We start from the raw sequence: 165,578 nt of genomic DNA, 5'->3' as shown, positions 1-165,578 counted from the left end.
TGACGACGGCGCTACTCGATCGCCTGACCCACCGATGCCATATCCTGGAAACTGGAAACGACAGTTTCCGCTTCAAGGCCAGCGCGGCTGCAACAGAAACTAAGAGAGGAGAAAAACCCAATCCCTTGACCAAACCATGATCTGAAAAACATACTCGAAGGTGGCTCAATTCTCGGTGAAAAAACCGGCTCAGTTCCGCGTGAAAACCAACAGCAGAACCTTCCGCACAACCTTGCGCGAAACGCCCAGTTCCCGACAGATCGCTTTGATCGATTTGCCCTGCACATGAGCAAGACGCCGTATCTTCGAAATAGTCTCCACAATAAGCATCCAATAGAAAACCTCCGATTGAAATCGAAGGTCATGTTACCCTTTAAATAAGGGGTCCCGTTTGGATGCCGATAACCCCTCAAATGGGGTCCTTATTCCATGCTTAATGACATTCAACTGAGCCATCAAGTCTAACAGTCAGGACTGGTTCCGGCACCTTGTGCCACGCCACTTCTCGCATCCCCGCTGGGATATGAGTGATACGCACGCGAGAGGCTGGATAGCTGGCGGTCACGTCAAAGGGGGCCGCTTCCGGATGCACTGATCTCTTAGTGGTTGGCAAATCAATCTCATCAAAATGAGATTCACCGTCTGGCGAGGCGTAGATGCGTAGGCACTTCATTGAGGATGTCCTTTCAGAAGATGGAGCAACCGACAAAGGTGTATCTGTCACATGGCAAAAGTGACACTCTCACGCAATATGGATACACGCAATGACCCTAAAGGGACTACTGTTATTCTGCCGCTTTTATATGCGCCAGCACCTTTTCACTGCGTGCTATAACTTCTGGGGCGCGGATACAAGATTAAGTGTGAGGTCAGGCTGAAGCGCGACTTTTCGGTTTGAGCTTACGCAAAACGATGTCTGTTTGCGAAGAGTTTCTGCCGAAAGACTTCTGCAGGTGTTTTGTACCCTAAACATTTGCGCGGTGTATTGTTGAGGCGATGACAAATGAATGCGAGATCTCGATCACTGAGGGTAAGCGGGTCAAGGTCTCGGGGAAGCCAGCGTCTTGTGCGTCTGTTGGTGTTTTCAACGGTGCCTTTCTGCCAGGGTGATTGCGGATCACAGAACCAGATTTGCGACCCTATCCCATTCTGCAGATAAGCCCATTCCGTGAACTCAGTACCACGATCAAACGTAATCGATCGGCGGGCCATTTGGGGCAGGGGCTGAAGTGCTCTAATCACACCTTCCATCAACGGCTTTGATTGACGATCATTATTGCGCAACAAAACCGTAAAGCGGCTCACCCGCTCAACCAGGGACGTCACATTGGCGTTGCCAAACCTCTTGCGAAACTGGATAGTGTCGCCCTCCCAATGGCCGAACTGCTTGCGCTTGGCAACCATGTCCGGACGATAAAGGATGCTCAGTTCTGGGGGAAAGCGGCGTCCATGATGACGCCGGGCATGACGTGGGCGTCGTTTGGCGCGACGTTCCGGCAGATATTTCCAAAGCTCTTCTTTTCGACCGTCGGTGGAATACACAAACTGATAGATCGTTTCATGACTGACAGAGATGGGATGCCGCTCCAACCGCATTCTCCCGGCAATCTGTTGCGGTGACCATCCATCGCTGATGTGATCGATCACGGACTGCCGGAGCTCATCATACCGGATGAGCTTGCGTTGCTTCGAACGCCGTTCGCGGGATTTCTGGTCAGCAATCGTGCAGTAATAGCCGTTTAAATCCTTGACCTCATCATCGTTAAACTGATTGCGCTTAAGTTCACGAAAAATCGTCGAGCGGTGCCTTCCAAGCTTCTCAGCAATAACGTCAACGGAAAGCTTTGCAGCGCGCCAGCGGGCTATTCTACGGCGTTCATTCAGATCAAGATGCGAATAGGTACGGTCCATGACGAGTTCCTTGCATTGGATAACTCATTGTTATCATTTACAAGTCGCACTTCAAACTAGAACCCACCAAGCTACAAGATTAAATCGCATAAGATAGGTTATGGAACTAGTAGCAGTGTCATAAAGTGAGATTTGATTTGCCACAAGAGCACGAAACATCCGTGCCGACTGCGCCCGATATATGAAGCGCTGTTTGCCAGCGCCAAATCTCGCCCGGACATCGCATCACAGGTTAGTTTTCCACAGCGTGATGGCAATGATCAAAACTTAGGCGAATTATTTTCCTCTTGAGTAAGTCGTGGTGGTCGCGCGTTGCCCAAAAACACCAAATATGTGGGGTTTTCTTTTTATCATCAGATATGAAATGCTACGTTTCGCTTGCTAAATTAAACACCAGCGTACTGGTTTTTTGCGATCTAAATTAGCATTTAAGCTGGGAATAAAGTTGATTATTCAGCAAGTTGATAACTTCTCTTGCAAGAGAAAATCTTATCCATAAGATGCATGGCATTTCGAATATTACTCAGGAGGAGTTCTTCGTGTTCCGCAAAACCTTACTGACAGGCGTATGCCTCGCCGTGCTTATGGGTGCAGCTTCCGCTGAAGTTGTTCTGAACCGTGGCAATGACACCGATCCGGCAACGCTTGATCATCATCGAACGTCCTCGGTTTCTGAAAGTAATGTCCTGCGTGACCTTTATGACGGATTGACGATCCAGAATGCCAATGGGGAGGCTGTTCCGGGAGTTGCGAAATCATGGGATATTTCCGATGATGGTCTGGTTTACACCTTCCATCTTCGCGACGATGCAAAATGGTCAAATGGCGATCCAGTGACGGCTGAAGACTTCAACTTTGCTTTTCACCGTCTGATGGACCCTAAGACTGCTGCCGGCTATGCCAGCATGTTGTTCGTGATTAAAAATGCTGAAGATGTTGCCAGCGGCAAAAAGCCCGGCGATGAACTTGGTGTTGAAGCGGTTGATGATCACACGCTGAAGGTGACACTGAACTCCCCTGCTCCATATTTCCTTGAGCTTCTGACGCATCAAACGAGCTTTCCGCTCCATAAGAAGAGCGTTGAAGAGAATGGCGACAAGTTTACGACACCGGGCAAGATGGTGACAAATGGCGCTTATCAGCTGATCAGCTTCACGCCGAATGACAAGATCGTCATGAAGAAGAACCCGAATTACTACGAAGCGGATCAGGTCAAGATCGACACCATCAACTGGATTCCGTTCGAAGATCGCGCCAGCTGCATGCGCCGTTTTGAGGCCAAGGAAGTTCAGGTCTGCTCGGACGTTCCAGCCGAACAAATGGATTATGTGAAGAAGAACCTCGCCAGCGAATTCCGTATGGCACCTTATCTCGGCGTTTATTATCTGCCTGTCAAAGGCAAGACCGCCGACAGCAAGCTGAAAGACCCACGCGTTCGTCAGGCTATTTCCATGGCAATTGATCGTGACTTCATTGCTGATCAGGTTTGGCAGGGCACTATGCTTCCGGGCTATTCGCTGGTTCCTCCGGGTATCAACCATTACGTCAAGGATGCGCCGAAGCTCGACTATTCCGACGACATGCTGGATCGTGAAGACAAGGCAAAAGAGCTTTTGAAAGAAGCGGGCGTTGAGCCGAATACGCTTTCGATTGAATTGCTCTACAACACGTCGGAAAACAATAAAAATACGATGGCAGCAATTGCTGACCAGCTCAGCAATATCGGCATCAAGGCATCGTTGAACGAAACAGAAGGCGCAACCTACTTCAACTTCCTGCGTGAAGATGGCCCGTTCGATATTGCCCGTGCCGGCTGGATCGGTGACTATAACGACCCGCAGAATTTCCTCTATATTGCTCAGAGCGATGTCAGCTTCAATTATTCCAAGGTGAAAAACCCGGAATATGATGCGAAGATGGCTGAAGCGGCCAAGATTCTTGACCTTGATGCACGCGCAAAGGTGCTGGCTGAAGCCGAGCAGCTCAAGCTCGACGATATGAGCAATATTCCAATCCTTTATTATTCTTCCCGCGCGCTCGTTTCTGACAAGCTCGACGGCTGGAACGATAATCTTATGGACAGCCACAAGACCCGCTGGCTCTCGTTCAAACAATAAATTTTCAGTTTGGGCTGCGCCTTCGGGCGCGGCCTTCTTTTTCTTTCGACCTGGGAGGGTCGGAGGGCCCCTCTTTTCATGGGGCAGATATTTTTAAAGCTTTATGGGAGTTTTCGATGGTTCGCGGAATTTTATTGGCAGGCGTTTGCCTGATTTCGCTCGGCAGCGCCGCGTCTGCTGCAATTGTGCTTAACCGTGGCAATGATATGGATCCTTCGACTTTGGATCAGCAACTCATAACAACAGTTCAGGAAAATCGTGTTTTAATAGATCTTTATGAGGGTTTGGTCGCGCAGGACAGCAATGGCAGAGCAATACCCGGTGCCGCAACATCATGGGAAATTTCGCCCGATGGCCTCACCTACACGTTTCATATGCGTGAAAATGCCAAATCGTCAAACGGCGATCCCGTAACGGCAGGTGATTTCGAGTTTTCTTTTCGCCGTCTGATGGACCCCAAAACGGCTGCAGGCTATGCCAGCATCTTTTATTCAATCAAGAACGCCGAGCAAGTTGCTACCGGTCATGCCGATGTCGATCAGCTCGGCGTGAAAGCGCTAGATGACAAAACGCTCCAGATCACGCTGAACGCCCCTACTCCGTATTTTATTCAATTGCTGACGCATAACACCGCATTGCCGGTCAATCCAAAAGCCGTAAAGGAATTTGGAGCAAAGTTTAGCCAGCCGGGCCATATGATCAGCAATGGCGCTTATCAGCTTGTCAGCTTCAATCCCAACGACAAGATCGTCATGAAGAAAAATCCCTATTATTGGGATGCCGACCATGTTCAGATCGATCAGGTAAACTGGATGCCGTTTCAGGATCGCTCCAGTTGCATGCGTCGTTTCGAGGCAAAAGAAGTCGATATCTGCTCTGATGTTGCTGCCGAGCAAATGGATTATGTGAAAGCCAATTTTGGTACCGCTTTCCGTCAGGCCCCCTTGCTTGGCATCTATTATATCGACATCAAAGGTGAGCCTTCCAGCAAGTTGCGCGATCCGCGCGTCAGGCAAGCTATTGGCATGACGATTGATCGCGATTTTCTGGCACAGGAAGTGTGGCGCGGAACAATGCTGCCAGCTCACTCAATGGTGCCTCCTGGCATCAACAATTACGTCAAAAATGGGCCGCAACTCAGTTACGCGAAAACGGACATCCTTGATCGGGAAGACGAGGCAAAAAAACTGCTTGAAGAAGCGGGTGTCACGCCGGGAAGCCTATCGGTAGTGCTAAAATATAGCACATCGGAAAACCATAAGAACACCATGGCGGCCATTGCCGACATGCTTAAGGATATCGGCATCAGCGCTACGCTCGACGAGGCCGATGGTACGACTTATTTTAATTATCTTGAGCAGAAAGGCATGTTCGATATCGCGCGTGATGGCTGGGTTGGTGACTACAACGATCCAAACTCGTTCCTCTCACTCTTCACGACCGACAGTTTCTTCAATTATGCGCAATGGTCGAACAAGGACTATGACGCGCTCATGAAGAAATCGGCCATCACAACAGATTTAGGCGAGCGAGCCAAAATCCTTGCCGATGCGGAGAATATTTTGCTTCAGCAAGGGGCTTCTATTCCTCTGCTGTATTATTCATCTACGGCGTTGGTTGCCGACAAAGTCAAAGGCTACGACAACAACCTGATCAATTCGCATGCCACACGCTGGCTATCGATAAGAGGCTAAATAAAAACAACGCCCTTAATGGGATTTGCCGGGCTGCACGCGTGGCTCGGCAAAGAAGGGAAAATAAAAATGCTGGGCTACACGCTCCGACGATTGGGTAGTGCAATACCAACTATCTTTATCATCGTCACACTGACTTTCTTTCTTATCCGGCTTGCGCCGGGCGGCCCGTTCGATCTTGAACGCCCGATTGATCCCTTGATCCTCGAAAACCTCAAAAAAGCCTATAATATGGATGCGCCGCTCTGGCAGCAGTACCTTATTTATCTTGGCAATCTTGTGCAGGGGGATTTGGGCCCGAGCTTCACGCGACGTGACTTTACCGTGAATGACCTGTTTGCGTCTGGTCTTCCAGTATCGGTCATGCTTGGTTCGCTCGGTCTCATTCTGGCTGCCATTCTTGGCACCTTTCTGGGCACGATGGCAGCACTGAGACAGAACTCAAGCATTGACTATTTCGTTGTGGCATTAGCCACTTTCGGTATTACAACGCCTAATTTCGTCGTTGCCCCTCTTCTAAGCCTGCTTTTTGGTGTTATTCTTGGATGGGTTCCGGCTGGTGGCTGGTCGTCGGCCAATGTCCTCTATTGGATATTGCCGGTTCTGACATTGGCGCTGCCGCAGGTTGGCGTTATTGCTCGTCTTGTACGCGGTGCAACCATTGAGGCGTTGCGCGCCAATCACGTCCGTACAGCACGTGCTTATGGCCTTCCGGCACGTGTGGTGGTTGGTGTCCATGCTTTGCGTGCGGCCATGTTGCCCGCCGTATCTTATCTTGGGCCGACGGCTGCCGGTTTGCTCACCGGCTCTGTTGTGGTCGAAACCATTTTCGGCATTCCCGGCATTGGACGTTATTTTGTACAGGGCGCTCTGAGCCGCGATTATACCCTCGTCATGGGCACGGTTGTCGTCATCTCGATTTTTGTTGTGGTGTTCAACCTGATCGTCGATCTTCTTTATGCATGGCTTGATCCGAGGGTACGCTATGACTGATTTTACAGCAGCAGTAGAAACCGAAAAACTCGGCTCTATCCAAGGCCGTTCACTCTGGCAGGATGCATGGCTTCGTCTTCGCAAGAACAAAGCGGCGGTTACGAGCGCCGTCGTGCTGATCGTTCTTGCACTTGTAGGCATCTTCGGACCGATGGTCAGCCCACATCCCTATGATAAAATTTACCCGCAATTTGTGCGTGTGGCTCCAAGTCTTGAAGCCTATCCGCGCGCGGATACAATTATGCCCGGACTGGAGCGCGAACTTGCGCGTGCAAGGCTTCAGCCTACCGGTGAACCGGAACTGACCGGCAACAGTGTCGTTGTCGATTTCACAGCGCAGCGCCCAACTGATGAGCGTGTACTGCGTTATTTCCAACGCTCCGATCTGTTCAGCAATCCGAAGATTGAACTTGCAAGCGATGGTCTTTCGGGCAAGCTGACGCTCAATGTGGCGCGCAATTATTTTGTGCTCGGGACGGATAATCTTGGCCGCGATTTGATGACGCGCATTTTTATTGGTGTGCGTATTTCGCTTGCCATTGGACTGCTCGCTTCGGCAATGGCGCTGGTGCTTGGCGTCGGTTATGGTGCGATTTCGGGGTATCTCGGCGGTCGTATCGATAATGTCATGATGCGGCTTGTCGACATTCTCTATTCGCTTCCATTCATTTTCTTCGTGATATTGCTGCTTGTCTTCTTTGGGCGATCGATCTTCATCATCTTTATCGCTATCGGCGCGACAGAGTGGCTGGATATGGCGCGTATCGTGCGTGGGCAAACGCTTAGTCTCAAGCGGCAGGAGTTTGTGCAGGCAGCCGAAGCTTTGGGCGCAACACGGCGCGGCATCATTACGCGTCACATCATTCCCAATGCGCTCGGTCCGGTGATCGTCTTTGTTACATTGCTTGTTCCAAAGGCTATTCTGCTTGAAAGCCTACTCTCATTCCTTGGATTGGGTGTGCAAGATCCCCTCACCTCGCTCGGGCTTCTTATCTCGGAAGGTGCTCAGAACATGCGCGGCGCAAGCTGGCTTCTTATCTGGCCTGCCCTAACCCTCACCATCATACTGTTTGCGCTGAACTTCCTTGGCGACGGCCTGCGCGACAGCCTTGACCCGAAGGATCGCTGAGATGACAAAAGAAACTATTCTGAGCGTTCGCGATCTGCGTGTAACCTTCGATACACATGATGGCCCGGTCGATGCCGTGCGCGGCATCAATCTTGATGTTAAAGCTGGCGAAACAATCGCAATCGTCGGTGAATCCGGTTCCGGCAAGAGCCAGACCACCATGGCGATGATGGGGCTTCTGGCTCAGAACGGCAGAGCGAGCGGACAGGCGCTTTATCGCGGTCAGGACCTGATCGGAATGCCTCATCGCGCGCTTAACAAAATTCGTGGTGCGAAGATTACCATGATCTTTCAGGAGCCGATGACCTCGCTCGATCCACTGTATCGGATCGGCGATCAGCTGGCAGAGCCACTGCGTTATCACGGCGGTATGAGCAAAAAGCAGGCACGCCCACGCATCCTTGAACTGTTGAAACTGGTCGGTATTCCCGAACCGGAACGCCGTATCGACAGCTATCCCTATGAGCTTTCTGGTGGCCAGCGCCAGCGTGTTATGATCGCCATGGCGCTTGCCAATGAGCCGGATATCCTCATTGCAGATGAGCCGACAACGGCATTGGATGTTACCATTCAAGCGCAGATTCTCGATCTGCTGGCCGACTTGCAGAAGCGTCTCGGTATGGCCGTGGTGTTTATCACGCATGATCTGGGCATCGTTCGCCGCTTTGCCGACCGTGTTTATGTGATGCGGTCTGGCGAAGTGGTGGAAACCAACCCGACCGAGCAGCTTTTCGCAGCGCCGGAGCATCCTTACACCAAGATGCTTCTTGATGCAGAACCAGAAGGCGAAAAACAGTCGCCCCCTGCTGAAGCACCCGTCTTGATCCGTGCCGACAATGTGAAGGTAAACTTCCTTATCAATAAGCCATGGATTGGGGCGCCCACCTATATGACCGCAGTGAACGATGTTTCGCTGACATTGAAGGAAGGGCAGACCATCGGCATCGTGGGTGAATCCGGTTCTGGTAAATCCACGCTTGGACGCGCGATCCTGCGCCTTCTCTGCTCCGAGGGGCGGATTGCCTATCTTGGTAAGGAGCTGCCGACCGACCCGCAAGCCATGCGGCCAAAGCGGCGCGAGTTGCAACTGGTGTTTCAGGATCCGTTCGGTTCGTTAAGTCCTCGCATGACTGTGGGTCGGATCATCACCGAAGGACTTCTGATCCACGAGCCAAACCTTTCCGCCAAAGAACGCGACCGCCGTGCACAGGAAGCGCTTCGTGAAGTTGGCATGGACCCTATCATGCGCAATCGCTACCCGCACGAGTTCTCTGGCGGCCAGCGCCAGCGTATCGCCATTGCACGCACAATGATCCTGAAGCCAAAGGTGATCGTGCTTGATGAGCCGACAAGTGCACTGGATCGTTCTGTCCAAAAGCAGATTGTGACGCTCCTGCGTGATCTGCAGAAGGAACACGGCCTTTCCTATCTCTTCATCAGCCATGACATGGCAGTGGTTCGCGCAGTGTCGGATTATGTAATCGTGATGAAGAACGGAAAGATTGTCGAACAGGGCGATACAGAACAGGTTTTCGATAATCCGCATGAGGATTATACGAAGGCTCTCATGGCCGCAGCGCTGAGCGAAGAGCGGTTTGGTACAAACGACTAAATTAAATAAAAACGGGGCTTTAGCCCCGTTTTCTTATAAAGTGATATAAATCTAAAATACCAAAGACCGATGGGCGGAAACGCCAGCCGAATTGCTCAGCGAGCGGGCTGTTTAGGCGATTGGATGGTCCAATGAATAATGCGTCAGCTTGCAACAGGCGACCGTCAGCAAGTTCGATCTCGGAGATGGATGTTCCCTCACCTCTTATGCCTGCGACTGGTTTTGCTTCAATAGTGACGCCGCGCTTTTCCAGTTCTGCCAAAGTTGCGGCATCAGGCTCTTCACCGCCGTTCAGATAGAATGTGGTCGGTCCCCATTCGGAGATAAGCATGGCTTGATGAGACGACATTGGCGATAGGTTCAACACGCCGAGTTTTTTGCCGCTAAACTCGTAGCCATGGCAATAGGGGCAATGAATAACCGATTTGCCCCAACGTTCAGCCAACCCCGTTAAATCTGGCAAAACGTCAGAAATGCCGAAGGCGAAGATCAGTCTGCGCCCACTGACGACTTCGCCTGTATCCAGTTCAATCGAGAAGTCATCAATCTGCCCGGTTCCGTTTACAGCTTTCCCCTCCGTTACTCTTACAGCCGGATAGGCTTTAACCTGCTCTTTTGCCGTTTCGAGCATCGCTGCCGGGCTGCTTCCATCCTGAGCGAAGAAACCATGTGAATGTTCGGCAAAGCGGTTGCGTGGTTTGCCTGCATCGATCACGTGAACCGAGCGTCTGCCGCGCGCCACATAGGTTGCCGCCGAAAGTCCGGCAAAGCTGCCACCGATAATAATCACATCATGATGCGTCATGGGCTGTCTCTAAGTCGAAAGTTGCGCCGCGTTCAATCGCGCGCTGATGAAAATCTGCGCTCAACATGGCGAGTGTCACTTCGCCAAAACGTTTCAATAAAAGCTCTTCTGCATCGTTGAACGCCTTGTTGAGCGAAGCGTTGACGGCCTGCTCGACGAGGCAACCCGGCATTTCCGTGCGATTGCTTATCGCAAGCAGCGATGGTTTGCCGATGGCGTTGTAAACGTCATGCAGCGTGACTTTGCTAAGATCGCAAGCGATCTCCCATCCACCACCATGACCTTTTTCGGAGCGCACGTAACCCTGCTCTCGCAGACCGCTCATGACCCGACGAACGACAACGGGATTGGTGCCCATCGCTTTTGCGAGGACTTCGGAGGTCACGGGCTTATTATACTCAGCCATGTGAAGGAGAACGTGGAGGACGCCCGAAAGTTTGCTATCTTTTTTCATGTAACTTTACATGTTACGAGTCTTTAGCTCTGTCAAGAGAGGCTATAATATGAAAGCAGTTTTCGGGACATTCTTGTGCGGCTTTGTGTTAGAATGGCCTTATGATTGATCTGTTTTCCCAGCTCGAAACTCGAGAAAAGCTTGCCGACGGCGCCGTTCTTTTGCGGGGATTTGCGCGCGCAAACGAAGCCAAGATTCTCAACGCCATGCAAGATGTTGAGAATGATGCGTCTTTTCGGAATATGACAACGCCCGGTGGTTTTCGCATGTCGGTCGCTATGACAAATTGTGGTGCTTTTGGCTGGGTGACAGACCGCAAGGGATATCGTTACAGCGCCATTGATCCTGAAACAGAAAAGCCGTGGCCTTCTATGCCGGAGGCATTTCGTGACCTAGCAGAACGCGCGTCAGCAGAAGCCGGTTATTTTGATTTTTCACCCGATGCCTGTCTCATCAATCGTTATGAACCCGGTGCAAAAATGTCTTTGCATCAGGATAAGGACGAGAAGGATTTCACCAATCCGATTGTTTCTGTATCACTCGGATTGCCCGCGACGTTTCAATTCGGCGGATTGCAGCGCAGTGATCCGGTGCGCAAACTCGTGCTGCACCATGGCGATGTGGTCGTTTGGGGCGGACCATCAAGGCTCTTCTATCATGGTATCCTGCCATTGAAGGATGGCGAGCATCCGCAACTGGGTCGAAACCGCTTCAATCTTACATTCAGAAAAGCTAAATAGCTCCAATTATATGCTGGGAGTTTTTAACTCCCTAGGGCCAAGCAAAGATTTAATGCACAAAATAAACTCTACAAAACTTATAAAAAACAACGGCAAGTCGAAATTATTTAATAAAGTAATTTATAAAAAAGATGCCCGGATTTCATGGCTGAAATCCGGGCACTTTTGCATCAGTTGAGCGCCTTGTCTCGTGTTTCCACATTGATAAAGAAAGCAATGATACCGGCTAGAGCCAGCAGGCCTGCGAACATTGCGACAGCAATGTTAAAGCTTTGGCTGATGACCAGAGCAAGAGCCGAAGGTGCGAGCAAGCCACCAAGACGCGCCATGGCACCCGCCGCTCCCATACCGCTTGCGCGCAAGGCCGTTGGATAAAGCTCTGGAGTAAACGCGTAGAGCGCGCCCCAAGTGCCGAGCAGTGCAAAGCTCATGATCAGAAGTGACGCGCCGATCAGAACCGAATTGCCTGCAACTGTGAAGAGCACACAGGCCGCAGCGCTGATGAACAGGAAGGTGATGAGTGTCTTGCGCCGCCCCCAAGCTTCCACGCCATAAGCTGCGAGCGCATAACCCGGCAACTGCGCGAGAGCGATGATAACCAGAAAGCCGTAACCGCGCACGAAACCAAAACCGTCGCCAGCCAGTTTGGCCGGTATCCATGCGAAGACGCCATAATAGGATACAGAAACCAGAAACCATATCGCCAAGGTTGAGAGAGTGCGCTGGCGCAGATTTGGCGAAAGAAGCTTTTCATCCGTGACCAAAAGTGGCGCATCAAGCACCACTTTCGGGGACAGTTCCGGTTTGCCGTTCTTACGCAGTACGCGATTCATCACGGTTTTTGCTTCTTTGGCTTGGCCCATCTTGAGCAGATGCATTGGCGATTCTGGCACCCAAAAACGCAGCCAGATACCAATGAGAGCAGGAGCAGCCGTAACCACAAAAATGTAACGCCACGCATCAGCGACACCAGCAAGGCTCGCAGCCCATGCAGCCAGAGCAATGATGACCGTGCCAACAGCCCAAAAGCCTTCAAGCATAACCAGCCAGCGTCCACGATTTTTAGAGGGCAGAAATTCTGCCATCATCGCGTAATCGACGGGCAATGTGCCACCAACCGCAACGCCTGTGAGAAAGCGAAGGCCAAGCAGAATGGCAAAATTCGGAGAGAAAGCCGACAACAGACCAAAGACGGCATCGCAGCCAACCGTTATGAGCAACACACGACGGCGACCGTATTTGTCGGCCAGTTTGCCAAAAACTGCGGCACCAATCAGCATACCTAAGAAGAAGAGTGTGCCCGTCTGTAATGCTTGCGGAACGGTGAGCCCGAACGTCATGGCAATTGATGCCGCCGTAAAGCCAACGGCAAGCACCTGCATGGCATCGGCTGCCCAGACCAAACCAAAAACGCCCAAGAGATTACGCTGAAAAGGGCCGGTTCCAGCCTGATCGAGCGTTTGTTCGATAGTAATTTTCATGCCGCTTAGATCCCCTTGTCCGGCCGAAATTTCATAACGCTGCTTTTGCTGCGCCTCAGAACAACGCAAGTCAATGATGAATTCACGAATAGCACAGTACTTTTGCTTAAATTGAGCATAAGTATGTTTTAGTGTGGTTTTGATGCCACTGCTGGAAAGTGCTCAATAGGTGTTTCGCAAGTCATTCAAAGTGTCTATGACCGGTTCAAAACAAGGTAGGATATCAAAATGAAGCAGACAGCACGTGACTTTGGTATCATTTGCGGAAACATGCCAACCGGTGCAAAAAATGCGATTACTGATGTGCCGGGCGTGCTGGTGGGGCATCACACTTTATTCGAAGGTGATATTCATACGGGCGTCACCGCTATTGTGCCGCATGATGGTAACCTTTATCGGCGCAAGGTGCTGGCCGCGTGCGATGTCATCAATGGCTTTGGCAAAAGCATCGGATTGATGCAGGTCGGCGAGCTAGGCAATCTCGAAACGCCAATTCTTCTGACCAATACATTCGGTGTCGGCACTTGCGCCAATATGTTGATCCGACACGCTATCGAGAACAATCCAGATATTGGCCGGACCACGGCAACGGTGAATCCTGTTGTGCTTGAGTGTAATGATGGGCCTTTAAGCGATATTCAAGCGATGGCAATTACCGAGCATCACGCTTTAATGGCGCTTGAGAGCGCGGGGGCAGATGCTGAACAAGGCAATGTTGGCGCGGGTACCGGTATGACCTGCTTTGGCTTTAAAGGCGGTATCGGCAGCGCCTCGCGACGGATTAGACTTGATGACACTGAATTCCATCTTGGCATTTTGGCATTAACCAATTTTGGCCGTGCCGGCGACCTGATACTGCCTGACGGTCGGATGCCCTCGCCCAAAACCAAACCACAACCCGAAAAAGGGTCGGTTATCCTGATATTGGCAACCAATGTTCCATTAGAGCATCGTCAGCTCCAACGCGTTGTGAAACGTTGTGGTGCAGGCCTCGCGCGGCTTGGTGCATTCTGGGGCAACGGCAGTGGCGATATTGCACTTGGCTTCTCAACGGCTGTTACATTCGACCACGATGAGCCAAATGACCTCATTGCGTTCAGCGCCATTAACGAAAACCGGATTGATGTGCTGTTTCGCGCAGCAGCAGAAGCCGCACAGGAATCAGTTCTGAACTCCATGTGTGCTGCGGAAGCATTTATTGGCCGAGGCGGTAAAAGCCGCGCATCGCTGGCCGACTGGCTAAGATTCACTGAGTCTTGATGAAAAACGCCCGGCATGGCCCGGGCGCGTATGTTAGCAACTGGTAAATATGACAGGAATACCTGCAATTTATAACATTTAAGTTTAAACTTAATCCATATACCGCTGATAAATAAGGGTTTTATACGAAAAAACCATAACTTTAAAACACTGGCACCTTCAATTCAGCCTGAGAAAATTGTCGATTTTGAGCAAATTATGAAGGGGGTTGTTAACCTTCATTTTTTATTACTAAGGCTCATTCGGGCGACATATCTATGGTTCAGGTATCATGCGTAATTTAAGAGAAAATTTTCCCCAGACTGAAGGCAATCGTGCAGAGTCCGCTCCTGAGCAGAAGCCGCAGCGCGACCCGTTGGGAGCGCATTCGCCAAACTCCGACAGCACTTGGAAATCGTATTTTTCACTTGGTGAAAATGTACGCTTTACACGCACACCTGAGATTGATCTGGTTCGACGTCGCGGCGAAGATCTCCCAGATATTCATGGTCGCGCTAAAGCTGCGGTCGTCGAAGCTGCTCCAGCGCCTGTAGAGATTGCGAAAGTTGCTGAAGCTCAGCCCATGGCTGTTGCCGCCCTTCAGCAGTCGGTTTCGCAAAATATGGTCCGCACGCCCGTAGCACCCGTACCACCTATGCTGGCGACTGCCCCCGCAGAAATTATCGCACAGCCTGTGGCATCCGCACCTGTTGATAACGCCCCCGAAATTGCAGATGAACCTGCTGGCGATGTGACGGCAGCGATCTTGGCATTTGCAAATCTGTCAGATTTTGCCTTTTGGGAAAGCTTTGACTCTGCACCTGTTCAGCCTGTTTCAGTCATTACAGAAGTCGCAGCGCCAAAACGTGTAGCGCCGACTGTAGAATCGATCATCGCACAGTTTCGCACTGTTGAATGGAACAAGGCAAAACCACAGGAAGCGCCTGCTGCTGTCGTAGAACAGCCTGCTCCTGTTGTCGAAGCTGTTCAGCCGGTTCAGGTCGCTCCAGCGTCACAGCCCGTTGCCGCCCCCGTTTCAGAAGTGAAAGTTGAGGCGCCCGTGGTTGTAGAAGAAGCTGCCCCGCAGGCAACTGTTGAAGCCGCCGCTGATATCGCTGGCGAAGCAGTTGAAGTCGAAACCGTTTCTATCGTTGCTGAAGCAATGGAGCATGTCGTTGAAGACGTTGCAGCACCTGCGCCTGTCGCAGAAGCGCCCAAGCTCGAAACCCCTGTGAAGGCGCCCCCTCCGGTCGCTCTTTATCAGCCGCAGCCCCTCCCCCGCACGGAAACTGTTGTCATGCATGGCGACTATGAATTTCCGCCGCGTGATCTGTTACAGGAGCCACCTTCGCTGGATGGCAATGTCATCACGCAGGAAATGCTTGAGCGCAGCGCTGGCCTTCTCGAAAGCGTGCTGGAAGACTTCGGCGTACGCGGTGAAATCATCCATGTTCGCCCCGGCCCTGTCGTCACCCTTTATGAATTTGAACCGGCTCCCGGCGTTAAGTCGTCACGTGTGATTGGCCTTGCTGATGATATTGCCCGCTCCATGTCGGCACTCTCTGCACGCGTTGCCGTGGTTCCGGGTCGCAATGTCATTGGCATCGAATTGCCAAATGCCAACCGCGAAACCGTCTATCTGCGTGAAATGATCGACTCGCGCACGTTCGAATCTTCGAACTATCGCCTGCCGCTTTGCCTTGGCAAAGGCATTGGTGGTGAGCCGATCATCGCGGAACTTGCAAAGATGCCTCATCTGCTCGTTGCCGGCACCACCGGTTCGGGTAAGTCTGTTGCTATCAATACGATGATCCTGTCGCTGCTCTACCGCTTCAAGCCGGAAGAATGCCGCCTGATCATGGTTGATCCGAAGATGCTGGAACTCTCCATCTATGATGGCATTCCGCACTTGCTGACGCCGGTTGTAACCGATCCGAAGAAGGCGGTTGTCGCCTTGAAGTGGGCCGTGCGCGAAATGGAAGACCGCTATCGCAAGATGGCCCGTCTGGGCGTTCGCAACATCGAAGGCTTCAATCAGCGTGCAGCGTCTGCCAAGGGCAAGGGCGAAACCGTGATGTGCACGGTGCAGTCCGGCTTTGACAAGGAAACCGGCGAGCCTACTTACGTTCAGGAAGAACTCGACCTGACGCCAATGCCATATATCGTCGTGATTATCGACGAAATGGCCGACCTGATGATGGTTGCCGGCAAGGACATCGAAGGCGCTGTGCAGCGTCTTGCACAGATGGCGCGCGCCGCTGGTATCCACCTTATCATGGCAACGCAGCGTCCATCGGTCGACGTTATCACGGGTACGATCAAGGCCAATTTCCCGACCCGTATCTCGTTCCAGGTTACCTCGAAGATCGACAGCCGCACCATTCTCGGCGAAATGGGGGCCGAACAGCTTCTTGGTCAGGGCGACATGCTGCATATGGCTGGTGGTGGCCGTATCGTCCGCGTCCATGGCCCATTCGTGTCGGATGAAGAAGTCGAAAAGGTCGTTAATCATCTCAAAGAACAGGGACGCCCGGATTATCTGGCGACTGTGACGGAAGATGAAGAAGACGAAGATGCCGTACAGGACACAGCAGTCTTCGACGCTTCGGCCATGGGCTCGGAAGACGGCGATGATGTTTATGAGCAGGCTGTGAAAGTCGTCATGCGCGACAAGAAGTGCTCGACTTCGTATATTCAGCGTCGCCTCGGCATTGGTTACAACCGCGCGGCCTCACTTGTCGAGCGCATGGAACAGGAAGGCCTTGTCGGCGCGGCTAACCATGTCGGCAAGCGTGAAATCCTGACCGGCAACCGCGACTGATAGCAAAAGTTCAAATCTTAAAAGCCGGGTCGCGCGAGCGATCCGGCTTTTTATATGATAGTCAACGGCTTACGCATGGTTGTATTTGGTGCTTGTCAAGCTCGCCAATAAGGTTAATACTTCGTTCATTCGCACATTCTTGATCAACGGTTGGGGTAGCTCCGAAAGTGGTTGGCCCGCCCAAAAACAGGGAGAATGATCGATGAGAAGCATTATTATTGGCCCCGCTGCAAAAGACAGGCCAGTGACACAGCAGATGTTACAAAATGCGCAAACACAGATGTCAAAGCCTTCCGAAGACAAGACACAAGTATGCAATATTTTGAGGTTATCGAAGGGCGGTTACTCGCATCGCAGACGAAAAGCCCATAAAAGCGCTTAAATTATTACTATATCCAGAAGATAAGAGCGCCGTGTCCGGTCAGAGGGACACCGGCGCTATTTATTTATAGTTCAATCACATTCTTTTGCCCTTCTTACCCTTTATTGCGGCACGCATCTGGAGTATTTCAAACGCTGCTCCCCACCATCAGGATGTAACATGACAACGCCCGCCGAAGCTAACTCTACACCGCAAAAGAAGAAATCTCGTTTCTTCCTTGGCTTCATGGCTGTGATGGGGGTGCTGTTTTTTGCGCTGTTTCTCAGCCTCGGCATCTGGCAAGTGGAGCGCCTGCAGTGGAAGCTCGACCTGATTGCCCGCGTTGATGCGCGCGTTCATGCAGAACCGGTTGCTGCTCCAGGTAAGGACGACTGGGCCAATGTAAATCAGGCCGATGACGAATATCGGCATGTCACACTCACCGGCTCTTATCTCAATGACAAGGAAGTGCTGGTTCGTGCGCTGACCGAACGCGGTTCAGGATTTTGGGTGCTGACGCCGTTGCGTTCAGATGATGGTACTCTGACCTTCATCAATCGTGGTTTCATTCCGGATGCCAAGCGTGATCCGTCTTCACGCGTTGAGACGCAAATCGCTGGCGAAACAACCGTGACCGGGCTTCTGCGCATGCCGGAGCCGGATGGCTTCTTCCTGCGTCCCAACGACCCTGCCCGCAACGAGTGGAATTCGCGCGATGTCAAAGCTTTCGCCGAAAAGGAGGGCTTGGGGACAGTCGCACCATATTTCATTGATGCTGACGCTAAATCCAATCCCGGCAATGTGCCGATTGGTGGGCTGACGGTTGTTACCTTCCGTAACAACCATCTGTCTTATGCAATCACGTGGTTTGCGCTGGCCGCCATGATTGCCGGTGCCGCCATTTTCGTCTGGCGGCACGAGCGCAAACCAAAGAACTAAGCATGGAGGGCGTGGCCGAGTGCTTTCATGCTGGCCTCGGCAAAGCCTTCTCCAAGGGTCGGATGCGCATGGATCGTCCCTGCTATATCTTCAAGGCGTGCGCCTGTTTCAACGGCAAGCGCGAAGGCCGATGACAGCTCGGAAATCCCTACGCCAACAGCCTGAATGCCAAGTATCAGGTGGTTATCAGCGCGGGCGACAACCCGGATAAAGCCATCCTCGCGCTCGATAGTCATTGCGCGTCCATTGGCCTGAAACGGGAAAATTCCGGTCTGGATATTATGCCCTGCCTTGCGCGCTTCATCAGGAGATAGGCCGACTGTTACGATCTCAGGATCAGTAAAGCAGACTGCCGGGATGCAGCGCTTATCCCACGCCTGTTTGCCGCCCGCGATAATTTCAGCAACCATTTCACCCTGCGCAATCGCCCGATGTGCAAGCATGGGCTCGCCCGTTACATCGCCTATGGCATAAATACCGCGCATGGATGTTCGGCATTTATCATCAATGCGGATAAAGCGGCCGTCCATATCAAGCCGGATTTCGCTTAATCCCCAGCCATCGGTTTGCGGTTTACGACCAACCGTAACCAAAATCTTGTCAGCCGGAATGGTTTGTTTTCTGCCATCAGTCAGCAACACATCAAGTGCTTTACCATCGGCGGATAGACCTTTGGCAGACGTGTTCGTCAACACGTCTACACCGAGTGCTTTCAGCCGTGCCATGATCGGACGCGTCAACTCTGCATCATATTGCGGCAGGATGCGATCAGTGGCTTCAACGATGGTGACTTTCGCACCAAGCTTTGCAAAGGCTGTGCCTATTTCAAGCCCGATATAGCCACCGCCAACAATGGCAAGCTTTTCCGGTATTGGATCAAGTGAAAGCGCTTCCGTTGAAGAAATAACATTGCCGCCAAAAGGCAGAGACTGAATTTCAACCGGCACCGATCCTGTTGCGATCACGATGTTCTCGGCATGGATGGTCTGGCGACCCGTATCGGTATCGACCAGCACCGTTTTGCCATCCATAAAACGCGCCTGCCCCTGAAACATCCGGACATGGGAGCGTTTCAGAAGCCCTGCAACACCGCTGTTCAGGCGATTGACGATGCCATCTTTCCATTCAAGCGTCTTGGCAAAATCGATCTTCGGGCTTTCAGCGGTGATGCCAAGCGCGCCTTTAGACGCAAATGTCGTGAGACGATGAAACTCATCGGCCGCATGGATAACTGCTTTTGATGGTATGCAGCCGACATTGAGACAAGTACCACCCAGCCGCTTTTTCTCGACAAGTACAGTATCGATGCCGAGTTGCCCGGCACGGATACCGCAGACATAACCGCCGGGACCGCCACCGATGATCAAAAGTTTGCAGGAAATCTCACTCATCCGATCAGCCCTCTACAAAAATCATCGCAGGCGTTTCAAGCAGGCTTTTTAGCTTCTGCACGAAGACTGCCGCATCCCAGCCATCGATGACGCGATGGTCGAAGCTGCAGGAAAGGTTCATCATTTTGCGCGGCACAAATTGTGTGCCGTCCCACATCGGACGCACGGCAATCTTGTTGATGCCGACAATCGCCACTTCCGGCCGATTAATAATCGGCGTGGTTGCGATAGCGCCAAGTGGCCCCAATGATGTGATGGTTATGGTCGAGCCTGTCAGTTCTTCGCGCTTGGCTGTACCGTTGCGCGCTGCTTCCGTCACTCGGACAAGTTCCGAGGCGGCTGCAAATACAGACAGGCTTTCCGCATGACGCACCACCGGCACGATAAGACCGTTTGGCGTCTGTGTGGCAATACCCACATGCACACCGCCAAACTGGCGAATAATGTCTGATTCATCATCGAAATGTGCATTGAGTCCCGGCTGTTCTTTAACTGCCTTGACGATTGAACGGATAACGAATGGCAGCAGGGTCAGGCGCGGACGCCCTTCCTTTTTCTCGTTGTTAAGCCCCGTGCGAAGGTCTTCAAGCTGTGTCACATCCACTTCTTCAACGATAGTAATGTGCGGAATGTGGCGTTTTGCTTCGGCCATGCGCTCGGCAATTTTGCGCCGCAGACCGATGACTTTGATCTCGTTGATCGAGGTGTCTGCGACATAACCCGAGACAGCAGGTGCAGCACCGCTTTCAGTCTGAAAAAAGGCATCCAGATCTTCATGGGTGATACGGCCAGCGGGGCCACTGCCTTTGACACGTCGTAGATCAATGCCTGCATCACGTGCGCGCAACCGGACCGATGGTGTTGCCAGCGGTTTTTCACCTTCTGCGCGCACTGGCCCTGCTCCGGCGAAGGCCCGGCTTAAGCTTTCTTTTTTCTGTGCAGCAGGTTTAGGCGGAACGGGCGTCTGCAACAGGACAGGCGTTTCCACGCTGACGGGTTGCGGATCAGGTTCAGGTGCTTCCAATTGCTCCTCGCCGCTCCCACCTTCTATTTCGAGACGAACCAGTTCGGAGCCAACAGCAATTTTCTCGCCGATTTCACCATTCACCGCGATGACTTTACCGCTGCGCGAAGAAGGGATTTCGACTGTTGCCTTATCGGTCATCACAGCAGCCAGCAGATCATCCTCCCGGACAATGTCACCAACCTTTACATGCCATTCGACGAGTTCAGCCTCTGCAACGCCTTCGCCAACATCAGGAAGCTTGATTGCAAAATGAGCCATTTAAGCCTCCATGATTGAAACAAGTGCACGACCGACACGATCTGGCCCCGGAAAATAGGCCCATTCCTGCGCGTGTGGATATGGCGTATCCCACCCGGTCACGCGGATGATCGGTGCTTCGAGATGATAGAAGCATTCGCGCTGCACGAGTGCCGCAAGTTCAGCGCCGTAACCGCAGGTTAATGTTGCTTCATGAACAATCACGCAACGTCCGGTCTTCCTGACGGAAGCCATAATTGTTTCCGTATCAAGCGGGAGCAGCGTGCGCAGATCAATCACTTCGGCATCGACGCCAGTTTCCTCCGCCGCAGCCAGTGCCACATGAACCATCGTGCCGTAGGCCAAAACTGTCACACCGCTGCCTTCACGACGGATCGCGGCCTTGCCAAGCGGCACGGTATAATATCCCTCAGGCACTTCGCCCAACGCATGCTTTTTCCATGAAGTAACGGGCTTGTCGTGGTGGCCGTCAAAAGGTCCGTTATAAAGGCGCTTTGGCTCAAACATGATGACCGGATCGGGGTCTTCAATCGCGGCCAGCAACAGGCCCTTGGCATCCGCTGGCGTAGACGGCATAACGGTTTTGAGACCCGACACATGGGTGAAAAGCGCTTCGGGGCTTTGGCTGTGCGTCTGCCCGCCATAAATGCCGCCGCCTGATGGCATGCGGATAACGATGGGACAGGTAAATTCTCCGGCAGAACGATAACGAAGGCGTGCGGCTTCCGAAACAATCTGGTCATAGGCAGGATAGACATAGTCTGCGAATTGCACTTCGATGCAGGGGCGCAAGCCGTAAGCCGCCATGCCAATCGCAGTGCCGACAATACCAAGCTCGCTGATAGGTGCATCGAAGCAGCGTTCTTTGCCGTATTTCTTCTGCAAACCGGCCGTACAGCGGAAAACACCCCCGAAATAGCCAACGTCTTCGCCAAACACGACCACTTTCTGGTCGCGCTCCATGGCAATATCATGGGCGTTCTGGATCGCCTCAATCATCGTTAGCTTTGTCATGCGTTATTTCCTCCGCATTTCCGAACCGAAAACCGTTTCACACTTTTCCTGGAAATGCTCAAAACCCCGCCTCCTGACGCTGGCGAATAAGATGCGGCGGTGTTTCAGCATAAACATCTTCAAACATATCGCGCATAGACGGCTTGCGACCATCATGAAGGGTGCCGATCGCCTCTGCTTCGCGCTGTGCGCTGACGACGAGATCGAGAATTTCCGCTTCTGCCTGCTTGTGCCGTTCGTCAGACCACACGCCGCGCTGGATAAGGTGGTTTTTGAGCCGCAGCACAGGATCACCCAGCGGCCATGCATCGCTTTCGGCTTTTGGACGATAAGCGGATGGATCGTCAGAGGTCGAATGTCCGCCAGCACGGTAGGTGACATATTCAATGATGGTCGGACCAAGATTTCGGCGTGCGCGCTCGGTGGCCCATTTCGCAACCGCATGAACGGCAAGATAGTCGTTGCCATCGACGCGAAGTGACGGGATTCCAAAGCCATGTCCGCGTGCAGCAAAAGTGCCCGAACCACCGCGTGCAATGCCCTGAAATGTTGAGATTGCCCATTGGTTGTTGACGATATTCATCACCACCGGGGCTTTATAAGTCGACGCAAATACAAGGGCCGCATGGAAATCGCTTTCAGCCGTCGAGCCATCGCCAATCCATGCAGCGGCGATTTTTGTGTCATGGCTTATGGCGGACGCCATCGCCCAACCCACAGCTTGCGTATATTGCGTGGCAAGATTGCCGGAAATAGTAAAAAAGCCATGCTCTTTTGAAGAATACATGACAGGCAACTGGCGGCCCTTAAGCGGGTCCTGCTCATTGGAGAAAATCTGGTTCATCATGGTGACGAGCGGATAGTCGTCAGCGATGAGAAGCCCAGCCTGCCGATAAGTAGGGAAGTTCATGTCGCCCTTACGCAACGCCTTGCGAAACGCGCAACTGACTGCCTCTTCACCCAGATGCTGCATATAGAACGAGGTTTTTCCCTGCCGCTGCGCCATCATCATGCGGGCATCATAAGCACGCAGGATCATCATGTGCCGAAGGCCATCTTTCAGCTCATCATCGCTCAGCGTGCCAGCCCAGGGGCCGACCGCCTCGCCTTCCCGGTTGAGCACGCGGATAATGCTGAAAGCCAAATCACGCATGGCTTCCGGCTTTTCGTCTATCTCCGGGCGCCTGACGCTTCCTGCACGCGGAATTTTGACGTGCGAGAAATCCGGCGCATCGCCGGGCCTCCATTCAGGTTCAGGGACATGCAGAGAAAGTACGACATCATCACTCATGCAGGTGTTCCTCGCAAACGTGCACAAAATGTCGAACGGGAGACTTTCGGTTTTGTTCCAGCTGCTGGACTTAGCAACAGCCTGAAGCCAGTCCTGATCGGATCGGCTTCATTTCCTCCCATACGACGTGAAGCCGAGTTCCTCCTCCGATTTCACGTGTGTAAGGGTGGATCGGGTTTAAGAATAAAGCAAGATTATTCTTTCAGGAAAGCGCCACGAAAAAATCCAATGCGTCAATTCTGACAGCTATGGCGACATAAGCGATCATTCGAAATAAGCTTATAGGATTGTTTTTGAATACAAATTATATGAAAAGAATGAACCGGCAGTACGTAATATTATTACTTCGAATTGACCGAAGAGTCAGTACCTGTTGGTACGATTTCGGGTTTAATGGATCCGTTTGAAATTATCAAACCGCTCCATGAGGCATTTTGTCCACAGGAGCAAGCTGTCTTGAATTATGCAAAGCGCGCGGTCCAGTACAAAAAAAGCGGCCCGTTTTGGGGCCGCTTTCAATTTTAATGATGCTTGGTGCCTTCACGCGCCAGTGCGGCGGTTGGGTCTCCAGCGAGGCGTTTGCGCGCCCTGTCGTCCATTAACTCATACCACATGGCATTGAGAACGGCGAAAGCGGCTGCGAGTGGAAGGCCCAAAAGCCATGAAAAATACCACATCTTGCTCTCCTTTCCTGATTGAATTCGTGCGGGCGACACGCGCCCGCCAATGATTTAATAAGCGTGGTTGCTTTCGTCTTCGATATCGCGTTTTTCGACCTTGCCCCACAGCACTTTGTAAACCCATGACGTGTAGGCAAGGATCATCGGAAGGAAGATCAGCGTGACCACGAGCATGATGAACAGTGTCATATGGCTCGATGATGCATCCCATACTGTCAGACTCGACGTTGGATTGATCGAAGATGGCAGAATGAACGGGAACATTGAAATGCCGACAGATGAAATGATCCCAAAGATCGAGACTGCACCAAACAGAATTGGAGCAAGCTCTCTTCCCATCCGCAGAGTCAGAAGCACAAGCAGCGGTCCGAGAATACCCAGTGCGGGAGCGATCAAAAGCACCGGATAGTTCATGTAATTATCGAACCACGCCGCATGGTCGAGTTCGACCACTTTACGCATCGGATTTGAAGGACCATCAGTGACAATTACACTGGTGATTTTATAGCCGGAAACCCACATCCAGCTGATAACACCCGCAAGCACATAAAGCACTGTGGTTATAATTGCTGCGATACTGCCATAAGAGCGAGCCCTTGCCTGAACAGCTCCCGTGGTTTTGAGCACCAGCCACGAGGCACCATGCATGGTGAGCATCGAAACCGACAGCAGCCCGCAAAGAAGTGCGAATGGATTGAGCAGACCGAAGAATGTTCCATCATAGAAAATCTGGAGGTCACTGTTGAAGCGGAACGGAACCCCTTGCAACACATTGCCCACAGCAACGCCGAAAATAAGCGACGGCACGAATCCACCGATGAACAATGCCCAGTCCCAGCCGGTACGCCATGCCACGCTGTCGCGCTTGGAGCGGTATTTGAAGCCAACCGGACGCAGGATGAGAGCGAACAATATGGCAAACATCGCCAGATAAAAACCGGAGAATGACACCGCATAAAGTGGTGGCCATGCTGCAAAGATGGCACCGCCGCCAAGGATCAACCAAACCTGATTGCCTTCCCAGACCGGCCCAATCGTGTTGATGACGATACGACGCTCGATATCGGTTTTTCCGACAAATGGCAGCAAAGTGCCAACGCCAAGATCAAAACCATCCATCGCGGCAAATCCGATCAGCAGAACGCCGAGCAGCACCCACCAGATGACGCGTAATGTTTGATAGTCCAACAAATCGCTGAGTACCATGATCCTTACTCCACTGGTGCAATGCTTGCAGGAGCGAGCAGTGCTTCTGGTTTGCTGTCAGGCTCCGGTCCGGCTTTGATTGCCCGCAGCATCAGGCCCATTTCGATGATGAACAGGACCGTGTAGATTGCGACAAAGCCAACAATCGTCATCAGAACCGTCGAAGCACCAAGATTGGAGACTGCAACTGCGGTCGGCAGAATACCTTCAATAATCCAAGGCTGACGACCGAACTCAGCAACAACCCAGCCCATCTCAGCTGCAAGCCAAGGCAGAGGGATCGCAAAGACCGCAACTTTAAGCAGGAACGGATAATGATCCAGCTTACGGCGCGCGGACAGCACAAAGAATGTTCCGGTCAGCAGGATCAGGAAGAAGCCGATACCGACCATGATGCGGAACGCCCAGAACAGCGGCAGCACGCCTGGTACTGTATCGTTTGCAGCCTGTGTGATCTGTGCATCAGTTGCCTGACGCGGATCATCCACATAGCGCTTCAGAAGGAGCGCATAGCCCATCCATTGACTGTTGTCAGCGAATGTATCCTTGACATCTTGTGGCACAGCACTGGTGTCCTGTGCAGCACGGATCTTTTGCAAAGCATCGTAAGCAAGAAGGCCTTTACGAATATTGCCTTCCGCATTTTCAACAAGCTGATCAATGCCCTCGATAGGCGTCGTGAGCGAGCGCGTACCAATCAGGCCCATAACCCATGGAATATGCACAGCATAGTGTGTTTCGCGCGTTTCCTGATCCGGGAAACCGAAGGCAGTAAACGATGCAGGTGCAGGCTCTGTTTCCCACATCGCTTCGATTGCTGCGATCTTCATTTTCTGGTGTTCATTTGTCAGGTAGCCGCTTTCGTCACCCAGAACCACCACAGAGAGAGCGGCTGCTAAACCAAAAGAAGCAGCGACCGTCATTGAACGCTTTGCGAGTTCAGTAGACCGACCTTTGAGCAGATACCAGGCCGAAACACCAAGCACAAAGATTGATGCGGTCACATAACCAGCCGAAACCGTATGCACGAATTTCGCCTGCGCGACCGGGTTCATCAGGACCGCAAAGAAATCAGTGATTTCCATGCGCATGGTTTCGGGGTTGAAGGCTGAACCGACCGGATTTTGCATCCAGCCATTCGCAATCAAAATCCACAGTGCCGAAAAATTGGAACCGGCCGCAACAGCATAAGTTGCCATAAGATGGCCAACCTTTGACAGTCGATCCCAGCCGAAGAAGAACAGGCCTACAAAAGTCGCCTCAAGGAAGAAGGCCATCAGACCTTCAATCGCCAGCGGCGCTCCGAAAATATCGCCGACATAATGGCTGTAATAGCTCCAGTTCATGCCGAACTGAAACTCCATCACAATGCCGGTCGCAACGCCCATAACAAAATTGATACCAAACAGCGTACCCCAGAACTTGGTCATCTGCCGCCAGATGAGTCTTCCGGTCATGACATAGACGGTTTCCATGATGGCAAGCAGCACGGAAAGTCCTAATGTCAGTGGTACGAAGAGGAAGTGATAAAGTGCCGTGATTGCAAATTGCAATCGCGACAGGGAGACAATATCGAATTCCATCTCTTTAAGCCGGAACCCCCGGCCCTCCTGATGTTAATAGCTGCGCCCGGCTCTCAAATGCGAACACAGCCCCCTACGCAAACTTCACCTCAATGACTTGAGTATTTCTTTAAAAGACGCCTCTCCTTTGGACACCGTTTGAACAAGAGCGCCTTGATCCAAAACAATCGCCTGATCACAAATTCGTGCTTCACGCTGAATATGTGTTGCAATCAACAATGTGCGTCCTTTGGCCTGTTCATTGAGACGAGAAAGCACGTCTTTAGCGGTCGCCTCATCTAGCCCCTCGGTCGGCTCATCAAGGAGCCATAAAGGTGCATCGGTTAGGAACAAGCGAGCAAGCGCCAAGCGTCTCGCCTGACCGCCGGAAACGCCAAGTCCCCCTTCGCCCAAAATCGTATCGAGCCCATCGGCCTGGGCTTTCATAAAATCGGCAAGTCCGGCAGCTTCCAATGCGGCAAGCAGTTGCGCGTCGGTTGCATCGGGTTTTGCAAGCGTGAGATTATTGCGCAGACTGTCTTTGAAAAGTTCCGTTCTCTGCGTCAGAAGGCGTACCGGCATAACTGCAACCGCACCGCTTTTTGCAGCGATTTCACCGGCCAGAACATTGAAGAGAGTTGATTTACCCGCACCGCTTGTGCCGATGATTGCGACATGTGCACCGGCTTTGATAATGAGATCGATATCTTCGAGCGCATTTACGGTTGAACCTTCATGGCAGACTGTAACGTGATTGAGAACAACCGCATTTCCCGGCTCAGGCAATGGAAGCGTTGTCAGCGCCTCTGATGCTTCAAGTGCAGGCCCGACGCGACGCGCAGCAAGTATTGTGCGGCCCAGTTCCATCGCGCCGCGACGCAGGGCTACAAACGGTTCCATCGCACCAAGGATAATGAGAACGCCAAGGGCTGCAACCGGCGCGTTGATCAGGTCCGCCTGCATAAGCAACCCAACCCCGATCAACCCACCCGCCAGAAGGCCAGCATGCAAAATGCCAAGACCTGCTCCTGTCAAAATCTCAATTCGATTGAGAATACGGTCACTTGATGCAATGTAGCCATCGGCCCGCATGACGCTCGAATTCTGGGCATCCATACGGCCAGCCATGATAAGTTCAGTTTGACCGGCGACCAGATCAATCGTTCGCGCCCGCAACGCTTCGGTGCCTTTTGCACGCTGCCGCATTGGCTTTTCAGAGCGTCGGGATGCAATAAGCGGTAAGCCAAGCCCCACAAAAAGCAGCGTCAAAGCCACGGTCAACCCGAAAAGCGGATGCATCAATCCAAGCGCGAGACCCGCAACAAGTGCGGTTGCAAGAGCTGCTCCTGCAGGCACCAGAACCCGCAAATACAGTGAATCCAGCGCATCGATGTCGGCGGTCAGCCGGAATAGTAGCCGCGCTGGACGTTTAAGCAGAGCGCTGGCAGCTGCCGGACGCGCCCAGCTTCTAAACAGCTTTTCGCGTAACGCTGCAAGGATGGCCAATGTGGCTTCATGCGTGACAAGCCGCTCCAGATAACGCGTTCCGGTACGAAGGATCGCAAAAAACCGGATGCCGGCGGCAGGCATGAACACATCAAATATGATTGCGGTTGACGCGCTCAATCCAGCAATCGCAGTCGCCGTGATAAACCATCCAGAAAGTCCAAGCAGTGCAATCCCTGCCAGAACAGTCATGGTTGCACTAAGGATACCCGCGTAAAGAAGCTTGCCTTTGGTCTTGAAAAACAGATTGAGAATCGGGCGGAGTGCCTGAAATCCGTTCATTCCGCAGCCCTCCTCTGGAAGAGGAGCGTATTGGCATTCTCGTCATCAAGCCGAACAATCCGATCCATACGGCTCGCAAGCTTCTCGTCATGGGTGGCTATGATAAGTGTTTTTCCCTTGGCGAGGCTGATAAGGCTCTCCGCTATGCGATCGGCCGTTTCATGGTCAAGATGCGCAGTCGGCTCATCGGCAAGGATAATGTCGGCCTGTTGATCAACGGCGATGCGCGCAAGCGCCAGTCGCAGCGCTTCGCCACCGGAAAGACCTGCCCCATTTTCGCCGATCGCCCCAGAACCGGTAACACCCGTGACGTGGCTCAACGCCATTTGTTCGATGATCGTTGCTGTCTTTTTTACATCAAGGGCGCGGCCCAGCGTAATGTTTTGCCGTGCACTGCCAGCAAAAATATGCGGCCTCTGCCCCACCCATCGCATTCTTGCGCGAAGGGCCGGAGCCGTCTCATTGTTAAGGACAGCACCGCCAATTCGAATTTCACCTTGTTGGGGAGATGCAAGTCCGGCGATCAACGCCAGCAATGTTGATTTTCCATAACCGCTTGGTGCAAGAAGCGCTATATGTTCGCCTGGCTCTATATCCAGATTGAAGTGCTCAAACACGCCTGCACCGGTAGCGTAGTGAAATCCGATATCGCGCAACACCAACGAAGGCGCGGTTTCAATCAAGTTCTCGGGACTGTCTGTGGACTTGATGCCGCCCACAACGGGCATTTCATACTTTGCTATATCTTCCAAAGCATCAATTGCCGCTTCGCCTGAAGCGCGATCATGCCAGACGGCAGAGAGATCACGCAGCGGCTCAAAAAATGCCGGTGAAAGCAGGAGAACGAACAAGCCTTCAGCAAGCGTGAGCTTGTGGCCCCAGGCGCCGAAATTCAGCTGGCCGAGCAGATGAAAGCCAATATAAACGGCCACCATGGCAACGCCTATCGCCGCAAAAAGTTCAAGAACAGCTGATGACAGAAAAGCAATACGCAAAACGATCATCGTTTTTCTGCGCAGCGTCTCGGCATTGTCACGCAGCCGGGTGGCGGTCAAATCGACCGCATGAAAACTACGGATCGTTGCAAGTCCGCGCAGACGATCAAGCAAAAAGCCATTCATGTCACCCAGTGCAACAAGCTGCTTCTCGCTTGCAGCTTTTGCGCGCCAGCCGATCAACGCCATGAAGATCGGGATCAAAGGTGCTGCAATCAGCAGAACAAGGGCAGCAGCCCATGAAAACCAAAAAACTGCAAAAAATATTGCCAGCGGCACCAACATCACGCGAATGCGCACAGGTACAAAGCGCGACATATAGGGCACGACCATTTCGGCCTGCTCTGCCAAGATGCTTGCCGCCTCACCGGACGATGATCGAGAGGTGTCGAGAGGGGAGCGTTGCGATAACGCGAAAACTGCCTTTTCGCGCAGGTTGCTCAGCTCTGAACGTGCTGCATCATAAGCCTGCGCTGCACCGCGCGCGTCAAGCATGCTGCGAAGAGAGCCAAGAACAAACAAACCTGCGGCCAGATAATAAATTGTCGTGTCAAAACCAACACTGGCGAGTTGGCCGATGCCAAAGGCGAGAAGTGCAGCCTGTGGCAGCCACAAAAGCGCTGCCACAGCCTGAAGCCTTGCCCCCTTTTTCAGAGCAGACGGAACTGCACGACGGCGTGAACGGCGTTTATCGCCTGTTGCTTGACCGTCTTCCTGTGTTGCATCTTCCGTTCTGGGGGCAACGGTTGTCACTCTCGTTTAGGCTCCTTTTTGGCCGCTGTTCTACCGCGTCCAAGAGCGACAATTCTGTCTGTCGTTTCAAGGAAACGGGTCACCTTGGCACCAAGCGCCAGAAGGCTGGTTAATCGGTCCGTGTCGAGCTTCTTAACGTCGTCATACCAATTGGTGAGGCGCTCGATCAGCGCATACATGTCCTTCATGCGCTCTTGCGCAAAACGGTCATTTGCATCTTGCGGTTGCTCCATCAGCACTTCCCGCAACACCGAAAGCGTTGGATCGATTTCGCGTTTCTTACGTTCTTCCGCCAAAGTACGTAAGATCACCCACACATCACCGGGCGTTGTGAAAAAGTCGCGACGATCACCTGGTATATGCTTGAGCAGCACAAGGTTCCAACCTTGTAACTCGCGAATACCCATTGAGACATTGGATCGTGAGACGCCAAGCGCATCTACAATATCGTCAGCACAAAGAGGCTCGGATGAAAGATAGAGCAACGCATAAATCTGACCAACCGTGCGGTTGATACCCCAGCGGCTACCCATCTCTCCAAAGTGGAGCACAAACGACTGAACAATTGGCGATAATTCCAAGTTCTCTCTCCCGTAAATTCTGAATTTTCAGAAATTACTGAAATTCAGATAATTCAAATTGCCTGAACCTTCAATCCGCATGCCTTGATGCGAGGGCATATAGACAATTAGCCGCAGCCCTCAGCACTCCTCCAAATGCTTCAAGCCAACGCTTCCGACAGCTATTTTTTGTCGGAAGATGAAGGAAGCTCTTTACTGTCCTGCGTTTGATCACGATGAATCACTGCGCGGCTCAGCAACATGAGCGTTACCGGCGTTGTGATGACCACAAAGACGGCAATCAACACTTCATGCAGAATCGGCTTGGATTGCAAGATGGAGAAAAACAGGACCGAAGCAATCAGGATTCCACCGGCACCGAAGGACGAACCAATCGTTGGCGTATGAATGCGTTCATAAAAACTCTTCAAACGAACCAATCCGATGCAGCCGACAAGCGTCAGAAAGGCACCGCCAACAAGAAAGAACGAAACAATGATAGCGGCCCAGACGGGCAGATCAGCAGCTCCGATCATTCGATCACCTCCCCGCGCATCAGGAATTTGGCAAGTGCAACTGTTGCAACAAAACCGAGCAGCGAAATGATAAGGGCTGCTTCATAATAAATGACGCTGCCGGTGCGCATGCCAAATGTAAGCAAAAGTAGCAGTGCATTGAGATATAGAGCATCTGTTGCCAGCACACGGTCTTGCGCGCGTGGCCCTATAAGCAAACGATAAACAACACAACCCATCGCAGCAACCAGCATGACCTGAGCTGCCAGCAGTGACCAGAAAAGAATAACTGCACTCATGCTGACTGCTCCTCTTTCACCACATCCGTCGCGCCAAATATACGAATAAGCGGTTGTTCGTAGCGCTGCTTGATCTTGGCACGCCAGCTTTTTGCATCGTCAAGATCAAGCACATGAATCGTCAGCACTTTTCGCGCAACGTTATAGTCTACCCATGCTGTTCCGGGTGCTGCGGTAATAATACAAGCAAGCACGGCCAATGCAGACCGGTTTTCCAGTTCCAACGGTATGACCACAAAGCCAGGATGGTGCGCTTTTCTGGGCGACAGGATCAATTTTACAACCGATAAATTCGACATCATAATATCGATGCTGACAACGCAGAACAACCATATCATCGTTGGGAGCGAGCGCAGATGGTTTTTTTGCGGCTGCAAAGCAGTCATCGCATAACAGGCCAACAATGATATCACGATGCCCAATAAGAATTGCGCCCGCGTGAAACCATTCAATAAAAGCCAGAACAGGATGAGAGAGACGAAAAGAAGCGGGTAAGGCAGTATTTTTCTCATTTTACCTCCACCGTTTCTCCACCCACACGCGGCGCATTCAAAACACTATTGATGTAGTCCTTTGGACTATGCAGCGAGCGCGCCGTTGCATCCATATATTGCATCGCCGGACCGGCTGCGATTGTAAGCGCCAGACAGACGCCTAGAAGACCGGCTATCGGCACCACTTCACGTACCAGCACACGCGGCACATTTCCTTCAAGTGAGGCCCAGAATGTACGTATTCCTGTGCGCGTCATGGCAATAAGTGCCGAAAGGCCCGAAAGCAGAATAAGCGCAATCAGCGCCCAGCTTGCAGGGCTCACAGGCATAGCGAGCGTCGGGGCCGCGCCGTCTCCATTGAATATGGCAGCAAGAATAAGGAATTTTGCGATAAAGCCGGAGAATGGCGGCAAACCAATCAACAAAATCGCAACAATGGCAAAACATGTGCCCAGAATAGCAAGGGTGGCGGGTAGAACAACGCCGACTTCCTCTTCCTCTTCTTCTTCCTCATCGTCACCATAGGCTTCAATCGTGACGGCAAGAACATTTGCTGCCGCATCCTGCCCCCGTTCTACGAGCTCTATCAGCAAAAAGAAGGCTGCAATCGTCAGTGTAGAACTGACCATGTAGAAGAGCGCGGCCCCCGTCATCGCCGTATTACCGCTGCCGATTGCTGCAAGAAGAGTGCCTGATGATACCAGAATACTATAGCTCGCCAGACGCCCCATGGCCTGTGAAGCCACCACGCCAATCAGCCCAAAAGCCAGCGTGACCATACCGCCATAATAAAGCCAATCATTGCCAAAACCATAGGATTCACCGGCACCGATACCGAACATCAATGGCGATAAGCGCAGCAGCACGTAAATGCCGACTTTACTCATGATGGCAAAGATCGCAGCAATCGGAGCCGCCGCTGCCGTATAGGTTGGCACCAGCCAGAAATTAAGCGGCCACATGCCAGCTTTCACCAGAAAGGCGACAGCGAGAACAGCGGCACCCGCTTCGAGTAACATGCGATCTTCGGCTGCAACCTGTGAAATTTTTTGCGCCAGATCCGCCATATTGAGCGTCCCTGTTACACCGTAAATCAGGCTGACACCGATCAGGAACAGTGACGATGCGACAAGATTGACGGCGATATAATGCATGCCTGCCTTGACACGTGCAGGGCCAGAGCCATGCAGCGCCAAACCATAAGATGCAGCCAGCATGACTTCAAAAAAGACGAAAAGATTGAACAGATCACCCGTCAAAAACGCGCCATTCAGCCCCATCAACAAAAGCTGGAAGATCGTATGAAAATTCGGGCTCGCCTTGTGCCAATGCGCCAATGCAAAGCTCAATGCAGCCAGCGCCAGCACGCTGGTCAGCATCAGCATAAGCGCCGAAAGTCTGTCCAAAACCAGCACAATCCCAAAGGGCGCAGGCCAATTGCCAATCAGATAAACCTCTGCCGCGGGCGCTTTTTCGCTCGCAACCCCCAAAAGCGTAAAAGCAATATAGATCAGGCCGATGATGGAGACTGTATTGATCACCATCTTCAATTTGCGCTTGCGTTCATCAAACAGCAGCAGCAATGCGGCCGTGACAAGCGGCAGGAGAATGGGCGCCACGATGAGGTGTGATTTCCAATCCATCATCTCTTCTCCTTGCCGTCGACATGATCGGTGCGTGTCAGTCCGCGCGAAGCGAGCAACACGACAAGGAAAAGCGCAGTCATTGCAAAGCCGATAACGATAGCAGTCAATACGAGTGCCTGTGGCACGGGGTCGGTATATTGCGCGGCCTGAACATTGATGCCGGTATCAAGCACCGGCGGCGCATTGGTGCGCAGGCGCCCCATCGAAAAGATAAACAGATTGACCGCATAAGAGACAAGCGCCAGACCAATGGCAACCTGAAACGTGCGCGGACGCAGGATCAGCCACACGCCAGATGACATCAATACGCCAATTGCTATAGCGAGAACGAGTTCCATCAGTTCTCCTCCTTCGCAGCGGCAAGTTTTTCGACGCGGTGTTTACGGATCGACTGATGCGCGAGCGCAATCAACATAAGAACGGTGGCACCCACGACCAGTGCGAAAACGCCAATATCAAACAGAAGCGCACTTGCGACAGGCATTTTTCCGACATGCGGTATATCTGCATACTGGAAGAATGTTGTCAGGAACGGATAGCCAAACAACCACGCGCCTGCTCCGGTGGCCGCTGCAATCAGCAAACCAAAACCGATCCATCGAACGGGCAGGATACGCAAATGATCTTCGACCCAGCGCGTACCAGCCGCCAGATATTGCAGAATGAACGCAATTGCTAACGTAATACCGGCTGCAAACCCACCACCCGGCAGGTCGTGCCCCCGCAGGATCAGATGCACCGCAAGAACGATAATGACTGGGAACAGCCATTTCATGACAACAGACGGCACAGCCAGATAATCGGTCAGGGTTTCCCCTTTTTCACGATCATCCATTGCCTCATCATAAGCATCTTGAATCTTCTGCTGAGCTGTTGAACCGGTGCTGTCCGGTGCCGGACGGAAACGTCGCAGCAGCGCAAAGACCGTCAACCCAACAATGCCGAGAACCGCAATTTCACCAAACGTATCAAATGCACGGAAATCGACCAGAGTGACGTTTACGACATTCTTACCGCCGCCGCCCGAATAGGCATTTTCCAGGAAGTAATCTCCAATACCTTTCGGTGATGGACGCGTCATCATCGCATAAGAGACAATGAACACACCAATGCCTGCTCCAATCGCCAGCGCGAAGTCGCGATAGCGCCGAATTCTCGGCCCGAATTTAACAGGAACCGGGTCTGGATCTTCCCAGCGCTTGGGCAGCCAGCGCAAGCCAAGCAGAAGCAGCACAGTCGTAACAATTTCGACCAGCAACTGTGTCACGGCAAGATCAGGAGCAGACAGCCACACGAATGTAATACAAGTGATAAGGCCTGCACCGCCGAGCAATATAAGCGCCGCAAGGCGATGATATTTAGCCTGATAGGCTGCGCCAATGGCACAGGCACCGCCCAAAATCCAAAGACCAGCAAAAATCGGGTCAACAGGCTGTACGCCCATCACCCCCACGTGAATTCCGTCTTCGAAGAGCGGCCACGCTGCGGCAACGATCGCAAAGACAACAACAAGGCGAAGCTGTGGCTGAAGTCTGCGTGTACTGAATAGGTTTTCGGCCTTGCGCGCCCAGTTCCACGACACCGTCACCAGCACGCGTTCAAAAATACGCTGCCCTTGCAAGTGGCGGAAGAACGGCGGTCCGTCCTCGCTTGTCGCAAGATAATTTTTGAGCGCCCAGAACAGAATGATCCCGCCAATCATAGCAACAATACTCATCATCAGCGGCAAATTGAAACCATGCCAGACCGAAAGACTATATTGTGGTGTCGCATCACCCAGCACGGATACCACAGCAGCATGCAGGAAGGAGCCGATTGCGATATTTGGAATGATGCCAATAACCAGGCAGAGCAGAACCAGAAGTTCAATCGGACGGCGCATCCAGTGCGGCGGCTCATGCGGCGTTTTTGGCAGATCATGCGGCGGTGGACCAAAGAAGGTCGAGTAAATAAACCGAACCGAATAGGCGACCGTGAATATGCCTGCAAGCGTGGCAATATAAGGCGTCACCGTATCAAGCGCCGATGCCATATGCGTTTCAACCGCTTCGGCAAAGAACATCTCTTTGGACAGAAACCCATTAAGCAGCGGAACGCCCGCCATGGATGCACTTGCGACCATCGCAAGTGTGGCGGTATATGGCATAGCGCGCGCCAGGCCGCTTAGCTTGCGCATGTCCCGCGTGCCGGTTTCATGATCGATAATGCCAGCAGCCATAAAAAGCGATGCTTTGAAGATCGCGTGATTGACCATATGGAAAATGGCAGCAACGGCGGCAAGCGGACTGCCAAGGCTCAGCAGTGCTGTGACAAGCCCAAGATTGCTGATGGTTGAATAGGCCAGCAAGCCTTTAAGGTCCTGCTGAAACACAGCAAAGAAGCTACCGATGAGCAGCGTTGTGAGGCCCGCGAGGCCCAAAATCCAGAACCATTCCTCGGTGCCGGCAAAGACCGGCCAAAGACGCGCAAGCAGGAACACGCCCGCTTTGACCATGGTTGCGGAATGCAGATAGGCTGACACGGGTGTCGGGGCCGCCATTGCATTGGGCAGCCAGAAATGAAACGGAAACTGGGCTGATTTGGTGAATGCGGCCATCAGAATGAGAAGGAGCGTCACCGTATAAAGCGGATGGGAACGAACCACATTCCCCGCCTCAAGAACTTTATCAAGATCGTAGCTGCCAACGATATGACCAAGCAGCAAAACGCCTGCAAGCAGACAAAAACCGCCGATACCTGTCACGGTCAAGGCCATACGTGCACCATCACGCGCACTGGCATTGTGATACCAGTAGCCAATGAGCAGGAAGGAGAAAATGCTGGTCAGTTCCCAGAACACGGCGAGCAGCACAATATTGCCCGACAGAACAACACCGAGCATCGCCCCCATGAACGAAAGCAGAAAAGAGAAAAAGCGCGGAACCGGATCCTCCGGCGACATATAATAACGCGCATAGATCACCACGAGCAAACCAATGCCGGTGATCAGCATCGCGAAAAGCCACGCAAAGCCATCCATACGGAAGGTTATGTTGAGGCCGTAATTCGGCAGCCAATCGATCGAGCCGCGAACAACGCCACCATTCGATACGATGGGATAAAGACTCGCTGTGATGACGAAGGCGACAAGCGCAATTGCAGCCGTAAACCATGCTGAGCCGCTGCGATCAACCCCCCGAAACAGACCTGTTATAGCGCTGCCAAGAAATGGAAGAAGGACCAGCAAAAAGAGCATCCTGCCGTCCATCGTCATGCGCCACTGGCCTCCATTCCGCAATCAAGGTTGATCCAAAGCAGGCACTGCTTATGCAAAAAGCAACAGGAACGCTCTGGTGAGTTTAAGATAGGAATCATATATTCCGATGTCATTATTATGACCGGCTAGCACTTATTATGGCAATAGCTTTCAATGGCTTATCGCGATATTTTGAATCATTTTATTCTGCGAAAGACCGATAAATGGGGCTTATTCGGCGCGGTTATCCATACAAGAACTCTTTATTGGGCATATTGACGCGTATTTTCTGCAACCGATAATGGGGCTAATAATTCTGTCGCCCAGGTAAAAAAGCCACTCCTAATTATCCAAAAGAGTTTTCGCGAGCTTTTCTGTCTGAACGCGAATATCTGGAACTGCCGTCACCTCCCAAAAAATCCCCTTCGTCACCGGCCCGACAGCGAAGATTGATCCTGAAGGCTCTCCGTGGGCGTTTAATACCTGTAGATCAGCTGCCACATCCAGACCAAGATCAAGAGCATCGGGCTTCGCAAAACCACCTTCCAATAGGCTGATCAGCGCCGGGTTGCGCGTCGTGGAAAATCGGGGGCTCCCACCACGGCAATCAATGATTGCTTGCACGTCAAGTTCATCAACGAGATTACTGTGCCTTTTGCGATAGTGAATGGCGATATGCGCGCCCTTGCTCTTCACAGAAGCTAAATGCGCGGCGGTGACCGTGAGTTGTCCTGACCGCTCGGCTGCTTTGATGCGTTCATCAATCGCCGGTGCCATACGATGGCGATGCACATCCCACCATGGCCGCAAGTGACGCAGAAAGCTCTGACGCTGCCGGAGTGGCAATCGACTCCAGATGGCTTTTGTATGAGGCCGCAGCCCATCAATCACGCTGCGCCATCCTTTGCCTTCCTTCTCCTGTTGTTTGATCAGCTTGCGAACACAATGAAGAAGTTCGGGCAATCCATCGGCAATCCGCAGTTGATCCGCTTCAATTGTCAGTGCCTCGGATGGTTCATGCCGTGCCGGAAGTAAACCACGCCGTGAAATCGCATGAATGTTACCCTTATGCCCTCTATCAAGCAGCGAAATGACACTGTCCACCATGGACAGGCCCGTGCCTAAAATTGCCACGGAACTATCGGGGGAAATGTCAAAATAGCCGTTGCTCGACCAATATTCCGTTACAAGATTTCCGGGCGTCGAAATTGCTGCTTCATTGCCTGTTGCCACAATAACAGCATCTGCAATGAAGTTTTGCCCGGCAGAAGTCGTTAATTTGGGGCGCAATCTTTCAAATGCTACGCTTGCAACCTCAGCATGCTCGATAAAAAGGCGGCGGGGCGTGCTTTCGAGATATGGCTTTAGCAAATCATTGAGGTAGAGCCGATACAGACAGCGCGGCGCAAAGGATTGAGCCTGCCAATTGCCAGCCTTTGCAGCCTTCGCATTGGTTTGAAGCCAGTTTAAGAAATGGTTCGAGTCATCTGGAAAAGCGCTCATATTGCTGGCGCGGACATTTAAGAGGTGATTGGGGTTAAGCGTGGAATATGCGACCCCTGCTCCGATGTCGCCCGAACGCTCGAAAATGCGAACCGTTGTCTCCGCTGATCGTACAAGCAATTGCGCGGCCATGAGAACGCCGCTTGCACCACCGCCGATTATAATAAATGACTTCAAACGAATATTACCTCCCTGCCCTGCCGTCTTTCAGGCACCCGCCGGTCTGGCTGAACATTTCCAACGACGTCTCAAACTCCTACAAATTTTGTCAGATTCGCACAAAAACAAAAGAGAAACCTCTTTTGACAACGGTTTGATTGAAGAAGATGAAAACCTAACGCATAAAAATCTCACGTTAAAACATGCACTGTTTGCACGCATGTCTTTACCCCCAAACCGGTTTCCACTTTTGGGAGACATGCGTTGTTTGCACGCATGTCTTTACCCCCAAAACCGGTTTCCACTTTTGGGAGACTGCTTTTCGTTGACAGTGTGTTTCAGAATCGCGGGCTGGCTTCTTTTCCTGAAATCGCAATATCTTGCATCAGTTTTTCATATTTGCTGCATTAAGTTCGCAGAGCAGAATCAGTGCCTAAATAGGATAATGAAGATGAGCAATAGCTATATCGGCGCCCTCAAACAGCGTCGCACACAATATGCACTTGGCAAGGCCCTCCCACTTTCCAATGAAGCAACCGCTGAACTAATCAAAGAAGCGATCAAGCATTCCCCTTCATCCTTTAATTCACAGAGTTCTCGCGCTGTTATTCTTTTTGGCGCAGAGAGCGACAAGCTGTGGAATATCGCCAAGGAAGAACTCCGTAAAATCGTTCCTGCCGATTCATTTGGTGACACCGAAGCCAAGATCAACAGCTTCGCAGCTGGTGCAGGAACCGTTTTGTTCTTTGAAGATCAGGACGTTATTAAAGGCCTTCAGGAAAATTTTGCGCTTTATGCCGATAACTTCCCTATCTGGTCGGAACAGGCGAGCGGCATGGCGCAGCTTTCGGTCTGGTCTGCACTTGCAAATGAAAATATCGGTGCAAGCCTCCAGCATTATAATCCATTGATCGATGCAGAAGTTGCCAAGGTTTTTGGCGTTCCTTCATCCTGGAAGTTGCGTGCGCAAATGCCGTTTGGCTCCAATGAACAGGCCTTTGGCGACAAAGCATTTATGGACGACGCCGAACGCTTCAAAGTCTTTGGCTAAACAAAGCCAACAATAAGGAACGGCTGGAAAATTCCAGCCGTTTTTTATTTCTCGAAGCTGAAGGGTGGCAACTGCTCTAACGCTGATTTCAGTGCCTCTGACCAGCTTTCGGAAACTGTTTGATAATAGGGATCTGTCGCTTCAAAGCGCCTGTGTTCACCGGCGACCAGACTATTGGCTTCATAAATCTGCATATCCAGCGGCAAGCCGACGGACAGGTTGGCTTTGAGCGTTGAATCGAACGAAACCAGCAGCAGCTTCACCGTATCCTCAAAGCTCATTTCCTGCTGATAGGCACGCACCAGAATAGGTCGGCCATATTTATTTTCACCGATCTGGAAGAATGGCGTATCGTCCGAACTTTCGATAAAATTGCCTTCTGGATAAATATAGAACAGCCGCGGTTCTCCGCCCTTGATCTGACCACCCAGAATAAAGGATGCGCCAAAAGCGTCGGCATTCTGTCCACCCGTTGCTGAACTTTTAATGACTTCCTTGACAGTGTCACCGATCAGGCGTGCAACCTGAAACATCGACGGCGCATCGAACAGGGAGACGTGGCGATCTTCCGGCGCTTTCATGCGTTCTTCAAGAAGGCTTGCGACCGCTTGCGTTGTCGCCAGATTGCCAGCCGACAAAAGCACGATCACGCGATCGCCGGGCTTGGTCCAAACGCGCATTTTCGAGAATTTAGAAATATTATCAAGACCAGCATTCGTCCGCGTATCGGACATAAACACCAGGCCACGGTCAATCTTTATTCCAACGCAATAGGTCATAGATAATTTCCGGCAGGCAGATTCAAAACTGAACCAATCACTGCCCTACATTAATATTGACTGCAAGACTTTCAATGGTTCCGCCAAGCCGAACCCCTGAAATTGGCGCAGCATCGCGATAATCAAGGCCAGTTGCTATCCGCACATAGCGGTCATTGGGACAAACATTGTTCGCCGCATCAAAGCCGATCCAGCCAAGACCGGCCACATGTGCCTCTGCCCATGCATGGCTTGCGGTCTGATCTTCGACCCCCTCCATGAGCAGATAGCCGGAAACATAACGCGCCGGAATGCCAAGAAGCCGAGCAGCAGACACAAAGATATGGCTGTGATCCTGACAAACCCCCTTGCCCGCCGCCAGCGCCGTTTCCGCATTTGTAAAAACGCTCGTCGTTCCCGGCATATAGGCCACTTCGTTATGAATGGTATTCATCATCTCGTGCAACAATGCCAATGGATCCTGCACAGTTGTCAGGCTGTTTGCCAGTGCACGAATACGTTCGCCGGGGCTGGTCAGGCGGGTTTCCCGCTCAAAGAGCCAAAGCGGCGCATAACCATAAACCGGCCCCAGCACACCAACACGGTCTTCCACCTCGACGCTGCCGCTGGCCGTGATGATGATTTCACTGATATTGCGATGGTGCTGCACCAGATCAACCTTGTTGCCAAAACCATCAATATAGGAAACTTCCGGCTCTCCGCCTTCGATTTTCAATTCCCAATGCTTGACCACCTGTCCGGGAAGCGTTGGTGGTCGCAAGCGCAGACGCTGAACAGCATAGGGCACCGGGTTTTCGTAGCGATAATGGGAAACGTGCTGAATATTGAGCAACAAGCGATCACCTCAATAGAAATTATAGGTTTCTGCGATCTCGTTGCCGAGCCGGTTATTCCGCGCGATAAATTCGGTCAGAAACTCATGCAATCCGATATCAAAAATTGCGCCAATTTCCTGATTTTGCAGCGTGGCGTATATTTCATCTCCTGTCTGATGACAAACAGCGCTATCGCCATAATCCTTCGCCAGATAATTGAGATGCCCATTGATGCTCTGGTAGCAATAATTAAGCGAGCGCGGCATACGGCCATTCAAGATCAGATAATCTGCAACATGCGCCGGGCGGTAATCGCCATCATAGACCCAGCGATACGACCTGTGCGCCGATACAGAACGCAAAATAGATTCCCACTGATAATTGTCGAGCGTTGTGCCGACATAGGAAACGGCTGGCAGTAGCACATAATATTTTACGTCGAGAATACGCGCTGTATTGTCTGCCCGCTCTATAAATGTCCCAAGGCCTGCAAAATCAAAGATTTCATTACGCAGCATCGTGCCGTGAAATGCACCGCGAATAAGCGCTGTCTCGCGTTTGATCTGATCCAGAAGCGGCGGCAGATCTGCTTCCTTCAGCGGTCTGCACAGTGATTTTTTGAGTACCATCCAGGCTTCATTGACGCTTTCCCATGCTTCTCGCGTCAATGCGGTTCGCACCATACGCCCATTGGAACGCGCCGTTTCAATGCATGACATGACACTGGATGGATTATCCATGTCGCGCAGCAGAAAGTCAGCCACGTTTGCGGCATTATAAGCATCATATTTTCGCGAAAATGTCTGGCTGGCACCTGCCGATACAATGACGGACGACCATTCTTCGGGTGCATCCGATGTCTTTGTGAGCGCCATTCGCAATCCCGCATCCACCAGCCGCGCCATATTTTCAGCACGCTCAATGTAGCGAAACATCCAGTAAAGACCATTTGCCGTACGGCCAAGAAGCATAAATATTCCCCTTCTCTGCGCACCAGTCTTGTCGCTGGCTTATAGCGCAATGCTAATCTGCTCTGTAATTCAATCGTCGAGCACCCAAGTATCCTTTGTGCCACCGCCCTGACTGGAATTGACCACAAGTGATCCTTCTTTGAGCGCCACACGCGTCAACCCACCGGGCGTAATACGAATACGGTCTGAAACCAGAACGAATGGCCTGAGATCGACATGCCGCGGCGCAAGACCGCTTTCCGTAAAGATCGGCGTGGTGGAAAGCGCTAAAGTTGGCTGGGCAATGTAATTACGCGGGCGCGCCTTCAACTTTACTGCAAACGCATCGCGCTCCGCTTTGGTTGCAGCGGGGCCAACGAGCATGCCGTAACCGCCTGAACCATGCACTTCCTTAACAACGAGCTCGGCCAGATTGTCGAGCACATAGCTAAGACTATCCGGCTCTGAACAGCGCCATGTCGGTACATTTTCGAGGATTGCCTTACGGCCTGTGTAGAACTCAACGATTTCAGGCATATAGGAATAGATCGCCTTATCATCAGCAATACCCGTGCCCGGTGCGTTGGCGATAGTGATGTTTCCGGCACGATAAACATCCATAATGCCTGCAACGCCGAGCGTTGAGTCCGGCCGGAATGTAAGCGGGTCAAGAAAATCATCATCCACCCGGCGATAAAGCACATCAATCGCGCGGTAGCCTTTGGTTGTGCGCATGGCAACGCGTCCGTCGACAACGCGCAGATCGCTGCCTTCCACCAGTTCTACGCCCATTTGATCCGCAAGAAATGCGTGCTCGAAATAGGCAGAATTATAAATTCCCGGTGTAAGCACAGCCACCGTTGGCACGCCCTGCGTTCCGGGCGGTGCGACACTGGCCAGTGATTGCCGCAGCAATTGCGGATAATTCTCAACCGGACGAACCTTCACATTCTGAAACAGCTCAGGAAAAAGCAGCATCATGGTCTCGCGATTTTCCAGCATGTAAGAGACGCCGGACGGGGTACGGGCATTGTCTTCCAGCACGTAAAACTGATTTTCTGCCGTACGCACGATATCGACACCGATAATATGCGTATAAACATTGCCCGGCGGACGGAAACCAATCATCTCCGGCAAAAACGCCTCGTTGTTGACAATCAGGTCCTTGGGAATGCGCCCTGCCCGGACGATTTCCTGACGATGGTAAATATCATCGAGAAATGCATTCAGCGCCATCACGCGCTGTTCAATGCCTTGCGAAAGCCTTCGCCATTCCTGCCCGGAAATAATACGTGGAATAATGTCGAACGGGATCAGGCGCTCCGCTGCGTCCTCATCACCGTAAACTGCAAAAGTGATGCCAGTCTTGCGAAAGACGCTTTCTGCGTCCTGCGTTTTTTGCAGAAGTTTATGCTGATCCTGTTGGTCGAGCCACTGCTTGAGAAATTCGTAGGGTTGGCGGACATTCCCGCCATGATTGAGCATCTCATCAAATGGCTTCACTTACTTCCCCTTCTTTTTTGCTAATAGTCAGCTTCAAATCAGGGAAATGCAAGTGTGCAAACCATACAAAAGTGCAAAGCTGGGTTGCGCAATTTCGTCGCGACAATCGCCCAGCCATCGTTTCTAATTACGCCAAATGGTCATTTCAGCCTGGGCGAAACGCTTTGACAAAGGCAGGATCTGTATCGATACGGCCAGCACCAATAAGATCAAGACAATAAGGTACAGCCGGAAAAATAGCCTGCAAGGTCATTGCAATGGAGGCCGGCTTACCTGGCAAGTTGAGAATAAAGCTCTTGCCGCGACTGCCAGCAGTCTGCCGCGAAAGAATAGCGGTTGGGGTCTGCTCCAGACTTGCGCGACGCATCTGTTCGCCAAAGCCCGGCAATTCCTTATGCAATACCACCTGCATGGCTTCCGGCGTTTCATCGCGTGGGCTTGGACCGGTTCCACCTGTCGTCAAAATCAAATCGCATCCAACGGTGTCAGCAAGATCAATGAGTGTATCTCGTACGGATTCCATACCATCCGGGATGACGCGCCTGACGATCTCATAGGGTGTGACAATCGCGCTCTTCAGCCACAATTCAATGGCCGGACCACTAAGATCTTCATATTCGCCGCAACTTGCACGGTCAGAAACAGTAACGACGCCGATTTTCACTGTCACATCCTTTTCATTGCGCTTTTTCTTCGCTTATACCGATATCTCGCCAGCTTGTGAAGATTTCGGCATCAAACCATTGTGATGCAAAACTGGTATATTGAACGCCACACAAAATACTGTTGCTTTCCCAAGAAATTAGAGCTTCAATCACAATATTGATGGGGGGAGAACACCATGCCATTCAGAGGCGCTCAGTATCGAGGAACGTTCATGCCCGAGGACTTGCAAGTGATGCAAGCCGCTTACAACAAAAGCTGTGTCTTGCTGGAGCGTTGTCCGAAAACGCATATATCAAAAAATGATCTCGCACGTGAAGTCATCAAGACATTCGAAACAGGTGAATCCGATCCGGATAAAATTGCAAAAATCGCAGTGCAATTGGAATTAATGCGCCCTTAAGCGCAGTTACAGTATGTAAACGATCTATAGTTATGCTAATAAGCATTAGGATTTTCTAAAATCTAGCGTTAAAATGTAGTTCATTTTATGAAAATCGGTCAACCATGACCAAACAGCAATGAAGTAAGATGCCTTTTTCGAGAGATTATTTTTTCAAGCGTTTCAAGCCTCCTGAACTGGAACAGTTACAGGCGGCATATGTTGAAACGTGTCAACGCCTGGGGCGTTGTCCGATAACCTCTCCTCAGAAAGATGAAATGGCGCGCGAGATCATTCAGATTTACGAATGCGGTGTTTCAAATCCGCAGGTGATCGCTGATCTTATGATGCAGATCGAAAGTGTGAAGCCGAAGCCTTTCGCCGAACAGGTTCTCGTACAGAGTTTCGATGAACAGATAAAAATTGCCTGACGCAATCGAAAAAATGTGAGCTTCTGTATTCGGCCAAAGTGCTGACTTTAGCTTATTTTTAAATTTTCACCATAACCAATTGTTTTTATACGCATTATTTCAAAATGTGCGAGATAGCCTGCCATCATCTTTAAGACTTTTGTAAACTTTGGATTCAGCTTTATGCAGTAATCTTTAGTTAGCAATTAGCTTGAGGTGAGCGTTGCGGGTGTTGATTGATGGCATTTCTGCGATCGTGTCTGGCTGCAGAGTGCCTGAGTTTTGTGTACGGGTATCATGCGTTTTTCAGTTGTGTCAGCAATTGCCCTTGCCTGTACCGCTCTGGCGGGTTGCACGTCGAGTTCGGGCATCGAAAATCTGATGCCGCAACCTTCTGCCGAGCTTACCAGTTCTGTGATCAGGCCCTCGGCACCTGTAACCGAAACGGAAAGAGCGCCTCAGTCTATGCCTGCCGCACCGCAGGCAGAAGTTTTGGCTTGGGCCGGACCGGTACCCGATGCCGGTCCTTTCAAGGCCTCGCCTCCCGCCCCCGTAACTCCGCCACTGCAAAAAAGCATTGCAACGCCAATTTCCGTTCCAAAGCCGGATGTTGCAGCCTACCCGCCAGTGCGTCTTGCGCCCGCGCAACGCTTACGCGTTTACAGTCAGCGGTTTCGCGATGCAAAACCGATTAACTTCGGAAAAATCTCGCCACGCAAACATGCCGTGCATGGCGTGGATGTATCGCGTTGGCAGGGAGACATCGACTGGGCGACGCTGCGCAAGAACGGTGCAAACTTTGCCTATATCAAAGCGACAGATGGCGGTGATCACCTTGACCCGATGTTCAAAAAGAACTGGCGCGATGCAAAAGCTGCGGGATTGAAGCGCGGCGCATACCACTTCTTTTATTGGTGCCGCGTGGCAAGTCAGCAAGCTGACTGGTTTATTCGCAATGTGCCGGTTGATCCCGATGCATTGCCGCCAGTGATCGATGTGGAATGGAATGGCGACTCGTCATGCAAACGACGCCCATCGCCTGCGCAGGTGCGTGAAAAAATGCAGGTTTTCATGGATGCGCTCGAACGCCATTACGGCAAGCGTCCCGTGATCTATACCGCGCCTGATTTCTATGACGACAACCTCAAGGGCGCATTCACAGATTACCCATTCTGGCTACGCGCTGTCGCACAGCATCCCTCCAAGGTTTATCCGGGGCGTCGCTGGATTTTCTGGCAGTATTCGGGTTCAGGTCTGTCTCAGGGCGTCGATGGTAAGATTGACCTTAATGTCTTCCAAGGCAGTGAAGACCAGTGGCATCAATGGGTTCAACGTTTTGCCAGCTGATCCCTTTTCAGGGATCAGCTTCGTGCGCATCAGAATTTGCCGATATTTTCGAGATCATAAGGCGTTGACTGGTACATTTCATTGATCCAGTTGCCAAAAAGCAGATGTGCATGGCCGCGCCAGCAATTCTGCGGCTTCTTGCTGACATCGTCATTGGGAAAGTAATTGGCAGGCAGCGGTGTTTCCGGTTGAAGCTGAATGTCACGGAAATACTCATCGGCAAGCGATGTCGTGTCATATTCAACATGGTTGAACATGTGCAATGAACGATGCTTTGGATCTTCCAGCAGGCAAAGGCCGCTTTCCGGGCTATCGACGAGAACTTTTAGGCCGCTTTGTGGAGGAATGTCGTCCTTGCGCACTTCTGTCCAGCGGGAAACTGGAATCGCGAAGTCATCGGAAAACCCGCGAAGATAGGGTGAAGACGGCGCGAGATTCTGTTGGCTGAAGACACCGGATGCCTTGCTCTGCAGATCATATTTGCCCATACCATGAAAATGGTGGACGGCGGCCTGTGCTGCCCAGCAGATATTGAGCGTACGGTGGACATGAGTTTGCGTCCAATCGAAAACCCTCTGCATTTCATCCCAATAGGTCACATCTTCAAAGGGCATGCGCTCAACCGGCGCGCCTGTGATGACAAAGCCGTCAAAGCGCTGATTGCGGATATCTTCCCATGGCTGATAAAAAGAAAGCATATGATCCGCTGGAGTATGCCGCGCAACGTGATTGGTAATGCGAACAAGCGTCAGTTCCAGTTGCAGTGGCGTCGCCCCCAGCAGCCGTGCAATCTGTGTTTCCGTTGTGACCTTGTTCGGCATCAGATTGAGAAGGCCGATCTTCAGCGGCCTGATATCCTGACGCACAGCATCTGCCTCACGCATCACCATAACGCCCTCTGCTTCGAGAACACTGGTTGCAGGCAGATCATCAGGAATTTTTATAGGCATGCGTGTCAGTCCTTCGTTATGTCAAGGCAGACGCATGTGGCTTTGTCCGTATGTTTGCCGGTCGGCCACATCCTTCCTTTAAGGAAGTACCACCTTGCCCGGAAAGGCAGGTTGGCGTTGGGCGTCGCCTCAACTCTTGATGTGAGATAACTACTACTCAAAGAGTCGGGCGCTGGCAATAGGTCCGTTTGGAAGAGTTTTTATAAGGCGAGGCTGAAACTGAAAAAGTGGCCCTTTCCATGTTCAGACGCTTCTGTTGCAAGTGGAACAAGCGGGCAGTTCAGACGTTTCCCTATCAGATCGTTGATCTAACCTGTTTTGCTGGAAGCATAATCTTAGCGTCACTGGTTTGAGTGTCGTCGGATTATGCTCTTCCTCAAAGATGTGCTATTGTGGCAAAAAATGGGAGGGAAACATGAGCAATATTATATTCTGGATAGCCTTGGTTATTCTGCCGGTTCTGGCAGGAACGGCTTTTGCCTATTTCCGACATATGCGCCACGGAGATGACTTTTAGGTCATCCTGGCGAGGTAAAGCTGTGCCAAAAGTGGGAGCCAGCCCTGTGCGATAATCAGTAGGCTCTGGTTGATCAACCTGATAGCGTTCGTTTGCCAAGCGCAATGATCGTTAGATGAGTGCGAGTTTTTTCGCGCCAACTCAGGTGAATAACTGCAATGAGCGAAACGGATACCCCCCATATCCTCGTCGTTGGTGCAGGCTTTGGTGGCCTGCAATTAATCCATGATCTAAAAGGTGCAAATGTTCGCATTACGCTTGTCGATCAGCGTAATCATCACCTCTTTCAGCCTCTTTTGTATCAGGTCGCGACAACAATCCTTGCGACATCCGAAATTGCATGGCCAATTCGCCATCTTTTTCGCGATCGCAAAGATGTAACCACCCTGCTCGCCACTGTTGTCGATGTGGACACGTCCAACAAACAGGTGAAGCTCGAAGACGGCTCTACACTTGATTACGACACGCTCGTGCTCGCAACCGGCGCACGGCACGCTTATTTCGGCAATGATCGCTGGGAAAAGCTTGCCCCCGGTCTTAAGGCGCTGGAAGACGCTACGACCATTCGTCGTCGTCTTCTTTTGGCGTTTGAACGCGCCGAACGCGAGACAGACTTCGCAAAACGACGGGCATTGCTCACATTTTCTGTGGTGGGAGGAGGACCAACCGGCGTTGAATTGGCGGGTATTATTGGTGAACTGGCCAAACATACGATGTGGCCGGAATTTCGTAATATCGACACAAGGGAGGCGCGCATCCTGCTGATTGAAGCGGGTCCACGCATTCTGTCTGCATTTCCGGAAGATCTTTCATCTTACGCTCAAAATGCCTTGAAAAAGATTGGCGTTGAGGTGCGTCTTGGGATGCCGGTGAAAGAAATCACTGAAGATGGCGTAACTGTTGGCGATGAATTTATTCCCTGTAAAACGGCCATATGGGCAGCGGGTGTTGCAGCTTCGCCTGCCGCAGCCTGGCTTGGCGTTGAAAGCGACCGTGCAGGTCGCGCACGCGTTCTGGCCGATCTCACCGTTCCCGGCCATGAGGATGTGTTTGTGATCGGAGATACCGCCTGGGTCGAAGGGCAGGATGGAAAGCCGGTTCCCGGTATTGCACCGGCTGCCAAACAGCAGGGCGCTTATGTTGCTAAGGTCCTTCGCAGCCGTATATCAGGCCAAACCGCTCCGGCCCCCTTTCGCTATCGCCATCAGGGCAATCTTGCAACGATTGGCCGAGGTGCGGCCGTCGTCGACATGGGGCGGATCAAGCTGAAAGGCGCGCTGGCATGGTGGGTATGGGGCATTGCCCATATCTTTTTCCTGATTGGCACACGCAGCCGCGCGGCGGTTGCATGGAGCTGGCTGTGGACCTTTATATCGGGTCAACACAGTGCCCGCCTGATCACACAGGGCAAGGCTATCGAAGATAAAAAACAGAGCGCCCCCTGAAAAGGGTGAAACATTTTTAGACATATATGCGCGTTAAAACAAAGGATTAGCGTGACAATCTGATTCAATCAACTCAAAGCACCTTCAAAAAAACGGCCTGCTTTTCGCGGGCCGCTTTCATTTTATCTCTCTGAGAGAAAGCTTGTTATCTAGCCAGCCATGAAGCCTATTGCATCCTTGTGCCAGTAGCCTGCAACGAGTGTTTCTTCCCGGCTTTTTCCAAGCTTCTGGCGCCAATGTTGGCGAATGACTTTCGCCTGATCCGCCTCGCCCGCAAACCAGCCAAAGGTGTCAGGGCCTTTCGGCCACTCCGCTTCACACAGAGTTTTTGTGAGTGTTTCGGCAGCGCATTTCTGATCGGCATCAATAATCCACTCGACCGAAAACCCTTCTGGGTGAACGAGTTGCTGCACATCCTTTTCGCTATCGACTGCAATCACAACACGGCCTGTCACATCCGCTGAAAACTCTTCGAGCATCCGCCCGATTGCTGGCAAACCGGTTGCATCGGCACCCATAAGATAGCGGCTTGCATGGCGCAGAGGGCGGCCAACCGGCCCCATCAAACCAACCTGATCACCGGGCTTAACGTTTTTTGCCCATGTGCAGGCAAGCCCTTCAACGTCGTGGAGATAGAAATCGATCTCCAGCCAACCGGCTTCAATGTCAAGGTTGCGGACTGTGTACGCACGCGATGCGGGCTTGCGCGCCTCGTCAGGCCAGAATGGCAATCCATTTGGCCCCATGATCGGCCAAACGGGCTGCGGAACCTCGTTGGTGGGTAAAAGCAGACGGATATGCATCGCTCCAAACAATGCAAAACGCTTGAGATCTTCTCCCATGAGACGAAGCCGCAACATATGTGGCGTGAACAGATTGGACGAAAGCACGCGCATCAGGCGAAACTGCGGAAGAGCCTGCTCTCCCGCCCTATCGCCCAGCCAAATAATCTCCGGGGCCTCCGCCTTTGTGTAGAGTTCGATGGCAACCGCTGCGATATCTTTTAATCGATGCAGACCTGTATCGTCATCTGCATGCAGCGCGACGCTGTAGCCGTGCAATTTACTATCAATCTCAATCCGCCCAAAGGAGAACTCGAATATGTGGTTGTCGCCACTGTTATCATATTGCGCCTGGTAGGAATTCAGACGATCGATAATGTTCGGCAAATAGATGCCGCCATTTTGCAATCGAATGCTTGCATGGCTCAATAATGCGCGGGAAACTTCAGGAGATGGCTGTGACACGGGCTTTCTCAGTCAATTTTAAATAAGGAAAACTTTGTGCAAGAAAGGATTGAAAGCATGTCTGCTTTCAATCCGGAATATTAGCCGCCAATGCGGCCGGTGATGGCGATCTTAAAGGTTCTGCCTTTAGCCTGATCAATATCTGAGCTGGTGGCCCAGCCCGTTTGCGCGTCCGTGTAAGCCTTGTTGAAAAGATTATCGACGCCGAAATCAAGCTTCACATGATCGTTCACCTGCCAATTGGCGAATACATTCACCAGATCAACACGCGGATATACTTTCACGCCACCCGTCGTCAGAGCACGATTAACCTTGCCGACGCTTTCATATTCTACGCCGTAAACCAGCTTTTCTTCAAAAGCTTTCAGGCCCAGCGTTGCGCTGAAATTATTAAGCGGTGTATTGCTCAGACTATCCCCTTTGTAGATACCATCTTTCATCTCGGCGTCAGTATAAGACGCGGCAAGATTGACATATCCCCACCAGTTGTCATAGGTGCCTTCAAATTCTACGCCGCGCAGACGCGCTGTGCCAACATTCTCAGATGTCGTTACTTTGCCGTTCTTTACGGTATTGATGTAGTCTTTCACATCGGTATGGAAGAAATTCAGCTTGGCACGCACCTGATCACCAGCATCCAGAATGCCGTCCTGCCGAAGGTTGACACCGGCTTCGAAGGAAGTGGCGACTTCTGGCTTCAGCAACAGATTTGGCTCATAGCCAGAGCCATGCGCGCCATTTTGGCGGAACATGTCCTGCATATGCGGCACCCGATAGCCCTGCGAATAAAGGCCGTAAAACTGCACACCATCCCAAGGTGTTATGCCGACGCTTAGACGCGGCGAGAGACGATTGCCGTCAGCGCTGACGTCTTCCGACGGCAGCAGATTTGTTGCCTTCGTGGTGCCATCAAGCCGGTAGCCGTCATAACGCAGTGCACCGATCAGCTCCAGCCACTTCTGGTACTCACCCTGCCACTGAAGGACGCCGCCATAGGCCTGCTGATCGCCATTGCCAAAGTTATCCGTATCGGATTTGCCGCGCATCTTATAATAATCAACACCATAGGTGATCGTGTGTATCATGGCGTCAGTTTCAAATCGCGAGCTGTTATAAGCACGGAACCCGGCCGTCGACACATCATAATAACGCGTTTTGCCAATATTGGCTTTTGGCCAGATCTGGTACTGGTCGTTATCCGTATCGGTGTAATAAGCATTGACCGACAAGTTCCAGAACGGGTTGTCTTCCGGTTTGTAGGTATAATTGCCGGTGTAATTGCTCACAATTGTATCAGCGTCGTAGCGCGACAGAACTGCTGACGTCGATCCACTGCTGCCAGTCATGATATCGCTGTATTTCTGGCGTGAATAGCCAACCTTCAACTCATGCCCTTCGGCGGGACGGATTGTGACTTTACCCAAACCGCTCACGACACGCTCGCCCGTCCAGCGAACGACATCACCATCACCATTCTTATAAGCATCGCTGTCGCGATAATTCAGATTGCCAATCACGTCAAAATTTTCATGAAAGCGATAAGCACCGACAGTGCTGGTCATCCAGCCCTTGCCATTGCTTTCATAACGCAGTTTTTCACTCAGAGCCCATGTTTCATTATCGCGAAGGAAATCACCGGCATCCTTCGTTTCAAAGGCAACCAGACCACCGATGCCACCGGAACCATATGCATTGGAAACAGGGCCACGAATGACTGTGACCTGCTTGAGCATTTCCGGCTCAATATAGAATGAACCGGAACCGTGGCCCACACGCCAATAGTCCTGACGAGCACCATCCAGCGTGACAGCAACACGGCCATATTCCTGAAGTCCACGAATATTAATAGAGGTTGCCGGATCGTCACCGTTTAGGGACGCATGAACGCCGGGGGTCGCCCTGAAAAGACCAGCCGCAGTCGTTGCCTGAATACGATCAATATCGCGCTGCGTTATAATGCTGGTCGATCCGATTGCATCTATGACAGCCTGGTTCTGAATCGTGGGTGAAATCGTGATCGTGTCGAGTTGCAACGCTTGCTCTGAGCGCTTTGCTTGATCTTCTGCCTTTTCGGCGGTGACTGTTTGTGCAAGAGCGGATCCCGCGCCCAACAGCATCAAAGAAAAAGCCCCACCAAGCGTTGTTGTCACGAGCAGATACCCCGTGTGTCCTGTTCTCAACAGCATTCCAAGCCCCATTCTGCAATTAACGGCATAATTAAGATGACAAAAAGACTCATATTAATTGCTGGCTATATTAATCATGATATTAAGAGTCAACTTTAACGGCCTGGAAATGACGAAATTTTTTATGGTTTTTTTCAGCAGCCGATCAGTCGAAAATAATCGATTTAAAACGAAGTATGATATCAGATAAAATCAGCCATTCTTCGGATATTCATTTCATTCGTTAACGCAATTTAAGACATTGGAAATAAACCAAGCGCCTCATCATCACCGCAACTTGTATTCCGGCGGAGCGCTTGCTGTGATCGGGTGATAATCATCCATTCTTTTCAGTAATTACTGAAAATTCACTGTGACAATTGAGGGGTTGCTTTTTAAAAACGACTGGTTATTTTCTTCTCCACTTGGAGGAGGAAAGAGCCGCCCCAGCGCGTTTATCGCTGCGGGGCGGTTTCTTATTTCAGCTATTCAAAAATGCATATCTGCCTTGCAGCATAATGCCTTGTAAGTCGTCAGCATCAACCCTATTTTCAGGTTGTTCAGTTTCACTCCTCCTCCCAGAAACTGAACATGAAGCGCGGCACTCCTCCTCCCAGTCGCGCTTACCAGATCCGCCCGTTGCACACTCCTCCTCCCAGTGCAGCGGGCGTTCTTGTTTTCAGCGTTGGAAAATTAGCGCGGCTTCGAGCGGCTTTCGATCCGATTGAATCAGATCGGCGCTCTAAATATTTGTTTTGACGCGCATCTTGGTCCGAAAGCTGTTTCACACTTTTTGGATAGTGCTCTAATCGAGTTTTGAGCTTGGCGTGAGCTGCTTGTTCTGCTCCTGCGCGAGAAGCGACCATGCTGCAATAAACATTGCGGCAATCATCGGACCAACAACGAACCCGTTAATTCCGACGAGAGAAATCCCGCCAATCGTTGAAATCAAAACGACAAAGTCCGGCATGCGTGTGCCCTTGCCCACCAGCGGCGGACGCAGCAAATTATCGATCAGCCCGATCACCAGAACACCGACAAAGACCAATATAAAGGTCTGGAACCACATTCCATTCACGGCAAACCAAATAGCAGCGGGCCCCCAGACGAGAGATGCGCCGACAACTGGCAGCAGCGAAAAAATTGTCATCAAAACGCCCCACAGCAATGCTGCTTCAATGCCGATCAACCAAAATGTGACACCGCCAATTGTGCCCTGAATAAGCGCAATGATGATATTCCCCTTAACCGTTGCACGAATAACAGCAGCAAATTTCTCGAGAAACTGATTTTTGTAATCTTCGCTCAGAGGGATCGCCTGGCGAATCTTTTCTCCAAGTTCCTCACCATCGCGAAACAAAAAGAAAAGCAGATAAATCATGATGCTGAAGCTGATAATGAACTGAAGCGTATTCTGCCCCAGGCTAACCAAACGACTTGCGAAAACCTGGCTGCCTTGCAGTATCCCGCCAGTAATGCGCGCGCGCCATTCCGCAAAAGTTCCCAGCTCAAAGCGTATCATCCACTCTTCCAAAGTGCCGGGCAAAGCTGCCAGAATACGTGTGAGATAGCTGTTGAGATCAAATTCACGCGTCGCCAGACGCTGGTAAAGGGTATTTCCCTCCTGAGCCAGCAATCCAAAAATGAATAGCGCTGGCAGGATGACCAGACAAAGGCACATCAGCACCGAAAGGAAAGCCGCCAGATTTTTGCGCCCACGCAACGAACGAAGCAATCGTTGTTGCACCGGGTAGAAAATAAGCGCGAGAATAACGCCCCAGAGCACCGCCGAATAATAAGGTATCAGCAGCCAGGCAAAGGCGACCGTCACCAATGCCAATAGGATATAAAAACTCGCACGCTGGACAGACATGATCACTCATTGATTATTACTATATTCGAAAACTGCCCTGATTTTCCTTGAAATTCAATAGCTCAGGGCAATTCCCTCAATAAGTTTCGCGCGGCGACATGTCAGCAATTCATTTACGAACGCGGCTGCACCCTCCGATTGTCAACCAAAAAAATTAATATTGTTGACAATCCGATGTATCTGGCGTTCAATTCCGCTCGCTGCGCCCCACCAAACGAGGGAGCAGTGACCAAACAAGGGGAATAGATATGTTTAACAGACGCGCAGTTTTAAAAACTGCGGCGCTCGGCGCCGTTTCACTTTTTGCGCTTATCTCAGCAAATGCCTCCCAAGCGGCTGATAAAGAACTCGAGATCGGCTTTGTGGGTGTTACAAGTGGTCCAGCAGCGGCATGGGGAACATCCAACGTTCGATCCATGCAGGTTCGTGCTGACTGGCTCAACGAACTGGGCGGCGTAAAGATCGGCGACGACAATTACAAAATTAAGATCGTAACCTTCGATGATCAGAAAGATCCGAAGCGCGCCATTGCTGGCATGGAGAAAATGGCGCAGGAAGGTGTCCATTATGTCGTCGGGCCAAATGTCGATGATGGCGCAGCCGCCGTGCGTCCGGTCGCCGAAGCCAAAGGGATCATCTATTTCCCTTATTCCTTCCCGAAAGAACTTTATACACCGCCGGCATCCAATGCCATTCTTGGCATGATTGCCAATTATCAGTCGGGTCCAGCTATCTATAAATACCTCAAGGAAAACAAGGGCGTTAAAACTGTCGCTTTTGTTGCCGCCAATGAATCCGACCCCTTGAGTCAGCGCGACAGCGGTATTGAAGCCGCCAAGGCACTCGGTCTGGACGTGGTTTCAACAAGCGATGCCTATCAGAACGATACGCGTGACTTCACGCCCGTGCTCACCCCGATCATTATGCAGAAACCAGACCTTCTGGTTCTTTCAGGTGTTGCTCCGGGAAATGCACCTCTCTTGATCCGCGCAGCACGCGAACTTGGTTATGAAGGCCTCATTTCCACGGAAACGGCGCAAGACGCAAAGGTTCTGGAGGAAGGTGCCGGAGAGCTCGCTAATGGCTTCATTTCTGTGGGCGGCGCGTCCACGCCGGAGATTGCATCGGATACCATGAAGGAATTCGTTGATCGTTATACAAAAGCTTATGGCGAGTATAATGATGAATCGAATACCAAGGTCTATGCACTTGAATACATTATCGAAACATTGAAGGCTAACCCTTCTGCAATCGATAACGTCGAAGAATTCAAGAAGACCGTCGACACATTCTCGGCACCCAACCCCTATGTAAAAGGCGACGATTCCAAGTTGAATTATGTTGGCACGACATCGTTCACACAGAAGCGCCAGCTGGGCATTCCGATGGTTGTCACCGAATATAAGGATGGCAAGTTCGAAACCTTATTCGTCGGACAGGTCGACTAAGCCTGAGACTGTGGGAAGCGGGTGCATGAAGCGCCCGCTTCTGCCTCCCAATTGTCATATATCGCCACGGAGACTTTGGCATGCGCCGCTCTCCGCAAGAGGGAGTTTGCCTTCATGGAACAAGTCATAGTCAACGGGCTGTATCTTGGATCACAATATGCGCTGATTGCGCTGGGCCTTACACTGATCTTTGCTCTGATGAACGTCCTCAATTTTGCACACGGCCAAATGTACGTGCTCGGAGGGTTTGTCACTTACACGATTTATGGCCAGCTAGGCCTGCCTTTCGTGGTGGCGCTGTTTGCATCTGCGCTCACTTTGATGATTGTCGGTGCACTTATTGAAAAATTTTTGTTCAGACCCGTTATCAAACGCAGTCTGCGCGACGAAAGTACGATGTTGCTTGCTGCTGCCGTCGCCTTTTTTCTGGATGCTGTCATACTGTTACTTTTTGGCGAAAAGCAGCGCGGTGTGCCGAAGATCATAAATGGCGTTTTCGTCTCAGATTGGCTGATCATACCTTATGATCGTATTCTGATCGGCGTATTGGCGGTGGTTTTCATCGCAGCCTTCGTTCTTTTCATGCAATTCACGAAACCCGGTCGCGCCATGCGCGCGCTCGCCCAAGACCGCGTAGCGGCGCAGTTGATGGGCGTGAATGTCGACCGATACTCCATGATCGGCTTCGCAATGGGGGCAATGCTGGCAGGCCTGGTTGGTGGTTTGTTGGTTGCCATTACCGGGGTCAATTCCGGCATAGGGGGCGCAATATCGATCAAAGCCTTCATGATGGTGATGATCGGTGGCGCGGGTGTCGTCAGTGGCGCGATTGCCGGCGGCTTTATTCTCGGCATGCTGGAATCGGTCGGCCTCACGGTGCTCAGACCTTACGGCGACATCACCTATCTCGTAATCTTTGCCGGCCTGATGGTCTTCCTCAGCCTGCGTCCGAACGGCCTTATGGGCAAACCTTGGGGTTGATGGGAGGAAACATGACAAAGACAACAAAACTTCTCGGCGTCGTTGCTTTCCTCGCGCTGGTTTTCATCGGTATACCACTGCTGATCAGCATAACAGGACGTAACGATCTTTATTACACCCTGACATCGGTTGCATTGCTCTCCATTGTCAGCGCGGGTGTTTGGCTCACCTTTTACATTGGCCGTATCAATATCGGCCAAGGGGCCTATGCCCTGATGGGGGGCTATGTGTCGGCCATTCTCATGGTCAAGTACGGTGTGTCTTTCTGGCTGACATTGCCGCTGGCGGGGCTTTTCTGCGCCTTTGCCAGTGTTTTGATCGGACTGCCGATCCTGCGCCTTCGCGGTGTTTATTTTGCGATGGTGACGCTGGTGCTCACAGAAGTTGCGCGCCTGCTTGCTATGGCACTGCCCATCACCAATGGTGCTAAAGGCATGGTCAACATACCGCCTCCCGGTGGAATTTCGATCTTCGGCCTCACAATCCTGCCGGACTTCGCCACATTGCAGAATCCGCGCGCCGCGTTCTACTTCGTGTCGGTCTTTCTTATGGTGCTCTGCTTTGCAGCGCTCTACAGGCTCATCCATTCGCGCATCGGCGGTTTGTGCCAATCCTTGCAACAAAATGAAGAGCTGGCCTCCTCCATTGGTGTCAACATCACCAATCTGCGGGTGCTTGCCTATGCGATTTCCTCCTTCCTTGGAGGGCTGGGCGGCGCAATGTTTGTAGCCATCTCCCAGTCGATCTATCCATCGAGCTTCACGGTGACAGACTCGGTCAACTTCATGCTTAACTGCTTCCTTGGCGGTCTTGGCTATGTATTTGGACCGATTATCGGTACTTTTGTCCTCTATTTCGGCTGGGATTTTCTTTTCCAGACCGGCAAATTCCAACTCCTTATTTTCTCCAGCTTGCTGATCATCCTGATGCTGTTCCTGCCAAATGGCCTGCTCAGCCTGCGTCTGACAAATAAGAAAGGAACGCGGCCATGAGTGCGCTTCTTGAAGTCAAAGGCGTTACCAAGCGCTTCGGCGGGTTGGTCGCAGTCAATGATGTCTCGTTTTCGGTCAGAGAAAAAGAAATCCTTTCAGTGATCGGTCCCAATGGTGCAGGCAAATCCACGCTGTTCAAGCTGATTGCCTCCTTCCTTAATCCAACGACAGGCGAGGTTCTGTTTAAGGGTGCGCGCATATCCGGCCTTGCGCCGCATATCGTTGCCCGGAAGGGCGTGGTTCGAACCTTTCAGGAAACCACCATCTTCAAAGGCATGACGGTGCGTGAAAATGTCATCGTCGCGCATCACTTGCGCGCGAAGGCCAGCTTTCTCGGCTGTTATATTGGAACGAGTCTTGCGCGGGAAGACCAACAAACATTTGAACGCTCGGCAGACGAAATTCTGGATTTTCTCGGTTTGGGACCACAGCGTAACGAGGTTGCACAAAACCTTCCACATGGTCACTTGCGCGCGCTCGGTATTGCCATTGGTCTTGCCACACAGCCCAAAGTTCTGCTGCTGGATGAGCCCTTTGCAGGCATGAACCATGACGAGACCGTCAAGGCAGTGGAAATGGTGCGCGCAGTTCGCGAACGCGGCATCACAGTGCTTCTGGTCGAACATGACATGCCTGCGGTGATGAATATTTCGGACCGGATCGTCGTGATCAATTTCGGTCAGAAAATTGCAGAAGGCACACCGAAGGAGATCCAGGAGAACGAAAAAGTCATCGAAGCCTATCTCGGCGCAGAAGATGAAACGATTGGATACTGATCATGACAGAGCTTCTGAAAGTTACCGATGCCGAACTCTATTATGATCACGTCTACGCGTTGAAGGGCGTGTCTCTGAGCGTCAATCAGGGAGAAACTGTTGCTCTGATTGGTGCCAATGGTGCAGGCAAATCGTCCATTCTGCGGGCAATCACCGGGCTCAACAAACTGCGCAAGGGTGAAATTTACTTCGAGGGAAGCCGCCTTGATGGCACACGCTCGGATAGGATCGTCGAAATGGGCATTGCAATGGTACCCGAAGGACGACGGGTCTTCCCTTATATGAGCGTGCGCGACAATCTGTTGATGGGCGCCTTCACCCGCTCTGCAAAGGCAGACATCGCCAACACGCTTGAAATGGTTCTGGGGCGTTTTCCGCGTCTGAAAGAGCGCTATTCTCAGGCCGCTGGCACAATGAGCGGCGGCGAGCAGCAAATGCTGGTCATCGGGCGCGCATTGATGGCAAAACCCAAGCTGCTGTTGCTGGATGAACCCTCGCTCGGGGTCGCACCAAAGCTTGTGCAGGACATTGCACGTTCAATTGTCGCCATCAACCGCGATGAAAAGGTCAGTGTTCTTCTGGTCGAGCAGAATTCCCGCATGGCACTGCGTATTTCACAGCGCGCCTATGCGCTGGCAACGGGCAAGATCGTTCTTTCCGGGAACTCTGAAGAACTTGTTTCTGACGACCGTATCAAGAAGCTTTATCTGGGCGGCGAAATTTGATTTCAGGGCGCGCTAAAGCGCCCTGAAACAACCACAACAATAAAAAAACAATCGATGGTTTGAGGAAATGGACATACTTGTCATCAACCCGAATACAACCGCGTCTATGACGCGGAAAATCGGTGACGCTGCGCGAAGCGTGGCGGCAGCCAAAACGAATATCATTGCCATCAACCCCAAGGATGGACCACCCAGCATTGAAGGCTATTTCGATGAGGTTTTTGCCATCCCCGGCATGATTGGGGAAATGCGCAAACATCCGAAAGCCGATGCCTGTGTGATTGCCTGTTTTGACGACACGGGACTCGACGCAGCGCGCTGCGCAAGCACGATGCCTGTGATCGGTATCGGTGAAGCCGCTTTTCATGTGGCAAGCCTGATTGCAGGAAAATTCAGCGTTGTAACAACCCTGTCGCGCTCAGTTCCGGCCATTGAGCACAATCTGTCACGTTACGGTCTTGCAACACGTTGCGCCCGTGTCAGGGCCAGCGATGTGGCCGTGCTTGACCTTGAAATTCCGGGCTCAGATGCCCGACGCCGCATATCGCAAGAGATCGCACATGCGATGCGCGATGATCACGCCGAAGCAATCGTTCTGGGCTGTGCAGGCATGGCAGATCTTGCCTCCTCCTTATCGGAAGAGCATGGAATTCCCGTCATAGATGGTGTGACTGCTGCGGTAAAGCTCTGCGAAAGTCTCGTTGCGCTTGGTCTTAGAACATCGAAAATTGGTGGCTATCAGGCGCCAAGACCAAAAGAGTTTCAGGGTATATTTGAACCTTTTTCACCACGAAACTGAAGGCCAACCAAACGATATTGCCAATTTCAAACGACACGATATTTTGTAAACCATAACGGCAATATCGTTGACAATGAAGAGTGCTGCTTCGATATGTATATGAGTTGCAACTCAAAGACATACAAAACGGCCCTGAACCTTGAACCGTTTGTATCTGGATGAAAATGAATTTTCTGGACACGCAAACAACTGACAACAACGAGATGAGTGGCAATAACGGGTCCACACGCTGGCATCCTGTCTATGAGGGGCTACGCGATGCGGTCGTGAGCCACCAATTGCTGCCCGGAACAAAATTGCCGGAAGACGAACTGGCGTCGATTTATTCGGTCAGTCGCGCCGTTGTGCGTTCTGCATTGCAGGCTCTTGCCCACGATCGTCTGGTACGGCTTGAACCGAACCGCGGCGCATTTGTAGCCGAGCCCTCGCAGGAAGAAGCGCGCGAAGTGTTTGAAGCGCGTATGCTGATTGAGCCGGAGGTTGCAGCACTTGCGGCAAAAGTGGCGACCGCAGACGATGTGAAAAAACTGCGGGAGCATCTGGATAAAGAACATGAAGCCCTTCATGCAGGCCGCGACAGCGATGCCATTCGTTTGTCTGCGCGCTTTCATCTCGAACTCGCAAGCATTGCTGGTCATTCCATTCTGGCAGGGTTTGTCACAGACCTTCTGCCGCGCTCATCCCTGATTATTGCGCTTTACTGGCGGCGCCGCGAAACCACGTGCGAAAGCCACGCGCATAATGCTCTGGTCGATGCTATTGAACGCCGTAAAACAAGTGAAGCTTCGGAATTGATGAAAACGCACATTCTTGATTTGCTCGCTGGCCTCAATCTCAAACGTGCGGCGAAAGAGCAAAAGCGTCTTTCCGATATTTTGAAATAACGCGTTTCTGTAGCGCACTCACGAACGTCTTCTCAACACCGATCATCCGGTGCTTGAGGCCATCAGTGTCAAGCAAGGCGTGGCATTCGGCTGGGCTAGAACATTTCCAGCAAAGGTGAGAAACGGCTTTGCTGGATTTGATACGCCCCTCTTCAAGCCCTGAGTGCATTCCAAAGTGGTGATGCTATTTTGATCATAAAAAGCACAATCAGCGAGCCCAGCACAAAGCCAAAGATGCCATCGGCCAGGGCTGTGATCATCCAATCAACAGCACCAGAGAGATTTGCCGTCACCTCCCCTGCAATATCCGCTGCGGTCTCTGAAATCCATGCAAATGGCTGATGGACGCCAAGACCGTGCAAACCATGAATGAAAATATTACCGCCAACCCACAGCATGGCTGCTGTTCCCACAATTGTCAGCACCACCAGCAGCTTGGGTACGGCTCGCACCATCCATCGCCCCAGTGCACGCGTTGCAGAAGACCGCCCCTTACGGGCCATTAACACGCCAAAATCATCCAGTTTCACGATTATGGCCACAACGCCATACACAAGAACCGTAATCATGATCCCGACCATAGCCAAAGTGGCTATCTCGATCCAAATTGAATTGGTTTCGATCATCGAAAGCGCGAGTGTCATGATCTCGGCGGAAAGGATCAAATCCGTCTTGATTGCACCTGCAACACGCTTTTCTTCAAGCGCGGTTGCATCTTTGCTTTGTTCGGATTCTTCTCCATCATGCTCTTCACTGGGAAAAAGCGTGTGCCAAACCTTTTCAGCGCCCTCAAAGCACAGATAAGCCCCGCCAAGCATCAATAATGCGGTGATTGCTAGCGGCAAAAAATAATCGAGCAAAAGCAGAACCGGAATAAGCAGCCCCTTATTCCGAAGACTTCCAAGCGCGATTTTACCAATCATCGGCAATTCACGTGCAGCCGCAATACCGACAACATATTTCGGCGTAACCGCCGTATCGTCGATCAGCACGCCAATTGTCTTTGTTCCCGCTTTTGCGGCATTGGCGGATATATCATCGACGGATGCCGCCGCGATTTTGGTAATTGCCGCCACGTCATCAAGAAGTGCCAGAAGGCCACTCATGCAGGTGTCTCCGCTTTCAGCGCAAATATGATTTCCGACACATTGCAGATGTGAAGGGCTTTCAGCAAGTGTTTGAAAAAGCCGGCATGAATAAAACGCGCGTTAATTCCGACAAAACGCAAAATGGTGCAAACAGGGAACTGTCCGCACCATTGTAGGATTGCGAATAAGCGGTTTTGCGCGGGATGATGCGTGAAACAAACGATCAAGCATTTTCAGCGATTCAACCAAAACAGGAAATGCTTTAACGAGCCACCCAAATACCTGCAATAAGGCCGGTTGCAGCTGTAATCAGCAGATACTGATTGTCGACCTTCACCCAATGCTGACCACGGCCCGGCTTGCGAAGACCATAACGCTTGTAATCACGAATTTCCTGATGGCGACGCCAGTCGCCATAACCTTCTCCCTGCCGCCAACGCTTGTGATCGCGGTCACGACGGTCATACCGGTCATGGCGTTTAAAATCTTTCCCATGGGAAGGGTGTTGCGGCTCAACATGACTATAGCCCGGCTTGCGCGGCTGATTGTAATTTTGCGCCTGAGCAAGAGGTGCACCAATAAACGACAGTGCGATGGCGGCGAGTACGGCTTTTTTAATCATGAAATACTCCTTTATTCTGACACCAGAATAAAGGAGGTAAAGTGAACGCAATATGAATGAAATATCCGCAAAACATTAAATAAAATCAATGTTCTATCAAAATTCACCGAGCAAAATAAACATTCAGCCAGCTTATATAATCAAGTGAATAAATTTCATTATAATTACACGCAAACAGCGCCTGACATCGAATGAATATCAGGCGCTTTAGAAGTCGGAAAAGGCGGCTTTTATAACACAGTAAACACTTTGCAACGATTTAACTGACAAGTAGCATTAAAGGAATGATCAGCAAAAATGCTACTGCGACGATGGCCTCTATTCGCGAATAAATAAGCATGGCTGCCTCCAATCATGATTAATGACTTATTAACAACGCAACCAGACGAATTTGGTTCACCGCCTTTTTAATTTTCTGGAATTCAGTGCTGTCTGAGAATGAGAAAGCCGGTCAAGTTAATGGGCTGCGATTAGGGCGCTGAAAGCCAAATAACGCCCATTGTAAGCATAATAGTCTTACAGCGGTTCAATCAAAACAGGAAATCCTCTAAGGAAATGCCCCTCTAAACTTATTCACGCCATATAAGCGAAGGCACTAAAATTCAAACAAAGAGGAACGTTTAAAGAGCGGCAGTTATGGCCAACAAAGAACCAGAATATGCGGACTAATCAAATCACGGAGCCGAATTTTAAATGCCGATAAAATACGTTATTACCACTGGAAAAAGACCTAGTCCAATCACCTAATGAAAAGAGCTGGCTCCCCGGGCCGGATTCCTCAGAGTAATCGAACCTCATTATTTTATCAATAAATTCAATTATATAACCACCTTAACAACCTTCAATAAAAACCTAAATGTAACCCAAATTGTAACCTGCATTATTAGCAAGAATCAATCCCTTGACGCATAGCTAAAAATAGAACATAACAAGAACATTGGCAGGCGGTAATCAAACTATGGAGAACGCCATGAATGCAGTATTGCAAAACTACGACGCCGAAATCGATCTGGTATTAGCTTACCACAAGGGCGACGTTCGCGCGTCAATTGAGGCGCTTTTGAAAGACCGAGATTTTCTCGCGCGTGAAATAGAACTTTCTCGTATTGCTCTCACCCACAGCAAACGCACCAACTCTTTTAAGAGGGCAGCTTAATGAAGACTTTCCAGGTAGCTCTTCCTGAAGCGTACGCACTGAAGTGTGCTAGACGAGAAGTTCACAGAGATGCCGGCCGCCTTGGTGCTCGCTTACCTCACCGCATGGCGCGCAAGTCGGGTATCGACTTCTGCGTATTCAGTTTCCCATCAGAAAGGCGAATGAGCGTCTTCATGGGGCGTCACGGCGGCAAGCCATTTGGTGATGGTAATTGGGAACGAGTCGTCGTTCGGTAAAACGCATGGCAAGACCTCCTACCTATGAAAAGATCAATGCTTTCACATGTCTAGCCGATTTAGAGCCGTGGGCTATGCTTTGCGGACTATGTACGAGGTGCGGTCATGTCAGCGACATTAATAAAAAATCACTCGGACGCAAAATTGCTGCGCACGATCCATTGAAAACTCATCAATGGAAGCTGCGCTGTGAAGATTGCACAATGAAGGGTGAAAGCGAATTCGTAGTCTATCGAGCGCCGAGGTAAAGAATGTCTGGATATAAAGCTGATAGCGGTGTCGCAGTGACAAGCGGTGGCAAGTTTGAGCATTGGTGCGATGCAGACGGCTGCAAAGCTTGGGGCACATACGGATACAAAACAAAATATGGACAGCTTTGGTTCTGCTACGAACACAAGCAGCAAGGCGAAGACGCGTTAGCTGGACGGCGATAAACTGCGCCCTATTCTCTTCGTAGCAGGAGGAGCGCATGTGCAATCTTTATAATTTAACGACGACACATGAGGCCATGCGCCGTCTGTTCCCGAAGTTCGGTGACGTGACAAATCGTGTTGACCCGCAGCTTGACGTATATCCAGATTATCCTGCACCGGTTCTACGTAATTTAACTGATGGTGAGCATGAGCTTGCACATCTTCGTTGGGGAATGCCGACGCCACCAATCTATGTGAAAGGTGAAGCAGACAGCGGTGTCACGAACATACGCAACCTCACCTCTCCACATTGGCGACGCTGGCAAGGCGTTGAAAGCCGCTGCGTTGTGCCTGCCACTTCATTCTCAGAATACGGGCAGGAACCCGACCCAAAGACAAAACGCAAACCATTACACTGGTTCGCTCTGAACGAGGAAAAGCCGCTCTTTGCCTTCGCTGGCATTTGGACGACTTGGAAAGGTGTGCGGAAGAAGAAGGAAGGCCTAGTTGACGTTGATATATTCGGCTTCCTGACAACCGAGCCCAATGCCGTGGTCAAGCCGGTCCATCCCAAGGCGATGCCAGTAATCCTGCGCACGACAGAGGAAATCGATACCTGGTTACGTGCGCCATGGGATGAAGCCAAGAAAATGCAGAAGCCATTGCCTGACACTGACTTGATCGATCTAACGCCGAGCAACGATAATGTCGAAGATCAGACGAACTTGTTTTGAGATCAGTCAAACAGAAACCGCCCCGTAGGGTGGCTGTATTGGTTATGCGGCGAGGATTTCATCAATCCGAGAATGAAGGCTGGTGATATTACCATCGTTGGCGATGACAATGTCAGGCTTGAAATCTAATAGCTCAGAAGAGTGAGCGCTGTTTATGCCGCCACGACCTTTCAGCATCACGACAATTCCACCGACCGACCGAACCGCGTCGGCTTCGTTTGCAAACCTACAGTCGTCAGTGACTGCGGTTGCGCCAGTGACGCGCTCGCGCCAGATATTGATCCAGAAATCCTCACCCATGCACTTGCGGCCCCATTCTGTGCCTAGTGTTTGCATTGCGTGGCGAGGAGTCTGACCAGATGCATCGGGAACCTCTTTTAGATCACCCTCAATCTGTCGCTGACTGTATCCGATAGCGCGCAGCATATCCTTCAATGGATCTGCAAACTTAACCAACTTGTAGCCACGCTCGATCACGTATTTGGCTGCTGTCGACTTACCGCTCCCCGCCTTTCCTGTGAAGGCAATTACTTTAGGCCAGTTGTCGTTTGCGGGCATGTAACGTTCCAGTGGGCCGAATGTTTCAAGAGCTATTTCCCGCTCCCGCTGCGCCCACCATGCACGTGTAGCTGCCTCTCCTGCCTCCTTGTTGCGAGCGCAGAGGTCTGCAAAGGACGGCTTGGATAGTTGTTCAATCTTTCCAATGACCATACTCATACTTCCTCCCTCGCCTTACGCTTAGGCTCTTCGAACTTCTCAGTCAAAGGCCCGCCAGCAAGCAATCCACGCAACGCTGACAGCTTATCTTCTACGAGCGGTCGGAAGCGCCTTGCAGCAAACGGCGGGTTTTCATAACCAAACTGCGGGCAAGTTCCGCGATCTACGCCCTTGAGGCGTACGCCGATGTAAGAGCCATGAATATAATGCTCAAACGGGCCAATCCACGAGATCTCGTAAATCTCGCCTTCTTTCACCTCAAGGAATTGCTCAAAGCCAACGACTGAATCGATGCAGACCACTTTTTGCCCAACATGGAATTGGTTCATGCATGCGCTCCCCTGATTATTTCACGCCATATATATGCGGACGCTAACTTTGTTTCACCGGCTTGGTATTCATACTCAGCCCATCCCAACGCTATTTCAGCGCAACGATCACGCTCTGCGAGGATTGCTTTCGCGACATTGTTGATGCGGTCTTGCGCCGTGGTTGGGCGCAGGCACGCTTTTTCTGCCGCAGCCAATATATCTTCTGGGATCGCATTCATGCTGCTGCCCTCGCCTCAATGCTTCTATACTCAACAGGCACATCGTGCAGTCCGGCTCGATCGATGCCCCTCATCATGCCGCCGCTGATACCACGATCAGAGTAAACGACGCATTTCGTTGCCACGCGATACCAAGCAAGACCGGCCTCAATGCCTAACGACCGCTCATCGGGCTGCATATCATCCAGCACTTGCGTGTGCAGTAAATGGCTGGCAATCGGGGCTTCGCCTCGTCGCAGGCTGTCTAAAAGGCACGCTCGTGCATATTCGGTGTTGGCTCCCACATCGCCGCTGTAAGGCGTTTCTATGATGACGAGTGGTTGGTGGATGTCGTTATAAGGTTTTGGCAGGCAACTTATAATTTCCGCCGACCTTGTTTTAACTCGCTCGTATCTATCACGCGAAATAACGTACTGAATGTCCAAAATCGCGGGCTTGCCAGAATCGACGCCAACCAAGCCGCCGTTGCTAAATCCTTCAGCTTCCACGAACACTATCTTGCTTCCGATCTTCCAATCTACGTCATCTGGATTGTCTGTATTCGGCACATCAACATCCACATAGATCTCACGTAACCTGACGTTGCTATGCTGCCCTTCAACAGCAGCGCGTGCGGCTTTGTCTTCTGCTTCTTCAAGCATATTCTCTCCTCGTTTTGTGGTGTTACGCCGCTTGGTGGGCGGCTAGTTACTGTGCACAGATAGAAAGGAAGTCTTCCTTGCTGGCATTTGCCAGCTTTTCTCAAAAGGATTTGTCGCCAAATTGGTGCGACCAGACCGGATGCCCCATAACCTTTTCGGCATATTCATGGATCGCATCGAACGGCCCAGCTGCGATGCCAGTATAGGCTCCGACAATGGCGGCCTGCTCTTTCGTCAACTTTGGTATGCTCAAGCCACCCTCCTGCTCTGCTCAACATTATCATTAGCCGCCGCATACTTCCCTGCGACCATTTCAGGCCGGAGTGTAAGGCGCGAAACTTCGCCGTGCATTTTCGAGTACGTTATTACCTTGGCACTTCTTCCTGAGAGCCACCCTCCTCCAGCAGCATACGCATCTGGAGCCGCAAGCGTTTCGTGACGCTCTACGTACATAAGGCCCGACTTACGCCCTTCGTCGGAATGCAGGTGCCCGACATGTGCATAGGCATATTTGCTGCGCCCATACATCTCACGAAATTTCCCTGCTAAAGTCGCATCCACGTTGTTCACGCCGCGTTTATGACCATGATGTGCGTAGATGGCCGTCTTGCCCCACTCGTAAGCGTAATAAAGGCTGGGGCTGTTATCTACCGTAATGCGCGGCTCAAGCTCATACATCGCAGCCAGCATTTCCCGAAGCCAAGCTGACGAGGCCGGGTCGTGATTACCTTGCGCCATGATGATATGCACATGCTGATGCTTTTGTAGCAGCATGTCGATGACGCGGCGCACAGTGCGGATAATTACGCGAATAATCTTCTGCAACCGTGAATCCGAATCCAGCACATGCTTGCTGGCAGGCGTCACAGTTTCCATGCTGTCATAATGGGCAAGATCACCGAGCTGCGCTAAAACAGCGGTATGTGCATCAGGGGCAAGATCAATCGCCGCAGCGAACCAGTCAGTTATAAGCTGCTCAGCAATATCAATATCGTAATCTGCCCCTGTCTCTTCGCGCCATGATAACGAGCCGAAATGAGCGTCCGTAACACAAAAAAAATTTAGTAGATCAGCATTCGCCCCACGAGGCGCCGGCATAATCGAAACGCGGGGCAAATCTTCTTTAAGCGCTTCAACCATGGCTGTGATTGCGGCACGCTGTTGGCCAGCGTCCGCGCGTTCCATGATGTGCTGCGTTACGATGCGGCCTTCGCTGTTAACGAGCGTCGTCTTGCCTTTTACCGCCAGACCAGCAGTCGCTTCATAAACAGGGCCAGCCTCTTTTGTCTGGCGCATGTAAGTGCCGTTAGGCGTCTCGGTCAGGCTTCTGATTGCATAACCTGGCAATGTTTCTTTCGGGCCCATCAAGCCCAGCTCAGCCGCGCGTTTGATACTGTCGTGAAATGCAGACTTCTTGACGCCGCAAACCGTTGCGGCCTTCGTTATCGTGCCATGCTGCTGATACGCAGCAACACGGCGGGCTAGTTCTTGTTTTGAGAGCATTTAGTATCCTCGAAGCTCGGGTATTGACCGGCCTTTGATTTCAATCGTGGAGACCGGTCCACCGGGCTTGCTGTCGTCGAAAACTCCGATCACGAGACGGCCAGTATACCATGCGAAGGTGTCGAGGTCGGTGCGTCCTGCAAACAGCAATGGGCCATCTTCAAACTGATGATGACCATGAACGACGTGGCGCTCACCGTGCCCGCCCTGATAGCCATCTGGATACAGCATCCATTGCATGGTCTGCGGCGTCTGTTCATCAAGCGGGATTGTCTCGTCAACACCAGCATGAACGAATACGCGATGCTCATCGACGTGGATGAGAGGCAAGGATTTGAGCCAGTCGATGTGCTCCCGTGGAACAAGCGTGAGTGCGGCAGAGATAGAGTCGCCTTCCTTTGCGCCATACGACAGAAGCGTCGCGCCGCCGCCGTTCGGCATCCAATAGGATCGTGCAAGTCCGGTGGCGAGAAGGCAAGTCAACATGATTTCCTCATGATTGCCCTGCAAGCAAACCCACTTCCAGCGTTGCGGATCATCCGGGCCTTTCATCAGTCGTTCAATGATCTGCGCGCTTTGTGGCCCACGGTCAACGTAATCGCCCGTGAAAACAATAGTACCGCCAGAGTGACTGCTTTGCTCAATGCGTTCGATTGCTGCTAGTAATAGGTCATATCGCCCGTGAAGGTCCGCGACTGCAAAAGTCTTGCTCATGCGGCACCTCTGACAGCTAGCATGGCGTCGGCGATCTCGTACGAAGCCTTGGCCGCATACGTAGTGGCGGCGACCCCGTCATCTTTTGCGCATCGAGACATGATTGCTTGGGTTTGGCCGTTTGAATAAAGGGCACCCATAGCAATTCCCGCAAAATGATCGCGCAACGTCATGCCGACTGAAACTTCATGCTGGATAGGTGCTCCGGTAGCGCCGTCAGACTTTGTTACGATGACATAGGGGTAAGCAGGGCCACCCGTATTCACGCCGCTCATGCTTCACCTCTGGCTTTGGCAAGAGTCTTGTCGGCAAATGCAATCCAGCAATCAAAACCAGTCTGGCTTGCGAGGCCAGCCAGCTTGCACTCGTTGGATAATCGATAGAGCGCTTCAATCAGCTCCTCAATAATCTCGTCGCGCACCGCTATCTGCTGCGCAGCCAGCGGGCCAAATGCCAATTCTTGCAGGTGGTTCACCAGATCTGGATTCCCTTCAAGAGCGGCAACTGCTCCAGCAATATCAATAGAAATAGGCGCACCCGCGCCCTGTGCCTGTTCAGACATACAGTCTCCTCGTGTTGGTTGGTTTGCAATTGCCAGTCTGGCGAGTTGCAGAATCGGATTGGTTGTCCGACGCAAAGGATGGAAAGGGTCTCGAGACGATGTGTCAAGCCCTAAATATAAAAAAGAGCGGTCCGAAGACCGCCCAAAAAAAAATCTCTATGACAAAACAATCATAGATCGACAGGCTTGCCGGATTCCTCTTCTTCGAGCGTCACGGCAACATCTGCATTCGCAGAAAGACGAACCTGCTTATCGCTTTCAATATCAGCGACAAACCCGATGTCGATATAATGATGATGATCTTGGTGAGCCCTAGCGTTGTCTGACTTTTTAAGCTTAATACGGTCGCCCTCAAGATGATCGACCGTTCCGACATGGACGCCATCAGCGCCAATTACTTCCATGTTCTCGTGAATTCTGTGCTTCATAGCTGTTATCTCCCAGAACACCGATTGGTTCTAAGAATTTACATAGCGCTAAAACGCGTCACGGCCATGATGCAAAGCCAATTTAGTTTCGCGCCCTCGCCGTCTTGGGCTGCATGAACGTATCAAGCCGGTCGTTTGTGCGGTCAATTTTTGAACCAACACCGTCGATTGCCTTCATGATCTGCGCTGTCTGCTCGGACATGCCGGCCTTTGTCACATAAGTTTCGGCGACGTGAAGCTTGTGCGCGGCAAGGTCGGCTGACGCCGTTTCGCCCTTTTGACCGGCCTTCGCGATCAAATCCCACATGCGCCAGAAAGCGCCGGTAACGGCCGCCAGAATTGCCAGCGCCAAGCCTACTTCAATTGTCATTTATTATCCCCGTTCAAGGCCGTACCCCGCACAGCTTTTCCAGTTTCTCGTTCTCGGCCAGGATCTGGCGCTTGGTTTCTGATGTGTCGTTGTGGCTGGCATAGATCGCCCGCGCCACGTCGCAGTAGTTACCGCTTGTCGCGCATCCACTTAGCAAGCCGAGCGTCAACAGCGCTATCATCAAGACGGCTGACTTCATTTTCTATCTTCCGTGCTTTGGTTGCGGATTGTGCGTCACGCGCGGACTGGGCTGTTCTGCTGTCAGACCGGCCTTTGAGGTACGCGCTGACAAGGACGGCCAGCGCCGCAGCGATTGTCACGGCGTAGCCTGTCATGCGTGCCTTTATGGTTGCGAGCCACGTCACGCCGCCACCCTCTTCAACTCGAGCCTGCCCGTATGCCACAGCCAGAAACCGCCACCGATGGCGACGAGCACTAGCGCAACGGTCAGGAAAGCCCAAGGGTTCGAAACCGCACCAATAAGGCCGGTCACAAACGTACCGCCACCAGCTGCGACGATGGTCTGCACCGTCTTGTCCTTGAGCAAAGGCACGTCGTCAGGCTTGGCGTCGTCAGATGAAGCGGCTTTCATTTCCCGCGCTGCGGTCAAGCTGTCGAGGAAGTTGCGGTAATATCCGGCGATCAGCGTAGCTTTATCGGTGCCGTTGACGATGACTCGCGCGCCTTCTGGATCTGCTTTGCCATTGCCAAAATAGTCACTCAACTTGCGGCCCGTGAACTTACCCAGCACCATCCCTTCAAAGAGGATGCGGATTGCCGTGGCAAGCTCCAGCGCCTTCTCTGGCGCATCCGCAATGCCGAATTTCTTGTAGTTGTCCTTGCCGGTGATCTGCGGCAGACCGCGTCCGCGATAAGTCCAGCCGTCGTTTACATTGTTGTTCCCCATTCGTCCGCCATAGACCTTGTTAGCTAACTTTTGAGGCTGGCGAACATACGGCTGCGCGCTGGCTACGGTTGGGAACCGCGACGGCCACGTCTTCCGAATTTGCGCTGCACTGGTGTAATTCAGATTCTCAACAACCGGCTGCATCTTGCCGCCTGTCTCATGGAAGACAGTCGCAAGGATATACGCGATCTGCTCGTCGGGTAGATTACGGCGCTCTGCTTCGGCCAAGATAGCCGATGTGCCATCAACCTGAGCCTGGCTCAAGCGGCCGCCAAAAGGCGCGCGCCTCGCATACGCGAAGAACGTTGTTTTGTTCATTTGATTGTCCTTAAATTAGATAAGCTTAAGCCCCGCCGCGTTGATGCGTCGTGCCATTGTGTTTTCCTATTTTTGTGAGATGATCAACGAGAGCGGATGAAGCCCCCGCTTCAAGAACGCTCAGCCCCGGTTCAGCCCCCCGCTGCCGGGGCTTTCTTTTAATTGACGACTAATACTAAAGTTGCGTCTGCAAGCCTTAATCGCTCTGGTAGCATTGACAATGCACTTTACAGGCGGGGGTTCGCTTGGGTGAGTGCAGCCCCAGATCGCCCGCCAGCATCTGGGGTATACTTTTGAAAAGTGCGACAGTTACACCCACTTGTGACCACTACCGCACTCGAATATTGATGCCACGGTTAGGGGTTACGTGGGAGCGTGCATGAATATTTTAGAAAACATACAACCTGAGTTTTGGCTCTTGGGTTCAGCATTTTTTGCTTTTGCTTTAGCTAGTTATCTCATGTGGCGCTTGCCAAGATAATTCCATTTCGGCAAAGACCGCCTTGCGGCGGTGCGGTCGGGTGGGTTGGTGGTGGCTACTTATGGGGCCAGAAGTTCAGCGGCTCTCGCATTACCAAACAACTCAGTCGCCATCTGCTCAAGCAACGGCCAAAGCTCGTGATCTGATCGATACGTTAAAGCGCTATTGAATATCTGACGAGTGCGAAATGGTTGCGTTGCCATAACATCTGCAACCTGTTCGGCTTCTGTTTCCGTCAGGCGCTCCCAGAGTGTGACGGCAGGGATAACTACGACAACAGGCTTCGGCTCTGATGCTACGTAATCAGCAATGGGCCCATATTCTCCAGACATTGCCTTTTCCCAAATCTCTAATCCGTGTTCTGTGTCAGCTGACGCTTGTGTTGAGAAGGGTTGAAGTCCTAGCTCTTCATATTCTTCAAACATTACATCAACATCTAACGCATGCCTGTCTGCACTGCCCCATCTAGGTTTTTTCACACAAATAATTTTCAGCATTTGCAACTCCTATGCGTAACGAAGCCAAAGTCCTAGTCTTGATTGGTCACTAGAAGTACCACTGCCCGACATTAGCCGCCACGATCCTTGAGGCGCTGACCCCCAATTGCTGCCCGTTCCATCGGTGATACTGAGGTTTGAGCCGGATGTTGTCGTGCCGGGGGTCGCTACACCGTCACCACCCCAACGAAGAAGAGCATACATACCAACTACACCGGCTCCCCCCGATGCTATCGCTGGTAGAACTTGCCCTACACCAATCTTGGAATTAAGCGCTGCTTGTGTAGCGGTACTAATAGGCAGACCGTCCTTGCTCTGCAACGTCCCATCACCCTGCACGTATTGCGCGTTTGTGCCTGCGGTCAGCGTCAGCAACGCACGACCGAACGTTCCAAGGTCGATCTGTTGAAGGTCTTTATTTTCATCCGTAACAAGCGCTTTGTTTGCTAAGATCGCTATGGCTTTCAGCGCCCCATTCTCATCCGTCTGCAATATCTGACGATTGCCGAGTGTCAAGCTGGCCAGCTTCGCCAGACTGCCGTTCGGGTCTTGGATGCCGATTTCATCCTCAGGTACAGCCTCATATTGACCCGCAGCATTACCGCGCAGCAGCTTCCCTTCTTCAACGGGTATCTCTGCTATGTTCGTGAGAACACCATTGCCCAGCAGGTCGATGATGGTTGCGGCCTGTGTAGGATACCGGGAAATATCGCCCAACTGTCGAGCACGATAAGGACCGTCAACGATGGTCGATCCTGTCCAAGGCTCTGTAAGCGTCAACGACGTATCACTGTTCACGCTCGCGATGACTGCGGTCAGGTTCTGTATTTGAAGCGTGTCACCTTCACGAAAGCGGGTGACTTCGAAAAGCGTACCTGTGCCGGTTACAGTAACCGAACCCTGCGCAAGCGAAATCGTTCCGCTCGTATAATCCGAGAGGATTGCCATAGTATTCTCCGAAGTTTGGAATGTTAGAGCGTTGCCGCGCCGAGGATGAAGTAGCGAGCGCCTACTGGACGTGGGAAGCTATCTGCTACGCCACCAGTCGGGCCATCGGGCGTCATGTGCATAACGATATGATCATCCCGCACGACTGTTGACGTCGAGTATCTCAACACGTCAGGAACGCCACTGCCATCCGTTCTAAACTGCATGTCATGGGTACCGTTTCGATAAAAGTTTCCAAAATCATATATGACCTTTGGGAACACAAAGAGGCCTTGGCTGTCGAAATTAATACGATGCCCTAAGTCGCCATAGCGCCAATGAACGGATGCTCCTGACGAAAAGCTTGACGCGGGTACATAGTTTTCCGCAAGAACAGTCACGGCGGCAAAACGAGTATCGAGTAGAATGTCGTTATATCCCGGCGCAACGTCACTTGATCCCGGTCTTTTGATTTGCAGGTACTGGCCTTCAACCTTGCGGATCACCGCACTGCCGCCCGTTGTGTAACCAAGACGGCCTGTTGCATAGAGCATGTATCTGATTGAAACCGAGTGCGAACCAGTTACAGAAAAGCGGATGCCACCAGCTTCAACGACATAATGAGCCTGAGTGCTTTCGCCTCCTGTACCACTATTAAGGTTCACTGGCGGAATAGCAAAATCCCAGCCGTTTAAACTGCAAATCGTATCGCAGACCATTGAGGGCGAAAGATCAAAATCGATCGATGTTGGCTTTGCAACAAACAAGCTTTGTCCCGGGTCGATCTGGGCGGTCGTACCCATCATGACAACTTTGATAGGCGTTCTATCGCTGTCCATAATGAGCTGACGGCCAGACGCCGTATCAATTGAGAAGCCGGGACGGGCCAGCTTTATGCGCGACGGTGAAGCCTCAAACATGATCTGCCCACTGATGGGCATTCCGGATGGCTTAGGGATCGGCACATTGTTACAGGGCAAATCCCAGATCATTGCTGACATGAAATCTTGATCGCCAGCTATGTAGGCATATGCCCCTGAAGCCTGAGTTGTTGGCCGGATAGCCCAGCCCGAATAACCAAAACCAGCATCAATGCCCTGATAATCGAATTTCCCCTGATGGCTTTCAGGATAAACATTTGCAGTTACAGCGGTATTCGTGACGCCTTGAAAATAGCCAGATGCTCCACTCGGCTTATTGCTGTAAAGAATTCGAACCCGGCCATTTGCATCTACGAACTTACATTCAGCAAATGGTATTATTCCATCAAGATTAGCCACACGGCCAATGCAATAGTAAATTCTGTACTCGTTTGTACTAAAGCTTCCGGTTGATGATCGAATTACCCAAGGGTCAGATAACGCTCCAGTTACAAGGCCTCTGTTTCCATCGGGATAGTTAGCTTTATTCAACTGTCCCGATGTCTGGAAATGGGAAAACACATAAGAGAGGTTACTTGCCTCTGAGTTGAAGTAGAAACGATTATGCGCATCGTTCGGTACGTCTAAAGGCCAGTCAGCATCGTATTTCGTCACCTTCATAACTGCGCCGACGCCGGGTTTCCAGCCTACGAACCAACTGACCATTAGACGATAATCCTCAGATAAGCGTTGTTACCGTCACCACGAGCATCAAACTTACTATTGTTCGACAAAAGACGGTCGAACCTCAAAGTGCCGAGGCGCATGTTCATGGCGTAAACCTCGTCATTTTGAACAACGAATGGGTAAGTAAACCCACCGCTTGCTCCGGGGTTTGCAATCGCAAACTGATTGGCAATGACGACAAACTGACTGGTTGTCGGCGTGACGTTGACAAACCAACCAGCCTCTTTCCAACTGTCCGAGGTTCCAACTCTGGCGAACGCTGATATTTTTGTGGACGAACCGCCACTTCCAGAGGTTGCCGTCATGCGCCAAGTTGCGCTTGAGACGTTGCCATCAACTGATGCGTTGACCTGTGTAACCGCGTTAGAAATGGCTGTTACATCGCCCTCAACGCCGTCAACACGAGCCTGAAAGAGTTCAAGGACACTCGCTCCGGTATCAGTCCACAGTTCAGCATCTATGCGTGTAAGTTGCTGTCCAATCGCGCTATTCGGGCCTGTGGCAACGAAAATGTCTTCCTTCCACGAAGCTCTGGCATTCCCGAACGTACTGGTGAGCTGGCGGCTTAGGCTTTGGATATTTGCATAAGCCCCAAACAGGCCGTTGGCGGACGCCAGAGCGTTCTCTTGCGCCTGACGAACTAACTCGCGCCTATCTTCCGTGATCCAGTTCACAAGGCCTGTCAGATCATCATCCAGCTGCCCGTAATCGACCGGGCTGTCATCGCCAGACGTTTCTTGTGTCAGGACCAAGATTGGAGCCGACCAAGCGACAGGACGCGTTCCTGCGGCTACTCTGAGACGATAGCGAACGTTCCATTCAGATTTGCTCGTCAGTCCGTTAACGATCTGAAACACAGTCACATCACGCGGCACATAAGCCGTGAATATCTGTGACGGGTCATTCTCCGGCCAATACTGGATTTCAACGCCTTCAATGGTCGTATCAGTGATTTCATCCCAGAATAGACGAATGCCGGGGTGTTCCTGACCATCGTCACCGATGACCTTGTTGGGTATGGCATTGAAATTAGAGAGCTGCGCCTGATAATCCGGCTGACCATTCGGGATCGGTATAGGCGGATTGGTTTCATAGGCTGTCGGGTCGAAGATGCCGTCTCCAACCTCCTGCCAAGAGATAGAAACATCGCGAACGCTGTCACTACCCATCGCACCGAGAGACTTAGACTGGATCTGAAACTTAACCGTGCGGTTGTAGCGATCAGACTGCCATTGCACCCACTGTCCAACCTGAAGCGAAAGAAACTTCGGATGAATTGTAAAGCTGCCATTGGCCTGATACCGAGATGCACGAATAGCAATATCCGCTAAACGGTCGCCCACGCGATGATCTGTAACAGCCGTATAATCGACCTTGGATGCAAGCCGCTCACGATCCTGTGCAAGCGCCAGTGCATCAATGCGGGTTGTCAGCGACGTGGTTTCATAGAAAAGGTCTGGGCTGACATATGAAGCCGCTACTGTGTTCACCAACTCCGTGCGTGTGCGTGAGAACGAAAGCTGGACCGACTTTTCCCATGCAATGTCATCATCGGTGATCGTCGCAACAATCGCCTGATTTGCGCCGACAATCGGATATTCACCCGATACGCCTTCAATCCACGAACATGCACATGCTTCGCGCAAAGGCGTCATATTGGTTTCGTGGGTGACGCCATCACCAGAGGACGCAATGAGAGCAGCCGTATAACGCTTGCTGCCGTCTGACATGGTTTCATCGCAGATATTCATCGCAGTGAACCATTCCGACAAAGGCAGGCGGCTTGCATCCACACCACGACCGACAATCTTCTCTGTGCCGTTAAACAAGCCGCGTTCCAGATTATACATCATCACGGCAGGGTTATCGGAGAAAGCCCATGTGCTTTGATCATTCCAGCGGTGTGAACCGGAGCCGCCGACCGAGCTATCCTTGCGTGGATCGTAAAGCGGAGCGCCACGCACCTCGAACATGAGGTTCGGAACGGATGTGAGATTGTCCACGTCTGTCATTGTTGTGACAATCGCATAGCACATTCCAGCGCCGCGATGCGCTGAGGTCCAACGTCCAGCCGGATTAGCATAAGCAATCAATGCAGGGTCGGCAGTCTGGTCGAGGGTCCCCTGATAGAAGCGCACGAAGCACTGACCGCCGTCCTTCACGCCAAGAATACGCTGACCATAGATGCGGCCTTCATCGCCTTGCTGATTAGGAGACAACGATTTCCACTCACCATCCATCTGAACGCGCAACAGCTCAAGGCAGCGGAAGTCAGACAGCTTGAACACGTCCTGGACAATATGATTGCCCTTGTCGAACGCATTTCGATAGACGTGATGGCCCATAGTGCCAAACACGCCCATACCGACCTCACGCACGAGGTTTTCGCCGTACTTAACTTCGGTCGCGGATGCCTGTGATTTTGGCTTCTGCTGGAAGATTGTTCCCAAGGCATACTTAGCTGCGACCGCCAAGCCGCCAAGCACGATATTGGCGAGCAAAGTTCCACTCGCAAGCCACGAAGCCGCTGAGCCTATTGCCCCGATAATAATCGAAACAGGCTCCGCAGCCGCTGGCGTTGCCACCAGAGCGAATAAAATAGCCAGAATGTAAAACATCAGGAAACCTTGAAAGCTCGCTCAGCCATCATGCGTGGCAGGAAACGCAAACCGTCCTCGCCTTTCACAGCGAAGCCGTATTCACAGAAGTAGCCGACCGTGTTCTGGTAAATGCCAACATCGCCGCGCCCAGCCATTGCGACCGGGATTTCTGCAAACCGATCAGCCAAAACCGCACCAAGGCTGTCATAGCCACGCTGTTTAATCTGGCGATAAGCACCGGCCTTGCTCTTGTACTTGCCTCGAATATCCGCAGCCGGATCAACGCTAGTCATGGCTTCAATCGCGTCGCAGGCGGTCAGAAGGCAATCAGATTTGCCCCAGACCAGAGGCGTGTTTAAGTGTGCCTCCGTGACAGCCACGAGGCGTTTTTCCCATTGTGGATGCATATCTGTTGCCTTAGTTGGAAAGGGTGTGCTTATCTAAGATCGCACTTATGCGAAGGGGAGCCGCATCAATGGAATTCATCGTCAAAGACATCACCAAATTCGATATTGAAAACGGCATTATTGGCGGGAAAGTCGAGTTCAACCTACCCGACGAAGCTGGCGACGTGGCAGTGCTTCAAGGCGTTTCAATTGATCTGCGCATACAATCCCACGACGATTTAACGCTTTCGCAGATAGAAGAGCTTCTTTTGAAAAAAGCAATGGATCAACTACGCGCCGTTTTGTCCAATTACGCAGACACGCCAGCACATGACCTTCGTGTGCAGTCAGAGCAGCTTTCATTGACGATGTTTCCTGATGAATAGGCTTATTGATAAGGCGTGATGTAGAAGTTCTCGCGCTTCACGGTTGAGGCGTATTCAAAGAACTTGTCACCCGGTGAGATAAGCTGCTGATCTTCATGCGATGCGGTGCGATAGCCGTCACGGTGGTTTTCCAGCGCAGACGTTTCGATGTTGGCCTTAAGAACCATTTCGCCGCCGTCGATGACGTGATCAATGGTATCGATATACCCGCGATACATAGGCTCGACATGCAGCAGTTCGCGGGTATCAGGGTCGAAATAAGCATCATACAGAATGACCGTGCGGCCTTTGTAATCAACGCTCTCAATCTGGGCCAGCTTATCAGGCGTCACACCGTAATCAGCCGCTGTAGGCATGGTTATGGTGATAGGCAGGGCTTCCGCGCCCATCTGATAAGGCGGCTCTTCTATCGAGAGAAGTTGGTTCGGGATATAGGTATTGCCGTTCCATGTGAGATTAGAAGACCCGTTCCACATGTACCAGAAGCCGGTACCGAAGTGGAAATCACCAAGGGAACGCACGACGATGCGCCCCTCTTCCAGCAATTGCTGTAGACGAGTTGGGAAAGCCATGAAGCCTCCAATTTGTAGGAAAGTTTAAACGACTATTGGTTACGACTTGGCTTTGATGACCAGGCGGAGGGGCATTCATGTCAAAAGGTAAGAAGCATCCCGGCAATCGGCCCGATCGGCGCCAATTTCCATTACAAGATATTAGCATCGAACATTTAGTCGGTTCCCTTGTAATCGCTTGGAATAATGCCGAGAACAGCTCAAAGCTGCTTCTCAATCGTCTACTTGGCAGTCCGCCAGGAATTCAAGCAGTCACGAACGAGTTAAACGGACAATCACTTTGGTTTGCTCTGAGAGCGGCATCATCAAAGTCGATACACACAGAAATTGAAGAGCATGTAAGACTAATCTCGGTTGCGCTAGAGCGACTAAATGAACACCGAAACTACTTCGTTCACGGATCGCTGAATAAAGAGGGCGAACACTTAGTGCTCCGCACTGAATATGCAAAAGGCGAAGTAAGGGAGTATGAAGATCGCTTTGACAAGCAAGAGATCCACCAGCTCGTTAGCGATTGTGAAGACATAGGCATGTGCTCGATCGATGTTACAGCCTATCTAATACTGAAAAAGATGGATCGTGCTTCTTCACTTCCTGATATGCCTTTTTTACCACCTCAGTTAGACAAAACCCGTCGAAATCTGAAAGCTCGCGCTCCAAAACCTTAGTCATCTTCGGAGTAAAACCGAAGAAATCTCTTTCTTCCTGTTCCATATTTCCCTCGTTCACTTCGGCACCTCGATCAGCTGGAAGGTCGCAGTAGGTCGCGGACCCTTCGTCATCTGAAAGCTGTCTTTTACAAGCCGAGTGTTCATTTCCGGCTGCTTGAAACGGGCCGTTGCTCCGGTTGCGATGTAAGATGCAATCGGCTGATCGACTTTCACAACCATCTGAGTGCTGACCGCTGTAGCGCCGCCGCCGTATGCGACCTGCAAGAACTGTCGATAGTCACCGCTCTTGAGCGAGAACATATCGCCGTCCATCAATTGCAGCCCCGGCATAACGCCGGTCAATTGAACCGTGTAACCACCCGTCACCGTACCGCGTGATGCGGTGCCGGTTATGTGTGAATTGTTAGGATCGCCCCAGTACTTCCTCGGTATGCAGATATGCTTCGGACGATAGACAATCGTTTCCATGCCGCCCTGTGCGGCTGCGATGAACGCCTGAAGCTGGACAGCCTCGCTTGCCTTCATCGGCAGCGTTTCCATATCCACAGTCCGATATCGGTCAGCATATTCAACGGTCGAGAGAACCCGACCGCCGAATTTTGTCTGACTGGTTGGAATGACCAGCTGCGGGTATGACGGGACAAATCGGACCGTTGAGAGAAGATCGATCATCGCACCAACCCTCTCCGGTTCGCCTGCTTGCTATCCCGCGCAAATCGCATCGGGCCTGATTTGTCGTACTGCCGAAGCCCCTGATTAACACCGTCCCTCACGACCGATCGGATATAATCGTCACCGCTGGCGCTCGCGATATTGATGTTAACCTGTGGGGCTGATTGCGCAGATCGCGCCTGTGAAGGTGCCTGCAAAATCGGCATGGTTGGAGCCTTCAACGAAGCCCTACCGCCACCAGCAAGAGCGAGCGACCGGCCACTGTTGATTGCCTCAAGCAGCGCGCGGTTCTGTTTTGTAGCCTTGGCATTAATGACGTATTCGCCATCCGAGAGCATTGCTGGAATGCTGTCGGTACGCGGACCACCGGGGCCACGGATCAGGCCACCCGTTGCCGCTTTGACCGGACCACCATCCTTGCGGAACAGACCGCCGAAGATTGAGCCCGTTTTGCCGAAAATGCCGTCGAACAAACCGTCAAAAGCGAAACTTAACAGCTTATCGAGAACCTTCTGGAGCGCATCGGCAAGGGCGTCGGCCATATTCTTTCCAGCAGCAAGGTCAGAAACAAGGCCACCCAATGCATCTTTCTCTGCATCGCGCCATTCTTCCGCCTTTTGACGAAGTTCGCCTTGAGCCTCTGCAAGCTTATTGGCCTCAACGGTTGCTAGTGACCACTGTTCAGCAGTTTGCCTGATTTCTTCCTTGAGGGCTGGTGTAAGCTCTATACCGGCTTTTTGAGCTGCATTAAGAAGCTCTTGCTCAGTTCGAGCCATTTCAGCAGCAAAGCCGTAGTCGTCAATCAAAGGGTTAAGCTGACGGAGCGCCTCAGTCTCAGCGACAAGCGCGGCGGTGCGATCCGAGATTGACTGAAGGTCACCTTTAGAGAACTTCTCTTCGGGCGTATCTTTTCCCTTCTTCTCCTTCTTCGGCTTCTTACCTTCGGCTGTTCGGCTTTCCTGTGCAGCAAGATTGGCTTTCGCGATGCGGTCGATAGCTTCTTCTGTTAACTTCGTGCCATCCTTGATCGCATCATTGCGAACGCGAATACGCTCCATTTCCAGAGCGTGTTCTTTCTTATTCAAGGAGGCCTTGCGGAGAGCTTCTTTTTCGTAGTTGCTCGCAGCGATTGCATTCAAATCAACTCGGATAACATCATCTTTAGCGGAGCGCCCCATATCGGCACGCGTGTCCGCCAGCCTTGCCTGTAATAGGCGGGCGGCTTTCTCTGCTTCAACCAGCTTACCAACGAAAAGCTCCACGGAACTTGTGAAAGATTCCCAGGCAGGGTTTGCGCGTGTGATGCCGTCAAGCTCTGATGCTAACTTTTGCGCAGTAATTGCACCTGAACGGAACTGTTCGCCAAGTGATCTTACCTTATCGACTTCATCTTGCGGGACGCCTTCAAAACTAACATTTCGAAGATTATCGAACTGATCTGTAACTGTTTGAGTGGCTTGTGCTATTTCTTCCAACGAAAAAGCGATGCCGCCCTCAAGCTTCTCAGGGAGCCCGCGGGCGACTTTCCCGCCCGCCTCTTCGACTGCATCGCCTGTGTTTTTTGCAGCGTCCTGAACTTCTTTTAGGGCTGCAGCATAAACTTCTGACGCCTCACTGGCCTTGCCCACGGTGTTATTGTAGAGAATGAGCGATGAGACAACCGCTCCGCCAATAATCATGCCTACTGGACCAGCAGCTGCGCCAAGGCCACCAAAAGCAGTAGCCAAGCCGCCCATTGTCTGAGCCGCGGCGAGTGCTTTTCTGAATTGACCAAGAGCCGTTATTCCAAGTCCAAGTGTACGGATCATGCCAAAAAGCGATCTACCAACCAAGGCGCCAGCGATAACCCCTGCAAGCCTTAATCCATTATCAGCAACCTTGTCGAAGTTGTCAGCAATCATAACCAGTGCTTCGGAGATCTTGGCCGAGACACCAGCGGCACTGTCGGCATTACCAACGTACTGCAACAGAGCATTATTCAGTAGAGTGAAACCGTCGCCGATGGTAGCAGGCATGTCAGATGCTTCCTGCCGTAGTTTCTCCATCTGGCTCGATAGGCCGCGCACGATGTCTTGGCCTGTGATTTTACCTTCCGCGCCGAGCTTGCGCAGCCCACCCACGGTAGTTCCAAGACCAGCAGCTAGCGCTTCTGCAGCACGCCCGCCTGAATCAATAACCGTATTGAGGTTGTCGCCTTGAAGTTTTCCGAGCGCCATAGCCTTGGCGAGAGCGTCGATCACTCGTGCGGCGCGATCTCCTTTGGCGCCAGACACAACGAGTGCGTTGTTCAGTGCTTCGGTGTAATTGAGTGATTCATCTGTGTTATAACCAAGTTCTTTCAGTGCCGTGGCATTTGAAAGGTAGCTTTCAGCGGTTTGAGTAAGGTCGGAATAGGTACGGCGCGCCATCTCTCCGAGGCGCCCCATGACCTCCGTCCCTTTATCAATTGACCCTGCGGCGAGATTTACGCGGGACGTCATATCCGTCCACGTATCAGTCATCTTGCGAAGCTGATCGACACCCAGCGCGGCGCCTATTCCGGCGAGTGGCGCCGTTAAGCCGCTAAATGATCGCGTAAAAATGCCATCCAGATTTTTATTCATCTGGCGTGCACGACGCTCAATTGCATTAAATTGACGATTTGAAACATCGTTGGCGCGCGCCAAGCTTTTTTCAAACGACTTGAAGTCAGCAGAAAGCTGAACAACCAGACTTTCAAGGTCGGTTCTTGCCATGATCAACGATGTCCTGATAAGAAAAAAGCCCGCACGAATGCGAGCTTGGGGAAGCTGATGAAATTATTGATTGGTGCAGCCTGCATCGCGATTATCGCGTTCGTCGGCTACTATTTTTGGAGTGGACAGAAAGCTGAGCGACAACAGTTCGCTGCCAATTGCCATGCAATTGCGCAGAACGGCCCGCCAGATGAGACGCCAAGCGACAAGCGCCTAGCGTCAAAAAGAATTCAAGATTGCGTTGATTTTCTCAAAACCGGCAAACTGCCTTAACGCACTGCCGTGTTCCTCCGCCAATATTTTACAGCCTCAGTAGAGCAGCCAACCTTCTGAGCAATCGCAGACATTGACATGCCCGTTGGTAGCAACCTGAGAATATCTTCTTTATATGGCGCTCGTGTTTTCGCCATCGGCTCATGATCAATCGTAGCGCCCATATCCGGCAAAGCGGCCATTGGTCGGCTTTGGTCTATGAGCATCCCGACAACGGCAACTGAATTACGACAAACACCACCGTGAGGTGAACGGAATCGTTCACCAAGTGCGGTTCGCGCTCCAAACGGGCGTAACCGTATCTGTTCTCGCTCAACATTCTGAATACTCATGCGTCCGTCATGCTCAATCACAACGGCGCGCCCATCTCCATCATATTTGTTTACGTCAACCCAGACTGGTTCGCCGTCAATTATCATGGCGCACACATTTTGGGGCTTCGGCTCAGGTTGCTGTAATGAAGCTGCAACCCTCTCTAGTCTGTCAACGTTCTGCTTGAGACGAAGCGCGTCATCAATCTTCGTTGATGTGCGACGGTTGTGCGCCTGCACTTTGACCGGCTTTTCGACTCGTCCGAGACGGTATTCCATGAACACATCGATCAGAGCCTTGCGAACTGCTGCGGCTGCAACCGTCTTCGCGAACATGCAAATCAGTAGCGCCTGACCTTCATTCAGGAAATATTCCGTGAAAGACTGGCCGCGATAAGCGCCCCGCCGTGGGGCGCTAGAGCCATAAACCTCTATTTCTTCGAGGTTTCTTTCGATAATCTCTCGTATTTTACGCGGCCTAGCAAAGCCTAGAGCCTCGCCAAGACGCACGTCAACAACACGCGGTTCTTTGTCAATTTCGGTATTTAAGTCTGCGACAGAGATCAATCTTCTGGTATCAATCGTATCGGCTCTGGTCATTTTTCAATCCTTCTGGGGCCAGCGGTGAGGACTGCTACCAACAGCCTCACCGCAACTTGTGCAACATTCACACTTGCACAAGTTGCCATGAAGAAATGAACATGTCAACAAACTTGCCCAAGTTGCAAACTTGGGTTATTACATCGGCATGACAAAAGAGCTTAAAGATCAGCGAATTGCAGTTATGCTCACGCCTTCAGAGTTGGAGGCTGTTGATGACTGGTCTTTCGCGCACAGGATTAGGTCCCGAGGCGAGGCTATCAGGATATTAATAGACGCAGGCCTTATGATCCCGACACTCGCTTCGGCGGTGACAAGCTACGCTGATTCATATGCAATCAAAGACGAGCCAGAATTGGCAAGTGGACTGCGTAAGCTTGATAAAGCGGTTCAGGACCATTTTGACAAGTTACCAATGATTCGGCACAGTGAAGATAAGTAGGCGATCTTCAACACATAGAGCGCCTACTTATTAGTATTTCAACTTGGATCTTCCTCGAATTCGACCAGCAATTCAGCTAGCTCTTCTTCGGTGAAGAATGAATAGAGAATGAAGGTCGATCGCAAGGAGCCGCAATCATAGCTTGGCGCAGTGCCGCAACATACAAGGGCGGATAAGCATAAAGCGCGACGAACACTGATTTTTTTGCATAGGTGAACGCATCAAGACGACAAATTATATGTCGCACATACTAAATAAGAATGTTAAAAGATGGCTGCCCCCGGCGGCTTAACTAACCAAGCACCAGGGCTTAATCGACAGAGGCCGGGCCGGGGGGTACATGACTTCTATAGACACTCAGGTTGACGTTGTCAACGAACATAATGCGAACAATGATAACTTTGATGGGTTGGGGACTGCCTTATCAGCGGAAAGAATTGGCCGTTACATTGACGCCGCAAACGGGGATATTAAACGTGCATACGAACTATATGCAGTAAATGCCCAAGTCTCAAACGCAATGTATATCTTACTTCATATGCTTGAAATATGTCTGAGGAATGGCTTCCACTTTGCTTTGACAACAAAGTATGGTCACGATTGGTTTGATCAAGTGGGAGTTATAAAAACCATCAGCCAACGCCAGAAAATCAGTGAAGCTAAGTTAAGGCTAGTGAGTGATCGCAAACCAATAGAGCCGGGAAGATTAGTCGCTTCGTTAACGTTTGGGTTTTGGACAACATGTATTGGATCTGAATACAATGAAGACCTGTGGATCCAGGCTATTCACCGACCGTTTAAAAAAAACCAATCCCTCACAAGAAAAAAACTCAATCGTGACTTGACCCCACTGCGTAACTTGAGAAACCGCATCGCTCACCATGAACCTATACTTTCTTGGAACCTTTTGAAGCATTATGAAAATGGCATGATTATCATTCAAGCCCTTTCACCAGACGCGCATCAATGGGTTAAAGAAAATTGTAAATTTCACGATATATACGACGAGTCGATACGCAAAGAATTTAAATAGATACCTTTTTGGGAGCAATTGTGTCGCCCATCAATAAAACGCATCACCCAGCCTTAATCCAATCCCAAAGATCGTCTTTTTCGGATTCTGAAAGCTTACCTGGCTCGTCTGGGGTATTCGCCTTGATGTAACCATCAAGCGCTGCCATGTACTGCCACATCGACATTCGTCGAACGTCTTGCGGCGTATAGCCTAGAACTGCACCGTTTCCATAGATGGCGGCAAATCTGATCTTTCCGTTGGGGAGACTATCGATGGATTCTGACTTGCCGCTCCCTGCTCCCCCACAGGTTCATCCGGTACGCCTTGAATGCCAGCCTGCAATATCGCAATGGCAAACAGCAAGTTTTCGGCAGGCGGACGTTTTTCGACATAGCGCTGTACAAGCTTGGTTGCGTCGGTCGGCTTCATGTCGCCGCCGATAAGGCCCTGCCTGATGACATTAGAAATATCACCAACGTTACACTGTTTCGAAATCAAGCGCTCAAGAATAACCCAGGGGCCCGCGTCGCAGGCCTCCTGAAGTGCTTCAAGTTCGCTCCACCCAAGGCGGAATTTGTAATCATCATCCGCCCAGGTTAGCTCAATCGATGCATCCCGCATTAGCCACCAGCCGGGGTAGACGTACGAACCATCACACCGTCCGACTGCAGGCTGACGTTATTCGTCGCCCGCTGGCCGTTGGTTGCGCCAACTTCCATGCTTTCAACATGCATGAAACCTGTCCACACGATTGTCTTTGTAGGGAATTCCCACTCCACCTTAACAGGAATGGAATCGATGCTATCGACAGCATCCAGCCAGTCGTCGACGCTTTCAGCGGCAAGAACACCCTCACCGCTAATACCCATCGAAAGGCTAGTTGCATCGCGCCCTACCCAATCAACTTTATCTGGGTCAGTACAGTCTGGAATATTGACCTCTTCAAGGCCTTTTGTAATCGTAATCGAGCGTTGCGTAAAACCGCAGGGTGCGGAGTAAACTGTCGGGGTGGCGTCATTGCCGAGCAAGACGCGGATCTTGCCCGACTTGATCGTCGTAGCTTGGGCCATATTGGTCCTCGTGTTTTGGTGGTGGTTGCGGCGCGAACTACGGCGTCTCAATGACGGCCGTGTATTGGATCGACGCCTGATTGATGCCGGGAGCGCGGATGTAGTCAGTTCGCCAATAATCGAAGGTGACTATTGCGTTTACGGCGAGCGTCGGTTCCCATCGTCTAAGTGCCTTGGTCACAGCGTCGGCGATTTGCCTGACCTGTTTCTGGCTTGGCAAAGACGACCAGCAGTTAATTTGAAAAGTAACGTCGACCGCATCAACGCAATCGGCACTGTCATCAGAAGATGAAGCGCTGCCGAATGAAACATACGGATAAGTTGCGGCCGGTATATTGCCATTAGGATCGGCGGGAGGATTGTCATAGACCTTGTCGACGCCGATTAGCGTTGTCAGCGCAGCATTCTGCGATAACCGCGCATAGATCGCGGCTTGAAGTTCCCATACAGGGTCCATCCATCAGCCTCCTGCGGCTACTGTTTTCGCTGCTTTGGTGATGGCTCGACGAATACGGCGGTTAACTTCTTTTCTCTTGGCTCGCCATGAGACGTAGAAGAAGGGTTGCTTGCCTTGTCCGGGGTTTTTTGTGCCGGGGAACATGCCTTTGTTGGCAAAGCCTACCGTGCCGAATTCAACCCAGCGCGCGTAGTAAGCTTCATTGTTGCCAGCATATATCGTGATAGTCCAATCAGCTGCAAGGCTGGCTTCGACTGTCGCTATAACCATGCTGCCCTTTGGAGCCTTGCCCCAAGTCCAGCCGATACTTTCGTAGAGCGACATGTCATCGACGGCAACGCGGTTGCGCATCATGTCGCAAATATCTTCAGCGCCCTGCTCCATCGCACCACGAACCATGTCGCGAGCGACTTTCGGCATCCGCTTGAATTTCTGTTCGAGTTTAGCAAGCCCCAGAATACGAGCACCGATAGTCATCAACCACCACCCTGCATTACAGCGCGCATTTCGATGTACTGATTAACCTCGTCGGGGTTCGCACAAGACTGGATCTCGTAAAAGATGCCGGTTCGCTTGTTTCTAGCCCGCCAGGAGGGCGTGACGTCACGTGTCCGTGGTTCGCTTCGAACGACAATCGTATAAGGCTGGATACCCTGCGTGCGGGCCGCAATGTCGGTTTCAGAACCAAGGCGAGGTTGTAAACGAGCGGCAGTTTCGAACTTGTCTACCCACTCTTGGCTTGTGCCCCCACCTTCGTCTCTCACCGCTTCACGCTGCTGAAAGACGACAATGTTGTTGAGCGCACCTGCGCCTTTACGTGTCGCCATCCTTCTCACCTTTTTTCGGAGTTTTCAGGCGAACAGCCTTGTTTCGTTCGATTGCAGCATTTGCGCACGGTGTGGTGACGAGGCCCGACCAGCCAGCCTTATAAGCGATGGTGACTTGCGGGAGCGGCTTCCAGTCGAAGTCTTCGGAGAAGCGGACGTGAGGCATTAGCCGGCGGCGTCTTCGAGCGCCTTAACGCGTGTCGACAACGCAATAAACGCAGCCTGAATATTCGCAGCTGCCGCAAGACCACTTCCAGAGTCGGCTGTCACTGCGTGGTTGTGGTTGCCAGCAGCGGCAGTAGTTGCCGTTGCACCAATCGCTGGTGCAAAGGTGGCTGGCTTACCCGTAATGTCGGCCCATGCGGTTGAGCCGCCGCCACCTTCAAGGCCTTCAACCGTTGCACTGGCTTCAACTTTCAGAGTTCCGCCGATGACGAGCGTGTCACCGCCGTCGGTAGAGTAGTTTTTAGTAATGTATGACATATCCGCCTCCTAGACAGACATCAGGCGAAACGGGTTGATGAGCCGCCGCGCCGTTGGGATTTCTGTGTGGATGGTGCCGGTGATGTCAGATTCACGGTTCTCGTACATGCTGGCAGCATGCAGCATAATAGCCGCGTCAAATTCGAACTCTGCGCCTACTGGAACCGTCTCTCGACGAACGTAATGGAGAGCCCACGATTTAGACGCATCCAGATAAGCCTGGATGATTTCATCATCATCGTCGTAATCCACGCGGATATGTTTTTTGAACTTTTCGAGTGTAACCGACATCGTGCCTCACAAATGGCGGGCGCTCCGAAGAGCGCCCTTGTTCGTTAAGCCGCGACCTTGTGGTAGCGGAACACCGTCGGATCTACGACACCGCCTCCAACTCGCTTAGTCGTGTAGAACTGCACGAACGGCTTATTGGTGTACGGATCGCGAAGGATGCGAATGCCGGTACGATCAATGACCAGATAACCACTGAAGTCGCCAAACACGATTGGGATCGCACCAGCGGCAATATCAGGCATCGCGGCAAACTCGGTCACTGGATGACCAAGGACGGTCGCGGGCTGACCCGACTGAAGTCCTGGCTGCCAGATGAAATTACCGTTGCCATCTTTCAGCTTACGGATTGCACCCTGCGTCTTACGATTCATAGCGAAACGCGCATTTGGTGTGCGTTCACTCGGAAGATCATAGACAAGGTCAACAAGACCGTCGAGCGTGAGCTCTGCCGCTTTGCCGGTCTTCACTTCTGGAATAGCGCCCCAAGGATGAGAAGCAGCAGTAGTATAAGTCAGAAGACCTTTTGGCTTGTCCGTGCCGTTGCCAGAGATAAAGGCAAGGCCTTCCTGAAACGCGAATTCAGTCTCGACTTCACCAGCAAGCCAGTTTTCGAGGTTAATTTCGGAGTCATCAAGAAGACGCTGAGTTGCTGCCGGATTTGCATAAATCTCGCCGGTATTAAACTTCACTTCTGCGAACTTCGCTGTAGTGGTTTCAGGGCGAGCGGCGGTTTCACCAACCCAACCGGATGCAGTCGCACGGTCGTTATACAGTTTCGAGAAGCCATTGCCGCTGATCGTCTGTGTCGCTGCGATCTGACGCATTGGCGAAATGATCTTCAGCTTATCGATAATAGAACGATCCCACTCCGTAGGAGCTGTGTAGCCGCCGTCTTCTGGAGTACCGACATTCATTGCAGCCTTTGGATTTTCGCGGAAGTAGGCGTCCAGTCCAGCTTCGTCTCCACGACGGAAGAATCGCTCAAAAGCCTTAGCGTGCGCGCTATCAGGCTTATGATTGTCGTTGTCGTGACCGCCTAGAAGGGCCGCAGCAATTTTCTGATTGGCCTCATCGAGCGCAGCACTAAGCTTGCCAACCTCATCATTGATACGATCGACCTTTTCAGACTGTACAACGTCCTTACGAACGTCTGCCAGAGCTTTATTGTGTTCGGCCTTAAATGCTTCAAAGGCTTCGCCCTGCTTTTCAATGAGGGCCGTTACAGTATTGATGTCAGTCATGGGATACTCCTAGCGCTGACGTTAATTTCGTAAGTGAAGCCGCGAGTGCGGCGTATTCAGACTGAGCAACGTCAACGTTGGAATTGGGCTCAGCGGCATCATCGCGCGCGGCCTTTTTCATGTCTGAGATAGTAGTTTTGGCTTCTCTGGCGGATGCGCCAGCAAGCCTCAAAGCGCGTTCGGTTTGCTTTTCAGCTCGAAGCGCTTGCGCTTTTGTGTTCGGTTCCGACTTGATACGGTCAGCCGGTAGCAAATCAGTAGCAAAACCAGCATCAATTGCTGCCTGACCAGAAAACCAAGTTTCTGCATCCATCATGGAGGCCACAGTGTCAGCATCATTGCCGGTTCTGGCTTCATATACGGATGCCATGTTGGCATCGAACTGCTCCATCGTGACTGCCATTTCCGCAAAGTCACGACGGTTGCCCATAGCGACAGTCCAGCAATTATGAATCATGATGGACGCGGATGCGCCGATTTCGATCTCGTCACCTGCCATCGCGATAACGCTGGCAGCACTTGCCGCAACACCAAGCACTTTAACCTTGACCGACAAATTGTTTGCATCAGCGTGGTCACGGATCTTGTTGTAGATCGCCACCCCTTCAAACATATCACCGCCTGGTGAATTGATGTGAACTTCGAAGTCGCGACGTCCAATGGTTCGGAGGGCTGCGTCTAGCCGCTTGAGCGTAAACCCGCCACCAGTCCAGAAGTCTTCGCCGATGACATCATAGATTGAGATCACATTGTCGCCGATTGCATCTGCGGAGAGAATCGAGGCGTCCCACTTCTCCAAAACAGCATCGGGCGTGCGAGCGCTAATGCCCGCTCGCGCAGGCACCGCAATTCTAGGTAAATTCATATTGGATTATTCCTGATTGGGCGCTTCGACTGTCGTGGGTTCGACGCCGACAGGCTGCATATTGAGAGGCTGGAGGTACTCGTCGCCGCCGTCTATCGGGTTCATATCTTCGCTCGCGCGAATGTCGTTGACAGAAAGCCAACCCCAATTCCGTCCGATCGCGTATGAATCGAAACGAGCTTTCATGTCGCCTTTAAGCAACCCGGCAATGTTGAACTTTGCATAAATCTCGAGGTCATCTTCCGGGATGAGATCGCGTCCAATGGCCTGCTCCCACATCACCAGCCAATCATTGACCGTATATGTGATGAACCCGATGTTCTGTTGCTCAATCCCCGATCCCCATGATGTTGATTTCTCTGTGATACCCAACATATGCGGCGGTACGCCGAAGAACATCGCAATTTCGGTTAAAGACTGAACGCGCGTCTGAATGAACTGCGCGTCATTTGATGTCATCCCGATCTTGTCGTACGTCATCCCCTCTTCGAGAATTAGGTCACGGCCTTCTCTCGCCCCGCCCCGACGATAATAATCCAGACTTTCCCGTAGGGCTTCCTGCCCTTCAATCCCGAGCTTTCCTTCGTGCCGAAGGACGCCGCCAACATTGGTGCCGTTTTCAAACAGTGAGGTCGCGTGTTTCTCAGTGGAAAGCGACAAACCCATTGCCTCTCGCGCATAAGTAAGCACAGGCAAACCGACGATACCGTCGAAGGTCATTCCGCGCAGATGAAGCATGTCTTTCTGCTTCAATTGCAAACGGCTACCACTCGGCAGCGTCACATTATAAGTTAGTGAAAGGTCGCGCTGTTGTTTGACCTCCACATTGTCGGCGTTGAGCGGAATGAGTTCAATCACCTCGCCGCGACTGTATACCTTGTATGCGTAACCGTTGCCGCGCAGCAAAACACTCGCCTGCATCATGCGTCGGAATTCAGAAGGTGTTTGCCATCTGTTCGGTTTCCGCCGAAGTAGCGACCACAAAGCATGATCGTCCGCGTCAATGCGCGTTTTGCTGTCTATTCGCCTCTTCAGATCGAGAGGGAGTGTGGCGACTGTCCCTGAGATGAGGTTCACACATCGCCACACAGCTGCAATCTTCATAGAGTTTTCAGCGGTAATGTTGTGACTTGTGGACGTGTCACCGTTTTGAATGAAGTCATTTAATGGCGTATCCGCCATGCTGCTCCATTGCTGCTTAGGCGCGCCACGTCGTTTGGGTGGCCCATCTGAGCCACGCCACCAATCCATAAAGCCCATGCGGTCCTCATAAAATCAAAAGGCCGCGGCCTTTTCTGTACACGGATTCTTTTGGCGCCGCAGGAACGCCGTCGAGAGCAGCACCGATTGCCATTGCCAAAGCTACCGCCGCATCGATGCGCACTGAAGCTTTCGTTTTGACGAACCATCGGTTTTCTTGCGGGTCGTGATCGAACGTTGCGCCCATAAGAGCAGTCATCAACACCGGGTTTCGCTTCAATCGAATTCGGCCATCGATGATCATATCTTCCAGCGCCAGCACCGAGCCCGGCATCCACAAGCCTTGCGGCGTTGGAAGGCCAGCGGCTTTTGCAGCTTCGACCTTGGCGGGTTCAGGCTTAGCCCGAACCTTACCGCCCTGTGGGTGTGCAACATGGTCGACTTCAATGCCGAGCGCGTCCACCTCTTCACGAAACTTGTCGTAAGCGTAGCGGTCGTATGCAATGGCCTTGATTTCGAATTGCTGATCAAGCTGCTGCAGTCGTGCTGCAACGAAGTCATATCTGACACGTTTTCCGGGTGTGGCATTGAGCCAGCCCTGCTGCACCCATAGTTCATACGGTGCTTTGTCGGCCTGCGCTCTGGCTTGCAGCGTTTCCTGTGGCGTCCAAGCCTCAACCCAAGCGTCAAAGGTCGGAAGACTGACGGTAGCTCCATCATTGCGTTCCATTTCCATGACACCCGTAGGAACCACGCTGGCAAGAACAGTCATATCCTTGCTGCCCGAAAGGTCGACTCCCATGAAAACCGGCTTATCAGCATGATCTTCTTCGGGGTCGAAGTCATCCATGACGCTTTCGACAGTCTCGCGCGGCATCCATGCCTTATCGGCATCCGTCCAGCAGCAAAAGTGCAGACGCAGAATCCCGTTTAGCTTGCCCGGCATTTGTTTGGCCTGAGCAACAACGCCTGCTAGATATTCTTGCGTCAGGATTACGCCTAGAAGCGGGTTCGCTTTCTTCCAGCATGTCGGGTCATTCAGAGGGTCATCGCCCTTATCGAGCGCGCAAACCCATGCAAACGTTGTGTCGTCGATGATTTCACCGACGTAGTTAAACACCTCGTCTGGCGTCTGCGTCCCGGCTGCAACCCGAACTGCGTGTTCGTGCTCTTCCCAGCAGATGCTGTTTTTGTCGCTGCCTGAGTTTGTAATCATCAAAAGCAACGGTTGACGACGAAACTTGAAGCCGCGCTCCAGCATTTCCATCGTCGATCGATCTGGATGCTCGTGAACCTCATCGCAAAGCGCAAAGTGAGGACGCGGACCTGAGCCCGACTTTCCCGAATCCTTTGAGATCGGACGGAAGAAAGACTGTGACTTGTGGTGCGCGATATTGAATTCGCGCCCGATACCGCCGCTGAACTTCACACGCTGCATCAAAGCAGGTGCAGCCCGCGCCATTTTCACAGCGTCCTGAAAGAGAATTCCCGCCTGTTCTTTCTTGGCAGCGGCCGCATAAATCTGTGCGCCCGCTTCTTTGTCAGCGATCAATCCGAACAGGCCGACACCGCCAGCAAATGGAGATTTGCCGTTACCCTTGCCCTCTTCGATGTACGCGCGACGAAAACGTCGGGAACCGTCCTCACGTTTCCAACCAAACAGAGAACCAAGCTTGAAGGCCTGCGAGGCATGCAACTTAAACGGCTTGCCTTCAAACTGGCCTTCTGAAAGCTTCAACCGCTCTTCAAAAAAGCGGAACACACGATCAGCTTCCTCGTCATCAAACCACAGACCGCGCTCATGACCTGTCGCCAAGTCGTCGAAATGACGCTGGCAAGCGTTCCGAACGTGCGGGCCTGCAATCTCAGTGCCGTCAAGAACAGCTTGCGCATAATCGCTCACACGCTTCAGTGCAGGCATATCAGTCAAGCAAATCATCCTTCTCATCGCCATCGTCGGCAGTCGCAACTTTCGATGCGTCCGCAGGCGTAGCACCCATCTGACCAAGCATCTGACGCAGCAAGTTCATCGCCTGCACGCCAACCTCCTGCCCCGCCATGATGCGGCCCTGAATATTGGATGCCATACCAACCAGCGTGCGGTGTGACTGGTTGAGCCACGGAAGCTCTTTTTCAAAAAGCTTCCATGCAGCCTTGGCTTTTAGCTCTGGCGTATCCTTCAACCATGCGGGAGGATTGCCGAGCGGGCCATCGGCTTTAGCGTCGGTGCGGTTTTTGAAGCGCTGTGGGTTTTTCTTATCGCTTGCCTCGACTGCCGCCTTGGCGCGAGGCGTTCTTGGCCTCGCCATGGCATAAGTCCTTTACAGGGGTCATATTTTGAATTGTGGATGCGTGCGCTGTGGACCCTCGCCGTTCCAGCGTTTTCGACCTTCGTCGACTTTTTGATGCCCCCCCGGGGTTCAAACCGGCCACCCGTCGGCCCCGAAGGTCACGATGTCCTGACCTCGCTCCAACCGCTGCTTAGTTCGATCGTGGCACGTCTTGCAAAGTGACTGGAGGTTGCCTGCATCCCAGAAGAGGAACTCGTCGCCCTTATGGGCAATGCGATGATCACACACCGTCGCTGGTTCCACATCACCAACCTGTAAACAGAACACGCACAACGGTTGCTCGGTCAGCTGTCGCTCGCGCATTCGCTGCCATCGGGCAGTTTTATAAAGTCGGAGCCATGTGCGTTGTGTCATGGACAGGCCTCCGTGAAAGTAACCAGCTTGGGTGCGCTTGCACTTAATACACAATGTGTCGTGGCGGCAGAAGGCGTTGCTGGTTTTGTTTGGTTGCGGCAGGTCGGATTCGAACCGACGATCTCTTGGTTATGAGCCAAGCGAGATGACCACTTCTCCACTCCGCATAATTCTTCTTGATGAAACTGGTCAAGGTGGCAGGGCTTGAACCTGCGGCCTCTCGGACCCAAGCCGAGCGCTCTACCTGCTGAGCTACACCCAGATGAAGATTGGCGAATGTGGCTGGAATCGAACCAACATCGACGGTTTTGGAGACCGTTGCTTTACCATTAAGCTACACAAACAATAATTGATCGGCGGGGAGGCACTGGCTTTATCTTGCCAACCTCAACCCGCCGTATCCCGTCTGCCGGAGGAGAAACGGCGCCGGGGATTGTTACGCCCGGTTCATCACTGACCGAGCGTCTGTCGCTGGCAGCAGCCTGTGCGCACAGAACTTGGAATACTGTGGAAGATTGTCTTCCCACTATTACCAACGTTCTGACTGATCAGGTCATGACTAAGCTACAAGATCGCGGCGCTGTAGGTCACCGATTACATCCCTCAATGTTATCAGAGCGGTGTGCACAAGAGCCCTGCCCGCGCCCATAGCAGCGTTCTTGTTGCCTATTCCAGCAGCCTCACCTACATCCTTTAATGTCTTCCCATCGATGCAAGCCAACTCGAAGGGTTCGCATAGATAGCCCAAAGATGATTGCAACCGGCCGAGCTTATGTTTCGCATCGATCATATCGTTGACTGGTGCGTCGCCTTTCCATGGCTTCGGTACGTTGGTGTAACCGCTTTCCGATTTGTCAGAAGTCAACTGCGTCTCCGCATCGGTTACACTTTTCTTGCGAGATGGTATGTCGACGTTTGCCGCTGTGGATTGTCTGACATGCTTGTACGCGATGCTTCCGTTCGGACGAACATGGATATGGCGATCCAGAGCCATTCCTTCACCTAGTGTCACGGTCGAACCACCTAGAAGGGCATTGCTTTTCGCTGCCGTGTGAATTCGGCGGTAGTACATCGCATACTTCAAAAGATCGGTGTTGCCCTCTTTGATCAGCGCTGTAGCCAGGGGCCAAGCGATATTGTCATTTGCAGCACGACCATCCCAATCATTTCCAATTCCTTGCCGCTTATTGATACGGCGACGCAACTTTGCCAAAGCCTTTACTTCACGGGCGCGTTCAAGCCGCATAAGCTCTCTGGCTGCATGCCTTTGCTCTGGTGTGTGCTCTGGGCTGTGCGTTCCATGAACTGCGCTGGTCATGATGCGTGGCTTTAGATTACGATTGGACATATGGCGTATCCTTACTTGGAGTTAGCGCGCAGTAGCCGCTACGAAGCGATTGCGCTGCTTCAACAATGTGATCGTGTGCTTCGTGTGGCTTGCATTCGAACCACTCACCTTCAAGCCGGTAGTGTTCCTGCTCAGCTATGATGTGGGCTTGTTCCTCAACCCCTGATGCGCATATCGCTGTGTCAAACCAAAAAACCCGGTGCAAGAAAAGAGTGTCAGGATTTCCAGTTTGTAGGGTGGCGAGGCGATGGATTGGAGATCTCGCTTTTCCGACCTTTACTCGGGAGGCGTTTTCCTCACCAATCACGTAGACGGCAGTGTGATCAGAGTTCGTTATCTGTTTCGATGCAGCCACTAACAGCTTAAGATTTCTAAGCTCTGCCAGACTAGAAACGGGCTTATTTCCATCACCTATAATTGCCTCTTCAATAACATCTTCGTAACGAGGAATAAGTTGTCGGTGGTGCAGATCTGGATTATTTAACCCACCCATGAAAGTTCCGGGAGACATCAAGCTGCCTCCCTTTGTTCACTCGCCTCACTCAGCCAGCCTTTAACCAGCCTCACTGCCTGCTCTGCTGCATCTTCTTCGGTAACGGCCCTGACGACTACAACGGGAAAGCCAAGAGCATTAAGCAACGGATGGCGGGTTATCTGGCTTGGTTCGAGCTTGGCCTTGCCGACCTTGTTCTCGATTTGCCGCAGCACACCACCGTAGAGGTATATCCGGACGTCGGCTTCTCCCGGCGTCAGTCCTGCCGCTAATGCTTCAGCTCTTGCCTTGGGTCCGCGCTTGGCTGCGTTCTGATCTCCGGCCAACGTGAATGTGCCTGGTCGAACGTCTCGCGCTGCATGAACGTATTCTGGCAATTTTCGCAGGCTGCGGACCTGGGCAGCTTGAAGTTCCCATTCCAGAGGCAGACATGGCGATGTTGTTACCTTGCCGTTGCGCGTCGTGATCTTGGTGCGCACGCCATTGATGCGGACGGTTTGGGTCGTGACTTTTGGTTTTGCTGCAGGTTTGGTGCTGGCTGTGGATCTGGAATTGAGCTTGCCGGATGATGCACAGTTAGGCGCACGTCTTCGTGTCATGGTCTCTCCTCGTGTTCATGGTTGGCTTCCGTTGGTAGCGGAATCACTGATTGGTCGTCAGCGTGAAAAAATGGAAAGGGTCTCGGAGGGATTTGTCAAGAACGAATATTAAAACTCAAATTTTTATCTAACGAATGCAACTCAGGTTGTATTCTGCCGTCCTTCAAAGTGCGTAAAGTGCGTAAAGTTCCAACAGTGCAACATTACGCGCTGCGCGCTCAAGTGCGTAATCATCTATAGAGGATTGATTACGCACCTTAAGCAGCGTGCAAATGCGTAGAGTTGAGGCAGATAAAATCAACTCTACGCACAACTTTACGCGTTACCTATGGTTGTATTTTGATTGTGACAGCGGGTTGCATTTTGATCTTCGTAAGGGATCAACGACCACAATATGTGGATGTCCTGACTGTGAAGAATCTGATAGTCGCCTGCAGATAACTTCTAGGGGGCGTGAAGATGTCTAGTGCTAAGAAATATGCGTATCCAGCATTTATGAGCGTTTCTGCTCTTGTGACAACTATATCCGATCTTATCCAAAAGAATGATATCGCGTTAATTCTAGCCGCCTGTTTAGGAGTAATTGGATTGCTGGCGCTATTGGCGCCGTATCGCCTCCTAGAGAAGACAAGGCCTTTGCTTTCAGATGGCAATGCGACAAATACAGACTTCTCATTTCGAAGCTTCGGAGTCTCGTGCTTAATAATGGGGGCAGTAGTATTTGGCTTTTCAAGCCTATCAGTTCGAGCAGCGCCTGAAGGCGGAATTATTGCTTCTCAATATCCTGAAATCCATCAAATACAACAGAGCTTAGGGTTGGTTCAAACCGATATTGCAACCATTAAAGGCACAGTAAAAGAAATAAACGATAAATCTGACAAAATTATTGCAGCGACATTTCCATGGCTCAGCCTAAGTATTGATGCCTCATTTAACAGCGCATTTGTAGAAAAAGATGGCAGAGTTCATAATGTTAACTCTGCTGGTGGTGCATATGTTTTAGTTGAGAACGAAACTCCAGTTAATTTTGAAAATGTCGATATAATCGTTACGAATCCGATAGATACAACTGATAACTACATTGATCGGTACGCCTTCATCGGCTCGAATGAGCGAAAGCCTGCCAAGCTAGCATCTAATAAGTTAATGTATACGATATATAACGTTTGTTATTCGGCCAAGGTGAAAGGACGAAATGAGTGGATTGTTGACAATTTTGAAGTTCGTGCAACACACGATATTGTGAAAATGACGAGTGATGACTGGTACAATATACGCTACGAAAAAGTTGATTACGACGGCCCACAAATTTATGCTAAAGAAAAAAGGTGCTCATTATGAGCACCTTGTTAGTTACATAGCTCTCACAAACGTCGTCATGCGCCGTTGAACCGGGTCTCGTTCTTCAACCTTCGTTAGAAACCCCTCTGCAAATAGCGCCTTGGTTATCACCCCGGCCCTTTTTCTGTCGGTCTCGTCATCGGCATCTAACTGCAACGCATATGCGACAGCCAAGCCTACCCACTCTTTGGCGTTGGGTGCCTGCTTATACATTCCACCATTAACAACACCGCGGATTGCATCGCGCTGCTCTTCGGTCACTTCCTCCGCTATTTCCTCACTGGTTGGCCAAGTCCACGCAGTAACAACAGGCGCATGATCTTGAGGCTTGGTGAGGCCCTGCCCGTTCCCCAGAGCCACACTTTCCAGCTTGCGCCAGTCAGCTTTGTGCGACAGTGGGGCGAGATTTGCCTTGCCGTATGTGATGGTGAAGTAAGCGAACCTATCCATAGCCCCCATGCCGGCGTCTTTGGCTTGCGCTTCCGACATGCGGTTGAGCACGCGCACCGAGCGCGCTGCGCCGATCAGAGACACAGCCCCACGAGCATCTTCAACGGTTGCTTCACGATCACTCACCTTACGCAGATGATGCACGATATCGATTGAGCAGTTCGTCCGGTCAGCGACCTGCGCCCAAAGCTTAGCCACCTTGTCGATTGCGCCGTTGTCGTTTTCATTGACTTGGTGCGTCGACACGAACGGGTCAACAATCATCACGTCAATGCCAAGCTCAGAGATCGTCTCAACGACTGCTTCAACGACTGGCTCCTGAATGCGCACGCCTTTCTTGTCGTCGATCGCAATGACCAATTCCTGCTCGCGACCTGTGTCTAGAAACAGATGCCCATCGATATCAGCTGGATTCAGATTAAAATGAATACACGCAGCCATGATGCGGCGCTCAAGCTCGTCGCGGGGATCCTCGGCATTGAACAACCAGACCTTCAACCGCTTCGGAGGCTTCGTGCCATTGAGCGCTTTACCCGAAGCCATGGCCAGCGCCTCGACGATGCTGTTCGCAGTTTTGCCGAGACCGCCCGGCGCGACTGTCACCGAGACATACTTGCGAATGAAGTGCTTACCGAACGCAAACTCGCGCCGTGGTAGCGTCGCCGGGTCTTTCCAAACGAAAGGCGTCGCGATGATTGCGCGTTTGTTTTCAGTGGCTTGCTCCGGTTCGCTTATAGATGAATCAAATCTCGAAGCTGGCTCGGCAACAGCATCAGTGCGTGCCTCCGCTTTCGCCAATCCATTGGCAATCATACGGCTGATATCAACCAGACGTGTGTTGTCGTTGTCATTCTGTGGCACATTACGCGGGCTGCGAGCACCGGCAGCGAGTCCATTATCGATGGTCTTTACGCAGCGCGGCCAGTCGCGCCCCCATCCTCGGGCTACATCCTGCAGCAGAGCGCGCGCTTCGGATTCAGCCAGTGCGCCTGCCCCGACAAAAGTGCCCAAACGGAATGCGGCGTCGTTCAGCCGGTTATTGCGATTGCCCATCGGTTCAAGCGCAAGATCGTCCAGCTCGGATTGAACTGCACGCTCGACATAGCGGTCGTTAATCTTGCCGCTAACAGATGGCGCCACAGAATATGTACTCTCATATGATCGTGGCAGCACAAGATCCAGCAACCAGTCTGGCGCGTCGACCGGCTCCTGTTCTGATATCCAGCGATAAGGCAGGCCGACCTCAGGCACGCTGCCGGCCGCAATTACATAACCGCCGTCACCGCGTACATCAACGCCGGAGCCAAGCGCGCCGCGGTTTCGAACGCCCTGACGATGACGAAAGAAATAGTGACGGCCTCCGCTGGTGGTTTCTGCGGTCAGCGTTGCAGGCAGCGCGCCGTGTGCGGACTCGAGCGCCGCAAGCGTTTCGTCGCCGCCGTGTTTGGGATCAATGTCCAGCACCCATGCGCCAATAGGTGCACCGGTGGGCACGCCGATCATCGCGGAAGGATTACGGCGCCAATATTCTCGCACGATGCGCTCATTGAGCGTCGCGCCACGGAACCCGTTGCTTGTGAGCGGAGTCTTAGTGGCGAGAATTTCGATTTCGCCTGTTTGAGGATCGATGATTTCCTCGTCGCAGTGGCGACACGGAAATACTGGCCAGTTTTGCGCCTGATAAGACAGTGCGACGTCGAGCATTGGGTCGGTATTGAGTTCTTGCGAAATATGCATAAAGTCTCCCTCAGAAATGGGGTGGGTGCATGTTCTGGAAAAAGCCGAAACGATCGTATGAATTAGATCGTGGTTTCAAGGCGCTAAGCGGGTTCGAAAAGTGGTGCAAAAAGCATCACCCAGGATTCGCCCTGCCTGCAATTGACGTGGTTGAGTGGCGGGAGCATTCGGGCTACCCTCAACTCCCAAAGATGAAGAAGGCGGTGTATTCTTTTCACCTCCGCGATCAGACGAAAGTGTTAAAGGTTGGGCAAGCCGGTGGCGCCAGCTCTGCACGTTATTCATACCAGCACTATCGAGTAGATCTGCAAAGCAGTACGCTAGCTAACAATCTGGTTTCTTCCCCTCATGCGTCCGGACAAGTATTAACTGCGGAAAACGTAGGGCAATGGATTAGAGATAACACCGTACGGGTAGATTTCTTGATCCCATTTGACGCCTCGATCGAGCTTATGAATTATCTGGAACGTTTTCTATTTGTTGAATGGTCCCCGATATTCGAAGGGAAGTCGTCTCCGAGACCGTAATCAAAACGGCGCCTCCTTCAAAGCTTCCCGCATCCCTCGCCCGCAGCCTTCCCATGCGGCCTTCACCAGCATGCGCGCTTCTAACTCGTCGCATTCCGCAAGGTCGGTTTTGCCTATGGTGCCGAGGAAAGCCCCAACTGCTTCAACGCCGGTATCAAGAGCGCGCAGTTCGTAAGGGTCTAGCCTGCGGCGGGTACGGATATGCTCGGCAATGTCTGCGCACTCCTTGCATAGCCAGCGGATCGGTTCTTTGCCCTCCTGCACGCCAAGTCCTACAGCGTGGCGGAGGCAGACGTGGCAGATGTCGTCAGGCTGCATTTGCAGCCCCGACGTTGTCGTTATCCCCAAAGAGGCTAGGAACCTCGCCAACAGCTGCGGCGTCGCCTAGATTTTTCACGGCCTGTTTGAAGTAGTTTGGATTCAGTTCAGTGCCGATAAAGCGCCGGTTATTTTGCAGAGAAACGTATCCTTCAGATCCAATTCCCATAAACGGCGAGAAAACTGTGTCGCCTGCATTTGACCACATGCGCAATGCGCGCTTTGTGATGTTGAGAGGCATGGGGCAAAGGTGTTTTTCGTCCTTGTCAGATCTTGCAACCTTAACATTCAGGACATCAGTCTCGGGCAAATCCTGCTTGCTAAAGTTCCACACTGGCGACGCATGATCCTGCCAGTCGGTGACTGGAAAACTCTCTTTGGTATGGGTTACTGGCTTAACTTCTTCGCCGTCCTTCGCCCACTTTCGAAAAACGAGCAAATACTCAGGCATACCCATGCGACTAAATGTGCTGTCAGCGCGAAGTGTTTTCCAAAGAAGCCCGTGAGCTTTTGTTTTTTGCATTTCCCGCACTGGATCGCGCCAGATTGTGATACGCGAATGAAAATCCCAACCTTCCTCAATATGAAGGCGCGTGCAGTCATCCGAAAACGGGCGCAGTCCTGCTGTGCCACGTTCACTGCTATTCTGGTAATAGACTAGGTCTTTGACATGGATTGCAGTGAGGCGCCCCGGTCGGGTCACGCGAAGTTTTTCACGCACCAAGTAACGGTATTGCTCAAAGAACTCGTCGTCAGTTGCACAGTTTCCCATGTCTGCAACGCTCTCCGAATAAATGTAGAGCGAAGAGAATGGCGGGGAGTAAACACTGAAATCTATCGACGCATCAGGCAGACCCTGTGTAAATGGCACGCAATCTGCATTGTAAGCCGCCCATTTCTCGCCGGCTGCTTGGTCTAGGACGTATGTCATGCTGAAGCTCCCTTCACCCAATCGGGCAATTTTACAGGCGTGGTTGGCTGATAGTTGATTTTGACTTGGCGTTTCTGGTGGGCTCGTCGCATTGCTGCGTACATCTCGCGCTTCATTTGCTCGTGATCGCCGCTCTTGCGATTGATTGTGTCCCAGATCGCTCGTTCGGTATCTGCCAGCGCAATGTGCACATGAACTGGTCGTTTCTGCCCAAATCTGTAGCAGCGACGCACGGCCTGGTAATATGCCTCGTAGCTGAACGACAGCCCGACAAATGCCATGCGAGCGCAGTGCTGCCAGTTTAGACCAAAACCAGCGATTGAAGGCTTACTGACAATGACGCGGATATTTCCTTCGCTGAACCCAACCAATCGATCTTCTTTTACCTTGTCCGTCATCGATCCCCGAACCTCGACTGCATCGGGAATACGGCTAGTCAAAGCATCAGCTTCATAATCAGTGTCGCACCACACAACCCAAGGCTCGGAGCGCTCTGAATTCACCTGCTCAGCTATTGCCTCAGCTCTGGCGTTGGCGGTTAGGCGCTTTTCTTTATGAATGGCTGTTGCGCTCGTATCGGGAATGCGAAACAGCAATTCCCCCGCGTCGACACTCAAGTCCGCCCTTATTTCGTGTCGAAATGTTTCCAAAGGTGGCAGTCCGAAACCATCATCGGAATAACCAAGATCTGACGGCTTTGAAATACATCTGGCCCAGCTCGCAACCCAACTCCAATATGGTTTTACAGCGTGTCCCTTGAGACGATAGCGGCCCATATTCGTTTGATCGGCGATGAACCATCGAGTTAGCATCTCGTTTGAATTCATTACGCCCAAGAACTGTGAATGCTGGCCCAATTCCATGTGGTCATTTGGAGCGGGCGTTGCGGTACATGCCAAACGAAATGGCGTATCTTTCCACATCGCGATCATTTTGCGGGTTGTCTGGCCAGTGAAATTCTTGATTACGCTGGATTCATCAAGCACCACACCAGCAAACTCGCTAGGATCGAAATGGTCTATTTTTGCATAGTTGGTTACGTTGATGCCGGGCCCAGCGTCATCTTGCGTACGGACAACGCGAGCGTCTTCGTATCCGAATTTCTGAGCTTCTCGGACGTGTTGCGGCGCAACTGCTAGCGGTGCCAGCATCAAAACGGGCTTTCCGATCTGCTCTGAAACTACTCTCGCCCATTCTAATGCGACAAAGCTTTTCCCAAGCCCTGTATCCAGGAACGCGGCACCTCCGCCTACGCCGAGTAGAAACTCGGTTACGTCACGCTGATAAGCAAACATGCCTTCATGCAATGACGGAATAGACGAAAGACCGCGCAGTGGCGCGTCGGCGCTTTTACGCGCCAACAACTCTGCGTAAGACATATTCTCTCCTCGTGTGTGGTAACCCGCCAGTTGGTGGCTGGCGGGGTGTGTGATAGAGTTGCCCAAAGGGGAGGCAAGCACTTTGGAAAAGCAAAAGAAAACGTCCACCGAACTGGCAAAGATGATCCAGGATAAATTGGATCCCATGCATGAACGCGGTACCGTACGGATTGGGCCGAAAGCCGCTCCGAACGCGGGATGGATAATAACAGTTAGTGGATCGTCTACCGATTCATCTCTGCTATTTGATGCGCAGAAAGTGGTCGAAGAGCTTTCAGCAGTCTACGAGTTGGATGACTAGACTTGTCCGCCATCTTGCTGCACCGCAGCAATCGGCATGTCTGGAAACCAGTCATCGTAGGCGGCGACGTCAATCATTGCCTCTTCCAACGAATACATTTCATTGATGTACGCGTCATAATTTGGCTCATACTCGTGCGAAGCCATCAGCCAAGCGTAGCTCACAGCACCTTCTCCATGCAGGCGCGCATTACACCACGCAGTTCATAGAAGTTGGACGCGTTATCGATCGCGTTCAGCAGGTACTCACGGTCTACCTGCTTCCTTGCCTCATCCAGCCCATACCCCTGCTCACGCAAGCTTTTTATGCGCGGCATATAATTAGCAGGATCTAGCTTACCCATCACCTCGCCACCCTTTCCTCACGCACATTAAATCCCGGTACCTGACGCATACCGGCGCGCACGGTTTCTTCTGCCATTGCCTGCACGACAGCTTTGAAACGCTCTGGAGCACGGCCGTATGCCCAATCTAGCGCGACGCCTTCGTCGACCAGATCGCAATGCCATACCGAACGAAGGCCAGTGCCAGTCGTTGCCGCCTTGTCTTCGCGCTTAGCCCACCGGTCAGCTTGTTTCGCTTCCTTGACCAGTTCTTCGGCCTGCTCGCGCGCTTCCAGATCGCCAGCGCTCGCCTGCATGGCTTCCTGCGCCTGGCGGATTACGCGGTCGGCTTCCTCACGCGCTGCCTTGGCAGCAGCTTCCTTTTCAGCAGCAACCTTATTGCGCCATGGTGTCAGAAGACCTTGCAGCACTTCCTTGCCGAGCACGACCTTGCCCTTGCCTGACGTCTTGGTGTTGCCGATCAGCTTGTTGTAGCGTGTCTGGATTTCGGCTTTAGCTTCGTCGTGTGGCTTGGCTTCGTCCTTGCGAACTTCATCGGCGCGCTTTCCCGCTTCATGCAACTTATCGTGCAGTTCAGTCACAGCGTCGGCCAAAGCCTGACTGTCGATGGCTTCGCCGTCAGCGAAATTCTTCGCCTCATCGAATAGATCTTCGATTTCCTGCTTAATTTCTTCATATGCAGAGGCTGGCGGGTTGTTGTGTCCTGCCTGCGCCGTGGTTCTGGGATTGTACGGATCGTATGTTTCATTAGTCATGTAATGCTCCTCGTGTGGTTGGTAATGCCGATGGTGCGGCATTCTAATAAATGGCGTGTTAATGGGTGGTCATAGTTACTTAAAAGATGTCCCTATAATCATACAGTTTTAGTAGTATTATGTACTTAGTGGTACTTGTTGCTTTACTAAACTAATACTGCTAAACGGTCCTCGTCTGGGAGGATAAGGCCGCCTGCGCGCGCTTCGGCGCTGCCGGGCGGTTTTCCATTTTCAGGGCCATGCAAACTTTGCATAACTGATGTGCGACATTGCCGATTGTAATCATCATACCATTTACCTATCTTGGGTTTGTTCAGTCTCACTCCTCCTCCCAGAGACTGGACTTGAAGCGTGGCACTCCTCCTCCCAATAGCCGCGCTTTCCAGATCAGCCCGCTGCACACTCCTCCTCCCAGTGCAGCGGACGTTCTTGTTTTTGGGCTTGTCTCAGAACGGTATCTCGTCGTCCAACATCTCAGACAGACCAACAGACACATTGTCATTTGCTGGCTCCGGCACGTTGTCGTTGTCTGCCGTGGTCCCTGCTCTTACGTCTTTCACATTCCAGTACTTGCCGTTCGGAACGACGCTGATTTCATCGGTGGTGAGAAGTTCGCGCTGACGTTCAAGCCACTCCATGACCGTTTTAGGGAAAGGTCGCTGACCGCCGTGCTGCGTCCACCATCGATGCGCTTTAGTTTGTGCGAAACCCGTATGCTGCGGGCAAAGCCATTCGTTGATCTGCGTATAGCCCGCGATATAGCTGCACTTAACCGAGGGTGGTTTGTCGCCCTTACCTTCGTGAAAGTGAAACGTCCTGCCGGTTACCTTGCGCCATTCGGCTTCGGCTGTGCTGACAATCGGAACGTCGGCGGCTTGCCGGGTTAGCTTCTCATCTTCATTCGGCGGGAAGTCATAGCCGCAACATGGGCATTTCATCAGCGAGATATGCACCTTCTCACCGCAACCGACCGCGCCGTTGTCGTCTGGCACTGTCGGGCAGATCTTGATTGGTGGCTCGCCATTTCCAGCGCTTGGCGCTTTCGGCTCGACCATGTCGACAGGGCCGTGCCGATCGACGAGTTTCGCGAAGTCCAGAACGAGGCAGTTACGTTTAGGTCCTGCCGCGATCGCAGCAAGCCGCTCCTCAATCGTATCTAGTGGCGCACCTACCTTATAGAGCGGACGCGTGCCGCGCCCCGCCATTTGGACATAGAGACTAAGTGATAAAGTTGGGCGCATAAATGCAATTAAATCAACGCCCTTATGATTGAATCCTGTTGTAAGAACTGAATTGTTCGTAACGCACTGGATTCGGTATGCTTTGAAGTCCTCAAGGATGCGGCGGCGTTCTTCCTTCGGCGTATCGCCCGTTACAGCCTCGCAGGTAATGCCGCGCGCTCTGAACACATCGCGCACGTCCAGAGCGGCTTTCACGCCGGCACAGAAACACAACCAGGAACGACGATCAGCACCCTTTGCGATGATCTCAGAAACAACTGCATCGTTAAGGTCAGTCCGGTTGATTGCTTCTTCCAGCGCGCGCTGTTTGTAGTCGCCGCCTAGCCTTCCCACGCCTTTAACGTCGTATTCAGTAGCGGTTGGCTTACTCGTCAAAGGAGCGAGGAAGCCGTCGCGGATACCATCAGCAACGCCGTAGGTGTAGACGATTTGGTCAAACAGACGATCTGCGCCCTCATCCAAGCGGCCACTGTCCAGCCGGTAAGGCGTGGCAGTCAGGCCGAGGATCTTCATGTCCGGATTAATCTCAAGCAGCGCGTCGATGAACTTGCGGTACATCGTGTTGCTGTTAATCGGGATAAGATGGCACTCGTCGACCATAAGCACGTCGACGTGTCCGATTTGCTGAGCCTTGTTGTGAACAGTCTGAATGCCCGCAAAAACGATTTGACTGCGCGCGTCACGACGACCAAGGCCGGCCGAAAATATGCCTGCAGGCGCGAATGGCCAAACGCCAAGCAATTCCAGATAATTCTGCTCGATCAGCTCCGCGACGTGAGTAACGACCATCACGCGCATATCAGGCCAGCCTTCTACGAGGCGCTGGATCAATGACGCCATAACCAACGACTTGCCGCAGCCCGTCGCAAGATCAACAAGCGGATTGCCTGCCTCCTCTTGCCAATAGTCGAAAACGGCGTCTATTGCTTCTGACTGGTATGCGCGTAGTTGGAGCATATTTTTACCTGTTCGTTATTAATCTCTAGGTGGTGCTGGTCGCAAATCACGGTACGATTCAATTGGTGGCAGGTCGCCAATATGGAAAACCCAGTAATAGTTGCCGTTTAAATATGTCGGCTGCCGTCGTACCCAAATATGCTCTAGCCAAGCCCAACGTCCGTCATCTGCCTGTCGTGGCAGCCAGCAGAAACTTCGATGCCATTCCAGCGTCCGTTCACGCCATTGTTCTTCTGTTTCTCCTTGCCAGATCACGCCGCCTTCCTTCCTTCTCCATCCACCCAAACATCTCCCGACTTCATCTGGTAAGTGATGGTTTCGGCGTCCTCATCGACATCGATCTGGTCACCATTCACAAGACCCGGCAGATACAAATGCGCCGGGCAACCGTCGCGTTGCTCGTCTATCGACAAAGGCTTTGCCCATCGCGCGCATGAGATATGGCAATCACCGCCGCTTTCTGGCTGAGCATGAAGGCAGGTTCGGCAATTGACCCGCGGCTGTGCATCGTGGTGACAGACCGCTTTGTGCTTGCAGAACATGCATCCAAAGAACTCCGGGTTTTCGCTAATTCTGCTCGGCGGTATGTCCGAAAACACAATGCGTTCGCAGCGCGCTACCAGTCGCAGGCAGAACTCCAAATCGTATTCGATGCGCTCGGAATAAAGGCTGTCGCTGTCCTTGCATGAGACTAGATAAAGACAGCGGCTCAAACCAAAGGCATGCATTCCAAGCTGGCACTGCGCATAATGAAGTGGCTTTGCTTTCTGGCATCCATCCTTAACAATCAGCGCGAAGCCCTTGGCATTGCTAGATTTAAACTCTAGCAGATGCTCTGTTTTAGATGCCTCCGGCACATTCATTGCCTTCCCGTCGCACTTGCCGCGTACGAACCCCGACACAAGCCGGATCTTGTCTTGTTGGCCGTACACGTCGACGCCGATGCGTTCCAGATCAGCGACGAGACGGTCTTCTTCGATATTGCCCGTTTCAAACAAGCGCAGCTGACGGCCGCTATGGACCTCGTGAGCAGATGCCCACCTGAAGCCGTACCAAAGCGCCCTGTCACATTCCGTGCCCGCCTCGCCTACGCTTATGCCCCACGAGTCCCAGGATTTCGCCTGAGCCTCGTAAGCGGCATAAATCGCGCCGACGGTTGTGGATTGTGGTTTGGGGAGTGGTGCCACGGTCTAAACCCGCATCGGCATAATTACGCACCTGTATCCCGGCCGACCGGCCGACGTGATCAGCGCAGGCGAACCGGCATCAGCCATCGACATTGTGATTTCATCCGTACCAAACGCCGCCATGAGGTCGGTGACATACTGACCATTGAAACCAATCGTCAGTGGCTCGCTGCTGAAGTTGACTTCCATTTCCTCAGTCGCGTCGCCGCGATCTGGATTAGCGACGTTCAGCGTGAGAGCATCAGATGCAAATGAGAAGCGAACTGCCTTACCGCGTTCGCTTGCGATAACTGATGTACGTCCGACAGCTTCGCGCAATGCTTTTGCCGATAGCGTAGCTACACGCTCCGATGGCTTTGGAATAACGCGCTCGTAATCCGGATATGTGCCGTCGACGAGTTTCGACACAATGACAGTCGAACCGCTCTCGACCATTACCTTGTTTGACGACAGCGAAACTGACACGACGCCTGTCGGCAGCAATGAGAGCAACTTGTTAGGCAGAATGACCGGAGCAAACGCGGCGTCCTGCTCAATGCGTGTCGACGCAAGACGATGACCGTCTGTCGCCGTCGCAACGATTCCGCCGTCCTTTGCTTCCAGATAGACACCGCAAAGATAATAGCGGGTTTCTTCGGTGCTGACAGCGAACTGCACTTCCTGCACGAGTGATGCCAGATCGAACTGGATCGTGGTGTCGAAGCTTCCGTGATTAAAGGATGGGAAGTCAGCAGCCGGCAGCGTATCCAGCTTGAAACGGCTCTTGCCAGATTTAACGATCAGATGATTGCCGACGGATTCCAAGTTAACGTCACTTGTGGCGCGCTTGGCAATGTCGGCAAGCAGCTTGCCTGCTACCGTGACAGTGCCGTCCTGGCTATCCAGAACCGGCAAGCTGGTGCTGATTTCCAGATCAAGATTGGTGCCTGTGATGCTCAGCTGTCCTTTGTCCGCGGACAGAAGCACGTTGCCAAGAATTAGAATTGTCGTTCTGGCTTCAACCGCCTTTGTCACGGTCGACAGGGCGTGCGCAAGCTGCGCTCGGTCAAGCGTTACCCGCATGGGTTTCTCCTCGTGTTGGTGGTAGCGCGGCTGGTGACCGCGCCGTGGTTGTGGTTTAGGCTGCTAGAGGCCAGCCGTCTTCGTCAAGCTCAGGCGGAACAAATTCGATGCCATTGAGATCGGCAAGGTGTTTCAGCAGCGCTTCGGGGCAGCCCGGCATGTTATCGTTGGCCGGTTGCACCCATGGTTCGCTTTCGGCATCGTCAACAGTCAGTGCCTCGATAGCCGCCTCAATGGTGAAAGGTTTGTCCTCGTTTCCAAGCACAACCTTGTCGCCGTAAGCGCCGCCGATCTGGTCCTTGAGATCTTCCCAAGTTTCGATCTTTACGCCGCGAACGGCCAAGGCAACTTTCATGATGTCGCCTTTCCCGATGGTGTAGCCACGCTGTTGATATTTCAGGACGCGGGTAGCTGACGCGAGTGGATAACGTGTGCCAGCATTGAATTTCAGAAAACGCTGGCTGTTGTGCTTCAAAAAGTCAGGATGGAAGGCAAAACCGGAGTCTGGGCTATTGGCGCCCGCGTCCAGATCAACCGCGCCCATGCAGACCGTGAAGTCAAAGGCGTCAAAAATAGACTGGGCACTTGGAAAGAAGTCGAAATACATCAGCTGAGAAATATTGTTGCTCCGGTCAACAAACGTCACAGCACGCTTACTGGCCGCCACACACCATAGGCCATCCTCATACGCGTCATAAACAGCTCGCTCGAATGCGCGGCGAGATTTGAAATACAAATCAACGTCATTAATGTCAGTCCCAGTAAAGACGCTTGTGACTGCACCACCAGCAACAAACGCACCGTCGAAGCGTATTGGAAGCGCACCATCGATCTGTCTGCGCTCGGATTCGTATGCCATACAAAACTCCTCGTGTTGGTTCCGAAGCCACCGGCGCGCAAGCACCGGCAGCTTGTCGGTTGTTACTTAGACCAAGGACGGCTTCCCGCAGCTTTTGCAGGCTGCGTTGGCTTGTTGTTGTTTGCCGCTGCAGGACGGTTGTCATTTGCAGGACGCTGCGCCGCCGCCGCTGGCTGCTGAGCGTCAATGCTCGGCTCAGGCACGTTGTTTTCGTCGGGATAATAGAATCTGACGATTTTATTACGTTGCGCATATCCTTCTTGTGGTTTTTCAAGACCAACTTTCGCTGTAAAAGCGACGAAGTGAAGTTCCTCGCTGTCTTCCAACTCTGAGATGCCGATAGCCCGGCAAAGGCTCCCAAGTTCCCTTTGGCCAATCTCTTGAGCGGTTGGATTGGCGTTCTGGATATTGATGTTCGCAAAAATCTTACGCCCAACATGTGGCTCGGGCTCAACGACATCATACGTTAATTTGAGGATTGTTCCCGTCCCCGCCTTAGTTGCCGCGACTTCCGATGCGGTGACCTCAAGGCGGTAAATACCTAAAGGTAGAGTTGAAAAATCTTGTGGTGCGGTATCGACAGATGTCGCGTCGAATTTAGTTCCTAATTGGGCCATATCAGGCTCCTCGTGTTGTGAGTGGTGGTTGGTTGTCGTTAACTGTCATCGCTAACGATGGTTGGAAGGGCGCGGTGATTTTTGCGCCTTTCGATAGGTTATCGCGCCACCATAAAGGCTGCATATTGTCCAGCGCCCAACAGCGCTTGAAATCTATGTCTTCTGGCTCTTCGTAGTTGAACGCCGATCGGGGGATGACATGATCGATATGCCATCCATATTGCCCGTGGTTTTCCCATGTCATACCCGGCTGGAATTGGCGTTCGAGGTAATCCATAAGATCATCAACGCTATACCCAACTAGATCGGACCAACTACGCCCGGCCTTGCGCTTTTTAATTGCGCTGTAAATGGCGGACGACATCAGATCGTCTAACTTGCCTCTAGGCGTCGATCGGCGTTTGGCGTCACGGGCTTTGCCATTTTCTGAGTACCAATCATCCCATGCCTTTTTCACCTTATCAGGGTTTTCAGCTTTCCATTTGTCACTTGCTGCCCGAACTTTTTCTGGATTTGAGGATCGATATTCACGAGCATATTCTAGGTTCTTTTCGCGGTTTTCCGCGTACCGAATGCGCTTTTTTTCTAGTTCACGCTCGTGATTTTCGGCATACCATGCAGACCAGTTGGATAGAATTTCATCCTTGTTTTCTGCATATGCCTTTTGACGATATTCCTTCACGTGGCCTTCATTTTCGGCGGCCCATTCCCTATTTCGATCCGCATCGCACGTTACGCAGCATCGGCTGCTAGTGAACCGAGGGGCAACATGTCCGTGCTTACATGGAAGCCCGGTGAAGTAGCGCTTAGATCCCCTTTCCTTCGCCTCCGCACGTGTGCGCGGAAGCCCGTCTCTAGAAGACAACAATTAAGACTTCGCGCGAAACACGGTGGGTCGAAAAAACCCACCGATGAATCCAAGCGCAGCGCCAATCTGCCAAAGTGACAAGTGACCAGCATTGACGCCCAAAGCGGTGAGGAATGCCTGCACAGTTTCAGTGAAGAAGAAACCGACCACCCATCCCGAAAACGCGCCAAAGAGAACGCCGATCAGCGGTGCAAAGAAAAGAATGGCGGCAACCGTGACCAGTCCTGCTAGTGCTTTTTCCATTATGCGGGCTCCTGCTCTGTTACCGGCCAATACTTCGCCAGCTCGGTGAAGCCCTGCCCTTTACGGTATGGAACGGCGTCGGGCATTGAATAACGGTTCTTGGCATTGAATCCTGCACCTTCATTCAGATGGATCTGGCGCTCTTTGCCACCCTCAGCATGAGCGACCTTTGTCTGGCGCGCGACCTCCTTTTCCTTGATGGAGACGCGATAATTCATGAAGGCCACAACGTCAGACTTTTCGCGAACAAGTGCATTGGCGCGCTTGTGCAACTTAGGTTGGTACCTCGAATATGGATCTGTAGTCGGGCTGTCGAAGCGCACAATCTCGGGATGGGCAAGGATGACCACATAAATGCCAGCTTGAGCGAGCGCCGACAGCGCTGACATAAGCTCGTTCCATTCGGTGTCGGCCTCCACGTAGCCTTTTCCGAATCCAGCTTCCTCAATACTGGTAATGCCAAGGCGGGCACATGTAGCAGCCCAGACAAGCGGTTCGAGGCCGTCGGCACTATCTATAATGACTGTGCGCCGATCATGCTCAACTGTCAGCAGTTCGCCGATAATGTTGAGCAAGTCGTCGAAGCTTTCAATCGTGCCTGGCGTTGCCATTTCGATATCAGACGGCGGTCGCTCTCCTTCTGTGGCCAGATAGATCGGATCTGGAAACTCAGCGGCAAGGCTGGTCTTGCCGATACCGTCGACGCCATACAGGAGCATGACTGGCGGGTCGTTTCTCTTCGTCGATTTGAGGCTTGATAGGCTGATAGCCATAATTAACTCCTCGTGTGTGGTTAGTGGGTAAGTTGAATGACAATCATCATGGCCAGTAGGATCAGCGAGCCGATCAGCCAGATTGGTGCCGCGGTCGATAGCGTGGGGAACCGTGGGTAGGTCATGATGCAACCCACAAATAAAGCAGGCCATAGAACGGCAGTACTGCATTCCAGAAGACGAGACCTGCCACGATCAGCAAGAACCCAAGGGTAAACCCCGTGAGAGCCAACGAACGCGCTATCTTCCCGGTGCCATTACCGGCTGGTATGACGGCGTTCACGACAACACCCATGAGTAAAAGCCGATGGCCAGCGCTAAAGCCGCGACAACTGCCAGACCCATGACGAAGCGATCACCGAGTCCCAGCGTCGTTTCGCTGGACAAGATGCGGTCGTCTTCGACGACGTAGTCTTTGAAGGGCCGGTTGCTTGATGGCGCCGTCATAGGCTGGCCTCCATCTCGTCAAGCCGCTTTCGTGCATCAGAAATTGTGAAGCACTTACGGATCATTGAAGCGCGCGTTCCGACCACAATGAAACCTATGATCGCGCCGACCCATTGCAACGCTACGCTCTGCAATAGGATTCCGATGCCGATCAGCGCTAAGAAAAGAGCGAACGTGCTGGCATCACGCAGCCAAGATTTAAGCACGGTTTCATGAATGATGATGACTTGCTGCGGCTTGGCTTTTGCGGGTTCCGGCCCGCCGGCCTCATTATCAGATCTGAGCATAATACCTCCTCGTTCCCGCTGCAATCGCAGCGGGGCTGGTTGGTTCATCGGTGGGGTTTGCTGGTTAGGCGGCGGCTTGAACGTCCGTTGCCTTGAGCACGATCGGCGCCTTCTTACCTGTATCAACCCAGACGTAATCACCGTAACGTGCAATCTCGAAGCCGTACCCCTGATTTGTTTTCAGGAGGGTGGTTTTGATCGCATTGGTTACATCAACGGCATCGAATGAGAGCTTGACCGTTAGTTCTGGTGTGTCCTTTTGCACGGCAACCGGCGCAGCCGCCTTGACAGGCTCGTCGACCCATTCGGCGATGAGGTCGTGCCGATCACACCAATCTTGGTCTGGGTGATGGCGGCCTTCAAGACCACACTCACCGTCCGAATTATAATGCATCTCATTAGCGCAATAATAGCCGCCACGGTCAGTAACTGGCCCAACCTTACGGCCGTCACGCGTGCGGTAGTATTTGCCTGCTTCGATTTTGAGAGCTGGTTCGAACGATGATTCCAGAAACGAACCGTCGTTAGAATAATTTGAGCGACGTCCTTCCAGATTGACCCACCGTCCGATACCAGTTGAGCTCGCATAACTTGAAACGGTATAAGTTTCACCGACAATTAGGCCGCCAGATTTGTCAGTAGCCCGCACCCGATCGCCAACCTTGAAGGCTGGCTTGTCTTCCGGCGCTTCCGCAGAAGCAGGTAGGGTTTCAAACTCTTCTGACGTCAAATACCAATTGTCACCAACATCATCGATGACCCAAACGTCGCCGTCAGCGTCAATTCTGCCGACCTCGTACAACTCGCCCGCGCGAACGTCGATCTGTGTTACTAGGCTTCTAACCTTATCTCCAACTTTCACATTACCCATCAAGCTACTCCTCGTGTTTTGGTGTTTTTGGTAAGTTTCACGCCCTTAGTGAAATCGACCGGAATGACATTGTCTTCTTCTGTTCCGACTTCAGAGCCGCCACCGCCGTCGCCATCATCCGCCGGCGGTTCAACTTCGAAGCGCGAAACCTCGATCGTGCCAAGGCCAGTACCTGGTATCCAAAACCGCACCGTGAGGAACATGCAGCCGTCTCGATCACCGATGATGATGCCCTTCCAGCCTGTAAGTTTGTGGGTCACAATTGAGCCGGGCAGATCCCAGCAGTCACCGCATTCGCAAGTCACGCTGTACCCCGCTTCGTTCTGCTGAACGACACAGGTGCGTTCGAAACATACCGACCGTCTTTAAGGACGGCAGTGTCGCGGGCATGCTGTTTCTGTGCGGATGTCCGATAAGGCTTGCGGTTCGTCGTGTCCCGCTCACCAGTCCGCGTGAATTTGGTTTGGTAAGCCTTGTGTGGCTCACGGCTGTAAGGCCGCTGTATATTATGGGATTTCATTGATATTCCTCCTGTCAGGAGGTTGATCTGTGGCCGGTGCGTGTACGCTGTAGATGCGCAATGCAACCGCCGTCGTGCCTTAAAGGCTAGTGGACTGTGGCGCCATCTGGCGCATAAATGCCGTCCAGAACTGTAATACGCGGCATCGCAATAAATACATCGCGACACATTGTTGAGCAAGAGCCGCGATGCGTGCGGCGCTTAACGACTATATTTTCACTTGCGACAGGCGGTTTGGACTGCGGCGCACGTTCTGTCAGCAAAGACCATACATGGCCCTTAGTTAGGCCCATGATCGATGCAATTTTGCTATATGCCTTTCCTGCATCGCGGTGCCCTTTGGCCTCAGCTTGCAGGGCAGGTCTGTCTTGGTGATTTTGATTCATAGCTCCTCGTATTGGTTGGTATTGACAAATGGCCAAGTCGAAGCCATCTGTCTGGTCGGCTGGGGTGGTACCCGGCAAGGAACCCCCGGTGTAGAAGTGGCGCAAGCCCTCCTCGTGTTAGCCGGGGTATTACGAGGCGGAGCGAGCAGCGGGTGGTGCCGGCTCTTAAACTCCGCCTTTAAAGTTTTCGACGTGGCTCGCTGACCTTGGTATGCGAGCGTCCCTTGGCCACGCCGAAAGCACCAGTCGCTGTTAAGCGACCAGTGTCCCTGTTATTTCTACGGCGGAGTATGCGAAACGGTGTCGCTTCTTACAGCTGTATTAGTCATTACGTCTCTCCTCTAAAAAAACTGGCTATCTATTCAGGGCGAAAATCCGTGGTAGGATGTTCATTTTGTTGCCTGCTATTTTGTGTTTCCAACGTCTGGTGCGCCGGTTGATGATTGAAATGTATTGTGATTTATCCCATTAGTCAATGGGGTATTTCCCATTTTTACAAAATGTCACAAAAAATGCCGCAAACGCGGCATTGTGATTTATCACTATGGTTAATTTTATTTAGAGTTTGATGCGACGGGCCTGCCGCGGAGGCACGATTGCCTCAATATCTGCAGCCCAAACGACTCGCTGATCGCGCATTATAGGACCGTTGACCGATTCCAAGTCATACAGGCCGGGGCGAGAGCCGCGCATAAGCTTCTTCAATAAAGCCCGCCCATCCTCTAGCCCCACAACAACCATGTCGCCAAGCATCTCATCTGTCGGCGCGCCCTTCACGTCACTATAGAATATAAGGGCGCCATCGACGAACGTACCCATCGAATAGCCAAGCACTTCGACCGCTACTGAATCAGGCCCCGCTCCTGGTGGTGTAATCACGTCGCCGAATCCCCCATCGCCGTTTCCGTAAATAATTTCACCTGAAGTGTCAGCACCGACGCGCCCCACAATGGGCGACGATCCAGATTCTTCATTAATCAAATAGCCAACCGACACGCCCAAAATGCTGGCAACGTGCTTCAGCGAGGATATTTTTGAGTTAGAGCCGCGCTCTAGCATGTCTCGAACGAACGTTTCCCCCATGCCAGCAGCAAGGGAAAGCGTCTTCATGCTCCAACCGCCGCGCTTCATTGCTGCGCGAAATCGTTCTTTATTTATCGTTAGGTCACTCATGACTGGGTTGTACCCCATTTTCTTTTTTGCGTCACTTGTGATCTTTCCCATTGACAGATGTGATTCTTCCCATTATTGATTGATCCAACAGCACGAAGAAGCTCTTGCCGATCTGCTGAACCAACCAAGCATGAGGAGTAGAAACCATGACCAGCACAACAGCACCGAGAAGAAGAAGATCGCCAGCACCTCGCAAGAACGAAGTAATCGGCGGCGGATTCTTTGTATTCCGCCGCGGCAAAAAAACGGGGCGCGTAGCTCCTGGATCAACCCTGCCTTATGAGCATGGCTCATTTGAGCAAGCACTGGCGGAGGCAACGCGCCTCGCCAAGTTGTGCCCCGGCGAAATTTACGAAGTTTTCCAGACCAGCGGTGCAACAGCTGGGCCTATTGAAGAGGCGTCGAGCAATGAATCCGCTTTAGTGCTGGAGGCTGCTTAATATGTCCGCCCCGTCCATTGACCTTCAAGACGCGCCTCTGCCAAGAGGACAACGCGCCATCGTGGAAGCGCTTGCTTCCGTTCATCCCCGCCGCATGTACATCAACGATCTGGTTGACAATGTTTACCAGCTTGACCCGAACGGCGGGCCTGAGAACGCGCATCAGACTGTACTGGTCCAGATTCATTATCTCCGCAAAACCCTGCCCTCCTATGGCTGGACCATTCCGAAGCGCATGCGCGGCGTTGAGCCGAACGGATATTATCGCCTAGCGCCGGTAGCGAACGATAACATTCAGCAGGAAACGACTGTTCACGTAGGAGTGGCAGCATGAACCGCGCCCTTCTGGAAATGCTTGTCGATATGGAACCCGAACTGCACACCGACGCTGCTCGTGCGGGCAGCGATGAGCCAATGCGGCGCCCGGATTACCGTGCAAAGAAGCACGCTCGCCCCATGCCTTGGATACGATACGCAGCGCGCGAAGCCGTTGAGATGACGGTTGTTGTCGGATTTTGCGTGTTTGTCGGCATCGGCGCGATGGGGGTGCTGTGATGGGCAACCCAAGAAGACAATTCCAACCACCTTGGACATCATCTGGCGATCGATGCCTGAAACAAAAGATTGGCCGATCACTGTCTGAACAAGCAATGGGTGCTTTCCTAGCGATGACACCAGACCAACGGCAGTGCTTTGCAAGTCGGCTCAACGATTTCTTTAAAGACAATTTGCACGAAGGCTGGCGCCTAACCAACCAGCCAAGATAGCTACGGGGCGTAGCGCCCCAGGATTTCCCAAGCATCGACGATCCGAGCGTTTTCACGCCACGGGTCGTCACGCTTACCACCACAACACGAGGAGCACCAATAATGTCCGCAAGACACATCCTGACCGCCGGCGAGTTCATTGCTCAGGGCACGACTGCCGCCGCCATCCTGTCGATTGCCCGTTGGTATCGCGAGAGCGATCCGGCAACATCCGCAACCATCAAAGACATTGCTTATGACGTTTCGCGTAAAACGGGCGAGAAGATCCGTATGCGCCGTATTAGGCCAGCCAACGACAATCGCCGTCCTTTCAAGCGGAGGGCGGCGTGATGCTGACCACTGACAGTCGCGGTAACAGCATTGACGCTGCTTACTTAAATGCGTTGCGGCTCGGCCCGCAGCGCATATCCCGGGCATCCCTTGGAAGCCCTGGAGTTCCCCTGCCCGTTGCTCGCCGTCTGGCAGCAACAGGTCGGGCCGTCATCGTTGGCGATGAGGTGCGTTATGTTCGTCAGTGAGCAGGCAGTACAGGCGGCACACGCCGAATACCACAAGGTTTTGGGCGATAGTAACCGTTCAAATCCAATGCTTGCCGCCCTCGCAGCCGCCCTGCCTTTCCTGCAAGGGGTGTCATCCCCGCGTGCGCAGGCGTTGGAGGAAGCCTACAGGCTTGGATTTTATGCATCTGCAGAAGGATATAACGCGGAATATCCGTTCGAAGGCATCGACTTCACTCTTGACCCCAGATGGATAGAAGATCGTGATCGCAGTCTAGATGCAATCCGCGCCCTCTCGTCTCAGCCTGTAGCGGATGGGGAGTGTGAGGTTGATTATGAAGTTATCTGCAATGGTGCCTTTGTAGCAGGATCATCAGACCTTGCTGACGCCAAGCATTACGCCGCTGTATATGCGCAGGACGGGCCAGTTGAAATCATAGAGGCTCGCACGTATCGCCGCCCCCTCCCAGCCTCACCGGGAGCGTCGGAATGAGTAAGCACTTCAAGGTAAAAGACCCAGGACATTTTGGCGACTGTGTAGTCGGAAAATTCAGGACCATTGATGAAGCCATAAAGTGCGCCGAGGAAGTGCTCTCAGAGTACCGACAGGGCAGCTACAATGATGGCGAATGGTCAATCGACACCGAGGAAATCAGAGTTGTTCAAGGCAAAACCGTCGTTGCTCGTGCGGTAGAATGCAACGTGATTGAACGTCCCGACGATGTTGACGAAGATGGCTATTCGCCGTCCGAAGATTTGTGGTTCAACAGCGTTGATCGCTACTGCGATTATAAGATCGAGCGCGTTGCCACCCGCCGGACAGGAGGCAGCAGCCATGGCGAATGAAGAAGAATTTAAGAAGCTTGAAGATGCTTGGTATGAGGCCGAGGGTAAGATTTCAACACTAGAAGCCGAAAACGCGGCGCTGACTGCGCGGGTTAAGGAGTTGGAGGAGGAAAGAGCGTGCTTAAAGACCGAAAAACACGCTGATGTTGAATATGCAGGGCATCTCGAAACCCAACTCGCGGCGGCAAGGAAGGCGTTGGAATTCTACAGCAACTTAGATAACTGGAAAAATGGCCGTTTTGAACAGGTGGAAGGCGGAACAGTTCTTCGACACCACCCTTCCTCCGCACATAAAGATCGCGGGACAATTGCCCGCGCCGCCTTGGAGGGCCAGCCATGAACGACTTAGCGCCAGACGTTCAGATGAAAGTTATTGAATACCTCATCGCTCAGGAAAATGCCGCAGCACTTGAGCCTAAAACAGGCTTCGGCTTTTTCGTCGCTTTCATCATGGGCCTTTTGATCGGCGGGATTATCACAGCAGCAACGTCATACGTCATGCGGAGGAAGCCATGACCCTCATTGACAGACTATCCAAGCTGGACGGGCCTGATAGGGAAGTGGATGCTGAGATTGATGTGATCTTCTTCGGTGGAGAAACCGTCTGGAAGCAGTCGAATTACACCATGGAGCAGTTCCCTGCGTCGAAGCGAGCCAGCAAGAACTATATTGGTGGATATGCCTATGAGTATGTCCCATCCTACACCGACTCTGTAGATGCCGCTATCTCGCTGGCTGCGAGGGCGTTGCCGGGGTACAGGTGGTCGGCTGGATTTAGCAGGCATGTTCCGCATAACGCCCAAATATGGGTGCCCTCTGAAAGCGGATACTACGAAGGCGAAAGCGACGCTAATAGGGCCATCGCCCTCTGCATAGGAATCTTGCGCGCAAAGGAGGCCAGCCATGGCGAGTAAGGAAGTCACGAACGCAGCGAAGGCAATTTATGAAAGCCGTAACGGTGCAGGGCGCACGCCGTGGTCGCAATTGCCGTGGTCGCATAAGGTGCCGTACTTGGACGATGCAGAGGCGGCGCGTAAATCGTTCCTCGCCGCTCTACAGGAGCCGAACGAGGGGATGATTGTTGCCGCAGATAATCTTCCACAAGGATACGGGAAGACTTGGATTTGGCGCGCCATGCTCAACGCCAGCCCACTAGGGGAGTAGAGCGAATGACCACCGAAGACTTTGAAGCAATCAAAGAATACAGTGCTGATAAATTCAATTCAGACCGAAAACGCTTTCTGTCCGATGCGATAGCGCACGATGACGGCGGATGGACGAAACACGGCGAATACCACTGGTCAAGAATGGTGAACGGGTATCGTCTGGATTATTGGCCTTCACGTAAAAAGTTCCAATTCAAAGGCAGAGTTATGCGAGGCGATGTTGCGTCATTCATCCGTCGCCAAGCCTTGAAAGGTGGTGAGTGATGGGGCGCACCTTCACCATGGCCGAATACGAAGAGTGCGTTCGGAATACAGCAAAGCTTGTCGTAAAATTTGGAGACGCGGCCATTCCTTTGTTAGAGCGAGCTGAAGCTGAACTTACATCCGCTAAAAGCCGAAGCAGCGCTCTGGCTCGAGCTCAGGCGATACTTCGCGCTGCCTAGCCTTCCCATTTCAGCTTAATTGATTCCAGCAGTTCCTGGCGCCGCTTCATCTCGGCGCCATCTCCGTATTTAGGGCGTCCGAATTCATGCCCCATTAGATCCGCCTGCATACGATCTGATGCGCCCACGTTCTCAATTCGATCCTGGAACGTATGTCGGAGCGAATATATTGTGTGCTTCGACGACGGGAATAATTCTTTTGACCTCAAAAACTTATTAATAGCAGCTGACGCAGAATCTGACTTGTCGGCGTAACGAGCAAACCCATCCGGAGCTTGCTTCATTGCCCACAGCGCAACACCTACCAACGGAATGCGACGCACCGAGTAGTCAGTTTTTTGTCGCCTGTCTTCACGTTCAGCTACCTCAACATGAGGAACTTCGTCATTCAGGCGTATGTCTTCAGGTCGCAAATTGCAAACCTCACCCAGCCGCATGCCCGTTTCGATCATCGTATATATAATGAGCCGCGCGTCGACATTTATGTCATCAAGCGCACCCGGATGCAGCAATCGTTTCTGGACCCATTCGACAGAGAACGGTGGTCGCTTATCCAATTTTGTAGCGTTTGTTTCCTTTAGACGAATCCCCGCCCATGGTGCGCGGTAGTTGGTCTGGAGAGCATCGTCGATAACAGCCAGCATGCCTTTTATGTCACTAAAGCTTCGGTTTGCGCTGTATGCTTTAAGTTTCTCGGATGCAATTTTATCTGTCCACCATTGGCGGTATCGAAGCACATCGGCACGCGTCACTTCGCTTAAACGAATATCGTCAAGTATGTCACTGGCGTATTTAATTGCGCGTTCTCGGGATACCTTGTGTTTTGAAAGCTGGCCTTCGGATAGCCCTGCAAGTCCGGCTTGGTTGAACTTTTCATACATCTGCCAGACATTTGAGATTCGAGGGTTGGGGATATCGACCAAACCAACAATTGCCTTCGCCGCCGATGGCTGTGTCTCCAGCACTTCTACCGCGTGTTTCGTCCTTCCGAAGAGATCCTCAAACGCACCAGATGCGATTTCCGCCGCAGGTTTGTACGCAAAACCCAGCGACTGTGAAGTTCGTACGGCAGCCTCATAGCGCTCCCATTCTGGGCGATTATCATTTCCAGATGACATTGCGGCCCAAAGACGCTCAATTGCGTCATGAACGCCCTGAGCCTTTTCAAGTGCGTCTTTATGATTCTTGGTCTTGAGGCTTATTTTTACAAAGGTTCGTTTGTCGTGTTTCGACACTTCAATCGGCACGCGCCTATAATAACGATAGATACCGTTTGGCTGTCGCTGTACATATTTCGTAATATCAACTGACAAGATCAACGCCCACAATGTAACCCAGAATGTAATCTAGATTGTAGCCGATTTGGATCGATAGTTATATTGGAATTTTGAAATCGATTGGTAAGCTGTTGATTAGCTTCGCTTATTTTTTCAGGACTTTGTAACCCAAAAATATAATTGGCTCCCCGGGCCGGATTCGAACCAGCGACCAACCGGTTAACAGCCGGTTGCTCTACCACTGAGCTACCGGGGAAGAGGTGCTCGTTGCGTCAGCGAGGTGGCGTATAGCAGGAGGATTTCTGATTTGCCAAGCCCTATTTTCGTTTTTTTCCAAATTTTTGCATTCTTCTCACGAAACCCTATATTCTCTGGTGCGTTTTACAAATAAATTAAACACCTCAAACCGTGCGAGACTGAAAAAGTGGACCAACAAGACGGCCTTAAACCACCAAAACGCACAATTGTGATTCTCGGAAAGCGAATCCCTATGCCGCAGTCCGTCGCAATGCGCAGAACGCTGGGAGGATCGCTGGTAGTCGGAGGTACGCTTGGATTCCTGCCCATCCTCGGCTTCTGGATGCTTCCACTTGGGCTGATCGTTCTTTCAAACGATTCCCATCGTGTCAGGCGCTGGCGCCGTAAGAGTGAGGTTCACATCTGGCGTAAGTGGCTTAAGCGAGGCTCCACGCCGACGGCAGGCTGATACCCGCCGTTGGGGCTGTGCTATCGCTTCGTCTTTGTTTGAAGATATTCCTTGCTTCTACGCCGCCTAACCTCACCTGGTGTCAGATTGCGATATTTTTTTAGAGCAGTCGTAAAATGACTCTGGCTCGAAAAATTAAGCTTTATTGCAATTTCACTGATTGGCATGTCGGTTTCAATGAGCCACTTTTCTGCTTCGTCTAACCGCAGTCCCATCAAGTACTGATATGGCGTAAGGCCAAAGCTTTTGCGAAAACACATCGAAAAATGCCCGGCAGACATGTTGAGCAACGATGCCATTTGCGGCACATTGATCGAATTGCGGAAGTTTTCTTTCATGTAATCCTCTATCTGCCGACAGGCGTAACTTCGCAAACCGGACGGTGAAGCCTCCATGCTAAGCGAAGTCGCTGCATTAGACGCAATTTGATAGAGAAGTGCAGAATATAATGATTCAAGATAACTTTGCGCCGAAGGGGTTTCTACCTGCAATTGCTCCAAAATCAATTCACTGATCCGTAAACATTGCTTGCTGTAAAAAATGATCATACGGCCATGCGTATCGCTAACGCGCAAGGCTATATCTTGAGCATCTTGCCCGCAATTTTGATCTCGACCGATAAAGACTTTCAATAACTTGACCTGCCCGGGCCAGGTTATAATCGTTCTTTGATCCGCCGGAATGAGCAAAACCGTACCTGCCGAAAAGCTTCATGTATTTTCACCCCCTTCAGGAAATTTCCATCTAAGGTTGCGCACAGGTTCAAGCAAAATGAGCGCGACTATATCTTCCGGCGTGTAGATATCGATCCCTGTTGAGGAGCGGGTGTAGAGAAAGGCTCCCCTTGAAATTTCGTCCGCGGTAAAACTCTCCCCTCCTTTGTTGCCCGTGGATAAATTGCCCTTATATTCATGAATTTTAATATTATTTTTCATCTTTAACCGCATTAGTATCCCCGATGATCAAATCAAAATTAAAAAATGAAAATGGGATTCCAATTACTTTCTTATGCCGTTGAAGCTCTATCTCAAGCAGAGGGTTTACCGCCTCAAATGGCCTAAACGAAGCTTTCGCCCATAGAAGAAAAATTACACAGAAATCACGTTAATACAATTTATAAGTGAAAAATCGCAAAATCACCTATGGAAATTCGGTTACGGCATTATTGCAAATGATTTGCAAAAGCGCTTGAAAGTCACTCTCACTTCATTTATGCAAATGCTAATTATTCGCATTAAAGGTATCCGGCCGTGCACCGTCTTGCAGCCGACAGGATGAATTTGAAGGAGAGAGCAATGCATCGACCGATCAACCGCAGACTGTTTACAAGTCTGGCTGTGAGCCTTGTGATACTGATGGCACCGGCAAATGCATTTGCATCAAACAAATTTAAGGCGATAACGACGTTTACGGTCATCGCCGACATTGCGCGCAATGTGGCTGGTGATACAGCAACGGTTGAATCGATCACAAAACCCGGTGCTGAAATTCACGAATATCAGCCCACCCCCGGAGATCTCATTAAGGCGCAGGGTGCGGATCTTATTCTTTGGAACGGTCTCGGTCTGGAACTATGGTTTGAGAAATTCTTCTCACGCCTCAAAAATGTTCCAAGCGTGGTGGTGAGCGACGGCGTTGTGCCGATGGGCATCACCGAGGGTCCGTATAGCGGCAAACCAAATCCACATGCGTGGATGTCCCCGACCTCTGCTCTCATCTATGTCGATAATATCCGTGATGCTTTCGTCAAATATGACCCGGAAAATGCAGAGGCTTACAAAGCCAATGCGGAGAAGTATAAGGCTAAGATAAAAGCGACCATCGATCCGATCAGCGCCGAATTCGCATTGATTCCGGCTGACAAGCGATGGCTGGTCACCAGCGAGGGAGCATTCTCCTATCTCGCCCGTGATTTTGATCTCAAGGAACTTTACCTTTGGCCAATTAATGCCGACCAGCAAGGCACTCCGCAGCAGGTTCGCAAAGTGATTGACGCCGTGCGTGCAAATACGATCACCGCGGTTTTCTCGGAAAGTACGGTGTCGGCAGCCCCTGCGAAGCAGGTCGCGCGCGAAACCGGCGCGACATATGGCGGCGTGCTTTACGTCGATTCTCTCTCCGAAGCTGATGGCCCTGTTGCGACCTATATTGACCTTCTCAAAGTTACATCGGGCACGATTGCAAAAGGCCTCAAACAATGAATGTTCCGATAGATCAACACCTTCGGGCACAAGCCGCGCTCAATGATAGCGTGTCTGAAGGGCTTAAAGTCAAAGATGCAACCGTCACCTATCGCAACGGCCACACAGCACTGCGCAATGCGAGCTTTGAAATTCCAACAGGCACGATTACGGCGCTGGTTGGTGTGAATGGATCGGGCAAGTCGACACTGTTTAAGGCCATTATGGGGTTTGTTCGTCTGGCAAAGGGCGACATTTCTATTCTTGGCCAGCCGGTAAAACAGGCACTCAAGCGCAATCTCGTCGCCTATGTGCCGCAAAGCGAAGAGGTAGACTGGAACTTCCCTGTTCTGGTGGAAGATGTCGTTATGATGGGCCGCTATGGACATATGGGCATGATGCGTGTTGCGCGTCGTGCCGACCATGAGGCGGTGGAAAAGGCGCTCGGTCGCGTCAATATGCTGGATTTTCGCAAGCGGCAGATTGGTGAGCTTTCCGGCGGTCAAAAAAAGCGCGTATTTCTCGCTCGTGCGCTTGCGCAAGATGCGCAGGTAATCCTTCTTGATGAACCTTTTACCGGGGTAGACGTGAAGACCGAGGAGGCGATTGTGCTGCTGCTGCGTGGGCTTCGTGATGAAGGCCGGGTCATGCTGGTCTCGACACATAATCTTGGCAGCGTTCCTGAATTTTGTGACCGCACTGTTCTCGTCAAGAATACTGTGCTTGCTTATGGTTCAACGAAGGAAGTTTTCACACAGGCCAATCTCGAAAAGACATTTGGCGGCGTTCTGCGTCATCTTATTCTGAATGAGGCCAAGCAATCCGATCGTTCGGCCGTTGGTGTGATTACCGATGATGAACGGCCATTTGTGCTTTATGAGCAAAAGCAGGAAGGGCAGAATTGATGGCTCTGCTGCTCGAACCGTTTTCTTATGGCTATATGCTCAATGCGATGTGGGTTTCGGCTCTTGTTGGCGGTGTTTGTGCATTTCTGTCTGCCTATTTGATGCTCAAGGGCTGGTCGCTCATCGGCGACGCTCTCTCCCACTCCATCGTTCCCGGCGTGGCGGGAGCCTATATGCTGGGCCTGCCATTTTCTGTCGGGGCTTTCTTTTCCGGCGGGCTGGCTGCGGCGGCGATGCTGTTTCTCAATCAGCGTACAAAGCTCAAGGAAGATGCGATTATCGGGCTGATTTTCACAGCGTTCTTCGGTCTTGGTCTCTTTATGATTTCTTTGCGGCCAACTGCGATCAACATTCAGACCATTGTGCTTGGCAATATTCTGGCGATAACGCCCGGCGATATTCTGCAACTGGCGATCATCGGCTTCGTTTCGCTGGCGTTGCTGCTGTTGAAATGGAAAGACCTGATGGTGGTCTTTTTCGACGAAAGCCATGCGCGTTCCATCGGCTTAAAGCCAACCGCATTGAAAATCATGTTCTTTACGCTGCTTTCAGCATCCACCGTTGCGGCAATGCAGACCGTAGGCGCGTTTTTGGTCATCTGTATGGTCGTGACACCCGGAGCGACCGCGTATCTCCTCACAGACCGCTTTTCACGGCTTTTGTGGATTGCGGTGCTTATTGGCGCACTGACCAGCTTCATGGGTGCCTATGCCAGCTATTTCATGGACGGCGCGACAGGTGGCATTATCGTCGTGCTGCAAACGCTTGTGTTTCTTGCCGTATTTTTTTTGGCGCCCAAGCATGGAATGTTTGCGGCCCGCCGACGTGCGACCAAAGCATTCAAGGAGGTTAAGCTATGAGCTTTCCCGAAACACTCCTGATGCCGTTTCAGTTTGACTTCATGATCTACGCATTGGCTGCCTCGGTGCTGATTGCCATTCCGACCGCCCTGCTCTCCTGCTTTCTGGTTCTTAAAGGCTGGTCACTGATGGGCGATGCGATCAGCCACGCTGTACTGCCGGGGGTTGTGATCGCCTATATGGTTGGCCTTCCTTTTGGCATCGGTGCTTTCGTTGCTGGCATGGTCTGCGCGCTTGCCACCGGCTTTCTCAAAGAAAACAGCCGTATCAAGCAGAATACGGTCATGGGCATTGTCTTCTCCGGCATGTTTGGGCTGGGGCTCGTGCTTTACGTCTCCGTGCGCGCAAATGTTCACCTCGATCACATCCTGTTTGGCGATATTCTGGGCATCAACACCAGCGACCTGATTGAGACAGCAATTATCGCAGCTGTGACCGCCGGCGTTCTCATCGTCAAATGGCGAGATTTCCTGCTCCATGCGTTTGATCCTGCGCAGGCGCGCGCTGTCGGCTTGCCTGTCAGGTTTCTTCATTATGGACTTCTGTGCCTGATTTCGCTGACGATCGTCGGTGTTTTGAAAGCAGTCGGCATCATACTGGCGATTTCTCTGCTAATCGCACCCGGTGCAATCGCCTTCCTGCTCACCCGCAGGTTCAGCAGCATGATGATTGTCGCAATTATCGTTGCTGTGTTTTCGTCTTTTATGGGCGTTTATCTGTCATTTTTCATCGACAGCGCCCCTGCTCCAACAATCGTTCTGCTGATGACCGTAATTTTCATTGCGGCCTTTCTGTTTTCGTCCTGGCGCACAGCGCGCACAGAAGCGCAACATCAAGTTGAAATCGCCTGAGCGTTTAATTCCCAGGAGGCTCTTTGTGCTGCAACTAATATATGCGGCTCGACTGCCTCAGTCGTCAGTTCATCAAGCGACACGCCAATCCAACGCGTGGCCTATCTAAAGCATGTCGCGGAAAAGTGAGAACCGATTTTACGAGAACGAGATGCGTAAAAACAAGAAGATAGAGCGAGCCGATGGGTAGGATGAAACGCGACACGCTAGGCTAAAAGCCAGCCACACATAGGTGGCTGGCTATTTTCAATCAAAGAGGACGCGGGAAATTGCGGTAGACGTTTTCGATGTCCGCCAGCACTTCGTCCGAAAGCTTTAATTCGCTTGCAGCGATATTTGTCTTAAGCTGTTCGACGGTTGTTGCTCCAATAATGACAGAGGTCATGAAAGGTCTTGATGCAGAAAAAGCAATCGCCATCTGCGCAATATCAAGACCATGCTTCTTCGCAACATCGATGTAAGCGAGGATTGCTGGCTGTGAATAGGAATTATCCCGCCACATGCCACCGTCCATTACCGAAGCACGCGATCCTTCGGGGATTTTACCGCCGAGATATTTTCCGGTCAGCACGCCTGCTGCCAATGTTGAATAGGCAAGCAGACCAACATCCTCAAATAGCGATACCTCTGCCATATCGTGATCAAATTCCCGCTGCAACAGGCCATACTCATTCTGGATCGACGCCATACGTGGCAAATTATGTTCTTCGGCAATTTTCAGCCATTGCATGGTGCCCCAAGCCGTTTCATTCGACAGACCGACATGACGAATTTTGCCCGCACGAACAGCATCTTCAAGACCGAGTAGAACATCATGGATCTGTTCACGTTCCGCCTTAGGATCAACGCTTGAGGGATCAAAACTCCAGCCCTGACCGAAATGATAATGCGGGCGGGATGGCCAATGAATCTGATAAAGATCAATGTAATCTGTCTGCAAACGCCTCAGACTGTCATTCACAGCTTCCGCAACACTGCCACGACTTGGCTTCGCACCGCCGCGGATCCATGGTTGACGTCCACCACCTGCAATTTTGCTGGCGAGGATGACACGATCACGCTTTCCCGATTTCTGAAACCAGTTTCCGATATAAGTTTCGGTTTTGCCAAAACTTTCAGGGCTCATCGGAATGGCATAAGCTTCGGCTGTATCAATAAAGTTGACGCCAGCATCGATAGCAAAATCGAGCTGATCATGTGCGTCATTTTCAGTGTTCTGCACGCCCCAGGTCATGGTGCCAAGGCAGATTTCTGTAACATTGAGGCCTGTGCGGCCCAAAGGCTTCATTTTCACGAGATTTTTCCGGATCAATTTGCCCGCAGGACGCGGATGTGAAGGGGCGTAATTGATAACCCCGCTTTGTCGTGCCTGACAAGGCCGCTCGCCGAAAATTGAAGGAAATTATAGAAAGCGATTTGCTGAATAAGGGGCTGGATCAGTAAATGGCTTCTCACCCGTCATCATCTCTGCAAGCAATCGACCGCTGGCCGGGCCAAGTGTCAGCCCGTGATGGGCATGACCGAAGTCAAACCACAGTCCTTTATGACGCGGCGCGGCACCAATGACAGGCCGCATATCCGGCAAACAAGGGCGCAGACCAAGCCAGGGTTTGGTTTCTACAGGCGTCCCCAGTTGTGGCAACAGGCGTCGCGCAATTCTTTCAGCACGTTTGAGCTGAATGAAATTAGCAGGCGCTTTGGGTGATGCAAACTCGATGCCAGTGGAAAGGCGGACGCCTTGCACCATCGGCGCGAGCACATAGCCTGCCTCTTCATCAACCACGGTATGGCCAAGCCGTGCACCATCGTGCATTTCGAAATGCATATGATGACCGCGCTTGATACCGAGCGGTATAGAATAGCCAAATTTCTGGAAAACCAGCCCCGACTGTGGACCAAGGGCCACCACAACTTCACGCGCAAAACTTGGACCGTCCTCCGTCATCACCTGCCAGCCGTTTGCGCTTTCCGCAAGCATTGCTGCATCGCCATGTACAAACAGGCCGCCATTCGAGCGAAACAAATCCGCATAAGCCTGAACCAGACCAGCGGGATTGACGATGGTTTTGGGATCAAGCCAATGAATACCACCCACAACATCGCCCAGTGTGGTTTCGCGTTGTTTCAAGGAAGACGTATCAAGAATGTCATAGGCCAGATTAAACCGTTGCAACTGCGGCAGGCGCTGAACAGCAGCCTTAAATGCGGGCTCATTGCGAAAAACTTCAATCCAGCCCTGCGCACGCACCAGCCGCTCACAACCAGCCTGTGCAATCAATCCATCATGCTCGCGAACGCTCGCTTCAACCAAAGGCAACATGGCTTCAGTCGCAACTTTCAAGCGTTCAGGCGAAGATTCACGCCAATACTGAAACAGCCACCGCGCAATGCGTGGAACATAAAATGGATCGTAGCGCACATCGGAACGCCGGTTGAGGCTATATCGTAGGAGCTTACCCAACCCTTGCGGAAAAGAATAGGGAATGACGCTCGAACGTTCGATAAGACCAGCATTGCCAAAGCTTGTGGCCTGCCCCGGTTCGCCACGATCAATCAGCGTGACCGACCGCCCCCGCGCCTGCAAATGAAGTGCTGCTGAAACCCCGACAATACCCGCGCCCAGAACGATGACATCTTGTTGCTGCATGGTATCCCCGAACCATTCCATGAAATGAAAGCGCGCACCGATAAACAGTCAGCGCGCGCTTTCATACATCAAAGTGAGCAAATTTTTACAAGAAACTTTATTTGATCAGTAAATATCGAAGTCGAAGTATTTCTTCACGATGGTCGCATAGGTGCCATCGTCACGGATTTTCTTGATTGCCACATTGAACTGCTCGCGCAGATCATTGTCATCCTTGCGCACGGCGATTGCCGTGTCGGTCTGCGTGCCAGGCACATCACCAATCAGCTTGCAACAATCAGCACCATCAGCCTTGATCCAGTCGGAAATCGGGAACTTGTCGGAAACCACCGCATCAAGACGACCGCTCTTAAGATCGGCATTGGCTTCATCGGCAGTCGGATAGAGTTTTATGTCCGCTCCGGCCTTGCCATAAACGTCCTCCGCATAGGTGCCCTGTGTGGTGGAAGCCTGCGCGCCCACTGACTTGCCTTTGAAAGCTTCTGGGGCGAGTGAAGTGATCGGGCTGTCTTTTGGAACGGCAACGGAGAGCGGCGTTGAATAATATTTATCGGTGAACGATACTTGCTTCTGGCGCTCTTCGGTCACACTCATCGATGCGATAACCGCGTCGAATTTATTGGTCTGAAGGCCCGGAATCATACCGTCCCAATCATTGGCAATGATGGTGCACTTGGCTTCCATCGCTTTGCAGAGCGCATTGGCGATATCAACATCCAATCCCTGCAAAGAACCATCTGCCGCAACGAAATTAAAAGGCGGATAAGCGCCTTCTGTCGCGATCTTGATTTCCTTCCATTCTTTGGCCTGCGCCGGAAGTGCGGCGATAATGGAAGCAACGCCTGCGAACAGGATCGATTTCAACATAATATTCCCCTTGACCGTTTTATGGTTCTGTTTTGCAGGTCTATGCCAGCAATTATTTATAGAATGAAGCACCGGACGCCGCCTGTTTCAAGTTAAAGATTGAGCGGCGTCCGATAATTTTATCAATAGATATCGAAGTCGAAATATTTCTTGCGAATTGTCTCGTAAGTGCCGTTGTCGCGGATCTTTTTGATTGCAGCATTGAACTGCTCGCGCAGATCGTCATCACCCTTGCGCAGAGCAACCGCGATTTTGGTTTCAGAACCCGGAATATCGCCCAGGAATTTGCAGCAATCTGCACCCTGTTTCTTCAGCCAGTCGGCTGCGAGAAATTTATCAGCTGCAATTGCATCAATACGACCATTTTCAAGATCGGCATTGGCCTCATCAGCCGTTGGATAAAGCTTCACATCTGCGCCAGCCTTGCCATAAACGTCATCGGCATAATTGCCCTGTGTAGTGCCAGCCTGTGCGCCAACGGTTTTTCCGTCAAATGCTGAAGGCTCAAGCGAGGTAATATCGCTATCCTTTGGCACGACAACTGCCAGTGGTGTGGTGTAATAGCGTTCCGAGAAAGCGACCTGCTTTTCACGCTCGGGCGTAATGGCCATCGAAGCGATCACAGCGTCAAATTTGTTGGCCTGAAGGCCGGGGATCATACCGTCCCAATCATTGGCAACGATTTCACACTTGGCTTCCATCGCTTCACAAAGCGCATTCGCAATATCAATGTCAAAACCGACCAGCTTGCCGTCAGGCGACATATAGTTGAAGGGCGGATAGGCGCCTTCACTGGCGATACGGATTTCTTTCCATTCCTTTGCCTGCACAGGCATGGAAAGGACGACAGAGGCCAGACCGGCCAGCAAAATTGTTTTAAACATCGCTTCCCTATTTCACTTTTAACACACGGGCTTTTTATGCAGTCCTCAGTTCGGATTGCCCGCAAAGCCGAACAAATTCAATTGCAACTTTGGTGCTATTTTAACGCAAGATGACCCGCTGCGTATTGAACGCAACGGGTCTGACATGGCCTTAACGGTGCTTTCAGGCAACGAGACGCGTTGCATGGTCTTCCTGCGCATAAGCTTTGCCGAAACGGTTTGCGAGGAATGCATCCAGCGTGATGTCTTCCTGGCGAACAAAGCCCTTCTGTGCGATTTCGCCCTTGGCGAGCATGTCAAGCACGGCACAGATTGCCGAGGCCGTGGTGATCTGGATGCCTGAACGAACGATCTTGCCAACCTGATTGGCATAAACCTTGTTCGCATAGGTTTCCTGAACCAAACGGCCGTTCTTGGTGCCCGAAACCGTAACAAAAATCACGATAACGTCCTGAAGTGTGCTTGGCAGAGCATTTTCAAAAATATCCTTGAGCACTTCACGGCGATGACGCAGGCCGAGATCGTTGAGCAGCGCCTTCATGAGCGCAACATGGCCCGGATAACGGATCGTGCGGTAGTTGAGCGTGCGCACTTTGCCTTCGAGCGTATCGCAAAGCGTGCCGAGACCGCCCGACGTATTGAACGCTTCGTAAGTTACGCCATCAAGCGAGAATTCTTCACGCTCTTCAAGCGCAGGAACCTTGGTCAATACGCCATTGACGATAGCTTCACATGGCTCGATATATTCATTGATCAGACCGTCTGTGCTCCAGGTCAGGTTGTAGTTGAGAGCATTCGACGGAAATTCTGGCAAGGCACCAACGCGCATACGCACGTTTTCGAGCGTATCGAAACGCTTTGCAAGGTCATAGGCAACAATCGAGATAAAGCCCGGAGCCAGCCCACACTGTGGGATGAATGCTGTCTGTGCATCCTTGGCCAATTCCATGACGCGCTTGGTGCTGGCAACGTCTTCGGTTAGATCGAGGTAATGCACGCCGGTCTTCGCAGCCGCTTCAGCGATCAGCGTCGTGAGCTGAAATGGCGCAGCACTCAGAACAGCAAACTTGCCGGTGAGAACGGTTTCAAGCGCCTTAGCGTCTGCAATGTCGAGTGCCTGCGTTTTGACTTCCGCGCCCGTGTCCAACGCGTCGAGCTGAGCCTGCGAACGATCGACAACCGTCACAGCATAGTCACCAGTCGAAGCCAGAAGATCGGCAATGGTTGCACCAATTTTGCCCGCACCGACAACAACGATCTCTTTCATGTATTTTCCCCTTGGGTAATGCAATTTTGATGAACAAAGAATCTCACAAATTTCGGCGAAAAGAAGCATTTAAACTGACGATTTCACGTTGTTTGTTTGTACGATTTGACGTATTCAATATGCATTATGACGACAAATGCTGACCTAGCCCTCATCGCCCTGCTGCGTGAAAATGCCCGTGCCTCCACTGCCGACCTTGCACGCAGGCTCGGCGTGTCACGAACAACCGTCCAAAGCAGGCTGGAAAAGCTGGAAAAAAGGCGGATCATCGAAGGCTATACCGTTCGAATCGCTCCTGAATTTGAGCGTGATCTGGTGCGGGCGCATGTGCTGGTGACAGCATTGCCGAAGTTTGCACCAAAGGTTGAAACAGCGCTGCGCGGCATCATGGCTGTGCGCACATTGCACTCGGTCAGCGGCCATTTCGATATGATTGTCGTGGTCGAAGCGCCGTCAATTCAGGAACTGGATGTTGTTCTCGACAAAATCGGTGCGCTCGAAGGCGTCGAGCGCACCATGTCATCGATCATTCTCTCGACGCGGATTGATCGATAATCAGTTTCCGACAAATTCGAACTTATCGACATCAACAAGTCCCCGATCCGTGATTTTCAGGTGCGGAATGACCGGCAATGCAACAAAGGCGAGTTGAAGAAACGGTTCTTCCAGAACCGAGCCAAGCTCTTCCGCAGCATGGCGAAGTTCGCGCAGCTGTTCACGGACCGTTTCATAGGGTTCAACGCTCATCAGTCCGGCAATCGGCAAAGGCATTTCTGCAAGCACTTTGCCATCGCGAACCACGACAAAACCGCCTTCAATCTCACCAAGCCGGTTAGCCGCCGCCGCAATATCTTCATCCGAAACGCCGACCACGCAGATATTATGGCTGTCGTGACTGACGGTTGACGCAATAGCGCCGGCTTTCAGGCCAAAACCATGCACGAAGCCAGTGGCGATATTGCCATTCTTGCCATGTCGCTCAATGACCGCAATTTTGACCACATCGCGCTCAAGATCGGGTTCAACACCATGTGGGCCGACTTTAAGATCAAACTCCAGGCTTTCGGTAATAATCTTGCCCGGAACGATGCCGATGGCGCGCGTCTTACCGCTATTGGATTGTGATCTGAAGCTCGATGCGCTGACTGTCGGCGCTTTCACACTGTTGCGTCCAACTTCCGCAACAGATCCACGCGTTGAGAACAGCTCTTCAGAAACCACCCTGCCCGCAGATAATACCATTTCTGCATGGCAGCCTTCGAGACTATCGACGACCACGAGATCGGCGCGCTGGCCGGGCGCAACCAATCCGCGATCAAACAAGCCAAAGGCGCGCGCTGCGGAAATGCTTGCAGCACGATAGATCGCAAGCGGCTCAACACCCCCTGCAATCGCCGTGCGAATGAGATAATCAAGGTGGCCCTGATCAGCAATATCGAGTGGATTACGATCATCGGTGCAAAGTGCCAGAAACTGCGAGTGCCGCTCTGTGATGATCGGCATCAAGGCATGCAAGTCTTTGGAAACCGAGCCTTCGCGCACCAGCACATGCATACCCTTGCGCATCTTTTCAAGCGCCTCTTCGGCAGTGGTCGCCTCATGCTCGGTGCGAATGCCTGCCGCAATATAGCCATTCAGATCAAGCCCGCGCAAAAGCGGTGCATGACCGTCAATATGATGTCCCTGAAAGGCTTTTAGCTTCGCCATGCATTCTGGGTCTTTTGATAAAACACCCGGAAAATTCATGAACTCGGCGAGACCGACCACCTTTGGATGATCGGCAAAAGGCAGCAGATCATCGATCAGCAGTTGCGCACCGGACGTTTCCATATGCGTTGCAGGCACGCAGCTTGAAAGCTGCACCCGAATATCCATAATCGTTTCCAGCGAACTATCGAGGAAATATTGCAGACCTTCTACGCCCAGAACATTGGCAATCTCGTGTGGGTCACAAATCACTGTCGTAACGCCCTGTGGCAGCACACACCGATCAAATTCGTGGGGTGTCACATTGGATGATTCAATGTGCAGATGCGTATCGATAAAACCCGGCACAACAATGCGACCGGAAATGTCGATTTCCTTTTTTCCCTGATAGGTGCCGAATGTACCGACAATGCGATCGCCACTGATCGCAATGTCGCTTTCAACAAGCTCGCCGGTAACAAGATCGAAGAAGCAGCCGCCTTTCAACACGATATCGGCGGGTTCGCGACCGGCACCCTGATCGATCATCTGTTCAAGCATTGGCTCACTCCATTCAAATCATTTTCGGAATCAATTTTTCGAAAATAACACAGTGGAGCGTTTTTAGAGCGTGTTTCGATCTGACTGGATCAGATCGGCACTCCAATTTTGTTTGAACGCTGATATTCCATGACGCGGCTACGGTTGAGGACCAGTTCAAGCCTATCGTTCCCCAGACGATGGATGCAAATGCGTTTGTTCCATGGTCCATCCTGCAACATGAACAAGGCTCTGCCATTGCCCAAATCTTCAACCGGCATGACCTGACGCGCAGGGCCTACGCCCATAATGATGTGCCCATTGTCGATGACAAACGACGCGCCATAAAGAGGCGCATTCCACTGGCCGTCAAACTGATTGTCCACAGGCCCCGCCTGCACCGGGCGCAGTTCGCGCTGCACATGGCCGATTTCGCCGTAAAGCACCTCTCCATTCCAGCGCAGCTTCATCGGCGACGATGGTGACAGTGAAGAAGCCCAACCTTCCCCAACGTCATAAAGCCGGTCTTCCGCCCCCAGATAATTGGCAACGCCTTCGCGCATCTCAAGCCAGAATGGCCCCGTATCAGCGACATACAGTCCATCGGGGATAGCAGACGTCTTTTCAGGAAGCGAAAGCCCATTAAGAGCAGCCATACAGTCGCGAGCGATTGTGTATGTGTCTGCATCTTCCCGATTGCAAACAACGATGATTCCTGTTTTTTCGGCAGGATCGAGGAGAAAATAACTTTTATAGCCCGGATGCGATCCGCCATGGCCGACAAAATGCTTGCCACCAATTTCGTTCCAACGCAGACCAAGGCCATAACCTGTCGGGCGGCCATCATTTAAAAAATGCCCCGCGGAAAGTGCCGAAAGCAGCCCGCTCAACGCACCCTCACCGGCCAAAAGAGCCTGCGTCCATTTCGTGAGCGCCATACCACTGCCTGCCACACTTCCAGACGCAGAGAGTTGAAGGCCAGCATGGCTCTGCTGCCATTTTTCGCCGGACTTCCAATAGCCTGGGACCAGTCCTTTGACCGGATCTGCCCAGCAGTCAGGTGCATCCATAAATATATTGAGAGGAAGACCGATCTCGGAGCGTACAAAATCTTTGAAAAACAGACCCTTCCGCTCAAAAGCGGCTTCAACCAGTCGATACCCGGTATTGGAATAGGAAACTTCAGTCCCGTCCGCGAAATTCAACCGCGTCATAGACGATAGAAACTCGATCAGGCTTTCAGCACCCGTATGCGTATCAACCGACAGGCCCAATAATGTCAAACACTCCCGCACATCCGGTAAACCAGATGTCATATCCAAAGCGCGACCGATTGAAACGTCCGCCAACGGGCTTTGCAACTCTGGGAGATGATCGCCAAGCCTGTCATTAAAATCAATGATATCTCTATGGCGCAGCACCATTGCGCAAAACATATGCTTTGTGATCGATGCGTAGCGAATAACGGTGTTGGCGGTAAATGGAATACCTGTCGCGAGACTTTCCAGACCTCCGGCATAAGCGAACTTCGTGCCGTTCAGATCAAACCCGATAATGACTCCGCCTGGCTCATTTTTGTCCCATGTTCTGGAATAAATCTTTGCAGATAAAGAGGCTGCATTCCAGTCTGCTTTGATGGACATAAAAACTCCGCCTGCGAATTTCGGGAACGATAAAACGTTCCAATGCACTTTTTTTAAAAATCGGTCCGCATTTCCGCCGCTGCGTTGCACGTTTTACGGAATAAAACCTGCAAAATGATGCACAGAAATTTGGGCTCATCTAAACCATAAAGATTTCATCGTGAAGGCCTCATCGCTAAAGAGTCGCAATCAATCGTCAGGCAATCATCAGGAAAAGCGCCTCTATCCACACTTTCTCCCCAATGTTATCAATTCGTTTTCGTTTTTTTTCCTTTCAACAAATAAAATTTTCGGATTTATTCTGTTTTCGGGAGTTAAAAGTTGTTCAATGAAAATTGAAGTCATATAAGTGTAATAACGATAATGCAGGTTCCGACACCCAGAGGCCGGATCGAATCCGTTCTTGATGCTCACGAAACCTCATTTCCTGAGGAGGAAATATGTTTACCCGTCTGATTACGACTTCGGCGCTGACCGGCGCTCTTGCGCTCACACTTGGTTCGCAGGCTTTTGCCCAGACAGAACTGTCATGGTGGCATGGCATGACCGGTGCAAACAATGAAATGGTCAATGAGCTTTCCAAAGAGTTCAACGAAAGCCAGAGCGAATACAAGATCGTTCCAGTCTATAAGGGCAGCTATCCTGAAACGCTGAATGCAGGCATTGCTGCATTCCGCTCCAAGCAGCCGCCTGCAATCATTCAGGTCTTCGATGCCGGTAGCGGTGTTATGATGGCTGCTGAAGGCGCGGTGGTTCCAGCAGCAGAAGTGCTCGAAAAAGGTGGCTATAAGTTCGACAAGTCACAATATTTGCCGGGTATCGTGGCTTATTATTCGAAGCCAGACGGCACCATGCTGTCTTTCCCTTATAACTCTTCTTCGCCGATCCTCTATTATAACAAGGACACTTTCAAGAAAGCTGGCCTTGACGAAAACAACCCGCCAAAGACATGGCCAGAAGTTTTTGAAGCAGCCAAAAAGATCAAGGCAAGCGGCGCATCGGCCTGTGGCTTTACCTCGACATGGCTGACATGGATTCAGACCGAAAACTTTGCTGCATGGAATAATGTTTCCTACGGCACCAACGAAAATGGCCTTGCAGGCACGAATGTGGAACTCAAGATCAACGAACCACTTTTCGTTGAACATTTTCAGGCAATTGCCGATCTTGCCAAGGACGGCACCTTCCGTTACGGCGGCCGTACATCTGAAGCAAAGCAGCTTTTTACCTCGGGTGAATGCGCAATGCTGACTGAATCTTCGGGCGGACTTGGCGATGTGGTGAAATCTGGCATGAATTACGGCATCGGTCAGTTGCCTTATTATGAAGGCCATGGCCCGCAGAACACTATTCCGGGTGGCGCAAGCCTCTGGGTCTTTGCAGGTCTCAGCGACGATCAATACAAGGGCATCGCACAATTTTTCAACTTCCTCTCGCAGACCAATATTCAGCAGAAGCTGCATGAAAAATCCGGCTATCTTCCTGTGACAATGGCCGCTTATGAAGCAACGAAGAACTCGGACTTCTATGAAAAGAATCCGGGCCGTGAGACGCCAATCCTTCAGATGATGGGCAAAGCCCCCACAGAAAATTCGAAGGGTGTGCGCCTCGTCAATCTGCCGCAGGTTCGTGACATTCTCAATGAAGAGTATGAAGCGATGCTTGGTGGCAAGCAGGATGCAAAAACGGCTCTCGATAACGCCGTAAAACGCGCAAACGAAGCGATTGCCGCCGCACAATAATATGATGAAATAAAGCATACCGCCGGCCCATTAGGGTTGGCGGTATTGCTATCCGCAAGGAAACTCCCCGTGCAGAAAGTCACGTTTCCAAACAAAGTCTTACCCTTTTTCCTGCTGGCCCCGCAGATCATATTGACTGTGATCTTCTTCTTCTGGCCAGCCAGTCAGGCAATTTATCAATCCTTCATGCGCGAAGACGCGTTCGGATTGAAATCCACATTCGTTGGACTTGCCAATTTTACGAATGTGTTATCCGACCCCAATTACCTGCATTCCGTTCAGGTCACGATTGTCTTCAATCTTCTGACTGCGTTTGTAGCCATGGGCGCAGCCTTGCTGCTTGCAACGGCTGCTGACCGTGTCATTCGCGGCAAGACATTTTATCGTACATTGCTGATCTGGCCCTATGCTGTAGCCCCCGCTGTTGCAGGCCTGTTGTGGCTGTTCATGTTCAACCCAGCGATGGGCACACTTGCCTATCTGCTGCGCAGCAGCGGCTTTGCATGGGATCCTCTGCTCAATGGCAATCAGGCGATGGCGATGATTGTCGGTGCAGCCGCATGGAAACAGATCTCCTACAATTTCCTGTTTTTTGTCGCGGGCCTTCAGGCCATTCCAAAATCACTGATCGAAGCTGCTGCCATTGATGGCGCGCGCGGCGCGCGGCGATTCTGGTCGATCGTGTTTCCGCTTCTGGCGCCAACCACATTCTTCCTGCTGGTGGTCAACACGGTTTACGCCTTCTTCGACACATTCGGCATCATCCATGCTGTAACCGGCGGCGGCCCTGCCAAAGCAACCGAAACTCTGGTCTACAAGGTTTATAATGACGGTTTCGTCAATCTTAACCTCGGCTCTTCATCGGCGCAGTCAGTTATTCTGATGATTATCGTGATCGCCCTGACCGCATTCCAGTTCCGCTTCATTGAGAAGCGCGTGCATTATTCGTGAGTGAGGCGAGAATGATTGAAAAACGCCCAGTCTCCAATCTGATCGGCCATTTGATCCTGATCATCGGGATCATCATTGTTGCCTTTCCGATTTATTACACCTTCATCGCGTCAACGATGACATCTGGCCAGATCATCCGTCCGCCAATCTCGCTCTTGCCCGGCGGGCATATGATGGAGAACTATAACGAAGCCATATTCGGCGGCGTTGAACGTGTTGTTGGCGTCAGTCTTGAACGGCTTTTGTGGAATTCATTCGTCGTTGCCATGCTGATTGCCGTTGGCAAGATCATCATCTCCTTCATGTCGGCGTTTGCGATTGTATTCTTTCGCTTTCCATTCCGCATGTTCTTCTTCTGGATGATTTTTGTTACACTGATGCTGCCTGTCGAAGTGCGTATTCTCCCGACCTATAAGGTCATCGTCGATCTCGGTTTGATTGACACTTACGCTGGTCTGACATTGCCTTTGATGGCATCGGCAACGGCAACATTCCTGTTCCGGCAGTTCTTTCTCACCATTCCCGGTGAGTTGGTAGAAGCTGCACGCATCGATAATGCAGGTCCATTTCGCTTCATGCGTGATATTCTGCTGCCGCTGTCGAAGACGAACATTGCTGCCCTCTTCGTCATTCTCTTCATTTATGGCTGGACCCAGTATCTGTGGCCGCTGCTCGTGACCAATGACGCAAAGATGAACACCATTATCATCGGCCTGCGCCGTATGGTGGATTTCGCCGATGCTTCCACACCGTGGAATTACGTCATGGTCACGGCCATTCTGGCTATCATACCGCCTATTCTCGTGGTGGTATTGATGCAGCGCTGGTTCGTCAAAGGTCTCGTTGAAACGGAAAAATAATGAGCAAGATCATTCTTGATAATGTCCGCAAAAGCTATGGCGGCGGTGTTGAAGTCATCAAAGGCGTTTCGCTGGATATTCAGGACGGCGAGTTCGTCGTTCTTGTTGGGCCTTCAGGCTGCGGAAAATCCACGCTTCTGCGCATGATCGCAGGACTTGAAGGCATCAGTGCTGGTACAATTTCCATTGGTGACCGCATCGTCAACGATGTCGAACCAGCCGAACGCGACATCGCAATGGTGTTTCAGAACTATGCGCTCTATCCGCATATGACTGTTCGCGAAAACCTCGCCTATGGTCTGAAAAATCGCAAAACACCCAAAGACGAAATCGAACGCCGCATCAACAAGGCCGCAAAAGCGCTTGAAATTGAACAGTTTCTTGATCGCAAGCCGCGCCAGCTTTCGGGCGGTCAGCGTCAGCGCGTTGCCATGGGTCGCGCTATCGTGCGTGAACCGGCTGCATTCCTTTTCGATGAACCGCTTTCAAACCTCGATGCAAAACTTCGCGTACAGATGCGCGTTGAGATCAAGCGCCTTCAGCGTGCACTCGGCACAACCAGTGTTTACGTCACACACGATCAGATGGAAGCCATGACCATGGCTGATCGTCTCGTGGTATTGAACGCCGGCAATATTGAGCAGGTTGGCACCCCAATTGAGCTTTATGAAAAACCGGCTTCGACCTTCGTTGCCACTTTCATCGGTTCACCATCGATGAATCTGCTCGAAAAGAGCGAAAGCACTGTCTGGCAGCCGGGTAAAGCGGTTGCGCTTCCTTCGGAGAAGTACACTTTTGGTGTGCGTCCTGAAGATATTCGTATCATTGAGAACGGTGAGCCTGACGCAGATGGCTTCAACACGGAAGTACGTATTGATGCGATCGAATTGGTTGGCGCCGAAAGCTATATCCATAGCTCTCTATCCGATGGCAAGCCGCTGATCTTCCGCGTTGCTGGTCGCTCAGAACATTCCATCGATGAAATGGTCAAAATCGGCGCTTCTGCGAAAGACGTTCATATTTTTGGTGCCGATGGTCGCCGCGCGAGCAACTAATTTCAATATCGGGCGTTCTGCATTTTGAGCGCCCGATATATAAGAAATCGCTTCATTTTAGCATTTTCGTTTTCTTTGTTATGCGCTACACGAAATAGAATATTTTTCTCCTTCCGAGGAACGCGCATTCGATGACCCATCCGCAGATACTGTCCTTTGCAGTGATCATTCTTATGATGGGGGCATTTATCTGGGGCAGATTTCGCTACGATATTGTAGCTCTCTGCTCGCTTTTATTGGCTGTTGCCGTTGGCGTCGTCCCTTATGATCAGGCTTTTACCGGTTTCAGTGATGGCATCGTCATTATCGTGGGCAGCGCGCTGATTGTGAGTGCCGGAGTGGCACGCTCAGGCCTTATGCAAGACGCGGTTCAGCGATTTCTGCCGGATATAAACAGCGTTCGATTGCAGCTCGCGGTTCTTGTTGCCATTGTTACAGTTTTATCGGCATTCGTGAAAAATGTTGGTGCATTGGCAATTATGATTCCGGTTGCGTTCCAGTTTGCGCGCCGCTCCAATGTCTCGCCATCAACCTTCCTGATGCCAATGGCGTTTGGTGCGCTGCTTGGTGGCTTGATGACGCAAGTGGGCACCTCACCCAACATCGTTGTGTCGCGCATTCGCGGTGAAATGGTCGGTCAGCCCTTCACGATGTTCGATTTCACCCCCGTCGGCGCTATACTCGCCAGTGTAGGTCTGATTTACCTTGTGACTTTTTATTGGCTTGTGCCACAGCGCACGCGCGAAAACATTTCGCTCAACGAAGCGATTAAGATCAAAAACTACGCCTGTGAAGCCAGTGTGCTTGCCAATTCTCCTGTTGTTGGTAAACGCATCAGTGATCTGATCAAGCCAGCTGAAGGCGAGGCGATGGTAACATCGATCGTTCGCAAGAACAGCCGCATTACACCTTTGCCCGATACCGTGATTGTTGAAAACGATGTCGTGCTGCTTGAAGGCGATCCGAAAGCACTGGACACCGTTGTAAGTTCTGGAAAACTCACTCTATCGAAAAACAGAAACCCGTCTGAAACAAGCGGTTCAACGGAGATCGAAACCGTTGAGGCTGTTATCGGCACCAATTCCCGCCTGGTCGGCCTGAACGCACAACAGCTTGATATCTACGCGCGCTATGAGGTCAATCTGCTCGCAGTCAGCCGGCCCGGCCAGCGTATTTCAGAACGGCTGAGTGAGGTACGTCTAAGCTTTGGGGATGTGGTGGTTCTGCAAGGCAGACAAGCCAGCCTTTCAAACTTCCTGACCGAATCTGAATTGCTGCCATTGGCACGACGCAAGCTGATGCTTGGAAGTGTCCGGCGTGGCCTCGTCCCGCTTACCATTCTCATTGCTGCAATTGGTGCGACGGCATTGAGTATCGTGCCTGTCGCGGTTGCATTTTTTGCCGCGGCCGTTGCTATGCTGCTATTCAAAGTCATTCCGATCAACGAAGTCTATGATGAGATCGACGGCCCAATTCTGGTGATGCTTGCGGCCCTGATACCTGTGTCTGATGCTTTGCGAACAACGGGAGGCACTGAGCTGATCGCACAATGGCTGTCAAACATTGGTCACCAATTGCCGCCTGCTGGCGCACTGGCGCTCATTCTGGTGACGGCCATGATGGTCACGCCTTTTCTCAACAATGCCGCAACGGTGCTGGTTATGGCTCCGATTGCAACGAGTTTCGCAGCGGGACTGGGCTTTAAGCCGGAAGCCTTTCTTATGGCGGTAGCGATTGGCGCGGGGTGCGATTTCCTCACCCCGATCGGACATCAGTGCAATACGCTTGTGATGGGTCCCGGCGGCTATAAGTTCAGCGATTATCCCAGACTTGGGCTGCCATTATCGATCATTATCGCACTTGTAACAGTGCCTGCGCTGATGTTCTTCTGGCCGCTACGGTAACTCGGCCGCCATCGAACGGATCCATTCAAGGCTTTCTGAAACGATTTTCTCAATAGGATCGATAACATCTGCGCGGAATACCATGGGTTCGCCGACCGGGCTTTCGAGGGTGGCAAGTTGGCTTTCCAGCATTGCTAATGGCATGAAGTGGCCGGTACGGTGGCCCATATGTTCATGCAGAACTTCAAAACTGCCATCGAGAAAAATGAACAACAGCGGTCCATGTGCAGCCTTCCGAAGGCGCTCACGATAGCTTCTCTTAAGCGATGAGCAGGATATAATGATTCCGCTTTCAGCCGTTGCAAGACGCTCTGCGATGAGGTCAAGCCAAGGCCAACGATCATCATCCTGCAACGGAATTCCAGCCACCATTTTATCGACATTGGATTGTGGATGCAGGCTGTCACCTTCAAGAAAAGGCAGATGAAGGGCTTCTGCCAGCCTTTCCCCGACTGTCGATTTACCGGAGCCGGAAACGCCCATGACTATTATATGCAATCCCGACATGCTCAGAATGTCTCCAACTCAAGATTAACGCGTTGTGCAGCGCCGACCACATGCTTTCGCATGACGTCTCGCGCCTTTAAAGGATCGCGCTCGGCAATCGCATCGCGGACTGCTTGATGCTCCTGAATTGTGATTTCAACGATCTCTTCGAGAACCGCACGCGCCCGCGCGGCGCGAATGGCCTGGCTAATACGCTCTGCAATAAAACCAAGAACGAGAGGAAAATATTCGTTATGCGTGGCACTCGCCAATGCGCGGTGAAATGCCAGATCGGCATCAATGCCTTCATCGGCCCATTTCTTGTGGCCACTCATTCCTGCGAGCGCTTCATCCAGCTTGCACATGTCCTCAGCCGTGTGATGCACAGCCGCAAGGCCAGCAGCCTCAATCTCAAGTGCCATGCGCAGCTGAAACAAGCTGCGGAAATGATCGCGGTCGGCAAGCGTTTCAGGCTCAATACGAATCGCTTGACGCCGGTCGGGTTCGGTAACAAATGCGCCAACCCCCTGTCGCGTTTCAATCAGCCCCTCGCTGCGCAGTTGCGCAATAGCCTCGCGAATGACCGAACGGCTAACGCCAAAACTTTGGGCCAAACGATGTTCGGTTGGCAATTTATGCCCAGGTTGCCAGCTACCTTCGGTTATCTGGCGCACAATCTCAGAAGCAATACGGGCGGGAAGCTGTTCACTCCGTCTGATTTCATCGAACAAGGCGTTCTCCCATAATGTCCTGACACTCGACCGCTATTGAAGCCATTGATATTTGACCTGTTATGGTTCTGCAATGTGAAACACTATTTCATGTCGAAACCGCATTTGGTGCATAAAACTGTTTTCAAAGCAGGTATATACAGTTATCAGACAACCAGACAATAAATTCGGATTCAATTCAATCCGGATTTCTGAGTTGAGGAGATATTGCCAAATGGGAGGACTATCCGTGCAAGACAAGCATATTCTGAATTCATCCACCATCCTGCCCGAAGATAGTGCATCGGCAGTTCTAATCGGCCGGGTGTGGTCAAAGGCTGAAAATGGTCCCTGCCCCGTTTTGGTCGCCAATGGCCATGTGCATGATCTCTCTCAACTTTCCGCAACCGTTTCCGGCTTGCTCGAACGTAAAACACTGGTCGATGAGCTCAAGGATGTCAGCCGCTTTGCCGATCTTGGCGCTCTAGACGATTATCTTTCCGGCGCAAAAGGCGAATTGCTGGCGCCCATCGATTTGCAATCAATCAAAGCGGCAGGCGTCACTTTCGCCGACAGCATGCTTGAGCGCGTGATCGAAGAACAGGCAAAAGGCGATCCGACGCGCGCGCGCGAAGTCCGTGATCGGCTTGCACCAGTGATTGGCGACAGTCTGCGCGGCGTCGCCGCCGGTTCCGAGAAAGCTGCACAGGTCAAGGCGCTGCTTCAGGAAATGGGCCTCTGGTCGCAATATCTGGAAGTCGGGATCGGTCCCGATGCTGAAATTTTCACCAAGTCGCAGCCCATGTCTGCGGTTGGCTGTGGTGCCACGGTTGGCATCCTGCCGATCTCGCAATGGAACAATCCTGAACCGGAGGTGGTCCTGGCTGTGGCTTCGGATGGCCGCATTGTCGGTGCAACACTCGGAAATGACGTCAATTTGCGTGACGTCGAAGGGCGCTCAGCGTTGCTTCTCGGCAAGGCCAAGGACAACAATGCATCCTGCGGAGTTGGCCCGTTCATTCGTCTTTTCGACGGAAACTTCACCATGGATGTTCTGCGCAAGCTCAAGCTTTCGCTCAAAGTAACCGGTAGCGATGGTTTCGAAATGACCGGGGAAAGCCCAATGGAAGCGATCAGTCGCGATCCGGAAAATCTTGCCGGGCAAATGATGAACCGTAACCACCAATATCCTGATGGTGCCGTTCTTTTCCTCGGCACAATGTTTGCCCCCGTCAAAGACCGTCGTGGAGCAGGTCAGGGCTTCACACACGAAATCGGCGACAAGGTGGAAATCTCTACGCCTAAGCTCGGATGTCTCGTCAATTGGGTGGATCGCACCGATAACTGCGCCGAATGGACTTTTGGTATTCGCGCTTTGATCCAGAACCTTCAGAAGCGCAATCTGCTCGACAAGATTTAAAATAATAAGGCCGCATATCAGATTTGATATGCGGCCTTTGAATTAGCTCAGCGGAATAGTATTTCCGTCTTTTGATGACTGATACGCGCCGGACATTGCATCATATTGTGCGCGAATTGCATCCAGTCGCTTTTCCAGCCGCTGACGATCCGGCTCCGGCAGCGATGCCACCATTTTTGGAATTGAATGGCTGTGCCAGAAGCTATTATCGCGGTTGTAGCCACCCGGCTCTAATGTGAAGACCTCTTTGAGGATTTTCAGATCATGCGGGATCGAAAACGCATCGCGTGAATCCTCATGGCTGAACAGATAATAAAAATTATCAAACCCGCTCCACGTAATCGCCGAAAGGCACATAGAGCATGGCTCATGCGTGGACAGGAAAACCATATCTTTGGTGTTGGGGCGCCCCTGCTCCGGCATTTCATAAAAGCGTTTGAGCGTGTGCACTTCGCCATGCCAGAGGGGATTTTCGGTTTCATTATTCGTTTCAGCCAGCACCAGAGATAAATCTGACTTGCGCAAAAGTGCAGCACCAAACACCTTGTTGCCTTTTGCAACGCCCTGTTGGGTCAAAGGAATGATGTCTTGTTCAATGACATCAATTAGCTTCTCAAGCAGCTTAAATTCATCCGGTGCCATCATCTGAACTCCCAAATAAAGCAGATAGAAAAACGCCGGGGTATTGCCCCGGCGTTTATTGTTATTCTGGGAAAAATGCGAAGCGGATCACAAACAATGCCGCTACAATCCATGTTGCCAGATGCACCTCGCGTGCTTTTCCGGTGACAGCTTTGAGCACAACATAGGTGATGAAACCAAAAGCAAGACCGTTTGCAATCGAATAGGTGAATGGAATTGCAAGTGCCGTCAGAGCGGCAGGCGCTGCTTCTGTGATCTCGTCCCACTTGATTTCTGACAACTCACGCATCATCAGGCAGGCAACATAAACAAGTGCCGGTGCTGTGGCATAGGCAGGCACGGAACCTGCCAGCGGTGAAATGAACAGCGCAGCAAGGAACAGCACAGCAACAACAAGTGCTGTCAAACCTGTTCGGCCACCAGCCTGAACGCCGGATGCGCTTTCGACGTAAGCGGTCGTTGAGGATGTGCCGAGCAGTGAGCCGCCGAGGATGGCTGTGCTATCTGCAAACAAGGCCCTGCCAAGCCGATTTGGCTTACCCGGTTCGATCAGGCCGCCGCGCTTTGCAACACCGATCAGCGTACCGGTCGCGTCAAAAACTTCGACAAGCACGAAAACCAGAATCACATGCAGAATGCCGGTATGCAAGGCACCCATGATATCAAGCTGCATGAATGTCGGCATGAGACTTGGAGGCGTGTCGAACACACCATTAAACTGCGTAATGCCGAGCGAAATCGATGCAATGGTAACAACGAGGATACCGATCAGAATTGCGCCGCGAATTTTGAGCGCATCCAGAGCTGCGATGATGAAAAAGCCTGCAATCGCCAGAAGCGGACCGGCACCATGCAAATCGCCAAGACCGACCAGTGTTGCCGGATTAGCAACAACAATGCCTGCATTCTTAAGACCGATCAACGCCAGAAACATGCCAATACCGGCTGCAATGGCGCTGCGCAATGATTGTGGAATACCCTCAACCAGCCAACGTCGAATACCTGTTACGGTGAGGAGCAGGAAGATGACACCAGAGATGAATACCGCGCCAAGCGCCTGTTGCCATGAAAAGCCCATAGCGCCCACAACTGTGAAGGCGAAAAAGGCATTCAGGCCCATGCCCGGAGCCATGCCGATCGGCCAATTGGCAACAAGTGCCATGACGATCGAACCCAATGCCGCCGCAAGACAGGTTGCAACGAAAACCGCGTTGCGATCCATGCCCGTGCTGGACAAAATATCAGGATTGACGAAGATGATGTAAGACATGGTCAGGAAGGTCGTCAAACCGGCGATAACTTCCGTTCTCACCGATGTGCCGTGTTCCTGCAACTTGAACAGCTTTTCCAGCATGGTCCCTCCAGGGCAAAAGCTCGCTTTCCATAACACCAATGAATGACGCAACGCGAAAGAGAACGCTCAGCCACTTTTAATCAGTGCAATCTATTGCGAATGCCGTATTTGTTAACCGCAGCCACATAACAGCAAGCGGATTTGTTCCCCATACACCCAATACGATCAAAAACACAGTTCTGCCGCAAGAATGCCTGTTTATTAACGTGATTTAGTTTGGACCGAGATTTTGCGCTGCGCCAGCCGTCCATTCAGGCTTTATTTTTTGAAAGAGCTTCAAAAATGACAGATGCCCAACGTTGATCTTCTAAGACTATCTAATTGTTTATCATAACATTTTTAACAAAATTGCGGTGCCATACATGCCAAGCGCAAAGAATGTATGCGCAACCAGATTCAGCACTCTCACCGTGCGCGCGTTGGGCAATCGCGATGCTGCCCAGCCGATTCCCAAGCCCGGCTGTAACAAAAACCAGCCTGCAGCCACTGTCAGGAGACCAAATATCCATGCCGGAAGAAATGCTGGATTCGCGAACCATACACTGCCGGCATAAAGCGCAAAAATAACGCCATAAAGAATACCAACGGCATAATGACCAATCCAGCCCAAAGCGACCTCATGCGCATAGGGCCGGGATGCAGCAATGTCATCGTGAAATATCTGCCCGTCGCGCAAATGCCAGAACCAGCGGCCAACAAGACCCCAATTCGGGCGCGACTGACCGGGAAACTGCGCAAGCGCAAGCGCCCAGACATCCATAACAATCGTCGCACCGATGCCGATTATTATTCCATTGAGAATGAGATTGATCATGGGAAGGCCTTACACAACATCGGGTAGCCACATAAGCGTGTGGCTACCCGATGTGCAAGCCTTAATATTTAATATTCCGTTTTGGGCTAGAGCCCGCAATACATTCCAATTACGATAATGCCTTACGTATGGGACAGTATACAATTACGGAATGAAAGCTTCTATCTAATCAGCAGTGATGATTTTCGATGCTAAACTATCTTTACATCTATAAAGAAGCGTAGCTTCATCGCTGCCCCCCCACACAAATACAGGTTACAAGAGCTGCATACATAAGCAAGAGAAGAACGTCCCAATTTAATGGGTGTTTTGTCTCAAAAAGAAAAAATTGACTCTGGAACAGAAACGCAATCAACGCGCGATATCAAAATGCTTTAATGGAATGATCTATAATAAGCCATTTTTAAAAACAAAAGCGCCGGGACTGGAGGACCGACGCTTTGTTATATTGATTGAATTTCACTTTCGGGGCGATCGATTGTGAGCCGCACCATCAGTGATTACTTACCGAACACTGCGCTCTGAATCTGCGAACGCGATACGCCGATGTCGGCAAGAAGATGATCGTCCATCGCACCAAGTTCACGCATTGCACGACGGCGGGAAACATACTGCTGGAATTTCTGACGAATGTTCATTTCTTCTCTCCTCGTTGGATGCCTCATAAATAGTCTTTTGCACAAAATTCCACCACGGATATGATTGCAAATGAGGCATGCATTTTCGGTGGAGCTCGCTGCCTTAAAAAGGCAGCTATCCCCTGCACCATAGGCTGCACAGCGAAAGCATGCCGCAGCAAAATGGGTTCATTGAATGTTTGCAAACCGACGGTAATTAAAGCAGTTTAGAGCGAGTGTCATCTGCGCGATCAAGCGCGATAAACTTTAGGTCAGTTTTTCGAAATTCCACAAAATTGCCTTTTGCTAAATCGGCTTTAATCGATTAATCCGATCCGCGGAGGAAACTATCCTTGGCCCATATTCGGACATCACAATGCTTTACGGTATTTTCCTCGCATTCGCTTCCTATGCCGCATTCGCTGTAAGCGATGCCTGCGTCAAGTTTTTGGACGGCACACTCTCCCCTTATGAAGTTGCCTTCTATGGTGCCGTTCTGGGTATACTTGCCATTCCCTTTACCAAAAAGCCCGGCGACGAATGGCTGGACATGTTCAGGACAACCAATCTCAAGCTTTGGCTGTTGCGAACACTGACCGCCGCGATGGGGGTGATTGGCAGTGTAGTCGCCTTTACCCATCTTTCCATGGCAGAGGCATTTGCACTCATCTTTCTGCTGCCTGCTTTCGTTACAATCCTTTCCGTGATTTTTCTCAAAGAGCAGGTAGGCTGGCGCCGCTGGCTGGCAGTTATCATCGGCTTTATCGGCGTTTTGGTGGTTCTGCGTCCGGGGTTCCGCGAATTATCGATTGGTCATCTTGGTGCGCTTGGCGGAGGCCTCGGCGGTGCGTTCAGCATCGTTATTTTTCGCGCTATGGGAAAAAAGGAAAAGCGCATCTCGCTTTACACCGCCGGTCTGGTCGGGCCGATCCTTATCTGCGGCGCGCTTATGATCCCGAGCTATCAAACGCCATCCGCCATTCAATGGACCTATCTGGCAGGTTATGGCCTGCTGGCAGCATTCGCCAATATTCTTTTGATGCTTGCCGCACAGCGTGCGCCAGCCAGCGCCATTGCATCTCCGCAATATAGCCAGATGCTCTGGGCCATTTTATTTGGCTATTTTATCTTTCATGATCGCATCGATCTGCCAATGCTCATCGGCATCGTTTTGATCACCATCTCCGGCCTGTTTACTTTCGTCCGTGAACGCCAGCGCGGAATTGAAGGTCCGGCAGCCGTGGCAACCTCTGACCCCTCCTCGGCTTTGGCCGAAGATAAATAGACCGCAATTCTTCAAAGGCGGGTCGCACATTTTGGGCAGCCGCGCTATTGGAAACGGGTAAATAACTGATACAGCTGAGCGAGAGTCTCTCGCCAAAATTATATAATGGTGGCTGTCTGAATGCTTGAACATACGCCTTTGTTTATGACAGTCGCCGTTATTGCGGCCTTTCTGGTGGGATTATCGAAAGGCGGACTGCCATCTGTCGGCACATTATCAGTGCCATTGATGGCATTGGTTATTTCGCCTGTGACAGCCGCAGCCCTCTTATTGCCGATCTATGTCGTAAGTGACATGTTCGGCCTCTATCTTTACCGGCACCATTTTTCAGCGCGCAATCTCGCTATTCTCACACCCGCAGCCATTGTTGGCGTCGGATTGGGCTGGCTGTTCAGTTCACATCTTTCAAGCACTTTCATCGGCATGCTTGTGGGCTTAGTGGGCCTGTTCTTCTGCTTCAATGTCTGGATGGGCGCGAAATATCGCCGTAAGGCGCGCAAGGCCGATATTCCGGGAGGCACTTTCTGGGGAATTTTGACCGGACTTACCAGCTTTGTGTCCCATTCAGGTGCGCCGCCATTTCAGATGTATGTACTTCCTCAACATCTCGAAAAGCTGGTTTTCGCAGGCACATCGACCATTCTCTTTGCCATCGTTAATGCTGTTAAGCTGATCCCTTACTGGCAGTTGCAGCAATTCTCCAATCTCGATTGGTCGCTGGGCCTGTGGTTGTTACCAGCAGCAATCATCGGGACCTTTATTGGTGCAAAGCTTACGCGTGTCATGCCGGATGGCCCGTTTTTTCTGCTGGTACAGATCACACTTTTCGGTCTGTCGATTAAATTGATAGCCGACTGGGTTTTGCCATTCTTCTCGATTTAGAGCACAATCCAGAAGCAGACCCATCGTGCAGCGCTCGACAAGCAATGACTGCGAACAACGGAGGCAAATCATGGTCGAACTGGTCAATAATATTGAAAATATCGAATTCATCATCTCCAAAGCACGGGAGTATGACGTTCAAGTGCCTGCGGTGGACGAATCTTCCGGCTCCAATGCAGCAGATGATGGTGATGTCGACATTCTGGATTCCTCTGTCGACAACCCGACCCGAAAGGAACTGATTGCGGCCATCCAATCGCTAAATGAAGATGAACGCATCGAATTGCTGGCGCTGGTCTGGGTTGGTCGTGGTGATTTCAGCGCTGCGGAATGGGAAGAAGCCCTCTCGACAGCCGGAGATCGTCACAATGGACGTGAAGCGAAATACCTGCTCGGTATTCCTCTTTTAGGTGATTACATCGAAGAAGGTCTGGAAACGCTCGGCATCGAATTCGGAGCCTACGATAATGAATAAGAAAATTTGATTGTTCCATTCTTTCTTCTGTTTTGACCTCGTCATGAATGGAAGGTAGTTTCCGCAAAGCGAAAAATGCGACCCAAAAGCGAAGCCGTATTTGGGAAAGGTGCATCGTTTAGAATACGAAATGAATGCGCATAATGCGTCGTCGGGAATGGGCGAAATGGCGTCCCTTAAAATCAAATCAGCACCCATGGAGGACTTCATCATGCTTCAGAAAAATCTGGATCAGAAAACGGATTTTTATATCGACGGCGCGTGGCAGGCTCCGTTGGAGGCAAAAACAATTGAGGTCATCAATCCGGCAACTGAAAAACCTTATGCGGTTATTTCTGCGGGTTCGGCTGCGGATATTGATCTTGCTGTCGCTGCTGCACGCAAAGCGTTTCCACTATGGAGCGAAACGCCCGCTGAAGAACGCATTGGTTATCTGCGCCGTATTGTGGATGTTTATGAACGCCGCCTTGAGGAAATGGCACAGGCGATTTCCAAGGAAATGGGCGCGCCGATCAAACTTGCGCGCGAGTCTCAAGCCGCTGCGGGACTGTCGCATACAAAGGCTTTTATCGCTGCATTCGAGAATTTTGAATTCGAGGAAATTCTTTCGCCCAAGCATCCCAATCAGACAATCGTACACGAACCGATTGGCGTTTGTGGCCTGATTACCCCGTGGAACTGGCCGATGAACCAGATTTCACTCAAGGTTATCCCGGCTCTTGCCGTGGGCTGCACGGTTATCCTCAAGCCATCCGAAATCGCTCCCATGTCGGCCATGCTCTTTGCCGAATTTATCGATGAGGCCGGGCTGCCAAAAGGCGTGTTCAATCTTGTGAATGGGGAAGGTCCGATCGTTGGTGAAGCAATGTCGCAGCACCCGAATATCGACATGATGTCTTTCACCGGCTCAACGCGTGCGGGTACGGCTGTTTCGCGTGCAGCGGCTGCGACGGTGAAGCGTGTTTCGCTGGAACTTGGTGGCAAGTCACCTAACATCGTGTTTGCGGATAGCGATCTCGAACAGGCCATCAAACGCGGTGTAAACCATTGCTTTGAGAATACAGGCCAATCCTGCAATGCGCCAACGCGTATGCTGGTTGAGCGTTCGGTCTACGAAAAGGCGGTCGAGTTTGCGAAAAAAGCAGCCGAAAATACCAAGGTCGATGATCCGGCAAAGGAGGGCGAACATATCGGCCCCCTCTCCTCATCTGTTCAGTTTGAAAAGGTTCAAACAATGATCCAGAAGGGCATTGATGAAGGTGCGCGTCTGGTTGCCGGTGGAACAGGCCGTCCGGACGGTATTTCTGAAGGCGATTTCGTCAAGCCAACAATCTTTGCAGATGTGAACAATGATATGAGCATTGCGCGCGAAGAAATCTTTGGCCCGGTTTTGGCGATGATTCCTTTCGACACGGAAGAAGACGCCATCGCGATTGCCAATGATACGCCTTATGGTCTTGCTGCTTATGTTCAGACCGGCAATGCGGATCGGGCAAAGCGCGTTGCGCGAAAGCTGCGCGCTGGCATGGTTCAGATCAACGGCACATCGCGCGTTGCCGGAAGTCCGTTCGGCGGATACAAACAATCAGGCAATGGACGCGAAGGCGGCAAATGGGGTCTGGAAGACTTCATGGAAGTGAAGCTGATCAGCGGCTGAAATACACCCACAAAATAAAAGAAAAGCGCCGGGTCTCCGGCGCTTTATTTATCTGTGATTCCTGCCAGCTATAATAAATGGCGTAATGGGCGGATGATATATATGTACCCCCGAACCTGTTCCTTGATGGACCCAAAGCGACTTTAGCATTCGGCCGGCAAGGAACGGGTTCACTTCTCTGCTTTTCCCAGAACGCATCCCCGCTTTCAAAAGCACTACTCTAATATGCAGCCCCCAGCTTGAGACTGGCGAATTCCGGCGAGTCCAGCAGATCTTGATGATGGGCGCGGGCAACGTCTGGATGTGAACGCAGGCGGCTCTTCAAATTGTTCTGCCCCACTTCGCGGAAAAGCGTATTGAGCGGATCAACACTTACGCCGCGCTCTTTTGTCTTCAAGTCTTCCGGCAAATCAATAACAGGGATTGTGGCATCATAACGTGCACCAAGGAAGAACGCGACGGAAAAGCGTTCAGTGCCTGCAGGCGGCGCAACAACGCCATGCACATCAGCGCGTACAAACCCATTGGTTGCCAATTCGAGGAGTTCACCCGTATTGATGACAAACGTGCCCGGCACAGGTGGCGCATCAATCCAGACGCCGTCTTCACGCTGCACGCGCAGACCCGGAACAACATCCTGAAGCAGAACGGTCACGAAGCCACCGTCCTTGTGTGCGCCAACGCCCTGTTCGCTTTCAGCCACATCGCGCCCCGGATAGCGAATGATCTTCAAAAGCTGCGAGGGATGCGGTTCATAGATTTGCGCGAAGAAATCTTCGCTCTGCCCGAGAGCCTGCGCAATGGCTTTGAGCACATCAATGCCAACACGCGTCACTTCCGCCTGATACGCAAGCAAGAGTGGCTTCAGCTCAGGCAACGCCTCTGGCCACTGATTTGGCCCGATCAAACGCTTCCATGCCGGGCTGTCAGGACCAATGTCGACAGGCTCCAACTCGGTATTGATGTCGAGCTGTTCGCGCCAGTCCTGTTCTCCGCGTGTGCGTTCCAGGCCCGCACGATTATAGCCACGGAAATTCGATGTTTTGATCATCTCAATTTTAAGCTTTTCTTCGCTTGGCAGCGCAAAGAAACGCTTGGCTGTCGCAATAACATCCGCGATCAGCTGAGGGTCAACGCCATGCCCGGTAAGATAGAAAAAGCCATGATCATGGAGCGTGCGGCGAAGTTCATTGATAAAATTGGCGCGTTCTTCCGGCGTTCCATTATAGCGGGATATATCAAGCAGCGGCAGATTGAACGGATGCGAATGAGCAGTCATAGAAAATCTCCTTGGAATACCAGCTTGAGCAATCGCCTGCTGAGTCCCGATTATTCCCGCAAAATCTACGGCTTACACTGGCCGTTAACAACGCAACAACGTGCCGATCTGCTGCAAAGGCGGGAATTATTTTCTCTAAAAAGCCATATATAGAATATCTTTCTCCACCGATCGAAACACGTTGCTATCAGTTTGAATCAGATGACCGGACTGCGATCATTTTATTTGAAGCACAATCTTATCAATCCTCACATAACAGTGTGGCGTGTGCGCCAGAGCTCTTCTGCTTTCTTGTGGAACTGGCCATAGCTTTCATTGTCGGCCCCAAGCACGGTCATGAGGGCCATTGCGGCTGAGGCAATAACCGTCAGTTCCGCGCGCTCATCAACCGCAGCCCCGGACCAGACGGCAAGCCAATATTCAAACGTCGTCAGACTTGCATGCTTGTCTGTCGTCGCTTTTGAGAGCGTTGGCAATGTCATGTCAGACTTTTGCCCATCAACCCATCTGTAAATCGTATGGGCGTGGAAGGGTACCAGTTCCGCCACGTCACGGCTCGTCGAAACCGCCGAGACCGATTGCCAATCCAAAAGCGCCGCCGCATCACGGTGCAATTCGCGATAGGCTGGCTGCGTGACACCAAGAAATGACGCCGAAAGCTGCATTGGATTGAGCAGATGCGCGAGGCTGTTGATGGACGATCTGGAGTGAAACAGCGGATAAAGTGCGAGCAATGCATGCACTTGTGGGGCAAATCCCGCCAAAGGCATGAAGCAGATGCCATGTGCGTTCAGAGCTTCCTCGCCGAGCGACAATGAACCGGCAATCGGTATTTTGATGGCCTCTGCCGCCAGCTCCAGCTTGCCTGAGATTTCTCCCATGCCGCAATTGCCGTGCAGCACAACGGGATAACCTGCGCGTGCCACAAGGATTGCGGACAGCATAAACCATGGCGACTGGTGCGAGTTTGGCGAGAGATAGGCAGGCCAATCAAGAGCAGGTCTGCCGAGACCGGCTTTTGTTGAATAATATTTCTTCGCTGCCTGCGCCATGCCTGCAAGTTCCGGCGCAGTTTCACCGCGATAATGAATAAGACGCAGCAAGGCACTGATTTGCATGGGATCCGCCTGCCCTGTAAAGATTGTTGTGAACGCATCTTCGGCTTCATGCATTTCGAGAGGCCGGGTGTGACCAGCCTTGCGTCCGGTAATGCCTATATATTTTGCCAGCCGCAGAGCCGGATCATTCTCGTCCTGAATATTCGCAAATTGTGCTGCAAGTTGTTCAGGAGTCGGATGGTTTTCCAGCTCCACGACCTTACGAATACCGAGCGGCGGCGGTGCCACAATCGTGCTTGTGCGCTCCCAGCCATTTTTTCTCAGACAATGGGTTTCAACAGCATTACCGCTGTCAAAATTCATCAGTGCTTCCGTTTCATTGGCCAGACGGCGCAAGCGCCCGCGCAACGCCTCTGCCTTGGGTGTCGCTATCATATTGCGACCGGACCGAACAAAAATGGGGTCGTCGAATTTTTCTCGAATCTGACCTAGCAACCGGCTCATGGCGGCTGTACTTAACCCCATTTGTTTGGCTGCACCACCAACGCTGCCTTCGACAAGAAGTGCATCAAGCGCTATCAACAGCCGCAATTGGCCAAGCCTCAGGCTTTCACTTTCTACGTCCGCCTGCGTTTTCATACGCTTGCCAGTCATTGCTGCTTCATCCGTTCAGTTGCGTTTTCTGAAACTTGGAACTGTTATAAATCATGACGATTGACGTCACCTTCTTGCCATACATAAGGAGAGCTGAAAACTCAACTTTAATGGTGGTGAAAAATGACCAGCTTGTTTCGGGGATTGCGCACCTTTGGTTCGCAGAACAGGCAATTGGCCAGCAGGTCGCTTTTTGCAAAAGCGATCCTCGCCGGCACCTGCCTTTCAACAGCGTTTATTCTGAGCGGAGCGGCGTTCGCACAGACGGCAATGACGGCAGAAGAAGAAGTCGCAAAAAAGAAACAAGCTTCCGAACAAGTGAGTGCTGAGGGTGGGATTACACTCAACCAGATCGTTATATCGGCAACTGGCTTTGAGCAAAATATCACCGATGCTCCAGCAAGTATTTCTGTCGTGCCCGGCGAAGCACTCGAAAAAGGCGCTTATCGTGATCTTGGCGATGCATTGCGGGATGTTCAAGGCGTTGCCGTAACAGGCGCCGCTGCGGAACGTGACATCTTTATCCGCGGTCTTCCGGGCACTTATACGCTCATTCTCGTAGACGGAAAGCGCCAGAGCACGCGTGATGCCCGCACCAACGGCAATTCCGGTTTTGAGCAAAGCTTCCTGCCGCCAGCCAATGCGATTGACCGCATCGAAATTATTCGTGGTCCGATGTCATCGCTTTACGGCTCCGATGCTATGGGTGGCGTTATCAACGTTATCACCAAGAAAGTCGCGGACAAATGGAGTGGTTCGCTAAGCGTCGATACGACCATGCAGCAGCATTCCAAATATGGAAACTCCTATCAGGGGTCTTATTACATGACCGGCCCGCTTGTGCCCAACCTTGTTGGTGTTCAGCTTTGGGGACGCGGTATGAAGCGTCAGGAGGACCAGATTATCAATGGTACGCCTGAGCAAAAGGACATTGATATCACCGGTCGCGTGACAATCACGCCAAATGCCGACCATGACATTGTTTTAGAGGTCGGCAAGACACGTCTGCGTCGCGATTCAAGCGTCGGAAACAATATCGACCCGGTGCCGACGAGAGGGACGGCCCCCGTCGATACCTATAATCTGAATGATCGTAATCATTGGTCGATCAGCCACACCGGACGATGGGGGCCTACAACCTCCGACTTCTCCTTCCTTCAGGAAACATCTGAAAGAACAAATTTTAGCTGGAACAACACTCGCAGTGAGTTCGTAGAGAACCTTCGGTCGCCACACATCCGCAACTCTGTCCTGGACGGAAAATTCACAACCCCGTTCGAACTTTATGGCAACCATACGCTGGTGACAGGCGGTCAGTTTATCGAAGGCACGCTGACGGACCAGAATCCCGGTCGGCGGACCGGGCTTGATGAGCAGTTCACCATCAAGCAGTGGGCACTTTTTGCAGAAGATGAGTGGTGGATCACACCTGAATTTGCCTTAACCGGCGGCCTGCGCATGGACCATCATGAAATCTATGGTTCCCATTGGAGCCCACGTGGCTATGCAGTGTGGCATGCCACCGAGCAGCTCACTATCAAAGGCGGTATTTCAACAGGCTTCCGCGCACCGGAAATTCGCACGATTGCACCCGGTTACGCTTACACGACTGGCGGCGGAAATTGTACGTATGGTCCAAACGGCACATGCGGCGTCATCATCGGCGATCCGAATTTGCAGCCGGAAAAGAGCACGAGCTATGAAGCAAGTGTACTTTGGGACGACCAGCAGGGGCTGCGTCTGGGCGCAACCTACTTCTATACCGATTTTAAAGATAAGATCGCCAGCAATATCCAATATGACCCGAACACCGGCCTGCCGCTGCGTTGGGATCAGGATCCGAACTACGTGCTTTATTACAGCTACAACATTGATGATGCTGTGATTCAGGGCGTGGAACTCACAGCGGACTGGGAAGCAACTGACACGATCAAACTTCGTGCAAACTATACCTATACCCATTCCGAACAAAAAACCGGTGAATATGCAGGACTGCCGCTGGCTCGTACTCCAAAGCATATGGCCAGCATTCGCGCCGACTGGGAAACGCCCGTCGAAGGCTTAACGGCATGGACGGCAGGTAATTATCATGGTGACGAAATCAATGCCGGTTTGCGCATCGGCACGGTCGGTGAGCCTTATGCCTATAACCAACGAGGCGACGTGATTGCTCGCAAGTACAAGGGCTACGCAACCCTTGATCTCGGCGGGTCCTATGAATTCAGTGAGAACGTGACGCTGAACGCAGCCGTCTACAACATCTTCGACAAGAAGGTCACGGTTGATGAAACAAACAATGTCGTTGAAGGCCGTCGTCTTTGGCTCGGCATGACATCACGCTTCTGATGCTCAGTTTGACGCCAGCTTCTTTGGGCTGGCGTCATTTTTATGGAATGGGTGCTCGTATGAGCGGAATGAAAAAAACAATTCTGAAAGTTTGCTTCATGCTTGGGAGCATCCTCGTGAGCGCTATCGCGCAGGCAGACACACCGCAAGTCAGCGCCTTTGACATGCAAGCCAACGGTATCGACTATCGAATTTTTGTTGCCGCACCCGCTAAAAAAGCGCCTGCAGAAGGTTTTCCTGTCATCTATATGACGGATGGCAATCGAATGCTGCCAATCGCAGCAAAACTGATGGGAGAAAATCCGAAGCTCGAAGCCGTATTTGTCGGCATTGGCTATCCGACTGACGACAAGGACGAAATCGTCCGCTTGCGCTATTTTGATCTCACGCCTCCGACGCCTGATGATCTCATCCCCGTCCAGACCAATATTCCAAAAACAGGCGGTCGCGACGCATTCTTCGATTTCATCAATCATCAGGTAAAGGCTGAAATTGAAAGCCGGTTTCCTATCGATCCAACCAGACAAGCGCTGTTTGGGCATTCGCTTGGTGGGCTTTTCACACTTTACGCGCTGTTTAATCATGCAGATTCATTTCAGTCTTATGCTGCCGCAGACCCTTCGATATGGTGGAACGGTCGCTCTATTCTTGCCGATAAAGATCGGTTCGTGGAGGCTTTCAAAGCCAATCCAAAACCGATGCGGTTGCTGGTTGAATCGTCCGGCAAGCGCGGCGAACGTCCGGGCCGGACAAAAGAAGAAATCAAGCACCTGAAGAAGTTGCGCAGTGGGCCATCTGGCGCAGATATTCAAACCGAGTTGAAACAACTGCCCGATTTTGAAGCCGCTTATCGTCGTTTCGATAATGAAAGCCACGGCTCAATGATTCCCCTAACCGTTGAAGACAGTTTGAAATTCATTCTGCTCAATGAGAGTCCAAGCGCACAAAACAACTGAATTATAACCTTCCGGCTTTGACTGACATAAAACCGGACTATAAAGCACAGGATTGACGAAAGGATTGAACGCTATGCTGAAATTCAGCCGACACTTTTCCCGTCTATGCGGCGCAGCACTTGTTGCAACAGCACTTGCCTCCAGCGCAAACGCCGCCGATATCGCCTTAAAACATGCGCAGGGCGAAACCACGGTTGCGACCAATCCTGAAAGAGTTGTGGTTTTTGATTTTGCGACACTCGACAATCTTGACCGCCTCGGCGTCAAAATAATCGGTGTTCCGACCGGCATTGCTTACCCGGAATACCTCAAAAAATATGAAAGCGCTGATTACACCAAAGTCGGCACATTGTTCGAACCCGATTACGAAGCGGTCAATGCCGCAGAGCCTGACCTAATCATTGTCGGTGGTCGCTCGGCTGCGAAATATGGCGAACTTGCAAAGATCGCACCAACAATCGACCTCACCGTCCCGGCCAAGGAATTTATTTCCGGTACCGAAGCCAATATCGAAAAGCTCGGCAAGGTTTTCGCTAAGGAAACGGAAGCCAAAGCGGAAGTTGATAAGCTCAACAGCGAACTTGCTGCGCTGAAAGAAAAGACCAAGGGCAAAGGCAACGGCCTGATGATCCTGACCTCCGGCGGCAAAATCAGTGCCTATGGTCCCGGCTCACGGTTTGGCATGCTGCATGACAGTTTCGGCATCGAAGCAGCAGCCCCCGATCTTTCTGTGGGCAATCACGGCCAGCCAGTCAGCTCGGAATTTATTCTCGAAACCAATCCGGATTGGCTTTTCGTGCTTGACCGCGATGCGGCCATTGGTCGTGAAGGCACCTCCGCCAAGCAATTGCTCGACAACGAACTCGTGCGTCAGACCAATGCCTGGAAGAACGATCAGGTCGTCTATCTCAATGCACAAAACTGGTATCTCGTTGGCGGTGGCCTCGGTGCGCTTCACAGCACGATCCAGCAACTGTCTGAAGCCTTTGACAAAGCAAAATAAGCAATAACGTCTTACCCAGTCAGTCGGGAAAGCCCGGCTGACAAGGCAAAAATACAGGAATTCCTTGTGAAGGCACTTGCCGCAGCCATAATTGTTGTCGTCATACTGGCCTTCGTCAGCCTGTTCATCGGCGTCAGTGATGTATCACTCAGCACACTTTTGGGTGCCAACAGCACTGATCGCGCGGCAGAAGTGCTGCTGATCAGCCGCATACCGCGCACGCTTGCGATCATTCTCGCAGGCATGTCGATGGCTGTTGCGGGCATGATTATGCAGATGCTGACCCGCAATCGTTTCGTGGAACCTTCAACAGCCGGTACGGTTGAATCGGCAAGTCTCGGCATCCTGCTGGTCATTCTTTTCGCCCCCGACACACCGGTTTTCGGTAAAATGCTTGTGGCTTCTGCCACGGCCCTTGCAGGCACAGCGCTTTTTCTGCGTATCCTGCGCAGTATTCCCCTGCGCTCGGTTCTCGTTGTACCGCTTGTCGGCATCATGCTCGGCGGTGTTATCAGTGCGGTGACGACTTTCATCGCCTATCGTTTTGATCTTCTGCAATCGCTTAATTCGTGGACAACGGGCGACTTCTCCGGTGTTCTGCGCGGACGCTACGAATTGCTATGGCTCTCTTTTTTCCTAACCGTCATTGCTTATATCGCCGCTGATCGTTTCACGGTTGCTGGCATGGGTGAGGATTTCACGACCAATCTTGGCCTCAACTATCGCCGTGTCGTAACGCTCGGGCTCGTCATTGTTTCGATGGTCAGTGCCAGTGTGGTCGTGACGGTTGGCATGATTCCGTTTCTGGGTCTGATCGTACCGAATGTGGTGAGCATGTTCATTGGCGATAACATGCGCCGTGCTGTGCCATGGGTGGCCGTGCTTGGCGCAGGACTTGTCCTCGCCTGCGATATCGTCGGGCGCCTGATCCGCTTTCCTTATGAAATTCCCATAGGCACGATGATGGGCGTCGTTGGCAGTGCAATCTTCCTCTATCTGCTTTTGCGCCGAGGATCACGCCTTGCTTAAACGTTCCGGCTTTATCACCCTGCTTCTCGCATTGCTTGCCCTTGTATCCTGTGTTGCCTTCATGACACTTGGTGCAAAAGGCAGCTGGTCTTTCATCCTCACCTTCCGCGGCACAAAGCTTGCGGCCATGGTGCTGGTTGCCTATTCAATTGCTGTCTCAACCGTGCTGTTTCAAACCGTCACCAACAACCGCATTCTCACACCCTCCATCATGGGATTTGATGCGCTATATATTTTGATCCAGACAATTGCAGTTTTCGCCTTTGGTGCCATTCATGTAAACGGTCTTGGTCCCAATGTGCGCTTCTTCGCCGAAACAGCAATCATGGTGGTTTTTGCAAGCACACTTTATTCGTGGCTGTTTTCCAAGGCTTCACGCAGCCTGCACCTCGTCATGCTGGTCGGAATTGTGTTTGGAGTCTTCTTCCGCAGCCTGTCAAACCTTATGCAGCGCATGATTGACCCCAACGAATTTGCAGTGCTGCAGGACCGTTTCTTTGCAAGTTTCAACAGCGTCAATGCGGATATTCTTCTGCTCGCGGCGATCATCGTGGCCGTCGTCACGCTTTACGGTCTGCGCTTTCTCAATGTGTTCGATATTCTGGCGCTTGGCCGTGATCCGGCAATCAATCTGGGTGTTGATTACAGCCGCGTGGTGCATCGTATTCTGCTGATTGTCACAGTCCTCGTATCGGTATCAACGGCGCTTGTTGGCCCGATAACTTTCTTTGGCCTGCTGGTCGCAAATCTCGCTTATATGATTGCGGGATCATCCAAGCACCGTATCGTAATGCCGATTGCAATATTGTTCGCAATCCTTTGCATCGTCGGCGGTCAAACCATTCTTGAACGCGTGTTCTCGTTCAACACCGCACTGAGCGTCATCATCGAATTTCTGGGTGGACTCGTCTTTATTATCCTTCTCGTCAGGGGGAACGCACGTTGATTGAAATAAATCAGGTCAGCAAATCCTACAGCGATGCCATCGTCGTCGATAATGTAACACTGCAAATACCCGCACGCGGTATTACCTCCATCATCGGACCGAATGGCGCGGGAAAGTCGACTTTGCTCTCCATGGTCAGCCGCTTGCTGCCCATGGATAAAGGCCGAGTTGCGATTGATGGGCTCGATGTTTCCACGACACCCGGCGAAGTTCTTGCGAAACGGCTTTCCATTCTGCGACAGGAAAATGCGATCAATTCACGCCTTACCGTGCGGGATCTCGTGACTTTCGGGCGTTATCCGCATTCAAAAGGACGCCCAACCCGTGAAGATCTCGATCATGTTGAGCAGGCAATCAGCTATCTGGGGCTTGATGAATTTGGAGAGCGTTTTCTGGATGAGCTTTCCGGTGGCCAGCGCCAGCGCGCATTCGTGGCAATGGTTCTTTGCCAGAATACAGATTACGTTCTCTTGGACGAACCACTTAACAATCTCGACATGAAACATTCAGCGTCAATGATGAAATTATTACGGTGTGCAGCGGACGAGCTGGGCAAGACAGTGGTGCTTGTGCTGCATGACATCAATTTCGCATCCTGTTATTCGGACCATATCGTTGCCATGCGCAAGGGCAAGGTCGTGCATCAAGGATCGCCGGAAGAACTCATTCAGCAGGATATTCTGCGCGATATTTATGAGATGGAGATTGCCGTCGAGATGATCGGCGGCAACCGTATTGGCATCTACTATCTTTGATTATGCAACGAGCTTGCTCGGGAAAAGCAGCTGCAAAGCATCATAGGCTGAGAGAACGGTTTCCATCTGTGCTGTATGGCCTTTAACAAAAGCATCGCCATAGATGGTTTCGTCCGGATATTCAGTGATCAGCGTCAGCGGAACCGTGTGACGATCATCGACGCCAACCAGACATGGAAAACCGTTGATGATGCGGAAGCCCGTTTCGCCAGCATGTTGCTCGAAAAGCTTAATCTGCGCATCATTGTAGTCAAGAAGACCATCAATGGCACCAAGATGCCTGGTCACATGATCCATCAGCTGTTCAGCTTCTCTTTCCCATGATGCATGATGACGAATAATCAGGAAAAAGCCCTTTGGCAGCGTCCACATGGCAAAGGAACGTGGAACATAGCCTGACAATGGGCGTGTCCATTCATGCGATGGATAGCCATGCAGATTGACGTGAAGCTTGGCACCTGTAAGTGCCTCTGCCTCTACGCGGATCGCTTTCTCATAAAGCCCATCGCCAGTGCGATATTCGAGATCATCACCCAAAGCCGTGTAGCGCGATGCATGATGCATAT

177 protein-coding genes, 3 tRNA genes, 2 pseudogenes and 1 riboswitch (1 of these 183 only partly in view) are annotated in these 165,578 nt (G+C 51.8%); of the genes and pseudogenes, 66 read left to right on the top strand and 116 right to left on the bottom strand.

The annotated features are described in order from the left end of the window. The coding region (locus tag VBH83_RS03485; RefSeq protein WP_396996394.1) for an ATP-binding protein at positions 1 to 140 on the top strand (140 nt) is incomplete at its 5' end. A gap of 73 nt (positions 141 to 213) precedes the next feature. Here the strand turns inward: VBH83_RS03485 and VBH83_RS03480 are convergent. From VBH83_RS03480 to VBH83_RS03470, 3 genes and pseudogenes are all read right to left on the bottom strand, one after another. Then, positions 214 to 330, bottom strand: a pseudogene (locus VBH83_RS03480) (IS21 family transposase); the annotation flags it as partial. Between the two features lie 112 nt (positions 331 to 442). Beyond that, positions 443 to 673, bottom strand: a pseudogene (locus VBH83_RS03475) (hypothetical protein); the annotation flags it as partial. Positions 674 to 900: 227 nt separating this feature from the next. After that, the gene (locus VBH83_RS03470) at positions 901 to 1,911 is read right to left on the bottom strand and encodes an IS30 family transposase (protein ID WP_396996382.1); all 1,011 of its coding nucleotides are present in this window, start codon (positions 1,909 to 1,911) and stop codon (positions 901 to 903) included. Positions 1,912 to 2,450: 539 nt separating this feature from the next. Between VBH83_RS03470 and VBH83_RS03465 the strand changes: the two genes are divergently transcribed. The 5 genes from VBH83_RS03465 to VBH83_RS03445 all read left to right on the top strand — a co-directional run bounded on the left by VBH83_RS03465 (position 2,451) and on the right by VBH83_RS03445 (position 9,456). Beyond that, complete coding sequence (locus tag VBH83_RS03465; protein ID WP_265984264.1) at positions 2,451 to 4,028, top strand: peptide ABC transporter substrate-binding protein; 1,578 nt, start codon at positions 2,451 to 2,453, stop codon at positions 4,026 to 4,028. 116 nt (positions 4,029 to 4,144) lie between these two features. Beyond that, entirely contained in the window at positions 4,145 to 5,722 is a 1,578-nt protein-coding gene (locus VBH83_RS03460; RefSeq protein ID WP_396996379.1) for a peptide ABC transporter substrate-binding protein, read from the top strand. 69 nt (positions 5,723 to 5,791) lie between these two features. Next, a complete protein-coding gene (locus tag VBH83_RS03455; RefSeq protein WP_265984262.1) occupies positions 5,792 to 6,715 on the top strand; it encodes an ABC transporter permease subunit in 924 nt (307 codons plus the stop codon). Further along, positions 6,708 to 7,844: an ABC transporter permease gene (locus tag VBH83_RS03450; RefSeq protein ID WP_265984260.1), complete on the top strand. Its 1,137-nt coding sequence runs from the start codon at positions 6,708 to 6,710 to the stop codon at positions 7,842 to 7,844. Before VBH83_RS03455 ends, VBH83_RS03450 begins: the two co-directional genes overlap by 8 nt. A gap of 1 nt (position 7,845) precedes the next feature. Then, positions 7,846 to 9,456: an ABC transporter ATP-binding protein gene (locus VBH83_RS03445; RefSeq protein WP_265984259.1), complete on the top strand. Its 1,611-nt coding sequence runs from the start codon at positions 7,846 to 7,848 to the stop codon at positions 9,454 to 9,456. A 19-nt stretch (positions 9,457 to 9,475) separates the two neighbouring features. Here VBH83_RS03445 and VBH83_RS03440 read toward each other — a convergent pair whose 3' ends face one another. Together VBH83_RS03440 and VBH83_RS03435 are read right to left on the bottom strand one after the other, a co-directional pair. After that, complete coding sequence (locus VBH83_RS03440) at positions 9,476 to 10,261, bottom strand: NAD(P)/FAD-dependent oxidoreductase (protein WP_396996376.1); 786 nt, start codon at positions 10,259 to 10,261, stop codon at positions 9,476 to 9,478. Then, positions 10,248 to 10,715, bottom strand: a complete 468-nt coding sequence (locus VBH83_RS03435; protein ID WP_265984256.1) for an Rrf2 family transcriptional regulator — start codon at positions 10,713 to 10,715, stop codon at positions 10,248 to 10,250. The genes VBH83_RS03440 and VBH83_RS03435 overlap by 14 nt, the downstream gene beginning before the upstream one ends. A gap of 101 nt (positions 10,716 to 10,816) precedes the next feature. Here VBH83_RS03435 and alkB point away from each other — a divergent pair, with 101 nt between their 5' ends. Beyond that, complete coding sequence (gene alkB, locus VBH83_RS03430; protein ID WP_265984255.1) at positions 10,817 to 11,455, top strand: DNA oxidative demethylase AlkB; 639 nt, start codon at positions 10,817 to 10,819, stop codon at positions 11,453 to 11,455. Positions 11,456 to 11,625: 170 nt separating this feature from the next. Here the strand turns inward: alkB and VBH83_RS03425 are convergent, their stop codons facing one another. After that, the gene (locus tag VBH83_RS03425) at positions 11,626 to 12,936 is read right to left on the bottom strand and encodes an MFS transporter (RefSeq protein WP_265984254.1); all 1,311 of its coding nucleotides are present in this window, start codon (positions 12,934 to 12,936) and stop codon (positions 11,626 to 11,628) included. Between the two features lie 228 nt (positions 12,937 to 13,164). On the opposite strand from VBH83_RS03425, the gene VBH83_RS03420 reads away from it, so the two are divergent. The 4 genes from VBH83_RS03420 (at position 13,165) to VBH83_RS03405 (ending at position 18,296) form a co-directional block, all read left to right on the top strand. Beyond that, entirely contained in the window at positions 13,165 to 14,196 is a 1,032-nt protein-coding gene (locus tag VBH83_RS03420; protein ID WP_265984253.1) for a P1 family peptidase, read from the top strand. A 271-nt stretch (positions 14,197 to 14,467) separates the two neighbouring features. After that, the gene (locus VBH83_RS03415) at positions 14,468 to 16,996 is read left to right on the top strand and encodes a DNA translocase FtsK (protein ID WP_265984252.1); all 2,529 of its coding nucleotides are present in this window, start codon (positions 14,468 to 14,470) and stop codon (positions 16,994 to 16,996) included. 202 nt (positions 16,997 to 17,198) lie between these two features. Continuing rightward, the gene (locus VBH83_RS03410; protein WP_265984251.1) at positions 17,199 to 17,378 is read left to right on the top strand and encodes a hypothetical protein; all 180 of its coding nucleotides are present in this window, start codon (positions 17,199 to 17,201) and stop codon (positions 17,376 to 17,378) included. A 159-nt stretch (positions 17,379 to 17,537) separates the two neighbouring features. After that, complete coding sequence (locus VBH83_RS03405) at positions 17,538 to 18,296, top strand: SURF1 family protein (RefSeq protein ID WP_265984250.1); 759 nt, start codon at positions 17,538 to 17,540, stop codon at positions 18,294 to 18,296. On the opposite strand, the gene lpdA is transcribed toward VBH83_RS03405, so the two are convergent. The 17 genes from lpdA to VBH83_RS03320 all read right to left on the bottom strand — a co-directional run bounded on the left by lpdA (position 18,293) and on the right by VBH83_RS03320 (position 38,690). Further along, positions 18,293 to 19,687 carry a dihydrolipoyl dehydrogenase gene (gene lpdA / locus VBH83_RS03400; protein ID WP_265984249.1) on the bottom strand — a complete coding sequence of 465 codons (1,395 nt, stop codon included), beginning with the start codon at positions 19,685 to 19,687 and terminating at the stop codon, positions 18,293 to 18,295. The two genes, VBH83_RS03405 and lpdA, sit on opposite strands and share 4 nt — an antisense overlap. Before the next feature lie 4 nt (positions 19,688 to 19,691). Next, the gene (locus tag VBH83_RS03395; protein WP_396996371.1) at positions 19,692 to 20,972 is read right to left on the bottom strand and encodes a dihydrolipoamide acetyltransferase family protein; all 1,281 of its coding nucleotides are present in this window, start codon (positions 20,970 to 20,972) and stop codon (positions 19,692 to 19,694) included. Further along, positions 20,973 to 21,986: an alpha-ketoacid dehydrogenase subunit beta gene (locus VBH83_RS03390; protein ID WP_265984247.1), complete on the bottom strand. Its 1,014-nt coding sequence runs from the start codon at positions 21,984 to 21,986 to the stop codon at positions 20,973 to 20,975. Positions 21,987 to 22,044: 58 nt separating this feature from the next. Then, positions 22,045 to 23,277, bottom strand: a complete 1,233-nt coding sequence (locus tag VBH83_RS03385; protein WP_396996369.1) for a 3-methyl-2-oxobutanoate dehydrogenase (2-methylpropanoyl-transferring) subunit alpha — start codon at positions 23,275 to 23,277, stop codon at positions 22,045 to 22,047. Positions 23,278 to 23,798: 521 nt separating this feature from the next. Continuing rightward, complete coding sequence (gene cydX / locus VBH83_RS03380; RefSeq protein ID WP_265984245.1) at positions 23,799 to 23,954, bottom strand: cytochrome bd-I oxidase subunit CydX; 156 nt, start codon at positions 23,952 to 23,954, stop codon at positions 23,799 to 23,801. Positions 23,955 to 24,008: 54 nt separating this feature from the next. Then, on the bottom strand, positions 24,009 to 25,163 hold the full coding sequence (gene cydB / locus VBH83_RS03375; protein ID WP_396996367.1) for a cytochrome d ubiquinol oxidase subunit II: 1,155 nt from the start codon (positions 25,161 to 25,163) through the stop codon (positions 24,009 to 24,011). 5 nt (positions 25,164 to 25,168) lie between these two features. Then, positions 25,169 to 26,746, bottom strand: coding sequence for a cytochrome ubiquinol oxidase subunit I (locus tag VBH83_RS03370; RefSeq protein ID WP_265984243.1), 1,578 nt, complete (start codon positions 26,744 to 26,746; stop codon positions 25,169 to 25,171). Positions 26,747 to 26,830: 84 nt separating this feature from the next. Beyond that, positions 26,831 to 28,513, bottom strand: a complete 1,683-nt coding sequence (gene cydC / locus VBH83_RS03365) for a thiol reductant ABC exporter subunit CydC (protein WP_265984242.1) — start codon at positions 28,511 to 28,513, stop codon at positions 26,831 to 26,833. Continuing rightward, the gene (gene cydD, locus VBH83_RS03360) at positions 28,510 to 30,261 is read right to left on the bottom strand and encodes a thiol reductant ABC exporter subunit CydD (protein WP_265984241.1); all 1,752 of its coding nucleotides are present in this window, start codon (positions 30,259 to 30,261) and stop codon (positions 28,510 to 28,512) included. Before cydD ends, cydC begins: the two co-directional genes overlap by 4 nt. Continuing rightward, a complete protein-coding gene (locus VBH83_RS03355; RefSeq protein WP_265984240.1) occupies positions 30,258 to 30,842 on the bottom strand; it encodes a GbsR/MarR family transcriptional regulator in 585 nt (194 codons plus the stop codon). The genes cydD and VBH83_RS03355 overlap by 4 nt, the downstream gene beginning before the upstream one ends. Before the next feature lie 161 nt (positions 30,843 to 31,003). Further along, positions 31,004 to 31,357 (bottom strand): monovalent cation/H(+) antiporter subunit G, encoded by a 354-nt coding sequence (mnhG, locus tag VBH83_RS03350; protein ID WP_265984239.1) that lies wholly within the window; start codon positions 31,355 to 31,357, stop codon positions 31,004 to 31,006. After that, on the bottom strand, positions 31,354 to 31,635 hold the full coding sequence (locus VBH83_RS03345) for a K+/H+ antiporter subunit F (protein ID WP_265984238.1): 282 nt from the start codon (positions 31,633 to 31,635) through the stop codon (positions 31,354 to 31,356). The genes mnhG and VBH83_RS03345 overlap by 4 nt, the downstream gene beginning before the upstream one ends. Further along, entirely contained in the window at positions 31,632 to 32,147 is a 516-nt protein-coding gene (locus VBH83_RS03340; RefSeq protein ID WP_265984237.1) for a Na+/H+ antiporter subunit E, read from the bottom strand. The genes VBH83_RS03345 and VBH83_RS03340 overlap by 4 nt, the downstream gene beginning before the upstream one ends. Beyond that, complete coding sequence (locus VBH83_RS03335) at positions 32,144 to 33,772, bottom strand: monovalent cation/H+ antiporter subunit D (protein ID WP_265984483.1); 1,629 nt, start codon at positions 33,770 to 33,772, stop codon at positions 32,144 to 32,146. Before VBH83_RS03335 ends, VBH83_RS03340 begins: the two co-directional genes overlap by 4 nt. Beyond that, positions 33,772 to 34,113 (bottom strand): Na+/H+ antiporter subunit C, encoded by a 342-nt coding sequence (locus VBH83_RS03330; protein ID WP_265984236.1) that lies wholly within the window; start codon positions 34,111 to 34,113, stop codon positions 33,772 to 33,774. Before VBH83_RS03330 ends, VBH83_RS03335 begins: the two co-directional genes overlap by 1 nt. Then, positions 34,113 to 37,028: a monovalent cation/H+ antiporter subunit A gene (locus VBH83_RS03325; protein ID WP_265984235.1), complete on the bottom strand. Its 2,916-nt coding sequence runs from the start codon at positions 37,026 to 37,028 to the stop codon at positions 34,113 to 34,115. The genes VBH83_RS03330 and VBH83_RS03325 overlap by 1 nt, the downstream gene beginning before the upstream one ends. A gap of 324 nt (positions 37,029 to 37,352) precedes the next feature. Continuing rightward, entirely contained in the window at positions 37,353 to 38,690 is a 1,338-nt protein-coding gene (locus VBH83_RS03320; protein ID WP_265984234.1) for an FAD/NAD(P)-binding protein, read from the bottom strand. Positions 38,691 to 39,123: 433 nt separating this feature from the next. Between VBH83_RS03320 and VBH83_RS03315 the strand changes: the two genes are divergently transcribed. Further along, positions 39,124 to 39,723, top strand: a complete 600-nt coding sequence (locus VBH83_RS03315; protein ID WP_265984233.1) for a nitroreductase family protein — start codon at positions 39,124 to 39,126, stop codon at positions 39,721 to 39,723. A gap of 44 nt (positions 39,724 to 39,767) precedes the next feature. On the opposite strand, the gene VBH83_RS03310 is transcribed toward VBH83_RS03315, so the two are convergent. The 5 genes from VBH83_RS03310 to mog form a co-directional block, all read right to left on the bottom strand. Further along, positions 39,768 to 40,502 (bottom strand): peptidase, encoded by a 735-nt coding sequence (locus VBH83_RS03310; protein WP_396996363.1) that lies wholly within the window; start codon positions 40,500 to 40,502, stop codon positions 39,768 to 39,770. A gap of 37 nt (positions 40,503 to 40,539) precedes the next feature. After that, entirely contained in the window at positions 40,540 to 41,337 is a 798-nt protein-coding gene (locus VBH83_RS03305; protein WP_265984231.1) for a transglutaminase family protein, read from the bottom strand. A gap of 9 nt (positions 41,338 to 41,346) precedes the next feature. Next, positions 41,347 to 42,288: an alpha-E domain-containing protein gene (locus VBH83_RS03300; protein ID WP_265984230.1), complete on the bottom strand. Its 942-nt coding sequence runs from the start codon at positions 42,286 to 42,288 to the stop codon at positions 41,347 to 41,349. Between the two features lie 69 nt (positions 42,289 to 42,357). Then, a complete protein-coding gene (locus VBH83_RS03295) occupies positions 42,358 to 43,770 on the bottom strand; it encodes a circularly permuted type 2 ATP-grasp protein (protein WP_396996362.1) in 1,413 nt (470 codons plus the stop codon). A 145-nt stretch (positions 43,771 to 43,915) separates the two neighbouring features. Continuing rightward, positions 43,916 to 44,434, bottom strand: a complete 519-nt coding sequence (gene mog / locus VBH83_RS03290) for a molybdopterin adenylyltransferase (protein ID WP_265984481.1) — start codon at positions 44,432 to 44,434, stop codon at positions 43,916 to 43,918. A 177-nt stretch (positions 44,435 to 44,611) separates the two neighbouring features. Here mog and VBH83_RS03285 point away from each other — a divergent pair, with 177 nt between their 5' ends. The 3 genes from VBH83_RS03285 to VBH83_RS03275 all read left to right on the top strand — a co-directional run bounded on the left by VBH83_RS03285 (position 44,612) and on the right by VBH83_RS03275 (position 46,572). Next, positions 44,612 to 44,836: a hypothetical protein gene (locus VBH83_RS03285; protein WP_396996360.1), complete on the top strand. Its 225-nt coding sequence runs from the start codon at positions 44,612 to 44,614 to the stop codon at positions 44,834 to 44,836. Positions 44,837 to 44,964: 128 nt separating this feature from the next. Further along, positions 44,965 to 45,246, top strand: a complete 282-nt coding sequence (locus tag VBH83_RS03280; protein ID WP_265984226.1) for a hypothetical protein — start codon at positions 44,965 to 44,967, stop codon at positions 45,244 to 45,246. Positions 45,247 to 45,522: 276 nt separating this feature from the next. Further along, on the top strand, positions 45,523 to 46,572 hold the full coding sequence (locus VBH83_RS03275) for a GH25 family lysozyme (RefSeq protein ID WP_265984225.1): 1,050 nt from the start codon (positions 45,523 to 45,525) through the stop codon (positions 46,570 to 46,572). A gap of 29 nt (positions 46,573 to 46,601) precedes the next feature. Here the strand turns inward: VBH83_RS03275 and metA are convergent, their stop codons facing one another. Further along, the gene (gene metA / locus VBH83_RS03270; RefSeq protein ID WP_265984224.1) at positions 46,602 to 47,522 is read right to left on the bottom strand and encodes a homoserine O-succinyltransferase; all 921 of its coding nucleotides are present in this window, start codon (positions 47,520 to 47,522) and stop codon (positions 46,602 to 46,604) included. 40 nt (positions 47,523 to 47,562) lie between these two features. After that, positions 47,563 to 47,670: riboswitch (SAM-I-IV-variant riboswitch) on the bottom strand. 527 nt (positions 47,671 to 48,197) lie between these two features. Here metA and VBH83_RS03265 point away from each other — a divergent pair. Further along, on the top strand, positions 48,198 to 49,484 hold the full coding sequence (locus VBH83_RS03265; protein ID WP_265984223.1) for an NAD(P)/FAD-dependent oxidoreductase: 1,287 nt from the start codon (positions 48,198 to 48,200) through the stop codon (positions 49,482 to 49,484). A gap of 149 nt (positions 49,485 to 49,633) precedes the next feature. On the opposite strand, the gene VBH83_RS03260 is transcribed toward VBH83_RS03265, so the two are convergent. From VBH83_RS03260 to VBH83_RS03250, 3 genes are all read right to left on the bottom strand, one after another. Then, positions 49,634 to 50,731 carry a siderophore-interacting protein gene (locus tag VBH83_RS03260; RefSeq protein WP_265984222.1) on the bottom strand — a complete coding sequence of 366 codons (1,098 nt, stop codon included), beginning with the start codon at positions 50,729 to 50,731 and terminating at the stop codon, positions 49,634 to 49,636. Positions 50,732 to 50,811: 80 nt separating this feature from the next. Beyond that, positions 50,812 to 52,917, bottom strand: a complete 2,106-nt coding sequence (locus VBH83_RS03255; protein ID WP_265984221.1) for a TonB-dependent receptor domain-containing protein — start codon at positions 52,915 to 52,917, stop codon at positions 50,812 to 50,814. Between the two features lie 784 nt (positions 52,918 to 53,701). Then, entirely contained in the window at positions 53,702 to 54,769 is a 1,068-nt protein-coding gene (locus VBH83_RS03250) for an AI-2E family transporter (protein ID WP_396996356.1), read from the bottom strand. 248 nt (positions 54,770 to 55,017) lie between these two features. Here VBH83_RS03250 and VBH83_RS03245 point away from each other — a divergent pair, with 248 nt between their 5' ends. The 7 genes from VBH83_RS03245 (at position 55,018) to VBH83_RS03215 (ending at position 61,374) form a co-directional block, all read left to right on the top strand. Beyond that, the gene (locus tag VBH83_RS03245) at positions 55,018 to 56,217 is read left to right on the top strand and encodes an ABC transporter substrate-binding protein (protein WP_265984219.1); all 1,200 of its coding nucleotides are present in this window, start codon (positions 55,018 to 55,020) and stop codon (positions 56,215 to 56,217) included. A 114-nt stretch (positions 56,218 to 56,331) separates the two neighbouring features. After that, positions 56,332 to 57,198, top strand: coding sequence for a branched-chain amino acid ABC transporter permease (locus tag VBH83_RS03240; protein ID WP_265984218.1), 867 nt, complete (start codon positions 56,332 to 56,334; stop codon positions 57,196 to 57,198). A gap of 11 nt (positions 57,199 to 57,209) precedes the next feature. After that, the gene (locus VBH83_RS03235; RefSeq protein ID WP_265984217.1) at positions 57,210 to 58,190 is read left to right on the top strand and encodes a branched-chain amino acid ABC transporter permease; all 981 of its coding nucleotides are present in this window, start codon (positions 57,210 to 57,212) and stop codon (positions 58,188 to 58,190) included. Continuing rightward, positions 58,187 to 58,966, top strand: coding sequence for an ABC transporter ATP-binding protein (locus VBH83_RS03230; RefSeq protein WP_265984216.1), 780 nt, complete (start codon positions 58,187 to 58,189; stop codon positions 58,964 to 58,966). Before VBH83_RS03235 ends, VBH83_RS03230 begins: the two co-directional genes overlap by 4 nt. A gap of 2 nt (positions 58,967 to 58,968) precedes the next feature. Then, a complete protein-coding gene (locus tag VBH83_RS03225; protein ID WP_265984215.1) occupies positions 58,969 to 59,691 on the top strand; it encodes an ABC transporter ATP-binding protein in 723 nt (240 codons plus the stop codon). A gap of 67 nt (positions 59,692 to 59,758) precedes the next feature. Beyond that, entirely contained in the window at positions 59,759 to 60,490 is a 732-nt protein-coding gene (locus VBH83_RS03220) for an aspartate/glutamate racemase family protein (RefSeq protein ID WP_265984214.1), read from the top strand. A 203-nt stretch (positions 60,491 to 60,693) separates the two neighbouring features. Further along, positions 60,694 to 61,374, top strand: a complete 681-nt coding sequence (locus VBH83_RS03215; RefSeq protein ID WP_265984480.1) for a GntR family transcriptional regulator — start codon at positions 60,694 to 60,696, stop codon at positions 61,372 to 61,374. Positions 61,375 to 61,526: 152 nt separating this feature from the next. Here VBH83_RS03215 and VBH83_RS03210 read toward each other — a convergent pair whose 3' ends face one another. Together VBH83_RS03210 and VBH83_RS03205 are read right to left on the bottom strand one after the other, a co-directional pair. Continuing rightward, positions 61,527 to 62,480, bottom strand: a complete 954-nt coding sequence (locus VBH83_RS03210; RefSeq protein WP_265984213.1) for a DUF808 domain-containing protein — start codon at positions 62,478 to 62,480, stop codon at positions 61,527 to 61,529. A 244-nt stretch (positions 62,481 to 62,724) separates the two neighbouring features. After that, positions 62,725 to 63,084: an RcnB family protein gene (locus tag VBH83_RS03205; RefSeq protein ID WP_265984212.1), complete on the bottom strand. Its 360-nt coding sequence runs from the start codon at positions 63,082 to 63,084 to the stop codon at positions 62,725 to 62,727. Positions 63,085 to 64,054: 970 nt separating this feature from the next. Here VBH83_RS03205 and VBH83_RS03200 point away from each other — a divergent pair. Beyond that, entirely contained in the window at positions 64,055 to 64,240 is a 186-nt protein-coding gene (locus VBH83_RS03200) for a hypothetical protein (protein ID WP_396996351.1), read from the top strand. Positions 64,241 to 64,945: 705 nt separating this feature from the next. Beyond that, positions 64,946 to 65,623, top strand: coding sequence for an SOS response-associated peptidase (locus VBH83_RS03195; protein ID WP_396996349.1), 678 nt, complete (start codon positions 64,946 to 64,948; stop codon positions 65,621 to 65,623). Positions 65,624 to 65,665: 42 nt separating this feature from the next. Here the strand turns inward: VBH83_RS03195 and VBH83_RS03190 are convergent, their stop codons facing one another. The 17 genes from VBH83_RS03190 to VBH83_RS03110 form a co-directional block, all read right to left on the bottom strand. Continuing rightward, a complete protein-coding gene (locus tag VBH83_RS03190) occupies positions 65,666 to 66,340 on the bottom strand; it encodes a deoxynucleotide monophosphate kinase (RefSeq protein WP_396996347.1) in 675 nt (224 codons plus the stop codon). Beyond that, positions 66,337 to 66,669 carry a hypothetical protein gene (locus tag VBH83_RS03185; protein ID WP_396996345.1) on the bottom strand — a complete coding sequence of 111 codons (333 nt, stop codon included), beginning with the start codon at positions 66,667 to 66,669 and terminating at the stop codon, positions 66,337 to 66,339. Before VBH83_RS03185 ends, VBH83_RS03190 begins: the two co-directional genes overlap by 4 nt. 217 nt (positions 66,670 to 66,886) lie before the next feature. Next, positions 66,887 to 67,531, bottom strand: a complete 645-nt coding sequence (locus VBH83_RS03180; protein ID WP_396996343.1) for a hypothetical protein — start codon at positions 67,529 to 67,531, stop codon at positions 66,887 to 66,889. A 100-nt stretch (positions 67,532 to 67,631) separates the two neighbouring features. Next, complete coding sequence (locus VBH83_RS03175) at positions 67,632 to 67,784, bottom strand: hypothetical protein (RefSeq protein WP_396996341.1); 153 nt, start codon at positions 67,782 to 67,784, stop codon at positions 67,632 to 67,634. Beyond that, positions 67,781 to 69,034 (bottom strand): oxidoreductase, encoded by a 1,254-nt coding sequence (locus VBH83_RS03170; protein WP_396996339.1) that lies wholly within the window; start codon positions 69,032 to 69,034, stop codon positions 67,781 to 67,783. Before VBH83_RS03170 ends, VBH83_RS03175 begins: the two co-directional genes overlap by 4 nt. Beyond that, entirely contained in the window at positions 69,035 to 69,748 is a 714-nt protein-coding gene (locus VBH83_RS03165) for a metallophosphoesterase (protein WP_396996337.1), read from the bottom strand. Continuing rightward, a complete protein-coding gene (locus tag VBH83_RS03160; RefSeq protein WP_396996335.1) occupies positions 69,745 to 70,023 on the bottom strand; it encodes a hypothetical protein in 279 nt (92 codons plus the stop codon). The genes VBH83_RS03165 and VBH83_RS03160 overlap by 4 nt, the downstream gene beginning before the upstream one ends. Next, on the bottom strand, positions 70,020 to 70,310 hold the full coding sequence (locus VBH83_RS03155) for a hypothetical protein (protein WP_396996333.1): 291 nt from the start codon (positions 70,308 to 70,310) through the stop codon (positions 70,020 to 70,022). The genes VBH83_RS03160 and VBH83_RS03155 overlap by 4 nt, the downstream gene beginning before the upstream one ends. Before the next feature lie 170 nt (positions 70,311 to 70,480). Then, positions 70,481 to 70,738, bottom strand: coding sequence for a DUF2171 domain-containing protein (locus VBH83_RS03150; protein ID WP_265984202.1), 258 nt, complete (start codon positions 70,736 to 70,738; stop codon positions 70,481 to 70,483). Positions 70,739 to 70,820: 82 nt separating this feature from the next. After that, positions 70,821 to 71,108 (bottom strand): hypothetical protein, encoded by a 288-nt coding sequence (locus VBH83_RS03145; RefSeq protein WP_396996331.1) that lies wholly within the window; start codon positions 71,106 to 71,108, stop codon positions 70,821 to 70,823. Between the two features lie 128 nt (positions 71,109 to 71,236). Continuing rightward, complete coding sequence (locus VBH83_RS03140) at positions 71,237 to 71,473, bottom strand: hypothetical protein (protein ID WP_396996329.1); 237 nt, start codon at positions 71,471 to 71,473, stop codon at positions 71,237 to 71,239. Continuing rightward, positions 71,470 to 72,333 (bottom strand): chitinase, encoded by an 864-nt coding sequence (locus VBH83_RS03135; RefSeq protein ID WP_396996327.1) that lies wholly within the window; start codon positions 72,331 to 72,333, stop codon positions 71,470 to 71,472. Before VBH83_RS03135 ends, VBH83_RS03140 begins: the two co-directional genes overlap by 4 nt. A 540-nt stretch (positions 72,334 to 72,873) precedes the next feature. Continuing rightward, positions 72,874 to 73,311 (bottom strand): hypothetical protein, encoded by a 438-nt coding sequence (locus VBH83_RS03130; RefSeq protein WP_396996325.1) that lies wholly within the window; start codon positions 73,309 to 73,311, stop codon positions 72,874 to 72,876. Positions 73,312 to 73,320: 9 nt separating this feature from the next. Beyond that, positions 73,321 to 74,259 (bottom strand): hypothetical protein, encoded by a 939-nt coding sequence (locus VBH83_RS03125; RefSeq protein ID WP_396996323.1) that lies wholly within the window; start codon positions 74,257 to 74,259, stop codon positions 73,321 to 73,323. Positions 74,260 to 74,282: 23 nt separating this feature from the next. Continuing rightward, a complete protein-coding gene (locus VBH83_RS03120) occupies positions 74,283 to 75,824 on the bottom strand; it encodes a hypothetical protein (protein WP_396996321.1) in 1,542 nt (513 codons plus the stop codon). Further along, on the bottom strand, positions 75,824 to 78,463 hold the full coding sequence (locus VBH83_RS03115; protein WP_396996319.1) for a phage tail protein: 2,640 nt from the start codon (positions 78,461 to 78,463) through the stop codon (positions 75,824 to 75,826). Before VBH83_RS03115 ends, VBH83_RS03120 begins: the two co-directional genes overlap by 1 nt. Beyond that, positions 78,463 to 78,852 carry a DUF6950 family protein gene (locus VBH83_RS03110; protein WP_396996317.1) on the bottom strand — a complete coding sequence of 130 codons (390 nt, stop codon included), beginning with the start codon at positions 78,850 to 78,852 and terminating at the stop codon, positions 78,463 to 78,465. The genes VBH83_RS03115 and VBH83_RS03110 overlap by 1 nt, the downstream gene beginning before the upstream one ends. A 68-nt stretch (positions 78,853 to 78,920) precedes the next feature. Between VBH83_RS03110 and VBH83_RS03105 the strand changes: the two genes are divergently transcribed. Next, positions 78,921 to 79,217: a hypothetical protein gene (locus VBH83_RS03105; protein WP_396996315.1), complete on the top strand. Its 297-nt coding sequence runs from the start codon at positions 78,921 to 78,923 to the stop codon at positions 79,215 to 79,217. 2 nt (positions 79,218 to 79,219) lie between these two features. On the opposite strand, the gene VBH83_RS03100 is transcribed toward VBH83_RS03105, so the two are convergent. Then, entirely contained in the window at positions 79,220 to 79,789 is a 570-nt protein-coding gene (locus VBH83_RS03100; RefSeq protein ID WP_396996313.1) for a hypothetical protein, read from the bottom strand. Between the two features lie 77 nt (positions 79,790 to 79,866). Here VBH83_RS03100 and VBH83_RS03095 point away from each other — a divergent pair, with 77 nt between their 5' ends. Next, the gene (locus tag VBH83_RS03095; protein ID WP_396996311.1) at positions 79,867 to 80,457 is read left to right on the top strand and encodes a hypothetical protein; all 591 of its coding nucleotides are present in this window, start codon (positions 79,867 to 79,869) and stop codon (positions 80,455 to 80,457) included. Positions 80,458 to 80,514: 57 nt separating this feature from the next. Here the strand turns inward: VBH83_RS03095 and VBH83_RS03090 are convergent, their stop codons facing one another. Then, positions 80,515 to 81,132: a hypothetical protein gene (locus tag VBH83_RS03090; protein WP_396996309.1), complete on the bottom strand. Its 618-nt coding sequence runs from the start codon at positions 81,130 to 81,132 to the stop codon at positions 80,515 to 80,517. After that, a complete protein-coding gene (locus tag VBH83_RS03085; RefSeq protein WP_396996307.1) occupies positions 81,129 to 83,867 on the bottom strand; it encodes a tape measure protein in 2,739 nt (912 codons plus the stop codon). The genes VBH83_RS03090 and VBH83_RS03085 overlap by 4 nt, the downstream gene beginning before the upstream one ends. Positions 83,868 to 83,924: 57 nt before the next feature. Here VBH83_RS03085 and VBH83_RS03080 point away from each other — a divergent pair, with 57 nt between their 5' ends. Next, a complete protein-coding gene (locus VBH83_RS03080) occupies positions 83,925 to 84,140 on the top strand; it encodes a hypothetical protein (protein WP_396996305.1) in 216 nt (71 codons plus the stop codon). Here the strand turns inward: VBH83_RS03080 and VBH83_RS03075 are convergent. Further along, positions 84,137 to 85,051, bottom strand: coding sequence for a hypothetical protein (locus VBH83_RS03075; protein WP_396996303.1), 915 nt, complete (start codon positions 85,049 to 85,051; stop codon positions 84,137 to 84,139). The two genes, VBH83_RS03080 and VBH83_RS03075, sit on opposite strands and share 4 nt — an antisense overlap. A 782-nt stretch (positions 85,052 to 85,833) precedes the next feature. Between VBH83_RS03075 and VBH83_RS03070 the strand changes: the two genes are divergently transcribed. After that, positions 85,834 to 86,526 carry a hypothetical protein gene (locus tag VBH83_RS03070; protein ID WP_396996301.1) on the top strand — a complete coding sequence of 231 codons (693 nt, stop codon included), beginning with the start codon at positions 85,834 to 85,836 and terminating at the stop codon, positions 86,524 to 86,526. A gap of 43 nt (positions 86,527 to 86,569) precedes the next feature. Here VBH83_RS03070 and VBH83_RS03065 read toward each other — a convergent pair whose 3' ends face one another. From VBH83_RS03065 to VBH83_RS02970, 20 genes are all read right to left on the bottom strand, one after another. Further along, positions 86,570 to 86,692 (bottom strand): hypothetical protein, encoded by a 123-nt coding sequence (locus tag VBH83_RS03065; protein WP_396996299.1) that lies wholly within the window; start codon positions 86,690 to 86,692, stop codon positions 86,570 to 86,572. Between the two features lie 26 nt (positions 86,693 to 86,718). Next, positions 86,719 to 87,129: a gene transfer agent family protein gene (locus VBH83_RS03060; protein ID WP_396996297.1), complete on the bottom strand. Its 411-nt coding sequence runs from the start codon at positions 87,127 to 87,129 to the stop codon at positions 86,719 to 86,721. Next, entirely contained in the window at positions 87,129 to 87,578 is a 450-nt protein-coding gene (locus VBH83_RS03055; protein WP_024898778.1) for a phage tail tube protein, read from the bottom strand. The genes VBH83_RS03060 and VBH83_RS03055 overlap by 1 nt, the downstream gene beginning before the upstream one ends. 37 nt (positions 87,579 to 87,615) lie before the next feature. Next, positions 87,616 to 88,035 (bottom strand): DUF3168 domain-containing protein, encoded by a 420-nt coding sequence (locus tag VBH83_RS03050; protein WP_396996295.1) that lies wholly within the window; start codon positions 88,033 to 88,035, stop codon positions 87,616 to 87,618. Between the two features lie 3 nt (positions 88,036 to 88,038). Further along, positions 88,039 to 88,512 carry an HK97 gp10 family phage protein gene (locus VBH83_RS03045; protein ID WP_396996293.1) on the bottom strand — a complete coding sequence of 158 codons (474 nt, stop codon included), beginning with the start codon at positions 88,510 to 88,512 and terminating at the stop codon, positions 88,039 to 88,041. Further along, positions 88,512 to 88,862, bottom strand: coding sequence for a head-tail adaptor protein (locus VBH83_RS03040; protein WP_396996291.1), 351 nt, complete (start codon positions 88,860 to 88,862; stop codon positions 88,512 to 88,514). Before VBH83_RS03040 ends, VBH83_RS03045 begins: the two co-directional genes overlap by 1 nt. Further along, positions 88,849 to 89,028, bottom strand: a complete 180-nt coding sequence (locus VBH83_RS03035) for a hypothetical protein (RefSeq protein ID WP_396996289.1) — start codon at positions 89,026 to 89,028, stop codon at positions 88,849 to 88,851. Before VBH83_RS03035 ends, VBH83_RS03040 begins: the two co-directional genes overlap by 14 nt. Further along, positions 89,028 to 89,345: a hypothetical protein gene (locus VBH83_RS03030; protein ID WP_396996287.1), complete on the bottom strand. Its 318-nt coding sequence runs from the start codon at positions 89,343 to 89,345 to the stop codon at positions 89,028 to 89,030. Before VBH83_RS03030 ends, VBH83_RS03035 begins: the two co-directional genes overlap by 1 nt. A gap of 9 nt (positions 89,346 to 89,354) precedes the next feature. Next, positions 89,355 to 89,636, bottom strand: coding sequence for a head-tail connector protein (locus VBH83_RS03025; protein ID WP_396996285.1), 282 nt, complete (start codon positions 89,634 to 89,636; stop codon positions 89,355 to 89,357). 44 nt (positions 89,637 to 89,680) lie between these two features. After that, the gene (locus tag VBH83_RS03020) at positions 89,681 to 90,877 is read right to left on the bottom strand and encodes a phage major capsid protein (protein ID WP_396996283.1); all 1,197 of its coding nucleotides are present in this window, start codon (positions 90,875 to 90,877) and stop codon (positions 89,681 to 89,683) included. Beyond that, positions 90,870 to 91,742, bottom strand: a complete 873-nt coding sequence (locus VBH83_RS03015; protein ID WP_396996281.1) for a head maturation protease, ClpP-related — start codon at positions 91,740 to 91,742, stop codon at positions 90,870 to 90,872. The genes VBH83_RS03020 and VBH83_RS03015 overlap by 8 nt, the downstream gene beginning before the upstream one ends. A gap of 6 nt (positions 91,743 to 91,748) precedes the next feature. Next, the gene (locus VBH83_RS03010; protein ID WP_396996279.1) at positions 91,749 to 93,002 is read right to left on the bottom strand and encodes a phage portal protein; all 1,254 of its coding nucleotides are present in this window, start codon (positions 93,000 to 93,002) and stop codon (positions 91,749 to 91,751) included. Positions 93,003 to 93,009: 7 nt separating this feature from the next. Beyond that, positions 93,010 to 94,863 (bottom strand): terminase large subunit, encoded by a 1,854-nt coding sequence (locus VBH83_RS03005; RefSeq protein WP_396996391.1) that lies wholly within the window; start codon positions 94,861 to 94,863, stop codon positions 93,010 to 93,012. 1 nt (position 94,864) lies between these two features. Next, positions 94,865 to 95,251 (bottom strand): hypothetical protein, encoded by a 387-nt coding sequence (locus VBH83_RS03000; protein ID WP_396996277.1) that lies wholly within the window; start codon positions 95,249 to 95,251, stop codon positions 94,865 to 94,867. A 111-nt stretch (positions 95,252 to 95,362) separates the two neighbouring features. Next, positions 95,363 to 95,596 (bottom strand): HNH endonuclease, encoded by a 234-nt coding sequence (locus tag VBH83_RS02995; RefSeq protein WP_396996389.1) that lies wholly within the window; start codon positions 95,594 to 95,596, stop codon positions 95,363 to 95,365. A 141-nt stretch (positions 95,597 to 95,737) separates the two neighbouring features. Continuing rightward, positions 95,738 to 95,814 (bottom strand) — tRNA-Met (locus VBH83_RS02990). Between the two features lie 19 nt (positions 95,815 to 95,833). Next, positions 95,834 to 95,909 (bottom strand) — tRNA-Pro (locus VBH83_RS02985). Between the two features lie 297 nt (positions 95,910 to 96,206). Continuing rightward, positions 96,207 to 96,995 carry a hypothetical protein gene (locus VBH83_RS02980; protein WP_396996275.1) on the bottom strand — a complete coding sequence of 263 codons (789 nt, stop codon included), beginning with the start codon at positions 96,993 to 96,995 and terminating at the stop codon, positions 96,207 to 96,209. Next, positions 96,982 to 97,506, bottom strand: a complete 525-nt coding sequence (locus VBH83_RS02975; protein ID WP_396996273.1) for a GIY-YIG nuclease family protein — start codon at positions 97,504 to 97,506, stop codon at positions 96,982 to 96,984. The genes VBH83_RS02980 and VBH83_RS02975 overlap by 14 nt, the downstream gene beginning before the upstream one ends. Next, positions 97,506 to 98,087 carry a VRR-NUC domain-containing protein gene (locus VBH83_RS02970; RefSeq protein WP_396996271.1) on the bottom strand — a complete coding sequence of 194 codons (582 nt, stop codon included), beginning with the start codon at positions 98,085 to 98,087 and terminating at the stop codon, positions 97,506 to 97,508. The genes VBH83_RS02975 and VBH83_RS02970 overlap by 1 nt, the downstream gene beginning before the upstream one ends. 459 nt (positions 98,088 to 98,546) lie before the next feature. On the opposite strand from VBH83_RS02970, the gene VBH83_RS02965 reads away from it, so the two are divergent. Further along, positions 98,547 to 99,428: a hypothetical protein gene (locus VBH83_RS02965; protein ID WP_396996269.1), complete on the top strand. Its 882-nt coding sequence runs from the start codon at positions 98,547 to 98,549 to the stop codon at positions 99,426 to 99,428. Between the two features lie 12 nt (positions 99,429 to 99,440). Here the strand turns inward: VBH83_RS02965 and VBH83_RS02960 are convergent, their stop codons facing one another. Continuing rightward, positions 99,441 to 101,615, bottom strand: a complete 2,175-nt coding sequence (locus VBH83_RS02960; protein ID WP_396996267.1) for a bifunctional DNA primase/polymerase — start codon at positions 101,613 to 101,615, stop codon at positions 99,441 to 99,443. 29 nt (positions 101,616 to 101,644) lie between these two features. On the opposite strand from VBH83_RS02960, the gene VBH83_RS02955 reads away from it, so the two are divergent. Next, positions 101,645 to 102,142, top strand: a complete 498-nt coding sequence (locus tag VBH83_RS02955) for a hypothetical protein (protein WP_396996265.1) — start codon at positions 101,645 to 101,647, stop codon at positions 102,140 to 102,142. Here VBH83_RS02955 and VBH83_RS02950 read toward each other — a convergent pair whose 3' ends face one another. Genes VBH83_RS02950 through VBH83_RS02940 form a run of 3 tightly spaced genes read right to left on the bottom strand, consistent with a single transcriptional unit; the run spans position 102,143 to position 104,770 of the window. Next, the gene (locus tag VBH83_RS02950) at positions 102,143 to 102,460 is read right to left on the bottom strand and encodes a DUF6511 domain-containing protein (RefSeq protein ID WP_396996263.1); all 318 of its coding nucleotides are present in this window, start codon (positions 102,458 to 102,460) and stop codon (positions 102,143 to 102,145) included. It abuts the gene before it with no gap. After that, positions 102,450 to 103,391 (bottom strand): DNA-methyltransferase, encoded by a 942-nt coding sequence (locus tag VBH83_RS02945; protein WP_396996387.1) that lies wholly within the window; start codon positions 103,389 to 103,391, stop codon positions 102,450 to 102,452. Before VBH83_RS02945 ends, VBH83_RS02950 begins: the two co-directional genes overlap by 11 nt. After that, complete coding sequence (locus VBH83_RS02940; protein ID WP_396996261.1) at positions 103,388 to 104,770, bottom strand: helicase-related protein; 1,383 nt, start codon at positions 104,768 to 104,770, stop codon at positions 103,388 to 103,390. Before VBH83_RS02940 ends, VBH83_RS02945 begins: the two co-directional genes overlap by 4 nt. Before the next feature lie 82 nt (positions 104,771 to 104,852). Between VBH83_RS02940 and VBH83_RS02935 the strand changes: the two genes are divergently transcribed. Then, positions 104,853 to 105,071, top strand: coding sequence for a hypothetical protein (locus tag VBH83_RS02935; RefSeq protein WP_396996259.1), 219 nt, complete (start codon positions 104,853 to 104,855; stop codon positions 105,069 to 105,071). On the opposite strand, the gene VBH83_RS02930 is transcribed toward VBH83_RS02935, so the two are convergent. From VBH83_RS02930 to VBH83_RS02850, 17 genes are all read right to left on the bottom strand, one after another. Beyond that, complete coding sequence (locus tag VBH83_RS02930; protein WP_396996257.1) at positions 105,068 to 105,235, bottom strand: hypothetical protein; 168 nt, start codon at positions 105,233 to 105,235, stop codon at positions 105,068 to 105,070. The genes VBH83_RS02935 and VBH83_RS02930 overlap by 4 nt on opposite strands. Next, the gene (locus tag VBH83_RS02925) at positions 105,232 to 105,414 is read right to left on the bottom strand and encodes a hypothetical protein (protein ID WP_396996255.1); all 183 of its coding nucleotides are present in this window, start codon (positions 105,412 to 105,414) and stop codon (positions 105,232 to 105,234) included. The genes VBH83_RS02930 and VBH83_RS02925 overlap by 4 nt, the downstream gene beginning before the upstream one ends. After that, positions 105,414 to 106,169, bottom strand: coding sequence for a hypothetical protein (locus tag VBH83_RS02920; protein WP_396996253.1), 756 nt, complete (start codon positions 106,167 to 106,169; stop codon positions 105,414 to 105,416). Before VBH83_RS02920 ends, VBH83_RS02925 begins: the two co-directional genes overlap by 1 nt. 446 nt (positions 106,170 to 106,615) lie before the next feature. Further along, entirely contained in the window at positions 106,616 to 108,367 is a 1,752-nt protein-coding gene (locus VBH83_RS02915; RefSeq protein ID WP_396996251.1) for a DEAD/DEAH box helicase, read from the bottom strand. Positions 108,368 to 108,618: 251 nt separating this feature from the next. Further along, complete coding sequence (locus tag VBH83_RS02910; RefSeq protein ID WP_396996249.1) at positions 108,619 to 109,554, bottom strand: oxidoreductase; 936 nt, start codon at positions 109,552 to 109,554, stop codon at positions 108,619 to 108,621. A 3-nt stretch (positions 109,555 to 109,557) separates the two neighbouring features. After that, positions 109,558 to 110,616: a DNA polymerase III subunit beta gene (gene dnaN / locus VBH83_RS02905; RefSeq protein ID WP_396996247.1), complete on the bottom strand. Its 1,059-nt coding sequence runs from the start codon at positions 110,614 to 110,616 to the stop codon at positions 109,558 to 109,560. A 55-nt stretch (positions 110,617 to 110,671) separates the two neighbouring features. Then, a complete protein-coding gene (locus VBH83_RS02900) occupies positions 110,672 to 111,475 on the bottom strand; it encodes a hypothetical protein (protein ID WP_396996245.1) in 804 nt (267 codons plus the stop codon). Between the two features lie 62 nt (positions 111,476 to 111,537). Next, positions 111,538 to 112,092 carry a DUF669 domain-containing protein gene (locus VBH83_RS02895; RefSeq protein WP_396996243.1) on the bottom strand — a complete coding sequence of 185 codons (555 nt, stop codon included), beginning with the start codon at positions 112,090 to 112,092 and terminating at the stop codon, positions 111,538 to 111,540. A gap of 1 nt (position 112,093) precedes the next feature. After that, entirely contained in the window at positions 112,094 to 112,774 is a 681-nt protein-coding gene (locus VBH83_RS02890) for an HNH endonuclease signature motif containing protein (RefSeq protein WP_396996241.1), read from the bottom strand. Positions 112,775 to 112,960: 186 nt separating this feature from the next. Then, positions 112,961 to 113,203, bottom strand: coding sequence for a hypothetical protein (locus VBH83_RS02885; protein WP_396996239.1), 243 nt, complete (start codon positions 113,201 to 113,203; stop codon positions 112,961 to 112,963). Then, complete coding sequence (locus tag VBH83_RS02880; protein ID WP_396996237.1) at positions 113,203 to 113,976, bottom strand: ATP-binding protein; 774 nt, start codon at positions 113,974 to 113,976, stop codon at positions 113,203 to 113,205. The genes VBH83_RS02885 and VBH83_RS02880 overlap by 1 nt, the downstream gene beginning before the upstream one ends. Before the next feature lie 121 nt (positions 113,977 to 114,097). Further along, entirely contained in the window at positions 114,098 to 114,271 is a 174-nt protein-coding gene (locus VBH83_RS02875) for a hypothetical protein (RefSeq protein ID WP_396996235.1), read from the bottom strand. Continuing rightward, entirely contained in the window at positions 114,256 to 114,423 is a 168-nt protein-coding gene (locus VBH83_RS02870; RefSeq protein ID WP_248126306.1) for a hypothetical protein, read from the bottom strand. Before VBH83_RS02870 ends, VBH83_RS02875 begins: the two co-directional genes overlap by 16 nt. Beyond that, positions 114,420 to 114,710: a hypothetical protein gene (locus VBH83_RS02865; RefSeq protein WP_396996233.1), complete on the bottom strand. Its 291-nt coding sequence runs from the start codon at positions 114,708 to 114,710 to the stop codon at positions 114,420 to 114,422. Before VBH83_RS02865 ends, VBH83_RS02870 begins: the two co-directional genes overlap by 4 nt. Before the next feature lie 64 nt (positions 114,711 to 114,774). Continuing rightward, the gene (locus VBH83_RS02860; RefSeq protein ID WP_396996231.1) at positions 114,775 to 115,581 is read right to left on the bottom strand and encodes a hypothetical protein; all 807 of its coding nucleotides are present in this window, start codon (positions 115,579 to 115,581) and stop codon (positions 114,775 to 114,777) included. Further along, positions 115,581 to 115,841: a hypothetical protein gene (locus VBH83_RS02855; protein ID WP_396996229.1), complete on the bottom strand. Its 261-nt coding sequence runs from the start codon at positions 115,839 to 115,841 to the stop codon at positions 115,581 to 115,583. The genes VBH83_RS02860 and VBH83_RS02855 overlap by 1 nt, the downstream gene beginning before the upstream one ends. A gap of 1,204 nt (positions 115,842 to 117,045) precedes the next feature. Next, on the bottom strand, positions 117,046 to 117,711 hold the full coding sequence (locus VBH83_RS02850) for a hypothetical protein (protein WP_396996227.1): 666 nt from the start codon (positions 117,709 to 117,711) through the stop codon (positions 117,046 to 117,048). 95 nt (positions 117,712 to 117,806) lie between these two features. Here VBH83_RS02850 and VBH83_RS02845 point away from each other — a divergent pair, with 95 nt between their 5' ends. From VBH83_RS02845 to VBH83_RS02790, 12 genes are all read left to right on the top strand, one after another. Further along, positions 117,807 to 118,100: a hypothetical protein gene (locus tag VBH83_RS02845; protein WP_396996225.1), complete on the top strand. Its 294-nt coding sequence runs from the start codon at positions 117,807 to 117,809 to the stop codon at positions 118,098 to 118,100. A gap of 1 nt (position 118,101) precedes the next feature. After that, positions 118,102 to 118,434 carry a hypothetical protein gene (locus VBH83_RS02840; protein ID WP_396996223.1) on the top strand — a complete coding sequence of 111 codons (333 nt, stop codon included), beginning with the start codon at positions 118,102 to 118,104 and terminating at the stop codon, positions 118,432 to 118,434. After that, positions 118,431 to 118,655, top strand: a complete 225-nt coding sequence (locus VBH83_RS02835) for a hypothetical protein (protein WP_396996221.1) — start codon at positions 118,431 to 118,433, stop codon at positions 118,653 to 118,655. The genes VBH83_RS02840 and VBH83_RS02835 overlap by 4 nt, the downstream gene beginning before the upstream one ends. Before the next feature lie 314 nt (positions 118,656 to 118,969). After that, a complete protein-coding gene (locus VBH83_RS02830) occupies positions 118,970 to 119,197 on the top strand; it encodes a hypothetical protein (RefSeq protein ID WP_396996219.1) in 228 nt (75 codons plus the stop codon). Then, positions 119,197 to 119,385: a hypothetical protein gene (locus VBH83_RS02825; RefSeq protein WP_396996217.1), complete on the top strand. Its 189-nt coding sequence runs from the start codon at positions 119,197 to 119,199 to the stop codon at positions 119,383 to 119,385. Before VBH83_RS02830 ends, VBH83_RS02825 begins: the two co-directional genes overlap by 1 nt. Next, a complete protein-coding gene (locus VBH83_RS02820) occupies positions 119,372 to 119,857 on the top strand; it encodes a hypothetical protein (RefSeq protein WP_396996215.1) in 486 nt (161 codons plus the stop codon). Before VBH83_RS02825 ends, VBH83_RS02820 begins: the two co-directional genes overlap by 14 nt. Continuing rightward, positions 119,854 to 120,210, top strand: coding sequence for a hypothetical protein (locus VBH83_RS02815; protein WP_396996213.1), 357 nt, complete (start codon positions 119,854 to 119,856; stop codon positions 120,208 to 120,210). Before VBH83_RS02820 ends, VBH83_RS02815 begins: the two co-directional genes overlap by 4 nt. Continuing rightward, complete coding sequence (locus VBH83_RS02810; protein ID WP_396996211.1) at positions 120,200 to 120,550, top strand: hypothetical protein; 351 nt, start codon at positions 120,200 to 120,202, stop codon at positions 120,548 to 120,550. Before VBH83_RS02815 ends, VBH83_RS02810 begins: the two co-directional genes overlap by 11 nt. Next, positions 120,547 to 120,726: a hypothetical protein gene (locus VBH83_RS02805; protein ID WP_396996209.1), complete on the top strand. Its 180-nt coding sequence runs from the start codon at positions 120,547 to 120,549 to the stop codon at positions 120,724 to 120,726. The genes VBH83_RS02810 and VBH83_RS02805 overlap by 4 nt, the downstream gene beginning before the upstream one ends. After that, complete coding sequence (locus tag VBH83_RS02800) at positions 120,723 to 121,124, top strand: hypothetical protein (protein WP_396996207.1); 402 nt, start codon at positions 120,723 to 120,725, stop codon at positions 121,122 to 121,124. Before VBH83_RS02805 ends, VBH83_RS02800 begins: the two co-directional genes overlap by 4 nt. Further along, positions 121,114 to 121,374, top strand: coding sequence for a hypothetical protein (locus tag VBH83_RS02795; protein WP_396996205.1), 261 nt, complete (start codon positions 121,114 to 121,116; stop codon positions 121,372 to 121,374). Before VBH83_RS02800 ends, VBH83_RS02795 begins: the two co-directional genes overlap by 11 nt. 5 nt (positions 121,375 to 121,379) lie before the next feature. Continuing rightward, positions 121,380 to 121,640 (top strand): hypothetical protein, encoded by a 261-nt coding sequence (locus VBH83_RS02790; RefSeq protein WP_396996203.1) that lies wholly within the window; start codon positions 121,380 to 121,382, stop codon positions 121,638 to 121,640. 175 nt (positions 121,641 to 121,815) lie between these two features. Here VBH83_RS02790 and VBH83_RS02785 read toward each other — a convergent pair whose 3' ends face one another. Beyond that, positions 121,816 to 123,132: a DUF6538 domain-containing protein gene (locus tag VBH83_RS02785; RefSeq protein ID WP_396996201.1), complete on the bottom strand. Its 1,317-nt coding sequence runs from the start codon at positions 123,130 to 123,132 to the stop codon at positions 121,816 to 121,818. Positions 123,133 to 123,277: 145 nt separating this feature from the next. Further along, a tRNA-Asn gene (locus VBH83_RS02780) sits at positions 123,278 to 123,352 on the bottom strand. 234 nt (positions 123,353 to 123,586) lie between these two features. Between VBH83_RS02780 and VBH83_RS02775 the strand changes: the two genes are divergently transcribed. Beyond that, the gene (locus VBH83_RS02775) at positions 123,587 to 123,802 is read left to right on the top strand and encodes a hypothetical protein (RefSeq protein WP_265984109.1); all 216 of its coding nucleotides are present in this window, start codon (positions 123,587 to 123,589) and stop codon (positions 123,800 to 123,802) included. A 20-nt stretch (positions 123,803 to 123,822) separates the two neighbouring features. Here VBH83_RS02775 and VBH83_RS02770 read toward each other — a convergent pair whose 3' ends face one another. Together VBH83_RS02770 and VBH83_RS02765 are read right to left on the bottom strand one after the other, a co-directional pair. After that, positions 123,823 to 124,491 carry a helix-turn-helix domain-containing protein gene (locus tag VBH83_RS02770; RefSeq protein ID WP_396996199.1) on the bottom strand — a complete coding sequence of 223 codons (669 nt, stop codon included), beginning with the start codon at positions 124,489 to 124,491 and terminating at the stop codon, positions 123,823 to 123,825. A gap of 21 nt (positions 124,492 to 124,512) precedes the next feature. Then, positions 124,513 to 124,749 (bottom strand): hypothetical protein, encoded by a 237-nt coding sequence (locus tag VBH83_RS02765; RefSeq protein ID WP_396996197.1) that lies wholly within the window; start codon positions 124,747 to 124,749, stop codon positions 124,513 to 124,515. A 408-nt stretch (positions 124,750 to 125,157) separates the two neighbouring features. On the opposite strand from VBH83_RS02765, the gene VBH83_RS02760 reads away from it, so the two are divergent. From VBH83_RS02760 to VBH83_RS02745, 4 genes are read left to right on the top strand one after another with little or no spacing between them, the layout of a single operon-like run. Continuing rightward, complete coding sequence (locus VBH83_RS02760; protein ID WP_265984477.1) at positions 125,158 to 126,003, top strand: metal ABC transporter substrate-binding protein; 846 nt, start codon at positions 125,158 to 125,160, stop codon at positions 126,001 to 126,003. Continuing rightward, the gene (locus VBH83_RS02755; protein WP_265984106.1) at positions 126,000 to 126,887 is read left to right on the top strand and encodes a manganese/iron ABC transporter ATP-binding protein; all 888 of its coding nucleotides are present in this window, start codon (positions 126,000 to 126,002) and stop codon (positions 126,885 to 126,887) included. Before VBH83_RS02760 ends, VBH83_RS02755 begins: the two co-directional genes overlap by 4 nt. Further along, positions 126,887 to 127,747: a metal ABC transporter permease gene (locus VBH83_RS02750; protein ID WP_265984105.1), complete on the top strand. Its 861-nt coding sequence runs from the start codon at positions 126,887 to 126,889 to the stop codon at positions 127,745 to 127,747. The genes VBH83_RS02755 and VBH83_RS02750 overlap by 1 nt, the downstream gene beginning before the upstream one ends. Then, positions 127,744 to 128,598 carry a metal ABC transporter permease gene (locus tag VBH83_RS02745; RefSeq protein ID WP_265984104.1) on the top strand — a complete coding sequence of 285 codons (855 nt, stop codon included), beginning with the start codon at positions 127,744 to 127,746 and terminating at the stop codon, positions 128,596 to 128,598. Before VBH83_RS02750 ends, VBH83_RS02745 begins: the two co-directional genes overlap by 4 nt. A 250-nt stretch (positions 128,599 to 128,848) precedes the next feature. Here VBH83_RS02745 and VBH83_RS02740 read toward each other — a convergent pair whose 3' ends face one another. The 5 genes from VBH83_RS02740 to VBH83_RS02720 all read right to left on the bottom strand — a co-directional run bounded on the left by VBH83_RS02740 (position 128,849) and on the right by VBH83_RS02720 (position 134,263). Beyond that, positions 128,849 to 129,886 (bottom strand): aldo/keto reductase, encoded by a 1,038-nt coding sequence (locus VBH83_RS02740; RefSeq protein ID WP_265984475.1) that lies wholly within the window; start codon positions 129,884 to 129,886, stop codon positions 128,849 to 128,851. 114 nt (positions 129,887 to 130,000) lie between these two features. Next, on the bottom strand, positions 130,001 to 131,245 hold the full coding sequence (locus tag VBH83_RS02735; protein ID WP_396996194.1) for an NAD(P)/FAD-dependent oxidoreductase: 1,245 nt from the start codon (positions 131,243 to 131,245) through the stop codon (positions 130,001 to 130,003). A gap of 105 nt (positions 131,246 to 131,350) precedes the next feature. Beyond that, on the bottom strand, positions 131,351 to 132,112 hold the full coding sequence (locus VBH83_RS02730) for an ABC transporter substrate-binding protein (protein ID WP_265984100.1): 762 nt from the start codon (positions 132,110 to 132,112) through the stop codon (positions 131,351 to 131,353). Between the two features lie 122 nt (positions 132,113 to 132,234). Then, positions 132,235 to 132,996 carry an ABC transporter substrate-binding protein gene (locus tag VBH83_RS02725; RefSeq protein ID WP_265984099.1) on the bottom strand — a complete coding sequence of 254 codons (762 nt, stop codon included), beginning with the start codon at positions 132,994 to 132,996 and terminating at the stop codon, positions 132,235 to 132,237. Between the two features lie 163 nt (positions 132,997 to 133,159). Further along, positions 133,160 to 134,263 carry a saccharopine dehydrogenase family protein gene (locus VBH83_RS02720; protein WP_265984096.1) on the bottom strand — a complete coding sequence of 368 codons (1,104 nt, stop codon included), beginning with the start codon at positions 134,261 to 134,263 and terminating at the stop codon, positions 133,160 to 133,162. A gap of 126 nt (positions 134,264 to 134,389) precedes the next feature. On the opposite strand from VBH83_RS02720, the gene VBH83_RS02715 reads away from it, so the two are divergent. Then, positions 134,390 to 134,818, top strand: coding sequence for an Lrp/AsnC family transcriptional regulator (locus tag VBH83_RS02715; protein WP_265984095.1), 429 nt, complete (start codon positions 134,390 to 134,392; stop codon positions 134,816 to 134,818). Here the strand turns inward: VBH83_RS02715 and ade are convergent, their stop codons facing one another. Further along, entirely contained in the window at positions 134,819 to 136,510 is a 1,692-nt protein-coding gene (gene ade, locus VBH83_RS02710; protein WP_265984094.1) for an adenine deaminase, read from the bottom strand. A gap of 89 nt (positions 136,511 to 136,599) precedes the next feature. After that, positions 136,600 to 138,132 carry a serine hydrolase domain-containing protein gene (locus VBH83_RS02705; protein WP_396996191.1) on the bottom strand — a complete coding sequence of 511 codons (1,533 nt, stop codon included), beginning with the start codon at positions 138,130 to 138,132 and terminating at the stop codon, positions 136,600 to 136,602. A gap of 440 nt (positions 138,133 to 138,572) precedes the next feature. Here VBH83_RS02705 and ugpB point away from each other — a divergent pair, with 440 nt between their 5' ends. The 5 genes from ugpB to VBH83_RS02680 all read left to right on the top strand — a co-directional run bounded on the left by ugpB (position 138,573) and on the right by VBH83_RS02680 (position 144,644). Further along, positions 138,573 to 139,874, top strand: a complete 1,302-nt coding sequence (gene ugpB / locus VBH83_RS02700; protein ID WP_265984092.1) for a sn-glycerol-3-phosphate ABC transporter substrate-binding protein UgpB — start codon at positions 138,573 to 138,575, stop codon at positions 139,872 to 139,874. 69 nt (positions 139,875 to 139,943) lie between these two features. Further along, on the top strand, positions 139,944 to 140,825 hold the full coding sequence (gene ugpA / locus VBH83_RS02695; RefSeq protein ID WP_265984090.1) for a sn-glycerol-3-phosphate ABC transporter permease UgpA: 882 nt from the start codon (positions 139,944 to 139,946) through the stop codon (positions 140,823 to 140,825). Positions 140,826 to 140,836: 11 nt separating this feature from the next. Further along, entirely contained in the window at positions 140,837 to 141,685 is an 849-nt protein-coding gene (ugpE, locus tag VBH83_RS02690) for a sn-glycerol-3-phosphate ABC transporter permease UgpE (RefSeq protein WP_265984088.1), read from the top strand. Further along, entirely contained in the window at positions 141,685 to 142,740 is a 1,056-nt protein-coding gene (locus VBH83_RS02685; protein ID WP_265984087.1) for a sn-glycerol-3-phosphate import ATP-binding protein UgpC, read from the top strand. The genes ugpE and VBH83_RS02685 overlap by 1 nt, the downstream gene beginning before the upstream one ends. Before the next feature lie 131 nt (positions 142,741 to 142,871). Beyond that, positions 142,872 to 144,644 (top strand): SLC13 family permease, encoded by a 1,773-nt coding sequence (locus VBH83_RS02680; protein WP_265984085.1) that lies wholly within the window; start codon positions 142,872 to 142,874, stop codon positions 144,642 to 144,644. Here VBH83_RS02680 and VBH83_RS02675 read toward each other — a convergent pair. Both VBH83_RS02675 and VBH83_RS02670 read right to left on the bottom strand, forming a co-directional pair. Then, entirely contained in the window at positions 144,636 to 145,151 is a 516-nt protein-coding gene (locus tag VBH83_RS02675) for a gluconokinase (protein WP_396996187.1), read from the bottom strand. The genes VBH83_RS02680 and VBH83_RS02675 overlap by 9 nt on opposite strands. Positions 145,152 to 145,153: 2 nt before the next feature. Continuing rightward, entirely contained in the window at positions 145,154 to 145,861 is a 708-nt protein-coding gene (locus VBH83_RS02670; protein ID WP_265984082.1) for a FadR/GntR family transcriptional regulator, read from the bottom strand. Between the two features lie 214 nt (positions 145,862 to 146,075). On the opposite strand from VBH83_RS02670, the gene VBH83_RS02665 reads away from it, so the two are divergent. Next, positions 146,076 to 147,260, top strand: a complete 1,185-nt coding sequence (locus VBH83_RS02665) for a fumarylacetoacetate hydrolase family protein (protein ID WP_265984080.1) — start codon at positions 146,076 to 146,078, stop codon at positions 147,258 to 147,260. A gap of 42 nt (positions 147,261 to 147,302) precedes the next feature. Here VBH83_RS02665 and VBH83_RS02660 read toward each other — a convergent pair whose 3' ends face one another. The 4 genes from VBH83_RS02660 to VBH83_RS02645 form a co-directional block, all read right to left on the bottom strand. Continuing rightward, a complete protein-coding gene (locus VBH83_RS02660; protein WP_265984473.1) occupies positions 147,303 to 147,902 on the bottom strand; it encodes a deaminase in 600 nt (199 codons plus the stop codon). 61 nt (positions 147,903 to 147,963) lie between these two features. Next, entirely contained in the window at positions 147,964 to 149,256 is a 1,293-nt protein-coding gene (locus VBH83_RS02655; protein WP_265984079.1) for an NCS2 family permease, read from the bottom strand. Between the two features lie 328 nt (positions 149,257 to 149,584). Then, complete coding sequence (locus tag VBH83_RS02650) at positions 149,585 to 150,070, bottom strand: DUF2938 domain-containing protein (RefSeq protein ID WP_265984078.1); 486 nt, start codon at positions 150,068 to 150,070, stop codon at positions 149,585 to 149,587. Between the two features lie 500 nt (positions 150,071 to 150,570). Beyond that, entirely contained in the window at positions 150,571 to 150,708 is a 138-nt protein-coding gene (locus VBH83_RS02645) for a DUF1127 domain-containing protein (protein WP_084486677.1), read from the bottom strand. 355 nt (positions 150,709 to 151,063) lie between these two features. Here VBH83_RS02645 and VBH83_RS02640 point away from each other — a divergent pair, with 355 nt between their 5' ends. The 4 genes from VBH83_RS02640 to VBH83_RS02625 all read left to right on the top strand — a co-directional run bounded on the left by VBH83_RS02640 (position 151,064) and on the right by VBH83_RS02625 (position 154,986). Beyond that, complete coding sequence (locus VBH83_RS02640; RefSeq protein ID WP_265984072.1) at positions 151,064 to 151,972, top strand: DMT family transporter; 909 nt, start codon at positions 151,064 to 151,066, stop codon at positions 151,970 to 151,972. Positions 151,973 to 152,092: 120 nt separating this feature from the next. Then, complete coding sequence (locus tag VBH83_RS02635; protein WP_265984071.1) at positions 152,093 to 152,854, top strand: sulfite exporter TauE/SafE family protein; 762 nt, start codon at positions 152,093 to 152,095, stop codon at positions 152,852 to 152,854. Between the two features lie 70 nt (positions 152,855 to 152,924). Beyond that, positions 152,925 to 153,329: a DUF3775 domain-containing protein gene (locus VBH83_RS02630; protein WP_265984069.1), complete on the top strand. Its 405-nt coding sequence runs from the start codon at positions 152,925 to 152,927 to the stop codon at positions 153,327 to 153,329. A 211-nt stretch (positions 153,330 to 153,540) separates the two neighbouring features. Further along, on the top strand, positions 153,541 to 154,986 hold the full coding sequence (locus VBH83_RS02625; RefSeq protein ID WP_396996183.1) for an aldehyde dehydrogenase family protein: 1,446 nt from the start codon (positions 153,541 to 153,543) through the stop codon (positions 154,984 to 154,986). A gap of 220 nt (positions 154,987 to 155,206) precedes the next feature. On the opposite strand, the gene VBH83_RS02620 is transcribed toward VBH83_RS02625, so the two are convergent. After that, positions 155,207 to 156,265: an isopenicillin N synthase family dioxygenase gene (locus tag VBH83_RS02620; RefSeq protein WP_396996181.1), complete on the bottom strand. Its 1,059-nt coding sequence runs from the start codon at positions 156,263 to 156,265 to the stop codon at positions 155,207 to 155,209. Between the two features lie 248 nt (positions 156,266 to 156,513). Further along, positions 156,514 to 157,977, bottom strand: coding sequence for a glycosyl transferase family protein (locus tag VBH83_RS02615; RefSeq protein WP_396996179.1), 1,464 nt, complete (start codon positions 157,975 to 157,977; stop codon positions 156,514 to 156,516). 123 nt (positions 157,978 to 158,100) lie between these two features. On the opposite strand from VBH83_RS02615, the gene VBH83_RS02610 reads away from it, so the two are divergent. The 6 genes from VBH83_RS02610 (at position 158,101) to VBH83_RS02585 (ending at position 165,012) form a co-directional block, all read left to right on the top strand. Continuing rightward, a complete protein-coding gene (locus VBH83_RS02610) occupies positions 158,101 to 160,323 on the top strand; it encodes a TonB-dependent receptor domain-containing protein (RefSeq protein WP_396996177.1) in 2,223 nt (740 codons plus the stop codon). Between the two features lie 116 nt (positions 160,324 to 160,439). Beyond that, positions 160,440 to 161,279, top strand: coding sequence for an alpha/beta hydrolase (locus VBH83_RS02605; RefSeq protein ID WP_265984061.1), 840 nt, complete (start codon positions 160,440 to 160,442; stop codon positions 161,277 to 161,279). Between the two features lie 73 nt (positions 161,280 to 161,352). Beyond that, complete coding sequence (locus tag VBH83_RS02600; RefSeq protein ID WP_265984059.1) at positions 161,353 to 162,282, top strand: siderophore ABC transporter substrate-binding protein; 930 nt, start codon at positions 161,353 to 161,355, stop codon at positions 162,280 to 162,282. A 66-nt stretch (positions 162,283 to 162,348) separates the two neighbouring features. Next, entirely contained in the window at positions 162,349 to 163,311 is a 963-nt protein-coding gene (locus VBH83_RS02595) for an ABC transporter permease (protein WP_265984057.1), read from the top strand. Then, the gene (locus tag VBH83_RS02590) at positions 163,304 to 164,257 is read left to right on the top strand and encodes an iron chelate uptake ABC transporter family permease subunit (RefSeq protein ID WP_396996174.1); all 954 of its coding nucleotides are present in this window, start codon (positions 163,304 to 163,306) and stop codon (positions 164,255 to 164,257) included. The genes VBH83_RS02595 and VBH83_RS02590 overlap by 8 nt, the downstream gene beginning before the upstream one ends. Continuing rightward, on the top strand, positions 164,254 to 165,012 hold the full coding sequence (locus VBH83_RS02585) for an ABC transporter ATP-binding protein (RefSeq protein ID WP_396996172.1): 759 nt from the start codon (positions 164,254 to 164,256) through the stop codon (positions 165,010 to 165,012). The genes VBH83_RS02590 and VBH83_RS02585 overlap by 4 nt, the downstream gene beginning before the upstream one ends. On the opposite strand, the gene VBH83_RS02580 is transcribed toward VBH83_RS02585, so the two are convergent. Then, positions 165,013 to 165,578 carry the end of a peptidase M14 gene (locus VBH83_RS02580; protein WP_265984052.1) on the bottom strand. Its footprint extends 1,180 nt past the window's final position, so only the last 566 of its 1,746 coding nucleotides appear in the window; its start codon lies beyond the right edge, outside the window — the gene reads right to left on this strand; its stop codon occupies positions 165,013 to 165,015.

Source organism: Ochrobactrum sp. S1502_03 (assembly GCF_044435015.1).
GTDB lineage: Bacteria > Pseudomonadota > Alphaproteobacteria > Rhizobiales > Rhizobiaceae > Brucella > Brucella chromiisoli.
The sequence above is the reverse complement of the archived record's forward strand: the minus strand, read 5'-3'. Positions and strand labels throughout refer to the sequence as shown.

Excerpts from the sequence above, each read along its gene's own strand:
- VBH83_RS03470 (WP_396996382.1), bottom strand. The coding sequence starts at position 1,911 with ATGGACCGTACCTATTCGCATCTTGATCTGAATGAACGCCGTAGAATA.
- VBH83_RS03460 (WP_396996379.1), top strand. The coding sequence starts at position 4,145 with ATGGTTCGCGGAATTTTATTGGCAGGCGTTTGCCTGATTTCGCTCGGC.
- VBH83_RS03455 (WP_265984262.1), top strand. The coding sequence starts at position 5,792 with ATGCTGGGCTACACGCTCCGACGATTGGGTAGTGCAATACCAACTATC.
- VBH83_RS03450 (WP_265984260.1), top strand. The coding sequence starts at position 6,708 with ATGACTGATTTTACAGCAGCAGTAGAAACCGAAAAACTCGGCTCTATC.
- VBH83_RS03445 (WP_265984259.1), top strand. The coding sequence starts at position 7,846 with ATGACAAAAGAAACTATTCTGAGCGTTCGCGATCTGCGTGTAACCTTC.
- VBH83_RS03440 (WP_396996376.1), bottom strand. The coding sequence starts at position 10,261 with ATGACGCATCATGATGTGATTATTATCGGTGGCAGCTTTGCCGGACTT.
- VBH83_RS03435 (WP_265984256.1), bottom strand. The coding sequence starts at position 10,715 with ATGAAAAAAGATAGCAAACTTTCGGGCGTCCTCCACGTTCTCCTTCAC.
- alkB (WP_265984255.1), top strand. The coding sequence starts at position 10,817 with ATGATTGATCTGTTTTCCCAGCTCGAAACTCGAGAAAAGCTTGCCGAC.
- VBH83_RS03425 (WP_265984254.1), bottom strand. The coding sequence starts at position 12,936 with ATGAAAATTACTATCGAACAAACGCTCGATCAGGCTGGAACCGGCCCT.
- VBH83_RS03420 (WP_265984253.1), top strand. The coding sequence starts at position 13,165 with ATGAAGCAGACAGCACGTGACTTTGGTATCATTTGCGGAAACATGCCA.
- VBH83_RS03415 (WP_265984252.1), top strand. The coding sequence starts at position 14,468 with ATGCGTAATTTAAGAGAAAATTTTCCCCAGACTGAAGGCAATCGTGCA.
- VBH83_RS03410 (WP_265984251.1), top strand. The coding sequence starts at position 17,199 with ATGAGAAGCATTATTATTGGCCCCGCTGCAAAAGACAGGCCAGTGACA.
- VBH83_RS03405 (WP_265984250.1), top strand. The coding sequence starts at position 17,538 with ATGACAACGCCCGCCGAAGCTAACTCTACACCGCAAAAGAAGAAATCT.
- lpdA (WP_265984249.1), bottom strand. The coding sequence starts at position 19,687 with ATGAGTGAGATTTCCTGCAAACTTTTGATCATCGGTGGCGGTCCCGGC.
- VBH83_RS03395 (WP_396996371.1), bottom strand. The coding sequence starts at position 20,972 with ATGGCTCATTTTGCAATCAAGCTTCCTGATGTTGGCGAAGGCGTTGCA.
- VBH83_RS03390 (WP_265984247.1), bottom strand. The coding sequence starts at position 21,986 with ATGACAAAGCTAACGATGATTGAGGCGATCCAGAACGCCCATGATATT.
- VBH83_RS03385 (WP_396996369.1), bottom strand. The coding sequence starts at position 23,277 with ATGAGTGATGATGTCGTACTTTCTCTGCATGTCCCTGAACCTGAATGG.
- cydX (WP_265984245.1), bottom strand. The coding sequence starts at position 23,954 with ATGTGGTATTTTTCATGGCTTTTGGGCCTTCCACTCGCAGCCGCTTTC.
- cydB (WP_396996367.1), bottom strand. The coding sequence starts at position 25,163 with ATGGTACTCAGCGATTTGTTGGACTATCAAACATTACGCGTCATCTGG.
- VBH83_RS03370 (WP_265984243.1), bottom strand. The coding sequence starts at position 26,746 with ATGGAATTCGATATTGTCTCCCTGTCGCGATTGCAATTTGCAATCACG.
- cydC (WP_265984242.1), bottom strand. The coding sequence starts at position 28,513 with ATGAACGGATTTCAGGCACTCCGCCCGATTCTCAATCTGTTTTTCAAG.
- mnhG (WP_265984239.1), bottom strand. The coding sequence starts at position 31,357 with ATGATCGGAGCTGCTGATCTGCCCGTCTGGGCCGCTATCATTGTTTCG.
- VBH83_RS03345 (WP_265984238.1), bottom strand. The coding sequence starts at position 31,635 with ATGAGTGCAGTTATTCTTTTCTGGTCACTGCTGGCAGCTCAGGTCATG.
- VBH83_RS03340 (WP_265984237.1), bottom strand. The coding sequence starts at position 32,147 with ATGAGAAAAATACTGCCTTACCCGCTTCTTTTCGTCTCTCTCATCCTG.
- VBH83_RS03335 (WP_265984483.1), bottom strand. The coding sequence starts at position 33,772 with ATGGATTGGAAATCACACCTCATCGTGGCGCCCATTCTCCTGCCGCTT.
- VBH83_RS03330 (WP_265984236.1), bottom strand. The coding sequence starts at position 34,113 with ATGGAACTCGTTCTCGCTATAGCAATTGGCGTATTGATGTCATCTGGC.
- VBH83_RS03325 (WP_265984235.1), bottom strand. The coding sequence starts at position 37,028 with ATGACGATGGACGGCAGGATGCTCTTTTTGCTGGTCCTTCTTCCATTT.
- VBH83_RS03315 (WP_265984233.1), top strand. The coding sequence starts at position 39,124 with ATGAGCAATAGCTATATCGGCGCCCTCAAACAGCGTCGCACACAATAT.
- VBH83_RS03310 (WP_396996363.1), bottom strand. The coding sequence starts at position 40,502 with ATGACCTATTGCGTTGGAATAAAGATTGACCGTGGCCTGGTGTTTATG.
- VBH83_RS03300 (WP_265984230.1), bottom strand. The coding sequence starts at position 42,288 with ATGCTTCTTGGCCGTACGGCAAATGGTCTTTACTGGATGTTTCGCTAC.
- VBH83_RS03285 (WP_396996360.1), top strand. The coding sequence starts at position 44,612 with ATGCCATTCAGAGGCGCTCAGTATCGAGGAACGTTCATGCCCGAGGAC.
- VBH83_RS03280 (WP_265984226.1), top strand. The coding sequence starts at position 44,965 with ATGCCTTTTTCGAGAGATTATTTTTTCAAGCGTTTCAAGCCTCCTGAA.
- VBH83_RS03275 (WP_265984225.1), top strand. The coding sequence starts at position 45,523 with ATGCGTTTTTCAGTTGTGTCAGCAATTGCCCTTGCCTGTACCGCTCTG.
- metA (WP_265984224.1), bottom strand. The coding sequence starts at position 47,522 with ATGCCTATAAAAATTCCTGATGATCTGCCTGCAACCAGTGTTCTCGAA.
- VBH83_RS03265 (WP_265984223.1), top strand. The coding sequence starts at position 48,198 with ATGAGCGAAACGGATACCCCCCATATCCTCGTCGTTGGTGCAGGCTTT.
- VBH83_RS03255 (WP_265984221.1), bottom strand. The coding sequence starts at position 52,917 with ATGCTGTTGAGAACAGGACACACGGGGTATCTGCTCGTGACAACAACG.
- VBH83_RS03250 (WP_396996356.1), bottom strand. The coding sequence starts at position 54,769 with ATGTCTGTCCAGCGTGCGAGTTTTTATATCCTATTGGCATTGGTGACG.
- VBH83_RS03245 (WP_265984219.1), top strand. The coding sequence starts at position 55,018 with ATGTTTAACAGACGCGCAGTTTTAAAAACTGCGGCGCTCGGCGCCGTT.
- VBH83_RS03240 (WP_265984218.1), top strand. The coding sequence starts at position 56,332 with ATGGAACAAGTCATAGTCAACGGGCTGTATCTTGGATCACAATATGCG.
- VBH83_RS03235 (WP_265984217.1), top strand. The coding sequence starts at position 57,210 with ATGACAAAGACAACAAAACTTCTCGGCGTCGTTGCTTTCCTCGCGCTG.
- VBH83_RS03230 (WP_265984216.1), top strand. The coding sequence starts at position 58,187 with ATGAGTGCGCTTCTTGAAGTCAAAGGCGTTACCAAGCGCTTCGGCGGG.
- VBH83_RS03225 (WP_265984215.1), top strand. The coding sequence starts at position 58,969 with ATGACAGAGCTTCTGAAAGTTACCGATGCCGAACTCTATTATGATCAC.
- VBH83_RS03220 (WP_265984214.1), top strand. The coding sequence starts at position 59,759 with ATGGACATACTTGTCATCAACCCGAATACAACCGCGTCTATGACGCGG.
- VBH83_RS03215 (WP_265984480.1), top strand. The coding sequence starts at position 60,694 with ATGAGTGGCAATAACGGGTCCACACGCTGGCATCCTGTCTATGAGGGG.
- VBH83_RS03210 (WP_265984213.1), bottom strand. The coding sequence starts at position 62,480 with ATGAGTGGCCTTCTGGCACTTCTTGATGACGTGGCGGCAATTACCAAA.
- VBH83_RS03205 (WP_265984212.1), bottom strand. The coding sequence starts at position 63,084 with ATGATTAAAAAAGCCGTACTCGCCGCCATCGCACTGTCGTTTATTGGT.
- VBH83_RS03200 (WP_396996351.1), top strand. The coding sequence starts at position 64,055 with ATGAATGCAGTATTGCAAAACTACGACGCCGAAATCGATCTGGTATTA.
- VBH83_RS03195 (WP_396996349.1), top strand. The coding sequence starts at position 64,946 with ATGTGCAATCTTTATAATTTAACGACGACACATGAGGCCATGCGCCGT.
- VBH83_RS03190 (WP_396996347.1), bottom strand. The coding sequence starts at position 66,340 with ATGAGTATGGTCATTGGAAAGATTGAACAACTATCCAAGCCGTCCTTT.
- VBH83_RS03185 (WP_396996345.1), bottom strand. The coding sequence starts at position 66,669 with ATGAACCAATTCCATGTTGGGCAAAAAGTGGTCTGCATCGATTCAGTC.
- VBH83_RS03180 (WP_396996343.1), bottom strand. The coding sequence starts at position 67,531 with ATGCTTGAAGAAGCAGAAGACAAAGCCGCACGCGCTGCTGTTGAAGGG.
- VBH83_RS03170 (WP_396996339.1), bottom strand. The coding sequence starts at position 69,034 with ATGCTCTCAAAACAAGAACTAGCCCGCCGTGTTGCTGCGTATCAGCAG.
- VBH83_RS03165 (WP_396996337.1), bottom strand. The coding sequence starts at position 69,748 with ATGAGCAAGACTTTTGCAGTCGCGGACCTTCACGGGCGATATGACCTA.
- VBH83_RS03160 (WP_396996335.1), bottom strand. The coding sequence starts at position 70,023 with ATGAGCGGCGTGAATACGGGTGGCCCTGCTTACCCCTATGTCATCGTA.
- VBH83_RS03155 (WP_396996333.1), bottom strand. The coding sequence starts at position 70,310 with ATGTCTGAACAGGCACAGGGCGCGGGTGCGCCTATTTCTATTGATATT.
- VBH83_RS03150 (WP_265984202.1), bottom strand. The coding sequence starts at position 70,738 with ATGAAGCACAGAATTCACGAGAACATGGAAGTAATTGGCGCTGATGGC.
- VBH83_RS03145 (WP_396996331.1), bottom strand. The coding sequence starts at position 71,108 with ATGACAATTGAAGTAGGCTTGGCGCTGGCAATTCTGGCGGCCGTTACC.
- VBH83_RS03135 (WP_396996327.1), bottom strand. The coding sequence starts at position 72,333 with ATGAACAAAACAACGTTCTTCGCGTATGCGAGGCGCGCGCCTTTTGGC.
- VBH83_RS03130 (WP_396996325.1), bottom strand. The coding sequence starts at position 73,311 with ATGCTGAAAATTATTTGTGTGAAAAAACCTAGATGGGGCAGTGCAGAC.
- VBH83_RS03125 (WP_396996323.1), bottom strand. The coding sequence starts at position 74,259 with ATGGCAATCCTCTCGGATTATACGAGCGGAACGATTTCGCTTGCGCAG.
- VBH83_RS03120 (WP_396996321.1), bottom strand. The coding sequence starts at position 75,824 with ATGGTCAGTTGGTTCGTAGGCTGGAAACCCGGCGTCGGCGCAGTTATG.
- VBH83_RS03115 (WP_396996319.1), bottom strand. The coding sequence starts at position 78,463 with ATGTTTTACATTCTGGCTATTTTATTCGCTCTGGTGGCAACGCCAGCG.
- VBH83_RS03110 (WP_396996317.1), bottom strand. The coding sequence starts at position 78,852 with ATGCATCCACAATGGGAAAAACGCCTCGTGGCTGTCACGGAGGCACAC.
- VBH83_RS03105 (WP_396996315.1), top strand. The coding sequence starts at position 78,921 with ATGGAATTCATCGTCAAAGACATCACCAAATTCGATATTGAAAACGGC.
- VBH83_RS03100 (WP_396996313.1), bottom strand. The coding sequence starts at position 79,789 with ATGGCTTTCCCAACTCGTCTACAGCAATTGCTGGAAGAGGGGCGCATC.
- VBH83_RS03095 (WP_396996311.1), top strand. The coding sequence starts at position 79,867 with ATGTCAAAAGGTAAGAAGCATCCCGGCAATCGGCCCGATCGGCGCCAA.
- VBH83_RS03090 (WP_396996309.1), bottom strand. The coding sequence starts at position 81,132 with ATGATCGATCTTCTCTCAACGGTCCGATTTGTCCCGTCATACCCGCAG.
- VBH83_RS03085 (WP_396996307.1), bottom strand. The coding sequence starts at position 83,867 with ATGGCAAGAACCGACCTTGAAAGTCTGGTTGTTCAGCTTTCTGCTGAC.
- VBH83_RS03080 (WP_396996305.1), top strand. The coding sequence starts at position 83,925 with ATGAAATTATTGATTGGTGCAGCCTGCATCGCGATTATCGCGTTCGTC.
- VBH83_RS03075 (WP_396996303.1), bottom strand. The coding sequence starts at position 85,051 with ATGACCAGAGCCGATACGATTGATACCAGAAGATTGATCTCTGTCGCA.
- VBH83_RS03070 (WP_396996301.1), top strand. The coding sequence starts at position 85,834 with ATGACTTCTATAGACACTCAGGTTGACGTTGTCAACGAACATAATGCG.
- VBH83_RS03065 (WP_396996299.1), bottom strand. The coding sequence starts at position 86,692 with ATGTCGATGTGGCAGTACATGGCAGCGCTTGATGGTTACATCAAGGCG.
- VBH83_RS03060 (WP_396996297.1), bottom strand. The coding sequence starts at position 87,129 with ATGCGGGATGCATCGATTGAGCTAACCTGGGCGGATGATGATTACAAA.
- VBH83_RS03055 (WP_024898778.1), bottom strand. The coding sequence starts at position 87,578 with ATGGCCCAAGCTACGACGATCAAGTCGGGCAAGATCCGCGTCTTGCTC.
- VBH83_RS03050 (WP_396996295.1), bottom strand. The coding sequence starts at position 88,035 with ATGGACCCTGTATGGGAACTTCAAGCCGCGATCTATGCGCGGTTATCG.
- VBH83_RS03045 (WP_396996293.1), bottom strand. The coding sequence starts at position 88,512 with ATGACTATCGGTGCTCGTATTCTGGGGCTTGCTAAACTCGAACAGAAA.
- VBH83_RS03040 (WP_396996291.1), bottom strand. The coding sequence starts at position 88,862 with ATGGCGACACGTAAAGGCGCAGGTGCGCTCAACAACATTGTCGTCTTT.
- VBH83_RS03035 (WP_396996289.1), bottom strand. The coding sequence starts at position 89,028 with ATGCCTCACGTCCGCTTCTCCGAAGACTTCGACTGGAAGCCGCTCCCG.
- VBH83_RS03030 (WP_396996287.1), bottom strand. The coding sequence starts at position 89,345 with ATGTCATACATTACTAAAAACTACTCTACCGACGGCGGTGACACGCTC.
- VBH83_RS03025 (WP_396996285.1), bottom strand. The coding sequence starts at position 89,636 with ATGTCGGTTACACTCGAAAAGTTCAAAAAACATATCCGCGTGGATTAC.
- VBH83_RS03020 (WP_396996283.1), bottom strand. The coding sequence starts at position 90,877 with ATGACTGACATCAATACTGTAACGGCCCTCATTGAAAAGCAGGGCGAA.
- VBH83_RS03015 (WP_396996281.1), bottom strand. The coding sequence starts at position 91,742 with ATGAATTTACCTAGAATTGCGGTGCCTGCGCGAGCGGGCATTAGCGCT.
- VBH83_RS03010 (WP_396996279.1), bottom strand. The coding sequence starts at position 93,002 with ATGGGCTTTATGGATTGGTGGCGTGGCTCAGATGGGCCACCCAAACGA.
- VBH83_RS03005 (WP_396996391.1), bottom strand. The coding sequence starts at position 94,863 with ATGCCTGCACTGAAGCGTGTGAGCGATTATGCGCAAGCTGTTCTTGAC.
- VBH83_RS03000 (WP_396996277.1), bottom strand. The coding sequence starts at position 95,251 with ATGGCGAGGCCAAGAACGCCTCGCGCCAAGGCGGCAGTCGAGGCAAGC.
- VBH83_RS02995 (WP_396996389.1), bottom strand. The coding sequence starts at position 95,596 with ATGCGCGAGCGACAGCTGACCGAGCAACCGTTGTGCGTGTTCTGTTTA.
- VBH83_RS02980 (WP_396996275.1), bottom strand. The coding sequence starts at position 96,995 with ATGTCCAATCGTAATCTAAAGCCACGCATCATGACCAGCGCAGTTCAT.
- VBH83_RS02975 (WP_396996273.1), bottom strand. The coding sequence starts at position 97,506 with ATGTCTCCCGGAACTTTCATGGGTGGGTTAAATAATCCAGATCTGCAC.
- VBH83_RS02970 (WP_396996271.1), bottom strand. The coding sequence starts at position 98,087 with ATGACACGAAGACGTGCGCCTAACTGTGCATCATCCGGCAAGCTCAAT.
- VBH83_RS02965 (WP_396996269.1), top strand. The coding sequence starts at position 98,547 with ATGTCTAGTGCTAAGAAATATGCGTATCCAGCATTTATGAGCGTTTCT.
- VBH83_RS02960 (WP_396996267.1), bottom strand. The coding sequence starts at position 101,615 with ATGCATATTTCGCAAGAACTCAATACCGACCCAATGCTCGACGTCGCA.
- VBH83_RS02955 (WP_396996265.1), top strand. The coding sequence starts at position 101,645 with ATGTTCTGGAAAAAGCCGAAACGATCGTATGAATTAGATCGTGGTTTC.
- VBH83_RS02950 (WP_396996263.1), bottom strand. The coding sequence starts at position 102,460 with ATGCAGCCTGACGACATCTGCCACGTCTGCCTCCGCCACGCTGTAGGA.
- VBH83_RS02945 (WP_396996387.1), bottom strand. The coding sequence starts at position 103,391 with ATGACATACGTCCTAGACCAAGCAGCCGGCGAGAAATGGGCGGCTTAC.
- VBH83_RS02940 (WP_396996261.1), bottom strand. The coding sequence starts at position 104,770 with ATGTCTTACGCAGAGTTGTTGGCGCGTAAAAGCGCCGACGCGCCACTG.
- VBH83_RS02925 (WP_396996255.1), bottom strand. The coding sequence starts at position 105,414 with ATGGGTAAGCTAGATCCTGCTAATTATATGCCGCGCATAAAAAGCTTG.
- VBH83_RS02920 (WP_396996253.1), bottom strand. The coding sequence starts at position 106,169 with ATGACTAATGAAACATACGATCCGTACAATCCCAGAACCACGGCGCAG.
- VBH83_RS02915 (WP_396996251.1), bottom strand. The coding sequence starts at position 108,367 with ATGCTCCAACTACGCGCATACCAGTCAGAAGCAATAGACGCCGTTTTC.
- dnaN (WP_396996247.1), bottom strand. The coding sequence starts at position 110,616 with ATGCGGGTAACGCTTGACCGAGCGCAGCTTGCGCACGCCCTGTCGACC.
- VBH83_RS02900 (WP_396996245.1), bottom strand. The coding sequence starts at position 111,475 with ATGGCATACGAATCCGAGCGCAGACAGATCGATGGTGCGCTTCCAATA.
- VBH83_RS02895 (WP_396996243.1), bottom strand. The coding sequence starts at position 112,092 with ATGGCCCAATTAGGAACTAAATTCGACGCGACATCTGTCGATACCGCA.
- VBH83_RS02885 (WP_396996239.1), bottom strand. The coding sequence starts at position 113,203 with ATGGAAAAAGCACTAGCAGGACTGGTCACGGTTGCCGCCATTCTTTTC.
- VBH83_RS02880 (WP_396996237.1), bottom strand. The coding sequence starts at position 113,976 with ATGGCTATCAGCCTATCAAGCCTCAAATCGACGAAGAGAAACGACCCG.
- VBH83_RS02875 (WP_396996235.1), bottom strand. The coding sequence starts at position 114,271 with ATGGGTGTTGTCGTGAACGCCGTCATACCAGCCGGTAATGGCACCGGG.
- VBH83_RS02870 (WP_248126306.1), bottom strand. The coding sequence starts at position 114,423 with ATGACGGCGCCATCAAGCAACCGGCCCTTCAAAGACTACGTCGTCGAA.
- VBH83_RS02865 (WP_396996233.1), bottom strand. The coding sequence starts at position 114,710 with ATGCTCAGATCTGATAATGAGGCCGGCGGGCCGGAACCCGCAAAAGCC.
- VBH83_RS02860 (WP_396996231.1), bottom strand. The coding sequence starts at position 115,581 with ATGGGTAATGTGAAAGTTGGAGATAAGGTTAGAAGCCTAGTAACACAG.
- VBH83_RS02850 (WP_396996227.1), bottom strand. The coding sequence starts at position 117,711 with ATGGGAAAGATCACAAGTGACGCAAAAAAGAAAATGGGGTACAACCCA.
- VBH83_RS02845 (WP_396996225.1), top strand. The coding sequence starts at position 117,807 with ATGACCAGCACAACAGCACCGAGAAGAAGAAGATCGCCAGCACCTCGC.
- VBH83_RS02840 (WP_396996223.1), top strand. The coding sequence starts at position 118,102 with ATGTCCGCCCCGTCCATTGACCTTCAAGACGCGCCTCTGCCAAGAGGA.
- VBH83_RS02835 (WP_396996221.1), top strand. The coding sequence starts at position 118,431 with ATGAACCGCGCCCTTCTGGAAATGCTTGTCGATATGGAACCCGAACTG.
- VBH83_RS02830 (WP_396996219.1), top strand. The coding sequence starts at position 118,970 with ATGTCCGCAAGACACATCCTGACCGCCGGCGAGTTCATTGCTCAGGGC.
- VBH83_RS02825 (WP_396996217.1), top strand. The coding sequence starts at position 119,197 with ATGCTGACCACTGACAGTCGCGGTAACAGCATTGACGCTGCTTACTTA.
- VBH83_RS02820 (WP_396996215.1), top strand. The coding sequence starts at position 119,372 with ATGTTCGTCAGTGAGCAGGCAGTACAGGCGGCACACGCCGAATACCAC.
- VBH83_RS02815 (WP_396996213.1), top strand. The coding sequence starts at position 119,854 with ATGAGTAAGCACTTCAAGGTAAAAGACCCAGGACATTTTGGCGACTGT.
- VBH83_RS02810 (WP_396996211.1), top strand. The coding sequence starts at position 120,200 with ATGGCGAATGAAGAAGAATTTAAGAAGCTTGAAGATGCTTGGTATGAG.
- VBH83_RS02805 (WP_396996209.1), top strand. The coding sequence starts at position 120,547 with ATGAACGACTTAGCGCCAGACGTTCAGATGAAAGTTATTGAATACCTC.
- VBH83_RS02800 (WP_396996207.1), top strand. The coding sequence starts at position 120,723 with ATGACCCTCATTGACAGACTATCCAAGCTGGACGGGCCTGATAGGGAA.
- VBH83_RS02795 (WP_396996205.1), top strand. The coding sequence starts at position 121,114 with ATGGCGAGTAAGGAAGTCACGAACGCAGCGAAGGCAATTTATGAAAGC.
- VBH83_RS02790 (WP_396996203.1), top strand. The coding sequence starts at position 121,380 with ATGACCACCGAAGACTTTGAAGCAATCAAAGAATACAGTGCTGATAAA.
- VBH83_RS02775 (WP_265984109.1), top strand. The coding sequence starts at position 123,587 with ATGCCGCAGTCCGTCGCAATGCGCAGAACGCTGGGAGGATCGCTGGTA.
- VBH83_RS02765 (WP_396996197.1), bottom strand. The coding sequence starts at position 124,749 with ATGCGGTTAAAGATGAAAAATAATATTAAAATTCATGAATATAAGGGC.
- VBH83_RS02760 (WP_265984477.1), top strand. The coding sequence starts at position 125,158 with ATGGCACCGGCAAATGCATTTGCATCAAACAAATTTAAGGCGATAACG.
- VBH83_RS02755 (WP_265984106.1), top strand. The coding sequence starts at position 126,000 with ATGAATGTTCCGATAGATCAACACCTTCGGGCACAAGCCGCGCTCAAT.
- VBH83_RS02750 (WP_265984105.1), top strand. The coding sequence starts at position 126,887 with ATGGCTCTGCTGCTCGAACCGTTTTCTTATGGCTATATGCTCAATGCG.
- VBH83_RS02745 (WP_265984104.1), top strand. The coding sequence starts at position 127,744 with ATGAGCTTTCCCGAAACACTCCTGATGCCGTTTCAGTTTGACTTCATG.
- VBH83_RS02740 (WP_265984475.1), bottom strand. The coding sequence starts at position 129,886 with ATGAAGCCTTTGGGCCGCACAGGCCTCAATGTTACAGAAATCTGCCTT.
- VBH83_RS02735 (WP_396996194.1), bottom strand. The coding sequence starts at position 131,245 with ATGCAGCAACAAGATGTCATCGTTCTGGGCGCGGGTATTGTCGGGGTT.
- VBH83_RS02730 (WP_265984100.1), bottom strand. The coding sequence starts at position 132,112 with ATGTTGAAATCGATCCTGTTCGCAGGCGTTGCTTCCATTATCGCCGCA.
- VBH83_RS02725 (WP_265984099.1), bottom strand. The coding sequence starts at position 132,996 with ATGTTTAAAACAATTTTGCTGGCCGGTCTGGCCTCTGTCGTCCTTTCC.
- VBH83_RS02720 (WP_265984096.1), bottom strand. The coding sequence starts at position 134,263 with ATGAAAGAGATCGTTGTTGTCGGTGCGGGCAAAATTGGTGCAACCATT.
- VBH83_RS02715 (WP_265984095.1), top strand. The coding sequence starts at position 134,390 with ATGACGACAAATGCTGACCTAGCCCTCATCGCCCTGCTGCGTGAAAAT.
- ade (WP_265984094.1), bottom strand. The coding sequence starts at position 136,510 with ATGCTTGAACAGATGATCGATCAGGGTGCCGGTCGCGAACCCGCCGAT.
- VBH83_RS02705 (WP_396996191.1), bottom strand. The coding sequence starts at position 138,132 with ATGTCCATCAAAGCAGACTGGAATGCAGCCTCTTTATCTGCAAAGATT.
- ugpB (WP_265984092.1), top strand. The coding sequence starts at position 138,573 with ATGTTTACCCGTCTGATTACGACTTCGGCGCTGACCGGCGCTCTTGCG.
- ugpE (WP_265984088.1), top strand. The coding sequence starts at position 140,837 with ATGATTGAAAAACGCCCAGTCTCCAATCTGATCGGCCATTTGATCCTG.
- VBH83_RS02685 (WP_265984087.1), top strand. The coding sequence starts at position 141,685 with ATGAGCAAGATCATTCTTGATAATGTCCGCAAAAGCTATGGCGGCGGT.
- VBH83_RS02680 (WP_265984085.1), top strand. The coding sequence starts at position 142,872 with ATGACCCATCCGCAGATACTGTCCTTTGCAGTGATCATTCTTATGATG.
- VBH83_RS02675 (WP_396996187.1), bottom strand. The coding sequence starts at position 145,151 with ATGTCGGGATTGCATATAATAGTCATGGGCGTTTCCGGCTCCGGTAAA.
- VBH83_RS02665 (WP_265984080.1), top strand. The coding sequence starts at position 146,076 with ATGGGAGGACTATCCGTGCAAGACAAGCATATTCTGAATTCATCCACC.
- VBH83_RS02660 (WP_265984473.1), bottom strand. The coding sequence starts at position 147,902 with ATGGCACCGGATGAATTTAAGCTGCTTGAGAAGCTAATTGATGTCATT.
- VBH83_RS02655 (WP_265984079.1), bottom strand. The coding sequence starts at position 149,256 with ATGCTGGAAAAGCTGTTCAAGTTGCAGGAACACGGCACATCGGTGAGA.
- VBH83_RS02650 (WP_265984078.1), bottom strand. The coding sequence starts at position 150,070 with ATGATCAATCTCATTCTCAATGGAATAATAATCGGCATCGGTGCGACG.
- VBH83_RS02645 (WP_084486677.1), bottom strand. The coding sequence starts at position 150,708 with ATGAACATTCGTCAGAAATTCCAGCAGTATGTTTCCCGCCGTCGTGCA.
- VBH83_RS02640 (WP_265984072.1), top strand. The coding sequence starts at position 151,064 with ATGCTTTACGGTATTTTCCTCGCATTCGCTTCCTATGCCGCATTCGCT.
- VBH83_RS02635 (WP_265984071.1), top strand. The coding sequence starts at position 152,093 with ATGCTTGAACATACGCCTTTGTTTATGACAGTCGCCGTTATTGCGGCC.
- VBH83_RS02630 (WP_265984069.1), top strand. The coding sequence starts at position 152,925 with ATGGTCGAACTGGTCAATAATATTGAAAATATCGAATTCATCATCTCC.
- VBH83_RS02625 (WP_396996183.1), top strand. The coding sequence starts at position 153,541 with ATGCTTCAGAAAAATCTGGATCAGAAAACGGATTTTTATATCGACGGC.
- VBH83_RS02620 (WP_396996181.1), bottom strand. The coding sequence starts at position 156,265 with ATGACTGCTCATTCGCATCCGTTCAATCTGCCGCTGCTTGATATATCC.
- VBH83_RS02615 (WP_396996179.1), bottom strand. The coding sequence starts at position 157,977 with ATGACTGGCAAGCGTATGAAAACGCAGGCGGACGTAGAAAGTGAAAGC.
- VBH83_RS02610 (WP_396996177.1), top strand. The coding sequence starts at position 158,101 with ATGACCAGCTTGTTTCGGGGATTGCGCACCTTTGGTTCGCAGAACAGG.
- VBH83_RS02600 (WP_265984059.1), top strand. The coding sequence starts at position 161,353 with ATGCTGAAATTCAGCCGACACTTTTCCCGTCTATGCGGCGCAGCACTT.